The following is a 180,487-nucleotide window of genomic DNA, read 5'->3' as shown; positions in this document are numbered from 1 at the left end:
CTACTACTCCGACCAACCGGACGAACACGAGGCAATCACCAGACGACCCACGCTCAAGGTCACCACAAGGAACATCGCCCGTGCCCAGGACCTGGGAATCCCCCTCCGCGCCGGAGTGATCGGAGTTCTCAACAGACAGCGCACGCAACAGGGCATCGCCGTACTCGAACGTCTCGGCGTCCCAGAGATCGGGTACGACGACCTTCGCGAAGTCGGACGCGGCGTCCGGGACAGCGGCCCCAGCACCGCTCAACTCTGCGGCAACTGCGGAGACCGGAAGATTGCCATCTCACCCACAGGCGACGTCTGGCCGTGCGTATTCTCCCGCTGGCTGCCGGTCGGTAACGTCCGACAGACGCCCCTCGCGGATATCCTCAAGGGCGAGGCATTCGCCCAGATCACAGGCCAGCTACAAGAGGAGTTCCAGGTGCGCATGGCCAGGCCATGTCGACCGGACCCGTGCAGTCCGGACTGTAGCCCGTCCTGCAAACCAGCGAACAACTGCCGCCCGGCCAACAACTGCGCCCCCAACTACTCATGCGGGCCATGCGCGCCGAAGGATCGCAACTGCAACCCCGTGATGAGCTGCAGCCCCAACAAGTGCCGCCCGACGGGCCACAAGTAAGGGGCACCATGACCAGCCGGCACCGCCACCCCGAGTCCGGACAGCGCAGATTCCTGCACCGCATCCTTGCCGAAGGCGCGGAACGACTCGGCGTATCCCTAACGGGGCAAGCGGTGTTCGGCTGGCACGACCGCACCATCGGATCAGCCGCCCTCACGGACCGGGGCCACTTCTGGCTTCGCGCAACTGCCGAACACCGCGATTGGGCGTACGGCGAAGCGTGGACCGGCAATCAGGACGCCGCAGCGATCACCGGCGTACCCAAACCCGCGCTGATCGCCCGCATCGAGTGGAATGAGCCGCCTGTGTGCATATATGCCGAGCTGCTCTCCTATACGCCCGATCCGCCCAGCTCAACCACCTCTCACCTGATCGATCCCCCGAACCTGTCCCCCTCCTGGTGGACGGACTTGCGTGCCGCCGTAGACACCCTCGCGACACATTCCACACACCGAGGCGAACACGACCCCTCCTCGCTGATACGACGAGTCGAAGCGTTCTACCGTCGCCCGCTCGACCTACCCGGAGCCCCGACCATCCGCACCGAACACACTGATCTGCACTGGGCCAACCTCACCCACCCCCGCCTGTGCGTGCTCGACTGGGAGTACTGGGGGAACGCCCCAGCCGGGTATGGCGCTGCTGTCCTCTACCTGCATAGCCTCTTGATCCCCACCACTGCCGCCCAGGTGCACGATCTATTCGCCGATGTGCTCGACACCCCGACCGGCCGTCTGGCGCAGCTGTCCGCCGCCGCGCACATTCTCGACCGCGCAACCCGAAGCGGCGACTATCCAACCCTTGCCAAGCCGGTGCACGCCCACGCCATCAGCCTGATCCGAGCCGCAGAGAGGCGATAGCGCATGCTCCTCACCCGGCTACACACCCGTCAGGCCCCGACAGGCTGGGCCGCCACGCTGCCGGCCGTCTCCCACCTTGCCGAACACGGGCTCACCCTGACCGCTCCCGTCGCTTTCCTCGTTGGAGAGAACGGGTCGGGCAAGTCCACCATCGTCGAGGCGATCGCGGATGCCTGCGGCATCAACTCCGAGGGAGGCAAGGCGGGCACCAAGTACGCCAGCACCGGCCCCGCCACCCCCCTCGGCGAGATCATGGAGACCGAACTCACCACCGCAGGGCTGCGTCTTCTCCACGGCCCGCGCACCAAGCGGCGAGCGTTCTTCTTCCGCGCGGAAACGCTCTTCAATCTTGGTCAGAACGTGTCAGGCCGACACGGGTTCTGGGAGGAGGACCTGACCGAGCAATCTCACGGCGAGGGGTTCATCACCGTCTTGGAGCGTATGGTGTCCGGATCAGGGCTCTACCTCATGGACGAGCCTGAGGCCGCCCTGTCGTTCCAATCATGCTTGAGCTTGGTCGGCCTCATGAACCGTGTTGCCCGCCAGGGCGGACAGATCATCTGCGCCACGCATTCCCCGATCCTGGCCAGCCTCCCCGGTGCCCAGATCCTCGAACTCGGCGACCACGGCATCCACCCGTCTGAATGGGACAAGCTCCAATTGGTCGACCACTGGCGACGCTTCCTCGCCAAACCTCACTTCTACCTGCGGTACGCGCTTGACGAGGATACGTAGCTCGGCGGCCGCCGTTCTCATGAGACACTGGAGCCGAAGTCATGATCCTTTGTCTGACGAGGGTCAGAGGTGGAGGGTCGGATCGGCGAGCATATCGACGACTTGCTGGCCGCCAAGGACGAGGGCGGCGCTTGGGGAGATCGCGATAGCGGAGCATGGCGTGCAGAACACCAGCGAACGGCTGGCCTAACAGCGAGACGAGGACTTCGCCGGCCCTTTCCGTGTCGCCCTCTTGCAAGAGGCGAGAACGGTCGCGAAGCATGGATGCCGTACGGATGACGGCATAACGCCTGCTCCGCACCAGATCGTCGCGATTCAGGCCGAAAACATCGATCGTCGCTTCACCTCGGAGCGTCAACGCCTCGTAGGTTCCAGTGGCCAGCATGAGCTCCAGATGGTCATCGGGATCCTCGGCGGACGGATCGATGAGCAGTGGCCTGCCCTGTTCGTCCCGAGGGAAGAGATCACGTTTCTGGTGGCTGTTGCAGTGGGCGCAGGCCAGGAGGTGGTTGAGCCAGTCGAAGGCTCGGAACGGCGCCTGCGCGAGCGGCTCGAAATGATCGATGCCCGTGCTGAGGCAGTCGCCGCAGTACATGCAGGCGCGGATCCCCAGAGCCATGAGGGCGAGCTGCACCGTCAGCTCGTCTCGCAGGACTTTGGCCGAGTTCCACATCGTACGCGCGCGTGCCGGCGCGTCATCGACCCGGCACTGCCGCAGCCTGTCGGTCTTCTGCCGCAGCTGGACGTTCAGGTGTGTGGAAAGAGTCCCCCGACTAATCCGGATCATGATGGCTCGACGAACCTCGCGGCGACCTCGTCCACTCGCGTGACCAGCGAGCTGGTGAGTAGATCACGAAGGTTCTTGTACTCCTGTTCCTCCTCGGCAGTGGCCTCTCCGCGTAGGACAGCGCGTTCCAGCACGACCAGCCTCCGTCGTTGCTTTTCGGCCTCATCGGAGTAGATCGAGTCCACGCCGAAGAGATCGGTGAGGAGGGCGTCGTCGCCGCTGCCGTACACAACGCGCTGGTACAGATCCTCGTCGACCACTTCAGGCGAACGGTCCTCACCGACTCCGGGGAGCCGGATCAGGCCTCCGGGGTCGGCACTCTGGCAGATGTAGGGGCTGTGCGAGGTCACGATGAACTGAATGGCCGGGAAATGCTCCTTGAGCCATTCTCCGATCTTCTTCTGCCAGCTCACGTGAAGATGCGCGTCGATCTCGTCGATGAGCACGACCCCGGGCAGGTAGACACGCGGCCGGTCCGCTTCTGCGTGCTCGGGACGGTAGGCGTGGCGTCCGGCGATTCTGCTGCCCCTCTTGTCGGTATAGACCTGATCCATCTGCCGGACCAGGTCCAGCACGAGCGCGGTGACCGTACGGTAGCCATCGCTCATCTCACGCAGTGAGATGACATGACCGTTCCGCTCCACCCACAGACCCTCGCTGTCGACGCGCTGGATCTGGAAGCCGTCGGGGAGCAGGCCGTCGTTGAGCAACCTGATGGCGAACGACAGCAGTTCCGCGGCACCCTGCCGGGTCTCCAGTCGCCGCAGGTGCAGGTCGATCAGCCAACTGACGCTCTCGGCCAGCGAGGCATCCTCGTGAAACAGACTGGCGAGCTGTGAAACAGGACCGGCATGCAGCATGAGCCGCTGCGTCTCCGACGCGCCTCCGGTCAGGCGACGGAAAGGCCCATATCCGGCGAAGAACCACCCTCGGGGATTGCGCGCCCAAGGCCCCAGAGGAGCGTCGTCATTTTCACCGATCAAGGTGGGCTGACGCCAATATTCACTCGAATCTTCAACCGGCTCGCGAAACCAATGGAGGCGCGCATCCAGGGTGTCGCTGGTGGGTTGTGCGTCCGTGAACCGATCCCAGTCCGGATCCACGGTCAGCATCGCTTCAACGACGCCCTCGTCAACCCCCTCAGACACCCAGTCGGCGAAGTCGGCCAGGCTGTGCGCGACGGTCGGCCCTGCCATGGCCAGTGCGATCGCCCGCAGCAGCGTCGTTTTGCCGGAGCCGTTCCGGCCGGCCAGGACCGTCCAGCCCGCGTGGCTGCCATCAGGACGGGTGAGCCGTAGATCGACATCCCGAGGTCCGGAGAAGCAGCGAACTCCGGAGATCTCGATCTCACTAACGTACATGACCGCCCCCTACCCGGTGACCAGCGCGGAGGCGTGCACTGCCATCTCGCTATCGTCCTCGAAGACCTTCTCATCATGCATGGGATCCATGATCACGCTCCTTGGGCGGAGACTGCCGTGGGAAGAAACGTCTCGACGTGACGGCGCGGGTCGAGTACTATCAGTGACGACGCCGCCGCTTTGCGGAGCGGTTGGAAGTGAGCCCGGGAAGATCCCTCCGGAGGTGGGGTCCCGGGCTCGCGGCTTTCACTCGCCGATCTGGGAGACCTCCGCCACCTCGGTAGCACACCGGAGGTCCGCAGATCGCTGCGGACGATATCCGGCAGGAGCCGGAACACCTCCAGCACGTTGGTCTTGCCCGCGCCGCTCGGCCCGATGAGCACGTTGACCGGCCCCAGCGGCAACGCCACCTGCCGCAGACTGCGGAAGTTCTCCACCCGCAACTCTGAAATCCGCTGCTCCGCCATCCCTTCTCTCACCTCCTCGTCTTAGTCGTACGGCCCAGCCTGGGCCGGCGGCGGAGACCACCGCGGCAGCCTCAGACCCCGGCCCCACGAGCGGTCGTCACATCGAGCTGCCCCGTCACCGCCGCCGTAATCAGCGCCTGCCGCCGCTCGGCCAGGAGCGCGACCTGCTTGTCGATGGCCGATGACGCCTGATTGATGAGTTCGAGGCTCTGGTTGATTTCCCTCACCAACTGGCGCTGCCGTTCTACCGGGGGCAGCGGTATGGGAAATCCAAGGATCTTGCTGCTGTTGGTAGATGCGAGATTCGTGGTCTTGACCCCGGTGCTCTCGAAGTAGCAGCGGCCGTGCACCGACCTGGTGAGCAGTGCCAAATAGTCGGCGTCCAGCTTGTCACGATCAGGCCGCAGCGCGAAGACATGGTTCTGATGGAGACAGCCCGGAAGTTCGTCACGCCATACCGTTCCTCGCCCCAGCTTATCCAGGTCGCCGCCCTCGGTCATCAGGACATCGCCATGTCGCAAGGTGCTCCGAGCTGCGATGTAGCGAGGAACTGTGATCTCGGTGATTGAATCGAGCGCTAAGTGCGTCGCTTGAACGTTTGCCACTCGCAGGTAGGGGCGCGTTACCACGTCGCCGGAGAGTTCCCGGTTCCCATCAACGGTCAGACCAGTTTGCAGCCGGCAGATGTACCCCAAGCGCCCAAGGGACTGATCAGAAGGCAAGGCAGGTAGCCACCGCCAAGGCCACTCGCCCTTTGGTTTACTCAGTGAACCGGGGATAAGCATCTCCGTGATCACTGCTGCGGCGCGCTCTTCGAGGATTTCGCGCTGAACCTCACGGAGTGATTCCATCCGGCTGATCCGGCTGGTCTCCTCTTCAAGAAAGTCAGCGATGCGCTGCTGCTCATCCATTGGTGGAAGCTCGATCGGAAGCGATCGAACCCGTTCGGCACTGAGGTGGTAGATGTTCGCCCCGGATGCGATAGAGGCGAAGTCTCCCGACCCGAAAGCTGAGCGGGCCCACCAGCCGAGGAAACGACCGTCTACATCCACTCGGGGCCGAAGTCTGAGCAGCGTGTTCTGAAAGCAGACCGTTCCATCGATCTCGCCATGCCAGACGGCGGAGGCACCCACTGAGGCCAGGCTTCCGCTGCCTTCTGTGACCAGCACGTCTCCTGGACGTAGCGAGAAAATCCGCTGCTCTTGAGGGGTGAAGTTCATCGACATCACGTCATCGAGAGCGAGTTCACCGTCTTTGACGTTCACTGCCCGCAGATATCGCACCATGTGCGGACCCTCAGCGTGCTGCGGTGAACGCTGACGCCCGAGAGCTACTTCGGCCGCTCCCCGAAGAGCCGTCTGCTTCCACGTCATCGAGTTACCTCGCTCAACAACTGCTGGATTTGGGCTTCGAGGGATTTGAGTTCGGCGTCGATCTCTTCCAAGGGGCGTGGGGGTGTGTAGACGTAGAAGTGGCGGGTGAAGGGGATCTCGAAGCCGAGTTTGGTCTTGGCGTGGTCGACCCAGGCTTCCGGGACGTGCGGCAGCACCTCGGCCTTCAGGTATTCGTCGATCTCGGCCAGACGTTCGGCCGGGGTCGAGTTCATCGAGGTGAGCGGCACGTTCTCGTTGTCGCGCAGGTCGGGGTCGGGCAGCGGATCGTTCCTGATGTCGGTCTGGAGCTCGCCCTCGGGGTCGCTGACCGAGACCGCGGCCCACACGGCCTTCATCACCGGTGCGGCGACCTTTCCGTGCGCGCCGAGCTGGTGGTTGGCGAAGTGCTCGATGAGCGCGGCCTCCATCTCCTTCCTGGTGGCGCAAGCCGTACCGGAAAGGGACCGGATCGCGTCGAGCAGGGCGGCCCTGTGCTCGTACTTCTGCACGGCCTTGACCTGGGCCAGCTCCTCGGCCGTGTCGTCGGTGACCTCGAAGCGCAGCCGGAGCGGGCGCTCGACCGTGATGCGCTGGTAGCCGAAGGCGTGCCGCGGGAAGACCTTCACCTTTGGGTCCTCGATCCCGGTGGTGATCACGTCCTTGTAGAGCTTGGTGAGCTCGTCGATCTGCTCGTCGGTGACGAGCTTGCGCTTGTCGCCGAGCGACTTGCGCATCTTGGCCCAATAATCACGTGCGTCCAGCAGGATCACCTTGTCCCGGAGCGCCGGGGCCTTGCGGTTCGACAGGATCCAGAAATAGGTGGAGATGCCGGTGTTGTAGAACAGCTGGTCGGGCAGCGCGACGATCGCCTCCAGCCAGTCGTTCTCCAGGATCCACCTGCGGATCTCCGACTCGCCCGACCCGGCGGCGCCGGTGAACAACGGTGAGCCGTTGAAGACGATCGCGATGCGCGATCCGCCGTCCTCGACCGGCTTCATCTTCGAGATCATGTGCTGGAGGAAGAGGAACGACCCGTCGTTGATCCGGGGCGTGCCGGCGCCGAACCGGCCGGCCCAGCCGAGGTTCTCCGCCTCGTCGAGGATCTCGGTCTGGACCTTCTTCCACTCCACCCCGAACGGCGGGTTGGCCAGCAGATAGTCGAACCGTCCAGACGGGTGCCCGTCCGCGGTGAAGGAGTTACCGAAGGCGATCTTCGTCGGGTCCTGGCCCTTGAGCATCATGTCCGAACGGCAGATCGCCCACGACTCCGGGTTGAGCTCCTGCCCGAAGACCTTGACCGTCGCCCTGGTGTTGTACCGGGTGATGTGCTCCTCGGCCGCGGTGAGCATGCCGCCGGTGCCGCAGGCCGGGTCGAAGACCGTACGGACGACGCCGGGCACCATCACGTCCTCGTCGTCCGGGGCCATCAGCAGGTTGACCATGAGCTTGATGACCTCACGCGGGGTGAAGTGCTCACCGGCGGTCTCGTTGGAGATCTCGGAGAACTTCCGGATCAGCTCTTCGAAGATGTAGCCCATCTGGTGGTTGTCGACCTTGTCCGGGTGCAGGTCGATGGTGGCGAACTTCGACATCACCAGATAGAGCAGCTTGGATTCCTCCAGCCGGGTGATCTGCTCGTCGAAGCGAAACTTGTCCAGCACCTCGACCGCGCCCGGGGAGAAACCGCCAATATAGGCCCGCAGGTTGCTCGCCACGTTGTCCGGCGCGGCTGCGATCTTCTTGAAGTCCAGCCTGCTGATGTTGTAGAAGGTCTCGCCGGCGATATCCCGGAGCTTGCGGTCCTTGGCTCCCTGCGGCAGGGGGCCGCCCTTGAGCTCCTCCGCCATCGCCAGGACCGCTTCCTTGGTGGGCGCCAGCACGCAGTCGAGGCGTCGCAGCACGGTGAACGGCAGGATGACCTTGCCGTACTCCGACTGGCGGTAGTCACCCCGCAACAGGTCGGCCACGGACCAGATGAAATCCGCGTACTTCTGGTGGTTGAGACTCACCGCGCACCCTTCTCGGAATCGGTAGCGGGCCGGACGCCGCCCTGCGTCAGACCATCGGAAATCAGCTGAACCAGATCATCGCCGAGCGCGGCCGCCCGGCGCAGGGAAGTCTCGAACTCGGCCAGCCGCCGGAACGCCTCGCCGTACCGGCGCTGCTCCTCGATCGGCAGCAGCGGCACGCCTGCCCGCCGTACGTCCACCTGGGCACGGCTGCCGGCCGACGTGACGAAGTTTCGGGCGTTGACGGAGCCGGCCACGAACCCCGCCACGAAACAGGGGTCGAGCTTGTCGGGATCGACCCGCAGGAGGGAGATCCGCGGCCCGAGGAGTGCTCCGGCCACTCCGCCGTCGCCTCCAGAAGCGACGCGAGCCACCGGCCGATGCACCAGGTGCGGGACGAGCACATCGCCGGGCCGTACGACGATCTCGTGTTTGACGGGCGTGGTCGAGATGGCGCCGGTGGGAGTCCGATCGTCTATGACGTCTTCCGGCATCACAACGGCCACACCATCCGGAGCCTCGGACGCCTCGCCCGATTTCACCAGGCGTTGGTGCTCGATGGTCAGCATCCCGCGCCGTTCCAACTCCGCCAGCGGCACCAGCGAGAGCTCGTTGGTCGTCTCCACCGCGGATTCAACCGCCGGAATCATCGATGCCGCACCCCGGAGAAGGTCCGCCATCCGCTCGCGCTGGTCGTTCACCCGCTCGGGTGATATGTCCTCGGTGGAGGCGGAAAGATATCGGGCAGGCGTGAGGTCGACCTCGTCGTCCAGCAGGTCGATGGCCGGTACGGCTCGGCTGATCGTCGGCTCACCGACCTCGTCTCCCCCATCGAATCGCCCCCATGCGGCCGAAGCGACCTGCACGAAGACTTCCGGGCAACCGGAGGTGTCGATCATAAGTACGTGGCTCGGAGTCCGTGAGTCGTGCGGTTTGCGCAGCACCCACAGGTTGAGCGCGACCGCCATGTTGGGGATGCTCCCGAGCGGCAGCGTGATCACGGCGCGGAGCACGCCTCGGCGGATGAGCTGGGCGCGGATGCGGCGGCCGGCACGGCGATTGCTCGCCGCCGGCGGCATCAGCAGTACGGCGGTGCCGCCGGGCCCCAGGTAGGAGAGCGCGTGCTGGGCCCAGGCGAGCTCCGACTCCGTCCTGGGCGGCAGGCCGAACTCCCATCGCGGATCGGCGGCCAGCTCCTCATAACCCCAGGCACGGTCGTTGAACGGCGGGTTGCCCACCACCGCGTCCACGGTCATGCCGGGGAACGCGGGCCTACGAAGCGAGTCGCCGTTCTGGATCTCGGCTTCGCAGCCCTGGAGGGCGAGGTGGACCTCGGTCAACCGGGCAGCGGCCTCGTCGATGTCCTGGCCCAGCAGGTGTTTCACCTTGCCATCTGGACGGTCGCGCAAGGCTTTGAGCAATGTGCCGGAGCCGCAGGCCGGATCGAGAGCCGTCGAGGCCGACGGGTTGCTGAGGGCGGCAATCAACTGCGCGACAGCCTTCGGCGTGGCGTAGGTCCGCTTGGTGTGCAGCTCGAAGTAACGGTCACGGAGGAAGGCGAAGGTCGCCGCGGCCCCGTCCCGCTTGGCGAGATCGGCCAGCTGTCGGACGAGCGGCACCCTGGCCACGATGAGTGAGCCTGAGATATCCGGCTTGATCCGTACGGCCAGGGCGGCGGCCAGAGCCGCATCGTCCAAGGCTGACAGCGATGCCCAGTCTTCGGTGTCGTCCAGATGGATGAGGAAGGCGCCGAGACCGGCGATCAGGTCCGGCAGCTCTTCTTCGGCCGTGCTGGCGCGCAGATCCTGCCAGAGCCATTCGCGAAGTGGCAGCTCCCTCCCCTCGCTGTGGGAGAGCAGCCACTCCTTGATCTCGTTGAGCGAGAAGACCGGGCTGGTCGCGGTGCCCCCGACTGGCTGGGGAAAGTCGTCATGCCTGCGACGCCAGTTGCTCACCGCGGCGCGGCCCACGTCGCCCAGCCGGGAAATGTCCGCTGCGGTCACCCGGACGTCCCTGCTCACTCGAGCTCCTCAATGCGTGGGTCCTGTGTCGCTGGGACCGTACCTCACTTCTCGTGCCAAACACAACGACCCGTGAATTATTGGTCGATTCCATCAACGCATGCTTCAATGGTGACCATCGACCACGTCGCACCTTCGTAATGGAAGGGATCGATGGCAGTGACAACCTCCGCTGCGGACCAGTTCCGGGCTCCTCACAGACGCGGCAGGCGACGCGCGAGGCGCAGCCTGCGCATCGGACGGGCCGTACACCTGCTGGACATCGAGAACCTCACCCGCTCGACCCGGCCCACCACGTCGGAGGTCGTCGCACTGATGGGGCATTACCGGACGATCGTCCCGATCGGTTCGATGGACCAGTTCATCGTCGCGGTCAATCACAACGCGCTCGTCTCGGTCGGGACGGCCTTCCACAGCGCGCAGTTACTCGCCCGCTCCGGCCCCGACGGTGCCGACCAGGCGCTCGTCGAGGCCGCCTACGGTGATCAGCTCAACCAGCGCTTCGATCACGTCGTGATCGGCTCCGGGGACCACTACTTCGCGGAGCTGGCCGGCTGGCTCACCGTTTCGGGCGTACGGGTCACCGTCATCTCCCGCCGCGAGGCGCTCAGTTGGCAGCTCTACGCCGCCGTGCCGGACATCCGCACAATCGACCCCGCCACCCCCGAGGCGGCCTGAACGCCAGGAGCCGCCGGACCCCCATCCGGCGGCTCCCGCCTATGCCGAATGGGTGGCAGCAGCGGCAAACCAGTGATAGACGGGTGCAACCTACTCGCTTCTGGCACGTGCCCATAAGGGCATCTCGTGAAGGAGACACATGGGTACGGCCGAACGTGTTGCAGTGATCGCCGGAGAGCAGCGGGCTGTCGATCACGCCCACGACTGCGTCGAGCAGGAGCGGAAGGAGATCGACCGGTTCAAGAAGGGCTACCTGAGGCGGGCCTGGCGGACTCAATCGCTGCATGAATTCCTATCCGGCTATCCAACCGACCGTTCGGGTGCGTCATCGAACAGGTCGGCGGTGGAGGTGGCGGTGACGGCACGCCGCATCCAGTCGTCGAGCCGATTCAGATCGGTGCAGCTGATGATGCGGGTGCGGTCGGCGTCGGAGACGGGAATGCCCCGCACCTGCAGGACAGTCAGTACGTCCTCTGCCCGGCCTTCTGCTCGGCCTTCTGCTCGGCCTTCTGTCCGGCCGACTTGGACGCCTTTGCCGTAGTGCTTTCGAGCGAAGGGGCTGTAGACCGGCCAGGTAGCTGATTCCATAAGCTTCTCCATGACGTGTCGGGCAGCCAGCGAGGCCAAGCGGTATGCGTATTCATAGTATTGCGGAGCGTGATCGTCGGGGAGACGTTCCAGCGCGACCATGAACGCCTCCACCACCGGAGCGTCCTCTCCATGGGCCATCACCGACAACGCGGCCAGCTCCGGATGCGCCACCGCCTCCGCCGGGTCGATGACCGGCGGGATCTGCTCGGGGCCGATCACCTCGCACTTCAGCGCACAGCCCGGCACCTCGAAAGGGATCGGCTCAGCCGCCCATGTGGCGACCCGCACGTCCGGGCAGATGACCAGCACGGTGACCGGACAGGACAGCTGCAGCCACAGCGCTACGGCATACCGCGGCAACTGCTTGCGCTTCGTCTCGTCCTTCTTCTGCTGGATCTCGACAATGATGGCGTGCTTGGGGTCGTGCCGTGGACCAACCGTGATCACGGTGTCGGGATACAGGTCCTTGGACGGGCGGTCGTTGAGCTCGTTGCTCACCAACTGAACCGGAAGCCCGTCGGGTACTTCAACACCCAGCTGATCGCGCAGCATCTCCACGGCGAGCTCGGGCCTGTTGCGAAACATGAGGTTGAGTGTGTCGTGCTGGGGGGACGGCATGACACGTAACGCTACACCGTGCTCACTATCTGTGATGCCAGATTGCCGGTCCGCCTGCCGTACGGCTCCCAGAACGGCGGGCGGGCTTCGAGCACGCGGCCGCCCGCCCGCGACACCGCGTCAGGACTTGAAGATGTGATCCACTACGCGGGCGGCGGACTTGCCGTTCTCGTGGGGGGCGTAGGTGCGGACGAAGGCGGCATATCGGTCAGCCAGTTTGGTGGTGGCGGAGTCGATGTTGCGCAGCACCTCCACCACCTCGGCCGAGGTCTCCAGCCGGGGACCGGGCCGCTGCGACTCCAGGTCGAGGTAGAGCCCGCGGGTCGACCGATACTTGGCCAGGTCGGGGGTGAAGAGCACGACCGGCCGCCCGGTGGCCACGAAGTCGAACATCACGGACGAGTAGTCGGTGACCAGTACGTCAGCGATCACCAACAGGTCCGCGATATCCGGATAAGTCGTGACGTCGAGGGCAAAGCCATCATGGCTGTGCACGTGCGGGAACGCCTGCATCATGTGTCCGCGCACCAGCACGACGTGATCGTCTCCGAGAGCCCGCTTCGCGTCGGCCAGATCCAGCTTGACCGCGGCGTTCCTGCGGTCATGGTCGCGGAACGTCGGCGCGTAGAGGATCACGCGCTTGCCCTCAGGCACGCCGACGCGCCGCCTGATCTCGGCGGCCATCGCGTCCCGCTCCGTCGCGACCAGCACGTCGTTGCGCGGGTATCCCGCCTCCAGGATCTCGCCCTCGTAGCCGAAGGCCTTCCGCAGCACCGACGACGCCACCTCGCTCTGCGACAGCAGCAGGTCCCAGCCGCGGACCTCGACGGCCTGGCGGTGCCAGACCGGCGGCCTGGGCTCCCGCTTCATGTGCGCCTGGTCGCGGCCGATGTGCTTCACCGGGGTGCCGTGCCAGGTCTGCACGCACACCTGGTCCTCGCGGGTACGGAACCACTGCGGCAGGAAACCGTTGGACACCACGTAGCGGGCGCGGGCCAGCGCCTCGTAGTGCTCGCGGCTGCCCTCACGCACGACCGTGGGGACGATGCCGTCGCCCAGGCCGAGCTCACGCGATCCCGGCGGGACGAAGGCGCCGTCACGGACGACCCAGATGTGCTCGCCGTCGTCCCCGCGCCGCAGGCGCTCCTCATAGATGGCACGCGGGTTGTCGGAGTAGGACCGGCCGTCGAAGGAGACGTAGACGGTGGCCTCCCGCAGCGGGCGGGCCCGCTCGGCGGGGTAGAAGGTGCGGCTGAGCGCCCACACCCCCGCGACGCTGCGCTCGTCGCCGGGCCGCTCCTCCGCCGCGATCAGCATGGGCGCGTCGAACCGGGTCGCGACGAACCGGTAGACCCGGCCGCCGATCGAGCGCGGGTCCTCGTCCAACCCGGCGAGCCCCGCGTGGTCGAAGCGGGTCGGCACCATGGCCTTGCCGTACTGGCCGGGAGGAGCCACGGAGATGCTCCAGTTGCCCTCGGCGAGCGGAACGGCCGTCCCGAAGCGAGGCATGGCGCCGGGCGAGAGCCGTACCGAGAACGTGTCACCGTCCCGCTGGAGCGGCACACGGATCGTCAGCCCGCCCCGGTGCCGGAGCACCAGGTCACGTGGGCCCGGGTCCGGGTCGGGGTAACGACCGGCGAGCGTGAGCGACTCCTCGCGCCACTCCGCCGAGGTGATCACGGGGCGGATCTTGTGTCCCGAGATGACGACGCGGTCACGCCGGTCACCCTGGACGGTGATCTCCCGGTCGCCGATCATGAGCCGCGTCTCCGCGGCGCCCTCCAGCATCACGGTGGCCGCCGGGTCGCCCTTGGGCTCGACCCACAGCCGCCGTGCCTCCGCGTTCAGCACGGTCTGTACGGCAAGGGCCAGCGAGAACCGCGTGCCCCCTTCGGCGGTGCCCTCCTCCACCGGGGTGAAGTCCGCCGACATCCGGTGCCCGCCCACCCTGGCCTTGCCCCTGGTGATGGGGCGGCCCGGAAGAAAACCGGTGAGGTGGACCATCTCACCCTCCAGGCGGACATCGGTGAGCTCGGCCCGCGTCGGCTGAAGGACCACCTGCAGGGCCTTGTCCGAGGTCCACACGGGGCGCACCCACCAACGCGGGCGGATCCGCAGCCCGGCCGGCCGCTCGGCGCGACCGATCGCGGGGCCGCGCAGCGGGCCGGCCGACCGTGCGGCGCGGCTCCAGATCGCGATCTCGGCCCGCCATGTCGTGGTGTCCTGGACCGTGTGACGGCGGCGCAGCAACCGCTGCGTGCCGCGCACCACGGCACGCAGCCCGGCCCGCCAGCGCAGCGAGAACGGGTTCAGCTCGGCGGTGAAGCCGGACCAGTCGTAGTTGCAGCCCGGTTCCTTGGCGGCGTAGGTGGCCTCCGGCCGGTGGGTGCGCCGCGTCTTCAGCGTCACGGGCGGCAGCCATCGAGGGCCGCGCAGCACCACGGTGGCGCGATTGAACCGCCTGCTGCGGACCGACAGGCCGGCGAGGTAGGCGTAGCCGCTGACGCGCAGCCGGCCGCCCTCCCACCTGATGTCATCGATCTGGGTGACCGGCACGAGATCGGCGGCGCGCAGCCGCAGCAGCGTCTGCTGCTCGACTTCCACCGGAAGGTCCGCGTACCACCGCAGGCCCTTGCGCACCCGGCGGGACGGCTCGGCCGCCGCCGCGGCCAGCTTGGCCAGCGCGTCGCTCTCGGCGAGCTCCCCGGGATCCCGCGTCTCAATGAGGTGGCAGGCCACCCGGCGACCGACCGGAAGGGCACGCTTGACCTTCGGGTCGACCTCGGCGAGGTACGGCCGCAGGGCGTCGATCGTCTGACGGCGCCGTCCCGGGCCGCGCTTGGCGGCGGCGTCGAGCCGGAGTCCCAGGGGCCCGACAAGCGCCTCCCTGTCGACCTCGGCACGCTCCGCCCGGGACAACCCTCCCTCGCGCACCGACGCGACCAGGGCCTCGACAGGCTCACCACGGTCGTACAAGTCCTGGACAGCCCGCAATCTATCGGCGACCGCCTCGCTGACGCGTGCGGGTGTCATAGGGGGCACCACCCTTCGGAGACCGGCGTTCTAGAAATGGTAATCCGGTCAGGAGGCCCGTCCGTCCCATCGCGCCGAACGCATGTCCACCCGTGCCCCGCGCGCGGGAGTTCCTTCCTCCCGCCACCTGGCCAGGAACCGGTCCTCCAGGCCTCGCGCCGGGGTGCCGTCCGCGTGGACGACCCGCCACCACGGTACCCCGCCGCCCCAGTCGGACATTACGCGGCCGACCTGCCGGGGGCCGCCCTCACCGAGATATTCCGCGATGTCGCCGTACGACATGACCTTGCCGGGCGGGATTCGCTCGACCACGTCGAGCACCCGGTCCGCATACGGCGACGGCTCGCCGCGCCCGCCGCTCAAGCGCTCCATTCGGCCGGTCCGGCGGCGATGATCTCTTCGAGCTTGCCGAACTCGTAGGCCGACGATCCGTTCACCTGCTCGACGATGCCGTCCCTGATGCCGTAGGACTCGCCGTCCTCGCCCACCAGCCTCGCTCCCACCAGCGCGGTGAGCCGGGCGAGTTGGGCCACCTGCCAGTCCGACCCGGGCGCGCCGGACAGGCGCCCGGACCAGGCCGCGACATGGTGTGCCGAGTCGCCATGAAACGCAACGACCTCGCCGGCCTCCTGCGACCCTCGCAGCTCGAATCCGGCCTCCGCCGAAACCACGCTCGCGAGTTCGGCGTAGGCAAGCGGTGCTTCACGCTCTACGCGCAGCTCGTACCCCATGAGGCGCGACATTAGCGAAACTTGACCCCGCCCTGTAACACAAAACGCGAACACACCGATGACCGCGTCCGAAACGCGGCCAAATGGCGGCCAACATGTGATCACAGGAATGTGATCAACGCCGGGCCAGCGCACCGACGGCGACACCGAAACCGACCACCCCGAGTGCCGCGGCGATGCCGTAGACCCAGAGCCTAACGGGATCGGGGCCCGGTCGCTCGGGTGCCCCGGAAAGCCGGCCGCCGCCGAAATGCGCGTCGTCCCGCACACCCGCCGTCCGGGCGTACCCGCGCAGTTCCCCCGCTTTGGTCAGGGCGGCCGCCGCGTCCACCACGCCGAATCCCACTTTGTCGTCGTAACCGGCACGCGGGTGGGGCCGAGAAGTCGAGGTCAGCGCCCGCGACACCAATTCGGGCGGCATATCGGGATATTTGGCTTTTATCAATGCAGCAGTTCCGGCGACGATCGCACCCGCCATCCCGGTCCCGGACGCGGTGCCGGACCCGCCCCCGGGCACCGCCACCGGGACACCGGCCCCGGGCGCGGCGACCAGAGCCGACAGGTTGTCACTGCTTTCCGGGGTCCCGCGACCCTGCCGATCGACGGCGGCCACCCCCACGACTCCGGGATAACCGGCCGGGAAGCGCCAGTACGACGTGCCGTTCCGCCTGGCGTACTCCGAGCGCCCGCCGTCTCCCACGGAGGCGACCAGCACGACCCCCCGTGACAGCGCGTAGGAGACGGCTTCGCGCTCCGCGCGCGACACGCCATAGTGCGGGGCGGGGAGGAAGATGACCGCCGCCCCCTGGTTGGCGGCGAACCGGATCCCGCGGGCGAACGGCGTGTCGTCGAGCAGGCCCGGCCCCGGATCAGGCTCGACGAAGCCCCCTCCGGACGGCTGCCCGGTCTCCCGCGCCACGACCGGGATGACCAGGACGCGTGCCTCGGGGGCGACACCGGAGATCCCGCCGCCGCGTCCACTTCCGGCGATCAAGGAGGCGATCGCGGTACCGTCGCGGCCGACGGGCCCGTCGCCGTACGCGCCGTCCGCCCTGTCGAGGCCCGTCATGTCGGGCCCCTGTGTGACCCGGCCCCGCAGCTCCGGCACACCCTCGTCCGGGCGATCCGCGCCCAGCAGCGCCACGGTCACGCCCGAGCCCTTGGTGACCCGCCAGGCGGCCGGGGCGTTGACCGCGTCCATGGCCCAGCGCCGCGCGTCCCCGCCCGGCTCGGCGGCGGCGGGTCCGGCGGCGAGCGGAGGCAGGACGGCCACCGGCACCGCCCACAGTGCGATCCCGAGCAGTGCGACCCGCCTCAGCACGAGTCTCCCCGGGTGCAGCGCGGCACATCGGGGGGCTCCACGAGGGCGCGCGCGACGCGCCCGGCGATCGACTGGGCCACCGGCACCATCTCGCTGTTCGGCAACTCCTCCGGCGGGACCGACTCCCGGGTCCTGCCATCGGCGTACCCCGCCGTCGCGAAGACGATGTACGGTCCCGCCCCGACCCAGCCCGTCCACTGCCGTTGCGCCGGTCCGAAGGTGTCGGTGATCGTGCCGGGGAACGCCGCCGGCCGTACGCCGACGCGGTCGTCCACCGGGAGTTCGGCGGCCGCCCGCCGCCCGGCCTCCTCGTCTCGTAGTACGGCTATGCCCACCGTGACGACGAAGGTGGCCGTCTGGTCGACGTAGGTGGCGCGCAACACGGTGCGACAGCCGTACCGGCCGAGGACCGACGTGACCTGCGAGTCGAGCGCAGCCGTGCAGGGCGCCTCGGGTGCCACCCCCACCCTGCGGGCGTCCTGCCGCGCCCGGCCGAGTGCCGTGTACGGCAACTCCTCCGGGAAGACCATGCCGATCGGCCACGCGTGCCAGCGGCGCGCCACGTCCTGCGCGACGTACCTCGCCCGTTCGTCCTCGGTGAGAGGGCGCGAGCGCCTCTCGTTGATCACGCCGACCGAGCCGAGCAGCACGTTCATCGCGGCGACGGCCAGGACGACGCCCATGATCGCGAGGTAGACCGAGCGGAACCGCACACCCCGGGCCAGCTCGGCCCGTTGCCTGGCCGCCCGCTCCGCCGCGGCCCGCCGCCTCGTCCCCGGCCAGGGACGCGCATGCGCCCGACCGGCGGATGGTCTGGGCGTCAGATCGCGTCGCCGGTCACCGGGCCGCGCGCGCCGGTCGTGCTCAGGCGGCATACTCCGATGCTACGTCGGGGGGGCCTGCGACCAAGGAGGCGACGTCGCCGATCTCGCTGCTTCGGGTCGCGGAGCGGGCGAACCGATACCGTACGGCGGAGCCGTGGAGTCACCGTCGTACGGCGGAGCCGTCGAATCGAAACGGCCCGGTAGTCCGTCGTCATCTCTTCTGGCGCTCCCGTTTCTGGCGCTCCCTCTTCTGGCCCGCCGCGCGAGCACGGTGATCGCGGCCAGGCCGACGCCGGCGCCGCCGAGGCCCGCCAGGCCGATGCCGCTGTAGAGCACGATCGCGTTCCGGTCACGCCGCACGACGACGATGGGGTCGGCTCGGCCGGCGGCAGCGGCGCGTACGGCACGTTTCGGATCCCGCACGCCGCGTCCCGTCGCCGTGACCCGGTGCCGGGAGAGCCCCTCCGCGATGTTCAGCGCCCGGTAGGCGTTGACGACGCCGAAGCCGATGGCGGTGTTGTAGGCGCCCTTCCTCGCCGGGGAGGAGGTCAGCGCCTGAGCGACCAGCGCGGGCGCCATCCGGGGGTGGCGCGCCTTGATGAGCGCGGCGACGCCCGACACCAGGGCGGTCGCCTGGGAGGTGCCGCGCCCCACCCAGTATTCGTCTCCGGGACCGGCGCCGAGGATGTCCACCCCGGGCGCCGCCACCAGCACCGAGGAGTTCCGGTTGGAGAACGAGGCGCGGCGCATCGCGGGGGTCACGGCGGCCACCGAGATCACCCCCGGGATCGACGCTGGATAGGAGTACGGCGCGGTGCGCTTGCCCGCGCCGTCGTTGCCCGCGGCGGCCACGAGGATGACGCCTTTGGAGATGGCGTACCGGATGGCCGCTCGTTCCGCCTCGGTGGGCAGATCCTTGGAGAGAGACAGGTTGATGACGTCGGCGCCGTGGTCCACGGCGTACCGGATGCCCTTGGCCACGACGCCCTCGAAGCGGGGGTCGGAGTTGAACGTGCGGAACCCCGGCTCCTCGTCCTCCAGGATCACCCGGACCGACAGCACCTTCGCCTCCGGCGCCACGCCGATGATGCCGTCGCGGCCGCCCGGCCCGTGCCCGTGACCGGCGATCAGCGACGCCATGTAGGTGCCGTGCAGGCGCAGCGCGCCGACGCCGCGGGGGTTCGCCCCCACGGTGAAGTCCCTGCCGATGACCACCGAGCCGACGAGGTCGCGGTGACGGGGATCGACACCGGAGTCGAGCACCGCCACGGTCACGCCGCGCCCTTTCGTGATGGTCCAGGCATTGGCCGCGTCCAGTGTCCGCAGCACGTCGCGCTGGCTCAGCCGCACGTCGTCGGCCCGCGCCACCGCACCCAGCGGGGTGAAGGCCGGCGTCGTGAAGGCCGGCGTCGTGAAGGCCGGCGTCGTGAAGGCCGGTGTCAGCACCGCGACCGTGGCGGCCAGGGTCGCGGCGACCATGCGCGCGATCGTCTTCAGCGAGGTCAGCACCTCAGCACCGCCACTCCTCGGCGGCGCAGTCGGGGGCTGCCGGAGCGGTGAGCGCGGATGCGACCTGACCGGCCAGATCGTCGGTGAACGAGAACATCGTCGGCCGCTGCCTGCCCACCGCGCGGGCCGGACGCCCGTCCACCTGTCCCGCCGTCGTCATCACGACGTACGGCCCGGCCTGCCGTACCGTGGCCGCCTGCCGGCCGGCCTGGCTGAAGCGGTCGGTCACGGTCCCGGGGAAGGCGAGGGCGCGCAGCCCGGGGACGGGGGCGCCGTCACGCGGAAAGGCGTGCTCGGCGGAGGCCGCCGAGCGGGCGTCGGGGAACGCGGCGACGCCTATAGTGATCACTATGCCCTGCAGCGCGTCCAGGTAGGTGGCCCGCAGAATCGCCCGGCAACCGGCCGCCCGCAGCGCCTTGTGGAGCCGCGTGTCCGTCGCGGACCGGCAGTCGTACCGGGAGGAGACGCCGACCCGCCGCGCCCGCTCCACGCCGCCCTGCTCGCTGTTGTACGTCAGGGTAGCGGGGAAGATCCTGCCCACCGGCCAGCGTTCCCAGCGCCGTGCCACCTCGGCCGCCGCGGCCTGCCGTACCTCGTCGGCGCTGGGACCACGGGTGAGCTCGGCGAGGGCGGTGTTGGCCGCGACGCCGGCGACGATCGCGCAGACGAGGGTCAGTGCGGAGGCGACGGCCAGGGCCGGCCAGGTCCGCCTTTCGCCCACCACGCCTCCGTTCGCCCGCCCCGGCACGATTCCCATTGACAGTGACCTTAACGCCCCTCGGAGTCGAGATCCCCGCAAACCGTCCTGGAAAGTACTTGACGTTATGGAAAGGAGAAAGTACTTTCCACAGTAGAAAGCAAACAAGAGAGGAACGCGGCGTGAACCCGGAAGAGGCGGCACTTTCATGGCCGTGACCAGCCCGCTGATCTCACGTTGGGCAGCCCGGCGGATGGCGAGGAAGCTCGAAGCGGGACTCTGATGGATCTCGATCCGGTCATTCACGCGCCGGTCCGGTTGCAGATCGTCTCGCTGCTGGCCGCCGGCGAGGAGGTCGAGTTCGGTTTCGTACGGGACACCCTCGGCGTCAGCGACTCGGTCCTGTCCAAACACGGCAGCGCACTCGAGGCCGCCGGATACGTGCACGTGCGCAAGGGCCACATCGGCAAGCGGCCGAGGACCTGGTATCGCCTCACCGACGTGGGCCGCGCGGCGTTCAGGACTTACGTGAGCAACCTACAGAAGATCGTCTCCCCCAGCGGCCTGGCGATCCTCCCGCCCGCCGACACCCCGGGCACCTCGTAACCTCACAGACTCCAGATGAGTACGGCCTTCGCCTCGGCGAAGGCCGTACTCATCTGTCGACCGGAGCCAACGATCCCACCCAAGCGCGAGATCACGGGCTGGTCGTCAGTAGGTGGGGAGGGTGGGGTCGACGGTCTTGATCCAGCTGAGCACGCCGCCGCCGACGTGGACGGCGTCGGAGAATCCGGCGTTCTTGAGGACCGCGAGGACCTCCGCCGACCGGGCGCCCGACTTGCAGTGCAGGACGATCTTCTTGTCCTGGGGCAGGCCTTCCAGGGCCGAGCCGTTCAGGAATTCGCCCTTGGGGATCAGCACGGCGCCCGGGATGCTGACGATCTCGTACTCGTTCGGCTCGCGAACGTCGATCAGGTGGATGTCTTCGCCCCCGTCGAGCATCGCCTTGAGCTCGGCCGCGGTGATCGTCGACTCGGCGGCGGCCTGCTGCGCCTCCTCCGAGAGCGTGCCGCAGAACGCCTCGTAGTCGATGAGCTCGGTGATGGTCGGGTTCTTGCCGCACAGCGGGCACTCGGGGTCCTTGCGCACCCGGACGTCCCGGTACTTCATCTCCAGCGCGTCGTAGATCATGAGGCGGCCCACCAGCGGTTCGCCGATGCCGGTGATGACCTTGATGGCCTCGTTGACCTGGATGGAGCCGATGGCGGCGCACAGCACGCCGAGGACGCCGCCCTCGGCGCAGCTCGGCACCATGCCGGGCGGCGGGGGCTCGGGGTAGAGGCACCGGTAGCAGGGGCCGTTCTCGGCCCAGAACACGCTGGCCTGGCCGTCGAAGCGGTAGATGGATCCCCAGACGTACGGCTTGCCCAGCAGCACGGCCGCGTCGTTGACCATGTACCGGGTGGCGAAGTTGTCGGTCCCGTCCACGATCAGGTCGTAGCCGGAGAAGATGTCCATCACGTTGTCGGTCGTGAGCGCCACGTTGTGGATCACGACGTTGACCAGCGGATTGACCTCGCGGACGGTGGCGGCGGCCGACTCGGCCTTGAGCCGGCCGATGTCCGACTGACCGTGGATGACCTGCCGCTGCAGGTTGGACTCGTCCACGATGTCGAAGTCGACGATGCCGAGTGTCCCGACCCCGGCGGCCGCGAGGTACAACAGCGCGGGAGCGCCGAGGCCGCCCGCACCCACGCACAGCACCTTGGCGTTCTTCAGCCGCTTCTGGCCTGCCATGCCCACATCGGGGATGATCAGGTGGCGCGAGTAGCGGCGCACCTCTTCGACGGTCAGCTCGGCTGCCGGCTCTACCAGTGGTGGCAACGACACAGTTCCACTCCCGTTTTCGTGCCGATGGTCATGCTCGGATCCATGGGCCCCTCACAAGCTCTTCTCACAACCTAACCGGGGCACCCCCGCATTCCCCAATCACGGTGTCCGATGGATGGACACCCGGGTCTGGTCCAGAAGACGGTGCACCTCCCTCGCCACGACCTCGGGAAACTCCATCTGCGCCACGTGGCCGGCACTCGGCAACAGGACGAGCCGGGCATCGGGGAAGGTCCTGGCCGCCCGGTACGCCATGCGAGAGTGCACCAGCCGGTCGCGCAGGCCGTAGATGAGCAGGGTGGGCGCGCTGACCCGGGCGGCCTGAGACCACAGGTTGTCCGGCCCGAAGCGAAGGTACTCCCTGACGATCGCCCGGGCGCACCCCACGACCGCCGCACCGGAATAGGGGAGGCCGTCTCGCCGGCGCAACTCCTCCACCGCGTCGCGGAACCGCTCCGGGTGCACCATCGACAGATCGGCGTAGCACATACCCAGAGAGGCCCGGACACGCCGCTCGGGCGGCAGCGCGCTGAGCCAGCGGAGGGCCAGCTCCCCGACCCTGGGTGCGGCCGACATCGCGATGCGGGCCGGGCCGTACCGGAGCAGCAGGTCGGGGAGCGCCGGCGAGACCAGCGTCAGAGATCTGACCAGGTCCGGCCGGGTCGCCGCGAGGCGTACGGAGACGGCTCCGCCCATCGAGTTGCCGAAGAGGTGGACCGGAGCACCGAGACGTTCGACGAGCCGCGCGACCACGCGGACATGGCCGTCGACCGAGTAGTCGCCGTCGAGCGGCGCGGGCGAGTGGCCGGCCCCGGGCAGATCGATCGCCACGCCCCGCACCTCGCCGGACAGCTCCCCCATGAGGTCGGTCCAGTTGGTGGCCGAGCCGGCCAGGCCGTGTACGAAGACCGCCGTCTCCTCCGGCCCTTCCGGCGTCGTTCTCGCATGGATCCGCAAGTCACCGGTGTCGATCAGCCCGCCGGGCCAGTGCGGAATCGGCTCGGCTCCCATACGTCCTCCTTCGTGCCATTCGTTCCACTTCGACACTAGGTCGTACGGGGCACCGCCGCCAGCGTCCACTCGGCCCGACAGAAGACTTATAACGCCCATACCGGGACATTCTAAATCCGACATAAATGACATTTCCGAGCGAAATGAGCGGTAGCAGCCCAACGTCGTCAATAAAGCGATAAGCGGAGGGCAAAAGCGGCCGATCGCCGTTTGTCCCTTGCGCGGTGAGGAAATCAAGACAATGCAGGGATGATCCGCAAGGATCGTCCGAAGGGACATTTTCCAGCTCATCTGGGAAATGCCAGAGTGTCGGGGCAATAATCCTTCAAGGGGGAAATGAAATGCCCAAGCTGAGCAACCTCGTCGGGATCCTCGCGATCAGCGCCGCGCTGACCAGCGGCGCCGTCGCCCTGGGTGCCGCCGTGACCACCGCGTCCGCCGACGCAGCCACCGTGATGGGCGGCTTTGTCGGCGGCCCCGGCCCGTACGGCAACTGGAACGACAACTGGAACCGCAACCGTAACAAGCAGCGCCAAGGCCAGAAGGGCAAGAACCACAACAAGAACAAGAACAAGAACAAGACCAAGCAGTGGCAGCACGAGCGCCAGATGCAGGGTCAGCACCAGTTCCTGCTGCGCGACTTCACCCTCGTTCTGACACCGTTCCAGAAGACTGACAGCGACTCGCGTGCCCTGCCGTACAACTGGCAGTACGGCCAGTCGTACGCCCTCCCGTGGAACCACCAGCTGGGCACCGCGAACCAGCAGAACCTCCCGCGCGAGAGGCAGACCACGGGAGTCCTGCCGTCGCAGCGGCAGGCCGCCGACGTGGCGCCGCTGCAGGGCCAGCGGGCGGAGGCGGACCCGCGCGTCCGGACGAACAACGTGACTCCGCAACCCATGAGGCAGCGCGTGAACGGCGAGCTCGAAGGGCCGGAGCAGAACAACAACAACGGCGGCGCCGCGGCCGGGTAACCGGGCCGCTGGGTGACCGTCCCCGCGGGCTCGACGGAAGGGCGACCGCGCCTTCGCGCCGCCCCGGTGCCCGTACCGGCCGTGGTTCGTAGCCGGTGCCGGCGGCCGACGCCCGCGCTCCTCGAAAGCGCCCATGCCTCCCTGCGGAGCGATGTCTTCCGCGTAAGCGCTCACACAGTGAGCATGGGCGCTCTTCGAGGTCCATCAGCGGCCGGATCGTCATCCGGCCGGCGGACTGCCACCCACGACGCCCTGTGACGATCAGTGAATTCAGCCATATCCGCGGCTGTGACACACGCCGCGGACACGTCCCGACAGATTCGGGCCGCTCCCCAATTCGCGGACGTGGAATCGGCCGATCACCGGGATGGAAATCATTTTTCAGGAGGAAAAGTCTCATGTCCACGTTGAGGAACGTCGGCGGCATTCTCGCCGTCAGCACGGCGATGACGGGCGCGGTAATCGCGATCAGCGCCGCGACGAGCACGGCGGCCAATGCCGCGCCGACCGTCGCGACCAGCGCCGGGGTCGTCATGGGGGGCTACATCCCCCCCGCGCCGAGGCCGCGCTACTACCCGGTGAACGTCAACCGGAACGCCAACGCGAACCGCAACAGGCAGGGCCAGGGCCAGAAGGGCAAGAGCAAGAACAAGAACAAGAACAAGAACAAGAACAAGCAGTGGCAGCACACCCGCCAGATGGAGAACCAGGACCAGTTCCTGATGCGTGACTTCACGCTCGTCCTCACACCGTTCCAGAAGTCGGCGAACCACTCCGGGGCCATGCCTTGGAACACGCAGTGGTCCAACTCTTACGCGGTGCCGTACAACAACCAGTACGAGCAGATGCACTCCTTCAACAACCCGCACCGCAACCAGGGCACGGCAGTGCTGCCGGCGCAGCACCAGGCCGCGGACGTCGAACCGCTGCAGGGTCAGCGGGTGGAGGCCGACCCCGCCGTACGGGAGAACAACGTCCTGAACCGCGGCCCCGTTCGGCAGCGGACAACGGGAGAACTGGAGGGGCCCGAGGCGGAGTAACCACGCCCGCAGTGCCACGATGCCCGGCATGAGCGGACAGCCGGCCCGCCCACCGTGGGCCGGCTCTCCGTCGGCTTCTCGGCCCTGAACGTGAACGACCGAGCGTCACGCTGAACCCCGGCCATCCGAACGGCACGGCCGGGGAACTCATACTCACCGTGCTTCGCCAAATCGGCGGCACGGCATCGCCTATAGATTCTGTTCGCCACGCGTGCTCATCCGAGGGGATGGGCACGCGTGGCGCTGTCATTTGCTCTCCCGTTCCTCCTCCCGTCTTCGTTCTTCCTTGCCGCGCCGGTTTCTCCCCGGTTTCCCGCCTCCCTTCCACGCCTCCTTACCGCACCCGCCATGTCCCCCGTGCGTCTTCGCCCTCCGCCAGGATCCGTCTCCGGCGGCGGGGCGACCTCTGAGCAGCCCCTGAGCGGCACTTCTCCTGCTTGGCGTCTCCTCTTCACCGCCGGCTGCCAGACCCGCTTGCCGTCCTCGGCCCCGCCCGATCGCGTACCGGCGAGGAGAGACCGGGGACCCATTCACAGAATCGGACATCTCGCCACAAAGTGGGCATTATTAGTCTAAGCCGGTCTATAAACTGATAATACCAGACTAAAGGCGTCTGATCCTCGTTTGCGACATCACGTCCCCGGAAATCAAGAAGGCGCAGGAAGATGGTCCGATCGGGGGCCATGAGGACATTTCTCCATTATGGCGGGAAATGTTCTGCGAATCAGGGGGCAATCGAATCCTGTCAAGGAGGACACACAATGCCCGTTCTCAAGAAGATCCTCGCTGGGCTGGCCATGAGCACCGCGATCACGGGCGGCGCCCTCGCCCTGGGTGTCACCGCCGCAGGCGCCGCCGTGATTCCGGCGGGTGGCGGTCTCGGCGGTGGCCTCGGCACCGGTCTCGGGACCGGCCTCGGCGGCCTGGGCGGTGGTGCCTTCGTCACCCCGTTGCTCTTCAACGGCAACAACAACAACGGCAACAACACCCCGTTCTGGAACAACAACCAGAACAACTTCAACAACAACAACAACTGGTGGAACAACAACAACTTCTGGAACCAGAACATGATGAACGACCGGTTCAACGACAACTCGGGCTTCGGCATCGCGGCCAAGGACGTCGCCATCGGCTTCCAGGACCGGACGAACCGGGACAACAACTGGAACAACAACATGTGGCACAACAACAACAACATGCTTCACAACAACAACTGGTGGAACAACAACAACCACTTCAACCAGTTCCCCAACCGCTGACGATTGACGGGGCCGGCCGATCTCATGGCTGACGGTCTTCCGGCATCGACCTCGGGCCTGAGATCCCATGGGGTGAACCTGGATACGCCCGCGATTCAGAACGAGGTGCCGGCCGGCCGGATCGCGCCGGCGAGAGCGTAGGAGAAACCCGAACATCGGCGCACGGCGTCCTGACAGACGCCTTCGATATCGACGCGGGCGTTCGTTACCGCACCGCGTAGAGGAAAGGGCTCCGGCGGATCATTCCGCTGGAGCCCTTGCTCATGGTCTTCAAAACGCGACCGCCACTTCCACGGCTCCCTGTCCTGGGCACTTCAGCCGAGTCCGGTCGCGACCGCTCCGAACCCACGGGCGCAATTTGGACAATATGGACATTCTGCTCATTTATCCTCTAATTGATCTATATTGGAGCAATAAGTTGCTAAATGAGCTAGATGCCCGTTTATCGCTCGTCGAGGAAGGTAATCACAATAGTGTAGAAAATGGTCCCATCCGGGGCCAGTTGGACATTTCTCCTCTTCTCGTGTGAAGAGATGTCTCGTACATCAAGGGCAATCGAATCCTGTCAAGGAGGACACGCAATGCCCGCTCTCAAGAAAATCCTCGCTGGGCTGGCCATGAGCACAGCGATCACAGGCGGTGCCCTCGCCCTGGGTGCCACCGCCGCCAGCGCCACCGTGATCCCGGCCAATGGCGGCATCGGCAACTTCGGCGGCTGCGGCGGCGCCGTTATGACGGGCGGCTGGGGCGGCAGCATGGGCGGCGGCAACGGCGGCGGCATGGGCGGCGGCATGGGCGGCCCGGGCATGTTCGGCGGCACCACATACATGCCGATGTGCTGGGGCGGCGGCGGCTGGGGCGGCGGCGGAAACGGCGGCGGCATGGGCGGCGGCAACAACGGTTGCGGTTACGGCGGCGGCTACATCAACGCCTGCAACAACAACATGTACAGCAACAACAACAACTGGTGGAACAACAACAACTTCTGGAACCAGAACATGTGGAACGACCGGTACGACGACAACTCCAACTTCGGCATCGTGGCCAAGGGTGTCGCCATCGGCTTCCAGGACCGGACGAACCGCAACAGCAACTGGCGGAACAACATGTGGTGGAACAACAACAACATGATGAACAACAACAACTGGTGGCGCAACAACAACAACTACAACAACTACGGCTTCTGAGGCCACCCGATCCGATGTCTTATGGGCTTCCGGGACCGGCCGCGAGATCGACCCGTGCGGAGGGCTCCGGAGGACACGGTCAGCGCGAGATGCCGGCCGCATTTATTACGCCGGCGAGAGTGCAGGAGATTTCCGATCAGCGGCTTACGGTGACCTGACAGACGCCTACGGTACGGGCTGGGCTTCGGTACCGCGCCGCACAGAAGAAAGGGCTCCGGCGGAAACACCGCCGGAGCCCTTCTGCTGCGCCTGAAAGGGTCCGGGATGGCCCTTCGTCCGCACCGTGGCCGATGGCCTCGCCCGTCTCCTCGAAATCCCGGGGCGTCTGGGGATCGATTCGCAAAATACGGACATTCAGGACATATATCCCCTAAATGATCTATATTGGAGCAATAAGTTACCAAATGGCCTAGATAGCCGTTTATCTCCTCGCCGGGCAGGCAATCAATATGTCGCATGATAAGGCCATACGACAGATCATCGCTCCATGTTTCCCGTCTTATGGGAAATGTCGAAGGCCGGGCAATTGATCCTTCAAGGGGGAAAGACCATGCCCACATTCCGTGAAGTCATCACGGGTCTGACGATCGGCACCGCCCTCGCCGGCGGGATCGTCGCCCTGGGCGCCATCACGACCACCACCGCGGCCAACGCCACCGTCGTCCCGCAACAGTTGGCCGGTGGCGACGGCCTCGCCTTCGCCCTCGCCGAGGGCGACGGTCACCACCGCGATCTCCGCGCCCTCGAGGACCTCATCCTCTTGAGGAACCTCAACGCGAACACGGCGAGCAACGTCGGCCTGGCTCCGGTGGTGCCCGTCTCACGCACGAACGGGAACGCCGTCAACATCATCGACAGCTTCAACCAGCGCGTCGCCCGGCAGCGACTCAACCAGCCCGACGGGGAGGACTGACTCCCGGCTCCAGCGGTGCCGTACGCCCGTCGATCGCACTCCTATATGCGGTACGGCGAACGGATAAATCGCTCTTCCGACCAAACATCGAAATCCAGAGCAACCAATCGTTCGAGGAGGAAAACACATGCCTGCTTTCCGTGACATCATCGCGGGCCTGGCGGTCGGCACCACCCTCGCCGGCGGGGCCGTGGCCCTGGGCGCCATCACGACCACCACCGCGGCCAACGCCGCCGTCGTCCAGGGAACCTTCGATGACGGCCTCGGCCTCTTCGGCCTCGACGGGGCTTTCGCTCCCGGCCTTGGATTGACCGGCTTCAACCGGCTGCTGGGGGCGGACCGCAACAACGACAACAGCGTCAATGTCAACAACAGCTTCAACCGGCAGATCGCCCCGCAGCGGCTCAGGCAGCGCAACGAGGACCGCGATCTCCTCCGCTGACTCCGGCGGGTCCACTCGCATCGATTTCCAGAACCAGGAACCGCGGGCGGATCCTCCATCCATTCGAAGAAAGCGGACATTCTACGCATATGTCCTCTAAACGATCTATAGTGGAGCAATAAGTCTCTAAATGGCTTAGATGCTCGTTTATCGCTCAGCAGGACAGGAAATCTAAATAGCGCAGGAGATGGTCGTACATATGACCATCACTTCCCATTTCCTAATTTCTAGGAAATGTCAAAAAATCGGGGCAATTGATCCTTCAAGGAGGAAACACGATGCCCACATTCCGTGACATCATCGCGGGCCTGGCGGTCGGCACCACCCTCGCCGGTGGGGCCGTGGCCCTGGGTGCCATCACGAGCGCCACGGCCGCCAACGCCGCCGTCGTGCAGGGCAACTTCGGCGGTGACGGCTTCATCGACGGCGCGTTCGTGGACGACGGTGTCGCCGGGAGGTTCGCCCAAGGGAGGTTCGTCGATGGCCGCTTCGCCAGGGACAGGCTGCGCCTGGAGTTCGTGAGGGCGCTGTTCGCCGACGGCGGCAACCGCAACAACGACAACAGCATCAACGTCAACGACAGTTTCAACCGGCAGACCGCCCTGCAGCGGCTCAGGCAGCGCAACGGGAACTGAGCCCGCCGACTCCGACGGAGTCGCTCGTCCTTGATCGCGCCGACAGAGATGGGAACCGACGAAGCCCCTTGAGTGGTTCGTCATCCGCCATCTGAAACACGACCCAGGTCTCCTCGAGACCTCGTCCGCATCGTGGACATAGAGTCCACGCTTCAGGAACAACAGGGCCCCGGCGAACACGGTTCGCCGGGGCCCCTGCCCGTTCACCTACCAGGCCGACTCTCCCCCGCCCCGGTAGCGCCCCCAGGATCCCCGCCCCACCTCCCCCACCCCGCCCGCCGGCCTCGGGGCCGCACCCAGAGCACGCGTTCCCGTCCCGGTTCCCCAGGGCCGCTCCCCGCCTGATCCGGCCTTCGCCGTACTGCCGGCACAGCCGCCGCATGCGTGTTGCCGCACGTGTTGCCGCGCGCGTTGCCTCTCCGGGGGATGTCGAAACGTACGGGCGCCCAAGAAAACCGCATCAAAAGACCTGGCTGCCGCCCTGGGAAGAGCCAGGAGATCGGGCCCCGCATGAACGGGCGGGTAATGACCGTTTTGTGGACGGTCACGAAGGTGCAACAACCCCTCAAACATGACCCGGTCGGGTTTGCCACTCGGGCGCTTCGGCAATTTAGACATCGCGGGACGATAGGGACAAAAAGCCCATCGTCGTACATTTCCCCTAAACGGTGGAAGTGCCGCCAACAGGGCGATCCATCCTTGCAAGGAGGAACGCAATGCCCAAATTCCGAAACGTCGTTACGAGCTTGGCGATCAGTACGGCACTGGCCGGCGGGACCCTCGCCCTCGCCGCCACCACCGCGACCACCGCCGCCGCAGCCACCACACCCGCCAGCGTCAGCACCTACCACGGCTGGGGATGGGGCTGGGGCCACGGCTGCCGCGGCCGTAACTGCAACAAGAACAAGCTCCGCAACCAGAACGCCAACCTCAACTACTGGCGGCCCACCCATATCGACCGGCACCGGTTCCAGAAGAACGACCGGCACGCCGTCATCTTCGCCGGTCCCGACGCGGTCGTGGACTTCGACGGCGACGATGACTTCGACTGATCCTCGGTATGGGGGGTGATCTCCGAAGTCCGGGCTGAGGCGCGGGATTCCGCCCCTCAGTCCCGGACCGACCGGGATCGTCGAAATCCGAGATCGTCGAAATCGCTGTGAACGGGCTCCGGCGCGCCATCGGCCGCCGGAGCCCCAGCCGTTGGCCCCCCTCCAAACCACGGAAGCAGACCACGGATCCAGACCACGGAAGCAGAGCGGTTCCGAGCAGCGGAGGGAGCCAAGCGAGCGTGGAGAACGGGGGCCGGAGGAGAACGGGGGCGGCCGACCATGGTCAGGCCGTGCGGCGCGTCCTCCGCTTCTCCTGCTTCTTCTCTTCTCCCGCGACCTTGGCGTCCGCCTTGTCCGAGGCCTTCCCTGAGACGCTCTCCGCGACCTTCTCCGCGGCCTTGCCACGGGCCTTCTCGGAGGCCTTCCCGGAGGGCGCCTTCCGCTTCGCGGCCGCCGTACCCTCGCGTTCTTTCTTGGCGGCCTCGACGCTGGCTCGCAGCGCGGCCATGAGGTCGACGGCCGGGCGTCCCTCGGCGGGCGCCTCCGGAGCGACGATCTCCTTGCCCGCCACCTTCGCCTCGATGACCTCCTGCAGCGCCTCGCGGTAGGCGTCCCGGTGCTCGGCGGGGTCGAAGTCGGCGACCATCGTCTCGATCAGGGACTCGGCCATCTTCAACTCCTGGGGCCGGACCTCCACGTCCTCCTCGAGAAACGCGAATTCCGCCGCGCGCACCTCGTCCGGCCAGAGCATCGTCTCCAGGACGAAGACCCCGTCGCGTACGCGCAGGGTCGCCAGCGACTCGCGCTGCCGCAACGCCACCTTCACCACCGCGACCTGCCCGGAGCGCTCCAGCGCGTCCCTCAGCAGCACGTACGGCTTGGCCCCCTGGGCCTCCGGCTCGAGATAGTACGACTTGGCGAAGTAGATCGGGTCGATCTGCTCGGCGGGGGTGAACTGCAGCACGTCGATCCGGCGGGACGTGGTCAACGGCAACTCGGCGAAGTCGTCCTCGGTCAGCACGACGACCTCGCCGGTGGCGAGTTCGTATCCCTTGGCGATGTCCGAGTACGGAACCTCTTCACCGTCCAGGGAGCAGACCCGCTTGTACTTGATCCGCCCGCCGTCCGCCTGGTGCACCTGGTGGAACGTGACGTCCTTCTGCTCGGTCGCCGAATACAGCCTCACGGGGATGGTGACCAACCCGAACGAGATGGCGCCCTTCCAGATGCTGCGCATAGCCACATTCTCGTCTCTGAGTTCGAATACCGCCAGACGTGATTCAACAGACTCACCAGATGGGCAGGTACCCACACTGGGGGTGCCGTACCCGGGCGGGCCCATGCCCCGAAGGCCCCCGGCGGAGGTGCTTCGAGGGCGATGAGGCGATGAGGCGATGAAACGGAAGGTGCTGGTGCGGGTCGACGACCGGGAGTTGGTGCTGACCAATCTCGACAAGGTCCTCTATCCCGATGCCGCCTTCACGAAGGCCGAGGTCATCGACTACTACACGAAGATCGCCGCGAACATGCTCCCGCACATCGCGGACCGCCCGCTCACGGTCAAGCGTTTCCCCGACGGCGTCGAGGGCCAGTTCTTCTTCGAGAAGAACGCGCCGGCGCACACGCCGGACTGGGTCCGTACCGTGACCCTGCCGGCGCCGGGCAGCGGCAGGAACCGAGAGAAGATCGAATTCGCCGTCATCGGTGACCTGGCGACGCTGGTCTACTACGCCAACCTGGCGGCCCTGGAAGTCCACGTCCCGATGTGGCGGGTCACAGCGGACGGCGGCGCGCTGCCGCCCGACACCCTCGTCTTCGACCTCGACCCCGGCGCGCCCGCCACGATCGTCGAGTGCTGCCGGGTCGCCATGCTGCTGAGGGAGGCGCTGTACGCCGACGGCCTGGAGAGCTTCCCCAAGACCAGCGGCAAGAAGGGCATGCAGCTCTACGTGCCGTGGGACCGTGGTGCCGGCACATCCGACTACGCCAAGGCGCTGGCCCGGGAGCTGGAGTCCCACGATCTGGGAATCACGAGCGTGATGGCGAAGAAGGCCAGGCCGGGCAAGGTCTTCATCGACTGGAGTCAGAACAACCCGGCGAAGACCACCGTGGCGCCCTACTCCATGCGCGCCGACCGCCTCCCCACCGTCTCCACTCCGCTGACCTGGCAGGAGATCGAGGAATGCGAAAGTCCGGAGGACCTCGTGTTCACCGCTCCCGACGTGCTCGACCGGGTGGCGAAACACGGCGACCTGTTCGCCCACGCGCACGCTTAGCTCGCGCTTCCGTGGGCACCCGGGCCGTAGGGTGGACTGTCGCACTGTGTTTCACAACTGTGCTTTCACAGAGGATCCTGCGGAAGGGACCCTTCGGAACGGGAGGCGGACACATGTCCGAAATGGACCCCCTCGATGAGATCGTCGAGGAGATCTCGACCGAGGCGCCGGAGGCGGACACGGTCGAGCAGTACCAGCTCGTGAAAGTCTCCGAGGACCCCCGATGGCCCCATCGGGTCCCGTTCGAAGCCGACCCGGCCGACGTGGCCGAGCAGGAGCGTACGGTTGACCTCGGCGAGGACGAGGATTATCGCTGAGCTGCTTTACCGGCGCGTAGGATGTGGCCCCGGGGCCGGCGAGCCCCGATGCTCATCCTCACTAGGAGACTGCCGTGACCGCTACCCCGGACGCCAAGCCCCGGGGCACCCGGCTGCCCCGGATGGCCCGCCGACTCCAGTTGTTGAGCGCGGCGCAGGAAGTGTTCGTGGAGAACGGCTACCACGCGGCCGCCATGGACGAGATCGCCGAGCGGGCCGGGGTCAGCAAGCCGGTGTTGTACCAGCACTTCCCGGGCAAGCTGGAGCTCTATCTGGCGCTGCTGGACATGCATGTCGACGACATGGTCACCCGCTGTCGTGAGGCGCTGGCCTCCACCACGGACAACAAGCAGCGGGTGCAGGCGGCGATCGGTGCGTTCTTCGACTTCGTGTCGAGCCAGGGCGAGGCGTTCCGGCTGGTCTTCGAATCCGACCTGCGCAACGTCGCGCCTGTACGGCAGCGGATGGAGCGCTCGCTGCGCGAGAGCGCCGAGGCGATCAGCCAGGTGATCCAGGAGGACACTGGCTGCTCCAGCGACGAGGCCCACCTGCTGGGCGTCGGTCTCGTCGGCATGGCCGAGGTCAGCGCGCGTTACTGGCTGGGCAGCCAGGGCTCGATCCCCAAGGAGGCGGCCACCCAGCTCATGGCGCGGCTCGCCTGGCGCGGCATCAGCGGCTTCCCCCGGACCGGCTGACCGTACCCGGCTGCCCGCTGACCGTACTGGCCGCTGCCCGTACTGGCCGGCCGTACGGACTGGCCGTACCCGGTTGAGAAGGATTTCTGTTCGCTTGACGCGATCACAGGGCCCGCCACGGCCCCCGGAGACGACGATGGGTAGGGACGAGCCCGCGCGAAAGGGGAGCCCCATGGAAATCAAGATCGGCGTTCAGTCGGTGCACCGCGAACTCGTGGTGGAGACCGACCTGTCGGCCGAGCAGATCGAGGAGGAGCTCCGCAAGGCACTCGCCTCCGACAAGGGCATCTTCTCGCTCACCGACACCACGGGCCGCCGCGTCGTCGTCCCCGTGGCCTCACTCGGATTCGTCGAGATCGGCGAGGACGAGCCGCGAACGGTCGGCTTCGGCGGCACGCTCTGACGCGTCCGACACGTTAGACCAGCGGGATCCGGGGAGCGGGAGCGGGAGGGCGCGAAGATCGCGGCCCCTCCCGGTACGGCTCCCCGGTGTGCTGCCCGAACCGATCGTGTCCCAGGTCGTGTCCGCTTCACCCCCGGGCCGACGGGCCGGAGCACTGCGGACGATCCCGGTAGCGGCAGCCGCGCGGGCGGCGTACCGGGTCCGGCAGATGGGGGTCGTCCCGGCCACGGCCGATGGTCGGGCACCCCAAGCTTCCTCTCCGCAGCACAGCGCGCGAAGTCCAGAGATTCGGCCCACATCTTGTCAAGGAACTGCCGTAGCGGCGCGAGGCCCTCATGACTCGCACGGTACAACCGTTCGGCGCCATCATGGCGCTCGATGAGGAGATGGACCGCCCCGGAAACGGAAAAACCCGAAATTCAGGGCCCGGGGGTGAGGCCGATGGCCGCCATCCGCTTGCCGTGCTCCTCGGTCAGCCGCGCGAACAACCGCCCGATCTCCGCCAGGTCCTCACCCTCCTCGTCGCCGACGAGCATCGCGGCGAGCTCAGGGCGGGCGGCCGCCAACCGCTGTCCCTGGCTCAGCGCCTCCCCCACCATCCGGCGGGCCCACAGCGCCAGACGTCCGCTCAGCCGGGGATCCGCCTCGATCGCCGTACGCACCCGCTCGACCGCGAACTCCGAGCGGCTCTCGTCTGCCAGCACCTCGTCGACCAGGCCCCGAATCGCCGGTTCCGCCCGCCTCGCGATCTCCCGGTAGAAGTCCCCCGCGACACCCGTGCCGACGTATGCCTTCACCAGCGCCTCGTGCCAGTCCCTCGGCTTCGTCTGGGCATGCCATGCGTCGATGGCGTCGACGAACGGGGCCATCGCCTCCTCGGGATCAGCGCCGAGCGATGCCAGTCGGTCGCGGAGCATCCGGAAGTGGCCGTACTCCATCGCCGCCAGGTCGCCGAGCGCCGCCCTGTCGGTGAGACTGGGCGCCAGCAGCGCGGCGTCCTCCGCCATGCGCAGGAACGCGGTGAGCTCGGCGTAGGCCAGCACACCCAGGAGGTCCACGACGCCGGGAGCGGGAGCGGAATCAGTCATAGGTGCCAGGGTACGGCCGAGCCGTCCCGATCCAGGGCATGAGGCTCCCAGGCTCCGCGACACCGAGGACACTTCTGGCAGGAAGCACGGAAATCGGTTCACGGTTGTGGTATCGAGTACACTGATGCGTGGAAGTGCGACCGCATTGTGTCCATCCCTGGGCGCGTGTCGATCTGGAGTGTGGCTCGGATTCGGGAAACACAGCTCGGTCTGAGGCCCGTGTTCTGGAGTCCCCAGAAAGCTGGATGTCGCGGTCGCTGATGACAACGAGGGCGCGACCGTCCGTGAGGGCCCGGACCGGGATCGATCTGCCGGCCGGATGTCCCGGAGGGCCGCCTTCGCACCGATTTAGGTAGGCCGACGCTGACAACGACGTTCCGAGACCTGGGAGTCATCCCGGAGATCGCCGATGCGCTCGAGACCGAGGGCATCACTTCACCATTCCCGATTCAGGAGATGGCGCTCCCGCTGGCACTCGCCGGTCAGGACGTCATCGGCCAGGCGCGAACCGGCACGGGCAAGACCTATGCCTTCGGCGTCCCCATGCTTCAGTTGGTCGGCAAGCCCAGGAAGAACCGCAAGAAGCCGCGCGGCCTGGTCCTGGTGCCGACCCGGGAGCTCGCCCTCCAGGTGACCGAGGACCTCGTCCTCGCCTCCGGCAAGCTCGGCTCGCGGATCCTCACCGTGTACGGCGGGCGGGCGTACGAGCCGCAGATCGAGGCGCTCAAGAGCGGCGTCGACGTCATCGTGGGCACCCCTGGGCGGCTGCTCGACCTGATCAAGCAGAAGCACCTCGACCTCGGTCAGGTCACCATGCTCGTCCTCGACGAGGCCGACCGGATGCTCGACCTCGGCTTCCTCCCCGACATCGAGCGCATCATCAAGATCGTCCCCGAGAAGCGACAGACGATGCTGTTCTCGGCCACCATGCCCGGCGAGATCGTCGCGCTGTCACGCCGTTACCTCACCCGCCCCACCAACGTGCGCGCGGAGAACGTCACGGCCGAGGCCGAGCCCACCACGTTGACGACGCAGTTCGTCTACCGCACCCACCGCATGGACAAGATCGAAATCCTCGCCCGGCTGCTCCAGAGCACCGGTAACGGGCTGACGATGGTGTTCTGCGAGACGAAGCGGGCCTGCGACATGGTCTCCGAGCAGTTGCACGGCAAGGGTTTCGCGGTGGCGGCCGTTCATGGCGACCTCGGACAGGGGCAGCGAGAGCAGGCGCTGCGCGCGTTCCGCAACGGCAAGATCAACGTGCTGGTCGCGACCGACGTCGCCGCGCGGGGCATCGACATCGACGACGTGACCCACGTGGTCAACTACGACTGCCCCCAGGACGACAAGACCTACGTCCACCGCATCGGCCGTACCGGCCGCGCGGGACGCACCGGCGTGGCCGTCACCTTCGTCGAATGGACCGAGCTCACCCGCTGGAAGGTCATCAACAACGCGCTCGGGCTGAGCTTCGCGGAGCCGGTGGAGACCTACTCCAGCTCTCCCCACCTCTACACCGATCTCGACATCCCGGAGGGGACCAGGGGCGTTCTACCCAGGGCCAGCCGGTCCCGGGCCGGGTTGGAGGCCGAGGAGATCGAGGATCTCGGTGAGACGGGCCGTACGCGTTCCCGGGACAGAGCGGACCGGCGCGGTCGCTCGGAACGGGAGGAGCGCCGGGAGCGTCCCGCTCGCACCCGTGAGCGCCGCCGCACCCGCGGCGGCCGCCTGCAGGATGCGGACACGGCAGCCGAAGCCGTCGAGCAGCAGGCCGCGCCGACCGCGGAGGCGTCCGACCCGGACAGTGCGACGGTGGAACCGGCGGCGGGCAGGCGCAGCCGCAGAGGTGCCAACGGGGCCGCGCTCAGCGACGCGCTGGCCGAGATCGGGCCAGCCGTCTCCGAGTCGGACGTTCCGCCGACCGCCGCCACGACCTACGAGGACGCGGCAGACGACATCGAGGCGGACGACGACGCGATCGCCGGACCGTTGCCGGCCCGGCGGCCCGAGCCGGAGCGGATCATCCCGCCGAGCCCGTTCGTCGTGGTGTTCAAGTCTCCCGACCTGGCGACCGACGACGACGATCTCGCACCCTCAGCGGCGGCCGAGCGCGTGCAGCACCAGCAACAACGGCGGCGTTCGAACCGGCCCCAGCCTCGCCGCACAAGGTAACCGGCACGTCGAACAAGCGGCACGTCGAACAACCGGCACCGTGGCCGGCCCCTGCGAGGTGGTCGGCCACCGAGGCGGGTGCGGGATGGCGGACGCCGGATCGTAACCGGCACAGCGATTTCACTGGTGCCTGTACAACCTTCTCTGGGTATCGTGATGCCACGTGAGTGCGCGAGTCTGCAGCAGACGGTCCAGGACGCGGGTCACCGACCCGTCGGTCGAAGGGGTCCCTGACGGCAAGGAGGTTTCGTGAGCACGCCACGATTCCTGGCTCTCCCCCCTGGCGTCAGCACCCGGCAGATCGAGACTCCGGCCGGCACGTTCGCCGCCCTGGAGGCCCGGCCCGTCAGCGGTGTCGCCGAACGCTGGCCCGCCTTACTCGTTCCGGGATTCACCGGGAGCAAGGAGGACTTCATCGCGGTCCTGCAGACGCTCGCCCAGGCGGGTCGCAGGGTCATCGCGATCGACATGCGCGGGCAGTACGAAACCCAGGGGCCCGACGATCCGCGGGCGTACACCTGCGCGGCCCTCGGCGCCGACATCGGCGCGATCGTCGAGACGGTCGGCCAGGGGGAGCCCGTCCACCTACTCGGGCACTCGTTCGGCGGCCTGGTGACCCGGGAGGCCGTTCTGGACGGCATGGCGCGACCGGCCTCACTCACGCTGATGAGCTCGGGGCCCGCGGCCATCATCGGTTCCCGGGAGCGAGTCGGCCGGGTGATGCTGGCCGAGCTGCCCGAGCACGGCATCGACTACATCTGGGCCAACCGGCTCGAGCCGGAGGCGCTCCGGGCTGGGGTTCCCGACGAGATCGTGGCCTTCCTGCGCAAGCGGCTGCTCGCCAATCACCCCGTCGGCCTCCGCGTGATGGCCGAGGAGGTGCTGAACGCGGTCGACCGCGTCGCCGAGCTGGCCCGGCACGACCTGGACGTCCTGGTCCTGTACGGCGAACACGACGACGGCTGGCCGCCGCTCCTGCAGGCAGAGATGGCTCACCGGCTCGACGCCGAGTGCGTGGTCGTCCCGGGCGCGGTCCATTCTCCCGCCGTCGAGGCCCCCGAGACGACCGCGGCGGCGCTCATCCGGTTCTGGAACACCGCGGAGAGCCGCCTGCTCCAGTTGCAGCACATCTGACCTGGGCATCAGGTCAGCCGTCGCCGAGACCGTCCCAGGGGAGGCGGTCCGGTGTGGCGGCCTGGCCCTCGGGGCAGTGCCGACGGAAGTCGCACCAGGAGCACAGCGGTCCCGGCCGGGCCGGGAACATCTCGTCGATCTCGGGTGGGAGCGGCTTCTCGGCAGCGGGGCCTCGATCCGTCCGGCGGCCTCCGCCACCGCGGCCACCCGCCCAGTCGCGGTAGGCGTCGTCGGCCGCGGCCGCCTCCTGGGCGATCTCCTCGGCTCGGCGCAGGTGGCGGTCCAGCGACTCCTCAGTGTGCTCCCACTCGATGACGGCGCCCGTCGGAACGTGATGGAGCTCCACCCGGCGACAGGTTCGGTGCATCATGCGCGCCGAGGCGATCGCGTAGATGGCCAGCGCGATCGAGGACCTGGCGTCCTCGGTGGTCAACGGACGCCGACCGGTCTTGTAGTCCACCACGACCAGTTCGTCGCCCCGCCGGTCGAGCCGGTCGACTCGTCCGGAGACCGCGATGACGGCCGTCCGCGTGGCGACGACACGCTCGACGCCGACAGGCTCGTCAGAGGGATCGAGCGTCGAGGCGTACCCGGACACCATCTCCCGCGCCCGGTCCCGCCATGACGCCGACTGCTCCTCGTCCCGGAAGCCCTCGCCGATCCAGCCGTTGGTCAGGAGGATGGCCGCCATGAGCGGGGTGCGCCGCTCGTACGGCTCCCGCCACCACGCGGCCAGCGCGTTGTGGACCGACGCCCCCAGGCTGTTGTGCGCCCAGGCAGGCCCCTTGGGCGGCGCCGGCCGGTCGAGGTAGGTGAAGCGATAGCGGCGCGCGCAGTCCAGCCAGGAGTTCAGCCGCGAGGGCGTGCAGGCGTAAAGCCGCTTCGGCATGCCGTCGAGGCCGAGTTGCTCCATGCCTGATCCGCCCGATCTGCCCGATCCGCCCGTCGTGCCGCCGCCGCTACTCGTCGAGGTTCAGCTTGATGCCGGCCGCGCCCCTGCCGTCCATGAGCGGCGTCGTCTCGATCTGAGCCTCACCCTCACCCTCGCCCGTGCCGGCGAGCGACCCCGACAGCCACTGGTCGAACTGCGGCTCAAGATCACCGATCAGGCATTCCTCGCCATGCGCCGGGAGCACGCGCGTCTGGTGCGCCAGCGTGAACAGACGCTCGCCGATCGCGGTGAGCTGGTCCGCGAGCGCGGGATATTCCCCGCCGAGCTTGCCGGGGCCGTCGGCGAGCAGCGTCTTGCCGGTGAAGACCGCGCCCAGTTCCTCGCAGTAGAGCGACACGCCACCCGCGGTCACTCCGGGCGTCGTCAGGACCTCCAGTTCGACACCGGCGACGGCGAACAGGCCCTCGTCCTCCATCTCGATGTCGGGCCAGGTCTCCTCCCAGGTCTGCCGCCACAGGCGCTTGTCCTTGGGATGCACCGCGATGACCGCCTCGTCCCTGGCGGCCGTCTCGATGGCGCCGCCGACGTGGTCCGGCAGGCCGTGGGTGCAGATGACCGCGAGGACCTCCCGGTCGCCCACCTTCTCGAGGATCTTCTCCGCGTCCCGCGCGGGGTCGATCACGATCACCTCGTCGTCGTCGCCGATGATCCAGGTGTTGTTCTCGACCTTGTGCTCGACGCCCTCGATCTCCACCGGGCCCGAGGTCACAACTCGTTCGATGCGCGCTGTCACGGCTCAGAACCTTACTATCTCCTTCGCGCTCTAATGAGCCTCACCGTCCAGGCGGGGGGAGAATGCGCCGAACGGCAGATCGAGCGCCTGATCGTGGTCACGCAGATCCCTGAGCGTCAGGTTGGCCAACGCGACGAAGCAGCCGACCTCGGCGGGCCAGACGATCGTCCACAGCCAGTTGCCGAGCGCCTCCCCGACGTACACCGCCCGGTCCTCCGGCACCTCGCCCGCGCACCACAGTGCCGCCGGGTGGCCCCGTACGTCGATCTTCGCGTGCGGCGGTCCGGCATCGAAGCCGACCCCGGGGTCGGGACCGGGCAGTCCGGCGAAGGCGGCGCCGAGTCCCACTCCGGGCTCCTCGGCGATGACCAGCATGTCCGCCGGGCCAGGGGTGATCGACGGCCCCGTCAGGGCGACCACGCTCGCCCGCACTCCGCTGCGCTCGTCCCCCACCTCGGCGAAACCGGTGACCAGCCAGCCCGCCGGCAGCGGCCAGGGAATCCAGACGGGCACCCGCGCGGCCTGCCGGATGGCGTCGGCCGCGGCCTCCGACGGGCGACGGGGAGGCTGGAACGGCAGGACGTCCCCGTGCGCGGCGCAGCGCCACGAACTGGACCAGACGCTCGGTTCGTGCAGCGGCCCGAAGCATCGCGGGCAGATAGGCACGGCTCTCACAAATACTCACGGTGCTTCGGAGACATGCCCAACGTCAAGGCTTTTCCCGTTATCTAGTCGTAATCTTGGCATGTGCGGTCCATCAGATGCGTAGGGGCGATCGTCATGGACGAGAGCGGGCGACTGCTGCTGATCCGCCGCGGGCGCCCGCCCGCCGAGGGCAGGTGGTCCCTGCCCGGCGGCAGGGTCGAGCCGGGCGAGACCGACGCGGAGGCGGTCCGCCGTGAGCTTCGCGAGGAGACCGGCCTCGACGTCACCGTGGGCAGGTGGGCCGGCGCCGTCGAGCGTCCCGGGCCCGGTGGCGTCACCTACGAGATCCACGACTACGTCGCGACGGCGGATCCCCGGGCCCCGCTCTCCCCCGGTGACGACGCCGCCGACGCCCGCTGGTGCCGGCCCACCGATCTGGTACGGCTCCCGCTGACGCACGGTCTCCTCGACGCCCTCCACGAATGGGGCATCCTGCTGCATGACGCCCCAGACCACGGCAGCAGGGAACAGGACATCGGGGAGCAGGGCGTCACTGATCTCCCGTCATGACCCGGCTGCGCCAGACCGTGAGGTGATCACCTGCGGCGGACCTGCCGATGGCCACCACCGCGTCGCCCGACGCCGCGACCGTGCCGAACCACTGGGCCCCCGGCCCCCCGAGCGTCCGGGCATCCGGCCCGCCCGGGCCGTCACCCGCCACCCGGGTCCATCCGCGGCCGTCCCCGGATATCCACGCTGTGCTGTCGACCTCGCCCGCCGAGCCGTGCGCCCCGACCGCCACCAGTCCCGAGCGGGTGACGGTGACGTCGAGCACGCTCGCTCCCGCCTCCGCCGGCAGCGTGCCGTACTCCCACCGCATGGCACCGGTCTCGGCGGCCGCCTCAGCCGAAGCCGGCTTCCAGTCGGACAGTGCGGAGAACGGTCGGGCTCCCTCGCCGGTCACCGAAACGCCGATCACCACGACAGCACCGGACGCGGGGGTCACGACGTGACGCAGCCCCGCCGACCGGGCGTCCGGTGGGATCACCCGGCCGCGGGAGGTCCAGTTGAGGCCGTCCGGGGACACCCAGACGACGCCCGCTTCCCGGTCGGCCGCACCCGCCCCACCCACGGCGACGAACCCGTACGGCGTCGCCGCGACGTCGGCGACGCGCACTCCCGCGCCCCCGGCCGGCATCCTCTCGGGCGGCACGCGGGTGAACCGCCTGAGGTCGGGGCTGAACCACAGGGCGGGCAGCACCCCGACCGAACCGCGGTCCTCACCCGCGAGCACGTATCCCTTCGGGCCCGCCGCCACGACACGGGGCGCGAGCAGGAAATGGCCTGCGGCGACCTCGGGCATCGGGACGGGGTGCCATGACCTGCCGTCGGCGGAGGTCACCAGCAGCGGCCGGGTCACCGCCGGATCCGTCGTCGTGCCGCCGACGGCGAGCCAGCCGTACGGGCCATGGGCCACGCCGCTCAGGGCCTGCCGTCCGGGGCCGCCGAGCAGGCCGGGAGAGCCGGCGTCCGTCCAGCTCTCCCCGTCGTCGGCGCTCGTCCAGATCGCCGCGTCGCCGTTCGCCGAGCCCACCGCCACGAACACGCCGCCGGCCGCCGCGATGTCCGCCGGGTCCCTGACCGTCCGGTCGAGCCCGTCGATCTCCTCGAGCCGTACGGCTCTGGCCGCCTTCTTGCCCGTCTCCCCCTTCTTGATCTCGACCAGGACGGGCAGGTTCTCCACGTCGCCTGGGCCGCGCTTGTCCCCGCACGCCACCAGCTGGCCCGTGTCGGTGATGGCCAGTCCGCGCAGCGTACCGGGGATCTCCCCCAGGTCGGCACGCCTGGTCCAGCCGCGCCCGTCCTCGCTGGTGTAGACGGCGTACCTCTCCCAGGCATACTCGATGACGGCCGCGACCCCGGCCGCTGACGACGTGAGACCCCGCACCCCGGTCCCGTCCGGGCCCAGCCGCCCGATCACCCCGCACCGGCTCCAGCGGACGCCGTCGCGCGAGCAGCGCACCCGTACGTCCCCGGACGCCGGCCTCTGCCGGATCGGGACGACCACGAAGCCCTTCTTCGTCGCGGTGAGCGTCCCGGGCTCCGGGCGGACGCCGGGGAGGGCCGCGGCCGTGCGCAGCCAACTGCGGCCACCGTCATCGGATCGAAGGACGACCGAGCCCCGATCGTCGCCCCGATCGTCGCCCCGATCGTCGCCCCGATCACCACCCCGGGTGCCGTTCGAAGCCGGTTCGGCCAGCGCCACCACCCGGTCCCCCCTGGCGGCCACCGCCCGGATCCCCCGCGCCCCGTGCCCGGAGCCGATCCGGTCGGGGTCCACCCTGGTCCAGCTCGTGCCGTCGGGCGACACCCAGGCCGCTGGGCCCGCCGTGCCATCACCCAGCACGGTGACCCCGACAGCGAGGAAGCCGCTCGCGGTTCGCGCCACATCGATGATCCTGTCCTGACTCCGGAACGCGGCGAGCCGGTCCGCGGCCACGGCCGTCCAGGATCTGCCGTCGGAGGAGACCCACATTCCACGGACGGCCACCGGGTTCGCCCAGCCGCCCCGGCCGGCCTCACCCTCCTGGTCCGCCTGCTCGGCCTGGAGCGGCCCGCTCACCCGGCCAGGGACATCCGTGCCCACCGCCAGCCACCCGCCGGTGCCCCCGGCCACCCGGCCGACCGCCCCGATGGCCGGCTCATATCCGGCGGCGCTCACCGTCGATCCCCCAGCGGAGGCAGCGGTAGAGCTCTCGACCCTGCCCAGCTCCCATCGCCTGCCACCGTCGACGGAGACCAGGAACAGCGGCCTCGGGGCCGGGCCCGTGGTGTCGCTGCCCGCCGCCACAATCGTCGACCCGACCGAGGCGATCGCGTTGAGCACCTGGCTCGAGCCGCTGCCGGGCAGGCCGGGCACCGTGAACACGGCGTCGGCCGAGCGGCCCTCACCCGCCGCCAACGTCAGCCCCGATCCAGCGGGGCTCCCGACGCGGTTGACCACGACCACGCCGAGCACGGCGGCCACCAGGATGACCGCCGCCACCACGAGGGGACGCGTCGGCCTCGGAAAGCCACCGGGCCTCGACGCGAAATGGGGCGGTTCAGCACCGTCCCAGGGCTCCGCCTCCGGCTCACCCGTGCCCTCCCAGGGCCTCACCTCCGGTCCGCTCGCGCCCTCCCAGGGCCTCACCTCCGGTCCGCTCGCGCCCTCCCAGGGCCTCACCTCCGGTTTGCCCCAGGCGATATGGGCGCGAGGTGTGGGCGTCCCCGGGATCCTCGGCGGGGAGGTCTGGGGCGTACGTCCCGGTGTCTCCCGTGGTGGTACCGGTGACGCCGGCGATCTCTTGGTGCGGCCGGAGGCCACCAGCTTGTCCGGCCGCGTCACCAGTCGTCGTCCGCTCCGGGGCGTCACCCCCGATCCGGTGCCGCTTCCGTGCCCACGATCGGGATCGGGATCGGGATCGGGATCGAGCCCGAGGTCGGGTTCAGGTCTGCGTTCGGATTCCGGCTTCCGGCCGTGTCTCGGCTGTGGCTGTGCCTGCCTCGATTGGGCCTGCCTCGATTGGGCCATGCCGTACGGCGCTGCGTAGGGATTGCGCCCGCTCCGCTGCGCGGACTGCGAAAGATCCGAGTGCGAGGGGTCAGGTCGGGGGGCCCAGGCATCCGACCCGATGTCATCCGGCCGTTCGGTGGCCTGTGCCACCCCGAAATCCTGTGCTGCCCCGAAATCCTGGGCTGCCCCGAAATCCTGGGCTGCCCCGGAATCCTGGGCTGTCCCGGAATCCTGGGCTGCCCCGAGACCCTGGGCCCCGAGACCCTGAACGCCCGCCGGCTCGTGGATCCCCTCCAGTTCCTGGATCCCTTCCAGCTCTCGGATCTCCTCGAACTCGTCGGCGGGAGGCTGCCGGGACGGTTCCGCACGCGTCGATGACTCGGGGTCTTCGGATTCGGGGTCTTCGGATAAGGGCGCGGCGAACGGCGGCAGCGCCCAGGGGGACGGGGCCGGCGGCGAATGGTGCAGTGCCGGCGGCGACGGCCGGTGGTCACCGTCGCCGCCGGACGGGTGGTCACGTTCATGAGGGCCCGGGGCCACGTTCAGTACCTCCTGGAGGGTGTGCCTGACCGCTCCACCGGGGTTACGCCAAGGCGAACGTGATCATTGTGATACCCGAACACCAATCAAGAGCAACACGCGAACGCCGATGCGACCAGACCTCCAGGGACAGATTTATCTAGAGAGGGACCGAATTGCCCGTCTTCGGGCGATTACTACTACCGCACCGCCGTACACGGCGAACTGCACGACCGTGCCGACGACGGACTGCCAGGGCAGCTCACCCTGCTGGAGCGCGCTGTCCAGGTCTCCCGAGGCGGCGACGACGCCGAAGGCCGCGACGTTGTTCGTCGCGTGGAGCGCGATGGGGGCCTCCAGGCCTCCGGTGAGGATCGCCAGCCACCCCATCAGCACCCCGAACCCGAAGACGTACGCGATCCCCCAGTCGGTGTAGCCATGCAGCGCGGCAAAGGCGCTCGCGCCCAGCAGGATGCCGGGCCAGGGGTTACGTAGATAGGCGCCGAAGGCCTGGATGATCCATCCGCGGAACATGTACTCCTCGGCGGCGGCCTGGAAGGGCACGAGCACCAGGATGACGAGCGCCGGCGGGAGGAACGTCTCCCAGCCGGCCCAGCCGTACACCGGATCCATCCCCGTGAGCAGCAGTGTCACCGCCTCAGCGAGCTGGCCGAGCACGACGGCCGCGACCGCCACCAGCAGGCAAAGGGCCAGCCAGTTCCAGCGGAGCCGGCCGAGGACCGAGGAGAGCGTCCCCGGCGGGCGACGCTGGATCGCCCATGCCGTGCCGTACACCACCGGAATGGCCAACGCGATCACGCTGAGATGGAAGCCGAGGTCGAGGAGCGGATCGACGAACATCCGGTCCCCGCTCATCACGAGGGGAAGGCGTGCCAGCGTGGCGACCGTCCACGCGGCCATGACGAGCCCGAGCGACACGATCAGGAAACCGCCCACCGCGGCCAGCGTGCCGAGGATCGGCCGCCACCAGCGGTGCAGCGGCGTTCGAGCCAACTGGTCGTACCTCACCGCCGCCGGAGGCGGCATGACCCAGGGCATGCGAGCGGGCGGCGACCACTGATAAGGCGGCGGATACACCTGTCATTCATACCCGGCTAATCGGCTCGCTCACGACGGCCGGGTGGTGAATGGACGACGGCTATGTGGACGACGGCGGGGTGAAGGCGGCGGTGCGGGCGAGGCCGGCGGCCCGGCCCTTGGCGGCCACGACCAGGGCCATCTTGCGGGACGCCTCGTCGATCATCTCGTCGCCGAGCATGACGGCGCCCCGCTTCTCGACCGTCGTGTAGTACTCGTAGGCGTCGAGGATCAGCTCGGCGTGGTCGTAATCCCGCTGCGACGGCGAGAAGACCTCGTTGACCACGTCCACCTGACCAGGGTGGAGCACCCATTTGCCGTCGAAACCCAGCGCGGCCGACCGGCGGGCCACCCTGCGCAGGCCGTCCACGTCGCGGATCTGCAGGTACGGGCCGTCGATCGCCTGCAGACCGTGTGCCCTGGCGGCCATCAGGATCCGCATCAGAATGTAGTGGTAGGCGTCGCCCTCGCCGTACCCCGGCGGCTGCTCGCCCACGACCAGCGTCCGCATGCCGATCGAGGCCATGAAGTCGGCCGGGCCGAACACCAGCGTCTCCAGGCGCGGCGAAGACGCGGCGATGGCGTCCACGTTGACGAGCCCGGCGGCGTTCTCGATCTGGGCCTCGATCCCGATGCCGCCCTCCGGCAGCCCCGCCGCCCTCTCGATCTGGTCCAGCAGCGTGGCCAGCCAGACCACGTGCGAGGCGTCCTGAACCTTCGGCAGCATGACGCAGTCGAGCCGGTCACCGGCCGCCTCCACGATCTCGATCACGTCGCGGTAGGTCCACTGCGTGGTCAGGTCGTTCACACGGACGACGACGGTCTTGCCGGTCCAGTCGCCCTCACGCAGCGCGCCGACGACGTTCTTGCGCGCGTCCTCCTTCGCGCCGGGCGCCACCGAGTCCTCCAGGTCGAGGAAGATCTCATCGGCCGCCAACCCCTGAGCCTTCTCGATGAAGCGGGGATTGCTGCCCGGCACGGCCAGGCACGAACGTCGTGCACGCATGGGCTCCACGCTAGCGGCACCGTCCCGCCCTGGCAGGTCAGGGTGAGGTCGCGGACACCCTTGGTAGGACTGCTACAACCCGTCTTCACCGGGCGTCTGATATCTCGCACTTTTCCCAGTGCGGCACGGCAGCCGCTATCGGATACCTACAAATCAGGCCAGACGTTCTTGGTCTTCAGCTTGTACGACTCGCGCCGCGACTCGACAAAGAATGGTCAACGGTAAAAGAGACCTCCGCGCCAGGCCGAAGGACCGTCAGGCTGTGGAGGCGACCGCGCAGCCTTGTTAGGAGTGATCGATGGCCAACGCCACCGCCACCGGGGCCCGCCCCGCCGTGCTGTCCGACCTCATCCCCGCCGTTCCCGGCAGTACCGCCGCCCGCGTGCGCGACGCCGTACTCGTCGCGGCCGGCGCGGGGCTGACCGGCCTGGCCGCGCAGGTCAGCATTCCTCTCCCCGGCGACCTCGTCCCCGTCACCGGCCAGACGTTCGCCGTGGTCCTGGTCGGAGCCGCACTCGGCATGAACCGCGCGTTCCTCAGCATGCTCCTCTACATGGCGGCGGGGGTGGCCGGAATCCCGTGGTTCGCCGGTGGCGCGCACGGATTCGGCGGCGCGACGTTCGGCTATGTGCTCGGCTTCATCGCCGCCGCCTCGCTCGTCGGCTGGATGGCGCAGCGCGGCGGTGACCGTACGGTGCTCCGTACGATCGGCACGATGGTCCTCGGCAACCTGGTCATCTACGCCTTCGGTCTGCCGGTGCTGGTCGCGGTGACCGGCCTCGACCTCGGGACCGCCCTGTGGGCGGGCGCCGGGAAGTTCGTCGTCGGCGACCTCCTCAAGATTGCCCTGGCGGCCGGCATCCTCCCCGCCGCCTGGAAGCTGGCCAACCGCTGACCGCGCATCCGAGGGCATGAGAGGCTGAAGGCATGAGTCTGCCGCTGATCGAAGAGGGTGCGAAGAAGTCGAGCGTGCTGTGGATCACGCTACCCTCCGGACGGCGGCTGGCCTGGCACGTGTGGCACGACGGGGCGATCTACGTCGTGACCGGCGGCGACGAGCAGTCCCTGCCCGGGTTGACCGAAATGACCGAGGTCGAGATCACCCTCAGGAGCAAGGACAACGGCGCGGAACTCGTCCGCTTCCCCGCCGCCGCCGAGATCGTCGATCAGTCGGCGACCGGGGACGCGGTGGCGGCGCTCGCCAAGGAGCGGCTCAACGCCCACGACGCCGCAGGACTGCTCGCCCGCTGGGCCGAGCAGTCCTTCGTCGTACGGCTCACTCCCGAGTGAGCCGCTCAGTGCTTGATCGGGGAAAGGTCCAACTTGCGGCCCTTGAGGCTGCCACCGGGCTTCTTGCCCAACTCGGCCGCGATGCGGCGCAGTTCGACCGCGGCGGGCGCGTCGGGGTCGGTCAGGACGAGCGGCTTGCCCTCGTCGCCGCCCTCACGCAGCCGCAGGTCGATCGGCACCTGGCCGAGCAGCGGCACGCGGGCGCCGAGCGTCCGGGTCAGCGCGTCGGCCACGGCCTGGCCGCCGCCCTCGCCGAAGACCGCGACCCGCTCGTCGCAGTGCGGGCAGGGCAGCCATGACATGTTCTCGATGACGCCGGCGATCTGCTGGTGGGTCTGGGCCGCGATAGAACCGGCCCGCTCGGCCACCTCGGCGGCGGCCTGCTGCGGGGTGGTGACCACGAGGATCTCCGCCGTCGGCATCCGCTGGGCCACCGAGATCGCGATGTCGCCGGTGCCCGGCGGCAGGTCCATCAGCAGCACGTCCAGGTCGCCCCAGAAGACGTCGGTGAGGAACTGGTAGAGCGCCCGGTCGAGCATCGGCCCGCGCCAGACCACCGGAGTGTTCCCCTCCGGCTTGAACATCCCGACCGAGATCACCTTGATGTCATGCGCGACCGGCGGCATGATCATGTCTTCGACCTTGGTGGGCCGCTCGCCGACACCGAGCATGCGCGGCACCGAGTGACCGTAGATGTCGGCGTCCACGACGCCGACCTTGAGGCCGGAGGAGGCCATCGCCGCGGCGAGGTTGACGGTGACGGACGACTTGCCGACGCCGCCCTTGCCGCTGGCGACCGCGAACACCCTGGTCAGCGAGTTCGCCTTGGCGAAGGGGATCTCCTTCTCCGGTCCCCGGTCGCCGCGGAGCTTGGTCTGCAGGTTCTTACGCTGGCCCTCGCTCATGACGTCCAGGTCCACATGGACCCGGGTCACGCCCTCGACCTTCGAGACCGCCTCGGTGACATCCCGAGTGATCCGGTCCTTGAGGGGGCAGCCGGCGATCGTGAGGTAGATCCCGACGCGCACCACCCCGTCCGGGGAGATCTCGATGGGCTCCTTGACCATGTCGAGTTCGGTGATCGGCCGGCGGATCTCGGGGTCGTTGACGGTTGCGAGCGCAGCCCTGACCAGTTCTGGGGATGGTGCCATGAATCCATGCTATGGACGCGGGCGGGTTCTTCCTAATGCGGGGCGGGTGATCTGACGGACAACCCACGCCGGATCAGTGCCGGGCGGCGCCGTCCCTGAGGTCTTCCCTGAGGTCCTCATGAAGGTGCTGCAGTTCGGATCGGATGTAGTCCCTGGTCGCGACCTCACCGAGTGCCAGGCGCAGGGCCGCGATCTCACGGATGAGGTACTCGATCTCGGCCTGGTTGCGCTCGGCCCGCACCCGGTCCTGCTCGTACTGGACGCGGTCGCGGTCGGCCTGCCGGTTCTGCGCCAGCAGGATGAGCGGCGCGGCGTACGACGCCTGGAGCGAGAGCATCAGGGTGAGGAAGATGAACGGGTACGGATCGAACTTGACCGGCAGGAGGGTGTTCCAGAGCAGCCAGACCCCGATGAACACGGTCATGTACACGATGAACCGGGCGGTTCCCAGGAACCGGGCGATCCGCTCGGAAAGGCGTCCGAACGCCTCGGGGTCGTAGTAGGGCCGGAGGCGGAGGGGGGCCAACTCACGCGGCTGGTCGAGTCGTTCAGTCATTTTCTCTCACGCCAGTCCTGCGGCAGCATGTGGTCCAGCACGTCGTCGACGGTCACCGCGCCGAGCAGGCGCCCGTGCTCGTCCACGACGGGGGCCGCGACCAGGTTGTACGTGGCGAGGTAGCAGGCCACCTCGGGGATCGTGAACTCCGGTCTGATCGGGTCCACGGTGATGTCTATCACGCCGCCGAGCAGGGTCGACGGCGGCTCTCTCAGCAGCCGCTGGAAGTGCACGACGCCGAGGAAGCGGCCCGTCGGCGTCTCGCCGGGCGGACGGGTCACGTACACCTGGGCCGCGACGGCGGGCGTCAGCTCCTGCTGCCTGACGTGCGCGAGCGCCTCGGCCACGGTCGAGGTCGGCGGGAGGATCACCGGCTCCGTTGTCATCATGCCGCCCGCGGTGTGCTCGGCGTAGGTCAGCAGCCGCCGTACGGGGGCGGCCTCCTCGGGCATCATCAGCCGCAGCAGCCCCTCCGCCTGCTCCGGCGGCAGTTCCTGCAGCAGGTCGGTCGCGTCGTCGGGGCTCATCGCCTCCAGCACGTCGGCGGCCCGCTCCCGGTTCAGCCGGCTCAGCACGATCACCTGATCCCGCTCGGGAAGTTCCTCCAGCACATCGGCGAGCCGGTCGTCGTTGAGCGCGGAGGCCACCTCCGCCATCCGCTTGTCCGGCAGTTCGTGCAGCATGTTGGCGAGGTCGGCCGGGCGCAGCGCCTCGAAGGCGGCGAGGAGGTTGGCCGCGCCCTGGTCCTTCTGGGCCACGCCGAAGCCGGTGACCTCGTCCCAGTCCACCACGTGGGTCTCGCCCCTGCGCCGGGTGCCGCGCCGTACGGCGACCCTGGCGATCAGCCAGTCCGAAGGACGGGGCTGCTCCATGGCGAGGTCCTGGACCGTCACCCGCTCACCCTTGAACTCCACGGCCAGGTCGAGCAGCTCCCCGATGGCGAGCGTCTCGGTGCTGCGCTGTTCGAACCGCCGCATGTTGAGCTTGCCCGTGAAGATCACCGCGCCCGCCTCGATGCTGGTGATCCTGGTGATCGGCAGGAACACTCTGCGGCGTGGCTGGACCTCGACCACGAACCCGTGCACCCGCGGCGGCAGCGGTCCGCGCAGCGAGACCACGACGTCCCGGATCCGGCCGATCTGGTCGCCGACCGGATCGAAGACCGCGAGCCCGGCCAGCCGTGCCAAGAAGATCCGATCCACCCTGTCAGGGTACGCAAGGGCCGCTGCCGAGGGGCGCGGCGCCACCTGGCGGGAGAAGTTCGGGATATGACAGGATCAAATCCCTTCCTTGGTAATTACAGAGCAGGTGATGGATGAAGGCTGTCAGCCTGGCGATCGCGGTCGTTTCGGCCTTCAGTTTCGGGTTCTCCGGGCCGATGGCGAGGTTCCTCGGCGAGGCGGGGCTCAGCCCGCTCGAGTCGGTGTGGGTACGCATGGCGGGAGCCGGGCTGGTCATGCTGCTGGTCCTGGCGATCGTCCGGCCGCGCGCGCTGCGCGTCCCCCGTGACCGCATGCTGTTCTTCGCCGCCTACGCCGTGATCGCGGTCGCCGGCGTCCAGGGCCTGTTCTTCTTCGTGATCACCCGGCTGCCGGTCGGGGTGGCGCTGCTCTTCGAATACACCTCGCCCGTGCTGGTCGTCGTCTGGGTGCGTCTCGTCCGCCAGGTACGGCTGGCGGGCGCGGCCTACCTGGGCGCGCTCGTCGCGGTCGTCGGCCTCGCCGTCGTCGTGGAGGTCTGGCACGGGATGCGGCTGGACGTGATCGGCGTCCTGGCGGCCCTCGCCTCCGCCGCCTGCAGCGCCGGATATTTCCTGATGAGCGATGGCTTCGGGGACGACATCGACCCGCTCGGCCTGATCTGCTGGGGCATGGTCGGCGCCGCGGTGATCCTGCTGCCCATCTCGCGCCCCTGGGGCATCCCCTGGTCCGCGTTCGCCCGGACCGCCGCGGTGGGCGATCACGCACTGCCGGTCGCCGGCGCCGCGGCCTGGATGGTGTTGGTCGCGACGGTCGCCGCCTACGTCACCGGCGTCATCGCCGTACGCAGGCTCTCGGCCGCCGTCGGCGCCACGGTCTCGTCGATCGAGGTCATCGCGGGCGCTCTCATCGCGTGGGTGCTGCTCGGCGAGCGTCTGGGCACCTTCCAGATCATCGGAGGGGCCGTGGTGCTCACCGGCGCCATGCTCGCCCAGTCCGCGACCGTACGGCGGTCGCCGATGCGGGGCGAGCTGACGCTCGGTCAGACGATCGGATCCTGAGCGCCTCCGGCGGAGGACGCCGCCTCGCTCGGCGAGAAAGCGGCGGTGTCGGCGCCGGTACGGAGGCGACGCCGTGTCTCAGGTCGCCTCGTTGTCGTAGGGCGGGATCTCGCCGAAGCCCAGTTCCGGGTTGACCGTCGGCGGCAGCGGGTCGCGGTCGATCGCGGCCGGGGCGTTCCAGTCCTTCTCGAGGTCCTCGAGCAGGTGCTTGCGCACGAAATTCTTGGGATTCAGATCGGCGGGGTCGAAGTTGGAGAACTCCGGCCCCAGATTGGTCTGCAGATCGGTCTTGGCGTTGTTGGCCATCTGGCGGAGTTGCCGCAGCGTACGGCCCGCCTGCGCGGCCGCCTGAGGAAGCTTCTCCGGGCCGAACACGAGCAGGGCGATCACCACGAGCGCCAGCATCTCCGGCCAGCCCAGTCCGAACACGGCGTTCTCCTCCCGCGACAACGGCTGGCTTTCAGACTAATGCCCCGTTGGAGTCAGGAGGGCTGGGCGGTCGGAGCGGGAGCCGCGCCGATCGTCACCATGGCGGTCCGTTCCTCGCCGCCGTGCCGGAACTTGATGCTCACCCTGTCGCCCGGGGCCTTGCTCCGGATGGTGACGATCAGCTCGCGGCTGCCGCCCACCGGCTGGCCGTCGACCTCCAGGATGACGTCCCCCGGCCGCAGGCCGGCCTTGTCGGCGGGGCCGCCGGCCGAGACCGATCCGCTCTGGTTCGCGATGCGCACCCCCTGGCCCTGGTAGCTCTGGTCGATGCTGACGCCGATCCGCGAGGTCCGGGCCGTACCTGTCGTGATCAGCTCCTGTGCTATCCGGCGCACCTGGTTGGCCGGGATCGCGAATCCGAGCCCGATGCTGCCCGACTGCTGGCCGAGCAGCGAGTTCGCCCCCACGGTGGCGATCGCCGAGTTGACCCCGATCACCTCGCCTGAGGCGTTGACCAGCGGGCCGCCGGAGTTGCCCGGGTTGATCGCCGCGTCGGTCTGAATCGCGTTGATCAGCGCGTAGTCGGAGCCGGTCGATCCGCCCGCCTCGACCGGGCGGTTGAGCGAGCTGACGATTCCGGTGGTCACGGTGCCGCTGAGGCCCAGCGGGGAGCCGATGGCGATGACCGGGTCGCCGACGACGACGCTGTCGGAGTTTCCGAGCGGCAGCTCCGGCGCCTTGACGGGACCGTCGGGCTTCACCACGGCGATGTCGGAGTTGGGATCCCGGCCGACGATCTTGGCGCTCGCTGAGGTGTGGTCGTTGAACCGGATGCGGATCTCCCCCGTCCGGGCGGCGACGGCTACCACATGGTTGTTGGTCACGATGTAGCCGCCCTTGATGACGAAGCCCGACCCGGTGCCCGCCTCGCTGTTGCCCTTGACTTCGAGCGACACCACGCTCGGCAGGACCCTGGCCGCGACCCCCGCGACCGACTCCGGTGGCCGGGACGTGGCCGCGCCGCGGGGTGAGGGCAGGGTGTATCCGGGGTCGATGCCCGAAGGCGATCGGGTCAGCAGGAACGTTCCCCAGCTCGCGGCGCCGCCGGCCACCAGCGCGATGATCACGGCCAGCACCGTTAACAGGGCCCCGCTCGGGCCGTGCCGCATGGTCGCCGAGCCGGTCGGCCCCCCGCCACCGAACGGGCCGTAGGCCCCATGCGGTCCGTGTCCCAGTTCGTACGGCTCCTGGCGGCCGTGCGGGCCCTGCCCGCCGTACGGCTCCGGCGGCGGCGCCCACTCGGGCCCCAGCCCGTACGCGTTCCGAGGGGGTGGCGGATCACCGAACGGCCCGGTGGCCGTCCCGCCGGGCGAGGCTCCCGACCAACCACCCGGCCAACCACCCGGCGAATTCTCAGCCGCATCCCCTGCCGGACCGCCGTCAGGTCGCCCCCAGCCGCCTGGCTCTTCCCGCCCGTAGGGGTCGTCATGCGTGCCACGACCCCAGGCCTCCCCCGGCTCCCAGGACCCTCCGTGCTCGCCCTGCCCGTAGTCACCCTGCCCGTAGTCGCCTTGCCCGCGGCCGCCCTGGTCGGGGGGCTCCCCGTGCTCCCCCGGCAGCGGGGGAGGCAGGAACTCGGGCCGGTCCTTCGCGCCCGAGGAACGCGTGTGATCGGTCATCGGGACACTCACTCCTCGCGCACGACGTCATCCATCCGGACAACACGCTCTACGGTAAACCACCGGCGAGAAAGCGGTCAGTGAGAGAGCCCTGGGGTGGCGCTCCGCGACGGGGTCGGTGAGATCTTCGCGGTCGGCACCAGGTGCTGAACCGGCGGGTTGACGAAGCCCTCACCCGGGACCGGCCGCTGGTGGGCGCCCGCTCCGTTCACCATGAACATCGTCCCGATGGCCATGGCGGCGGAGGCCACTCCCACCGCGACATAACCGGCCCGCCTGGCCCGGCCGGACCGTCCCGGACCGACCGCCCCGGAGACCCGGCCCGGCCGGTTGTCCAGTGGCCGACCGTCAAGGGGGGCGCCGCCGTGCATGCCCGGAAGCCCGCCTCCGGCGCCGAACGCGCCGCGGTCGGGAAAGGGCCGGATCCGCGGCGGCAGCGGGCCGCCCGGCTCCGACATCCTCAGCAGCGACATGGTGAGATCCGCCGGCATTGCCGGGGGGTCCATCGAACGGAGGCGGCTCTTCAGCGCCCTCATCGCATCGACCTCGGCGCGGCAGTCCGCACAGAACGTCAGGTGCGCCAGCGCGCGCTCCCGTTCGGTGTGACCGAGTTCGCCGTCGATGAGCGCGGAGACGCGCTCGCCGAGATGACTCATAGTCCCTCCCTGCTGAACGAAGGGGGGGTTTGATCATTTCTGTTGGCCGAGGGCGCCCGGTGGTCGAGCGCCTCCCGAAGCTGGGCCCGGCCCCGGTGGATGCGGCTGCGCACGGTGCCGAGCTTGACCCCCAGCGTCGCGGCGATCTCCTCGTACGACAGCCCTTCGATGTCGCACAGCACGACCGCCGCCCGGAACTCCGGTGCCAGGGCGTCGAGCGCGGCCTGGATGTCGGGCTCCAGGTGCGCGTCGTGGTAGGCCTGCGCCGGTGAAGGTTCACGACCGTGCAGCCGCTCGGCCGCGTCGTCCGCCAACCCCTCGAAACGGATGCGCTGCCTGCGCCGGGCCATGTCAAGGAAGAGGTTGGTCGTGATCCGGTGCAACCAGCCCTCGAATGTGCCGGGCGTGTAGCTCGACAGGGACCGGAAGACACGGACGAAGACCTCCTGGGTGAGATCCTCGGCGTCGTGGACGTTGCCGGTCAGGCGGTAGGCCAGGCGATAAACCCTGGCGGAATGCGTGCGGACCACCTCCTCCCACGTGGGAGGCGTCCAGTCGGACACCGAAGTCTCCGCCTGGTGGTCGTGGTCGTCGGCCACCGGCATTCCTCTCTGCAGGACTGTCGCTAAAGCCATAGTGCCTGGTTTCACCCCTTCCTGCGCACCTTGTGCCGAGCAGCCTTGAACAAAGACCGTTCAAAGCGTGCAACGTCCCTGTTGTGGCATGAGTTCCCGATCCGGGCCGACTCCCCTAGGCTGCGTCCCAGAAGGAAGCAGGGAGGGAGAGGCCGATGGCGACACCGGCCAGCCTGGAGTACGCGGAGGAGTTCGTTCCCGAGGACGACATCCTGCGGTCCGCGCGCCGGCGTGGCATCGAAGTCGGAGCGCACCCGATCCTGCCCGGATGCGGAGCAGCGCTCTGCTTCCTCGCCACCGCGGTCAACGCCCGCTCAGTGGTGGAGGTCGGCACAGGCTGCGGAGTCTCGGGGCTGTGGCTGCTGCGCGGCATGCGCTCCGACGGCACGTTGACCAGCGTCGACGTCGAGCGGGAACACCAGCGGATGGCCCGGCAGGCATTCGCCGAGGCCGGCTTCTCCGGCAGCCGGATCCGCCTGATCGGCGGCCTCGCCCTCGACGTGCTGCCCCGTCTCGCCGACGGCGGATACGACCTGGTCTTCTGCGACGCCGCGAAGCAGGAGTACATCGACTACCTCACCGAGTCGGTACGGCTGCTGCGCCCGGGCGGCGTCGTCGCCTTCCGCAACGCCTTCTGTGACGATCAGGTCGCCGATCCGACCCGGCGCGACCCGGACACGGTCGCGATGCGCGAACTCGGCAAGCTGGTCAGGAACGACGAGCGGCTGCGCCCGCTGCTGCTGCCGCTCGGCGACGGTCTGCTGGCCGCCGTCAGGCTGGCCTGATCGTTCCTGCCCTGTCCGGCCCCGGGTCTACCCCGCGAGGTAGCGGAGGAGCAGGCGCACGCCGTAGCCGGTGCCGCCCTTGGTGATCTCGGCGTCGTCCGCCGCCGCCCTGGCCGGGCCGGCGATGTCGAGGTGGGCCCAGGACCGCCCGCCGGTGAACTCGCGGAGGAACAGCGCCGCGGTGATCGATCCGGCGGCGCCCGACATCTTCCGGTCCACGTTCGCCAGGTCCGCGATGTCGGAGTCGAGGTCGGACCGGTAGTCGTCCACCAGGGGCATCCGCCAGAGCGGCTCTCCGCCGGCCTCGCCGGCCGCGAGCAACTCGCCGGCCAGCGATTCGTCGGTGGCGTAGAGCGCGGCGACCCGCTGGCCGAGGGCCACCTTGGCCGCGCCGGTCAGCGTGGCGATGTCGATCATCACGTCGGGATCGAGCTCGGCGTCCGCGTAGGCCAGCGCGTCCGCCATGACGAGACGGCCCTCCGCGTCGGTGTTCAGCACCTCGACCGTGCGCCCGCCATACTGCCTGATCACGTCGCTCGGCCGCTGGGCCGATCCCGAGATGGCGTTCTCCGCGCAGGCGACCAGCCCGGTCACCCGGACCGGCGCCGCGAAAGCCGACAGCGCGCTCATGGTGGCGATCACGGCTGCGCCGCCCGCCATGTCGGTCTTCATCGCCTTCATGCTCTCCGTGGGCTTGAGCGACAACCCTCCGGTGTCGAACGTGATCCCTTTCCCGACGAGCACCACGTGAGCCCTCGCGCCCTCGGGCGAATAGGAGAGCTCCACCAGCCTGGGCGGGCTGACCGACCCCTGTCCGACCGCGCGGATGCCGCCGAACTCCCCGAGGTCCGTCTCGTCCCGGATCCGTACGGCGAGGCCGGAGTCGGCGGCCACCGCCGCGGCCTGTTCGGCGAGCCAGGCCGGGGTCTTCACGGAGGCGGGCATGTTGATGAGGTCACGGGCCAGCGCGGTGGCGCGGGCGACCGCCGCGCCGCGGCGCAGCGCGTCCTCCTGCCCATCGGCGAACCCCCCGCCACCGGCGCCCGATCCACCCGTGTGCAGTCCACCCGCGAACTGGATCTCACCGACCGGTTTGGCGCCGCCTTTGCCGATGGTGAACGTGTAGGTGGCCAGCAGCGCACCTTCGGCGAGCGCCGCCATGTCTCCCCGCTCCGGGACGACGACGGTCAGCGACGCGCGGCCCTTCGCCTTCCTGGCGAGCGCCGCCCCCGCCTTGCGCAGGGCCCGTCCCTCGCAGTCGCCCGTGCCGTACAGCAGGAGGCGGCCGACGCCGTCGCCACGCATGACCGGCAGTTCGAAGACCTCGCCGGCCTCCCCCTTGGCCTCGTAATGTGCGAGCAACGCGCCCGGGGGCACCGGCAGTTCGGCGCGGAGCGCCGCGAGCGACGACTCCTCGACGCCGAGCGTGAGATCGGTCCCGAAGGGCAGGGCGACGAGTTCCGCGTTCACGACCGCATCCCGGTCCCCGGCGAAGGTCGGCGTGGTCTCGATGGGCAAGTAACACCTCCAGCGAACGGAGCGGCCCCGGCGCTGGGGAATCCCGCTGTTACTCCCCCCTGCGCCGGGGCCTTAATCAACAGTCGGCTGGGGGTTCAGCCGACCACGTTCTTCAGCGCGTCGCCGAGGGCGCTGGCCTCGTCCGCCGACAGCTCGACGACGAGTCGGCCACCACCCTCAAGCGGGACCCGCATGACGATGCCCCGTCCTTCCTTGGTGACCTCCAGCGGACCGTCGCCGGTCCGCGGCTTCATCGCCGCCATGCGTGTATCCCTTCCCGCGTTGTCGGCCGCCCCGCGGGGTAACCCTTGGGGTAACCGGCGTATTCACGTTTCTGTGATGTCTTATTATCCCGCCTCCGGGCTCAAAAAGGTAACGCCCCGGCTCCGTTCAGTGGATCAATGCCCGTTCGTCCCCGTTGTGGCCGGCGGCTCCTGACTACACACTGGAGGGGATGAACGCCCGAGCCGCCCTTTTCGACCTCTACGGCGACCACCTCCGCACGCGAGGCGGCCGCGCCTCGGTCGCAGCGCTCGTCCGTCTGCTCGCGCCGCTCGGCATCGCCGCCCCGGCCGTCCGTACCGCGATCTCCCGCATGGTGCGCCAGGGCTGGCTCGATCCCGTACGGCTCCGGCAGGGGCCCGGTTACGCGGTCACTCCGAAGTGTGAGCGGCGCCTCGACGAGACCGCCGCACGGATCTACCGCATGGGCGGAATGACCTGGTCAGGACGGTGGCACATCCTGGTGCTCGAGCCGATCAGGGACCGTGCCAGACGCGAACGGCTCCGGGCCGACCTGACCTTCCTCGGGTACGCGCCTTTGACCGAGACGACCTGGATCGGACCACGACCCTCGCCGGAGCTCGACGAACTGCACATGCCCGCCCACCGGTTCGAAGCGACGTTGGAAGGCGACCCCCGCACGCTGCTGGCCCGGGCATGGGACCTCGACGGCATCGCCAAGGCTTATGAGGACTGGCTGACCTGTGCGGTCGACCTCGTCGGGTCCCTGTCCGAGAGCGCCCCGGACGACCTGGTCTTCGCGGTCCGCAGCAGGCTCCTGCACGGTTGGCGCAACTTCCTGTTCCGCGACCCCGGGCTGCCCGTCGAACTGCTGCCGACCGGCTGGCCCGGCGAGGCGGCACGCGCCTTCTTCGAGCGGGAGGCCGCCCGTTTGCTGCCCGCCGCCGCGGCGTTCGTCGACCGCAGCCTGGAAAGCTGAGCAGCCTGGAAAGCTAATGAGCCGCTGCCTCGCTTCGAAGAGCGGTGACCTCCGCACGCACCCAGCAGTCGGCGATGTGGTCGTTCACCAGGCCGATGGCCTGCATGAGGGCGTACGCGGTGGTGGGGCCGACGAACCGGAAACCGTGTTTCCTGAGCTCCTTCGCCAGGGCCGCCGAGGCCGCGGTCCAGGCCGGGACGTCGGCCGGCGTCCCGGGAGGCGTCCCCGGCTCCTCCGCGTACCGCCAGACCAGGTCTGACACCCCACCCGGCAGCTCCAACGCCACCCGGGCGTTGGAGACAGCCGCGTCGATCTTGGCGCGGTTGCGTACGATGCCCGGGTCGGCCATCAGCCGTGCCACGTCAGACTCATCGAACGCGGCCACGGCGGGGATGGAGAAGCCCGCGAAGGCGGCCCGGAAGTTCTCCCGTTTGCGCAGGATCGTCAGCCAGGACAGCCCCGACTGGAAGGCCTCCAGCGTCAGCCGCTCATAGACGCGGTCGTCGCCGCGGACCGGCCGGCCCCACTCGTCGTCGTGGTAGGCGGCGTAGTCGGACGCCGAGGCGGCCCAGCCGCAACGGATCACCACGACTCCTCCGCGTCCGCCCGATCGTCCTGCCAGACCTCGGCCGCGGACAGGCTCTTCGGCTCGCGCCGGGCGCCTACCGGCCGGGCGTACGCCTCCCGGAGCGTCTCCACCCGCCCGGCGGTCCACTCGGCCAGGCGCTGCTCCAGCACCGCGATCCGCGTGTCCCGCTCGCTCAGCGCGGTCGCGACCCGCCGCAGCGTCTCGTCGACCGCCTCCGTGTTGTAGCCCACGATGCCGATCGGGAGGCGCAGCACGACCAGGTCCGCCGCGGTCATCCGGTGGACGTCGGGCAGATCGAGCGGCGGCACGTCAGGCGGGAACTCGGCCATCTCACCGCCGTGTCCGAGGGAGGCCAGCACCACGCACCCGACGACGGCGATCCCGGCGATGACGAGTACGATCAGCACATTACGAATCGTGCCACAAGTCGTATCCCCACGAGTCGCTAAGCCCGGCTCCCTAACACCCGCTCTTGGCGCACTCGCCGGGGATGAGCCCGGCCGGACCGTCCGCCGGGGAGCCGGCGTCATCCGCGGCCGAACCCGTCGAACCCGAGCCGGAGCCTTCCTTGTTCTGGTCCGCCCGATTCTTGCCGGTGTCGCGCGGCTTGCTCGCGGCGCCGTCGCCGGTCGCGCCGCTCTTGTCGGTCCCGGTTCCCGCGCCGTCGGAGGCCCCGCCGCCGGAACCCTCCGGGGCGCCTGAACCGCTCGCGGCATCGGAGCCCGTGTCGCCGGCCCCGCCCGGCTCCTGAGCCTGGTCGGCGCCTTCACCACCGGACTGATCAGCATCGGACTGATCGACTCCTGCCTGCTCCGACGCCGCGGGCGCCGGGCCCCGGGCAGGAGCATCGGATCCACTCAGAACGGCGAAGCCGACGCCGCCTGCGGCCAATACGGCGACCAGGGCGGAAGCGGCGATGACAAGAGTCTTCCTGTTCACGGGGCTGGAGTCGTCGGCCGGTCCTGACAGGGTCTCCGACCGGCCGTGATCCGGATGGCTCGTCTGGGAGTGGACGCGCCCTCGCATATGAAACAGCTCCCTGCGGTCGTTACGGGGGAAACCTCCCTGGTCGCGTCCCGGGGCGCGCCCCTGGACGCGCCTTGGCTTCCGCGGGTGGTTGCCCACACTAACCGCAATAGCGGACAAATCGCACATAAACCACTAAAGAATCATGATTGCCCCACCGCTACTCGCCCAGCTCCTCTCCGGTCGGCCGCAGCGGCGGACCCGGCCTGTCGAGCAGGTCGAGGGCCTCCTCTACCGTGGTCGCCCAGGAGATCCCGTCGAAGACGTTCGGCCGGGTGAAGCCCTGCTCGTACATCCCGTCGACGAGATCGCGCAACGGCTCGTACAGGCCCCACGGGTCGAGCACGACCAATGGTCGATCATGGAGGCCGAGCACGCGGGTGGTCCAGATCTCGAAGAGCTCCTCCAGCGTGCCGATGCCGCCCGGCAGCACGAGGAACGCGTCGGCGCGGGCGTCCATGACGCCCTTGCGCTCCCGCATGTCCGCCGTGATGACCAACTCGCCGGCTTCGGTGTCGGCGATCTCGATGTCCACCAGGGCCTGGGGGATCACCCCCACGGTGTGGCCGCCGCCGTCCCGTACGGCTCTCGCGACCTCGCCCATGCAGGAGACGATCGCCCCTCCGCTGACCAGGCCGTGACCACGCCGGGCCAGCTCCGCGCCCACGTCCCTGGCGAGGTCGAGGTACTTGCGGTCGATCTTCTGGCTGGACGAGCAGTACACGCAGACGAACACCGGGCCACCCTATCGATCACCGTTGCGCCGGGCGGCCTCGGTGACGATCCGGACGGCCTCCTCGGGATCGTCCGTGACCGAGAGCAGATCGACGTCGCGCGAGGAGATCTTGCCGGTCTCCGCCAGCGTGCCGCGGACCCAGTCGAGCAGGGGGCCCCAGAAGTCCGACCCCATCAAGATCACCGGGAATGAGGTGACCTTGCGCGTCTGCACGAGGGTCAGCGACTCGAACAGCTCGTCGAGCGTGCCGAACCCTCCGGGCAGCGCGATGAACCCGCAGGCGTACTTGGTGAACATCGTCTTGCGCACGAAGAAGTAGCGGAACTCGACGCCGAGATTGATGTAGTCGTTGAGGTGCTGCTCGTGGGGCAGCTCGATGCCCAGTCCCACGGAGATGCCGCCGGCCTCCATCGCACCCTTGTTGGCCGCCTCCATGAGGCCGGGACCGCCTCCCGTGATCACCGCGAAGCCCGCCTCGGCCAGCGCCGCGCCGAGCCGTACGCCGAGCTCGTAGTCGGGGCTGTCCGGCGGGACGCGGGCGGAGCCGAAGACCGTCACCGCCGTGGGCAGTTCGGCGAGGACGCTGAATCCCTCGACGAACTCCGACTGGATGCGCAGCACCCGCCAGGGGTCCTCGTGCAGCCATCCGGTCGGGCCCTTGCGATCGAGCAGGCGCTGGTCATACGTCGATTTCGGAACGAGGTCGCCGCGGACCACTGACGGGCCCTGGCGGCGTTCGGGCATCTGGGAATTCATGCCTGTCCACGCTAGCCCACCGAGGTGAACAATCTTGAAACCGTACGGAACCGGGATCGGAGGTGGCGCCGTCTAAGAGGCGAGGGTGCTGCTCGGGATCGAAGGTGGCTTTCCCCGTCTAATGGCCGACGAGGAAAGTCACCTTCGTCTTTCTGCCGGTGCCCACCGGACTCACGCGGTCAGCCAGTCGACCATGCGGCGCTCACACTCCGCGATCTTCGCCAGGCTGACGTGCTCCCCGCTCGTGTGCGCGACGTTGGGGTCGCCCGGCCCGCAGTTGACCGCCGGCATGCCGAGAGCGGAGAACCTGGCGACGTCGGTCCAGCCCAGCTTGGCTCGCGGCTCGCCGCCGATCGCCGCCGCGAAGGCCGCGGCCACCGGATGGGTCAGCCCGGGGCGGGCGCCGGGAGCGCCGTCGGTGAGCCGGACCTCGAAACCGTCGAACACCTCGCGGACGTGATCGAAGGCCTCATCGAGGGTGCGATCCGGGGCGAAACGGTAGTTGACCGTCACCACGCACTCGTCCGGGATGACGTTGCCCGCGACCCCGCCGCGTACGGCGACGGCGTTCAGCCCTTCGTGATATTCCAGGCCGTCCACGACGGGCCTACGAGCCTCGTGGCGATCCAGCACGTCGATGATCGGCTTGATCGCGTGGATCGCGTTGACGCCCTCCCACGAGCGCGCGCTGTGGGCGCGTACGCCGCGGGCGACCACCTCGACCCGCAGCGTGCCCTGGCAGCCGCCCTCGATCAACCCGTTCGTCCCCTCCATCACGATCGCGAAGTCGCCGGCCAGCCAGTCCGGGTGCTCGCGGGTCAGCCGCAGCAGGCCGCTGCGCTCCGCCTCGACCTCCTCGCAGTCGTAGAAGACGAAGGTCAGGTCCCGGTTCGGGTTCTCCAGCAGGCAGAGCTTGAGCTGTACGGCCATGCCGCTCTTCATGTCCGAGGTGCCGCAGCCGTAGAGAACGCCGTCGGCCACCCGGCTCGGCAGGTTGCCGGCCACCGGCACCGTGTCGAGGTGCCCGGCGATCACGACCCGCTCGGCGCGCCCGAGCTCGGTGCGGGCCACGATGTTCTGGCCGTCGCGCCGTACGGTCAGGTGGCCCAGCGGGAGCAGGGCCTCCTCGATCGCGTCGGCGAGCTCCTTCTCCGCCCCGCTCACGGACTCGATGTCCACCAGCTGCGCCGTCAGCGCTCCCACATCCTGTGCAAGGTCAAGCCGCATGTCTCCTGACCTTAGTCGTGCCGGTCAGGCGATCTGCACGGCCCCGACGGCCTTGCCGCCGCCCTTGGCGTCCTTCAGCCAGCCGTCGTGGCCGGCGGCCGCCGTCCAGGCGACCCCGTCATAGCGCACCTGCCGCAGGCCGTACTTCTGCGCGTGCGCCACGTACCACGCGGCGATCAACCAGCCGCGTTTGGGCGAGGAGTCGTCGCCGAGCGCCCGCAGGAGCTGCTTGCGCGCCGCCGCCGGTCGGGCCTTGACCGAGTCGGCCGGCGGCGGGTACCAGCAGTGCACCGCCCTGGGGACGCGGCCGGTGAACGCCGCGGCGAGGATCCTGGCGGCCGGCTCGTGCTGGGCGTAGGCCGAGCCGTCGGCCGAGCGTTGCACGGCCTGGGCCGCGTCGTGCAGCGGCAGGTTCCGGTAGCGACTCACCTTCTCCAGGGCGGCGAAGAACTTCCTGGTCGCGTAGACGGGATCCTGGAGCTCGTCGGACGTGCCCCAGCCCTGGGACGGCCGCTGCTGGAACACGCCGACCGAGTCGCGATCGCCGTACGGCAGGTTCGCCAGCTTCGACTCCTGGATGGCGGTCACGTACGCGATCTGCAGCGCCCGTTCCGGCAGCCTCCGCCGCGCCGCGACGGCCGCGATCGTGGCGGCGATCTGCGTCTGCTCGATGTCGAGATCGAGCGTTCCGTCGGGGGTGTCGATGATGCAGTGTTCGCCGAGCGCGAACGGCCGGGCCTTCTTCAACAGGTGATAGACGCCGAAGTAGATGCCGCCCGCCAGCAGGGCGACGATGACCGCGATGGTCACAGCGGTTCGAGATGGACGCCTACTCACGTACAGAACCTACCCATGACATCAGGGAAGGCCCGCCACGGAGATCGACCCGGGGGGCAGCGGATGGGCGTGGGACGAGACCCACCGACCTCCCTGGAAGCGCTGGAAGGACAGATGGCGGCCGTCGGCGGCCCGGTAGTCGGCGAAGTCGAGCAGGCCGCGGTCGGGAAAGCCCGTCGTCCCCTCGGAGCGGAAGGACGCAGTGCCGCGGTCGACGGGATAGAACTCGACGCCTTCCAAGATCAGCATGTGCTTTGCCGGGACCATGCCCTGGGTGGGAACCTCGGTCCACAGCATGACCTCCAGGTGACCGGGTACGCCCTCCGCCGGGCCCGGCCGCTCCTTCACCGACAGCCACTGGGCGCGCCGGGTGCCGTCGTCCAGCAGATATTCGGTCCACTGGTCGCCCTGCAGGCCCAGGTGCAGCGCGCCGAGGACCCGCAGCCGCGCGGCCTGGACGTAGACCGTGTCGCCGACCCTGATCGTCCTGGGATCGAAATAGTCGGATTCGTCGGCGGAACCCCCGCCGTCTCCCCGCTCGGTATCGTCCGGCGATGGCGGCGCCGGGATCGGAGCCGGTGCGCGGTTCTTCTGCCGCGAACTCGCGATAAAAGCACCCAAAACCACAACAATTGTGGCAAAACTCAATACGAGCACGACCGCTGTCGCCATGCCGCGCGATCCTACTGGAGGCTTACTGAAGCCGCATTACGGCAGCGTCGACCCGCTCGTCCGTGGCGGTGATCGCGACACGGATGTGGGAGCGGCCTGCGTCCCCGTAGAAGTCGCCCGGCGCCACGAGAATCCCCTTCTCGGCGAGCGCGCGTACCTGGTCCCAGCAGTTCGTGCCGTTGGTGGCCCACAGATAGAGGCCCGCCGTCGAGTGCTCGATCCGCCAGCCCGCCCGCTCGAGTGCCGGCCGCAGCACGGCCCGACGCCGGGCGTACCGCTCCCGCTGCTCCTGCGCGTGCCGGTCGTCGTCGAGCGCGACGGCCATCGCGGCCTGGACCGGTGCGGGCATAATCATGCCCGCGTGCTTGCGTACCTCGAGCAGACGCTTGACGAGCGAGGAATCCCCCGCGACGAACCCGGCGCGATATCCGGCGAGGTTCGACCGCTTCGACAGCGAGTGGACCGCCAGCAGGCCCTCCTGTGATCCGCCGCACACGTCGGGATGGAGGATCGAGATGGGCTGCTCCTCCCAGCCCAGCTCGATGTAGCACTCGTCGGAGGCCACGATCGCACCGCGCTCGCGCGCCCACGCCACGACCTTGCGCAGATGCTCGGCCGGCAGCACCTTGCCCGTCGGATTGGACGGGGAGTTCACCCACACGAGCGGCACCCGCTCGGGCCCCAGCGCCAGCAGCCCGTCCGCGGCGTACGGCTCGGCCCCCGCGATCCTGGCCCCGACGTCATAGGTGGGATAGGCCAGCTCGGGGAGCACGACACGCTCGCCGGGGCCCACGCCGAGGAGCGTCGGCAGCCAGGCCACCAGTTCCTTGGAGCCGATGGTCGGGAGGATGTCCGCCGGATCGACGGTCGCCCCGTGGCGGCGCCGCAGCCATCCCGCGGCCGCCTCACGCAGCCGCGGGGTTCCGTACGTCTGGGGATAACCAGGGCTGTCGGCGGCCTCGGCCAGTGCCGTACGGACGACGGGGGGCACCGGGTCGACCGGGGTGCCGACCGACAGGTCGACGATCCCGTCGGGATGCGCCCGCGCCAGGTCCTGGTACGGCAGCAGCCGATCCCACGGGAAGTCCGGCAACGCGATCAAGAAAATCCCCTCGTCAGTGCGGTGCTCGAATGCGATACGCGCGTGCGGCGGCACGCGCGTGTCGCTGCCGGGCCGCAGGACGCTTCCCCCGGCCCCGGTCGTCCGTCAGTGTCCCTCGGCCTGCGGCGGGAGGGCGGCCACGACGGGGTGGTCCTTGTGGATCTTTCCGACCTTCGAGGCGCCGCCCGGGGACCCCAACTCCTCGAAGAACTCGACATTGGCCTTGTAGAAGTCCTTCCACTGGTCGGGAAGGTCGTCCTCGTAGAAAATCGCCTCGACCGGGCAGACCGGCTCGCAGGCCCCGCAGTCCACGCACTCGTCGGGGTGGATGTAGAGCATGCGCTCGCCCTCGTAGATGCAGTCGACGGGGCATTCCTCAACACACGCCTTGTCCAGGACATCCACGCAAGGCTGCGCGATGACGTAGGTCACCTCGGGCTCCTTCTGGGTTCACACTGCTCGACCGCGGTTGCTATTACCTAGTATTGCGTTGCCCGACTGTCGCCGGAAACAGGAGGGGGTGGTTGCCGTGGAGCCTCGCCTCGTAGCTCGGCTCGTGGTCACAGTCAACCCCGATGACGTGGGACGACGGGTGACGTTGCGGCGCAGGGCGCCGGGCGGCTTCCGCGACGCCGTCGGCGTGTTGGAATCCTGGCACGACGGCGTGCTCGCCGTACGGAAGCGGGACGGCACGCTGGTCGAGATCGCCGAGGAGACACTGGTGGCGGGCAAGGTCGTGCCGTCCCGGTGAGCCGGCGCCGAGATGGCGCCCCCGCGCGGGTCTCTTGGGAGATCCACCGGTCAGCCCCTCTCGGCGCCTCGGCGGAACCCCGGCTGAATGGGCCGGTAATTCCCGGGCAAACGGCGGCACCGGCTGCCGCGTGCCTACTCGCCCGGTGGCCCTGATTCACCGATATTCGGGGCGTGACCATTCGTGCCCGTGCCGTGACGGCGATCCTCGCCTCTGTGACCGTCTCCGTGACCGTCTCGGTGACGACCTCGTGCTCGACGCCGCAGCCGACAGACAAGAAGCTTCCGCCGGTGAACCCCCGGGCCTCGAGCCTGAGCGAGGGATTCGGCACGATGGACCGGCTGGTCGACGCGGCCAAGAAGGAGGGCACGCTGACCGTCGTCGGGCTGGCCCGCAACTGGGTCGGCTACGGGGAGATCATCTCTCGATTCTCGGACAAGTACGGCATCAAGGTCGTCAGCTCCACCCCGGACGCGAGCAGCAGGCAGCAGATCGCCATGGCCAAGCGGCTGAGCGGCACCAAGGACGCGCCCGACGTGTTCGATCTCAGCCTCGGTGTCGCCGTCGCCAACGCGAAGAAATTCGCGCCGTACCAGGTCGGCCACTGGACGGACATCCCCGACACCTTGAAGGACCCCAAGGGCCTCTGGTACGCGGCGTACGGCGGTTACATGTCGATCGGCTACGACCCGCGCAAGCTTCCCGCGCCGACGTCCTACGCCGCACTGCTCCGGCCGGGGGCCCAGGTCGCGCTGCCCGGCGACCCGCGGCGGATGGCGTCGGCGTTCAGCGGCGTGATGGCCGCATCGCTTCAGGGCGGGCAAGCGGACGCGGCACGTGGGGTCGACTTCTTCTCCCGGCTCAAGAAGGGCGGGATGCTCAGCCGCCCCGACCACGCCACGGCCGTGCTCGACTGGGACTTCATGAACTCGGCGGCCGCCGCCAGAGACCAGAAGTCCTGGCACGTGACCATCCCGCGGGGCGAGGTGCTCGCGTCCTACTACCTCCAGGCCATCAACGCCGAGGCGCCGCACCCGGCCGCCGCCCGGCTGTGGGAGGAGTTCCTGCTCTCCGACGAGGGCCAGAACCTCTTCCTGAGGGCGTACGCCCGGCCGGCCCGGATGGAGGCGATGGAGATGCGCGGGACCGTGGACCGGGACGCGGCGGCCAAGCTCCCCGCGGCCTCCGGCACCCCGGTGGTGCTCACCATCCCGCAGCAGGACCAGGCCAAGGCCTACCTCAAAGCCCACTGGTCCCAAATCACCGGCACGTGACCGTAAAATTGCGTCGCTATCACAGCAATCTTGGAATGCGAGCCGACCTTGAGTTACGAAACCCCGAGTCGCATGGGGTGGAACACCTCAGGCAGCACGGGGTGGGACACCTCAGGCGGCACCGGGTGGGACACCTCGACTCGCACCACATGGCACACCCGCGCCCACGACGGGTCCTTCTTCGGTTACGTCTCCGCGCAGGGAGCGCCGATCGTCGATCTGCTCGACCCCCGGCCGGGTGAGCGCGTGCTCGACCTCGGCTGCGGCACCGGAGTGCTGACCGCCGAGATCGCCGCACGCGGCGCGCACGTGCTGGGCATCGACGGCTCGCACACCATGATCGAGGCCGCGATAGCACAGCACCCCGGACTCGACTTCACCGTCGGCGACGCCCACGACTTCACCGTGGCCCAGCCGTACGACGCGGTCTTCTCGAACGCGGCGCTGCACTGGATGAGCCGCGACCCGGACGCGGTGATCTCGTGCGTCCGCCTGGCGCTGCGGCCCGGTGGCCGGTTCGTGGCCGAGCTCGGCGGCGCGGGCAACTGCGCCACGCTGACCTCGGCGATGCTCACCGCGTGGCGGGAGCACGGCCTGTACGAGCCCGAGTTGCCGTGGTACTTCCCCAGTCCGGCCGAATACGCCATGCGCCTGGAGAAGGGAGGTTTCGCGGTCAAGGTCGTGGAGTGCTTCGACTGCCCCACACCGCTGGACGGTTGTCCGAACGGCGCGGCCGACTGGGTGCGGATGTTCGCCGGATCGCTGCTCGAAAAAGTGCCCGCGGCGACCGTGGAGCCGCTGCTCCGGCGGGTCAACGAACTCGCCGCCCCCGCGTTGCGGCACGAGTCGGGCTGGCTGGCCGACTACGTCCGCCTGCGTTTCGCCGCCGTACGCCACTGACCGCCGCCCGCACCGCGGACCTCGTCGAAACAGCCCGTACGGCACTGCACGACGCGGGCATCACGGTCAAAGTGACCATGCCGCACGGCATGAAAGGACTGGAACTCCGGCGGGTGGCCGTGATAGGCGTGGCAGACGGAATCGTGCCGGCGCCCGACGCGCCGACCCCGGCCACGGAGGATCCCACGGCTCGGGCGCACGCTCCGCAGAGAGAACGGGGGCTGCTCTACGTGGCATGCGCACGGGCAAGCGGGCTTCTTTACGTGTCCTATTGCGGACGCGCCAGTCCCTTCCTGCCCGCATGATCGATTGATCCCCTAGTCTGAACGCGGTTACCTTCCCCCTGTTGGAAATGCATGAACCTGAGCCTTAGCGACATCGTGCCCCCGTTGCGCTGGACCGCGCCCAGCCAGGTAGAGCCGATCGCGAGCGATCCCGGCCTTCCCGACGCCTGGTGGCACTCGCTGCCACTCGACCGGGCCTGCGCGGCGGTGGGCACCACCCAGGTGGCGTCCCGGCTGGCCGACCTCACCACCGCCTGCTGGGCGCACCTGATGCTCGGGGACATCCTTCCGCTGCTCAGGTTCACCGACCCCCTGGAGAGCCTGCAGGCGCCCGGCCCCCGCGAGAGCGTCCACCGCCTCTTCACCGAGGTGATCGACAAGCTGCTGGCCACCGAACCCGACGAGGAGGCCGCGGCCGCCGGCGCCCCGGTCCCCCCGGCCCTGCCGGAACGCCCGCTGCCCGAGATCATCGACGAGATCTTCACCGGACTGGACGAACGGCAACTGGCCATCGCGAGAGACCGGCTCTACTTCGACTCCCATCAGCAACCCGGCCAGGCCGCCCACCACCGGGCCACCCTTGACGAACTCGCCCAGCGGTTCTCGGTCACCCGGGAGCGGATCCGGCAGATCGAACGCGACCTGCGCGACCACGTCATGGAGTGGCTGAACCGTCCGGGGGCGGCCCCTCTGAACGCCCACCTGTCCTGGCTGCGCACCCGGCTCGGCGCGGCCGTGCCGGCGGACGACCTCGCCGCGACCGTGCCCTGGCACCGCGCCGAGCTCGCCACGCTGGCGATCCCCGCCTGGCGGGTGGTCCGTACGCTGCTCACCGGCTATGAGCAGGTGGACGGCTGGCTGATCGCCGGGGGCGCGGAGGAGCTGCGGGAGAAGACCCGGCAGCTCTTCACCGACGGACCTCACCCGCTGGGCGAGTCGATGACCATGGTCGGCAGGCTCGGCATCCGCGAGGACGTGGCCGAGCGCTGGCTCGGCTCGATCCCGCACCTGCGGGTCCTGGACGGCCACGTGGCCCCATGGGCGCGCGGCCTGGGCGACCGGGCCGAGGCGGTGCTGGCCGTCACCGGCACCCCGCTGACACCCGAGGAGATCCAGGCGCGGATCGGCGGGGACAACAGCGTGACCGGCGTACGCAACCAGCTCGGCGCCGACGACCGGTTCCTGCGCCTCGACCGCAACAAGTACGGCCTGCGGCGCTGGGGCGGCGACGAATACCTGGGCATCCGGGAGATGATCAGCCGGGAGATCGAGCGGGCCGGCGGCGAGGCGTCCGTGAACACGATCGTGGAGAACCTCACCTCGCACTATGACGTGAGCGAGAACTCCATAAGGGCGTACGCCGGGGGCCCCGGATTCGAGCGCACCCAGCGCGGCCACATAAGGATCGCCGGACAGGAGCCCGCCGAGTCGTACCATCCGCGTCGCGACGTATCGATGACCCGCCGCTGCTTCCGCAGCCGCGACAGCCGCTGGTGGCACCGGGTCGACGTCAACGCCGAGCATCTGCGGGGCTCCGGCTCGCCCCTGCCGACCGGCTTCGCCGCGCACCTGGGCATGGCACCGGGCGGCCAGCTCACCGCCTCGGCCGCCAGCGGCGAGGTGATCATAAGCTGGCACAACCAGCCGACGATCGGGTCGATCAGGCCGGTCCTGGCCGAGTACAACGCCTCCGAGGGAGACCACGTCTTCCTCACGGTCTCCGACGGCGGCGAACTGCTGACCCGGTTCCTGCCCGCCGCCGTGGCCGGGCTGCCGCCACTCAACCAGGCCCTGTACCTCATCGGCTACACAGCGCCGGTCGCCTCCGAGGCGGAGGGGCTGCGGCTGATCGGCGCCCGCATCGGCCTGCCGGAGGACGCGTCGCGCGAGGAGGTGCTCGACCGGCTGCGTGAGCGCGGCGATCGAGACATCCTGCGGTTCCTCCCGTCGGCATAGGCTCGGAAGTCCCACGGGTCACGGCATAGGGTCGAGGGCATGCTGTGCCTGTACGACACGGTCACCGAGAGGACCGAGCCGATCGTCCCGCCCGGTTCACGGGTCCTGCGGATGCGCGTCCACATACCCGATCATGATTTGAGAGGGGAGGCCGGCCGCCGGTCCGCACGTCTGGACGAACTGCGCCCGCTTCTGCTCGCCGATCTGGTCCGCAGGACGGGCGAGCGGCAGCGGCTGCGGGTGCTCGCCTTCCATGACGGGGAGCCGCCCCGCGACGAAATCCTCGCGCTCAACATCCGCCCGCAGGAGGACCCCCCGCCCCCGGCGGGCGCCGATGTGCGGATCGACCTGCACGTCGGCGGGGTCGCTCCCGGCAGCGTTTCTTCCGGCCGTTGGGCGCGAACCGGGCGGGTCGGCCTCCCGGGGGAGCCGAATGCCTCGTACCTGTCTGATGTCTCCGACGCCGGGCTCGATCCGCTGGCCGTACGGCTGGCCTTCCTCGGGCGCCGCTACCGGCGGCCGGTCGAGCTGACCTGGGACCACCTGCGGGCGGCGGATGAGGCGCTCAGGCGGTGGCGGCGGCGGGTCGCCGAGTGGGCCGAGTCGGCCAGCCGTCCGATCGACGAGGGTCACGCGGCGCGGATCCAGGCCGCGCTCGATGACGACCTCGACACCTCCCTCGCGCTGCGACTGCTGGCCGATCTCGCAGACGCCGAGCCGGTGCCGCCGGGCTCGCGGTTCGAGACGTTCCTGCACTTCGACCACATCCTCGGCCTCGACCTCCCGGCCGACATCGGCAAGATCTAGCGGACGGTCAGCGCAGGACGCGGCTCTCACCGACGGCGAGATCCCACAGGTCATCGGGGTCGAGGCCGTGCGCGGCCCAGGCCTCCCGCGCCTCCCGTAGCGGCCCGAGGAGCGGCTCGCCCGAGAGCACGAACGTGCCCCAGTGCATGGTCGCCATCCGCCGTGCCCCGACGTCGACGCAGGCCTGTACGGCTTGCGCCGGATCGACATGGGTCGCCTTCATGAACCAGCGCGGCTCATAGGCCCCGACCGGCATGAGGGCGAGATCGATGCCCGGATGGCGTTCGCCGATCTGGGCGAACCGCTCACCGTAGGCGGTGTCGCCGGCGAAGTAGACGCGGCGGTCGCCCGAGCCGAGCACCCAGCCGCCCCACAGTGTGCGGCAGGTGTCCCACAGCGTGCGGCGGCTCCAGTGGTGGGCGGGCACGAAGTCGAACGTCACGTCGCCGATGCGGGCCGACTCCCACCAGTCGAGCTCGGTGACGTTCCGGAAGCCCCGGCGGGTGAACCAGGAGGCGAGCTTGGCGGGGACGAAGACCGCCGTGTCCTTCGGCAGCCGGCGAACGGTGGGGGCGTCGAGGTGGTCGTAGTGGTTGTGGCTGATGACGACGGCGTCGATCTTCGGCAGGTCGGACCAGGCCACGCCCGGAGGGGTCAGCCGCTGACGCACTCCGGGGATCTTGCGGGACCAGACGGGATCGGTGAGGACGGTGAGCCCGCCGATCTGCACGACGTACGTCGCGTGGCCCACCCAGGTCACGATCACGTCGGTGGCGGCGGCCCGGGGAAGCCCGCTGCGGCGGACGGGGATCTGGTCGGCGTCGCCGACGTCGGTACGGAACCCTCCGTGCCACATCACGCTCAGGACCTCGCGAAAATCCGGCAGCGGTGTGGTCAGGCGGTCCGAGAAACTCGACGGCCACCGGCGGCGCGAACCAACCGGGCTTTCGGGGACTTCGGGGGCTTCGGGAATCTGGGGCGACGGGGGAACTTCTTGGACTACTTGCGGGACTATCGGCGACTCCGGGCTCTCAGGGCGGATCGTCTGCGACATGTACCCCTCCCTTCCGCATTCCATGATCCCCACGCGGGCGAAAATATTCCTCCTGCGGCAGGCGGATTCCACTCATTCTCGTGTCGGACGCCACCAGGGGGTCAGACGGGGATAACCGCCGTCTTCCAGACCGGCCAGCCGTTCGAACACGTTCCAGGAGGCGGGATGGCCGCACACGGCGAGTGAGAGCACCGACGCCAGCACGTACAGGACGAGCATGGGCAGCCCGACGCAGGCGGCGTACTGCGTGGCGTGCCGCGACTCGTGGTCGAGAAGCCTGCCGGTGAGATGGCCTTCGGCATGCCTGGTCGTGATCACGTTCCCGACCGTGAAGGCCCCCGCCACCGGAAAGGGGATGCGGTAGCCGTACGCGTAGAGGAGCCCTCGCTCGCCGCGTCGGGGCCGTGCACCGCCGATCAGCGCGATCAGCAGCCCCAGCGGAGTGGAGAGGTTCGCGTAGTTGACCACCTGTCTGATCCGGTGCGAACGCCGCATGCCATCAGCATGCGCTTCGTCAACTCGCCAGTAAAGCGGTCCGATGACGCAGCGTCGTATAACAGTTCCACACCGCAGCGCGTCAGACGCGGCCTAGGTCCTGTCGTACGACCTGAGCAGCCAGGAGCCGCTGGATCTTGTCGCGATCACCGCTGCCGCCACCGCGACGACCCCGCCGTACAGGTACCAGTACCCTGAGACGTCCCCCGCGATGACGAGATCACCGGCGCGCTGCTTGGCGGCCAGCAGGAACGACGACGCGAGCCACCCGGCCGCCGGCACGAGCGCTCCCGCCTTTCCGTCCATCAGCCGGCCCGTCCCGTACGGCACGGCGAACAGGATCACCAGCCAGGCCAGGGCCGCGACGGGCGCCTCCCCCATGTACCAGGAGTGCTGGAATCCGCCGACGACCCCGAGCGCGATGCCCAGGAGGAAGAGCACGCCGTAGGCGGCTCCGGTGACCACGGCGGTCAATGAGCCGCTCAATGGGCTGCTCAGCGGCCCCATGACGCCGTCGTCGTCGAAACCCCGCCCCGGAACGTGGTCGTGGTCGAGTCGGTGTGACTCGGCCCCGGGGGTGCCGGACGTCTCCTCCCTCTTATGGGCCCTCATATGGGCGAGGTTAGTCGATGCCCGCGAACAGGTCGGTCTCGCGGTCGTACGGCTCGCCCAGGCCGCCCTCGTCGTACGGCACTCCGGCTCCGCAGGGTCCGCCGGCCCCGGCCCGCAGGATGAAGTGCTCGACGCCGAACGCCCGCTGGCCGACGTTGTTGGAGAGCGCGAACCACGGGCCCGCGACGGTGATCTGCGTGGCGTGCGCCCGCATCGCGTCCAGCTTGGCCGAGACGTACGGCCTGGCGTCGATCTCCGTGGTGACCGCCTCGTCCGCGCACCCGTACGACAGGTCGTCGACGGGCTCGACCATGAAGCCGACGCCGGCCTCCCGCATCGCCTCGGCGGCCCGCTTCATGAGCGACTTCGGGGTGGCGGTGAGGTAGAACTTGGCGATCCGCCACGGCTCGCCGCCGCCGGCGTGGGCGGGGTCGGCGGCCAGCTCGAAGGCGCGCCAGGCGACGCGATGCGCCTGAATGTGGTCGGGATGCCCGTAGAAGCCGTTCTCGTCGTAGGTGACCAGCACCTGCGGCCGGACCTCGCGGATCACCTCGACCAGCTCACCGGCCGCCTCGTCGAGATCGGCCCGCCAGAAGCAGCCGGGGACGTCGTTGGACGGGACGCCCATCATGCCGGAGTCGCGCCAGCGGCCCGCGCCGCCCAGGAAGCGGTGATCCTTGACGCCCAGCGCCTCGCAGGCGGCGGCGAGCTCGCCGACGCGGTATTTCCCGAGGGTGTCGTCACGGTCGGCCGCGAGGTGCGCGAGGCGCGGCGGGATGACCTCGCCCTCCTCCCCGAGGGTGCAGGTCACCAGCGTCACATGCGCTCCTTCGGCCGCGTATTTGGCCATGGTCGCCCCGGTCCCGATCGACTCGTCGTCGGGGTGGGCGTGCACGAGCAGCAAACGGCGATCGAACATGAATCGAGCTTAAAGAACGAATGCCGGAGCTGGCAGGATTGGGAGGTATGACAGACAGCTTCCCGCGCTTGCAGGCGAGGACCCGGCGGTTCACCCTCGGGGTGCCGCGCGGCTTCACGATCTCCCCACAGGGCGATCGAGTGATCTTCCTGCGCACGAAGTCCGGCATCGATCCCGTGACGTGCCTGTGGGAGTTCGACATCGCGACAGGGACCGAGCGGCTGCTCGTCGACCCGCTCGCGCTCGGTGCGGCGGACGAGGATCTGCCGCCGGAGGAGCGAGCCCGTCGCGAGCGGTCCAGGGAGTCGGCGGGCGGCGTGGTCGGGTACTCGACCGACCGGCAGGTGCGCGCCGCCGTCTTCGCCCTGTCCGGCGAGCTTCACCTCGTCGATCTCTCCAGCGGTGCGGTGCGCCGGCTGGAGACCCCGGGCCCGGTCATCGATCCCCGGCTCGACCCGACCGGCACGAAGGTCGCGTACGTCACCGGCGGCGCCCTGCGCGTCCAGGACCTCGCCACCGGAACGGACACCGCCCTGGCCACGCCCGAGCACGACGAGGTCTCCTACGGCCTGGCCGAGTTCGTCGCCGCCGAGGAGATGGACCGCATGCGCGGCTACTGGTGGTCCCCGTCGGGCGACCGCCTGCTGGTGGCCCGCGTGGACGACTCCCCCGTCGGGCTCTGGCACATCGCCGACCCCGCCAATCCCGACCGCCCGGCCGTGCCGCAGCGTTATCCCGCGGCCGGGACGGCCAACGCCGAGGTCTCCCTGTTCGTGATCGGGCTGGACGGCTCGCGCGTCGCCGTGCCGTACGAGCAGGAATATCTGGTCACCGCGATCTGGGACGCGCACGGGCCCGCGATCGTGACGCTCTCCCGTGACCAGCGGACCATGCGCCTGCTCTCGGTCGATCCCGCGACCGGCACGACCGAGTCGCTCCGGGAGGACACCGACCCCGCCTGGCTGGACATCGTGGCCGGCGTGCCGGCCCGCCTGTCCGACGGCACGCTCGTGTGGGTGGCCGACGCCGAGGGCGGCCGCCGCCTGATCATCGGATCCACACCGGCCACACCGCCGTCGCTGCAGGTCAGGGCGGTGCTCGACGTGGACGGCGACACCGTGCTCTTCCAGGCGAGCGGGGAGCCCACCGAGATCAACCTGTGGACCTGCTCGGGCGGCACGATCAGCCCGGTGACCATGGAGCCCGGAGTGTACGGCGGCCGCCGCGCGGGCGGCGTCACCGTCGTCACCGGCCAGAGCCTCGAGACCGAGGGCACCTCGGTCTCGGTCATCCGGCCCGACGGCTCGCGGATGGCCGACTCGATCCGGTCGATGGCCGAGCGGCCGTCCCTGGACCCGCGCGTCTCCCTCGTCCGGGCGGGCTCGCGCGAGCTGTCGACCGCGATCCTGTTCCCCTCCTGGCACGTGCCGGGGTCGGGCAGGCTGCCCGTCCTCATGGACCCGTACGGCGGACCGCACGCGCAGCGGGTGCTCGCCGCGCGGCGGATGTTCCTGGAGCCCCAGTGGTGGGCCGAGCAGGGCTTCGCCGTCATCGTGGCCGACGGGCGGGGCACGCCGGGACGCGGCCCGGCCTTCGAGCGCGAGATCCGGCACGACTTCACGCTGTCGCTCGAGGACCAGGTGGACGCCCTCCAGGGGGTCGCCGCGCAGCACGCCGACGACCTGGACCTCTCCCGGGTCGCCATCCGCGGGTGGTCCTTCGGCGGATATCTGGCCGCCCTCGCGGTGCTGCGCCGGCCCGACGTGTTCCACGCGGCCGTCGCGGGGGCGCCGGTCACCGACTGGCGGCTGTACGACACCTGCTACACCGAGCGTTACCTCGGCCATCCGGACGAGGGACATTACGAGGCGTCCTCGCTGCTCGCCGACGCGGAGAAGCTGGACCGCCCGCTGCTGCTCGTGCACGGCCTGGCCGACGACAACGTGGTGGCGGCGCACACGCTGCGGCTGTCGTCCGCGCTGCTCGCGGCGGGCCGTCCGCACACCGTGCTGCCGCTGTCAGGCGTCACGCACATGACCCCTCAGGAGGTCGTCGCCGAGAACCTGCTCCTCCTCCAGCTCGACTTCCTCAAGAAGTCCCTCGGCCTCTGATCTTCGCCGACGTGGCGCAGGATCGACCTTGACGTTGTTGCTCTAAAAACGCGACTTTCGCAGCAACAACGTCAAGGTCGACAAGCCGAGGGGCCCGGCGGAGCAGCTACCCATCCCTTCCCCTGGACGAGCATCGACCGCGCCGCCGTACCCCGGTCTGGGTGCGGAGTGCGCAGGTAGGGTCGTTATCCGGCCGCACCCGCGATCTCGAACCACGGAAGGAGTGGACATGCCCACCAGCCCGACGGCTCGGCGGCGGCGACTGGGGATCGAGCTGCGACGCTTACGGGAGGCGGCCAATCTCAACGGCGTCGAGGTGACCCGGCCCCTGGGGTGGTCGGCCACGAAGTTGTCGCGCATCGAGACCGGGCGAGTGGCTGTTCACCATGGCGATGTGGGCGACCTGCTCGACCTCTACAACGTCGCGGACGAGAGCCTCCGCCAACATTTGATCACTCTCGCCCGGGAGTCGCGGCAGAAGGGGTGGTGGCACCGCCACCGCGACACGCTCAAGGCGGGATTCGACTCCTACATCGGTCTCGAGTCGGATGCCTCGATCATCATGACTTACCAGGCTCAGGTGGTCCCCGGCCTGCTGCAGACCGAGGCGTACGCCCGCGCGGTGATCGAGGCCACCGCCATCAAGCAGGTCGCCGATCGCGCCGACGAGAAGGTCGACGTCCGCCTGTCGCGGCAACAGTTGCTGACTCATGAGGCTCCCGTCCACCTGCATGCCGTACTCGATGAGGCAGTGCTGCGTCGGGAAGTTGGTGGACCGGCCATCATGGCCGAGCAGCTCACCTTCCTGGTCGAACGGGCCGGCCTGCCGAACGTCACGATCCAGGTGCTCCCCTTCCGCGCGGGGGCGCACTCCGCCATGGACGGTCCATTCATCATTCTGAGGTTTCCCGATTCGGCGGATCCCGACATCGTCTACCTCGAACAGGCCACCAGCGGGCTTATGCTCGAAGACGCCGGGGAGATCGACTGGTACACCCGTACGTTCAGCGCCCTCACCGCCAGGGCGCTCTCCGCCGACGAGTCCGCCAGGCTCATCTCCCGCAGCATCAGCTCATAGCGCTCGTGCCGACGAGAGAGGATGGACGCAATGACCCCCCCGAACATCGACCCGTCCAGTGCCCGCTGGCGCAAGAGCAGTCGCAGCACCAACGGCGGCGACTGCGTCGAGGTGGCCGTGGTCTCGGCCTCCGGCGGCCACAAGACCGGCGAACTCCTGTACGCGGTTCGCGACTCCAAGAACCCCGACGGTCCCGCCCTGATCTTTACACCCAGCGAGTGGGAAGCCTTCGTCCTCGGCGTCAAAGACGGCGAGTTCGGCTGAGCACCCGCTAAACGCCTTCCTGGTGTCCCTCCTGCAGGCGTTGAATGGTCAGGGGAACACCGGCAGTCTCGGCGGCGGCGACCAGTGCGGCATCGAGCGTGGCCAACTCCAGGCCTTCTCTCTCAGCGAGAAGCAGGTAAGTGGCGTCGTATGAGGTCAGCCCATGCCGACGTCCGGTCGCGATAACCGCCTTGATGTCCGACGGCGCGGAATCGACCATGATCGGGAGTTGGCCGAGCAGTGACACGAACCTCGCCGTCTGGAACTCGCTCAACCGCCCGCGCTTCTCAGCGCCCAGCAGGACGTTGGCCATCTCCAACTCCCAGATCGGCGGGACGACCGCGGTCTCCTTCCCAACCAGATCGAGAACGGCCTCGGTCTCCGGTGTCGCCTCGTCCTCGAAGCACCAGGCGAGAGCAACCGAGGCGTCGATCACCAGAGGCACTCAGCGCCGCCCTTCTTCTATGAGATCCCTGATGGACAGGTCACCGAGGGTAACGCCGTGACGGGCATGTCGGAGAGCCTTTATGACATCTTCGGGCCGAGGCGCCTCGCCCTGAGCGGGGGTCAGCCTGGCGACCGGAGTTCCATGTTTGGTGATCACGATCGTCTTTCCCGTAGCCACCTCGTCGAGCAGCCGCGGCAGGTACGTCTTGGCTTCGTAGGCTCCAACCGATTCCATTGGTAGTCAGGGGCGCGGTGCTCTCGCGAGCCCGTTTCCCCATCCCCCTTTCAATCCGTGCGTGCGGTTTTCCCGCACACGGCTTACCGATGATCTTCTTGACATGGTTACGCCGCCTTCGGATAGCGGACAGTTCCACGCAATCGATGCAGGCCATGCCCGTTGAACCAGGCTTCGGTCCACTGCCGCGCCTGTCCGGCACGCAGATTCCGACCACGCTTCCTGATCATGAGACGGATCAGACGTCCCACCACGTAGTTGTCCATCTGCCGGAACTTCTTGGCAGCGTTCCCGGTGCGAAAGTAGTTGCCCCACCCGCGTAGGACGGGGTTGACATCCGCGATCACGTCACGGATATCCCGGCCTACCCGGTTGCGGCCGGTCCGTTCCCGGACCTTGTCCCGGAGCCGCTTCATCGCCCGCTGACCAGGCCATCGGTGCAGGTAGTAGCGGATGATCCGCTTCTGCTCCCACAGCCGGCCCGACATGCGCGCTCTGAAGTGACACCCGAGGAAGTCCAGCCCTTGACGGCCCTGCCGCAGATCGACCACCTTCGTCTTGTCCGGGTGCAGTCGCAGTCCCAGCCCGGTGAGGATCTCCTCCACCGCCGCCAGGGCAGCCCTGGCCTGCCGCTCATCGCGGCACAACACCACGCCGTCGTCGGCGTAGCGCACCAGCTCGCCGACCCCGCGTGAGGCCAGCTCGCGGTCCAGGACATGCAGGTAGATGTTGGCCAGAAGCGGGGAGATCACCCCGCCCTGCGGAGTCCCCGCGACCGTCCGCTGAAGACCACCATCGGCCATCACCCCTGCCTGCAGCCACAACCGGATCAGCTTGAGCACCCGCCGGTCCGACACCCGTTCCCCGACCAGCGCGAGCAACCGCTCATGGTCGATCTCACCGAAGAAGCTACGGATGTCGAACTCCACGACCCAGGTGAACCCGGCGATGAAAGCGACACGCAGCCGCTCCATAGCCTGCGTGGCCGACCGCTTCGGCCGAAACCCATACGAGCACGGAAGGAAATCCGCCTCGAAAATCGGCTCCAGCACCAGCTTGGCCGCCTGCTGGACCACCCGATCACGGACCGTGGGAATCCCCAGCGGCCGCCTGCCACCATCTGGTTTCGGGATGTCCACGCGCCTGGCAGGCGCGGGACGATACTCCCCTGCACGGAGATCTTCTTGGAGCTCCCCGAGCATCCGGGCAACCCCGTAGTTCTCCACCGCCTGAAGGGTGATGCGATCCACCCCGGCGGCGCCTCGATTCGCGCGGACCCGCTCCCACACCTCCCACAGGACGTCACCCCTGCAGACACGGTCATACAGGGCGTGGAAACGCCGATCCTCCGACTGCTTGGCCGCAGTCCATAGCGTGCGTTGCAGTCCTCGCACTTTCCCCGGCGAAGCGCTTTCGACGGGTACGACGGGCCACAGCCCGCCGGAGTGATCGGACCGAGTCACCTCGGTCATGCCCTGACGCTTACCTGCTCTACACGCATGATCAAAGTGAGGGCCCTTCCCTCCCGGCGCGTTATGCTGCACGCCGATCAGCGGTACTACGACCCCCTCGGACTCCCGCTGCCCTCCGGACGACTTCACCATCGGCTTATACGTCCGGTCTCGTGCCCGACGCAGGCGTGGGCAGACGGGTCTCTCCTGTTCCGCGTCAGACCGTGAGCGCGTGCCGCCGCCCGTACCCCGGGGAGACCCGGCGAGCTGACCCCGGAACAGGGCTCACCGGGCGTGGCCTTCGCCGTGACATGAGCGGCTCGGCTCTCACCGTTGTTTCTTTGACGAGGCTGCAGCGTTCGCTTCACGCTACGGCCCGCGCTCTTGCTCCCTCCAAAGAGGCTCTTGACACCCCGCTCAGCCCATTGGATCTCTCCGCAGGACCGGGGCCTGCTACCGGGCGCTCCGGTGCCTACCCGGACGGGACTTTCACCCGCTGGCCTGACGCAGCTTGCAGGACGCAACATGAAATCAGACTAGTCTCCGACTAGTCTGAGTTCAATCGGCAACTGGCCGATGCCGCCAGGGGCCGGTGGCTGCGGTAGGTGAGCGAGGAGAAGCTCAGTCTGTGGCCTTGGGGTGAGCTGTGCCCGCGTAGGTGATCCAGGCGGTACGGCCTGCGTCGTCAAGCAGGTACCAGATGCGTCCGCTGCCGGTGACCTCGTATTGCCAGTGTTCCAGTTCCTGCCCCTTGAAGCTGCCGGTGCCCAGCTTGCCCTTGAGGCGGTGCTGACGCTCGGGGTTGTCGGCGGCGCGGGGATTGGCACGAATCTTTTCGAAGGCGCGACGCAGGTTGCCCGCTGCATGGCGGCTCAGGTGTTCCCAGCCATCGGCGGCCTCGGCGTTGGCGAACCGGAGGTCGTACTCGTTGCCGATCGGGGGCGGCGCGGCCCGATCGCCGCGCTTCGGGCTCACTCCGATGCCTCGGGCACTGCGACCGGTCCGAGATCGCCATCTGGCTCACGGGTGAGGATGGCACTCAGGGCGGGGTCCGCGTAGATCTCGGCGCTGTGCCGCCACTGGGTGAGCAGAAGGGCGATCGGAGTGAGGTTGTCCAAGGCCACCGCCCCACGTGCCGTGTCCACCAGCTCGGCGAGAAACGCGTCTATGTCCTCGGCGGGCAGGAAGGTACTCCACGGCAGGGCCTCAGGCAGTGCTTGGCGCAGGGCGGCGATGTTCCCGGTCCGTACCAGCCCGGCCAGCAAGCGGGTGGTGAAGTCCACGACTGTGGCGTCGCGCTCCATCTGATCGACGCGCATCAGCGCGAGGTCCCCTGCGTCGCGCCGCCGCAGCCGCAGCGCGCGAACGGCGTCCAGGCGGCGCGTGGTCGCACCGGGATGATGAAGTAGCTCGCTGAAGGGCACGTCCTCATAGGCCGTAGTCACGACATCCACAGTAGCTCGGATGTCGACCCGATGATAGGGATTGGCGGGTCGTCTGCGGCAAACGGTCTACACGACGGCGTCCATGACCATCCGGATCAGAGGGGGGCGATGGAGTCGACGGCGCGGATCACGGCGGCCAGGGCGTCGGGGTCGCCGGTGCGGTCGTAGACGTCGAGGGCGGTGTCGGCGAACTTGATCGCATGCTCGTCCCCGTGGCGGACGGCGCGGTCGAACGCCTCCTCCCGTTCGGGCGCGGCCGGCAGGTCTTCCCTGGGCGCCGGCTCGGCAGGGCCGTACGCGGCGATCACCGCGGCGCTGGCCGCCCAGGCGGCGGCGAGGCTGGGGCCCCAAAGTGACGTCGGCAGCGCGGGCAGGGTGCGCAGTACGGCCGTGGGCGCGGTAGCGGAATGGACCAGCATGACCGGATTGCCATGCGCATGTGCGAGATAGCGCAGCGTGGCCGCGTTCGCCAGCTCGGCGAGCCGTTCCCGGGCCTGCTCGGCGTCGGCGGCCGGTCTGAGCGCGGCCAGCGACCCCTCCCATCCGGCGGTACCGGCCAGTTGCGCGAGCCGGTGGTTGATGCCCTGGTTCTGGTCCGGCACTCTTGGCACGCCGGCCAGGGCGCCGGCCGGGTCGGCCGTACCGGAGGGCGTCGCGGTAGCGGCGACCGTCTGCCAGCGCGCCGCCCAGTAGCCGAGGGCCTGGCCGAGCTCGGCCAGCCGCATCTCGTCCTCGTGGCTCAGCAGCTCACGGACCGCGTGCCCGGTACGGATCACCCCATGGGTCGCCCCCGCCGCGATGCCCGGCAACAGCCGCGGCCACCAGGTCTCCAGCACGGCACGCCACGGCTGCCGCTTCAGCTCGGTCTCGAAGAAGCTCAGCCAGTCACCGAGACGACGTCCGTCGCCCAGTGCCTCGCGCCAGCCGCCATCGGTGATCGTCCAGGTGCCGCTCGGCAGCTCTTCGAGACGGTCCATATAGGCGTCGAGCCAGCGATGGACGTCACGCGCGCGCCCGCGCCTGACCATCGACTCGACCGCCATCGGGCCGTGGTTGGACAGCCAGCCCTCGAACTCGGGGCCCGTCCGGTGCAACCGTTCGTAGGCTTCTTCCAGCATGCCGGTGTCATCCATACCTCCGCACGCTAATCGGACGCCGGCCCGCACGCCTCGGTCCGTGGACCGAAATTTCCATCCATCATTGGACCTAGGCCGACTTGTCGACCTCCCTCGACCCCTATTTGGCCGTGCCGTGCCAGCTCTCCCACAGGGCGGCGTACGGGCCTCCGGCCGCGACCAGCTCGTCGTGGGGGCCCAGCTCGGTGATGCGGCCGTCCTCCACGACCGCGACGCGGTCCGCGTCGTGCGCCGTGTACAGCCGGTGAGCGATGGCGATCACCGTACGGCCCGCCAGCACGGCGGCCAGCGACCGCTCCAGGTGCCGGGCGGCGCGAGGATCGATGAGCGAGGTCGCCTCGTCCAGGACCAGCGTGTGCGGGTCGGCCAGCACCAGCCTGGCGAGCGCGAGCTGCTGGGCCTGCGCCGGGGAGACCGTCTGGCCGCCCGATCCGACCATGGTGTCGAGTCCCTCGCCAAGGGTCCCGCCGAGGGCCTCGACCCACTCCCGGGCGTCGACGGCCTCGAGGGCACGCCACACGTCGGCGTCCGCGGCCTCCGGCCTGGCGATCAGCAGGTTCTCCCTGACCGTGCCGCGGAACACGTGATGCTCCTGGGTGACCAGCGCGACCTCGCCCCGAAGCTCGTCGATCGGCAGCTCCACAAGTGGGACGCCGCCGACCGTGACCGACCCGGTCCGCGGGGCGTGGATCCCGGCGAGCAGGCGGCCGAGCGTGGACTTGCCCGCCCCCGAAGGGCCGACCATCGCCAGGCGCTCGCCTCTGCGCACCTCCAGGTCGACGCCGTGCAGCACGTCACGATCCTCGCGGTAGGCGTACCGCACGCCGACGGCCCTGAGATCCTCCCCGGCGGGCCGCGTCGCTCCGGGCGTCCGGTCCTCCGGCACGTCGGCCACGCCCAGGAGCCGCGCCATCGAGGCGCCGCCCACCTGGAGCTCGTCCACCCACGACAGCAGCCGGTCGACCGGATCGATGAGCTGCTGGACGTAGAGCGTGGCCGTGGTCACCTGCACCAGCGAGACCCAGCCTTCGATGTAGAACAGCCCGCCGATCAGCAGGGTCGCCACCACCGGGATCACGTAGCCGATCTCGACGGCCGGGAACCAGACCAGGCGCAGGCCCAGGGTGTAGCGCTCGGCCGCGAAGGACCGGGCGATGTCCCGGTCGGCCCGCTCATGACGGCGCCGCTGCAGCCCCAGGGCCTCGATCGTGCGCGAGCCCTCGACGGTTTCGGCCAACCCCTCCGTCATGTCCGCGTACGCGGCGTTCTCCCGCAGATAGCCGTCCCTGGCACGGTTGAGGTACCACCTGGTGGCCCCCCACAGCAGCGGTACGGCGATCAGCGCCGGAACGGCCATCACCGGGCCGACCAGGACGACCGCTCCGACGATGAACGAACCGGTGACAATGGCGATCAGCGTCTCGGGCACGGCGCGCCGCACGGTGTGAGACAGGGCGTCGACGTCCCGGGAGGTTCTGGTGATCAGATCGCCCGATCCCGCCCCTTCGATGGTCGAGAGCGGCAGGCCGAGCACCTGGTCGACGAAGTCCTCACGCAGCTCGGCCAGCACCTTCTCGCCCAACCTGGACGAGGCGAAGACGGCGAACCTGGTCAGCACGGCCTGCGCTGCCACGAAGCCCGCGATGGCCAGCGCGATCACGTCCACGCGAACGTGGGCGGAACCACCCGCCACGTCCTGGACCAGCTCGCCGAGCAGTCGCGGCGTCACCAGCCCCGTCACCGCCGCGAGCGCGTGCAGGGCCAGAGCCAGCACGAGCTCCCCGGGATGCTTCAGCATCAGCCGCCGTGCGTAGGCACGCACCTGGGCCCGGTCGGCCACCGGCAGGATTTCCCGTGCCACGTTCAGTCTTCCCCTCGGGTCACGCTGGATCGATAGCCGGACGAGGTCGCGAGCAGTTCCCGGTGGGTGCCCTCTGCGCTGACTTCGCCATCCTCGACGAACAGGACCAGGTCGGCCCGGTCGAGGACCAGCGGGCTGGTGGTGCAGACGAGCGTCGTGCGCTCCGCGCGGGCCTTGCCGAGCCGCTCGGCGATACGCGCCTCCGTGTGCGCGTCGACGGCGCTGGTCGGCTCGACCAGGATCAGGATCTCCGGATCGGCGAGCAGCGCGCGGGCCAGCCGCAGCCGCTGCCGCTGGCCTCCGGAGAACTCCCGTCCGGACTCCGCCACCTGGGCGTCCAGCCCCTCGGGCAGGGCCGCCACGATGTCCTCGGCACACGCGCTGTAGAGCGCCTGCCGCACGTCCTCGTCGGTGGCCGACCCCGTGATGTCCAGTTCGTCGCGCAGCCGCCCGGCGAACAGTTTCGCCTCGTTGTCCGCGACCAGGATGTGCCCCCGCACCCACGCGACCGGCAGGTCCGCGAGCGGCGTCCCGTCGAGCGTCACCTCACCCGGTGCGTACCACCCGAGCCGGTCGGCGATGGCGATCGCGTCCTCCGGCACGGCCGCGGCGAGCGCGGTCAGCCGGCCCGGCCGTACGGCGACGCCGGACCGCTCATCGACCAGCACGCCGTCGGACGGCGTGTGCCGTGCCGGCGGGTCCTCGCGGAGCGTTTCCCGGAGCTCCGGGGCGTCCTGGATCTCCGGCTCGATCGACAGGATGTGGCACACGCGGCGCGCGGCCACATGCCCTTTGGTGATCTTGTCGGCCGCCTCGGTGAGCGTCCTGATCGGGGCGATCAGGAACACCGCGTATCCGTAGAAGGCCACGAGCTGGCCGGCGCTGACCCGGCCGTCCAGCGCGAAACGCGCGGCCAGCCAGGTGACACAGGCGATGAGCACGCCCGGAAGCAGGATCTCCGCGCCCGCCAGCATCGAGTCGACCGAGGCGACCCGCACGCCCGCGTGCCGTACCCGCTGCGACTCCTCGCGGTACCGGGCGGCGAAGACCTGCTCACCGCCGATGCCGCGCAGCACCCGCAGGCCCCCGACGATGTCGGCGGCCCGGGTCGCCAGCTCGCCCTGGAGATCGCGCTGTCGGAGCTGCCTGCGATGGAGCGGCCGCAGCAGCGGGCCGACCGCCGCCGTCACCATCGGCACTCCGACGAGCACGACGATCCCGAGAAGAGGCGAGGTGGAAATCATGATCACCGTCACCACGGCGATGGCGACGACCGCGCCGACTCCGCGCAGCAGGATGTCCATCGAACTGCCGATGTGCTCGATGTCGGAGTTGCCGACGCTGACCACTTCACCGGTGGACAGGCGTTTCGGGAGCGTGGCGCCGAGCCGGGTCGCCTGCCGTGTGGTGACCTGCACTGTGCGATAGGCCGCCGACAACCAGTTGTACACGGCCATGCGATGTCGTGACGCGCCCGCCGCGGCCTGGACGACGCCGAGGCCCAGCACCGCGCCGGACCACCAGATGAGCGCGTCGCCGTCCTTGGCGATCAGCGCGTCGATCGCCAGGCCCAGCGCCGCCGGGACGAGTGCCTGGCCCAGCCACCATACGACGGCGAAACCGATCCCGATGAGGATGAGACGCGTCTGACCGCGCGCCACCCACCACAGGTAGCCGATGGGGCCGCGGACGTCGGGAATGCCGGGATCACCGGCGACGAGGGAGCGCATGACCGTTCCAGGCTCGCAAGATCACAGGTGGGCGGGCAAATGATTTTCCCCGGGGAAGCTCCCCTCCAGAGGCCGACCGCATGGCACGATAAGCATCGGAGGTGTTATGAGAATCGACTTCCAGGCAGTTCGCCCGCAGCTCATCGAGCTGTGCAGAAAGTATGGCATCGCCGAACTGTCGGTCTTCGGCTCCGTCGCGCGTGGCAGGGCAAGGCCCGACAGCGACATCGACCTCCTCTACGTGCTCGCGGAAGGCAACGACATCGGGCTCGAGTTCTTCAACTTCCAAGAGGAACTCGAGAAACTGCTCGGCCACAAGGTGGACGTCGTTTCCAAGGAAGGCCTGCACTGGATCATCCGAGACCATGTGCTCAACGATGCCCAGGTCCTTTATGCAGCGTGAAGGGCTCTATCTCGGCGACATCGTAGAAGCGGCCCGGAGGGTCACGCTTACCTGGAAGGTGTCTCACCGGAGGCCTGAGATGCTGACGAGATGCGCCGAGACGCCGTCATCTGGCAGCTTTCGATCATTGGTGAAGCCGCAGGTGCCATCTCGGACGAAACCCGTGCGATGGCACCCGAGATCCCCTGGAAACTGATCCGCGGGATGCGTAACGGCGTCCTGCACAGATACTTCAGCGTGGACTGGAAGATCGTCTACAACGTTGCGACAAAGAACGTGCCCGAACTGGAGCATCAAGTGCATGCCCTACTCCGCATGCTTTACCCGGAGATCGCGGCCAGGTTGGACCAGCGGGACTGAGGAAGCGTAGGCCGTAAGTCCCAAGATTTACGGCTTGCCTGCTCAGGGGGCGTCGTCGCCCTGGCACATCACCAGGGCCGTGCGGTCACGCCAGCGGGCCTCGGCGTGATTCGCCGGGGGAAGCACAAGGAGGCGACCCGCGGACGTGTCGTGCCGCAGGCGCACGGTCGCCCGACCCGGCGGGATCGCGCGCCGCACTTCAGAACCCGCCGGGCCGGCCGTCCGCGACCCCGGTGGCCGCGGCCCCGGTGGCCGTGCCGGTCCCGGCTGCGACGCCATGGCGATCGCCGTGTCCGTCGTCGAGACGGAGATCTCCACCGGCACCATGTGGACGCCGTCTCGCCGCCGCACCCCGGCGTCCTTGAGGACCCGTCTCACCAGGACGCCCGCGAGGCCGTACATCAGGTGGAGCCATCCGTGTATGTGGTGCTCCTGGAGTCCGGCCGCCCGCAGATCGGGCAGCCCGAACCGGGACATCCCGGTGGTGTCCACGCCGTATCGTCCGTCGTCGTCCACGCGGACGTCCACCCCGACCCAGTCCCGGATGGGAAAGTGCTCCGGCGATGGTGACGTCCTCGGCCGCCATGCCGGGGGCAGGAGCACGGCCCGCTCGGTGTCCAGGAGCATGCCGCCGGTCATCTCGGCGACCCGCTCGACCGTCGCGGCGCAGGCGTCCAGATGGGCCGGCGGCCAGCCCGGCGGGGCCGTGCACGTGACGGCAAGGTGGCCGTCCGTTCCCTCCAGCAGCACCGCGACGAGCGGATCCACGCCAGGCGTGCAGTGCGGACACCTCAGCTGGGAAATGGTCTCGGCGAGAGCGGGATCGCGGCCGTCGATCTCCGTCATCCGGAGGTCGACGCCGCCCGGCAGACCTTCTCGCAACCCTGCGACCGCCTCGGCCGGCAGGGGTCGTTCTGGCGCGGCCGCCACCAGCGTGGCGCTCACCGATGCGGGGACGGACAGCGGGATCCGGGTGGCCATGGGGTGTGCCTTCCTGTGCGGGAACGGAAGACACACGTTCGCAGCCGCCACACCCCCGGCCCGGCCCCGAACGCCGCTCTGTGGATAACCTCGGAGCCTTCCCGGGCGGCCTCCGGATATCCCGGGTCAGGCGTCGAGGAAGACCGAGGTGTCGAGGGTGAAGTCGACCGGTGCGGGAATGCGCAGTTCCTCGCCCATCTTCACCCGGGTGACGGTCCGATAGCCGTCCTCTGACGGGTCGGTGTGCACGCTGACCGTCCTGGGCTCGGCTTCGGGATCGACGATCAGCAGGAGCGGCACTCCGCCACGCGCGTAGATGCCGGGCTTGTCCTCGCGGTCCTCGCGCACGCTGTTGGCGGACACCACCTCGGCGACCAGGATCAGCCCGTCGGAGAGGACCTCCCGGTCGCCCCACAGCGGAGCGTCCTTGGGGCCCATCGCGAAGTCGGGGATCAGGGGCTCCCGGGTCCAGGCGATGCAGACGTCGAGTTCGGGCCAGGTTCGCCAGCTGTGCTCTCTGGCGACGGGCAGGAACGCCTCGACCAGCAAGGCGATGATCCAGGACTGCCGGGGGTTACCACGTGGGCTCACGATCACCCTTCCGTTGACGATCTCGATGTGGAAGCCCGGCATCTCGGGCAGCCAGTCGACGAACTCCCTGATGGTCGTCGGCATCCTGGAGGTCGTGGGCTCGACGGCGGGAACCTGTTCCGTCTCGGAAGCCGGCTCCATGCCGGTGACCGGTTCCGGTTGCCCGGCAGCCTGGGCGTCCTGGTGATCTCGCCTGGATGTCATGACCATGGCCGTACCCGCTTCCGCTCGCACAGTTGCCGTCACGCGGAGTATCGCATTGATCCCGTACGGCTACCGCCCGATTCCGTGTTCGGATGGCGGCGGCGATGCGGAAGGCGGGGGCCCTGCCGCGTCTCCTGCGTTCAGGAGTCGCGGCTCAACAGGCACGGTCAGTACTTGTACCAGGTCGCGGCGTAGTAGGTGCCATGCCGCGGGACGTACTCACCGTCGACGCTGACCGGGTAGTAGCCCTTCTTGCCGTAGGAGTCGTGCTTCTTGTTCAGCTGGGACGCGGTCATGCCGTACTGGGTCCACCATTGCCCGGCCGCCCGGTGGAAGACCGCGGCGTAGGTGCCGTCGGGCGCCACGATCACCTGCTTGGGGAAGTAGCCCTTCTTGTCGTTCTTCTTGATGACTTTCGTCAACTTGGCCGAGGTATGGCCGGTGACCCAGCCGTAGCCCGCCGACGACTGGTGCCAGATCGCGGCGTACCGGACGTCGGAGGCCGTGCCGTACGCGGTGAGCGAGACCAGGGCGAGGCCCTTGCCGGACTGCCGCTTGTCGGTCTTCTTGAACTGCGCCCCGGTCATGCCCCACTGGACCTGCCAGCCGATGTTCCGCTTCTCGAAGACGCCGGCGAAGGCCGCGCCGTACCCGCCTCCGGAGGCCGTGATGATCGCGGGAACGTACCCCTTCTTCCGTAGTTTCTTGAGCTCCTTCTCGTACGTCTTCGCGGTGAAGCCGTCGAGGCACCACCACGCGGGACCACCCGTCTTGGCCCACACCGCCGACAGCCGCGAGCCGGTAACGCTGAGGGAAATCGGGCGATATCCCTTCTTCTCGAGCTGCTTGCCCTTCTTACGGTGCTGAGCAGAGCTGTATCCGGAATAGGTGTAGTAGGCGGGGCGGCCCAGCGCCGCCTGGCTCATCGGTGCGAGCGCCGCGCGCACCGTCACCGCCGCGGGCACCGCCGCCGATGCCGCGGCCGGGACCGCGGTAATGGAAACGGCCAGGCCGGTCGCGAGCGCAATCGCACCGAGCGCCCGCCGGACGCCAATCGAACCTCTCATGGAAGTGAATTCCCATGAGAAGGTCAAAAAGTCAACAGATCGCCTTCTCCACACGTACCCCTGCCGAAGGCGACGGCGGAGCGCCGCCTTCGGCAGGCAGGGCTCGTTACTTGGACGCCTTCAGGTAGTCGGCGTTCATCCGGGCGATCGCGTCCAGCGGGATGCCCTTGGGGCAGACCGCCGTGCACTCACCGGTGTTGGTGCAGCCGCCGAAGCCCTCGGCGTCCATCTGCTCGACCATCGCCTTGGCACGCGAGGCGCGCTCCGGCTGGCCCTGGGGCAGCAGGCCCAGGTGGGTGACCTTGGCGGCGGTGAACAGGGACGCCGAGCCGTTCGGGCAGGCGGCCACACACGCGCCGCAGCCGATGCAGGTGGCGGCGTCGAAAGCGGCGTCGGCAGCGTCCTTGGGCACCGGGACCGAGTGGGCGTCGGGCGCCGCCCCTGTCGGCACGGAGATGAAACCGCCGGCCTGGATGATCCGGTCGAACGACGACCGGTCCACGACCAGGTCCTTGATCACCGGGAACGGCGCGGCCCGCCACGGCTCGATGGTGACGGTGTCGCCGTCCTTGAAGTGCCGCATGTGAAGCTGGCAGGTCGTGGTGGCGCGCTGCTCGCCGTGCGCGACGCCGTTGATGACCATGCCGCACATGCCGCAGATGCCCTCGCGGCAGTCGTGGTCGAAGGCGACGGGCTCCTCGCCGGCGAGGGTCAGCCGCTCGTTGAGCACGTCGAGCATCTCCAGGAAGGACATGTCCGGCGACACGTCCTCCACCTGGTAGGTCACCATGCGGCCGCGGTCCTCCGGGCCGTTCTGGCGCCAGATCTTCAGAGTCAGGTTCATGCCGCGCCCGCTCACTTGTAGCTCCGCTGGGTCATCTTGACGTACTCGTAGTCGAGCTCTTCCTTGTGCAGGACCGGGCCGTCCGGGGTCCACTCCCAGGCCGCGACGTAGGCGAACTCGTCGTCGTCGCGCAGCGCCTCGCCGTCGGCGTCCTGCGACTCCGCCCGGAAGTGGCCGCCGCAGGATTCGCTGCGGTGGAGGGCGTCGACGCACATCAACTCGGCCAGCTCGAAGAAGTCGGCGACCCGGCCGGCCCGCTCCAGCGCCTGGTTGAGGCCCTCGGGATCGCCCGGCACCTTCACGTTGTTCCAGAACTCCTCGCGCAGTTCGGGGATCCGCTCCAGCGCCTTGCGCAGCGATTCTTCGGTGCGCTCCATGCCGCAGTAGTCCCACATGATGCGGCCCAGCTCGCGGTGGAAGGAGTCGGCGGTGCGGGTGCCGTTCACGGCGAGCAGCCTGCTGATCTTCTCCTTGACCCGGTCCACCGCCTCGTCGACCGCGTCCTGGTCCACCTGCCCGAACGTTCCGGCGCCGGCCAGGTAGTCGCCGACCGTCGTCGGCAGCACGAAGTAGCCGTCGGCCAGCCCCTGCATGAGCGCCGACGCGCCGAGGCGGTTGGCGCCGTGGTCGGAGAAGTTGGCCTCGCCGACCACGAACAGGCCGGGGATGCTGGACTGCAGGTCATAGTCGACCCACAGACCGCCCATCGTGTAGTGCACCGCCGGGTAGATGCGCATGGGCGCCTCGTACGGATTCTCCCCGGTGATGCGCTCGTACATCTCGAAGAGGTTGCCGTACTTCTTCTCGACGGCCTCGCGGCCGAGCCGGGCGATGGCGTCGGCGAAGTCGAGATAGACGCCGAGGCCGCCGGGGCCGACGCCGCGGCCCTCGTCGCAGACGTTCTTGGCGGCGCGGCTGGCGATGTCCCGGGGCACAAGGTTCCCGAAAGCCGGATAAATCCGCTCAAGGTAGTAATCGCGCTCGTCCTCGGGGATCTGCGCCGGCGGCCGTTCGTCGCCCTTGCGCAGCGGCACCCAGACCCGGCCGTCATTGCGCAGCGACTCTGACATCAGCGTCAGCTTCGACTGGTAGTCGCCGCTCACCGGGATGCAGGTCGGATGGATCTGCGTGTAGCAGGGGTTCGCGAAGTAGGCGCCGCGCCGGTGGGCCCGCCAGATCGCGGTCGTGTTGCAGCCCTTGGCATTGGTCGACAGGTAGAACACGTTGCCGTACCCGCCGCTGGCCAGCACCACCGCGTCCGCCAGGTGGGTCTCTATCTCACCCGTGACCATGTCGCGTACCACGATGCCGCGCGCCCGGCCGTCGCTGACGATGAGCTCCAGCATCTCGTGGCGGGTGTGCATCTCCACGGTGCCGGCCGCGACCTGGCGCTCCAGCGCCTGGTACGCGCCGAGCAGAAGTTGCTGCCCCGTCTGGCCGCGGGCGTAGAACGTACGGGAGACCTGGGCGCCGCCGAAGGACCGGTTGTCGAGCAGCCCGCCGTATTCTCGCGCGAACGGCACGCCCTGCGCCACGGCCTGGTCGATGATGTTCACGCTGACCTGGGCGAGACGGTAGACGTTCGACTCACGAGAGCGGAAGTCGCCGCCCTTGACCGTGTCGTAGAACAGCCGGAAGACCGAGTCGCCGTCGCCGCGGTAGTTCTTGGCCGCGTTGATGCCGCCCTGGGCGGCGATGCTGTGCGCCCGGCGCGGCGAGTCCTGGTAGCAGAACGACTTGACGTTGTAGCCCAGCTCGCCCAGCGTGGCCGCGGCCGAACCGCCGGCCAGGCCGGTGCCGACCACGATGACGGTCAGCTTGCGCTTGTTGGCCGGGTTGACCAGCTTGGCCGAGAAACGCCGCTTGTCCCAGCGCTCCTCGATGGGCCCCTCGGGGGCCCTGGTGTCCGCGATCGGTGCGCCGACACGCCACTCGCCGACTCGCCTGAGGATGCCGCTCACTTGATCACTCCGATCGTCACCGCGAGGGGGGCCGCGAGGAAGCCCGCGACCAGCGCCAGCGCCACCACGCCCGCCAGGGCGCGCAGCGGCCGGTAGCTGCGGCCGCCCGCCAGCCCGAGGGTCTGGAACGCGCTCCACACCCCGTGCCGCAGATGCAGCCCGACCATGGCGAGTGCGACCACGTAGAACGACGTCACCCACCAGCGGGAGGGCGCGAAGCCGGCGACCATCCGGTCGTACGGCGTGGCGGCGTAGCCCTCGGGGTTCACCACGCCGAAGGTCATGTCGAGCAGATGCCACACGACGAACAGCAGGATGACGATCCCGCCGTATCGCATCACGTGGGTCGCGTACCCGTTCGCCTGCGACCTGCGCCGCACCGCGTACCTGACGGGCCTGGCCCGGGCGGCCCGCCGGGCCAGCGACACCGCCGACCACATGTGCAGCACCACGGCGGCCACGAGCACGATCTCGGTGATCGTCAGAATCGTACGGGCGGGCAGCGCGGGCTCGCCGACCGTGCGCAGCCATTCGGCGTAGCCGTTGAAGGCGTCGGCGCCCAGGAAGATCTTCAGGTTCCCGAGCATGTGGCCGATCAGGAAGAGCACAAGGACGGCCCCGGTGATCGCCATGACGGCCTTCTTGCCGTTCGAAGAGGAGACCAACCGGGTCGGGAACCCGGAACGTCTCCTGCGCGTTGGCACAGGAGCGGGTGCGACCGGCGGGGGGACAGGCGTGGTCGCCTGCCCACGCTCGATCGCGTGGTCAACAGTCGCAGTCATGTCTGCCCACGCTAAGAACGGACATTCCGCGCGTCCAAGTCATCACCGGACTGGTTTCTATAGCCGGAGGCTATGCCCTCTGTCCCGCGCCCTTCTGGCGACATGCGCGACCTGCCCGGATGCGAGCTAAATCACACTCCGCCCCGGACCTTCGACCCTGGCGGGCTCCTGGTAGACCCTGCCTCGGGTCGGTCGCGGCGATAGCCGTACGCTATGAGAAGTGCAGCTCCAACAACTCGCATACTTCCTGGCAGTGGCCGAAACCCGGCACTTCACTCAGGCCGCCGAGCGGATGCGGGTGGCGCAGCCGTCGCTCAGCAAGCAGATCAAGGTGCTGGAGACCGAGCTGGGAGCCCAGCTGTTCAGCCGGGCCCGGGGCAACGTCACGCTCACCGCGGCCGGGGAGGCGCTGCTCCCGCTGGCCCGCCGCATGCTCGCCGACGCCGAGACCGCGCGGCGCGAGATAGCGGAGCTGGTGGGGCTGAAGAGAGGCCGGGTACGGCTCGGCGCCACGCCGTCGCTGTGCGCCGGGCTGCTCGCGGACGCGCTGGCCCGCTTCCATCGCGGCTATCCCGGAGTGGAACTGCTGGTGGAGGAGAGCGGCTCCCGTGACCTCGTGCGCGGCCTCGCCAGGGGACAGCTCGATCTGGCGCTCATCATCCTGCCGCTGCAGAGCACGGATCCGTCCCTGGTGACCGAGGAGATCCTCCAGGAGAACCTCGTGGTCGCCGCCGCCACGTCCGCCTCCGCCGCCGCGTCGGCGCCCGCCGTCGGCGGGCGTAAGCCGTACGTGCGCATCCAGGACCTGCGCGGACGTCCGATGGTGATGTTCCGGCGTGGGTACGACGTGCGGGAGGCGACGCTCGCGGCGTGCCGCCAGGCGGGGTTCGAGCCGCGCTTCGCGGTGGAGGGCGGCGAGATGGACGCGGTGCTGCGGTTCGTCGAGGCCGGACTGGGGATCGCGGTCGTCCCCTCGATGGTGTTGAACGGCAGGCCCAAGCTGGTGGGGACACCGCTGGTCCCCCGGTTGCGCAGGACCGTCGCACTCGCCAACCGCAAGGACGTCGAGCCGACGCGGGCGGCCCGGGCCTTCCGCGCCACCCTGCTGTCCTTCCTGTCCGAGGCGGCCCGGGACGGCACCCTGCCGCAGGGCATCGAGGCCCGCATACCAGACGCCCCGAGTTCGTGAATCCCGGTGGAGTTACTAGGGTGGGTCGATGAGGCCGTGATTTTCGTCACCACGCGGCCTCGGAACAGGTGAAACACGAGGTGAACCGAGCCGAACTGCCAGGGAAGTGACGGGAATCACACACGGGAAGAGTGACCCTCCTCACAGTTCGTGATCTGCCCGTCGTAATGTTTCCCCCACCAATGCGCGCACGGCCACAAGCAGTTCGGCGCGAGAGCTCCGGCGTGCGCGGAGTCAGTTAGGTGGAAGGTCTCCGATGACCCAGACAACGGCCGAGAGCCCGGTCAGGAAACAACGCGCGCAGTTGAAGATGCGCACACTTCGTACCGACAGATGGTGGCTGGCCCCGGCGCTGGTGTTCGCCGGGCTCATGGCGTTCCTGATCTACGGATTTTGGGCGATTTTCGACAAGAGCTACTTCGTCGCGCCGTACCACGCGCCCTTCGCGTCGCCATGTCTGGCGACCTCGTGTCCGCCGGAGGCCCGTCTCTTCGGGCTGGCGCCGTTCGGCGACTGGTACACGCTCCCGCCCGGGATCCTGATCCTCGGCCTGCCGGCCGGCTTCCGGCTCACGTGCTACTACTACCGCAAGGCGTACTACCGGGCGTTCTGGCTGTCTCCGCCCGCCTGCGCGGTCGGGGAGCCGCACAAGAAGTACACCGGCGAGACCCGCTTCCCGCTGATCTTCCAGAACATCCACCGGTACTTCTTCTACCTCGCGGTGGTCATCGCCACTGTTCTGTCGTACGACGCGGTGCTCTCGTTCCGCGACAAGGACGGCAACTGGGGCCACCTGGGTCTCGGCACGATCATTCTCGTGGTCAACGCGGTCCTGATCTGGCTCTACACCCTCGGCTGCCACTCCTGCCGCCACATCACGGCCGGTCGGCTGAACCACTTCTCGAAGCACCCGCTGCGGTACCGGGCCTGGACCTTCGTGTCGAAGCTCAACGCCAAGCACCAGCAGTTCGCCTGGGCGTCGCTGTTCTCGGTGATGATCGCGGACTTCTACGTGCGGCTGGTCGCAAAGGGCATCATCAACTTCCCGTTCGCTTAAGGATCTCAAGGTGGAGCGTCACGAATACGACGTCGTCGTCATCGGAGCCGGCGGAGCGGGACTCCGCGCGGCGATCGAGGCGCGGCAGCAGGGCAAGCGGACGGCCATCGTCTGCAAGTCGCTGTTCGGCAAGGCCCACACGGTCATGGCCGAGGGCGGCGCGGCCGCCGCGATGGGCAACGTCAACCCCAACGACAACTGGATGGTTCACTTCCGCGACACGATGCGCGGAGGCAAGTTCCTGAACAACTGGCGGATGGCCGAACTGCACGCCAAGGACGCCCCCGACCGGGTCTGGGAGCTGGAGGCGTGGGGCGCGCTGTTCGACCGCACGAAGGACGGCAAGATCAGCCAGCGGAACTTCGGCGGCCACGAGTACCCGCGCCTCGCCCACGTCGGCGACCGTACCGGCCTGGAGCTGATCCGTACGCTTCAGCAGCGCGTCGTCGCCCTCCAGCAGGAGGACGAGGAGCTGCACGGCGACTTCGAGGCGTACATCAAAGTGTTCGCCGAGTGCACGGTCACGCGGCTGCTCAAGGACGAGGAGACCGGCGCGATCGCGGGAGCCTTCGGCTACCGGCGCGAGACGGGCGACTTCATCGTGTTCGACGCCCCGGCCGTGGTGCTGGCCACCGGCGGCATCGGCAAGTCGTTCGTGGTCACCTCGAACTCCTGGGAGTACACCGGTGACGGGCACGCGCTGGCCCTGCTGGCCGGCGCGAAGCTCATCAACATGGAGTTCATCCAGTTCCACCCGACCGGCATGGTGTGGCCGCCGTCCGTGCGCGGCATCCTCGTGACCGAGTCGGTCCGCGGCGACGGCGGCGTGCTCCGCAACTCCGAGGGCCGCCGGTTCATGTTCGACTACATCCCCGACGTGTTCAAGGACAAGTACGCCACGACGGAGGAGGAGGGAGACCGCTGGTACACCGACCAGGCGAACAACCGCCGCCCGCCGGAGCTGCTGCCGCGTGACGAGGTGGCCCGGGCGATCAACTCCGAGGTGAAGGCCGGACGCGGCTCACCCCAGGGCGGCGTGTTCCTGGACGTCTCCACCCGGCTGCCGGCCGAGGAGATCACCCGGCGACTGCCGTCGATGTACCACCAGTTCAAGGAGCTGGCCGACGTCGACATCACCGCCGAGCCGATGCAGGTCGGCCCGACCTGCCACTACGTGATGGGCGGCATCGAGGTCGACGCGGACACCCAGGCCGCCTCGGTGCCCGGCCTGTTCGCGGCCGGTGAGGTGTCGGGCGGCATGCACGGCTCCAACCGCCTCGGCGGCAACTCCCTGTCCGACCTGCTGGTCTTCGGCCGCCGGGCCGGCGCGGGCGCGTCGGCGTACGTCAACGACCTGACCAGGCGCCCGGTCCCGTCGGGTGTGGAGGAGGCCAAGGCCGAGGCCCTCGAACCACTGGAGCGGACGGGCGGTGAGAATCCGTACGAGGTCCATCACGAGCTGCAGCGCACCATGAACGACCTCGTCGGCATCATCCGCAAGGCCGAGGAGATGAGCGAGGCGCTGCAGGGGATCGAGAAGCTCAAGGAGCGGGCGGGCAACACCGCCTCGACCGGCAGCCGGATCTACAATCCCGGCTGGCACCTCGCGATCGACCTACGGAACATGCTGCTGGTCAGCGAGTGCGTGGCGCGGGCGGCGCTGCTGCGACAGGAGAGCCGTGGCGGGCACACCCGTGACGACTTCCCGACCATGACGGCGGAGTGGCGGCGCAGGCTGCTGGTGTGCTCCGCCGCCCCGGACGGCTCGAACGTGAAGGTGGAGGAGCAGGCCCAGCCGTCCATGCGCGGCGACCTGATCACCCTGTTCGAGCGGTCCGAGCTGGAGAAGTACCTCACCGAGGACGAGTTGGCGGAGTTCGACGCCGCGCTCGAGAACGCGGTCAAGGAGTCGTGATGGGATACAAGGCGAAGTTCCGCGTTTGGCGCGGTGAGAGCGGCGAAGGACGGCTGGAGGACTTCACGGTCGAGGTGAACGAGGGCGAGGTCGTCCTCGACATCATCCACCGGCTGCAGGCCACCCAGGCTCCCGACCTCGCGGTGCGGTGGAACTGCAAGGCCGGCAAGTGCGGTTCGTGCTCGATGGAGATCAACGGCAAGCCGCGACTGGGCTGCATGACCCGGATGTCCACGTTCACGGAGGATGAGACGATCACCGTCACGCCGCTGCGGACGTTCCCGGTCATCAAGGACCTCGTCTGCGACGTCTCGTTCAACTACGAGAAGGCGCGTGAGATCCCGTCGTTCACGCCGCCCGCGGACGTCAAGCCGGGCGAGTACCGGATGCAGCAGGTCGACGTGCAGCGGTCGCAGGAGTTCCGCAAGTGCATCGAGTGCTTCCTGTGCCAGAACGTCTGCCACGTGATCCGCGACCATGAGGAGAACAAGCCGGCGTTCGCCGGCCCGCGCTTCTTCATCCGGATCGCCGAGCTCGACATGCACCCGTACGACGTGCGGGACCGCCGCCCGCAGGCCGCGCAGGAGGAGCACGGACTCGGCTACTGCAACATCACCAAGTGCTGCACCGAGGTCTGTCCCGAGCACATCAAGATCACCGACAACGCGATCATCCCGATGAAGGAACGCGCCGTCGACCGGAAGTACGACCCGCTGGTCTGGCTCGGCTCGAAGATCTTCAAGCGCTCGAGCTGACCGAGACCAAACCACCCCAGGGGAAACCCCGGCGACCACTCTCCCAGGGCGTGATCTTGCAGTTGCTGTCATATAGGCCCACTGACCTGCATGGCAGCCCTGCGAGGATCTACAAGATCACGCGCGGGGGTGGTCGTCGGGGCCTGGTGCGGCGGCTGGCGGGGGGGCCTGCGGTGCGGGGGCGCCCTGCGGCGGAGTCTCGGCGTGACCCTGAGGCATCGGCTGGGCCTGCTGGTAGTACGCCGGGTATCCCTGCGGAGGATACGGCGTCTGACTGTACGCCTGCGGCTGGGCGCCGTACCCCTGCGGCGGGGGCCCGTAGCCCTGCGGTTGGGCCCCGTACGCCTGCGGCGGGGCACCGTACGGGTGGGGAGTGCCGTAGGGCATCGGGTAGCCGTACGGTGCCTGCTGGGGATACACCGGGTACGGCTGAACCGGCACGAAACCGACGGCGTAGCCCGGCGCCCCCGGATAGGCGGCCGCCTCCGGCCCGCCGGTGGTCTTCGCCTGCGGACCGGCCTTCCCGACGGCCGCCGCGTGCGCCATCCGGCGCAGCCGGCCCTCGAACACGAGCCACGCGAGCAGGGCGAGCACCACGAGTACGGCGGCGGGGATCGCGAGCTTGTTGGCCAGCGCCGGTTTGTCGAACTCCGGCGAGGCGCTGCGGATCTCGTACTGCGCTGATTCCGGCGCGGGCGCTTCGAACGACATGCCCTGGGTGGGCGTCTGCTCGGGTGCCGTGGTCGGCGCCGGTTCCTGTGCCGGGGGCGGTGTCGTCGCCGGAGGCAGGGAGACGTCCGACCCGTCGTCTGTGGTGCCCGTGGGATCCGTGAGGTCCGAGGTGTTCGGGATGTCCGCCAGCTTTGTCGGGATCGGGGCCGAGACGTCGTCGGGCTTCTGCTGTGCGGCGGCCGTCTTGGTCGTGCTCGGCCGCGGAGGCGTCGGGGTGACCGTGACGGTCGCCGTGACGACCGGATCTCCGGTCGGCGATGGACTTGTCCCGGGCGTCTGGGTGATGGTCACGGTGACGGTGTCGCACTCGCCCGGTCGGCACGGCTCTACCGGCGGATCGTCGGCCGCGCTGGCGCTGATCGCCGGTCCCACGGCGAGCACGGCCAGCGTGGCCAGAGCCAGCGAGGCGATGGCCGAGGACGCGGCCCTGATCTTTGCGCGTCCCATCACCGCTCGCCCTCCACGATGTCGCGTGCCACCTAAAGTCAAGAAAGATTCTAGTTACGTCAAACGCCCGGCAAAGCCCTTCTAGGTCACGAATTCGCCCCTCAAAAAGCTCGTACGTCACAGGAGCTTCGCGACGGCGGCGACGATCGGCAGATCTGCCGGGATCCAGGCGACCTCGTACAGCTCGCGCGGCTCCAGCCAGCGCAGCGCGAGGTGCTCACGCGGGTACGGGACGCCCGCCGCGATGGCCGCGAGCCAGACCCGCATGACATGCCCGCCGGGCAGCGGCCAGTCCCCGCCCACCCGGCCTCCGACGAGGATCTCGATGCCGAGTTCCTCGGCGCACTCGCGCACCAGCGCCTCATGCTCGCTCTCCCCCGGGTCCACCTTGCCGCCGGGGAACTCCCAGCCGCCCCGCAACTCCGGTGGAGCGGCCCGTTGCGCGGCGAGCAGTCTGCCGTCCCGTACGATCGCCGCCCCCACCACGAGCTTCCGCGTCGAATCCATGAGCGCCTACGTTAGGTCGTGCCTGAGTTGGGCCTGCACCTGGTCGTTCTCCAGGGGCCGAGTGAAGCCCACGATGTTCGGCCTGTCGCCGTATGTCGTGACTTTGATGGGTCCACAGCGTGTGCAGCGCGCCTCGACCATCTTCCCCGGCGCGACCACCAGGCCCACGTGACCGGGGCGGTCCACCGACGTGCCCGGCCCGGCGTTGAAGAACACCAGATCACCCGGCCGTTCGCTGCCCTGCTGCACCCGCACCCCGAAGGGCCACTGCTCGAACGTCGTCCTGGGGATCGACAGCCCGGCATTGCGGTAGGCCATGTAGATGATCCCCGAGCAGTCGAAGGCATCCGGGCCGGTCCCGCCCCACCGGTACGGCTTGCCGCGCTGGTCCAGGGCATACTCAAGGATCTTCTGCACGACCTCGTCGGAGGCCGCGGCCACATAGTTGGTGTCGCAGGCCGGGTCGGCCTCGGGCGGCAGACCGATGTCGCCGGTGACCGCGTAGCGCTCGGCGATCTCCAGGACCTGGTCGACGTACCAGGTGGCCCGGTTGTAGACGAAGATCGCGCGCCTGAGGTCGTCGGGGGCGCCGTTGCGCTTGAGCATCTTCGCCGCGCCGAGGATGGCGTCGGCCGGGTTGTAGACGTCGCCGTACCCGTCACCGTCGCCGTCCGAGGCGTACCCGTTGATTCCCGACGCGACCTTGATCTTGGCCTGGCCGCCCCATGTGCTGATCAGGAACTGCATCGGCCCGGCGGCGCCCGCGTAGTTGGTGCCGCTGCTGACTCCCGGCAGCTTCGACCGGCCGTGGTCGGTCTCGCGCTTGCCGATGGCGGCGAGCACGTTCCACTGGACGCCGGTCTGCTTGCCGACCTTCGTGTAGAGCTCGAGATATTCGGCTGGAATGTCCGTCCTGGCCGTCTCCGACGCGCCGGTGGCGATCGTACCGGCCTGCGCGCAGTCCTCCGCGGATCTCCCGCCGAGGAGGAACGACGGCAGCGGCGTCATCAGGATGATCGACCCGATGAGCGCGAGCGGGACGATCACGGCCAGGGCGAGGACGATGGCCAGGACCGGCCGGGACCGCCCGCGGGCCGAGATCACCCGGAACGACGTCTGAAGCGACGCCCGACGGGGCGGCACGGTCACGGCGTCGTGTCCCCGTCCTGGCCCGCGTCGGCGAGTTCCAGATCGTAGACCCGCCAGTCGCTCCCCGCCCTGATCACGGTCACGGCGAACCGGTCGTTCTCGTCCTTGTCACCGTCATCGCCCGTCACGTGCCGCACCGAGCCGACGACGAAGACCACCTGGTCGGCGGTCATGTCCCTGATCTTCTTCACCTCCGCCGAGGCCCGCGAGACCACCCGGCCGGCGCGGTTGCGCTCCACCAGCCCCGGATCGGTCATGGCCCGGGTGAGCTGCGCGGCGAACTCGTCCGTGGCGAACGCCTTGAGCCGTCCGGCGAACGCCGCCGGCTCCTCGTCGTACCGGAAGGTTCCGTACGACTCGGTGAACCGGCGCGCGAGGTCCGCCGCCGCGCCGAGCTCCTGCCGGGACAGCGGCAGGTAGGCGTAGACGTCGAAGACGGCCGGGGTGGTCGCGACCTGGCGCGGCACCGGGCTGCGCACCGCACCGCCGGTCGCCTCAGGCGACCTCGCCGCCGGTTCGGCCGCCGCCGTACGGCCGTCGCCGCCCTCCGACTCCGACGTCGGTGGATTCATCGTCAGGTAGAGGCCCACGGCGGCCAGCACGACGACGGCCACGGCGAACGCGAGCCCCTTGCCCCTGTCACTTCTCTGTGCGCTCATCGACGTGTGATCACCAGGTCAGTCGGCGGAGTCCGAGGGCTTGGCCCAGAACGGGGTGGGCGCGTCGTCGGGTGTCCGCCCGCCGCTCCCCCGGCTGGGCAGCCACAGCGGCGGAGCGCCGGACGCCCTGCCGGACGACGAGCCGCCGGACCGGGATGAGCGATCCGCCGATCCCCGGTCGCGTAAGCCGCCGCCCCCGAAGATGCCACCACCGGAACCGCCGCCGGAACCACCGCCGAAGATGCCACCGGAGCCGGTGGAACCCCGGGACCTTCCGGACCCGTTCGAACCGCGTGAGCCTGAGCCGCCGCCTGAACCGCGTGAACCGCGTGAGCCGCGTGAGCCGTTCGAGCTGGGCGAACCACTCGAACCGCGGGAGGTCCAGCCGCCCGATCGCCCGCTGAACCAGCCACCGCGTGAGCCTGCGCCGCCGCCCGAGGTCGCACCGGAACCCGACCCGGAACCCGGTCCAGAGCTCGACCGGGAGCCCGATCCGGACGCGACCGAACCCGACGAGGCGGCCGAGCGACTCGGAGCGGCCGTGGGCCCGGCGGGGCCCGCGGACCTCACGCCGGAAAGGTTGAGCGGAGGGGCCGATCCCGGGCGTGGCGCCGTCCCCGCCCTGCGACGGCCGGCGGCCTGAGCATCGGCATCCAGCGGCGCGGGTTGGGCCCCGCCGGCTCTGGCACCCACCTGCTCTCCCGTCTGTCCCGCCGCCTGAGCCGCCGCGGGCCCGGCCGCCCCTTCCTCACCGCGGACACGCCCCTGCGCCACCGACGCGGCGACCGCGCCCGCGGTGCCCGCGCCGCTCACCATCGCGGCGGCGCCGATCAACGGCTCGGCCTTGCGCAGGCCCCAACGTCCCATCCGCGCCGCGGCCACCGGAGGCAGCGCGTTCGCCGCACGCGACAGCGTGGGCGCGCTCGCGGCCTCCCCGAGCATCCGGGTCGTGAGCGTGTGCCCGTCCATCGAGGAGAACAGATGCTGGAACGGCCGCCGGTAGAAGAAGACGGCGATCGTCAGCAGCGCCATGAACAGGATCTGCATGCCCCAGGGCAGCCCGGTCGAGATGATCAGTGCGTAGCCGTACACGAGGACGCCCAGCACGACGGCCAGTACGGCTTGGCGCAGCAGAGTGCCGATGACCATCTCCACCCAGCGCATCGCGATGATCCGCCCTGAGCCCGGATGCACGCCGATCAGCAGGAACACCGGCCCCAGCATGAGCAGCAGCAGGAAGCCGACCTTGAGCACCAGCAGCGACACCGCCACGAGGAAGATGAGCAGCCCGGCGACCATGGCGGCGATGAACGCGCCTATCGCGATGCCGAGCCGACTCGTCCAGTCCTTGCCCTGGACGAGGAAGAACACCGGGGTGTTCTCCAGCGGCTTGGCGATCTCCTCCTCGAACCGTTTCTGGTGGACGTCGCTGGCCGGCGTCTGGTTCGCGGCCTGCTCGGCCGCATCGATGGCCTGCAGATTAAGGATCTTTGCGCCGAAGTCCTGTACGATGTGCGCTTTCGGGTCGGCCGTGCCCAGCTGTCCCATCAGCCACGGCTTGCAGACGAGCGTCGACCAGAGCGCGTCGGCGTTCTGGGCGACCCCCGGCGTGCCCGGCCTGCCGTACCCCCCTGCTTTGACCTCCGGCTCCGCCCCCGCGCCGCCGTCGTCCTTGAGCGGCAGGCACGACGCGCCGCCGGCGCCGGGCAGGCCGGAGAAGGCCGAGTTGACGATCTCGCCGGTCTTGTCGGTCACGGTCTTGCCGATGTTGGTGAAGTCGCCGGGGCGGCTGAAGAACCAGACGGCCACCGTGACCGCGAGCACCATCCAGATGACGCCCTCGGTGGTGGTCGTCGCCCGCCTGCGGATCAGGCCGTACCAGGCGAGCCAGACCGCGCCGAGGATGACCACGGGCCGCAGATAGGGCCAGTACATGGCGTCGGCCAGCTTGGTGACGATCGCGTCGGCCGCCTCCTTGATGGGCTGGAGCGGTCCTTCGGTGGCCGCCGCCTCGTAGGTGCTGATCGTCAGCCGGTCGACGGCCTTGGCCCAGGAGAAGACCGTGTTGGCCCAGGCGTTGCCGAGCACGGCGGCGACGTCCGAGCAGCCGAGTCCGTAGGTGTGCCAGAACTGGCCGGACATGCCGTACCGCTCGTAGTTGGTGAGCGGCTCCTTCGCCTCCGGCGCGGCGGCCGCGCCATTCCCTGTGCCACCCCCGGTGGCGGCGTCGGGTGCGGGCGGGCGGACCAGGCCGTCGATGCCGCCGCCGACCATCTCGGGGGCGAGATCGGCGGACAGGTCACAGGGCCCTACCGCGCTCGCCGTGCCCGACGGGAAGACGAGCGGCAGCGTCACGAACGCCGCGAAAGCCGTGAAGGCCACCAGGAACAGGACCAGCCTGCGCCGCCTGCGCCGCAATCGCTTCAAGACCGCACCTCCTGCGTGACCCCCGACCGACCGGAACCCCCGACATCGAGTTCGTTTCCGTTCTCGCCTGGCTTTTCGTGCGTCGGATTCGTGTCCAGCCACCGCAGCAGCTCCGCCGAGATCAGGTCCACCCCGATGCGACCCGCCCGGCCGTCCAGATCACGGAACACGCACTCCCCGTTGCCCAGGGAGCGCAGCACCGCCTTGTGCTCCTCCGACGGGTCCACGCCGAGGAGCTCCATCACGTGCTCGACCTCCACCCGCTCGGTCGAGCGGAAAGCGAAGACCGACGACAGGCAGTTGGTGACCTGCTCGTTGAGCAGATCGCCCGCGTTCTGGGACACCAGGACGAGCGCCGTGTTGCGGGACCGGCCCATCCTGGAGACCTCGGGCACCAGCTTGGCGCCCTCCGGCGTGGACGTGATCGCCCAGGCCTCGTCAAGGAAGATCGCTTTGGGCGTGCGCCGGTCGAGCCCGTTCATCAGCCGCCGGGCGAACTGCGACACCAGGTAGAGCAGGGCCACCGACAACCGCTGCTCGTAGGAGTAGTCGTCCCTCGGAGTCATGACGTCGGGCAGCGTGAGACCGCCGAGTGTGAACACCGTGGTCCAGCCCTCGGTGTCGATCTGCTCTCCGCCGGAGGGGTCGAAGCAGAGCCTGGCCAGATGCATCTCGGACATCGACCGCAGCACGGCCCCGAGGTTCTTCGACGCGGGGTCCTCCGACCTCTCCAGGTGGTCGACCACCTTGCCCAGCGACGGGTCGGGCTCGTTCGACACCGCGGCCACCGCCTGGATCATGACCGACTCGCGCTCCTCCGACATGCGCGGCAGCAGCAGCCGCAGCGTCTCGCTGGCCATCGTCTTCCTGGCCGCGATGTCGTCGCCGAACGAGAACGGATCGAGCAGACCGGGCGCCGCCGACCCCAGCGGGATCATCCGCGCCTGGCGGCCGCTCCGCCGCAGGAGCCGTACGAGCGACTCCGCGTCGCCCTTCGGGTCGATCACCGCGACGGTCACGCCGCGCAGCGCCATCTGGTAGATCAGCAGCAGCGCGAGCGTCGTCTTGCCGCCGCCCGGTTCGCCGGTGATCGCGATGGCCGTCGGGCGGTTGCGCGCCGCCGCGACCAGCGGATCGAAGTGCACGATGCCGCGCGCCCGCCCAAGGGTCTCGCCGATGTACGGCCCGGCCCACCCGGCGTTCGACTCGTCCACCCGGTCGCCGACCTCCACGGTCGCCGTCGCCATGCCGCCCGCGATCGTCCGCAGCGGCTGCCGCTGGGCGTACGCGTTGATCCGCAGCCGCTCCCCGGGAAGGGCCTCGCAGAAGAGCGAGAACTGGTCACCGGTGGAGTTGACCACGTCGATGCCGATGTCGCGGTAGTGCTCCACGACGGCCTCGACCCGCTGGACGCAGATCTCCTCCGTCGGCGCGCTCACGCTCAACCGGTGCCATCCGTACACGAAGGGCAGCCGCTCCTTGGTGATGCCGTGCTCCAGCATGCGGGCGGCGTCGATCTGCTCGGCCAGCGCGAGCGGCGCCTCCGCCCCGGCCTCGCGGATGTGGATGTCCATGTCGCGGGCGTGGGCCAGCTTGCGCGCCACGTCCTTGCTCGCCCGCACCGGCGGGATCAGCCGCATCCTGCTGGAGACCTCGACCGGGAAGGGCAACTGGTCGGCGAAGTGCAGCCACGGCTCCCCGTCGGGGAACGCCATGAGGTCGGGGAACCGGGCGAACGACAGGTGCGCGACGAAGCTGTCACCCGCCGGCTGCTCCACGCGAAGCAGGGAGCGGCCGTTGTGGATCTGCCCCTCGACCAGCGACTCGATCTCGCCCCGGCCCCACCTGCGCCGCGGCGACGCCGACGGCGGCCGGTCGCCGAGCCCCCCGGAGGCGGCGTGCTGGAACAGCCAGGCGATCTCCGTAGAGGTGGCGTGGCGGGCGTAGAGGGCGCTGGAGGCGAGGGCCCGGCCGAGCCGCTGCGCCGCCTCGGTCCACCGCTCGATCTCGCGGGCCGGCACATGGTCGTCCTCGATCCCGAGCGCCTTCTCCCCGCGCTGGTAGAAGCCGAAGAGCTGGGCCAACACGCCGGCGCCGAGCTGGGCGCCGCGCGGGCCGAGCCGTACGCCCAGGTAGACCTCCTTGCTCCAGAAGTCCTTGGCCCAGACGTGGCGATACATCTCCTCCAGGTACTCCCGCCAGCCCGGCCCCTCGTCGGATGTCGTGTTGAGCGCCATCGCCCACTCGGCCGCCGGATAGGCCCGGTGCGCGATCCGCAGATGCACCTCGGCGTCGGACATCCTGATCGCGGCGAGCGCGATGGTGATGTTGGTGGCGAGCGCCTCACGCTCCTCCGACGTGAGGAACTCGTAGCTCACCGTCGGCAGCCGGAAGTACGCCCATGCCGCCGACTCGGTGAGAAGGACGCGATCGTCGAAGTACCGCACCGCCAGGCGGCTTCGCGCCCTGCTCATCGCTCACTCACCCGCTTTCTCGCCCGCGCGTTCTCGGACCCTGTGCGCGTCGCTCGGCCGGTTCGCGGCCAGGCTGCTCACGATCACTCCCGCAAGTGCAACGTACGCCCTGCGGCCCCCCGCGCGAAGGTTGTTGAGGTCAACAGGTCCCGGACGGCCTGGCGCGAGCTCGTCCTCCCAGGGGACGCGGACGATCGCCCGGCACCGGCCGCTGGCCACCGCCTCCGCCTGCTCCACCTCGGGCAGGCTGCGCCGGCTCACCCCGTTGATCACCATCACGCCCCGGCGCCGCAGGTCGGAGCAGTCGTGGCCGTCGAGCCACTCGTAGGTCATGGCGATCGCCTCCGGGGCGTCCGCGCTCGCGGGGGCCACCAGCACGAGCTGGTCGGCGTACGGCAGCAGCCGGGCCGCCAGCGCGGCGGCGGGGTCGATCACGGTGAGCCCGTAATGGCGATCGAGCACGGCCAGCGTCCGGCTCCAGTCGCCGAGCGACGCCCGGTCCGCCAGACGCTGCGCCGCCTGGTCGTCGATGTCCGCCCCGAGCACCTCCAGCCCCGACCCGCAGCGTGAGGTACGCGCGCCGAGGCCGAGGTAGCGGGTCAGCGATCCGGCACCGTCGAGGAGTGAGCCCAGCCGCTCGGCGGGCGCGGCCGCGATCCGCCTGGTCATCGTGTCGTCGCCGCCGCTCGCGTCGAGGGCCAGCACGCGCTCTTCCCGGTAGCGGGCCAGCGAGTGTCCCAGCATCAGCGCCGTGGTCGTCTGTCCGGCGCCACCCGTGCAGCCCAGCACCATGATCCGCTTGCTGTCGGCGAGCGGCGTGCGGGCCCGCGCCTCGTCGATCTCCATCCCGTCGGTACGGCTTCCGCCCACGACGACCTGGGCGAGCCGCCGCCAGCCGCCGGCGGGGTCGCGGCCGACGACGGCCTCGACCCGGCGGAGCTTGGGCGGTTCCTCCCCCCTCACCTTGGGCGGCTGGAGCTTCGGCGGCCGGATCGCCGTCCCCGGGACCTCCGGCCGCACCCGCGACGGATGAGCGGCCTGCCCCGGTTGTGCGGGCGGCGCGGACGGTGCGGGGTGAACTGGCTGGACGGGTTGAACTGGCTGGATGGGCGGCGCGGACGGTGCGGGGTGGACCGGCTGGACGGGTGGCTGCGTCGGCCCCGTCTCCCGCTTGGGCTGCTCGGGTCGCATGGGTTTCGGCGGCCGCCCCTTCCTGTGCTGCTCCCGAGCTCTGCGCTGCCAATCGTCGGAATCCCGCCGCCGGGCGGCCCTCGTGCCCACTTCTTCACCACTCGTGGGCTCCGGATCCCCCGTCCGCCGCGCTTCCGCGGGGTGCTCCACGTCCCCGAGTTCGTCGCTCACGGCGGGCTTGCCGAGATCGGCCACCTCCTCGACGGTGACTCCGGGACCGCGGCTCTCGGCGGCATGGCTCTCCGCGAGCCCGCTCTCCATGGGCCCGCTCTCCATGGGCCCGCTCTCCATGCGCCGGCTCTCTACGGGAGGGGCCTCGGCTGCGACGTGCTCCGCTGCCTCCTCCTGCCAGGCGGGTCCGTCCTGTCGCGGAGCCGGATCGGTCTGCCGTACGGCACGGTTCTCCGCCGACGCCGCGAGCCTGCGAAGGCGGCGGAGTGCCTCGGTCCCGATGGGCGGCACGTCCGAGACCGGCACGTCCGAGACCGGCGCGGTCGCCGCCACATCTGAAGTCGAAACCTCCGAGACCTGGGCGTCCGAAACCTGGGCGCCCAAGGTCTGGGCTCCGGCGGAGGGCGGCGCTACCGGCTCCGCCGCCTCCCGTGCCGTGGACGTCGTCCCCGCCTCCGTGGTGGAGAACGCACGCTCACCCCCCGACGCGACGCCCCTCCCGGACGCGGAAGCCGTACGCCATGAGACGGAGGACGGGACATCGGCGATGGGAGCGGCAGCCGCCGCGGCGGCGGCCACCGCCGGACGCACGATGCCCGACGGCACCTCGTCGGCCGACGGCACCGCGGTAGCCGACGCCCCAGTGCCGGCCGACGAACCAGTGCCGGCCGAATGGTCGACACCCCGGAAACCGCCGCGGGCGGGACGCCCGGTGCCCTTGGCCACTGGTCGGGCGGAATGGGCGAGCGCCGGAGGCTCGGCGGTCGGCAACCCGGTCACCCGAGGGCCCTTCCCGACCGGCCCCGCCCCCATGGCTGCGGCCTTGGCCTTCCCACTCGTCTTCCCCGCGGCCCTGACGGCGACCCTCGCTGGGCCCCTCGCAGGGGCCTTGGCTGTGGTTTCGGCGATGGCCGGAACGGCCTGCGGCGACGTGACCCGCCATACCCGGGCGGTGAAGGTGATCTCTTCGGGCTCGCCCATCGGAGCCATGCGGCACCAGGTGCGGGGCTCGGCCAGGTAGCGGAGCTGGGACTGCAGGAGCTCGGTGAGCCGCTTGCCCTCGATCACCGGGCGGGTGGAGAGCCAGGTCAGCACGCCGGGCGGCACCAGGTAGACGACATGCCACGGAGCCCGGAACGGCAACCCGAACAGGGCGAGGAGGACACACCAGGGGACCAGCACGCCCACGAACACACCGATCCAGACGATGGGAAGCGGCATGGGCAGCCGAAGGTCGTACAGCTTGTACAGCCGCTTCTCAATACGCCAAATATTGGTATACGTGGGCAGATCCACCCGTTCCTCCTCTCCGCCCGATCACTCGGTCACTTGATGCCGAGTGCGCCCGCGATGGCCTTGGCCGTCACCTCGATGATGTTGGGCACATAGAAGATCACGCCGATTGCGATCGCCAAGATGATGAACTGCACAAATCTGGTGATCTCGCGGGTGAAGAGAAAGAAGATCGCCACTACGGAGACGACGGCGAGGAAGAGCGGGGCGAAGAAAGTCCGGAGGAAATCCGCCAGCCCCGCGGTGTTGATGCCCGTCGTCGGTTCGGGGGAAGGTGCGGCGGCCAGATCGTGGACACTGCCACCGAAGCCGCCGGAACCGACGATTCCATCGATGAAACCGTCCACCATGGTCTTCACAATCAATTCTCGCCCTCCCGGGGGTATGGATCAGCGATGACATGATCGGGCATGCGTCACCCCGCGGGCCGCTTCGCGCCCTGGACGTCCCTGACGAACCACTTGTCACCCTGCTTCTCGATGGTGAGCCGGTAGGCCTGCTCGAGTCCGCCCGGCTGTCTCGTCGGGTCGTCGATGGACGGGGTCTGCGTCGGAGCCGCACCACCCGAGGCGACCGCCCACACGACGACGGCGGTGACATCCCTGCTGTTCGCCTCACCCGGCGGCACGATCACGTCCTTCAACTGGGTGAGCGTGAACTCCCCGTTGAAGCCCTCTATCGTCACCCGGTTGGCGACATAGCGCTGCAGATCCACCTGGTTGCCCGCGGCGTACGCCTTGAAGAAACCCTCAAGCTGGGGGCGCAGTTCGGCCTCGGCGGCGGAGTCGCGGTCGGGATCGGAGATCGGGGGCAGACCGGCCGGCGCCGCCTCGGGCAGCAACGCCGGCTTCTCCGACACGACCAACCCGGTGCCGTCGTAATAGACGGGCACGGAGAGCAGCCCGCGCCTGCCGCCGGACTGGTACGACACGGTGACGCGAGCGTTGTGCGCGTCGATCACGCTGATTCCGGCGAACTGGAACGCCCCGGCGGACATCCGTCCATATCCGTTCCAGCCGAACTGCTTGTCATCCTCGTCCTCGGGGAGGAACGACTTCAACCGCTCCGCTCTCTGCTGGGGATTGGCGGCGTCGTAGTTCATGTAGACGGCGGCGAACTGGTTGGCGAACGCGGACGCCTCGGTGACCGGGAATCCCACGTCGCTCGGACTGCTGGCGGTCGTCGGGTCACCACCCTGGCTCAGCCGTTCGAACGGGGCACGGACGCCGTTGACGACGATCACGATGATCAGAGCCCAGAGGACGACGCGGCCGATCCAGACGAGCCAGCGGCCTCCGCCGCCGCTCCACCCGCCTCCGCGCCGGGCGGAGACGCCCCGGCCCGTGGTCACCTCGTCGGGACCCTCCGGAGGGTACGACTCGGGGTCGCCAGCGATCCGCGGATCCTGCTGGACGTTTGACCTGCGAGCCATCACGCCTCCGCTCGCGCCGATCCCCCCGGCTGGCGCGGTTTCGTCTTACTCTCGATCCGGTTAAGCCGATTCAAGTAATCACCCTAGCGGTCCCGCCGATTCTTCCAGGTGAGCCACGCCCATGGTGCAAGCATCGCCGCGATCGAGCAAACCGGATCCGCGTCCCGCCGAGACGCCCCGCAATCAACCGATCCGCCGAAAAGCACGTTACGCCTGGCCAGCGGGGACACCGTTTACCTAACCGCCACGTATTGGTTTCCTCGCAGCTCAGAGAGGTATCGAATGCGACGACGCAGGCTCGGGAACGTTCCGGAACGGCGAGTGGCCCCGCACCGAAGCACGGGGCCACCTGAATGGACGGCCGGGGTCCCTGGGTCGGGTCCCTAGCAGCAGTCGGACAGCCAGGACGTCTCCGCCATCCTGCTGCTCTCGCTCCTCTGCGTCTCGCTGGCGATGCGTCGCTCGGACTTCCGCACCTCACGGTTGATGCGTGCCTTGGCCACGTTCGCGTGGTGCTGGATGCGGGACTTCGCCTCGCTTGCCTCGGCCTCGACCTGCTCCTGGGCACCGAGCGGACTCTGCTCGCCGCGCACGAACCGCGACGGCAGGAGCTCGCTCGAGAACCGCGCGCTGCGGTACTGGAACGAGATCGGCTCGCTCACGAACCGTTCGCTCTGGAAGTACCGCGGGCTTGAGAACTCGGGCTGGAAGCTGACCGAGACATTCATCGGCTCGGCGAGGACCGGCTGCGCGATCACAGGCTGCGCGATGACCCGCTGTGCGAGCACCGGCTGTGAGATGACCGGCTGTGAGATGACCGGCGTGGAGACCGTGGACACTTCGGACAGCTGAAGCGGCAGCGCGATCTCGGAAGCCGAGTAGGACGACTCGACGACTTCGGCGCAGTCTTCCCACCCGCTGGTCGCGGCGAAGGCGGGTCCGCTGAGCAGCGCGACGCCGCCGGCCGTCAGCGTAGAGGCGCAGAGAGCCAGGGCGAGTCGACTGGATTTCCGATGCATGTTCCCTCCTTTGGCCCGGGTCGGGCTCAGGCAGGTCAGGACGCCAGGTTTTCCTGGGCCCTGGAATGGCCGAGGAGTTTCCACCCCACTCCCCCATCGCCATAACGGCGAAAATGATTGATCGGGACAAAAGGGGGTGAATTTTCTCGGGCGCAATCACCCCCGAGCGGCCATATTCCGATCCTTAATCGTGCTGTCCCGACGCGTCTAGGCCACTTGATGCAAGTGTTTCCACTGGCATCCCAGGAAGTGACTTACCGTAGGCATGCCCCAAAGATCCTCCAGCACGCTCTTTCTGGGCTCTTGGCGGGCAGGGGAGACTGCGGTTGCTCTCGAGCCGCCGACCGATCAGACCTGCCGCCGGCGGAGGGGGATACCGCGGCCGACGGCGGTGAGGAGCCCGGCATGCGCGGTGAGCGTGCTGCCCGGCACCGCGTCCCGCGAGGTGCCGCGCGCGCCCGTACGACCTCGTGGGGGACGGGGCGAAAGAGCCGGGCCGACGGCAGACCGTCGTGACCGGCCATCAAGCCACCCTCCTGACAGAGATCCATACCAGGTCCTGACAGAGGGTTCTTTGTTAGGAAACTTTCCTTTATATTGACCTCACTACCCCCCAGCGAAGGAAGCACGACATGCGCAAACTGTTCGCGCCCCTGGCGGGACTCGCCGTCGCCGCCACATCGGTGGTGGTCATGGCCTCGCCCGCTTCGGCCCACGGCTACATCTCGGACCCGCCGAGCAGGCAGGCCTGGTGCGCCATGGGCAAGGTCCCCAACTGCGGGCAGATCATCTGGGAGCCGGCCAGCGTCGAAGGGCCCAAGGGTCAGCGCAACTGCAGCGCCGGCGATGCCCGGTGGTCTCCGCTCGACGACGACAGCAAGCCGTGGCCGGTCACCACGGTCGGCAGCACGGTCAACTTCCAGTGGCGGATCGAAGCCCGGCACTCCACCAGCACATGGGACTACTACGTCGGCAACGAGCGGATCGCCCAGTTCAACGACCGCGGCAGGCTGCCCGGTTCCACCGTCACGCACACGGTGAACCTGGGCAACAGGACCGGCCGGATCAAGCTGCTCGCGATCTGGAACATCGCCGACACGGCGATGGCCTTCTACAACTGCGTCGACCTCCAGGTCGGCCCCGGCGGCCCGGGCATCCCCACCCCCACCCCCACGCCGACCCCGAGGCCGACTCCCACCCCGACCCCGCCCCCGAGCCCCAGCCCCACGCCGAGGCCGACCCCGACGCCCACGCCGACTCCTCCGACGACCCCCGGCGGCGCCTGGACCGCCGGCACGCCCTACAAGACCGGCGACCTGGTCACCTACAACGGCCGCACCTACCGGTGCATCCAGGGGCACACCGCGCTGACCGGTTGGGAGCCGCCGAACGTCCCGGCGCTCTGGCAGGCCGTCTGACCTTTCCTCAATCGACCCGGTAGATCACCGAGTCACCGCCAGCGGGCGTCCCGTGTCCGCGCACAGCACGGGACGCCCGCTCCTGACTCAGCCCATCGCCGTGGTAGCCCATTCCTGAGCGAGCACCTTGGTCTGCTCCAACACCAGCTTGACCGCCTCAGTCTGGCCGTCCGGCGGATATCCATGCTTGGCCAGCAGATATCTGACCTTGCTGCGCAGCTTGGCCTGTACCTGAGCCCGTTCCATCCAGTCCACCACAGCGTCACCTCGGATGGCTTCGACAAGTTCACGGGCGATCACTACCAAAGCCGCGTCACCAAGGACTTCTTTAGCCGACTCGTTCGCCGCCACCGCGTCGAAAAACGCGAGTTCCGGTTCCGTGAGTCCCATCCTGACGGCACGCTCCCGGTCCGCCTGGAGTTCACGCGCGAGTTCGATCAGTCGTTCAATGATCTGTGCTGAGCCCAGCGCCTGGTTGGTGTATCTGTTCATGGCGGCGCTGATCCGTTTTGAGAACATCTCCTCGATCTTGGAAGTGACGGCGTTCCTGCGGACCAGGTTGAGACGATTCGCCTCGCGGTTCTCCTCTTCGATCCTGCGCCGCAGGGCTTCGATCGCCAGATTGGGCCGCATGCTCTGCCTGAAGCGCTCGATGAACACCTCATCGAGCCGGGTGATGTCGGGCTTCTCGATCCCCGCTGCGGTATAGATGTCCACCACCTCGCCGAAGTCGAGAGCCTGCGCAGCGAGTTCCCGAAGAGCGATTTCGATCTCCTGCGTCGTTGCCAGCCCTCTGGCCCGTCGACCATCCTCGTCGAACTTGGCCATGTATACGCGTACCGAGTCGAAGAACCTGATGTCCGCCATCAGCGGCATGACACGCTCATGGGTAGGACACAGAGTGAGCGCGGCGGACATGGTCCGGTACGCCTGTGCGAACCGCTTGGGTAACGTCTCCAATCTGGCTTCACGATCCTGCGCCTCTCTGATCGGGTCGCGGAGGTAGTCCACGGCACCGAGAGCGGCCTCGACGTGAGCTCTCCGACGGCCCGAGTCCCGCACCGAACGCCACTCGCAACCCGACAGGATGCCGCAGATGACATCGTGCCGCTCAACGACCAGATCGGCCGCGGATGCGATCGCGTCTCCGACCGTACGCTCACGTTGATCCCTGACGGTGTACTGAGCGAGCGCCTGGGTGAGGCTTTCGGCGATGCCGAGGTAGTCCACGACCAGCCCGGCGTCCTTCTCCTTGAACCGGCGGTTGACCCGGGCAACGGCCTGCATGAGGGCCGCTCCACGCATCGGCTTGTCGATGTAGAGCGTATGCAGTGGCGGCGAGTCGAAGCCTGTGAGCCACATGTCGCGGACGATGACCAACTCAAGCTCGTCGTCCGCGTCTACGGCACGACGTTGGATCTCCTTGAGATGCGCCGCGCTCCGGCTGTGCTGTGACACTGAGGCCTTATCGGACGGCCGCGAGGTATAAACGACCTTGATCGTTCCCTTGTCGTCGTCCGGGTGGTGCCATTGAGGGCGGAGCTTGATGATCTCCTCATAAAGACGCGCGCAGACCAGTCGCGAAAAGCAGACGATCATGCCCTTGCCTCGGTGACCGGTGGTCTTCTTCATCCCCTCGCGACGGCGCTCCCAGTGATCGATCACATCCGCCGCGACCTTGGCCAGCCGGCCGTCAGCCTGGATCATCTCCTCATAAATACTGAAAGCGTGCTGTGCCTCCCGCCGCTCGTCCTCGTCGAGTTCGGCGGTCACATCGTCAACCCGCTCATCGATCTGCACAGGGTCCACGTCGGCCCGCCAACGGACGGGGATGTGCCGGTTCTCGTAGTACACCTTGACCGTCGCGCCGTCTTGAACGGCTCTTGTGAGGTCGTATACATCGATCACAGGACCAAAGACCGCCTCAGTATTGGCCCCGGCGGTAGCGATCGGCGTGCCCGTAAAGGCGATGAACGTGGCATTGGGAAGGGCCTGCCGCAGGTTCTTCGCCAGCCCATCGATGAATCGGTAGTGACTGCGATGCGCTTCATCAACGATCACGACGATATTTCGGCGATCCGATAGCAGCGGATGATCGGTGATGCTAGCCTCCCGCTCCTCCTTCGACAGGCTGAACTTCTGTAAGGTGGAGAAGACGATGCCACCTGTCGGTCGCTGAATCAGTTCCCGGCGTAACCCCTCCCGCGATGCAACCTGAACCGGCGACTCGCCCAGCAACTCACTTGCCGCGAACTCCTCGAAGAGCTGATTGTCCAGATCAGTACGGTCAGTGAGCACCACGATCGTGGGGTTCCCAAGTGCGGGCTGTTGGAGAATCTTCGCTGCGTAAAATTCCATTTCCAGGCTCTTGCCCGAGCCCTGCGTATGCCAGACGACCCCCGCCCTGCCGTCCCTTGCCGCAGCGAGAAGTGTTCTACTCACTGCCAGATTGACCGCATGGAACTGGTGGGCCTTGGCGACGCGCTTGATTCCTCCGTTCTTCCTGGAGAAGGAAATGAAGTTGGCGATGATGTCAATGAATCGAGGGGGATCGAAAAGCCCAGCAATCAGCACTTCCAGCGCAGCCCCATGCGCGATCTGGACGCGCTGCCCCTCTTCGTCGGTGTTCCACGGTGCCATGTGCTCCCAGGGAGTGAACGGCGTGCCGTATCTGGCCGTGATCCCGTCACTCGCGATCACAATGGCGGGCAGGGCGAAGCCGACCGGGCCGAACTCTCTGACGTATGTCTGGAGTTGGCGGTATGCGGACTCCGTCGTGCCGTACGGATCATCGGCCTTCTTCAGTTCGAAGACCGCCAGCGGCAGCCCGTTCACATAGCAGACGATGTCGAACCGGCGATGATGCCGGCCGTGCTTGATGATGACCTGGTTGACCGCGAGAAACTCGTTGGCGCTTGGATTTTCGAAATCCAGCAGCCATGCGGTCCGGTTCTGCTCCCGGCCATGCGCATCCCGGTAGGAAACGGTGACACCGCGGGTCAACCGCTCATGCATGAGACGGTTCGCGCTGAACGCACGCTGCGACTCCCGGCGCAACATCTGGGCGATCACGTCATCCACGGCCACGCTCGGGAGGGCCGGGTTGATCCGCTCGATCGCCTGCCGGAGTCGCGGCCCAATGATCAGTTCGTCCCAGGACGGCCGCTGCGCCGGATCGGCGCCAGGCGCTATCTCAGTGCCCTTGACCGGCAACCAGTCCCACTCGGCCAGCCACTCGAGAGCGTACTGCTCCCAGTCTTCCTCAGTCGGAGGCCGACCCGGCTTACCCATTACGCCTCGTCTCCTACCTCAGCTATTCGTCACCGACCCCCGATGGTCCTACCTGATCAGCCATGCATCATGCTGACAATTCCAGCCGATGCCACCTTCATGCGAAGTCAGACCATGCCTTCTACGAGGCCTTCCGCATCCTTGATACGGATCTCACCTGAAATCAGCTTCGGCAGCAATGCGTCTCTAAGCTCAGCCAAGGTTTGGTTCTCTCGCTGTGCCCGGAAGATGTTGTTGTGCAGGGACCGTAGAAGCTTGGCAAGCTGCTCTCGCCTACCTTCTCTCGGCAACCTGATCGGCCAGCTTGGAAGCTCCTTCAAGGGGATCCGATCCACGGTGGCGCCATGGATGGCCCGCCGCTGGATCGTCTCCTGGAACTCTCTTCCGAGAAAAGCATGTAGTAGCAACTCCGGTTGAATCGCTCCATGCCGAACTCTCATGAGAGCCATCCTCCGCCCCAAACATCCGCGCACACCCGGCGGCATCAAAGCAGCGGCACCCAGGCGTGTCTCATAAGAGAACAGCACATCACCTGCCGCCGGAGTGACGCGACGCGTCCATTTGACGAAGTCATCCTCAGAAAGGTGTGCCGACTCCGTCAGTTTCAGCAAGCCGTTTTCCAGACTCGATATACTGAGAAACCACGGACCATCCTCAGTCTTCGTAGGGGTCGCATGCGGCCCATCAAAAACGTCGGCAGCCTCACCTATAGTCAGGGTAACGGTAGACTGATCTTTCTGCATTACGGCCGAGAAGCCGATAGCAGCAAGTCCAAGCGATGTCGAGGCAATGTGCCCGTTAACGGTCATTTTTTTCTCGAGCACGCCTAGAACGCTACATGCCGCGTCTTGCCGTCGACGAGACGGTAGAGATACCCTCAGAGACTTGATGTCAGACAGGTTTAAATAGTCAGCCATATCCGTCTGACCCTTGAAGGCTGCGGCCTGACGTCGAAAATATTCGCTCCTAAACCAAAAATATAGATATCTTGACGATATTATCGGATTTGGCGACGTTCGGAAATAGCAAACCTGCGGACTGTAGGCGAATCCGACGTGATCATCAGAAATGACCGCCACCCGGCCAACGGTTCCCTTAGTCGTGAGAACCACGTCACCCAGCCGGGAGATCTTAGAGCCAATAACGGTGCGATATTCATCTCGGATGAAATCCGAGCCCCCTGGCACTATTTCTCCATCCAACACTTCTGCCACTCTTAAAATTGGCAGGCCGGGTTGACCATACTCGGTGGCCTTTGTCCGATAGCCGTCTCCGAATTCTAGATATCCCCTGCTCGCAAGCTCCCCGATTGTCATCTCCGTGAAATCAGACATCAAGCCTCCCGAGTTGGTCGTTTACTTCGGCTTGAAGGCGATCGGATTCGGCGAAATAGGATTGGAGTTCTTTTGTCAAGCGAGCAAACTTGTCGGCTAGGGGCACGGTGTCTGCTTCGGCGACAGCCGTACCGACGTAGCGGCCGGGAGTAAGGATGAAGTCGTGCTGCTTGATCTCGTCAAGGGACGCGGAGTAGCTGAAGCCGGCGTCATCGACGTACACGTCGTCTGAGGTGCCGCGCCAGGCGTGGTAGGTGCCCGCGACCTCGGCGATCTCCTCATCCGTGAGCACGCGTTCGGTACGGCTGCGCATCTCGCCCATGTCGCGGGCATCGATGAACAGCACCTCGCCGCGCCGGTCGTTCAGCCCCTGGGACGGGCCCTTGTCGCGAGCCAGGAACCACAAACACGCGGGGATCTGCGTGTTGCGGAACAACTGCGGCGGCAGCGCGATCAGGCAGGAGATCAGGTCATCCTCAACCATCGCACGCCGGATCTCACCTTCACCCGACTGCTTCGACGACATCGATCCGTTGGCCAGAACGATCCCGGCCCGTCCTCGGGGTGAGAGCTTGGAGGCGATGTGTTGGAGCCAGGCGAAGTTGGCGTTGCCCACCGGCGGCACGCCGTACTTCCAGCGCGGATCCATCCCAAGCCGTTCGCCGCCCCAGTCGGAGATGTTGAACGGCGGGTTGGCCAGCACGACATCGGCCCGCAGATCAGGGTGGCGATCCTCATGGAACGTATCGCCCCACTCCTCACCGAGGTTGGCACCGATGCCGTGAATGGCGAGATTCATCTTGCCAAGCCGCCAAGTGTTCTGGTTGAGCTCCTGCCCGAAGACCGAGATATCGAGGGGACGCCCGCCATGAGACTCGATGAATCGCTCCGCCTGCACGAACATGCCGCCGGACCCGCAACATGGGTCGTAGACCCGTTCACGCGGACGCGGTTCCAGCACCTCGACAAGCAACCTCACGACGCTGGCCGGGGTGTAAAATTCGCCCCCGCGCTTACCCTCCGCTTTGGCGAACATCTCCAGGAAGTACTCGTACGTCTCGCCGAGTAGATCGCGCGCCTTCTTCGGCTGATCCCGGAAACCGACGCGCCCGATGAGGTCGATCAGCTCACCCAGGCGCCGTTGGTCCACAGAGGTCCGGTTGAAGATCTTCGGGAGGACGCCTTCGAGATCGGGGTTCTTCTTCTCAATCGCGACCATCGCGGAGTCGATGACCTCGCCGATCGACATCTCCCCGGGAGGGTTCTTTGCCCGCGCGGCGACCTGGTCATATCGTGCGAGTTCGGGGACGTAGAAGACTCCCTCTCCGATATAGGCGTCCGGGTCATCCAACAGCTCGGCTGCGGTGTCGCCGGTTATCCCGTCGTCCGTCAGTTGCCGGGCGATCTGCTCGCGACGCTCTTCGAACGCGTCAGAGACGTACTTGAGGAAGACCAGGCCGAGCACGAAATGCTTGTACTCGGCGGCGTCCATGCTGCCCCGCAGCTTGTCGGCCGCCTTCCATAAGGTGTCCTTGATGTCCGCGGCCGGCGCCGTACGGCGTGATGCTGCCACCGGGCTCCCTTCACCTGTCGTAGTCGAGCTTCCCTGCCGGTCGAATCACACCGTCCACGATCCCTGCGACGAGGGCGGCCTCGAATTCTTCCAGGGCCGTGAGCTTACGCCGCAGGTCGGCCCCCCGCTCGGCGACAGACCTCAGCACCCGGTCCAGGGATGCGACCTCGTGTGGTTCCAGCGTGGGCACCTCCACCTCGCGCAGATTCACCCTCCGCACCAGTCCTCCATTGGTACGCGACGAGTCCCCGGTCGCGTTGAGCAGCGCCGCCAGGATATGCGGCGTCATCCAATCGGGATCTTGAGGAGCGATGCCATCTTGACGAGCAGGCCGGCCAGGATCCCGAACGATCCTCAGTACCTGTGCCGGGGCCATGACCACTTTCCCGCCCTCAGCATCAACGAAGGCGCGAACAGGATCAACACTCAATGCGATCACGTCGCCTGGTTGCGTCTGCCTGACGGCCTTGAACTTGCCTAGATCTAGAACGTCGAGACCACGCTGCCCGATCGGTATCTCGCTACGTAACTCCTCCCTGCCAACGACCGTGATCCCTCCCTCACGGACCAACTCGGCTGGGATACGGTATCCGGCCAGCACCGTGAGTCGTCCCGACCGTACGTAGTCGCCCAGCTTGCCGGCTTGCCGCTTGTCAAGGGCGGACAGAAGCGGTGTGTGCAGAAGGGGCTCGTCGTCGGGGAAGCAGCGAGCGAGCATACGTTGGGCATCGAGGAGTGCGTCGGCCGTGCGCTCAATGTTCTGAGTTCGCGTGGCGGAGGGAAGCAGGGACACCCGATCGTCGCAGCCCTCAGCGTCAACCAAACCGAACCCGTCGGGAATCTCCTCGGGCCGCTCGTCCAGGAACGCGGCTATCCGCTCGGCCCAGTGCCGCCCCAGCCTCTCGGCCTCGGCCAGCACGATCGTCCGGTTACTACCCTCTGCTTGGTCCAGCACGACGAGTGCGAGCGCTGCCCCGACCCTGAAAGAGTTGCTGCGAGGAGGGAGCTGTATCACGGCCCGGATCAGACCCGCTTGGGCCATCTCGGCCCGGGTTCGCGCGGACCTCTCCTGCAAGCCAGTCCTTTGCAGTGACCATGCAGGCACCACGATGCATGCCATGCCGCCTGTCGTCAGATGCCGATGCGCGAGCCGTACCCAATCGAAGGGGCCGTAGGGCTGATCCGCATGCTCAACGGGTACGAACGGCGGATCCGCGACCACCAGATCGGCTTTGATCTCGGATCTCCCGTTGAAGGCGTTGCCCTGCAACAAGTCCACATCAAGACCATGAGACAAGAAACGTAACTGGAGCGTCCGCAGGGCGTGCCCGTCGCTGTCGGCCGCCGTGACTCGCATGTGCCGGTGACTTCGAGGTGAAACAGCCTTCAGCAGAAGGGATCCGATGCCCGCCGCGGGATCGTAAACCGTATGCCATGAGTGCGACGCGCATAGCTTGACGATCAGATCACAGATGGGGCCAGGCGTGACGGTCGAACGAAAGGCCGCATCGACACGATCGGCCTGCTCGATCAGGCGCTCCGCTACATCAGCGGGCCGCATCTCGCCCAGCATGTCTGCAAGGACACGACCAAGAGGAGAGCTTTCGGCATCCGCTTCAGCAAGATAAGGCTTGAACAGATCACTCAAGTCTGGACGGATACATCGGATCTGCTGGTATGCCCCCCGGCCAGGCACCCGCTCCAACAAGGAGCTTGCCGCAGCCAACGCGAGCCCACGGATGATGAGTTCGTCTCCGGGCATCGCCTGACGGAGAGCGGTGATCGAACGAAGGCGCAACCCTTCGCGGAAACGTTCGCCGTACGTCACAGGGTCGCCCGGCTCCTGTTCCTTCTGCGGGAGCCAGCGCCTGTCCAGCCACTGAGCGATTTGATCCGAGTCGAACAAGGGTCGGCGAGCGTCGTCTACGACTGGTAAAGGAAAGTCCTTGTGTCTGCGCCGCCAGTTGCTCACCGCGGCCCGCTCCACACCAGCATACTTGGCGATCTCACCCATGCTGATCTCTACGCCCACCGCCGTCCCTCAGATCCGAGGCGGCAGCGTGCCGTCCAACACGCCGCTCTTCCGATCGAGCACCTCTTTCATCCGGCTGAACCTGTCGATGCAGCGGGCCGCCTCTGGCGAGACGTATCCGAGGACACGCAAGAGGGTTTGGTAGTCAGCGGCGAGGTGGCGCGCGTGGATCGGCTCGCAATGGGCAATCCGATTCCTCAGCGCGCGCAGGTTGTAGACGTCGTCGTGGAGCGGACCACGCAGACCTGAGTAGCCCGGAAACGCTCGGCGAAGTGCTGGCCGCCAGAGATGAGTCTCGTAGTTGTTGCTAGCGGCGAGGAGTGACTCCCAGAAGCCTAGGGAAAGGCTTGACACGACGTCCCCAGGCGTAGGCGCAGGACGGCGCCTAGAGGGCCTAGCCGCCTCTTGGATCTTGTCGACCGCATGAGGCGTGAGGCGGATGGAGGCTGAGTTCCACCAGTCCACACGACCGAAGTGCGACCTTAGCTCACGATCCAACGCGTTACGGAGGACAACCTCGAACCCTTGAAACGGCCCGAGAAGAGCTCCGGAGATCTCCGTGTTCCAGGCGTAGAGTCGCAGTGCGGTGGACGGATCTCCTCCGCAGGCGCTCAGGTAAGGAGCAAACCTCTCCTGGGAGAGGATCTCACAGATGAGCTTCGCCTCGTCCTGGTTCATTGCACCTCCCATGTCGGAGGAGCGTGAGCTAAGATAGCTCACGTCGGCCCCGGGTATCGCCTCTGCCAATGCATGCGACCCGGGGCAAGCTCTTTTCCGGGCCGGTCACTCCCGCACACCGCCCCCGGCTTCTCGGGGTTCATGGTGTCCCTGCAAAGATCTACCAGAACAATAGCAGACAAGCGTGCGGTATGCCGCGAATGCGTTAAGCCCTCTTAACAAGGTGTCGCGAGATTTGGCGAAAGCCGCCAAAACGACAAAACGACTCATAGTCGGGCATACCTACACAACCTTGGGTCTCTGGGTTATGACATGCGTCAGTTCAGAGTCCGGCTATCGTGGCCGCGTCGGCCCCGGGTATCGCCTCTGCCAGCGCATGGGGCCCGGGGCAAGCCTGCCTATGAGCCAGTTCCACGCGGCTGAGTACATCGCCGGGGACAGATAAAGGTCGCTATTCCTCGCACGCGCCAAGTCCCGCGCCTACCCTGAAAGCGCGAGACGGCAGGAAGGACAGGGATTTGCGCGATGGCGACACCACCCTCGGTCAGCGCCTGCGGGCGTTGCGTATGGAACGCGGATACAGCCAGCAGGAGCTCGCCGGGCGCGCGGGCGTGAGCGTCGACCTGGTGTCGATGCTGGAACGCGATGTCCGAGAGTCGATGTCATGGGCATCCATGATCAAGCTGGCTCGCGCTCTCGACGTCGATCCCGGCGCGCTGGCTGGGAAGTCACCGCATCTGGAGCCGGTGCCCGGTGCGGCGGTGCTCACCGTACGAGACACCGTCATCAACCCCGGCTTGCTACCTGGCCTGCACCCTGACCACGATGGCGAGCCCGCCACACCTGCCGACCTGTGGCGGCTGGTGGAGAAAGCGTACGGCGCCTACTTCGCAGGTGAGTTCGGCGTCTTGGCAGCCGACCTGCCGAATCTCATCGGCGAGTGTCGCCTGCTGGAGTCGTCCGACCCGGCCACCGCAGCCACGCCGCTCGCGCACGCCTGGCAGCTCGCCGCCTGCCTGCTCGTGCACACCGGCCGGGACGATGCGGCGGCAATCGCCGCCGAGCGAGCGATTCACGCGGGCCGCAACGGAGACGACCCCTGGCGGTTGGCCACCCTGTACGGCACCTACTCCTGGGTGATGTTGCATCAGGGCCGGCTAGAGGCGGCAGAAAAGCTCGCCGCCGACACCGCCGACGGCATCGAGCCGTCCCTGTCGCGGACCAAGCCACAGCAACTCACCGCCTGGGGCGGGCTGATCCTGCACGCCGCCGTTGCCAGCGGTGCCCGTGGCGACCGAGCGCGGGCTGAGGAATATCTGCGTGTCGCCACCGCCGGGGCCACCCGCGCCGACGCAGACCGGCATGATTACTGGGTCAGCTTCGGACCGTCCCATGTCGCTGTGCAGACCGCACACATCATGACCGCGCTCCGCCGACCCGATACCGCCCTCAAGGCTTCCGCCCGGATCCAGCGCGCCGACCTGTTCCCCGTGCAGTACGGACGTCACCTCCTCAACGTCGGCCGGTCCCTCCTGGAGCAACGCCGTACCGATGAGGCGATCGAGGCGACCTCCCGAGCCCGCGATCTGTCCCCGGAGTGGTTCCGCCACCAGGGATTCGCCCGCTCGCTGGTGTCCGACCTGGTGGCGCGGAAGGCAAGGTTGACCACGCCGTTGCGGGACCTCGTGCAGACGATCGGCCACCTGTCCTGACCCGTACATCTTGTACGGCTCCGCCGCCCTGCGCCGACGAGATCGGACAGGGCATCCCTGTGGCATGACTTTTAGTGACCATACGGTCGCTGTATGAAAAGAGACGCCAGCAGCCTCCACTACTTTGGAGATCCTGACGAGGATGAGCTGCATCGGATACGCGAGCGCTACCCGGGCTGGAAGGTCTGGCGCGGGCAGAGCGAGAAGCGGGAGCTGTGCGGCTGGTACGCCACCCGCACGCACGACCTGACGAACGAGCAGTTCCGGCGGGGCATGCGCCGCACGCTGGACGCCGACACGTCTGTTGAGCTGACTGAGCTGCTCGACGAGCAGCAGCGGCTCGCGCAGGCACTGTGATCGGCTGGCTCGGATGGCAACGAAACCACGCACCATGGGCGCGAGTGAGATCTTCCCAGCCTGCCTTGGCCTGCATGGACAGGTGGGCTGATGTTCATTCGCCGCACCGACCGCACTCGGGACGAGCCTGAGGTACACGAAACCGAGCGCTTGATCGCCTGCCGCGCACAGCAGATGTGGCTAGACCTCCTTCTCGGTCTTGCCCGCTAAACCGCCCTGCCGGTCGCTTGTTGGCCGCGATCGGCGAGGCTGAGCGGCCTCCCCACCCGCCTGAGGGGCTTCAGGGGGCCGCCCGTCCAAACAGCCCGCCTGCCGCGCTTCCCCCGTGGCGGCAGGCGGGCTCCAACCGGCCCCGAGGTCTGAAGGTGCGCGCCTCGGGGCCTCCGCCCGCCATGATGAGGGGCATGAGCACCGATTCGACGAGGTCATCGCGAAGCCGGGTCACCGAGTTCGAGGCCGGTGACTCGGCAGCCACAGCGCGGGAGGCGCCACACCAGCGCGAGCAGGAAGAGATCGCGCAGTTCAAAGGGATGATCGCCAAGGCCGAGCGTGGTGAGTTCCCCGCGCTCTCCTTTACCGATCCTGACGATATGTACCGTCACTTCGGCGTCACCCGCGATGGTGCGGAGCCTGCGTGATTTGGGGTTTGTCGAACAGCGTGTTGTCGATTACTAGATCCACCAGCCGCAGCGGGTCGACCTCGGCGATGTAGAGGCGTTCAGCCGGCAGGTAGCGGTCGCGGTGGACGGCCTCGGCCTGGGAGCCGGCCCAGTCCTGGTCGCGGTCGGCCCCGCGGCGAATCGACGTCTCGGGAGACACGTCCAGCCAGATGCGGAAGTCCCAGTGCTCGTCGATCTCGGGACGGAACGCGAAGACGCCGTCGACGATCAGGACGGCGTCCGGCGCGGCGGGCGTCACCACCGATGAGTGGTCCACCTGCGTCAAGGGGTCGATTGCGCACAACACCGCCTGCCCCGAGCCGTACGGGCCGCAGCCGCCCGTCGCCGATTGCCAGAATACGCTCCGCGACCTGCTTGACCAGTGCCACCCGCTCTGGTGACGCAGGAGCAGAACAGAGCTGCTGCCAAGTAGAGACCGGCATACGCACGTCCGTCCGGCGCGAGGTCATGAATGAAGCCTATGCGCTGTGATCTTCGGCTTCCATGGCAGGAGATCTTTGCAATCCACTTCAGCGGACCTGCGCGTTGCGCAGGTGGTCCAGGCCGAGCGGGGCCGGCGGTGGCAGAGGATCGGCCGGGTCGGCGTGATCGACCTGGAAGGCCTGGAGCAGGTAGGCGACGAGCCGGCGGGAGGCGGCCAGCGCGGTTTCCGTGGGACCGGACGCGATGCCGCGGTTGGCCATGAGAACGAGCGTGAGGTCCGCCACTTCGAAGTCGGCGCGCAGCCTCCCGGCCGCCTTGGCCCGCCGCGTCAACTCGGTCAGCCCGCGCTCGGCGCGCGTGCGCTCCCGTTCGTAGTCGATCGCGTCCGGGAAGGCCGTCAGAAACGCCGCGGTGAATCCCCGATCTACGACCTGCATGGCACATACCTTCTCGATCATCGTACGGAAGCCCCGCCATGCGTCGGGGTCGGCGAGAGCGTCATCGAAGGTCTTCGCGCATGCGGCGAACTGATCGGCGAACACTTCCGTGACCAGCGACTCCCGGGTGGGAAAGCGCCGGTAGAGCGTGGCCACGCCGACCCCGGCCCGGCGGGCTATCGCGGCCATCGGCACGTCGATCCCGAGCTCGGCGAACGCCTCGCGGGCGGCTTGGAGGATGCGCTCGCGGTTGTGCCGCGCATCCGCGCGCAGCCCCGTCGGTCCGGCGGGCGCGGCGGCATGCGACAACCGAGAGGAATTCGCTGGCATATTTCTCACATTAGCCTAAGTGGAAGCACCTCTCCGCTTATGTGATTAGCCTGCGAGACATGAGTGAGATGCGCGCGGCGCTGTACGACAGGTACGGCCCGCCGGAGGTTCTGTACGAGGGAACGGCGCCGAAGCCGGTCGCCGGACCGGGCGAGGTGCTGGTGCGCGTCCATGCCACCAGCGTGAACGGAGGAGAACTCCTCGGCCGGGCGGGGCGGGTGCGGCTCGTGACGGGGCTGACGGGACGGGGTTTCCCGAAGCGCATCGGGCTCGACTTCACCGGCGAGGTCGCCGCCCTGGGCTCTGCCATGCCCGGCCTCGCACTTGGCGACCGGGTATGGGGAGTGATGTCACGGACTTTCGGCAGCGCCGCCGAGTTCGTGGCCGTACGTCCCCGGCAGTTCGCCCTCGCTCCGGCCGGGCTCGACCTGGTCGAGGCCGCGGCCCTGCCCGTGGGCACGACAGCGATCACCGCGCTGCGGGACAAGGCCCGGCTCAAGCCGGGTGAGCGGCTGCTCGTACGCGGTGCGAGCGGCGGAGTCGGCAATATCGCCGTCCAGCTCGGCCGGGCATACGGCGCGCATGTCACCGCACTCGCCCGGGCCGCGAACCTCGACCTCGTACGGGAACTCGGCGCCGACGAGGCCTTCGACTACACGACCACCGGTGCGGCCGGCCTCGGCCCGTTCGATGTGGTTCTCGACACTGTCGGCACCGAGCTCAGCGCCTACCGACGGCTCCTGGCACCCGGAGGTCGCATGGTGTCCATCGCCTTCGACATCGACCACGTGGTCTCATCGGTCTCGTACATCCTCGCGTCCACCGCGTTCGGATCGCGACGCGTACGGTTCTTCAGCGGCCGCCCCACCCATCGGCTCTTCGCGGACCTGACCGAATACGTGGAGCGCGGGGCGCTGCGGCCGGTCGTGGACGCGGTGCATCCGCTCGCTGATATCGCCGCGGCGCATCGCGCGCTGGAGGCGGGCGGCGTCCGCGGAAAACACGTCATCCGGATCGGTCAAACCTAATTAGGTACAGTCGCAGTACACCTAATTAGGCATGGTCCCCGCCTTCCTCGTCCACGCGGTCCTCGGCGTCCGCCCCGGGATATGCCCGCCTCACCGACACCGATCCACCCCAGACCCCCGAAGCCTTCGCCCCCTGGGTCATCCGTGTCATGCTCTCCCCCGATCGCGCCACCTACTCGCGCACCGAGACCGAATACCTGCGACCGCCCCGACGTACTCCTCGTCGACCTGGCGGCGCTCTACGGCGACGGACCACTCCGCGGCGGCGCGTGCCGGGTCAGTCCTTGACGGCGCCTGCGAGGCCGGAGACGAGCTTGCGCTGCACGGCGATGAAGAAGACGAGAACCGGGATCGTCATCAGCGTGGAGGCCGCCATGATGCCGCCCCAGTCGTTCTCGTCGGGTTTGAAGAAGACGAGGAGGGCGGCGGGGAGCGTCTGGTTGTCCTTGGCGGAAATGATGAAGGTGCGGGCGAAGATGAAGTCGTTCCAGGCGGCGATGAAGGAGAACACGCTGGTGGCGACGAGTCCGGGGGCCACGAGCGGGAACAGCACCCGCCACAGGATGGTCCCCCGGCCGGCACCGTCGATCATGGCCGCCTCCTCCAGTGCCTCGGGTACGGCGGCGACGAAGCCGCGCATCATCCAGATCGCGAACGGCAGGGAGAAGGCCAGGTGCACGAGGATGAGGGCGCCGAGGGTGTTGAGCCCCACGCCCGGCACGGCCGTACCGATATCGCGGACCAGGAAGAACAGCGGGATGGTCAGGGCTTCGACGGGAACCATCTGAGCGACGAGGAACATCAGCAGGACCGTTGTGCGGAACCTGAAGGAGAAGCGGGTGACGGCGACGGCGGCGAGGAACGCCACCAGGGCCGACAGGACGACCACCGACAGCGCGACGATCAGACTGTTGACGAAGTAACGGCTGAAGTTCTCGCCGGAGAGCACCCGCTGGAAGTGGTCGAAGGTGGGTGACAGGGTCCACGGCCGCGCGTCGAGCGACTGGATCTCGCCCGCGGGTTTGAGTGCCGACAGCACCATCCAGTAGATGGGGAAGAAGGTCGCGAAGGCGGCGGCGACCGCGATGACGTTCGCGACCGGCCGCCTCACAGCCGCTCTCCCGTACGGTACAGCGCTCGAATGTAGAACAGGGTGATCACCAGCAGGATGAGGGTCATGACGACGCCGATGGCCGAGCCGAGGCCGTACTCCGAGGAGCCGAACGCGGTCTGGTAGGCGTAGACGTTGAGCACGGAGTTCTGGCCGGCGATGCCGCCGCCGTTGGTCATCACGTAGATCTGGGTGAAGATCTTGAAGTCCCAGATGACCGACTGGATGACCACGATGGTGATCAATGGCCGGAGCATGGGGACGATGATCTGCCAGAACGACTGCCATTCCGAGGCGCCGTCGAGGGAGGCGGCCTCACGCACGGAGGGCGGGATGGCCTGGATGCCGGCGTAGAGCACGACCATCACGAACGGGAACGAGTGCCAGACAACGGTGGCGCCGACGACGCCGAAGGTCACCCATTTGTCGTAGAACCAGTTGAAACCATCGATTCCGAGCACCTGGTTCACCAGGCCGAGGTCGGCATCGAACAGGAACATCCAGACGGTGGAGCCGGTCATCGCGGGCGCGGCCCAGGCGGCCATGGCGGCGAATGACAGCAGCAGTCTGGGCCAGCGGCCGGCTCGGGTGAGCACTACGGCGAGCGTCGCACCGACGGCCAGGGTGGCGATCACCAGGGCGGCCGCGAAGAACACCGTCTGGGCGAGGATGGACCAGAACTTGTCGTCTTCCAGCAGCGTGCGGTAGTTGGCGAGGCCGATGAAGCTGGTCGGTTCGCCGCCGCTGACCTGGGCCTGCCGGTAGTCGAAGACGGACAGCAGGCCCAGCATGTAGATCGGGTAGCCGAAGATCGGCAGCAGCACGGCCGCGGCGGGCAGCAGGTAGAGCCAGGGCGCGAACCTCCTGGCCCTACCTGAGCGCGGCCGTGGGTGACGAACTCCGGCGGGAACGACGACCTGGGTCATGGCCGCCCGAACGCGGCATTCACCGCCGTAGCCGCCTCGCTCGTGGCCTCTTCGAGAGTCGCCTGCTTGGTCACGATCTTCTGCAGCATCGTGGGGATGACCTTCTGGTTGTCGATCTTCACCCACGCGGGGTCGATCGGCACGAACTTGGTGCCGGCCGAGACCGTGGCGAGGAACGGCAGCAGGAACTCGTCCGAGGCGGCGATCTGGTCACGGGCCGAGGTGAGCGTCGGCAGGTTGCCCATGGCCCCGTACATCTTGGTCTGGTATGTCCTGCCCGCGAGAAGCTGGAGGAACTCGACGGCGAGCGAACGGTGTTTGCTGCTCTTCATCACACCCAGGTTGTTGCCACCGGCGAAGGCGGGTGCGACCGAGCCGGCCTTCGCTCCGGGCAGCGGGATGACGGCGTACTTCCCGGCGGCGGGGCCCGCGTCCACCGCCGACCGGTTGAAGTTGCCGAGCAGGCCCATCGCGGCCTTGCCGCTGGCGAACAGTTCGACGGTCTTGCCACCGGTCAGCGAGGCGCAGGTCTGCGGCGGGCAGTTGTCGTCGGTGAAGAGGTCGGTGTAGGCGCGCACGCCCTCGCGTGACTCGGCGGAGTCGAGTCTCTCGATGTCACCGCCGGCGTCCCAGACGAACGGCAGCGCTCCGAAGGTGTACTCCCCGCCGACCGCCATGCCGTACATGTCGGGCTTCTCAGCTCTGACCTTGCGGGCCGCGGCGGCGAGTTCCTTGATCGAGGTGGGCGGTGCGAGGCCCAGTTCCTTGAAGACGTCGGTGCGGTAGTAGAGGGCGCGGACGCCGATGAACCACGGCACGCCGTACAACTTGCCGTCCACGGTCGCCGACTGGAGCAGGTCAGGACTGATGTCGGAGCCCTCGGACCACGCCGACACGTCGGCGCTCAGGTCGGCGAAGCCCCCCGCGGCGGCGTACTCCGCGAGGTCGGTGTTGCCGTACTCCGCCACGTCGGGCGCGCTGGCCGGGTCGTTGAAGGCGCCCTTGAACTTCTCGTGCCTGGCCGGGGTCGTCGGGATATAGGTCACCTCGACCTCGACACCCGAGTTGGCGGTCTCGAACTCCTTGATCGCCTCCTGGATGACCTTCTCCTTCGGAGCCCGATTCGGCTCGTCGAAAAGCCACACCTGGAGCGTGCCGGATTTCTCGTCACCTCCCTCGGCCTGCGGAGCGGTGGACGGCGCACACGCCGCCAGCGTCAGTACGGCCAGGCCGGCGGTCACCCAGTTAAAGATCTTCACTAGCACCTCCTAATTGGGGCAAACCTTAGGAGGACCACCGCGATCTTCGGAATGACAAGGGTGACTTGTTGTGCAATGCAGCATGATGTAACCGCAAGGACAATATAACGGCCATCTCTACCGTAATTTGACAGGGCGCGAAAGGAAGCCATGCACGAACCCCCCGCGGCGCGCAACCAGTCGGTGTCCCTGCGGCGTGCGCTCGCCGTACTGGAGCATGTGCGCGATCATTCCGGCCAGGACCTCTCCCTCACCCGGCTTGCCGAGGCGCTCGGCATGCCCAAGAGCACCGTGTTACGTCTCACCGTGCCGCTCGTCGAGGCGAACCTGCTGGCCAGAGACAGGAAGAGCGGCGCCTACCGGCTGGGTCTCGGCGCCCTGCGCCTCGGCCAGGCGTACCTCACCCGACTCGACCTGCGGACCGTCGCCGCCGAGGAGTCACACCGGCTGATGTCACAGGCCAAGGAGACCGTCCACCTGGTGCTGTACGACCCACCGCACGTCGTTTACATCGACAAGGTGGAGAACGCCACAAACGTCAGGATGGCCTCCCGGATCGGCAGCCGCGCATCCATCCACTGCACGGCCGTGGGGAAGGCGATCCTGGCCTGGCAGGCCGAAGAGGTCGTCGAGGAGGTCGTGGCAGCCGGTCTGCCGAGCGTCACCCGGTTCACGATCACCGACGCCGGCGCGCTGCGCACCGAACTGGGCCAGATCAGACAGCGCGGCTACGCCGTCGACGACCGCGAGAACGAGCCCGAGGTGCGCTGTGTCAGCGCGCCGATCTTCAACCACCTGGAGACCGTGACAGCCGCCATCTCGGTCTCCGGGCTCACCTCGCGCATCACCGCCGCCCGGGTGCGCACCCTGGGTCCGCTGGTGGCGGACACCGCCCGGCGGATCTCCAGAAAACTCGGCTCCACCCGCTGACCGTCCCCACACCCGGGCCGGCTGGACCCGTTTTCCGCGCCGATTCAGACGTTGAAGCGGAACTCGACGACGTCGCCGTCGCGCATGACGTAGTCCTTGCCCTCGATCCGCGCCTTGCCGGTGGACCGCGCCGCCGCCATGGAGCCGGCCTCCACGAGCTCCTCGAACGAGATGACCTCGGCCTTGATGAACCCGCGCTGGAAGTCGGTGTGGATGACGCCGGCCGCCTCCGGGGCGGTGGCGCCCCTGCGGATCGTCCAGGCCCGGGCCTCCTTGGGCCCGGCCGTCAGGTACGTCTGCAAGCCGAGCGTCTCGAACCCGACCCTGGCGAGTTGCGCCAGGCCCGACTCCTCCTGGCCGACCGACTGCAGCAGCTCCAGCGCCTCGTCATCCGGCAGCTCGACCAGCTCGGACTCGATCTTCGCGTCGAGGAACACCGCCTCGGCCGGGGCGACGACCTGCGACAGCTTGGCCCGCAGGTCGGCATCGGTCAGCTCGTCGGCGTCGAGGTTGAAGACGTACAGGAACGGCTTGGCCGTGAGCAGGTGCAGCTCGCGCAGGTCCGCGAGGTCGATCCCGGCGTCCTTGGCCCCCGCGTACAGCGTCGTACCGGTGTCGAGCAGCTTCGCCGCAGCCTCGACGACCTCCAGGAAGGCCTTGCGGTCCTTGTTGCTCTTGGCCTCCTTCTGGAGGCGCGGCACCGCCTTCTCGATCGTCTGCAGGTCGGCGAGGATCAGCTCGGTGTTGATCGTCTCAATGTCCCGCTCGGGCCCGACGCCGCCGTCGACGTGGGTGACGTCGGGATCGGAGAAGACCCGGATGACCTGGCAGACGGCATCGGTCTCGCGGATGTTGGCGAGGAACTTGTTGCCCCGCCCCTGCCCTTCCGAGGCGCCCCTGACCAGCCCGGCGATGTCGACGAACTCCACCTTCGCCGGGAGGACCCGCGCGGAGCCGAAGATCTCCGCGAGCTTCTCCAGCCGCGTGTCGGGAACGCCGACGATCCCCACGTTGGGCTCGATCGTGGCGAACGGATAGTTCGCCGCGAGGGCGTTGCCGCTCTTGGTCAAGGCGTTGAAAAGCGTGGACTTGCCGACGTTGGGCAGGCCGACGATTCCGATGCTCAGGCTCACGTAGGCCGAGTTTACGGGCCGGGGCGGGTAAGCCGGACATCAGCCGAGCCGCTGAGACCTGAGGAGAACCCGGGCGCGCCTCCCCCGCAGGGGCAGCCTTGGCTGAAAGCATGCCAAACCGTGGACGTTATGGCTCTCTTGCTGGGGCTCGCCATCGGCGCGGCCGCCGGGCTTGTGATCGGCATCATGATCGGCACAGTCCTCGCACGGACCAGGAGCGCTCAGCAGGCGGCCGAGGCCACGGTCGAGCTCGCCGAGGCGCGGGCGCGCGCGGGGGCCGCCGAGGACAAGGTCGCGTACGTGGAGAACCAGCTGTCCGAGCGGTTCCAGGCCATCTCCGCCCGCGTGCTCGACGTCAACAACCTGCGCTTCCTGGAACTCGCCGAGAACCGGCTGAACACCACGAGAGCCGAGGCCGCGGGCGATCTCGACCAGCGCAGGCAGGCGGTGGAGAACCTGGTCGGCCCGCTCCGCGAGACACTCGCCAAGGTCGAGCGGCAACTCCGGGAGAGCGAGTCCGGCGCCCGGGCCGCCCGCGCCGAGCTGAACCAGCAGATGGAGTTCGTACGGCGCAGCTCCGACGAGCTCAGGAAGCAGACGGCCGCGCTGGTGCGGGCCCTGCAGCGGCCGGAGGCACGCGGCCGATGGGGTGAGCTCCAGCTTCGCCGGGTCGCGGAGATCGCGGGCATGGCCCGGTACTGCGATTTCGACGAACAGGTGACCGCGACGACGGGTGAGGGGACGATCCGCCCCGACATGGTCGTACGGCTCAGCGGCGGCAAGCACATCGTCGTCGACTCCAAGGTGTCGCTGGCCGCCTATCTGGAGGCCGCCGAGACCGACGACCCCGGCTTCGCCGCCAAGCGGCTGGACGCGCACGCCCGCCACCTGCGGGAACACGTCGACCAGTTGGCCGCCAAGTCCTACTGGCAGGCGTTCAGCCCGGCGCCCGAGTTCGTCGTGCTGTTCATCCCCGGCGAGGCGTTCCTCGCGCCGGCGCTGGAGCGCGACCCCGGGCTCCTGGAGCACGCGATGAAGCGGCGCGTCCACATCGCCACCCCGACCACACTGATCACCATGCTGCGCACCGCGCAGTACGCCTGGCGGCAGGCCGCGATCAGCGAGAACGCCAAGGCCGTATTCGAAGCCGGCAAAGAACTCTACGAACGGCTGGGCAGCCTGGGCCGGCACGTGGAGGACCTCGGCAAGGCGCTGACGAGAGCCGTCGCGACGTACAACCGGACCGTGGGGTCGTTGGAGAGCCGGGTGCTGGTCAGCGCGCGCAAGCTGAACGACCTCGATCTCGTGGACTCCCCCCTCGAATCGCCGAGTCCCGTCGAAGCCGTCCCCCGGTTGGTGTCGATGCCTGAGCTTGAAGGTGAAGAGGAAGTAAGCCCCCCTCGTTTTCCTCGCCAGAACGGTAAATTGGCGCGGGACTTGTCGTAAGGGGGCTCCGAATGGTCGGCGCCGATCGAGCAGGGCTCAGGTTGACCGCCCGGGGAGCGATCGCCCTGCTCTTCGTGATCACACTGCTGGGTCAGGCCATGCTGCCGAGCGGCGTCGGCTTCGTCGCCGGGTGCCTCGCCGCGGCTCTGCTGGTGCGGCCGCGAGATCTCCTGCCGCTCGTGGTCACTCCCCCACTGGTCTTCTTCGTCGCGGCGCTGCTCGTCGAGGGCGTGCATTCGCTCGCCTCGGGGTCCGTACCGCAGACGCTCGGCGTGGGATTGTTCACCGCGCTCTCGTCGGGTGCGCCGTGGCTGTTCGCCGGGACCGCGCTGACCCTGCTGATCGCGTGGCGGCGCGGGCTGCCGGCCAACGTACGCGAACTGCGCGGCGGCGGCCCCGAGCCCGCCCGGGCGGCTACGCCGGACGCCCCGGACGCCCCGGGGGCTGCCCGCGGGCGAGGCACCGGCCGGGCGCGGTCCCGTACGCGCCGCGGCCGCACCCCGGTGTTCGACCCCGAGCCGGAGGGCTACTTCGAACCCCGTCTGTACGGCAGGGCCGCCGACGAGTGAACACGACCGGCGGCATGCCGTGAACGGCGGCGGCTATCTGGCGCGCAGGTCCCGGCGCAGCTCGTGAGGAAGGGCGAAGCGCATGCTCTCCTTCACGGCCTCCACCTCGTGGACGTCGGCGAAGCCGAGCTCTGACAACTTGGCCAGCACCCCTTCGACCAGTTCCTCGGGGACCGAGGCGCCACTCGTGACACCGACCGTGGTGACACCCTCCAGCCACTCGTCGCGTACGAAGGACGCGTCGTCCACCAGGTAGGCGGCATCGGCGCCGTAGTCCTTCGCCACCTCGACCAGGCGCTTCGAGTTCGACGAGTTCGACGAGCCGACCACGACGACCAGCTCCGACTCCGCCGCGATCTGCTTCACGGCCGCCTGACGGTTGGACGTCGCGTAGCAGATGTCGTCGCTCGGTGGATCGATCAGGTTCGGGAAACGCTCACGCAGCCGGGCGACGGTCTCGTCGGTCTCGTCGACCGACAGCGTCGTCTGGGAGAGCCAGACGACCTTCTCCGGATCGCGTACGGTGACCCCGTTCACCCCGTCGAGACCGTCGACGAGCCGGATGTGGTCCGGCGCCTCGCCGGCGGTGCCCTCGACCTCCTCGTGCCCGTCGTGGCCGATGAGCAGAATGTCGTAGTCCTTCGCCGCGAACCTCTTGGCCTCGTTGTGCACCTTGGTGACCAGCGGGCAGGTCGCGTCGATCGTCTTGAGCCGCCGGGCCGCCGCCTCCTCGTGGACGCTCGGCGCCACGCCGTGCGCCGAGAAGACCACGATCGCGCCCTCGGGAACGGCATCCGTCTCCTCGACGAAGACCGCTCCCTTCGCCTCCAGCGTCTTCACGACGTGGGTGTTGTGCACGATCTGCTTGCGCACGTAAATCGGCGCGCCGTACCGCTCCAGCGCCTTCTCGACAGTCTCGACCGCGCGGTCCACGCCGGCGCAGTATCCGCGTGGTTTGGCGACGAGGACACGGCGAGTCGCGGGGGTCTGTGCGTCCATGTTCCTATGCTATGTGCAACGCCAGCCGCCTCTTGACCCTGGGGAGTGGCCGAAACTCCCTGGCCAGGTCGCGTTTCGAAGATCACCCCCAGCTGCGCGTGGCCCCTGACGGCGCCTCGCTCACTCGCTACGGGCAACCGGGGGCAGCATTTTTGAAACACTCCCCGGGTCTTGGGACACTGGACAACTGAGAGCAAATCTCCCCAGGAGCCGCTATGTCCGTCCTTAAAGCCATAACGAGTAAGGCCAAGGACCTGCCTGTACTCGTCTTCCAGACGGCCCTTCAGGGGGCGGGAAGGGCGCTGCAGTTCGGCGACCGTCTCCGACTCACCGTCAGGCGCCTGACCGGCGGCGAGGGCCCGAACGCCGAGCAGCCCGCCGAGGCCCCGGCCCCCACCGCCCGATCCACCGCCGAGACGGCGGAAGCCCAGTCGGCGCGCCCTGCACCCGTTATCTACGCGCCCCGCCCCGCCAAGCCGGAGCCCGAGGCCGAGAAGGCCAAGGAGCCCGCGAAGGCCGAGGAGCCCGCGAAGGCCGAGGAGCCCGCGAAGGCCGAGGAGGCTGCGAAGGCCGAGAAGCCGGAGCCGTCCGCACCAGCCGGTGTCGAGGCCGAAGCGGCGCCCGAAGTCAAGGCGCCCGAAGCCGAGGCAGAGGCGCCGAAGCCGGCGACCACCGAACCCGGGGCTCCGGCGAAGCCCGCCCGGGCCCCGCGCAAGAAGGAGGCCGCCGAGTCCGCCGAGCCGAAGCCCAAGCCGGCTGCCAAGCCTGCTCCCAAGAAGGCCGCGAAGCCCGCCAAGCCGGCCAAGCCGGCCGAGGCCGTGACCGGGACGTCCGACGAACCGATGCCGAACTACAGCGAGCTGACGATCGCCTCGCTGCGCGCGAGGCTGCGCGGCAAGTCGCTCGAGCAGGTGCAGGCGCTGCTCGACTACGAGCAGGCGAACCTGAACCGGCCGGAGGTGGTCCGGCTGTTCCAGAACCGCATCACCAAGATCCAGGCTGAGGCGTGACCAGCGTCTCCTCGCATCTGGCCGCCGGAATGTCGGTCGAAGTGGTTAGTGTGCGAGTGCGGTCCGGCGGGGCGTGACGCGCACCCGCCGCCGCACCACCATGCGAGGAGGCCCCTGTGAGCGCGAAGACGTCACCGGAAGCGCCGCTGCCGATCCGGTCGGTCCTGCAGATGGTCGCGCAGTGGATCGGCAAGCTCGGCACCGTGTGGGTGGAGGGACAGATCACCGAGTTGACCGCGCGCGGCGGCACGGTGTTCCTGACGCTGCGCGACCCGGTGGCCAACGTCTCGGCCAGGATCACGTGTACGCGTGCCGTCTACGAGGCGAGCGTCCCACGCCCGGCCGACGGCGCACGGGTCGTCATGCACGTCAAGCCGGATTTCTGGGTCAACAAGGGGTCTTTCGCCTTCACCGCCCTGGAAATCCGGCCGGTCGGCATCGGCGAGCTGCTGGCCCGGCTCGAACGGCTACGCCAGGTGCTGGCCGCCGAGGGCCTGTTCAACGTCGACCGCAAGCGGCGGCTGCCGTTCCTGCCGGGCACCGTCGGGTTGATCTGCGGACGCGACTCGGCCGCCGAGCGCGATGTGCTGGAGAACGCCCGCCGGCGCTGGCCCGCCGTCCGCTTCAAGGTGGAGACCGTGGCGGTGCAGGGGTCCTATGCCGTGGGAGAGGTCACCGAGGCGTTGCACAGGCTCGACGCGGACCACGAGGTGGATGTCATCGTGATCGCGCGGGGCGGCGGATCCCTGGAGGATCTCCTGCCGTTCTCCGACGAGTCGCTGGTGCGTGCCGTCGCGGCCTGCCGTACCCCCGTGGTCAGCGCCATCGGCCATGAGCAGGACGCCCCGCTGCTCGACCTCGTGGCCGACGTACGGGCCTCGACGCCGACCGACGCGGCCAAGAAGGTGGTCCCGGATGTGGGCGAGCAGTTGACGCTGGTCCGCCAGCTGAGGGATCGGGGTCGCCGCGTCGTCCGGGGCTGGCTCGAGCGGGAGATCGCCTGGCTCGAGTCGGTCCGATCACGGCCATCGCTCGCCGATCCGGTGCGGGAGCTCGACCGGCGCGCCGAGCAGGTGGACGCGCTGCGCGAGCGGTCCAGGCGCTGCCTGACGGCCTCACTGGACCGCTCGGCCGACTCTCTGGAACACCTGCGCGCCCGCCTGGTCGCGCTGTCACCCGCCGCCACGCTGGAGCGCGGCTATGCCATCGCGCAGCGGCCCTCGGGTGAGGTCGTACGGCTGGCCGCCGACGTGAAACCCGGCGACGAGCTCACGATCCGCTTCTCCGACGACCGCATCAGCGTCACCACATCCCCCTCGTAACCCCCACACCCCCGGCATGATCTTGCAGTTTCTCGCACGCTACCGCCCTGACATGCGATTTCACCATTCGTGATCTTGCAGAGAATCCGCGCAGGTCACAACGGATGCGTGCGAGAATTCGCAAGATCACCGCGGGAAGGGTCGAGGGGCCGCGGGGTCATTCAGAGGGCGAGGCGGGTGTCGTAGCTCTCCAGCCACGCGTTGAACTGGAGGAGGCCCTCGATCGCGGATCGGGCTCCCTGGAAGCTGACCGCGCCCACGGGCTGGTCGAGCACGTTGCGGATCTTTCCGATGTCGACCAGGGGCGCGGCGGCGAAGTCACCGCCGGCGACCAGATCGGCCAGTTCGACGCGCAGCGCGTGCTCGTAGGCCGGATCCTGGGTGGAGGGGTAGGGGACCTTGCGGCGCTCGATCACCGAGCGCGGCAGCACGTCCTCGACCGCGGCGCGCAGCAGGCTCTTCTCCCGCCCGTCGAAGGTCTTCATCGCCCACGGCGTGTTGAAGACGTACTGCACGAGCCGATGGTCGCAGAACGGCACCCGGACCTCGAGGCCGACGGCCATGCTCATCCGGTCCTTGCGATCCAGCAGGATCTGCACGAACCGGGTGAGGTGCAGGTAGCCGACCTCCCGCATGCGCTTCTCCAGTCCGGTCTCGCCCGGCAGCCGCGGCACCTCGGCGAGGGCCTGCTGGTAGCCGTCGGCACGATAAGCGGGCAGGTCGATCTTGCGGAGCAGGTGCTCGTCGAGGAAGCGGCCCCGCGTCGACTGATCGGCGATGCCGGGGATGGCAAGCCAGGGGAAGGTGCCGGCGTTGACCGCGGCCGGGTCGTGGAACCACCGATATCCGCCGAACACCTCGTCGGCGGACTCCCCCGACAGCGCCACCGTCGACTGGCCGCGGATCGCCTTGAACAGCAGGTAGAGCGACGTGTCCAGGTCGCCGAGGCCCATCGGCAGGTCGCGAGCTCGCAGTGCGGCGGCACGCACGCCCTGGTCCATCAGGTCGGCCGAGTTCAGCACGATGTCGCGATGATCGGAACCGACGTGCCGTACGACGTCCTGGACGTACGGAGTGTCGGGAGTGTCGCGCATGTCGTCGGGCTGGAAGTTCTCCGCGTAGCCGGTGAAGTCCACGGAGAACGACCGGACTCCTCCCTGGCCTTTCAGCGCACGGGCGGCCAGCGCGGTCACCGCGCTGGAGTCGAGGCCGCCGGACAGCAGCGTGCACAGCGGTACGTCGGAGATCAGCTGACGGGTGATGATGTCGTCGAGCAGCTCTCGGATGGTGCGGACGGTCGCGGGCAGGTCGTCGGTGTGCTCGCGGGCCTCCAGCCGCCAGTAACGGCGTTTGCCGAGGCCGTCCCGGCCCACCCTGACGATCTGGCCGGGGCGCACCTCGTACATGTCCTTGAAGACCGCGGTCTCCGGCGACTTCACGAAGGCCAGCAGCTCGCGCAGGCCATCGGCGTCGACGACCCGATCGGCGAGCGGGTTGGCGAGAATGGCCTTGGGCTCGGAGCCGAACAGCACCCCCTGCGGCGTCGGGTAGTAGTAGAGCGGCTTGATCCCCATCCGGTCGCGGATCAGCAGCAGCTCCTCACGGCGGGTGTCCCAGATGGCGAAGGCGTACATGCCGCCCAGGCGGTCGACGAAGCCCTCGCCCCACTCCAGGTAGGCCTCCAGGACGACCTCGGTGTCGCTCTGGGTCCTGAAGCGGTGGCCGAGCCCGGTCAGCTCGGCGCGCAGCTCACGGAAGTTGTATACCTCGCCGCTGTAGGTCAGCACGGCCGCGATCTCGCCGTTCCGCTCGGCGACCATCGGTTGCCTGCCGCCCTCGATGTCGATGACGGCCAGCCGCCGGTGACCGAACGCGACGTGCGGAGCGAACCAGGTTCCCTCGGCGTCGGGACCTCGGCACGCCATGGTGCCCGTCATGGCCTGTACGGTCTCCCGCTCCAGTCGGAGGTCGCGCCCATAGTCAACCCAGCCGCTGATGCCGCACATACGACTACTCCCGTTCCACCCGGATCCGAGAACCGTATAAACGACCATATACATACCCAAAGCCGACATTCTTAAGGGTGGTGGCTCCACTACCGAAAGTGACATGTCGGCGGCGGCCTCTATCGTGGGGACGTGGCCCAGGAAACGAACATGCCGAAGAGCACGACGAAGAGCACGACGAAGAGCACCGCCAAGAACGCGGCGAAACAGGCCCCTCAGCAGGCCCCTCAGCAGGCTTCGGAGGAGCAGTCACCCGAGCGGACGCCGTCGTACGAGCAGGCGCGTGAGGAACTGACCGAGGTGGTACGCCGCCTGGAGACCGGCGGGCTGACGCTCGAGCAGTCCATCGAGCTATGGGAACGCGGCGAACGGCTGGCCGCCATCTGCGAGGAGTGGCTCCAGGGCGCACGCGCGAAACTGGCGACCGCGATGGCCCAGCGACAGGACCCCCGGCAGAACGGCCCGGTGGACGCCCCCTTCTGATATCGCCCGCATGGCGACTCTCAGGACGTGGCCGACGGGGTGGTCTCGGGCCTGGGCTGCGCGACCAGGGACTGGGCGAGAGCGGTGAGCTCCGCCCAGTCGGCGGTACCTGTGACGACGACGGTGCGATCGGGGAGGACCCGTACCAGCGACCGCTGGTTCTTGTCCTGGCGGAGCCGCTCCTGCCAGGTCTCTCCGTTGATCTGGCGGCTACCGGTGACCTTGTCGGTGTTGGCCATCCGGTTGGCGAACTCACCGGACGGCTGCTCGTCGCTCTGCGCCAGCATCGCGTGCTGCCGCCGTGCGGTGGCGAAGCCCAGCCGCCATGTCACGGCGCCGGCGTTGTCAGTGAGGTTCGAGCTGTTCGGCACCCAGTTGGGCAGCACCTCACGCGGCGACACGATCTCATACGACGCGGCCCGGGCGGCGTTGATCTGGTCGATCGAGAAGTCCACCCGGGGGATGTGCTCGGTCCGGCTCTGCGGCGTGACGAGCAGGAAAAGCCCGGCGCCGGCGAGGCAGACGAGCAGCGCGAACACGTAACCGTAGATTCCCTGAGTGAACCGTCCCACGCGAGCGAGACTACCGGTCTCCTGCACCGGTGGCCGTATCAGCGCGGTTCGCCGAAGGCTCCGGAGGACGCCCGGCCCCTGGGAGGCGGGGGGAAGTCAAAGGCGCCTGATCCCGCCGATGAGCGCAAGGGCCTCCTCGGCGATCCGCCGGGCCGCCGCTGGATCCTCCGAGAGGGTCACCTCCTGCACGACGGCCGCCAGCGCTCCCGTGACGACCACGACCAGGGCGTCCTCGTGCTCGAAGAGCGCGGCCGTCCGCCTGGCCCACTGTCGCAGCCGGTCGCGCATCGTGACCTCGAAACCGGGCGGGGCGTCCCCTTGGAGGAACAGCGCGGCCAGCTCGCGCTCGTTGAGACAGCCCTCCAGGTAGGCCCGGGCTCCCGCCAGGAACTGCGGCATCGGGTCGGTCTCTCCGGCGGCACGCGCGGCCTGGACCGCGTCCCTGGTCCGCTGCGTCTGCCGCTGCTGGAACTCCTCGAACAGCGTGAGATAGAGATCGGCCTTGCCAGAGAAATGGTGATAGAGGCTGCCCACACTGGCCTCGGCCCGCCGCACCACGTCGGTCACCCCGGCCTCGGCGAACCCGCTGGTGATGAACACCTCTTTGGCCGCATCGAGGAGCGCGACGCGGGTGGCCGCACCTCGGGTGGCCGCGCCGTGGTCGGGCGCCCGCGGTGTCGCCACGCCATGAACCGGCATGCGCTTCGCCGCCGTCCGCTCGATATCGCCGCTCATGACGGCGACGATATCCCGGTCCCGCCGGATCCCGAGTCGTGCGACGGCAAATGGCCCTCGACCAGCGACAACAGGTTCAGACCAATCGGACAAAAAACCCTTAAAGAACTACGATCATTAATTGCCCCTGCTGTCCGCGACAGAATAAAGCGCGGCGTGAGGGGCAACGAGAGAGTGAATCCGACTTTAAGGGGATCGATGTCTGATCACGTTCCGGCCCCGCTGGCGACCGGCGAGCACGCTCCCGACCGCAACCTGGCCCTCGAACTGGTCCGGGTGACCGAGGCGGCCGCGATGGCCGCCGCCCGCTGGGTGGGCCGCGGCGACAAGAACGGGGCGGACGGCGCCGCCGTCAACGCCATGCGGCAGCTCATCAACACGGTCTCCATGAACGGCTCCGTGGTGATCGGCGAGGGCGAGAAGGACAACGCCCCGATGCTGTACAACGGCGAAGATGTCGGCGACGGCACCGGCGCCGACTGCGACGTGGCCGTCGACCCGATCGACGGAACCCGGCTGTGCGCCCTCGGCATGAACAACGCGATCTCCGTCATCGCGGTGGCCGAGCGCGGCTCGATGTACGACCCGTCCGCCGTGTTCTACATGGAGAAGCTCGTGACGGGCCGGCAGGCAGCCGACCAGGTGGACATCGAGGCGCCGGCAGCGGACAACATCAGGGCGGTCGCCAAGGCCAAGGGCGCGAAGCCGTCCGACGTGACCGTGGTGATCCTCGACCGCCCGCGCCACGAGAACATCGTGAAGGAGATCAGGGAGACCGGGGCGAGGATCAGGTTCATCACCGACGGCGACGTGGCCGGTGCGATCATGGCGGCGCGGCACGGGACCGGTGTCGACCTCATGCTGGGGATCGGCGGCACCCCCGAAGGCATCATCGCGGCCTGCGCCATGAAGTGCATGGGCGGCGTCATCCAGGGCAAGCTGTGGCCGCGTGACGACGACGAGCGTCGCCGGGCGGCCGACGCCGGGCTCGACCTGAAGCAGGTGCTGACCACCGACGACCTGGTGCGCTCCGACGACGTGTTCTTCGCGGCCACGGGGATCACCGACGGCGAGCTCATGCACGGCGTACGCTTCCAGGCCGGCGCCGCCGTCACCCACTCCCTGGTCATGCGCGGCCGGTCCGGAACGATCCGCAAGATCGAGAGCGAACACCAGCTCTGGAAGCTGGGCGCCTACAGCTCGATCAACTTCGACACGGCCGTATGAGGCCCTAGCGCCGAAAGAGGCCCTTTCGGGGACGCTTCGGTGAGCGGGCGACCACCTTGCCGGCGAAGACGAACCCCGCCAGTTCGATGACGGGCGCGTCCGGGGCGTAGTCGGCCGCGCCCGGCGGCAGCCGTACCTCGTTCTTGAACGAGCCCACGCGGGCCGAGGGCGCGGTCACGATCTGGACGCCCTCCGGAACGATCAGCGTGACCGTGCCCGCCACCACGGCGAGCTGGACCACGACCCGGCGCGACCGCAGCAGGGCTTCGCACAGGTCCATGGTCACCTTTCCGCCGAGAGACGTGATCGGCACCTCGGAGGGCACGACCCACCGGCCCGTACGGCTCTCGCTGCGGAACATGGCCGTCACGGGGCGGGAGTCCATGCGGAACGGCTGGCTCTCCGGCGGCAGCAGGTCGGTGGTGAGCCCGGCCAGCTCGCCCAGCGTCCGGGCGGCCCAGGCCTGGTCCACGCGCTCCTCGTGCTCGGCGAGGGAGAGCCGCCCATCGGCGGCCGCCTCGGTCAGGACGGCGATCACCCGCTCCCGGTCCCGGTCCGAGGCGCGCAGCTCACCCGGGTCCGGCCCCTGCGGCACGCGCGGCGTCAGGAACGCGGAGATCCACCTGCTCGGCTGGGACTGCAACTCGCTCACACCATCGAGAGTAAAGGGACGGGCCCAAGAACGCATTGACCTTGCGAGCCGGGAATTCTAGTCTGACGAAACCCGAACCATCCTCATGTTCGCGGAGGGCCCCGTGGTTTCAGAGGAAGCAGTGCCCATCCCGCGGGACCGACGGGCACGGCTGGCCGCGTTCGTCGTCTTCGCCGTCCAGGGCCTCACCTTCGCCACCCTGCTCACCCAGGTGGCCGTGTTGCAGAAGAACCACGGTCTGACCGATGGCGGGCTCGCGGTCCTGCTGCTCGTCGCGCCGGTCATTGCGGGCGTGGGAAGCGTGCTCGCCGGGGCTCTCGCCGCGCGGTTCGGCAGCCGCCGGGTGCTCCGCCTGGCCCAACCGTTCGCCTGCGCGGCCGTCGTGCTCGCCGGGATCGCCGCCGACGTGCCGACGCTGGTGGCCGCCATCACGGCGTTCGGCCTCGGACTGGGCGGCGTGGACGCCGGCATGAACATGCAGGGCGTCGCAGTCGAGCGCCGGTACGGCAGGCCGGTGCTCACCGGCTTCCACGCGCTGTGGAGCCTGGCCGCGGTCGTCGGGGCCCTCTGGGCCTCCGCCGCCGCGGACACCGGCCTGCGCCTGGCGACCACGTTCGCGATCGCGCTCGTCCCGGCGGCCGCCGCCTCGATCGCCGCCGCGGCATGGCTGTACGGCCCGGCCGAGGAGCACACGCGGGCCGCCGGCGCGTCCCCTGACGCGCCGACCGCGAAGAGCGCCGCCCGGGTCCCCTGGAAGCCCGTCATTCCGCTCTGCCTGGCGATGGCCTTCCTCTACGTCGGCGACTCGTCGATCTCGAACTTCGGGTCCGTCTTCATGGAGAAGGTCACCCACGCGCCGGCGGGCGTGGTCCCGATGGCGCTCGGCGCGTACCAGGCGACCACGTTCCTCGTGCGGGTCTGCGGCGACTTCGCGGTCCGCAGGTACGGCCCGGCCGCGATCGTCCGGATCGGCGCGGTCATCGCCACGCTGGGTTTCGCGGCGATCGTGACGGCTCCGGCCGAACTGTGGGCGATCGGTGGCTTCGCCCTCACCGGCATCGGCCTTTCCGTCATCGCCCCGCAGTCGTTCTCGGCCGCCGGGCGACTCGACCCGGACGGCAGCGGCGTGGCCGTCGCGCGGGTGAACATGTTCAACTACGTCGGCTTCATCGTCGGCGCGGCCCTCGTCGGCGGCATCGCCGACGCCTCGGACTACCGGATCGCGTTCGCCGCCCCGCTCGCGCTCACCGCCGTGATCATCATGCTGGCCCGCGGCTTCCAGCCCGTCAGCCCAGCAGCGTCGCGAACTCGCGTACCGCCGACGTGATGCGGTGCGCGGGCAGGCGGGCGAAGCCGACGACGAACGCGCGCGCCGACCGCTCCGCCGACGCCGCGGTCTCCACGACGTCGGCGGTGAGACCGGCCGCACGCGCCGCGGTGGTCAGCGCCCCCGCGCCCCGCCCTTCGGACTCGGGGAACTCGGCGTAAACGTGCAGACCGGCGGAGATGCCGTGGACCCTGATCCAGGGCAGGTGCTCGGCCAGCGCGAGGACCATGGCGTCCCTGCGGATCCGGTACTCGCGGCGCATCCGCCTCAGGTGCCGGTCGTAGCCTCCGGTCCTGATGAGGTGCGCGAGCGCGTACTGGTCGATGACCGGCGAGCCGAGATCGATCTCCCCCCGCGCGAGCCGTACGGCCCGGGCGAGCCTCGGCGGCGCCACGATCCAGCCGAGCCGCAGCCCCGGGGCGAGCGGCTTGCTGACGCTGCCCGCCAGCACGACCCGGTCGGGCGCGAGGCCCTGCAGGCAGCCGACCGGGTCGCGGTCGAAGCGGAACTCGGCGTCGTAGTCGTCCTCCAGGATGAGCGCACCGGTCTCGGCGGCCCAGGCGATCAACTCGGCGCGGCGGCGCGGGGAGAGCACGACCCCGGTCGGGTACTGATGGGCGGGGGTCACCAGGACGGCCTCGGCCCCGGTCCCGGCGAGCGCCTCGACGAGGATGCCCTCCGCGTCAACCGGCACCGGCGCCAGGTCGGCGCCCGCCCGCCGGAGCAGCGGCGTCTGGCGTGGGCTGGTCGGGTCCTCCACCGCGAGGACGATCCTGCGACCTCTCTCCGCCGAGAGCACCTGGATGATCACGCTCAGGCCCTGGGCCACACCCGTGACCACCGCCACGTTCTCCGGCGCCGCGTCGCAGGCGCGCACCCGGCGCAGGTAGGCCGCGAGCTCTTCACGCAACTCGGGTACGCCTCCGGGGTCGCCGTAGTCGAACGCGTCGTTCGGCAGCGTCGTCAGCGCATGCCTGATCGCGGCCAGCCAGGCCCGCCGCGGGAAGGCGCCCAGATCTGGAGAGGTCACCCGATGCCCGTGATACGACAGCTGGTGCCGGTCCCGCCGGATCCGCGGAGTCTCGGCGCGGCCGACCGTCGGCGGCGGCGCCTTCGCGGGCGGAACGCCCGCGGCCGAGCCCTTCCCCGGCATGGGTGCGGACCCGGGCACGGCGGCGACCCGGGTGCCCGCGCCGACCCTGGCCTCCAGGAAGCCCTCGGCCACGAGTCGCTCGTACGCCTCCACGGCGACGCCGCGGGACACGCCGAGATCCCTGGCCAGTTCCCGGGTGGCGGGAAGCCGGGTGCCGTGGACGAGCCGCCCGGACCTGATGGCATCCCGCAGTTCGCCGGCGATCTGGGCGGCGATCCCGCCCCTGCCGCGGTCGATGACCAGGTGAAGATCCGTCATTGGCCCAAAATAACGCCACCTGATTGGACCAGTTGAGGGAACCATTGCGTTCCTAGCATCATCTGACGTGAGCACCCCTTCGGACGCCTCCCCGTCCGCCGTCCTACGGCGCGTCGACGCGGCTGCCCCCGCCCGGAGCCGCACCCGATATGTCGTCTGTGCGGCCACCGCGATGTTCCTGGTCGGAACCCTCGCCGCGGTCTCGGACGTGATCGAGAGCTATCCGGTCTACGGCGGCCAGGCGCTGCGCTATCTCGCCGCCGCCGTCATCCTGCTCGTCGTCGCCCGCCTGCGCGGCCTCGGTCGCGTACGGCTCGGCCTCCGTGAGTGGGCGTTGCTCGCGGCGCTGGCGCTGACCGGCCTTGTCGCGTTCAACGTCTGCGTGATCGAGGCGACCCGGGCGGCGGGCCCGTCCCTGGTGGGCATCATTCTGGGGACCGTGCCGCTGGCGCTGGCCGTCCTCGGCCCGCTTACCGGCACGCTGACCGCGCAGCCGACCTCCGGCAAGGCCGGCGGGGGCCGGTCTCTGCCGTCCCCGCGGATCGTCGTCGCCGCACTCGTCGTCGTGGCGGGCGCGACCGTGGCGACGGGGGCCGGCAGCGGAAACCGCTCCGGACTGATGTGGTCGCTGGGCGCGCTGGCCTGCGAGGTCTGCTTCTCACTGCTCGCCCTGCCGCTGCTGCCGAAGCTCGGACCGGTCCGGGTCTCGGCCTACTCGGTCGCCCTCGCCGTACCGTTCCTGCTGGTGATCGGGCTCGTCGTGGACGGCCCGGGCATCCTGCGCGTCCCGACGCCGGCCGAGGCGCTCGGGCTGGGCTATCTCGCGACGATCGTGACGACGGTGGCCTTCTTCCTCTGGTACACGGCGCTGCCCGGACTGGGTGCGGACCGGGCCGGGTTGTTCGCCGGGGTGATCCCGGTCGGGGCCATCGTCACGGCCGCGGTCCTCGGCCTGGGCCTGCCGTCGGCGGCGGACGTCGCCGGGGCGGCCATCGTCATCGGCGGCATCCTCCTCGGCATGAAACCCTCGAAATGACCTGTATATCGTGCTCCCCGGAGTCGCCACGGCCGACAGCCGGGATTCCGGTGCCGGCCCGCTCTCGCCCGCAGCCGCCTCCTCCCCAGGGGGCAACCGAAGCCCCGTGAGGCGAGCCGTACCCTTTGGTGGGGCGTCGTTCCGCTGCCGGGAGGCCGGGCGGCGGCCCGATCGACTCACATGAGCAGACGCAGAGGACCGAGGACATGCCGGAGTTCGACTACACCGACCTGCTGCCGCTTGGGGCGGACGACACCGAGTACCGCCTGATCACCGCCGAGGGGGTGCGGGTCATCGAGGCGGCCGGGCGGAGGTTCCTGGAGGTCGAACCGGAGGCCCTGCGGCTGCTCACCGAGACCGCGATCCACGACATTTCCCACTATCTCCGGTCATCCCACCTGGCCCAGCTCCGCAAGATCATTGATGACCCGGAGGCCAGCGGCAACGACCGGTTCGTCGCGCTCGACCTGCTGAAGAACGCGGGCATCTCGGCGGGCGGCGTGCTGCCGATGTGCCAGGACACCGGCACCGCGATCGTGATGGGCAAGCGCGGCAGGCACGTGCTGACCGACGGGCGGGACGCCGAGCACGTCAGCCGGGGCGTGTACGACGCCTACACACGCCTCAACCTGCGCTACTCCCAGATGGCCCCGCTGACCATGTGGGACGAGAAGAACACCGGCAGCAACCTCCCCGCGCAGCTCGAGCTCTACGCCGAGGACCCGCTGGGCCACCCGGACGAGTACAAGCTGCTGTTCATGGCGAAGGGCGGCGGCTCGGCCAACAAGTCGTTCCTCTACCAGGAGACCAAGGCCGTCCTCAACGAGAAGCGGATGCTCCAGTTCCTGGAGGAGAAGATCCGTTCGCTCGGCACCGCCGCCTGCCCGCCGTACCATCTGGCGATCGTCGTCGGCGGCACCAGCGCCGAGTACGCGCTGAAGACCGCGAAGTACGCCTCGGCCCGCTACCTCGACAGCATCCCGACCGAGGGGTCGGCGAGCGGGCACGGCTTCCGCGACCTGGAGATGGAGAAGAAGGTCTTCGAGCTCACCCAGCGGCTCGGCATCGGGGCCCAGTTCGGCGGCAAGTACTTCTGCCACGACGTCCGCGTGATCCGGCTGCCGCGCCACGGCGCGTCCTGCCCGGTCGCGATCGCGGTGAGCTGCAGTGCCGACCGGCAGGCGCTGGCGAAGATCACACCGGAGGGCGTCTTCCTTGAGCGGCTGGAGACCGATCCGGCCCGCTTCCTCCCCGACACGACAGAGGAGCACCTCTCGGATGATGTCGTGAGCATCGACCTCAACCGCCCGATGCCGGAGATCCTCGCCGAGCTCACGAAATATCCGGTCAAGACGCGGCTGTCGCTCACCGGACCCCTCGTCGTGGCCCGCGACATCGCCCACGCCAAGATCGCCGAACGGCTGGACGCCGGCGAGGAGATGCCCGACTACCTGAAGAACCACGCCGTCTACTACGCGGGGCCGGCGAAGACCCCCGAGGGGTACGCCTCGGGGTCGTTCGGGCCGACCACGGCCGGGCGGATGGACTCCTACGTGGAGCGGTTCCAGGCGGCGGGCGGCTCGCTGGTCATGCTGGCCAAGGGCAACCGGTCCAAGCAGGTGACCGATGCCTGCCGCGAGCACGGCGGCTTCTACCTCGGCTCGATCGGCGGTCCGGCGGCCCGGCTCGCCCAGGACTGCATCAAGAAGGTCGAGGTCCTGGAGTATCCGGAGCTGGGGATGGAGGCCGTCTGGCGGATCGAGGTCGTGGACTTCCCCGCCTTCATCGTGGTGGACGACAAGGGCAACGACTTCTTCCAGGATGCCTCTGGACCGGTCCTGACCATCGGCCGCCGCTGACCTCTCGCCTCTCTGTCAAAACTTTTGACAGAAGATCGCAACAATTTCCCGGCATGGTCTCTACAGGTCGCATCGCACAAATAGGTAAGCTGCCACCCATGCGTGCGCCCTCCGGATACCAGCTAGCCGCGCGCTACCGGCTTTTGGAGCCGGTCGGCCGCGGCGGAATGGGCACCGTCTGGCGCGCGAGGGACGAACTTCTCGATCGTGACGTGGCTGTCAAGGAGGTGCGGCTGCCGCTGGTCCTCGACGAGGACCTGCGCACCGAGCTGTGCGCCAGGACCGAGCGGGAGGGCCGGGCGACCGCCATGGTCGCCCACCCCTCAGTGATCACCATCTTCGACGTGATCACCGAGGACGACCGGCCGTGGATCGTGATGGAGCTCCTCAAGGCGCAGTCCCTGGAGGAGCTCGTCAGGCTGGAGGGGCCACTGCCCCCGCGCCAGGTGGCCGAGATCGGCCGGCAGGTCCTCGGCGCGCTGCGCGCGGTCCACGCGAAGGGCATCCTGCATCGGGACGTCAAGCCCAGCAACGTCCTCGTCACCGAGGACCGTGCCGTGCTGACCGACTTCGGCCTCGCCGCCGTGGAGGGCGACAAGTCGATCACCCAGGCCGGGATCGTGCTCGGCTCGGCCGGCTACATCGCCCCGGAGCGGGTCCTCGGCGCCAAGGCCAGCCCGGCGGCCGACCTGTGGTCGCTCGGCGCGACCCTCTACACCGCGGTCGAGGGACGCGGCCTGCACGGCCGCCGTACGGCTGCCGCCGCGCTGGCCGCTCTCACGAGCGGCGCGCCGATCCCGATGGAACGGGCCGGTCCGCTCGCCCCGGTGCTGCGCGGGCTGCTCCAGATCGATCCCGCCGCACGACTCGACAGCGTCCGCGCGGCGCTCATCCTCTCCAGGATCGCGTCCGGCGGGACCGTCGAGGAGTACGGCCCGCAGCCCCGTCGTGCCCCGATCCCGCCCGTCGCGCCGTTCGGGCCGACCCGCAAGTCGCCGCACCGCGGACAGCATCGGGCGGAGTCACGGCCGCGGCTGCGCATGTTCCCGCACCCCTCACCCTCCCAACCCCAGAACGTCCAGCCCCAGTACGTGCAGCCGCAGTACGTGCAGCCCCAGTACGTGCAGCCGCAGCATGGTCAGGCCCAGCACGGGCAGGCTCAGTACGCCCAGCACGGGCAGACACAACCCCAGCAGACACAGCCCCAGCACCCGCAGCCGCGCTCGCGTGCGTTCCGGGAAACCACCACGACGCCGAACAACGATCCCGCCTGGCAGTACGGCCAGCCGTACTCGCATCCGCAACAGCACTTCGGACACCAGCACGATCACATGACGGCGACGGCCCCGCCCCGACGGCGTCCGGCTGAAGGCGTGCACCGCAAGCCCACGGAGCCGGCCCTTCACCAGATGGTCCGCAGCCCGTTGATGCGGCGCCTGACCACGGTGATCAAGCTGGTCGTCCCCAGACGATTCTGGCCCCGCATTTTTCTCAGGTAAGGACCAGATCGCGTCCCAAGCGGTTGCGAACGGAAAATCGCTATCTTTCTTCACATGGCGGGACTTCAACCACGGCTGCTCGCGCACCGCTACGAACTTCGCATACCGATCGGCCGGGGGACGATGGGCACCGTCTGGCGTGCCTTCGACCGTTCGCTGGGCCGGGATGTCGCGGTCAAGGAGATCCGGCAGGATCCCGGGCTCAACCCGGTGCAGCGGCGGGAGTTGCGGGAACGCATGCTGCGCGAGGGCCGCATGGCGGCCAGGATCGCCCATCCCTCGGTCGCCACAATCCACGACGCCATCGAGGTGGACGGCAGCCCCTGGATCATCATGGAGTTGGTCGAGGGCCGGTCACTCGAGCAGGTGATCGACGAGGAGGGCCCACTCCCGCCCCGGCTGGTCGCCGAGATCGGCTACGACCTGCTGGGCGCGCTGCGGGCCGCGCACGCCCGGGGCATCCTGCACCGGGATGTGAAGCCGAGCAACGTCCTGTTGACCAGGACCGGGAGGGTCGTGCTGACCGATTTCGGCATCGCCAAAGCGGCGGGCGACATCGCACTCACCCAGACCGGCATGGTGATCGGCTCGCCCGGCTACACGGCCCCCGAACGAGCGCGCGGCGAGCACGCCGGTCCCGAGTCGGACCTCTGGTCGCTCGGCGCCACCCTGTACTTCGCGGTCGAGGGCCGGCCGGCCTACGAGCGCGGGTCGCTCAGCGCGACGCTGAGCGCGCTGATGACCGAGACCGCCGATCCGCCGACCCAGGCCGGCCCACTCCGTCCGATTCTGGACGGGATGCTGGAGAAGGACCACAGAGCCCGCCTCACCGCGGAGAGGGCCTCCGCGATGCTGCGGATCGTGGCCGACACCCCGACCGGTGGCACTCCGACCGGCGGCACCCCGACCGCGAGCGTCCCACAGGAGGAGAAGACCGCCCCACCCCCGGACGGCGACCGGACGATGATGATCGTCCGCCCCCATGACGACCCGCGTGTCTCGCCGGTCCCCCGCCCGTCGCCGCCTCCAGCGGGCCCCGAGGACTCCGCTGCCTCTGACGAGGACGAGGTGACGGCTCCCCGGCGGTTGCCGGGCCCCCGCAGGCCGCTGCCCCCGAGGCCGGGCATGGGCCTCGGGCACGCCGCCGACCAGCCCTCCGGGCTGAGCGCCATGGGACCTGCCGCATCGGACGGCGCCCGATTCGGGGAGCAGGGCCCCGATCGGCCGCACGGGCTGGGCACCGACCTGTTCTCCGTGCAGAGCCCGTCGACGCCCGACACCTCCGCCCGGGTCCGCGTGCTTCTGGTCGCCGCGGCCGCCTTCGCCGCGTTCATCGTCCTCGTAATCGTGATCGTGACAGCGTACGGCTGACCGCCGAGACGGACGCGCAGCCACCACGCCTGGCCGTACGGCCAGGCAGGAAGAACACTTGCCCTACGCGTTCGTTAAGCGATATTCGGTGAGCAATAGCTCACGCACTGCATCACCCTATGACGCTTCCTCTACCTGGCGGCGAGCGCGACGTCTAGGATCACACGATATGGATGTCCCCGCACAGGCTCGTGGTGTGCTGTATGTCATTGTGTGCGCCGCGCCTGCGGCTGCCGATGTGCACGCACTGGTGGTGCTCGCGCGGGCTGCCGGATGGCAGGTGCACGTTGTCACGACGCCGATGGGGGCGGGGTTCGTTAATGCCAAGAAGCTGGAACGCCTCACGGGTGATCTGGTCCGCAGCACCTACCGGACACCTGACCAGCCCAAGGGGCTGCCACCCGCCGACGCGGTGATCGTAGCTCCGGCAACCTTCAATACGATCAACAAGTGGGCGGGCGGGATCACCGACACGTTCGCCGTAGGGCTGCTGTGTGAGGTGATGGGCTTCGACGTTCCGATCGTGGCCGTGCCGCTGCTCAAGGACGTCCTCGCCCGCCATATCGCTTTCGGCCGTAGCCTCGCCGACCTGCGGCGGATGGGGGTCCGGGTGCTCTTCGATCCCGCTGCGCCGCCCAATGCGCGCATGCCATCCTGGGGGCAGATCCTGCAAGAACTCCATGACCTGATCGAGGTCGGGCCCTCTTAGGAGTGGTGACGTGGATGCCCGCAACGAGATCGGCCAGCGAATCGCCCGGGCGCGTCGCCGCCGCGGCCTCTCTCAGTCGGTCCTAGCTGGATTGATCGGTCGTTCAGAGAGCTGGCTCAGCCAGGTCGAGCGGGGCCAGAGATCTGTGGACAACCACTCGGTGATCAATGCTCTGGTGGGGGCCCTCGGCTTGACGGTTGACGAGCTCACGATGAGGAAGACGGAGGCGGCCACGCGCTACCAGGCGGCATCCGAGATCCGGCGGGCGATGATGGGCTATGACGGCCTTGCCTCATTGATCGACCCGCGCCATGTGGAAGGTGCGCCGGAAAGCCTCGCATGGCTTCGCCACGAGGTCCGTAAGGTCAACTGGCTCTACCAGGCCACGCGGTACGACGAGACAGGCAGGCGACTGCCGCGGCTTATTGTCGCGACCGAACTGGGCAGCCGTCACGCACCCGCCGCGCAACGAAGGGCATATCACACGCTCCGCGCGCTGACCTACCATTGCACTGCCACGACCTTGCGAAGGGTTGGGGAGGCCGAACTCGCCTGGATGGCCGCCGACCGCTCCCTGTCAGCCGCCCAAGACGCCGAACGATCGCTCCTAGCCGCCGTCAGCGCCTACCGGCTCGGTTATGTGTTCGTCCGGCTCGGCGAGGCGGATAAGGCGATGCACTTGGTCCAACGAGCGGCAGACGCCCTCGGACTTTCGACCAAGAAGTCGGACCCACGGGCCTTGTCGATCATCGGGGCGCTTCACCTGGGAGCCGTCACTGCTGCCGCCTCCCGATACGACCACGCGGCGGTGGCGTCCTTCCTGGCAAAGGCCCGCAATATCGCCGCAATCATCGGGGACGATCGCAACGACTTCTGGACGGCCTTCGGGCTAGCCAACGTCATCATCCACGAGGTGTCGGCAGCCGTGGAGTACGGCGACGCGCGACAGGCTATCAGCAGAGGCGAGAGTCTCAACATCGCCGTTCTCGCGCCCGGCCTGGTCGGGCGCCGCGCCCAAATCCATCTCGATCTGGCGCGGGCGTACGCATTGCAGCGCAAAGACGCCGCCTCGGTCAACATGCTGCTCCAAGCTGAGCGGCTCTCCTCCCAGCTCGTGCGGTACGGCACACGGCCTCGCGATCTGCTGACGCAGCTTCTCAAACGCGAGCATCGGGCGAGCACCCCCGAACTCCGGGGCCTGGCCCGCCGGGCCGGGATCACCTGACCCGCATTCCAGTACGGGTTCTTTACCTTCACAGCCGTACGGCACCCGCGTTCGCAAACTTCCTACGGTTCCCCTTGCTGTCATCAGCAGTTCCGCTGGCGGGAAGGGGAATCCAAGCGATGCCAGGCAACGTGACGGTCGGCAGGAGTGCCGCGGTGAGTGCTGAGACGTTCGGATCTCCTGGTTCTGAGGCGGGGAGCGGCGGACAGAGCCGATCCGCCGACACGACGCCGCCCTGCCAGGAAGGGTGGAAGGTCTGGCACAGCGATGCCGGTCGGCTGTGGGCGACGCGCACACGCCCCTTCAGACCGGACGAGGAGCGGGCCGGGGCCTACCGAACCGTCGATGCCGACACCGACGAGCAGTTGGCCGCGCTGATCACCGAGCAAGAGCGCCGTGCGGAGTCGGTCCAGTGAGCCGACTGATGATCGGCCCACTGAGCGGCGAGATCCTCGGTCGACCCGGTCTGGAGGCGGGGGAACGGCGGGCGGAGGCGATCCAGTGCATCCTGGCCGGGACGACGATAGCCGAGGTGCGCACGGCGCTCGGTCTGGACGCCGCCGACGAGCGCGCGGTGGCCGATCATGTGCGGAAGGCGAGCCCGTGGATGGCGGTGGTCACGCTCGACCCCGGTGATCCCGACGACTGGGGCGACTGCCCCGGCATCTCCCCACATCCCGGCCCGCCGCTGCCGGGCCGTACCGAACTGTTCTGGTGCGGTGAGGTCCCCGGGCTGGGGCGGGTGGTGGAGCACACCTGCCTCTGCATCATGACCGAATACGAACTGCTTTCCTACGGCGGCACCTACCGCATCCGCCGCACCACCATCCCTCGGGCCGGGGTGCCGACGGTGTCGTTTACCGGCGGATGGCGGCGGCCGGAGGCCTACGAGTGGTGGTTCCGCCTGCTGACCGGGCAGGCCCGATGAGCCGCCCTGCCGGTTGTCGTTGGCCACGGGCCGGCAGGGGCAGGCGGGCCACCCACCCGGCACCGAGGCTTGACGGCACGCACCGCATAACCCGGGTGCCTGCCTGCCTTCCCCGTCAGACTGGCAACAGGTAAGGAGAGTAGTGCTGATGAAATTGAGTGATCTTCTCGCCGGATACGAGCACCGGGTGCTGCAAGGCGACCCAGGGGCGGCCGACATCAGGGCCTGCATCGCATATGACTCGCGGCGAATGACCGCAGGGTCGATGTACATCGCCATGCGGGGTTCCCGCACGGACGGTCACCGGTTCGTGGGTGACGCCGTCGTGCGCGGCGCGGTGGCGGTGATGGTCGATCACGAGATCGAAGACAGCATGCCGTCGCAGGTGTGTGTTGTCCAGGTGGCGGACACGCGCGCGGCGGCCCCGGTGGTGGCATCCCGGTACTTCGGTGAGCCTTCGCGCGAGATGGATGTAGTGGCCGTCACCGGAACCAACGGCAAGACATCCGTGTCGTACATGATGGAATCGGCACTTCGAACAGCGGTGCGAGCGAGGGTGGGCGTGATCGGCACCGATGGGTGCCGCGTCGCCCACGAGTCGATCAGGATCGACACGACCACTCCCACGACTCCGGAGGCCGTGGAGCTTCACCACATCTTGCGCTGCATGCGGGACCGGGGCGCGGACACGGTGGTCATGGAAGCCTCGTCCATGGCGCTGATGCTGCGCCGCGTCGATCACACCGATATCAAGGTGGGCGTGTTCACCAACCTGACGCCGGATCACCTGGACAACCACGGCAGCATGGAGCAGTACAAGCAGGCCAAGCTGCTGCTGTTCCGGATGTGTCACCAGGCGGTGGCCAATGCCGACGACCCGGTCAGCGCGGACATCGCCGCCCTGATGCCGAGGGCGGTGACGACGTTCGGCCTGGATGACGCCGAGGCCGATTTCCGGGCCGGCGACCTGGTGGTGGAGCCGACCGGCACACGCTTCGTCCTCCATCACGACGGACGCCGGTACCAAGCGGAAGTACCCATTCCGGGAAGGTTCGCAGTGTACAACGCCCTGGCCACGGTGGCGACCTGTCATCTGCTGGGCCACGATCTGGACGCCGTCATCGGCGCTTTGGCGGCACTGCCGCCGATCCCCGGACGATTCGAGCACTTCCGGACTCCCAAGGGCGTGTCCGTGGTGGTGGACTACGCGCATTCTCCCGACTCCCTTGAGAAGGTGCTGTCGACAATCCGCGGGTTCGCCCGCCGCCGTGTCATCACGGTCTTCGGCTGCGGCGGGGACCGGGATAGGACCAAGCGAGCACCGATGGGCGAGATCGCCCAGAAACACTCGGACTTCGTGGTGGTCACCAGCGACAATCCCCGCAACGAGGACCCTGAGGCCATCATCGATCAGATCATGCTCGGCATGCATGCGACCAGCGCCCAAGTCCAACGGATCACCGACCGACGGGCTGCCATCGAACGAGGCCTGGCTGTGGCCGATCCCGGCGACATCGTGCTGGTCGCCGGTAAGGGAGCCGAGAAATACCAGATCATCGGTGACCAGACCGTGCACTTCGACGACATGGAGACCGTGCGGCAACTGGCTGCGAAGCCAGCCAACTGACCACGTACCAAACGAATCATGGACTGGACACCGAGTGCCTGTCCTATCTCACTGTGGAAGACCTGCTCGCCTACGCCGATGCCACTATCACGATCCACGACATCGACCGGCTGCGGCACCTGGCAGAAGACCGACGGCGAACGTACGCGGCCCAAGCCTGTGTGCACCTGCCCGATGTGATCATCAGCACCTATGACATCGACATCATCACCAGTCAGCACGCAGCGAACTTCATCACCGACCAGAAGGTCACCGCCCCCGCCGTCCACGTCACCCGGTCTCAGCCGGCCGGATCCATCGACCTGGCCGGGCGCATCGTCCTGACTACGAACGCCGATCCGGGCTTCGAGTACCTGTTCTGCCGGGGCATCGCCGGTCTCGTTACCCAATACGGCGGAATGGCCTCTCACATGTCGATCAGGTGCATGGAAACGGGCACCCCGGCGGCGATCGGGTGCGGGCCGGACACGTTCGCCCACCTGTCCCGCGCACACACCATCACCCTCGACTGCGCACAGCAATTGATCACCCCCGTAGGCTGAGGTCGGCCATGACCTGAGACCGATCAGTGTGGATCCCCGCCCGCTCACGTGGGCCGGGGCCTGGTCATGGACAGCACATTGAGGATCTCGTCGAGTTGCTCCTCGGTCAGCGTGCCGTCGGCGACGTGACCTCGCTCGATCACAGCCTCCTTGATCGTCTTCCGCTCGCGCAGCGCCCGCTTGGCGATCTCGGCCGCCTCCTCGTAGCCCACATGGCGGTTCAACGGGGTGACGATGGCCGGCGACGTCTCCGCGTACTCCCGCATCCGGTCCTCGTTGGCCCTGATCCCGGCCACACATCTGTCGGCGAGCAGCCGTGAGACGTTCGCCAGCAGCCGGATCGACTCCAGCAGGTTGCGCGCCATCACCGGCAGCATCGCGTTGAGCTCGAACGCGCCGCCGGCCCCCGCCATGGTGATCGCCGCATCGTTGCCCACCACCTGCGCGACCACCATCGTGACGGCCTCCGGGATCACCGGGTTGACCTTTCCCGGCATGATCGACGACCCCGGCTGGAGGTCGGGCAGATTGATCTCGGCGAGCCCCGCGCGTGGCCCCGACCCCATCCATCGCAGATCATTAGCGATCTTGTTCATTGACACCGCGATCACCTTCAGCATCCCGGACAGTTCCACCAGGCCGTCTCGCGCGCCCTGCGCCTCGAAGTGGTCGCGCGCCTCGGTGAACGGCAGGCCGGTCGTGCGGCTCAGCTCCGCCACGACCGCCGCCGCCCAGCCTGGCCCCGGCACGTTGACGCCCGTGCCCACGGCCGTACCGCCCAGCGGCAGCTCGGCCAGGCGCGGCAGCGCCGCCTGGAGCCGTTCGATGCCCAGCTCGATCTGTGCGGCGTACCCGCCGAACTCCTGGCCCAGCGTGACCGGTGTGGCGTCCATCAGGTGGGTCCGGCCCGCCTTGACCACGTCGGCGAAATCGGAGGCCTTCTCCGCAAGCGTGGTCGCCAGGTGTTCGAGCGCGGGGGTGAGATCGTGCGTGACCGCCAACGTGGCCGCCACGTGGATGGACGACGGGAACACGTCGTTGGACGACTGTGCGGCGTTGACGTGATCGTTCGGGTGGACCGGGCGGCCGAGCCGTTCCTCGGCGAGCGTCGCGATCACCTCGTTGACGTTCATGTTGGACGAGGTGCCCGAACCCGTCTGGAAGACGTCCACCGGGAACTGGTCGTCCCACCGCCCCTCGACGATCTCGCCGGCGGCGTCCCGTACGGCCCTGGCCAGCTCGGCGTCGATGACGCCGTAGTCGGCGTTGACCTTCGCGCAGGCGGCCTTGATGCGGGCGAGGGCGGCGATGTGGGCCGGCTCCAGCCCCCGGCCGGACACCGGGAAGTTCTCCACCGCCCGCTGGGTCTGCGCCCGCCACTTGGCGCGGGCGGGAACCCGCACCTCGCCCATGGAGTCGTGTTCAACGCGGAATTCGCCCATGAACCACTCCTATCAGGAGCCGACGCCGAGGACACCGACGCCCGGCCCGAATGGGGCACGCCCCAAGGATCTCCGTCTCAGTGCAGACGGGTGGCGACCGCCCGGCGAAGCCGTACCGCGAGCCGCCTGAGCTTCGACGGCGCGGCGCCGCGAACGCGCCCGGCGCGGAGCACGTCCACCTGACCTGCGCGGCTCACCGCCAGGCCGAACCGCAGGTCTGCCTCCTTCTGGTCGATCCGCAGGCTGGGCCGCCAGACCCCGGGCCCGAGGCAGTCCTCACCCCCCACCCGGCTCACGGGCACCTTCGTGATGAGCTGGCCGGCGACGCGCCCCGGAATCCCGGGCTCGACGAGCGCGGGCACCGCCATGGACCGGCCGCGTCCGTCCTGCTCACGGAGCACCAACTCCACCGTGGGACCTCCGCTCGGCGGCACGTACGGCACGGGCACGACCACGAAGGCGTGCCCGCCCTGCCGCGCCACCGCCGCCATGGACGAGACCAGCGCGATGGACTCGGAGAACGAACCCGGTTGCACGCGGACGCCCAGCTCGCCCCGTTCGGACCAGCATGGCGTCACCAGCCTCCTGGGCTCGCCGGCGAGCACGCCCGCGCAGGTCGTCACCGCGTCGGGGCGGGCGATCCGGGCACGGCCGGGATGGACGCCGCGCATCCGCACGTGAACCTCCCACATGCCCGGCGGCAGCGGCCGGCCCATGGCCGCCGACCCCACGTCGAGCCGCGCCTCCCCACTCGCCCAGACCCGCACCCGGCCCTTGACCGAGGCACGCCCGACCGTGCTCGCCGCCGGAAGGAGGTACGTCACGCCGGTCTCGGGGTCGCGGACGTAGACCTCCATGCGGACCCTGCCCACCGCCCCGGTGACGTCCACGAGGTCGGGAGCGGTCAGCCCCTTGATCGGCGCCGGAGGCGTCCACAGCAGGCGGTCGTCCTGCTCACGGAACCATATGGGGCCGCCGTCGGCCTGGAGGATCTCCACGCTCAGGTCGAGCACGAGCGTGCCGCGGTCCCAGCGCAGGTCCCGCAGCTCGGCGCTCAGCCGGGCGCCGTGCGATGCCTCGGCGAGCTCGACGAGCGACTCCGGCCGGTCCTGGCGCAGCAGCGCCACCCGTGCCCGCGGACGCACCGGCAGATGCGCGTCGAGGTTCTCCGGGATCCGGTCCAGGGTCAGGCGCCGCAGGAACGAGAACAGGATCGCCCGCTCGTCCGGGGCGGCGGTGAGGAAGCGGGTCCCGCCGAGGCGGCGCAGCCCCAGCACGCGGTACCAGTGCGCGTAGATCCGGTCACGCTGCGCCCCCGGCTCGGTGTGTGCGTCGACGACGTCGAAGACCGCGTTGAGGCCTTCGAACAGCGCCTCGGCGTCCAGCGTCTCCTCCTCGGCGGGGTCCACGTGGCAGCAGACCTCTTCGGCGAGCACCGCGATCACCTTCGCCGACAGGTAGGCCCTGGTCGTGAAGAGCTGATCCGACAGCGGCCGGTCGAGGAAGCGCAGTTGCTGGGATTCCAGGAACTCACGACTGAGCAGCTTGTGCGCCGTCGGCAGCGCGAGGAGATGGTCGCGCAGGATGTCGGCACGGAACCGGTTCGCCGCGAACGCCGGCCGCGGCGGACGGTTGCGCCGCGAGCCGCTGCGTGGAGCGTTGCCTGGGGCGCCGCGTGGAGCGCCGCGTGGGGCGCCGCGTGGGGCGTCGGCCAGCCTGCCGACCAGCACATCGGCGTCGGCGTCCACCGCCATGTCGTGCATCCGCTCCAGCGCGTACGGCTCCAGCCTGTCGCACTGGTTCATCAGGTAGACGTACTCGCCCCGCGCGACCGACAGTCCCACGTTGCGCCCCCGCACGGGCGAGCCGCTGTGATCGAGGTGCAGGACGCGGACGTTCGACCGGTGCTCGGCGACCGCGTCCAGCCGCCGCCGCGTCCCGTCCGTGGATCCGTCGTCCGCGAAGATCACCTCATAGTCTTCCGGCGGCAGCGACTGCTCCAGGAGCGAACGCACGCACGCGCCGAAGGCGTCGTTCTCGAGCCCGGGATTGGACACGGGCACTACCACGCTGACCTTCACACCCATGAGGCCAAGCGTGCAGTGCGGACCGCTGAGATCCCGTCAGCTTGCCGAAAGGACGAACAACCCTGACCAGAGTTTCGCGCGCGGCCCGGAGTCGGCTAGTACCAGCCGACGCGCTGGGAGTGGGACCAGGCTCCGCAGGGCGTCTTGTAGCGACCGGCGATGTAGCCCAGGCCCCATTTGATCTGGGTGGCGGCACTTGTCTGCCAGTCCGACCCGGCGCTGGCCATCTTGCTGCCGGGCAGCGCCTGCGGGATGCCGTACGCACCGCTGTAGCGGTTCATCGCCCGCTCGTTCCAGTGGCTCTCCCTGTCCCACAGGCGTTCCAGGCAGCCCCACTCGCCGCCGGCCCAACCGCGGGCCGCGGCCATCTCCTTGCCGAGCGCCTTGTTGCTACCGGGATTGGGAGTGGAGCCGGGCGGGAAGTCCGCCGGCTCGAATCCCCCTCCGCCCGGCGCCTTCGGCGCGATCTTCACGGGGTCGAGGCCGCCGTCGGTGTGCTCGCTCCGCAGCTCCTTCTGCCGTTGCTTTCTGAGCGCCTGTACGGCCGCCGCCTTGAGCGCGTCGTTCTCCGGGTTGGCCGCATAGGGGTCGGCGGCCAGCATGTCCTGGGGGGTGAGCGGCGTACGGGGGGCGTTGGCGTTCTCCATGGCCGTACGGACGAGGAAGACGGTGCCGCCGGTGACGCACGCGACCGTGAGACCCATGATGATCAGCCGTTTGGGGGTGAGCCGGCTCCCACCCGAGCCACTGGAACGTCCGCCAAGACCCGAGCCGTCGGAGCCGCCCCTCCGGCCTGCCGCACGCCGCGAACGGGCACGGGACGGTCGGGTGGGGTCCTTCAGGCGCTGACCAGAGCTCACGGCCTATGAGCTTGCCCTGTCTTGGGAGGTGTTGCGACCCAAACCTGGTAACCGTTTGGTGTTTCCTTGACCCTGTCCCCGCGTTACATGGACTTTCGGGAAACTGTGATATTCCTCACATCACCGGCACACGCCCCGGTTCCAGTCGATGGCCACACTCCCGACAACAGCGTGGTCCATGTTCGTACCGTTGGCGTACAGACTGCTTTACAAGTTCGGGACAACTTGGGAAAAACAACCTCAAGCGCACCATAATGACCGCGTGGCAGGCATCCTCCTGGTCGAAGACGACCCCTCGGTCCGAGCCGGGCTCGAGCTGGCGCTCACCCGGCAGGGGCACTCGATCACCGCGTACGCCACGGGCGAGGAGGCGCTCGACCACATCCGGGCCCGGCGGCCCGAAATCGTCATCCTCGACGTCATGCTGCCGGGCATCGACGGCGTCGAGGTCTGCCGCCGGATCCGGCGGATCGACTCCGTGCCGGTCATCCTGCTCACCGCACGGGGCGACGATCTCGACGTGGTCGTGGGGCTGGAGGCGGGCGCCGACGACTACGTCGTCAAACCGGTGGAACCGCGGGTCCTGGACGCCCGCATCCGGGCGGTGCTGCGCCGTCTGGAGTTCGCCTCCGCCGACCGGGTCAGCTTCGGCGACCTCGTGATCGACCGCGGGGCGCTCAAGGTGAGCCTGGCCGGGCGGGAGATCCACCTCACTCCGACCGAGCTGCGCCTGCTGCTCGAACTCGTCCGCCATCCCGGCCAGGTGCTGAGCCGGCGCTACCTGCTGCGCGCGGTGTGGGATCACACGCACGTGGGCGACTCGCGGCTGGTGGACGCCTGCGTCCAACGGGTGCGCGCCAAGATCGAGCCCGTACCGGCCGATCCCGTCTTCATCCACACCGCACGCGGCTTCGGATACCGCTTCAGCCCGCCGTGACCTGGCTGCCGACCGGTCTCCGCGCCCGACTGGTGATCACTTTCACCCTGGTGGCGGTCACGGCCTCCTTCATGGTCGCGGGGCTCGGATATCAGCTCGTCCGGCGCGAGATCCTCGGCCGGGCCGAGCGCGTCGCCGTGGCCGGGGTGCGTGAGACGCTCTCCAAGACCACGCTGGTCGGCATCGGCGACGCCGTATGGCCGGACGGGCCCTCCGTGACCGGCGACGATCTGGCCGACCTGGTGTCCGCGCTGGCGGTCCCCGACCGTACGGCGATCATCACCTATGGCGCCCTGCGCCGTTCGAGCCCCGGCGCCCGGTTCACCATGGCCGACGTGCCCGGCCCGCTGATCATGCAGGCCACCCAGCGGATGGCCCACCAGCGGGTCCGGCTGCGGGAGGAACCCTGGTTGATCATCGCCACCCAGCTCCAGCGGAGCGGCCACAGCGGGGTCCCGTGGCCGACCGGGTTGACGGCCTACGTGTTCGTGCCGCTGGCCGACGAGGAGGGCACGCTGCTGCGCCTGCGCACGGCCCTCGCCCAGGCCGGGGGCATCACGCTGACCATCGCGCTGACCGTGGCGCTGCTGTCGGCGCGGGGAGTGCTGCGCCCGGTGCGCAGGCTGGGCGAGGCCGCCAGGGCACTGGGAGCCGGCGACCTGCGGGTGCGGCTTCCCGTACGGGGCGCGGACGAGTTGGCGGAACTGACCGCGACGTTCAACGAGACCGCCGCGGCGCTGGAACAGACCGTCTCGGAACTACGGACGCTGGAGTCGATGTCGAGACGGTTCGTCGCCGACGTCTCCCACGAGCTGCGCACTCCGCTGACCGCCATGACCGCGGTGACCGGGATGCTCGCCGAGGACGCCGACGATCTCCCTGATGACGTCGGCGAGGCCGTACGGATCATCATCCGCGAGACCAACCGGCTGCGCGTAATGGTCGAGCACCTGATCGAGATCAGCCGCTTCGACGCCGGCGCGGCGGTGCTCCGGCGGGAGACCGTGAACGTGGGCGACACGCTGGCCGACTGCCTCGAGGTGCGGGGCTGGACCGACCGGGTGGAGCTCACCGTGCCCGCCGGTCTCGCCTTCTCACTGGACGCTCGGAGGTTCGACGTGATCGTGGCCAACCTGGCCGGGAACGCGCTGCGCCACGGCGCGCCCCCGGTGCTGGTGAACGCCCGCCTCGTGCGGAGCACGCTGGAGATCACGATACGCGATCACGGCGCCGGCATCCCCGAAGCGGCGCTCCCCCACGTGTTCGACCGTTTCTTCAAGGCCGGAGCCGGCCGATCCAGGAGCGACGGCAGCGGACTCGGGCTGGCCATCGCCAAGGCCAACACGGAGCTGCACGACGGCACGATCACGGTGGAGCGCTGCGATCCCGGCACGCGTTTCACGGTACGGATTCCCCGGCCGCCGAGACCGATCGTCACATGATGCGCCTGCGCACCCGGCGGCGTTTCGTCGCCGCCATGCTCTCGGGACTGCTCGCGGCGCCGGTGGCCGCCTGCGGCGTGGAGCCCACGGAAGTGATCGACGCGGGGCCCGCACCGGTGATCAGCGACATGCCCGCCGCCGCCACGATCTACCTGGTCCGCGACGGCCGGCTGTGGCCGATGACGGTCGCCGCGGAGTCGCCGCAGCCGACCGACGTCATGACGGCCCTGTTCAAAGCGGAACGGCGAATGCCGAGGGGCGCGGCCACGGCGCTGTCCAGCCTCACGCTGACGCAGGTCCAGCTCGTGCGCAGCCCCCCGGACCCGGACCGCCGCAACGACCCGGACATCATCTACAGCCTGCACATGCGGGTGACCGTGAGCGGCTGGAAGATCTCCCGGATGGCGATGGCCCAGATCACCTGTACGGCTCGGCTCCGGCCGGAGATCTGGGCCGTGGAGGTCGTGCACGTCACTCCCGAGAGCACGGGCCGGCCGAAGACCCACACCTGCCGGGAGTTCTGGGATCTGAGCCCCAGGGCCGGCCGCCTCCCACCGTGACGGCCGGCCTGGAGCCGGATGTTACGGATCAGACCGTGATGTCCTCCAGCATCTCGGTCACCAGCGCGGCGATCGGCGACCGCTCGGACCTGGTCAGCGTGATGTGCGCGAAGAGCGGGTGGCCCTTCAGCTTCTCCACCACCGCGACCACACCGTCGTGGCGCCCCACGCGCAGGTTGTCACGCTGGGCGACATCGTGGGTGAGCACGACCCGGGAGTTGGCCCCGATCCGGGACAGCACGGTCAGCAGCACCCCGCGCTCCAGAGATTGGGCCTCGTCCACGATGACGAACGCGTCGTGCAGGGACCGGCCGCGGATGTGGGTCAGCGGGAGCACCTCCAGCATCCCGCGGTCCATGACCTCCTCGATGACCTCCGGACTGGTCACCGCGCCCAGGGTGTCGTAGACGGCCTGCGCCCACGGGCCCATCTTGTCGTTCTCCGTGCCGGGCAGGTAGCCGAGCTCCTGACCGCCGACGGCGAACAGCGGGCGGAAGACGATGACCTTGCGGTGCTGGCGACGCTCGAGCACGGCCTCCAGTCCGGCGCACAGTGCGAGCGCCGACTTGCCCGTGCCGGCCCGCCCGCCCAGGGACACGATGCCGACCTCGGGATCCATGAGCAGGTCGAGCGCGATCCGCTGCTCGGCCGACCGGCCGTGCACGCCGAAGACCTCCCGGTCGCCGCGCACCAGCCGTACGGACTTGTCCGGCAGGACACGGCCGAGCGCGGAACCGCGGCTGGACAGCAGCCGCAGCCCGGTGTGACAGGGCAGGTCGCGGGCCTCATCCAGCTCGGCCGTGCCGTTCTCGAACAGCGCCGCCAGATCCTCGCTGGTGACCTGGAGCTCGGCCATGCCCGTCCAGCCGGACTCGACGACCATTCCCGCGCGGTACTCCTCCGCGGCGAGGCCGATGGAGGCGGCCTTGACCCGCATCGGGAGATCCTTCGAAACCAGCACCACATCCCGGCCTTCGGCCGCCAGGTTCTGCGCGACCGTGAGAATGCGGGTGTCGTTGTCGCCCAGGCGGAATCCCGCCGGGAGGATCGACGGATCACTATGGTTGAGCTCGACCCGGATGGTCCCATCGCCTATCGGCATGGGCTCGTCCAGACGTCCGTACCGCACCCGCATGTCATCGAGGAAGCGGAGAGCCTCACGCGCGAAATACCCCAGTTCGGGGTGATGCCGCTTGGCCTCCAACTCGGTGATGACGACGATCGGGATGACGACCTCGTGCTCGTCGAAGCGGTTCATCGCCGCCGGGTCGGCGAGCAGGACCGAGGTGTCCAGAACGTAGGTGCGAGATGCGGACGGATTGCTCGAGGACACTGCCACGCGTTCTCCCCCGGGCGCCAGAGAGCGCCCTGCCTTGACTGGTGGTGAACGGACCGGGCCCGTGGCCTGCCCCGGAGGCGGGCCGGGATCCCGGCCCTCCTCGCTTTGTCATGGCGCAAGGACGGGCCCTCTCCCGAGGTAAGGGCCACCCATCCGAGCGGTGGCCGCTTACCTACCACGGTACGTAACGAATCCTCCGGACCCAATAGCCAAACGGTGCCCGAAAGGTGCCGTTCACGAAACGTTTCAGGAGCCGTACCGACGGTGACGCGCGGCGTACGAGCGGAGCGCCCGCAGGAAATCGACTCTGCGGAAGTCAGGCCAGTAGGCCTCGCAGAAGTAGAACTCGGAGTGGGCGCTCTGCCAGAGCAGGAATCCGGAGAGCCGCTGCTCTCCCGAGGTCCGGATGACGAGGTCCGGGTCGGGGAGGCCGCGCGTGTAGAGATGCTCCGCGATGTGCTCGACGTCGAGGACCTCGACGAGCTCCTCGATGCTCGCGCCCTTGCTGGCCTGCTCCTGGAGGAGGGAGCGCACCGCATCAGCGATCTCACGTCTTCCTCCATACCCAACCGCAACGTTCACAATCAGGCCAGGGCGGTGGGATGTGGTCTCTTTCGCCTGTTTGAGCACGCGAGCGGTGTGATCGGGCAGCAGGTCGAGCGAGCCCATCGGCTTGATGTGCCAGCCCTGCTCGACGAGATTCCGTACGAGACCCTCGATGACCTGGAGCAGGGGTTCGAGCTCCGACCTGTCCCTGGTCAGGTTGTCGGTGGACAGCAGCCACAGCGTCACGTACTCGACGCCGGCCTCCCGGCACCACACCAGCAGCTCTGAAATCTTGTCGGCGCCCTTCTGGTGCCCGCGGCTCACGTCGTCCAGGCCCATGGCGCGGGCCCACCGGCGATTGCCGTCCACGATCACTCCGACGTGCCGGGGGATCTGGGCCGGGGACAGCTTCCGTTCGAGCCTGCGCTCGTACAGCTTGTACACGAGATCGCGCACGCTCATGCCGTCCTCTTCCTCGCGGCCGGCCTCATCGTCGGGACCGGATGGGCTCGATCGTTCAATTATCGGGGGCATGACGAGGTGCCCGTTCCGTTGTTCCTGCACAACGCGCGGGGGCACCCGGCCGCGTCCGGCCGGATGCCCCGTCGTTCTCAACGCCGCGAACGTGATCAGCCCTGCTCGCCGAGCCGTTCCACGAGGGCGTGGTACTCGTCCCAGAGCTCCTTGGGCAGGTGGTCGCCGAAGGTCTCGAAGTGGGCCGGGATCAGCGAGGCCTCCTCCCGCCATACCTCGGGGTCGACGCTGAGCAGGATCTCGAGGTCTTCCCGGGCGACGTCGAGACCCTCGGTGTCCAGCTCCACCGGCAGGTTGCCGATCGCGGTCGGCACGGCCCGCGCCCTGCCGTTGAGCCGGTCGACGATCCATTTGAGCACGCGGCTGTTCTCGCCGAAGCCCGGCCACAGGAACCGGCCGCCGCCGTCCTTGCGGAACCAGTTGACGTAGTAGATCCGCGGCAGCCTCTCCGGGTCGGCCGCCCTGCCGACCTCCAGCCAGTGCCCGAAGTAGTCGCCCATGTTGTAACCGCAGAACGGCAGCATCGCGAACGGGTCGCGGCGCAGCTCGCCGACCTTGCCCTCGGCGGCCGCGGTCTTCTCCGAGGCCACGTTGGCGCCGAGGAACACGCCGTGCTGCCAGCTGAACGACTCGGTGACCAGCGGCACCGCGGTCGCCCTGCGGCCGCCGAACAGGATCGCCGAGATCGGCACGCCCGCCGGGTCCTGCCACTCGGGCGCGATGGTCGGGCACTGCTCGGCCGGGGTGGTGAACCGGGCGTTGGGGTGGGCGGCGGGTTCGGGCGAGTCCGGCGTCCAGGACCGGCCCTTCCAGTCGGTCAGGTGGGCGGGCGGCTCGTCGGTCAGGCCCTCCCACCACACGTCGCCGTCGTCGGTGAGCGCCACGTTGGTGAAGATGCTGTTGCCCCAGAGCGTCTGGATCGCGTTGGCGTTCGTGGACTGTCCGGTGCCCGGGGCCACCCCGAAGAAGCCGGCCTCGGGGTTGATGGCGTGCAGCCGCCCGTCCGGGCCGAAACGCATCCAGGCGATGTCGTCGCCGATCGTCTCGACCTGCCAGCCCGGGATCGTGGGCTGCAGCATGGCGAGGTTGGTCTTGCCGCAGGCCGACGGGAAGGCCGCCGCGACGTAGCGCGCCTCGCCCTCCGGGGGCGTCAGCTTCAGGATCAGCATGTGCTCGGCCAGCCAGCCCTCGTCGCGGGCCATCACGCTGGCGATCCGCAGCGCGTAGCACTTCTTGCCCAGCAGCGCGTTGCCGCCGTAGCCCGAGCCGTACGACCAGATTTCCCGGGTCTCCGGGAAGTGGCTGATGTATTTGGTCTGGCTGCACGGCCACGGCACATCCGCCTGGCCGGGCTCGAGCGGGGCGCCCACGGAGTGGACCGCCTTGACGAAGTCGCCGCGCTCCTCGATCAGGCGCAGCGCCTCGTCGCCCATCCGCGTCATGATCCGCATCGAGACCGCGACGTACGGCGAGTCCGTGATCTCCACGCCGAGCTGGGAGATCTCGCCGCCCAGGGGGCCCATGCAGAAGGGCACCACGTACATCGTCCGGCCGCGCATGCAGCCGTCGAAGAGCGCGTCGAACGTGCGGCGCATCTCGGCGGGAGCGACCCAGTTGTTGGTGGGGCCCGCGTCCTCCTCGCGCTCCGAGCAGATGAACGTCCGGTCCTCGACCCGGGCGACGTCACTGGGGTCGGAGGCCGCGTAGAAACTGTTCGGCCGCTTGGCCAGGCGCTTGAACGTGCCCTGCTCGACGAGCAGGTTGGTCAGGCGGGTCCATTCCGCCTCGGAGCCGTCGCACCAGTGGATCCGGTCGGGCCGGGTGAGCGCGGCGATCTGGTTGACCCAGGCGGCCAGTTCGGCGTGAGCGGTAGGTACGGGTATCTCTGTGGAAATGGACACGGGGACGGCTCCTCATTCTCGCAGGGCCAAATGATCATCAACGACGAATGGCCGTCCGGTCCAATTGGCGTAGACCATGCACTGCGGCGACACTTTCACACGCTAAATGGACGGCAATCGACGACCGTCCGGCCCGGCGGTTCGACCCTGCGACGCTGACCAGGCAGGACGGTGATGTGCGGGAAACCTTACCCACTTTGGCCACCTTCAAAGAAACGTCCCCTTTTCTCTACCCGCCTCCCGCGAGTTACACATTGGTATAGGCCATTGCCAATGGTCTAGGCCTTTTTTGGAATTGGTTCAGTCCAGCACGTCGGGGCCTGAGGCGCGGACCCGGTCCACATGCTGGAGCGCATCTCGCAGGTCAGCGAGCCAGGTGTCGGTGTGCCTGCCCACGAGCCTGACGCACCACGCCAGGGCATCGCTGCGGCTGCGGGCGACGCCCGCGGCGACCAGAGTGTCCAGCACCTGGCGCTCCGGCTGGCGCAGGCGGGTCATCACCGGCACCGAGAGCGTGGTGAACATCACTCTGTCGCCCTCGGCGACGACGCCCCAGGAGACCTTGCGGCGGAACCGGTGCTCGGCTTCGCGCGCGATGTCGATGCGACGTTCCCGGGTCTCCTCGCGGAACCGCTCGACGTACCCGGAGATGACGGCGGCGCGTTCCAGTTCGCCGATCCCGTCCGCCCCCACCGCCCCCTCCGCCACCGCCGTCGGCGGCAGCGTGCCGATGACGGTGATCTCCTCCCGGTCCAACGAGATCTCCGGCGGCCCGGTGAACCACTCGTCCGGCAACCGGTCGGCGAACCACCCTCGAAGCTGCGCGACTGCATCCATGTAATCGACATTACAACGCTGCATATCCCGTGGATATACATGCCGATCTGCCGCGAACAATCCGAAAGGACATGACACTCCCTATGATGATCCCCTTGCGACGAATCACCCCGGAGGGTCCTGTGTCCAAGCGAACCGCCGCGGCGGCCATCCCCCTGGTCTCCTGCCTCGCGCTGCAACCGGCCGCGGGCCCGGCCCATGCGGCCGCCGGGGATGCGGAGATAACGGTCGCGACCTGCTCGCCCTATCAGACGGTGACTCCCGCGAACGCGGATCGCTGCGGCGGCGACATGCTCGACGCGCTGTTCACCGGCCTGCTCGAGTACGTCCCCGGCACCTCCAAGTCGCGGTACGGCGTGGCGAAGTCGATCACCACCAGGGACAACCGGCGGTTCCGCGTCACGCTGCGCAGGGGCTGGAAGTTCCACGACGGCACCCCGGTCAGGGCGCGCAACTTCGTCGAGGCGTGGAACCTGGCGGCCTCCGCCAGGAATGGGGTGAACTCCTTCCTCTTCGGGGAGATCAAGGGGTACGGCAAGCGGAGGATGTCCGGCCTGAAGGTGACCGGCGACTACACGTTCACGATCGAGCTGACCAAGCCGTTCGGACCCTTCCTGGCGAAACTGGGCCATGTCGCGTTCTCCCCGCTGCCCGACTCCGCGCTGAAGAGCCCGGCGTCCCTCACCAGGAAGCCGGTCGGCAACGGCCCCTTCCGCGTAGTGAAATGGTCCCCTGACGGGGAGACCGTGGTCGAGCGGTTCGACGACTACGCCGGTACCGCCAAGCCGCACGTTTCGAAGATCACTTATCGGGCGTACCGGGACTACGAAGCCGCCTATCGTGATCTGCTCGCCGGCGACCTGGACTTCCTCGGCACCATCCCGTACTCCAAGGGCGGCCGGTACAAGGAGGACCTGGACGGCCGCGTCATCACCCGGCCGAACGGCGTCATCTCCGGCATCGGCCTTCCGCCGAAGATCGCGGCGAACTACGACGTCCGCAGGGCGATCTCGATGGCGATCGACCGAGAGGGCATCGCCAAGCGGCTCTGGAACGGCATGCGGGTCCCCGCGCGATCGTGGGTCCCGCCGACGGCCGAAGGCGCGCGGCGTGACAGCTGCGGGCAGGCCTGCATGTACGACCCCTCCGTCGCGCGCCGGATCCTGGCGCAGGCCAAGGCCAAGGGCGTCAGGCTGCCGGTGACCATCCCCCTCTACTACAACGCCGACGGCGGCCACCAGGAGACGGTGACCGCGATCGCGGCGAGCGTCAACCGGACGTTCAAGGGCGAGCTGAAGGTCGTACCGAAGGCGAAGCCCACGGTCATCGCGTTCATGAACGCGGCATCGGCCGGAAAGCTGAACGGCATGATCCGGATGAGCTGGGTGCTCGACTTCCCGCACATCCAGAACGTTCTTGGGCCGCTGTACTCGACGGGCAGCCCGTCCAACTACTGGCGCTATCGGAACCCGAGGTTCGACGCGCGGCTGAAGATCGCGGACCGGCAGGTGTCCCCCTCCCGCGCGCTCAAGCACTACATGATGGCCGAGACGATGCTCGCCCACGACCTGCCGTTCATCCCGCTGTGGAACGACCAGGACACGGCGGGCCATTCGAGTCGCGTCACGGCGGCGAAGCTGACGCCTTTCGGCTGGCTCGACCCCGTCTCGGTCAAGGCCGAATAGCGCACGGCGAGCAGATCAGGAGGCGGGTCAGCGGACGCGGGCGGAGACCGCGGGGCTGACCCGCACCACGCCCGCGAGGTTCTTCGTGTAGATCGGGGCGATCTTGACCACGTCGCCGGTGCGCGGGGCGTGCAGCATCTTCCCGTCACCCCAGTAGATCGCCACATGGGAGATGTAGCGGGGGTTGGTGGGGTCGTTGCGCCAGAACAGCAGGTCGCCGGGCCGGGCCTGGGAGAGCGAGATCTGCGGCCCCGTCGCCCACTGCTGCGCGGCCACCCTCGGCATCCGCACCCCCGCCTGCCGATAGGCCCACTGCACCAGCCCGGAGCAGTCGAAGCTGTTCGGCCCCTCCGCGCCCCAGGCGTAGGGACGGCCGACCTTGCCGACGGCGGCCCGCAGCGCGACCTGGAGTTGCTGCGACGACATGAACGCGCTCGCCGGCCAGGCGGTGCTGCCGCGCGGAGCGACCACCACCGGGTTGATCGTCGCGACCTGGCTGCCCTTGGGCAGGATCTTCAGCAGTCGCCTGCGCAGCTTCGCCGAGTCGACGTCGGGCGCGCTCACGACCATGGCGTTGCCCTCCGGGATGCCGAGTGACCTGGCGGTCCGCCGGGACACCATCGCGGCGATCGATCCCATCCCGACCGTGGCGTAGGCTCCGACGCGCATCCGCAGCCCGGCCCCGTCCACGGTCGAGCCGAGCTTCACGCCGCCGTCGTGACCCAGTTCGAACGACACCGCCACGTCCCCGGCCGCGACGTTCTGCCACAGCCCGTCGGAGCCCGCCGTCTTCGACGGGGTGTACGCGCGGAAGGTCGAGGGATCGACGCCCATCGTCTGCACCCGCTTGCCGTCGATGTGCACCTCGGCGGCGTCGGTCACCTCCGCCGCCTTCACGCCCTTCTGGCTTCGGACCCTGGCCACCACATCCGGCGCGAGCGGATGGGCGGACACCACGAAGAGATGCGGGCGGATCAGCTGCTTCAGCGGAGCCACCGGGTCGGCGGCGTCACCCCGCCCCGCGGCATCGTCCCCGGACTTCCCGGGCTCTCCGGACGGCTCGGGAGTGCCCGAGGCAGGCCGGTCGCCGGTCGCCCGCTCGGCCGCCGCGACGTACTGGCCGTGCCCGTACGCACGCCGTACGCCCGGTCCACCGGCCCGCGCCATCCCGCCGGGACCGTCCAGGCCGTCCATGCCGCCCAGACCGTCGAGCCGGACGAGGATCACGACATCGGCCAGCAGGATCGACACCAGGAGCACGGCGATGAGGGAGATGGTCCTGCGCAGCCCGACGGCCCGGCGCACCGGGTCGGCCGGGGTCCGCCCGGGGCGGACGAGAACCCGCGCTCGGCCGTGGTCGAGCACGAGCTCCCCCCTCTCCGCGGCCCCCGGAGCGTTCCGCCCGGGGTGATCCTGGTTCGTTCCAGGATGAGACTGCCGTAAGAGCCGGGAATCCCGCAATCCACGGGACTCCCGGCTCCTTGTCAGAAAGGGGGTTCTCAGCTACCTCAGTGGCTCAGTTGCCGACGTAGGGCACGGCCTCGAGGATCTCCACGGTGTTCTGCCTGCCGTTGGGCAGCGTGTAGGTCGCCTTCTCGCCGAGCTTCTTGCCGTTGATGGCGGATCCAAGGGGGGAGTTGGGCGAGTAGACGTCGATGGGGGAACCGCTCTCCTCGCGCGAGGCCAGCAGGAAGGTGACCTCCTCCTCGTCGCCGTCGAAGCGGACGGTGACGGTCATGCCGGGCCCGACGACGCCTTCGGTGCGGGGGGCCTCTCCGACCTTGGCGCTGTCGAGGATCTGGCGCAGATGGAAGATCCTGGCCTCCATCTTGCCCTGCTCGTCCTTGGCGGCGTGGTAACCGCCGTTCTCCCTGAGGTCACCCTCTTCCCGGGCGGCTTCGATCTTCTTGGCGATCTCGATGCGACCCGGGCCCGAAAGCTCTTCGTACTCCTTCTTGAGACGGTCGTACGCCTCTTGCGTCAGCCAGGTGACGTTTTCGTTCTGGGAGACGGCCACGGGCTCTCCTTGTTTCCGTAAGTGACTCGAAAGATGGGTCGTGTCCCCTCTGATACGCGGAGACCCTACCCGTCTTCGAACGCTTCCCAAAGATTCCACTATACGAGATCGCAGTAGTCGACATATACGGCTGTGGCCTGCGCACTCGTCCTCAGCCGTTCCCTGAAGGTCAGTTCTGCCTTACCCGCGGGAACGTCGATCATCCGGCTGCCGACCTCCATGTGCCCGGTGTCCAGCGCGCGCAGACGGCACGTCGCCGCCCGATCGGCGAGCTTGTGCACGGTGAACGTTATCTCCGCCGAATCGGCCGCACTCGCGTCGAAGGAGATCACCTGAGCCTTCACGAGAGGGTTGCCGCTGGCAGACATCATGACGTACCCCCAGCCGCCGGCCATGACGGCGACGATCAGGGCAATGACCAGATAGGTCGCGAAACCTCCGCGGCGCGGCGGGCGCGGCGGGAACTCGTCCGGTGTGCCGAGGATGGGCCGCTCCCCGGCTGCTTCCGTGGCCGCTCCCGTGGCCGCCCCGGCAGCGGCCTTGTCGCTGGGCATCGCGGAATCTCCCTGAAGTCTGTCGGTGTTGTGCGAGACGATCGTCTGGTGAGCCACGGCTGCCGCGGACCGGGCAGGATGCGGATCCGAAGCACAGGGCTCATTAGAAGCTAACCTCTTTTGCGGACCCAGCACACCATGAGGAGAGCCGTGAGTGCACCGTTGAAGCTGATGGCCGTGCACGCGCACCCCGACGACGAGTCGAGCAAGGGCGCGGCGACGATGGCCAGGTACGTCGCGGAGGGCGTGGAGGTCCTCGTCGTGACCTGTACCGGAGGTGAGCGCGGTTCGATCCTGAATCCGAAGATGGACCGGCCCGACATCCTGGAGAACATGGGAGAGGTCCGCCGGCAGGAGATGGCGAAGGCCCGCGAGATCCTCGGCGTCGAGCAGCGCTTCCTCGGTTTCGTCGACTCCGGGCTCCCCGAGGACGAGAACGAGCCGCTCCCCGAGGGCTGTTTCGCACTCCAACCCCTGGAGACCGCGTCGGCCCCCCTCGTCGCCGCCGTACGGGAGTTCCGTCCCCACGTGATCTTGACGTACGACGACAACGGCGGCTATCCGCACCCCGACCACATCCTGACGAACCGGGTGTCGATCGAGGCGTTCGAGGCGGCCGGGGACCCGGACCGCTACCCCGGCACCGGCGAGCCGTGGCAGCCGCTGAAGCTCTACTACCACATGGGCTTCACCCGCGAGCGCTTCGAGGCGCTGCACGACGCGATGACCGCGCGCGGGATCGGGTCGCCGTACGGCGACTGGATCGCCCGATGGGAGGACCGGCCGCAGAAGTGGGACGTCACGACCAGGGTGCCCTGCGCCGCCTACTTCGAGACCAGGGACCGCGCCCTGCTGGCGCACGCCACCCAGGTCGATCCGGACGGGTTCTGGTTCGTCTGCCCCCGCGAGGTCCAGGAGGAGGTCTGGCCGACCGAGGACTACCACCTCGCCAGGTCCCTGGTCGACACCGCGCTGCCCGAGGACGATCTGTTCACGGGGATCCACGCGGAGGTCGCGCCTACCTGCTCGTAAGCTGGACGGGTGGACTACACGAGTTACGGCCCGGGCACTCTCGCGTTCATCATCGTGGCCGGGATCGGTCTGGCCCTGTTCTTCCTGCTCAAGTCGATGAACAGGCAGATCGCCAAGATCCAACCGCCGGATGACGGGCACGAGAACGGCGCCCGCGTGAACGGCGGCGACAAATGATCCGAGAAGTGATCGAGGTCGCCGACAATCCAGAGGAATCGCGGTACGAGATCAGGGTGGACGGCGTCCTCGCGGGCTTCGCCGACTACCGGCCGAGGCCCGGGAGGATCGTGATCACCCACACGGAGATCGGCGAGGAGTTCGGGGGCAGGGGACTGGGCGGCACGCTCGTCCGCGAAGCCCTCGACTCCGCGCGGGCCGCCGGGCTCACGGTCACCCCGCTGTGCGGTTTCGTGGCCGAATACATCCGGCGTCACCCGGAATATCAGGAACTGGTGGCCGAACCCGGGGCTTGATCAACCGGGCTCTGCCGTCATCGCGTCGACCAGGCTCGCTCGAGGGCCTTGGGCAGCCCCCACCAGCCGAGCGAGGTCAGCACCTCCGCCTTGTCGACGATGCCGAGATGCGCCCACAGCGGCGTGACGGCCGTGAACAGCATCTCCGTCGCCTCCAGATCCTCCGGCTCATCGGGCTCGACGTCGACGTCCTCGGAGTCGGCGATGAACCTGGCGATCCGTTCGGGCGAGGCGAGCACGCCAGGGCCGTACCGGGTCAGCGTGATCACCGCGGCGAGCCAGTCGGCGTGATTGATGGCGCACAGCGAGGCCAGGATCGAGTCCTCGTGGCTGAGCTCGCGGTCCAGGTCGAAGAACCGGACGGCGTCCTCCTCGTCCGGGAGATCGGAGATGGGGGCGGCGATCCCGGCGGCGACGATGAGCCACAGCTCCTCGTCGGACTCGGGCAGCGCACCCGCATCCGGAATGCCGCCCGCCGGCAGATCCTCATCCAGGCCCGCCACCGCGCGCAGAACGTTGCCCGGATAGCCCGGGCGGGTAAGCGTGACGCGCAGCCTCGCCACGGCCGACCGCAGATCGGCCGCCGGGAACGGCGGCTCCGGCAGGTCCTCCAGCACCCGGCGCAGCTCGCTCAGCGCGAAGGCCTCCTCCTCATCCCAGGCGGCGAAGAGCTCCCGGTCCTGCTCGTCGTTGACCGCGACGTTCGGCACGCGGCCGTCGGGAAGCGGTGTGCCGAGCCAGCGTTCCTGGAGTTCCTCGTACGCGTTCCGCGCCTCGGGTTCTCCGGCTGCCAGCGCGTCCGCGTCGATCTCGCCGGCCGCCAGCCGTTCCTCCAGGAACGCCACGAGTCGCTCGTACATCTCGGTGGCCACCGGCCCGCGCTCGTCCTCTTCCGGCCAGAGGAAGTAGCTGCGGGTCAGCATGATCGGCTCGGTCCCGCTGGCCTCCAGCCAGTGCCGCACCTGACCCACCGTGGCGCTACCGGACTCGATCTGCGTGAGGATCGTCTTGGCGGACTCCCAGAACACGACCGACAGCGGGTTGCCCGCCGCGACGAGCTCGCGGCGTAGGTCGGGAAGGGAGACCAGGGCCTGCCCCGAGGGCACGGCCAACAGCGCCCGCGCCACGTCCCGCCGGGTCAGCGCGGACGGCGCACGTCCCGAATGTCTCACGGCGAAGTCCAGATCCAGCCCCACGCTCAGTGAGCCTACGCCCGCCGCCACCGGAACACATCCCCCCGGTCCCCCCGGACGCCTCTCGCCCTCGTAAGGGAACGATCACCCCCACTTTGCCCTCGGCCGTACGACTCGTAGATCGCGAGAACGACCAACAGTCCATCATCCTGCGGCCTGAGAAAGGTCTGCGAGTTCGACATCACGGCCGTACTCTGATGGGGAGCCAAGGAGGGTGATATGAGCGCTCAGCCTGTTCACGGGCACAGGTATGACCGTCCAAGGGTCCCACGCACCATCGGTGGGATCTCCGGCGCCCTGCGCGGCGCTCGCCGAGCCCAGTTCTTCGCCGAACTGCTTGAGGCCGAACAGGGACCGGAACTGAACAACGTACTGACCACGTGGTGGGGGCGCGCGATGCTCGACACCGACCCCGATCGTGACCGCGTACACGAGGCCGCAGAGGCCGGAACGCTGCCTGTGACGACCATGGACGAAGTAATCCGCCGCCGTCAGAGGCTCATTGCTTCATGACAGAGGATGACGACGATCTCTGGCCGGTCATTCCCTCCGAGATCGTGGCCGACACCCTCGCCGATCCCGCCGTTTCCGCTGACGTCTTCTCCACGGTGGTCGCACTGACAGTGGCGATCTGTGAGAACCCGTGGCTGCCGGAGAGCGATCAAGTCGGTGTCGATCCAGACTGGCGGGAGATCCCCATCCCGAACGGGTACGGCATCGCCGAGTATCGGATCGGCAAAGCCGATCACCACGTGATCTTGACTCGTGTGGTGCTGTTCTGACACGAAGGGACTGGCCCTTCCCCGCTTTGCCCTCGGCCGTACGGCTCACGCAGACTGAAGAAGTCACTACCGCGCACGCCGGAGAGGATGATCCGAGTGAACCGGCTGAAGGACGCGACAAGTCCCTACCTGCTGCAGCACGCGGACAACCCGGTCGACTGGTTCGCCTGGGGTGAGGATGCGTTCGAGGAGGCCCGGCGGCGCGACGTCCCGCTGCTGATCAGTGTGGGCTACTCGGCATGCCACTGGTGTCACGTCATGGCGCACGAGTCGTTCGAGGACGAGGCGACGGCTCGGCTCATGAACGAGCTGTTCGTCAACGTGAAGGTCGACCGCGAGGAGCGACCCGACGTCGACGCCGTCTACATGGCGGCCACGCAGGCGATGACCGGGCAGGGCGGCTGGCCGATGACCGTGTTCGCCACCCCCGACGGGCATCCGTTCTACACCGGGACGTACTTCCCCAGGCCGCACTTCCAGCGGCTGCTCCAGGGGGTCGCCCAGGCCTGGCGGGAGGACCGCCAGGGCGTGCTCGCGCAGGGCTCCAAGGTGGTGGAGGCCCTGGGCGAGCGCTCCGGGCTGCCCTCCGGTCCGCTGCCCGACGCGCGGCTGCTGGGCCTCGCCGTACGGAACCTCGCGGAGAGCTTCGACGAGCGGCGTGGCGGCTTCGGCGGTGCGCCCAAGTTTCCGCCGTCGATGGTCCTGGAGTTCCTGCTCCGGCACGACACCGACGACGCCACGGCCATGGTCGGCAAGACCATGGAGGCGATGGCCAGGGGCGGCGTCTACGACCAGCTCGGCGGCGGCTTCGCCCGTTATTCGGTGGACGCCGAGTGGCGCGTCCCGCACTTCGAGAAGATGCTCTACGACAACGCCCTGCTGCTGCGGGTCTACGCCCACTGGTGGCGGTCGACCGGCTCGCCGCTCGCGCGGCGGATCGCGCTGGAGACCGCCGACTGGCTGCTGCGCGAGATGCGCACGCCTGAGGGCGGCTTCGCCTCGGCGCTGGACGCCGACAGCGCCGACCCCGACAGCTCCGGTCCCGACGGCGGGCACGGCGAGGGGCTGTTCTACATCTGGACGCCCGGTCAGCTCCGGGAGGTGCTCGGGGACGAGGACGGCGCCTGGGCCGCCGCGCTGTTCGAGGTCACGGCGGCCGGCACGTTCGAGCACGGGACGTCCGTGCTCCAACTTCTCGCCGACCCCGATGACGCCGCCCGGTTCGACCGGGTCCGTACGGCGCTGCTCGCCGCACGTGAGCGGCGGCCCCGGCCGGGACGGGACGACAAGGTGGTCGCCGCGTGGAACGGCCTGACGATCGCCGCGCTGGCCGAGGCGGGCGCGCTGTTCGAGCGCCCCGACCTGATCGACGCCGCACGCGGAGCGGCCGAGCTACTCGCCGAACTGCACTTCAAGGCCGAAAGCGCGGTGCCGCGCCACCCGGATCAGGGCCCAGATCAGGGTCCGCAACAGGGCCTGGCGCGAGGAGGCGTGCGGCTGCTGCGGACCTCGCGCGACGGGCGGCCGGGGACCAACGCGGGCGTGCTGGAGGATTACGCGAACGTCGCCGAGGGGTTCATCACCCTCTACGGCGTGACCGGCGGGACGCGCTGGCTCCACGCGGCGGGCGACCTGCTGGAGACCGTGCTCACCAATTTCCCGGACGGTTCGGGGGGCTTCTTCGACGTGCCCGACGACGGCGAGCGACTGTTCCAGCGGCCACAGGATCCGACGGACAACGCTTCGCCGTCGGGTCAGTTCGGGGCGGCGGGGGCATTGTTGTCGTACGCCGCGCTGACGGGTTCGGCGCGGCACCGGGAGGCGGCCGAGGCGGCGCTCGGCGCGGTCTCCGTGCTCGCCGAGAAGTACGCCCGGTTCGCCGGCTGGGGTCTCGCCGTGGCCGAGGCCGCGCGGTACGGCCCGGCCGAGGTGGCGATCGTCGGCCCGCCCGGCGACCCGAGGACCGAGGCCCTGCACCGTGCCGCCCTGATGGCGACCACCCCCGGCCTGGTCATCGCCTCGGGCTCACCATTGGACGGCGCGGTCGACGTTCCGCTCCTGGAGGGACGCGGGATGATCGACGGTGAGCCCGCGGCGTACGTCTGCCGCCGGTTCACCTGCCGCGCCCCCGTCACCTCCCCCGCCGACCTCCGCGCCGAGCTCGCCCGCTGAGCACGCGGCGGCGGTGCGACCCGGAGCGGCCACCAAAGCGTGCGTTACTCATTGTGCTTGTAATGTAACGTTCAGTTTTATGCCGTCCCCCCAGCACGACACAC

General features: G+C 68.7%; 171 protein-coding genes. 73 read left to right on the top strand and 98 right to left on the bottom strand.

The features are described 5' to 3' along the window. The 3 genes from Mth01_RS07930 to Mth01_RS07920 form a co-directional block, all read left to right on the top strand. The coding region (locus tag Mth01_RS07930) for a radical SAM/SPASM domain-containing protein (protein ID WP_204013693.1) at nt 1–625 on the top strand (625 nt) is incomplete at its 5' end. Between the two features lie 8 nt (nt 626–633). Next, nucleotides 634–1,485 carry an aminoglycoside phosphotransferase gene (locus Mth01_RS07925; protein WP_204013690.1) on the top strand — a complete coding sequence of 284 codons (852 nt, stop codon included), beginning with the start codon at nt 634–636 and terminating at the stop codon, nt 1,483–1,485. Between the two features lie 3 nt (nt 1,486–1,488). Beyond that, complete coding sequence (locus tag Mth01_RS07920; protein ID WP_204013687.1) at nt 1,489–2,220, top strand: AAA family ATPase; 732 nt, start codon at nt 1,489–1,491, stop codon at nt 2,218–2,220. A 783-nt stretch (nt 2,221–3,003) separates the two neighbouring features. On the opposite strand, the gene Mth01_RS07915 is transcribed toward Mth01_RS07920, so the two are convergent. The 5 genes from Mth01_RS07915 to Mth01_RS07895 form a co-directional block, all read right to left on the bottom strand. Beyond that, complete coding sequence (locus Mth01_RS07915; RefSeq protein ID WP_204013684.1) at nt 3,004–4,368, bottom strand: AAA family ATPase; 1,365 nt, start codon at nt 4,366–4,368, stop codon at nt 3,004–3,006. 92 nt (nt 4,369–4,460) lie between these two features. Next, a complete protein-coding gene (locus Mth01_RS07910; protein WP_204013681.1) occupies nt 4,461–4,835 on the bottom strand; it encodes an AAA family ATPase in 375 nt (124 codons plus the stop codon). Nucleotides 4,836–4,906: 71 nt separating this feature from the next. Next, nucleotides 4,907–6,121, bottom strand: a complete 1,215-nt coding sequence (locus Mth01_RS07905; protein WP_204013678.1) for a restriction endonuclease subunit S — start codon at nt 6,119–6,121, stop codon at nt 4,907–4,909. Between the two features lie 83 nt (nt 6,122–6,204). After that, nucleotides 6,205–8,217: a type I restriction-modification system subunit M gene (locus Mth01_RS07900; RefSeq protein ID WP_204013675.1), complete on the bottom strand. Its 2,013-nt coding sequence runs from the start codon at nt 8,215–8,217 to the stop codon at nt 6,205–6,207. Next, entirely contained in the window at nt 8,214–10,238 is a 2,025-nt protein-coding gene (locus Mth01_RS07895; protein ID WP_204013672.1) for an N-6 DNA methylase, read from the bottom strand. Before Mth01_RS07895 ends, Mth01_RS07900 begins: the two co-directional genes overlap by 4 nt. 153 nt (nt 10,239–10,391) lie before the next feature. On the opposite strand from Mth01_RS07895, the gene Mth01_RS07890 reads away from it, so the two are divergent. Continuing rightward, nucleotides 10,392–10,916, top strand: a complete 525-nt coding sequence (locus tag Mth01_RS07890; protein ID WP_204013669.1) for a PIN domain-containing protein — start codon at nt 10,392–10,394, stop codon at nt 10,914–10,916. A gap of 300 nt (nt 10,917–11,216) precedes the next feature. On the opposite strand, the gene Mth01_RS07885 is transcribed toward Mth01_RS07890, so the two are convergent. From Mth01_RS07885 to Mth01_RS07850, 8 genes are all read right to left on the bottom strand, one after another. Beyond that, nucleotides 11,217–12,125, bottom strand: coding sequence for an RpnC/YadD family protein (locus Mth01_RS07885; RefSeq protein WP_239089465.1), 909 nt, complete (start codon nt 12,123–12,125; stop codon nt 11,217–11,219). Nucleotides 12,126–12,245: 120 nt separating this feature from the next. Continuing rightward, nucleotides 12,246–15,158 carry a CDP-glycerol glycerophosphotransferase family protein gene (locus Mth01_RS07880; RefSeq protein WP_204013666.1) on the bottom strand — a complete coding sequence of 971 codons (2,913 nt, stop codon included), beginning with the start codon at nt 15,156–15,158 and terminating at the stop codon, nt 12,246–12,248. A gap of 48 nt (nt 15,159–15,206) precedes the next feature. Next, nucleotides 15,207–15,530 (bottom strand): MGMT family protein, encoded by a 324-nt coding sequence (locus tag Mth01_RS07875; RefSeq protein ID WP_204013663.1) that lies wholly within the window; start codon nt 15,528–15,530, stop codon nt 15,207–15,209. Continuing rightward, complete coding sequence (locus tag Mth01_RS07870; RefSeq protein ID WP_204013661.1) at nt 15,518–15,889, bottom strand: hypothetical protein; 372 nt, start codon at nt 15,887–15,889, stop codon at nt 15,518–15,520. The genes Mth01_RS07875 and Mth01_RS07870 overlap by 13 nt, the downstream gene beginning before the upstream one ends. Nucleotides 15,890–16,004: 115 nt before the next feature. Then, a complete protein-coding gene (locus Mth01_RS07865) occupies nt 16,005–17,210 on the bottom strand; it encodes a S8 family serine peptidase (protein ID WP_204013659.1) in 1,206 nt (401 codons plus the stop codon). Beyond that, nucleotides 17,204–18,085, bottom strand: a complete 882-nt coding sequence (locus tag Mth01_RS07860; RefSeq protein WP_204013657.1) for a hypothetical protein — start codon at nt 18,083–18,085, stop codon at nt 17,204–17,206. The genes Mth01_RS07865 and Mth01_RS07860 overlap by 7 nt, the downstream gene beginning before the upstream one ends. A 9-nt stretch (nt 18,086–18,094) precedes the next feature. After that, on the bottom strand, nt 18,095–19,543 hold the full coding sequence (locus tag Mth01_RS07855) for a S8 family peptidase (protein WP_239089464.1): 1,449 nt from the start codon (nt 19,541–19,543) through the stop codon (nt 18,095–18,097). A gap of 1 nt (nt 19,544) precedes the next feature. Continuing rightward, entirely contained in the window at nt 19,545–20,300 is a 756-nt protein-coding gene (locus Mth01_RS07850; RefSeq protein WP_239089463.1) for a hypothetical protein, read from the bottom strand. Between the two features lie 222 nt (nt 20,301–20,522). Between Mth01_RS07850 and Mth01_RS07845 the strand changes: the two genes are divergently transcribed. Next, nucleotides 20,523–20,846 carry a winged helix-turn-helix domain-containing protein gene (locus Mth01_RS07845; RefSeq protein ID WP_204013655.1) on the top strand — a complete coding sequence of 108 codons (324 nt, stop codon included), beginning with the start codon at nt 20,523–20,525 and terminating at the stop codon, nt 20,844–20,846. Nucleotides 20,847–20,951: 105 nt separating this feature from the next. Here Mth01_RS07845 and moeZ read toward each other — a convergent pair whose 3' ends face one another. Beyond that, entirely contained in the window at nt 20,952–22,130 is a 1,179-nt protein-coding gene (gene moeZ / locus Mth01_RS07840) for an adenylyltransferase/sulfurtransferase MoeZ (protein ID WP_204013653.1), read from the bottom strand. A 99-nt stretch (nt 22,131–22,229) separates the two neighbouring features. Further along, a complete protein-coding gene (locus Mth01_RS07835; RefSeq protein WP_204013651.1) occupies nt 22,230–23,141 on the bottom strand; it encodes an alpha/beta fold hydrolase in 912 nt (303 codons plus the stop codon). Nucleotides 23,142–23,482: 341 nt separating this feature from the next. On the opposite strand from Mth01_RS07835, the gene Mth01_RS07830 reads away from it, so the two are divergent. From Mth01_RS07830 to Mth01_RS07795, 8 genes are all read left to right on the top strand, one after another. Further along, complete coding sequence (locus tag Mth01_RS07830; protein ID WP_204013648.1) at nt 23,483–24,115, top strand: hypothetical protein; 633 nt, start codon at nt 23,483–23,485, stop codon at nt 24,113–24,115. A gap of 398 nt (nt 24,116–24,513) precedes the next feature. Next, complete coding sequence (locus tag Mth01_RS07825) at nt 24,514–25,155, top strand: hypothetical protein (protein ID WP_204013645.1); 642 nt, start codon at nt 24,514–24,516, stop codon at nt 25,153–25,155. Between the two features lie 761 nt (nt 25,156–25,916). Further along, nucleotides 25,917–26,414 carry a hypothetical protein gene (locus tag Mth01_RS07820; RefSeq protein ID WP_204013642.1) on the top strand — a complete coding sequence of 166 codons (498 nt, stop codon included), beginning with the start codon at nt 25,917–25,919 and terminating at the stop codon, nt 26,412–26,414. Between the two features lie 581 nt (nt 26,415–26,995). Beyond that, on the top strand, nt 26,996–27,601 hold the full coding sequence (locus Mth01_RS07815; protein WP_204013640.1) for a hypothetical protein: 606 nt from the start codon (nt 26,996–26,998) through the stop codon (nt 27,599–27,601). Nucleotides 27,602–28,151: 550 nt separating this feature from the next. Next, the gene (locus Mth01_RS07810) at nt 28,152–28,514 is read left to right on the top strand and encodes a hypothetical protein (RefSeq protein ID WP_204013637.1); all 363 of its coding nucleotides are present in this window, start codon (nt 28,152–28,154) and stop codon (nt 28,512–28,514) included. 127 nt (nt 28,515–28,641) lie between these two features. After that, nucleotides 28,642–28,956, top strand: coding sequence for a hypothetical protein (locus tag Mth01_RS07805; protein WP_204013635.1), 315 nt, complete (start codon nt 28,642–28,644; stop codon nt 28,954–28,956). A gap of 278 nt (nt 28,957–29,234) precedes the next feature. Continuing rightward, nucleotides 29,235–29,591 (top strand): hypothetical protein, encoded by a 357-nt coding sequence (locus tag Mth01_RS07800; protein ID WP_204013633.1) that lies wholly within the window; start codon nt 29,235–29,237, stop codon nt 29,589–29,591. A gap of 716 nt (nt 29,592–30,307) precedes the next feature. Beyond that, nucleotides 30,308–30,643, top strand: a complete 336-nt coding sequence (locus Mth01_RS07795; protein WP_204013631.1) for a hypothetical protein — start codon at nt 30,308–30,310, stop codon at nt 30,641–30,643. Between the two features lie 283 nt (nt 30,644–30,926). On the opposite strand, the gene ku is transcribed toward Mth01_RS07795, so the two are convergent. Further along, a complete protein-coding gene (gene ku, locus Mth01_RS07790) occupies nt 30,927–31,880 on the bottom strand; it encodes a non-homologous end joining protein Ku (RefSeq protein ID WP_204013629.1) in 954 nt (317 codons plus the stop codon). Nucleotides 31,881–32,037: 157 nt separating this feature from the next. Between ku and ligD the strand changes: the two genes are divergently transcribed. The 4 genes from ligD (at nt 32,038) to Mth01_RS07770 (ending at nt 34,334) form a co-directional block, all read left to right on the top strand. After that, entirely contained in the window at nt 32,038–32,919 is an 882-nt protein-coding gene (ligD, locus tag Mth01_RS07785; RefSeq protein WP_204013626.1) for a non-homologous end-joining DNA ligase, read from the top strand. Between the two features lie 113 nt (nt 32,920–33,032). Next, a complete protein-coding gene (locus tag Mth01_RS07780; RefSeq protein ID WP_204013623.1) occupies nt 33,033–33,236 on the top strand; it encodes a hypothetical protein in 204 nt (67 codons plus the stop codon). Between the two features lie 74 nt (nt 33,237–33,310). After that, entirely contained in the window at nt 33,311–33,931 is a 621-nt protein-coding gene (locus Mth01_RS07775; protein ID WP_239089462.1) for a TetR/AcrR family transcriptional regulator, read from the top strand. Nucleotides 33,932–34,103: 172 nt separating this feature from the next. Further along, the gene (locus Mth01_RS07770; protein WP_204013620.1) at nt 34,104–34,334 is read left to right on the top strand and encodes a DUF3107 domain-containing protein; all 231 of its coding nucleotides are present in this window, start codon (nt 34,104–34,106) and stop codon (nt 34,332–34,334) included. A gap of 419 nt (nt 34,335–34,753) precedes the next feature. Here Mth01_RS07770 and Mth01_RS07765 read toward each other — a convergent pair whose 3' ends face one another. Further along, a complete protein-coding gene (locus tag Mth01_RS07765; protein ID WP_204013617.1) occupies nt 34,754–35,422 on the bottom strand; it encodes a ferritin-like fold-containing protein in 669 nt (222 codons plus the stop codon). Nucleotides 35,423–35,878: 456 nt separating this feature from the next. Between Mth01_RS07765 and Mth01_RS07760 the strand changes: the two genes are divergently transcribed. Then, on the top strand, nt 35,879–37,594 hold the full coding sequence (locus Mth01_RS07760) for a DEAD/DEAH box helicase (protein WP_204013614.1): 1,716 nt from the start codon (nt 35,879–35,881) through the stop codon (nt 37,592–37,594). A 249-nt stretch (nt 37,595–37,843) separates the two neighbouring features. Beyond that, complete coding sequence (locus Mth01_RS07755; RefSeq protein ID WP_204013611.1) at nt 37,844–38,728, top strand: alpha/beta fold hydrolase; 885 nt, start codon at nt 37,844–37,846, stop codon at nt 38,726–38,728. A 13-nt stretch (nt 38,729–38,741) separates the two neighbouring features. Here the strand turns inward: Mth01_RS07755 and Mth01_RS07750 are convergent, their stop codons facing one another. From Mth01_RS07750 to Mth01_RS07740, 3 genes are read right to left on the bottom strand one after another with little or no spacing between them, the layout of a single operon-like run. After that, nucleotides 38,742–39,641 (bottom strand): RecB family exonuclease, encoded by a 900-nt coding sequence (locus tag Mth01_RS07750; protein WP_204013608.1) that lies wholly within the window; start codon nt 39,639–39,641, stop codon nt 38,742–38,744. 46 nt (nt 39,642–39,687) lie between these two features. Next, a complete protein-coding gene (locus Mth01_RS07745; protein ID WP_204013605.1) occupies nt 39,688–40,413 on the bottom strand; it encodes an MBL fold metallo-hydrolase in 726 nt (241 codons plus the stop codon). A gap of 30 nt (nt 40,414–40,443) precedes the next feature. Continuing rightward, nucleotides 40,444–41,088, bottom strand: a complete 645-nt coding sequence (locus Mth01_RS07740; RefSeq protein ID WP_204013602.1) for a DUF6758 family protein — start codon at nt 41,086–41,088, stop codon at nt 40,444–40,446. A gap of 72 nt (nt 41,089–41,160) precedes the next feature. Between Mth01_RS07740 and Mth01_RS07735 the strand changes: the two genes are divergently transcribed. Next, nucleotides 41,161–41,628, top strand: coding sequence for an NUDIX hydrolase (locus tag Mth01_RS07735; protein ID WP_275408900.1), 468 nt, complete (start codon nt 41,161–41,163; stop codon nt 41,626–41,628). Here Mth01_RS07735 and Mth01_RS07730 read toward each other — a convergent pair. From Mth01_RS07730 to Mth01_RS07720, 3 genes are all read right to left on the bottom strand, one after another. Beyond that, a complete protein-coding gene (locus Mth01_RS07730; RefSeq protein WP_204013599.1) occupies nt 41,609–44,104 on the bottom strand; it encodes a hypothetical protein in 2,496 nt (831 codons plus the stop codon). The two genes, Mth01_RS07735 and Mth01_RS07730, sit on opposite strands and share 20 nt — an antisense overlap. Nucleotides 44,105–45,289: 1,185 nt before the next feature. Continuing rightward, the gene (locus Mth01_RS07725) at nt 45,290–46,180 is read right to left on the bottom strand and encodes a CPBP family intramembrane glutamic endopeptidase (RefSeq protein ID WP_204013596.1); all 891 of its coding nucleotides are present in this window, start codon (nt 46,178–46,180) and stop codon (nt 45,290–45,292) included. 112 nt (nt 46,181–46,292) lie between these two features. Beyond that, nucleotides 46,293–47,237, bottom strand: coding sequence for an HpcH/HpaI aldolase/citrate lyase family protein (locus tag Mth01_RS07720; protein WP_204013593.1), 945 nt, complete (start codon nt 47,235–47,237; stop codon nt 46,293–46,295). Nucleotides 47,238–47,535: 298 nt separating this feature from the next. Between Mth01_RS07720 and Mth01_RS07715 the strand changes: the two genes are divergently transcribed. Further along, on the top strand, nt 47,536–48,132 hold the full coding sequence (locus Mth01_RS07715; RefSeq protein WP_204013590.1) for a biotin transporter BioY: 597 nt from the start codon (nt 47,536–47,538) through the stop codon (nt 48,130–48,132). A gap of 32 nt (nt 48,133–48,164) precedes the next feature. Then, on the top strand, nt 48,165–48,527 hold the full coding sequence (locus Mth01_RS07710) for a hypothetical protein (protein WP_239089461.1): 363 nt from the start codon (nt 48,165–48,167) through the stop codon (nt 48,525–48,527). A gap of 5 nt (nt 48,528–48,532) precedes the next feature. Here Mth01_RS07710 and Mth01_RS07705 read toward each other — a convergent pair whose 3' ends face one another. From Mth01_RS07705 to Mth01_RS07695, 3 genes are all read right to left on the bottom strand, one after another. Then, nucleotides 48,533–49,678 carry an Mrp/NBP35 family ATP-binding protein gene (locus Mth01_RS07705; RefSeq protein WP_204013587.1) on the bottom strand — a complete coding sequence of 382 codons (1,146 nt, stop codon included), beginning with the start codon at nt 49,676–49,678 and terminating at the stop codon, nt 48,533–48,535. A 73-nt stretch (nt 49,679–49,751) separates the two neighbouring features. Further along, on the bottom strand, nt 49,752–50,234 hold the full coding sequence (locus Mth01_RS07700) for a DUF1003 domain-containing protein (RefSeq protein ID WP_204013584.1): 483 nt from the start codon (nt 50,232–50,234) through the stop codon (nt 49,752–49,754). Next, nucleotides 50,231–51,436: a magnesium transporter MgtE N-terminal domain-containing protein gene (locus Mth01_RS07695; RefSeq protein WP_239089460.1), complete on the bottom strand. Its 1,206-nt coding sequence runs from the start codon at nt 51,434–51,436 to the stop codon at nt 50,231–50,233. The genes Mth01_RS07700 and Mth01_RS07695 overlap by 4 nt, the downstream gene beginning before the upstream one ends. Nucleotides 51,437–51,549: 113 nt before the next feature. Between Mth01_RS07695 and Mth01_RS07690 the strand changes: the two genes are divergently transcribed. Further along, a complete protein-coding gene (locus Mth01_RS07690; RefSeq protein ID WP_204013580.1) occupies nt 51,550–52,494 on the top strand; it encodes an EamA family transporter in 945 nt (314 codons plus the stop codon). Between the two features lie 78 nt (nt 52,495–52,572). On the opposite strand, the gene Mth01_RS07685 is transcribed toward Mth01_RS07690, so the two are convergent. From Mth01_RS07685 to sigE, 4 genes are all read right to left on the bottom strand, one after another. Continuing rightward, nucleotides 52,573–52,923 carry a sec-independent translocase gene (locus Mth01_RS07685; protein WP_204013577.1) on the bottom strand — a complete coding sequence of 117 codons (351 nt, stop codon included), beginning with the start codon at nt 52,921–52,923 and terminating at the stop codon, nt 52,573–52,575. 53 nt (nt 52,924–52,976) lie between these two features. Beyond that, nucleotides 52,977–54,602, bottom strand: coding sequence for a S1C family serine protease (locus Mth01_RS07680; protein WP_204013574.1), 1,626 nt, complete (start codon nt 54,600–54,602; stop codon nt 52,977–52,979). Nucleotides 54,603–54,679: 77 nt separating this feature from the next. Next, the gene (locus tag Mth01_RS07675; protein ID WP_204013571.1) at nt 54,680–55,258 is read right to left on the bottom strand and encodes an anti-sigma factor family protein; all 579 of its coding nucleotides are present in this window, start codon (nt 55,256–55,258) and stop codon (nt 54,680–54,682) included. Then, complete coding sequence (sigE, locus tag Mth01_RS07670; RefSeq protein WP_204013748.1) at nt 55,255–55,863, bottom strand: RNA polymerase sigma factor SigE; 609 nt, start codon at nt 55,861–55,863, stop codon at nt 55,255–55,257. The genes Mth01_RS07675 and sigE overlap by 4 nt, the downstream gene beginning before the upstream one ends. Nucleotides 55,864–56,048: 185 nt before the next feature. Here sigE and Mth01_RS07665 point away from each other — a divergent pair, with 185 nt between their 5' ends. Then, nucleotides 56,049–56,678: an O-methyltransferase gene (locus tag Mth01_RS07665; protein WP_204013568.1), complete on the top strand. Its 630-nt coding sequence runs from the start codon at nt 56,049–56,051 to the stop codon at nt 56,676–56,678. Between the two features lie 27 nt (nt 56,679–56,705). On the opposite strand, the gene Mth01_RS07660 is transcribed toward Mth01_RS07665, so the two are convergent. Further along, entirely contained in the window at nt 56,706–58,196 is a 1,491-nt protein-coding gene (locus tag Mth01_RS07660; RefSeq protein WP_239089459.1) for a leucyl aminopeptidase, read from the bottom strand. A 95-nt stretch (nt 58,197–58,291) separates the two neighbouring features. Continuing rightward, the gene (locus Mth01_RS07655) at nt 58,292–58,459 is read right to left on the bottom strand and encodes a DUF3117 domain-containing protein (protein WP_083502187.1); all 168 of its coding nucleotides are present in this window, start codon (nt 58,457–58,459) and stop codon (nt 58,292–58,294) included. A 191-nt stretch (nt 58,460–58,650) separates the two neighbouring features. Here Mth01_RS07655 and Mth01_RS07650 point away from each other — a divergent pair, with 191 nt between their 5' ends. Next, complete coding sequence (locus tag Mth01_RS07650) at nt 58,651–59,418, top strand: PaaX family transcriptional regulator (protein ID WP_204013565.1); 768 nt, start codon at nt 58,651–58,653, stop codon at nt 59,416–59,418. Between the two features lie 13 nt (nt 59,419–59,431). Here the strand turns inward: Mth01_RS07650 and Mth01_RS07645 are convergent, their stop codons facing one another. The 10 genes from Mth01_RS07645 to fdxA form a co-directional block, all read right to left on the bottom strand. Further along, on the bottom strand, nt 59,432–60,007 hold the full coding sequence (locus tag Mth01_RS07645) for a DNA-3-methyladenine glycosylase I (RefSeq protein ID WP_204013562.1): 576 nt from the start codon (nt 60,005–60,007) through the stop codon (nt 59,432–59,434). Continuing rightward, nucleotides 60,001–60,414 carry a hypothetical protein gene (locus Mth01_RS07640; protein ID WP_204013559.1) on the bottom strand — a complete coding sequence of 138 codons (414 nt, stop codon included), beginning with the start codon at nt 60,412–60,414 and terminating at the stop codon, nt 60,001–60,003. Before Mth01_RS07640 ends, Mth01_RS07645 begins: the two co-directional genes overlap by 7 nt. Before the next feature lie 52 nt (nt 60,415–60,466). After that, nucleotides 60,467–61,033 carry a hypothetical protein gene (locus Mth01_RS07635; protein ID WP_204013556.1) on the bottom strand — a complete coding sequence of 189 codons (567 nt, stop codon included), beginning with the start codon at nt 61,031–61,033 and terminating at the stop codon, nt 60,467–60,469. A gap of 160 nt (nt 61,034–61,193) precedes the next feature. Continuing rightward, the gene (locus Mth01_RS07630) at nt 61,194–61,769 is read right to left on the bottom strand and encodes an LOG family protein (RefSeq protein ID WP_204013553.1); all 576 of its coding nucleotides are present in this window, start codon (nt 61,767–61,769) and stop codon (nt 61,194–61,196) included. A 9-nt stretch (nt 61,770–61,778) separates the two neighbouring features. After that, a complete protein-coding gene (locus Mth01_RS07625) occupies nt 61,779–62,525 on the bottom strand; it encodes an LOG family protein (RefSeq protein ID WP_204013550.1) in 747 nt (248 codons plus the stop codon). 171 nt (nt 62,526–62,696) lie between these two features. Further along, nucleotides 62,697–63,752, bottom strand: a complete 1,056-nt coding sequence (gene dapE, locus Mth01_RS07620) for a succinyl-diaminopimelate desuccinylase (RefSeq protein WP_204013548.1) — start codon at nt 63,750–63,752, stop codon at nt 62,697–62,699. 24 nt (nt 63,753–63,776) lie between these two features. Continuing rightward, nucleotides 63,777–64,562, bottom strand: coding sequence for a hypothetical protein (locus Mth01_RS07615; RefSeq protein ID WP_239089458.1), 786 nt, complete (start codon nt 64,560–64,562; stop codon nt 63,777–63,779). Nucleotides 64,563–64,610: 48 nt separating this feature from the next. Beyond that, nucleotides 64,611–65,216, bottom strand: a complete 606-nt coding sequence (locus Mth01_RS07610) for a DUF4178 domain-containing protein (RefSeq protein WP_239089470.1) — start codon at nt 65,214–65,216, stop codon at nt 64,611–64,613. Nucleotides 65,217–65,283: 67 nt separating this feature from the next. Continuing rightward, the gene (dapC, locus tag Mth01_RS07605) at nt 65,284–66,363 is read right to left on the bottom strand and encodes a succinyldiaminopimelate transaminase (RefSeq protein ID WP_204013539.1); all 1,080 of its coding nucleotides are present in this window, start codon (nt 66,361–66,363) and stop codon (nt 65,284–65,286) included. Nucleotides 66,364–66,468: 105 nt separating this feature from the next. Further along, nucleotides 66,469–66,795: a ferredoxin gene (gene fdxA, locus Mth01_RS07600; RefSeq protein WP_204013536.1), complete on the bottom strand. Its 327-nt coding sequence runs from the start codon at nt 66,793–66,795 to the stop codon at nt 66,469–66,471. A gap of 97 nt (nt 66,796–66,892) precedes the next feature. On the opposite strand from fdxA, the gene Mth01_RS07595 reads away from it, so the two are divergent. From Mth01_RS07595 to Mth01_RS07570, 6 genes are all read left to right on the top strand, one after another. Beyond that, entirely contained in the window at nt 66,893–67,114 is a 222-nt protein-coding gene (locus Mth01_RS07595; RefSeq protein ID WP_204013533.1) for a putative acetyltransferase, read from the top strand. 173 nt (nt 67,115–67,287) lie between these two features. After that, entirely contained in the window at nt 67,288–68,388 is a 1,101-nt protein-coding gene (locus Mth01_RS07590; protein WP_239089457.1) for an ABC transporter substrate-binding protein, read from the top strand. A gap of 48 nt (nt 68,389–68,436) precedes the next feature. Next, nucleotides 68,437–69,288, top strand: a complete 852-nt coding sequence (locus Mth01_RS07585) for a class I SAM-dependent methyltransferase (RefSeq protein WP_239089456.1) — start codon at nt 68,437–68,439, stop codon at nt 69,286–69,288. Between the two features lie 71 nt (nt 69,289–69,359). Continuing rightward, a complete protein-coding gene (locus Mth01_RS07580) occupies nt 69,360–69,593 on the top strand; it encodes a 3'-5' exonuclease (protein WP_407695926.1) in 234 nt (77 codons plus the stop codon). A 51-nt stretch (nt 69,594–69,644) separates the two neighbouring features. Further along, nucleotides 69,645–71,528, top strand: coding sequence for a sigma factor-like helix-turn-helix DNA-binding protein (locus Mth01_RS07575; RefSeq protein ID WP_204013530.1), 1,884 nt, complete (start codon nt 69,645–69,647; stop codon nt 71,526–71,528). A gap of 39 nt (nt 71,529–71,567) precedes the next feature. Then, nucleotides 71,568–72,335, top strand: a complete 768-nt coding sequence (locus Mth01_RS07570) for a cysteine--tRNA ligase (RefSeq protein WP_204013528.1) — start codon at nt 71,568–71,570, stop codon at nt 72,333–72,335. A gap of 7 nt (nt 72,336–72,342) precedes the next feature. Here the strand turns inward: Mth01_RS07570 and Mth01_RS07565 are convergent, their stop codons facing one another. The 4 genes from Mth01_RS07565 to mshB all read right to left on the bottom strand — a co-directional run bounded on the left by Mth01_RS07565 (nt 72,343) and on the right by mshB (nt 75,415). Continuing rightward, on the bottom strand, nt 72,343–73,191 hold the full coding sequence (locus tag Mth01_RS07565; RefSeq protein WP_239089468.1) for an MBL fold metallo-hydrolase: 849 nt from the start codon (nt 73,189–73,191) through the stop codon (nt 72,343–72,345). Between the two features lie 270 nt (nt 73,192–73,461). Continuing rightward, nucleotides 73,462–73,884: a hypothetical protein gene (locus Mth01_RS07560; RefSeq protein ID WP_204013522.1), complete on the bottom strand. Its 423-nt coding sequence runs from the start codon at nt 73,882–73,884 to the stop codon at nt 73,462–73,464. A 93-nt stretch (nt 73,885–73,977) separates the two neighbouring features. Then, a complete protein-coding gene (locus Mth01_RS07555; RefSeq protein ID WP_204013519.1) occupies nt 73,978–74,496 on the bottom strand; it encodes a DUF6113 family protein in 519 nt (172 codons plus the stop codon). A gap of 10 nt (nt 74,497–74,506) precedes the next feature. Beyond that, entirely contained in the window at nt 74,507–75,415 is a 909-nt protein-coding gene (gene mshB, locus Mth01_RS07550) for an N-acetyl-1-D-myo-inositol-2-amino-2-deoxy-alpha-D-glucopyranoside deacetylase (protein ID WP_204013515.1), read from the bottom strand. A gap of 47 nt (nt 75,416–75,462) precedes the next feature. Here mshB and Mth01_RS07545 point away from each other — a divergent pair, with 47 nt between their 5' ends. The 3 genes from Mth01_RS07545 (at nt 75,463) to Mth01_RS07535 (ending at nt 78,868) form a co-directional block, all read left to right on the top strand. Next, nucleotides 75,463–77,526, top strand: coding sequence for a S9 family peptidase (locus Mth01_RS07545; protein WP_204013511.1), 2,064 nt, complete (start codon nt 75,463–75,465; stop codon nt 77,524–77,526). A 229-nt stretch (nt 77,527–77,755) separates the two neighbouring features. Beyond that, complete coding sequence (locus Mth01_RS07540) at nt 77,756–78,604, top strand: helix-turn-helix domain-containing protein (RefSeq protein ID WP_204013508.1); 849 nt, start codon at nt 77,756–77,758, stop codon at nt 78,602–78,604. A gap of 30 nt (nt 78,605–78,634) precedes the next feature. Continuing rightward, nucleotides 78,635–78,868, top strand: coding sequence for a DUF397 domain-containing protein (locus Mth01_RS07535; RefSeq protein WP_204013505.1), 234 nt, complete (start codon nt 78,635–78,637; stop codon nt 78,866–78,868). Between the two features lie 7 nt (nt 78,869–78,875). Here Mth01_RS07535 and Mth01_RS07530 read toward each other — a convergent pair whose 3' ends face one another. From Mth01_RS07530 to Mth01_RS07495, 8 genes are all read right to left on the bottom strand, one after another. Beyond that, the gene (locus Mth01_RS07530; RefSeq protein WP_204013502.1) at nt 78,876–79,313 is read right to left on the bottom strand and encodes a type II toxin-antitoxin system VapC family toxin; all 438 of its coding nucleotides are present in this window, start codon (nt 79,311–79,313) and stop codon (nt 78,876–78,878) included. After that, nucleotides 79,314–79,550 carry a type II toxin-antitoxin system Phd/YefM family antitoxin gene (locus Mth01_RS30355; protein WP_204013499.1) on the bottom strand — a complete coding sequence of 79 codons (237 nt, stop codon included), beginning with the start codon at nt 79,548–79,550 and terminating at the stop codon, nt 79,314–79,316. Between the two features lie 107 nt (nt 79,551–79,657). After that, nucleotides 79,658–81,022, bottom strand: coding sequence for a group II intron reverse transcriptase/maturase (ltrA, locus tag Mth01_RS07520; protein ID WP_204013496.1), 1,365 nt, complete (start codon nt 81,020–81,022; stop codon nt 79,658–79,660). A gap of 600 nt (nt 81,023–81,622) precedes the next feature. After that, complete coding sequence (locus Mth01_RS07515) at nt 81,623–81,976, bottom strand: hypothetical protein (protein WP_204013493.1); 354 nt, start codon at nt 81,974–81,976, stop codon at nt 81,623–81,625. Then, nucleotides 81,973–82,446, bottom strand: coding sequence for a hypothetical protein (locus Mth01_RS07510; protein WP_204013489.1), 474 nt, complete (start codon nt 82,444–82,446; stop codon nt 81,973–81,975). Before Mth01_RS07510 ends, Mth01_RS07515 begins: the two co-directional genes overlap by 4 nt. Nucleotides 82,447–82,541: 95 nt before the next feature. Continuing rightward, on the bottom strand, nt 82,542–83,579 hold the full coding sequence (locus Mth01_RS07505; protein ID WP_204013485.1) for a questin oxidase family protein: 1,038 nt from the start codon (nt 83,577–83,579) through the stop codon (nt 82,542–82,544). Between the two features lie 103 nt (nt 83,580–83,682). After that, on the bottom strand, nt 83,683–85,443 hold the full coding sequence (locus Mth01_RS07500; protein WP_204013482.1) for an ABC transporter ATP-binding protein: 1,761 nt from the start codon (nt 85,441–85,443) through the stop codon (nt 83,683–83,685). Between the two features lie 2 nt (nt 85,444–85,445). Next, nucleotides 85,446–87,173 (bottom strand): ABC transporter transmembrane domain-containing protein, encoded by a 1,728-nt coding sequence (locus Mth01_RS07495; protein WP_204013480.1) that lies wholly within the window; start codon nt 87,171–87,173, stop codon nt 85,446–85,448. Between the two features lie 106 nt (nt 87,174–87,279). Between Mth01_RS07495 and Mth01_RS07490 the strand changes: the two genes are divergently transcribed. Together Mth01_RS07490 and Mth01_RS07485 are read left to right on the top strand one after the other, a co-directional pair. Then, nucleotides 87,280–87,576 carry a nucleotidyltransferase family protein gene (locus tag Mth01_RS07490; RefSeq protein ID WP_204013477.1) on the top strand — a complete coding sequence of 99 codons (297 nt, stop codon included), beginning with the start codon at nt 87,280–87,282 and terminating at the stop codon, nt 87,574–87,576. Between the two features lie 90 nt (nt 87,577–87,666). Then, on the top strand, nt 87,667–87,936 hold the full coding sequence (locus Mth01_RS07485; protein WP_204013474.1) for a HepT-like ribonuclease domain-containing protein: 270 nt from the start codon (nt 87,667–87,669) through the stop codon (nt 87,934–87,936). A 42-nt stretch (nt 87,937–87,978) separates the two neighbouring features. On the opposite strand, the gene Mth01_RS07480 is transcribed toward Mth01_RS07485, so the two are convergent. The 6 genes from Mth01_RS07480 to Mth01_RS07455 all read right to left on the bottom strand — a co-directional run bounded on the left by Mth01_RS07480 (nt 87,979) and on the right by Mth01_RS07455 (nt 94,366). Next, nucleotides 87,979–88,917, bottom strand: coding sequence for a hypothetical protein (locus Mth01_RS07480; protein WP_204013471.1), 939 nt, complete (start codon nt 88,915–88,917; stop codon nt 87,979–87,981). A gap of 126 nt (nt 88,918–89,043) precedes the next feature. Beyond that, nucleotides 89,044–89,712: a Uma2 family endonuclease gene (locus Mth01_RS07475; RefSeq protein WP_204013468.1), complete on the bottom strand. Its 669-nt coding sequence runs from the start codon at nt 89,710–89,712 to the stop codon at nt 89,044–89,046. A gap of 167 nt (nt 89,713–89,879) precedes the next feature. Next, nucleotides 89,880–90,779: a hypothetical protein gene (locus tag Mth01_RS07470; protein ID WP_204013465.1), complete on the bottom strand. Its 900-nt coding sequence runs from the start codon at nt 90,777–90,779 to the stop codon at nt 89,880–89,882. A gap of 106 nt (nt 90,780–90,885) precedes the next feature. Beyond that, on the bottom strand, nt 90,886–91,623 hold the full coding sequence (locus Mth01_RS07465) for a succinate dehydrogenase/fumarate reductase iron-sulfur subunit (RefSeq protein WP_204013462.1): 738 nt from the start codon (nt 91,621–91,623) through the stop codon (nt 90,886–90,888). Between the two features lie 11 nt (nt 91,624–91,634). Next, complete coding sequence (locus tag Mth01_RS07460) at nt 91,635–93,584, bottom strand: fumarate reductase/succinate dehydrogenase flavoprotein subunit (protein ID WP_239089455.1); 1,950 nt, start codon at nt 93,582–93,584, stop codon at nt 91,635–91,637. After that, nucleotides 93,581–94,366, bottom strand: a complete 786-nt coding sequence (locus Mth01_RS07455) for a succinate dehydrogenase cytochrome b subunit (RefSeq protein WP_204013459.1) — start codon at nt 94,364–94,366, stop codon at nt 93,581–93,583. Before Mth01_RS07455 ends, Mth01_RS07460 begins: the two co-directional genes overlap by 4 nt. Nucleotides 94,367–94,586: 220 nt before the next feature. Here Mth01_RS07455 and Mth01_RS07450 point away from each other — a divergent pair, with 220 nt between their 5' ends. From Mth01_RS07450 to Mth01_RS07435, 4 genes are all read left to right on the top strand, one after another. After that, nucleotides 94,587–95,555 carry a LysR family transcriptional regulator gene (locus tag Mth01_RS07450; RefSeq protein ID WP_204013456.1) on the top strand — a complete coding sequence of 323 codons (969 nt, stop codon included), beginning with the start codon at nt 94,587–94,589 and terminating at the stop codon, nt 95,553–95,555. Between the two features lie 256 nt (nt 95,556–95,811). Then, nucleotides 95,812–96,612, top strand: a complete 801-nt coding sequence (locus tag Mth01_RS07445; RefSeq protein ID WP_204013454.1) for a hypothetical protein — start codon at nt 95,812–95,814, stop codon at nt 96,610–96,612. A 10-nt stretch (nt 96,613–96,622) separates the two neighbouring features. Beyond that, nucleotides 96,623–98,527: a fumarate reductase/succinate dehydrogenase flavoprotein subunit gene (locus Mth01_RS07440; protein WP_204013452.1), complete on the top strand. Its 1,905-nt coding sequence runs from the start codon at nt 96,623–96,625 to the stop codon at nt 98,525–98,527. Continuing rightward, the gene (locus tag Mth01_RS07435) at nt 98,527–99,282 is read left to right on the top strand and encodes a succinate dehydrogenase/fumarate reductase iron-sulfur subunit (RefSeq protein WP_204013449.1); all 756 of its coding nucleotides are present in this window, start codon (nt 98,527–98,529) and stop codon (nt 99,280–99,282) included. The genes Mth01_RS07440 and Mth01_RS07435 overlap by 1 nt, the downstream gene beginning before the upstream one ends. A 117-nt stretch (nt 99,283–99,399) precedes the next feature. On the opposite strand, the gene Mth01_RS07430 is transcribed toward Mth01_RS07435, so the two are convergent. From Mth01_RS07430 to Mth01_RS07385, 10 genes are all read right to left on the bottom strand, one after another. After that, nucleotides 99,400–100,464 (bottom strand): hypothetical protein, encoded by a 1,065-nt coding sequence (locus Mth01_RS07430; RefSeq protein WP_204013766.1) that lies wholly within the window; start codon nt 100,462–100,464, stop codon nt 99,400–99,402. A 114-nt stretch (nt 100,465–100,578) separates the two neighbouring features. Continuing rightward, a complete protein-coding gene (locus tag Mth01_RS07425; RefSeq protein WP_204013444.1) occupies nt 100,579–100,968 on the bottom strand; it encodes a (deoxy)nucleoside triphosphate pyrophosphohydrolase in 390 nt (129 codons plus the stop codon). A 6-nt stretch (nt 100,969–100,974) separates the two neighbouring features. Beyond that, the gene (locus Mth01_RS07420) at nt 100,975–102,117 is read right to left on the bottom strand and encodes a C40 family peptidase (protein WP_239089454.1); all 1,143 of its coding nucleotides are present in this window, start codon (nt 102,115–102,117) and stop codon (nt 100,975–100,977) included. Further along, nucleotides 102,114–102,776, bottom strand: a complete 663-nt coding sequence (locus tag Mth01_RS07415; protein WP_204013441.1) for a hypothetical protein — start codon at nt 102,774–102,776, stop codon at nt 102,114–102,116. Before Mth01_RS07415 ends, Mth01_RS07420 begins: the two co-directional genes overlap by 4 nt. 18 nt (nt 102,777–102,794) lie before the next feature. Next, complete coding sequence (locus Mth01_RS07410; RefSeq protein ID WP_204013438.1) at nt 102,795–105,203, bottom strand: type IV secretion system protein; 2,409 nt, start codon at nt 105,201–105,203, stop codon at nt 102,795–102,797. Beyond that, nucleotides 105,200–107,677 (bottom strand): ATP-binding protein, encoded by a 2,478-nt coding sequence (locus Mth01_RS07405; RefSeq protein ID WP_204013435.1) that lies wholly within the window; start codon nt 107,675–107,677, stop codon nt 105,200–105,202. The genes Mth01_RS07410 and Mth01_RS07405 overlap by 4 nt, the downstream gene beginning before the upstream one ends. A 3-nt stretch (nt 107,678–107,680) precedes the next feature. Beyond that, nucleotides 107,681–110,335 carry a TcpE family conjugal transfer membrane protein gene (locus tag Mth01_RS07400; protein ID WP_204013433.1) on the bottom strand — a complete coding sequence of 885 codons (2,655 nt, stop codon included), beginning with the start codon at nt 110,333–110,335 and terminating at the stop codon, nt 107,681–107,683. A 29-nt stretch (nt 110,336–110,364) separates the two neighbouring features. Next, entirely contained in the window at nt 110,365–110,697 is a 333-nt protein-coding gene (locus Mth01_RS07395; protein WP_239089453.1) for a hypothetical protein, read from the bottom strand. A 50-nt stretch (nt 110,698–110,747) separates the two neighbouring features. Next, nucleotides 110,748–111,764 (bottom strand): conjugal transfer protein, encoded by a 1,017-nt coding sequence (locus tag Mth01_RS07390; protein ID WP_204013430.1) that lies wholly within the window; start codon nt 111,762–111,764, stop codon nt 110,748–110,750. Nucleotides 111,765–112,147: 383 nt separating this feature from the next. Then, complete coding sequence (locus Mth01_RS07385) at nt 112,148–112,783, bottom strand: hypothetical protein (protein WP_204013426.1); 636 nt, start codon at nt 112,781–112,783, stop codon at nt 112,148–112,150. Nucleotides 112,784–113,415: 632 nt separating this feature from the next. Between Mth01_RS07385 and Mth01_RS07380 the strand changes: the two genes are divergently transcribed. Further along, the gene (locus Mth01_RS07380) at nt 113,416–114,201 is read left to right on the top strand and encodes a lytic polysaccharide monooxygenase (protein ID WP_204013423.1); all 786 of its coding nucleotides are present in this window, start codon (nt 113,416–113,418) and stop codon (nt 114,199–114,201) included. 87 nt (nt 114,202–114,288) lie between these two features. Here the strand turns inward: Mth01_RS07380 and Mth01_RS07375 are convergent, their stop codons facing one another. From Mth01_RS07375 to Mth01_RS07355, 5 genes are all read right to left on the bottom strand, one after another. Next, nucleotides 114,289–117,492 carry a type I restriction endonuclease subunit R gene (locus Mth01_RS07375; protein ID WP_204013421.1) on the bottom strand — a complete coding sequence of 1,068 codons (3,204 nt, stop codon included), beginning with the start codon at nt 117,490–117,492 and terminating at the stop codon, nt 114,289–114,291. A 107-nt stretch (nt 117,493–117,599) separates the two neighbouring features. Continuing rightward, nucleotides 117,600–118,826 (bottom strand): restriction endonuclease subunit S, encoded by a 1,227-nt coding sequence (locus Mth01_RS07370; protein ID WP_204013419.1) that lies wholly within the window; start codon nt 118,824–118,826, stop codon nt 117,600–117,602. After that, nucleotides 118,819–120,399, bottom strand: coding sequence for a class I SAM-dependent DNA methyltransferase (locus tag Mth01_RS07365; RefSeq protein WP_239089452.1), 1,581 nt, complete (start codon nt 120,397–120,399; stop codon nt 118,819–118,821). Before Mth01_RS07365 ends, Mth01_RS07370 begins: the two co-directional genes overlap by 8 nt. 10 nt (nt 120,400–120,409) lie before the next feature. Beyond that, on the bottom strand, nt 120,410–122,413 hold the full coding sequence (locus tag Mth01_RS07360; RefSeq protein ID WP_204013416.1) for an N-6 DNA methylase: 2,004 nt from the start codon (nt 122,411–122,413) through the stop codon (nt 120,410–120,412). Nucleotides 122,414–122,440: 27 nt separating this feature from the next. Continuing rightward, nucleotides 122,441–123,109, bottom strand: coding sequence for a hypothetical protein (locus Mth01_RS07355; protein WP_204013414.1), 669 nt, complete (start codon nt 123,107–123,109; stop codon nt 122,441–122,443). 518 nt (nt 123,110–123,627) lie between these two features. Here Mth01_RS07355 and Mth01_RS07350 point away from each other — a divergent pair. The 3 genes from Mth01_RS07350 to Mth01_RS07340 all read left to right on the top strand — a co-directional run bounded on the left by Mth01_RS07350 (nt 123,628) and on the right by Mth01_RS07340 (nt 125,816). Further along, nucleotides 123,628–124,821, top strand: a complete 1,194-nt coding sequence (locus tag Mth01_RS07350) for a helix-turn-helix domain-containing protein (protein ID WP_204013412.1) — start codon at nt 123,628–123,630, stop codon at nt 124,819–124,821. A gap of 93 nt (nt 124,822–124,914) precedes the next feature. Then, nucleotides 124,915–125,178: a hypothetical protein gene (locus tag Mth01_RS07345; RefSeq protein WP_239089451.1), complete on the top strand. Its 264-nt coding sequence runs from the start codon at nt 124,915–124,917 to the stop codon at nt 125,176–125,178. 404 nt (nt 125,179–125,582) lie between these two features. Then, entirely contained in the window at nt 125,583–125,816 is a 234-nt protein-coding gene (locus Mth01_RS07340) for a hypothetical protein (protein WP_204013409.1), read from the top strand. Here Mth01_RS07340 and Mth01_RS07335 read toward each other — a convergent pair. Together Mth01_RS07335 and Mth01_RS07330 are read right to left on the bottom strand one after the other, a co-directional pair. After that, nucleotides 125,788–126,123, bottom strand: coding sequence for a nucleoside/nucleotide kinase family protein (locus tag Mth01_RS07335; protein ID WP_204013406.1), 336 nt, complete (start codon nt 126,121–126,123; stop codon nt 125,788–125,790). The genes Mth01_RS07340 and Mth01_RS07335 overlap by 29 nt on opposite strands. Before the next feature lie 244 nt (nt 126,124–126,367). Next, entirely contained in the window at nt 126,368–127,048 is a 681-nt protein-coding gene (locus Mth01_RS07330) for a TetR/AcrR family transcriptional regulator (RefSeq protein ID WP_204013403.1), read from the bottom strand. A gap of 68 nt (nt 127,049–127,116) precedes the next feature. Here Mth01_RS07330 and Mth01_RS07325 point away from each other — a divergent pair, with 68 nt between their 5' ends. Next, the gene (locus Mth01_RS07325; protein WP_204013718.1) at nt 127,117–128,076 is read left to right on the top strand and encodes an NAD(P)-dependent alcohol dehydrogenase; all 960 of its coding nucleotides are present in this window, start codon (nt 127,117–127,119) and stop codon (nt 128,074–128,076) included. A 277-nt stretch (nt 128,077–128,353) separates the two neighbouring features. Here Mth01_RS07325 and Mth01_RS07320 read toward each other — a convergent pair whose 3' ends face one another. The 3 genes from Mth01_RS07320 to Mth01_RS07310 are packed head-to-tail and all read right to left on the bottom strand — an operon-like array spanning nt 128,354 to nt 131,372. Continuing rightward, a complete protein-coding gene (locus Mth01_RS07320; RefSeq protein WP_239089450.1) occupies nt 128,354–129,187 on the bottom strand; it encodes a carbohydrate ABC transporter permease in 834 nt (277 codons plus the stop codon). Further along, nucleotides 129,184–130,113, bottom strand: coding sequence for a carbohydrate ABC transporter permease (locus Mth01_RS07315; RefSeq protein WP_204013400.1), 930 nt, complete (start codon nt 130,111–130,113; stop codon nt 129,184–129,186). The genes Mth01_RS07320 and Mth01_RS07315 overlap by 4 nt, the downstream gene beginning before the upstream one ends. Then, nucleotides 130,110–131,372, bottom strand: a complete 1,263-nt coding sequence (locus Mth01_RS07310; RefSeq protein ID WP_204013397.1) for an extracellular solute-binding protein — start codon at nt 131,370–131,372, stop codon at nt 130,110–130,112. The genes Mth01_RS07315 and Mth01_RS07310 overlap by 4 nt, the downstream gene beginning before the upstream one ends. Nucleotides 131,373–131,522: 150 nt before the next feature. Between Mth01_RS07310 and Mth01_RS07305 the strand changes: the two genes are divergently transcribed. Then, nucleotides 131,523–132,302, top strand: a complete 780-nt coding sequence (locus Mth01_RS07305; RefSeq protein ID WP_204013393.1) for an IclR family transcriptional regulator — start codon at nt 131,523–131,525, stop codon at nt 132,300–132,302. A 44-nt stretch (nt 132,303–132,346) separates the two neighbouring features. Here Mth01_RS07305 and ychF read toward each other — a convergent pair whose 3' ends face one another. Continuing rightward, nucleotides 132,347–133,435 (bottom strand): redox-regulated ATPase YchF, encoded by a 1,089-nt coding sequence (gene ychF, locus Mth01_RS07300; protein ID WP_204013391.1) that lies wholly within the window; start codon nt 133,433–133,435, stop codon nt 132,347–132,349. Nucleotides 133,436–133,564: 129 nt separating this feature from the next. On the opposite strand from ychF, the gene Mth01_RS07295 reads away from it, so the two are divergent. Together Mth01_RS07295 and Mth01_RS07290 are read left to right on the top strand one after the other, a co-directional pair. Further along, the gene (locus Mth01_RS07295) at nt 133,565–134,881 is read left to right on the top strand and encodes a DNA recombination protein RmuC (RefSeq protein ID WP_204013388.1); all 1,317 of its coding nucleotides are present in this window, start codon (nt 133,565–133,567) and stop codon (nt 134,879–134,881) included. A gap of 11 nt (nt 134,882–134,892) precedes the next feature. Then, nucleotides 134,893–135,450 (top strand): DUF6542 domain-containing protein, encoded by a 558-nt coding sequence (locus Mth01_RS07290; protein ID WP_204013385.1) that lies wholly within the window; start codon nt 134,893–134,895, stop codon nt 135,448–135,450. A 33-nt stretch (nt 135,451–135,483) separates the two neighbouring features. Here Mth01_RS07290 and Mth01_RS07285 read toward each other — a convergent pair whose 3' ends face one another. Next, on the bottom strand, nt 135,484–136,449 hold the full coding sequence (locus tag Mth01_RS07285) for a 4-hydroxy-3-methylbut-2-enyl diphosphate reductase (RefSeq protein WP_204013382.1): 966 nt from the start codon (nt 136,447–136,449) through the stop codon (nt 135,484–135,486). A gap of 215 nt (nt 136,450–136,664) precedes the next feature. Here Mth01_RS07285 and Mth01_RS07280 point away from each other — a divergent pair, with 215 nt between their 5' ends. Beyond that, nucleotides 136,665–137,459, top strand: a complete 795-nt coding sequence (locus Mth01_RS07280) for a hypothetical protein (protein WP_204013379.1) — start codon at nt 136,665–136,667, stop codon at nt 137,457–137,459. 116 nt (nt 137,460–137,575) lie between these two features. After that, a complete protein-coding gene (gene xseA / locus Mth01_RS07275; protein WP_204013376.1) occupies nt 137,576–138,781 on the top strand; it encodes an exodeoxyribonuclease VII large subunit in 1,206 nt (401 codons plus the stop codon). Between the two features lie 161 nt (nt 138,782–138,942). Here xseA and asnB read toward each other — a convergent pair whose 3' ends face one another. Beyond that, nucleotides 138,943–140,787 carry an asparagine synthase (glutamine-hydrolyzing) gene (gene asnB, locus Mth01_RS07270; protein ID WP_204013373.1) on the bottom strand — a complete coding sequence of 615 codons (1,845 nt, stop codon included), beginning with the start codon at nt 140,785–140,787 and terminating at the stop codon, nt 138,943–138,945. A gap of 132 nt (nt 140,788–140,919) precedes the next feature. On the opposite strand from asnB, the gene Mth01_RS07265 reads away from it, so the two are divergent. Then, on the top strand, nt 140,920–141,270 hold the full coding sequence (locus tag Mth01_RS07265; RefSeq protein WP_407695925.1) for an exodeoxyribonuclease VII small subunit: 351 nt from the start codon (nt 140,920–140,922) through the stop codon (nt 141,268–141,270). A gap of 20 nt (nt 141,271–141,290) precedes the next feature. Here the strand turns inward: Mth01_RS07265 and Mth01_RS07260 are convergent, their stop codons facing one another. Further along, entirely contained in the window at nt 141,291–141,842 is a 552-nt protein-coding gene (locus Mth01_RS07260) for a DUF4245 domain-containing protein (RefSeq protein WP_204013370.1), read from the bottom strand. 96 nt (nt 141,843–141,938) lie between these two features. Beyond that, nucleotides 141,939–142,541: a TetR/AcrR family transcriptional regulator gene (locus tag Mth01_RS07255; RefSeq protein WP_204013710.1), complete on the bottom strand. Its 603-nt coding sequence runs from the start codon at nt 142,539–142,541 to the stop codon at nt 141,939–141,941. 234 nt (nt 142,542–142,775) lie between these two features. Here Mth01_RS07255 and glpX point away from each other — a divergent pair, with 234 nt between their 5' ends. Further along, a complete protein-coding gene (gene glpX, locus Mth01_RS07250; protein ID WP_204013367.1) occupies nt 142,776–143,804 on the top strand; it encodes a class II fructose-bisphosphatase in 1,029 nt (342 codons plus the stop codon). A gap of 4 nt (nt 143,805–143,808) precedes the next feature. Here glpX and Mth01_RS07245 read toward each other — a convergent pair whose 3' ends face one another. Beyond that, nucleotides 143,809–144,456 carry a DUF1707 SHOCT-like domain-containing protein gene (locus Mth01_RS07245; RefSeq protein WP_239089449.1) on the bottom strand — a complete coding sequence of 216 codons (648 nt, stop codon included), beginning with the start codon at nt 144,454–144,456 and terminating at the stop codon, nt 143,809–143,811. A 121-nt stretch (nt 144,457–144,577) separates the two neighbouring features. On the opposite strand from Mth01_RS07245, the gene Mth01_RS07240 reads away from it, so the two are divergent. After that, entirely contained in the window at nt 144,578–145,783 is a 1,206-nt protein-coding gene (locus Mth01_RS07240) for an MFS transporter (protein WP_204013363.1), read from the top strand. On the opposite strand, the gene pdxR is transcribed toward Mth01_RS07240, so the two are convergent. Continuing rightward, nucleotides 145,743–147,194 carry a MocR-like pyridoxine biosynthesis transcription factor PdxR gene (pdxR, locus tag Mth01_RS07235; protein WP_204013361.1) on the bottom strand — a complete coding sequence of 484 codons (1,452 nt, stop codon included), beginning with the start codon at nt 147,192–147,194 and terminating at the stop codon, nt 145,743–145,745. The genes Mth01_RS07240 and pdxR overlap by 41 nt on opposite strands. A 67-nt stretch (nt 147,195–147,261) precedes the next feature. On the opposite strand from pdxR, the gene Mth01_RS07230 reads away from it, so the two are divergent. From Mth01_RS07230 to Mth01_RS07185, 10 genes are all read left to right on the top strand, one after another. Next, nucleotides 147,262–148,230 (top strand): DMT family transporter, encoded by a 969-nt coding sequence (locus Mth01_RS07230; protein WP_239089448.1) that lies wholly within the window; start codon nt 147,262–147,264, stop codon nt 148,228–148,230. Nucleotides 148,231–148,436: 206 nt separating this feature from the next. Beyond that, nucleotides 148,437–150,089 carry a fumarate hydratase gene (locus tag Mth01_RS07225; protein ID WP_204013359.1) on the top strand — a complete coding sequence of 551 codons (1,653 nt, stop codon included), beginning with the start codon at nt 148,437–148,439 and terminating at the stop codon, nt 150,087–150,089. 98 nt (nt 150,090–150,187) lie between these two features. Continuing rightward, a complete protein-coding gene (locus tag Mth01_RS29595) occupies nt 150,188–151,588 on the top strand; it encodes a serine/threonine-protein kinase (RefSeq protein WP_239089447.1) in 1,401 nt (466 codons plus the stop codon). 54 nt (nt 151,589–151,642) lie between these two features. Further along, nucleotides 151,643–152,959, top strand: a complete 1,317-nt coding sequence (locus Mth01_RS07215; protein WP_204013357.1) for a serine/threonine-protein kinase — start codon at nt 151,643–151,645, stop codon at nt 152,957–152,959. A gap of 169 nt (nt 152,960–153,128) precedes the next feature. Further along, on the top strand, nt 153,129–153,668 hold the full coding sequence (locus Mth01_RS07210; protein ID WP_204013354.1) for a flavoprotein: 540 nt from the start codon (nt 153,129–153,131) through the stop codon (nt 153,666–153,668). Nucleotides 153,669–153,678: 10 nt separating this feature from the next. Further along, nucleotides 153,679–154,893 (top strand): helix-turn-helix domain-containing protein, encoded by a 1,215-nt coding sequence (locus tag Mth01_RS07205; RefSeq protein WP_239089446.1) that lies wholly within the window; start codon nt 153,679–153,681, stop codon nt 154,891–154,893. 155 nt (nt 154,894–155,048) lie between these two features. Then, nucleotides 155,049–155,309: a hypothetical protein gene (locus tag Mth01_RS07200; protein ID WP_204013351.1), complete on the top strand. Its 261-nt coding sequence runs from the start codon at nt 155,049–155,051 to the stop codon at nt 155,307–155,309. Beyond that, nucleotides 155,306–155,821 (top strand): hypothetical protein, encoded by a 516-nt coding sequence (locus Mth01_RS07195; protein ID WP_204013349.1) that lies wholly within the window; start codon nt 155,306–155,308, stop codon nt 155,819–155,821. Before Mth01_RS07200 ends, Mth01_RS07195 begins: the two co-directional genes overlap by 4 nt. A 148-nt stretch (nt 155,822–155,969) precedes the next feature. Then, nucleotides 155,970–157,448: a UDP-N-acetylmuramoyl-L-alanyl-D-glutamate--2,6-diaminopimelate ligase gene (locus tag Mth01_RS07190; protein WP_204013346.1), complete on the top strand. Its 1,479-nt coding sequence runs from the start codon at nt 155,970–155,972 to the stop codon at nt 157,446–157,448. A 53-nt stretch (nt 157,449–157,501) separates the two neighbouring features. Continuing rightward, complete coding sequence (locus Mth01_RS07185; RefSeq protein ID WP_204013343.1) at nt 157,502–157,990, top strand: PEP-utilizing enzyme; 489 nt, start codon at nt 157,502–157,504, stop codon at nt 157,988–157,990. Nucleotides 157,991–158,034: 44 nt separating this feature from the next. On the opposite strand, the gene Mth01_RS07180 is transcribed toward Mth01_RS07185, so the two are convergent. The 3 genes from Mth01_RS07180 to Mth01_RS07170 form a co-directional block, all read right to left on the bottom strand. Then, nucleotides 158,035–159,432 (bottom strand): class II fumarate hydratase, encoded by a 1,398-nt coding sequence (locus Mth01_RS07180; protein ID WP_204013340.1) that lies wholly within the window; start codon nt 159,430–159,432, stop codon nt 158,035–158,037. A gap of 77 nt (nt 159,433–159,509) precedes the next feature. Continuing rightward, nucleotides 159,510–161,519 (bottom strand): glycosyltransferase family 2 protein, encoded by a 2,010-nt coding sequence (locus Mth01_RS07175; protein ID WP_204013336.1) that lies wholly within the window; start codon nt 161,517–161,519, stop codon nt 159,510–159,512. A 95-nt stretch (nt 161,520–161,614) separates the two neighbouring features. Next, entirely contained in the window at nt 161,615–162,223 is a 609-nt protein-coding gene (locus Mth01_RS07170; protein ID WP_204013332.1) for an aggregation-promoting factor C-terminal-like domain-containing protein, read from the bottom strand. Nucleotides 162,224–162,641: 418 nt separating this feature from the next. Here Mth01_RS07170 and Mth01_RS07165 point away from each other — a divergent pair, with 418 nt between their 5' ends. Genes Mth01_RS07165 through Mth01_RS07155 form a run of 3 tightly spaced genes read left to right on the top strand, consistent with a single transcriptional unit; the run spans nt 162,642 to nt 165,318 of the window. Then, on the top strand, nt 162,642–163,316 hold the full coding sequence (locus Mth01_RS07165; protein ID WP_204013329.1) for a response regulator transcription factor: 675 nt from the start codon (nt 162,642–162,644) through the stop codon (nt 163,314–163,316). Further along, a complete protein-coding gene (locus Mth01_RS07160; protein ID WP_239089444.1) occupies nt 163,313–164,758 on the top strand; it encodes a sensor histidine kinase in 1,446 nt (481 codons plus the stop codon). Before Mth01_RS07165 ends, Mth01_RS07160 begins: the two co-directional genes overlap by 4 nt. Beyond that, nucleotides 164,758–165,318, top strand: coding sequence for a hypothetical protein (locus Mth01_RS07155; RefSeq protein WP_204013326.1), 561 nt, complete (start codon nt 164,758–164,760; stop codon nt 165,316–165,318). Before Mth01_RS07160 ends, Mth01_RS07155 begins: the two co-directional genes overlap by 1 nt. Before the next feature lie 28 nt (nt 165,319–165,346). On the opposite strand, the gene Mth01_RS07150 is transcribed toward Mth01_RS07155, so the two are convergent. The 4 genes from Mth01_RS07150 to Mth01_RS07135 all read right to left on the bottom strand — a co-directional run bounded on the left by Mth01_RS07150 (nt 165,347) and on the right by Mth01_RS07135 (nt 170,475). Further along, nucleotides 165,347–166,657, bottom strand: a complete 1,311-nt coding sequence (locus tag Mth01_RS07150; protein WP_275408898.1) for a PhoH family protein — start codon at nt 166,655–166,657, stop codon at nt 165,347–165,349. 246 nt (nt 166,658–166,903) lie between these two features. Continuing rightward, nucleotides 166,904–167,665 carry an isoprenyl transferase gene (locus tag Mth01_RS07145; protein WP_204013324.1) on the bottom strand — a complete coding sequence of 254 codons (762 nt, stop codon included), beginning with the start codon at nt 167,663–167,665 and terminating at the stop codon, nt 166,904–166,906. A gap of 167 nt (nt 167,666–167,832) precedes the next feature. Continuing rightward, nucleotides 167,833–169,638: a phosphoenolpyruvate carboxykinase (GTP) gene (locus tag Mth01_RS07140; RefSeq protein ID WP_407695924.1), complete on the bottom strand. Its 1,806-nt coding sequence runs from the start codon at nt 169,636–169,638 to the stop codon at nt 167,833–167,835. 300 nt (nt 169,639–169,938) lie between these two features. Continuing rightward, complete coding sequence (locus tag Mth01_RS07135) at nt 169,939–170,475, bottom strand: hypothetical protein (protein ID WP_204013322.1); 537 nt, start codon at nt 170,473–170,475, stop codon at nt 169,939–169,941. 122 nt (nt 170,476–170,597) lie between these two features. Between Mth01_RS07135 and Mth01_RS07130 the strand changes: the two genes are divergently transcribed. Beyond that, nucleotides 170,598–172,160 carry an ABC transporter substrate-binding protein gene (locus Mth01_RS07130; protein ID WP_204013320.1) on the top strand — a complete coding sequence of 521 codons (1,563 nt, stop codon included), beginning with the start codon at nt 170,598–170,600 and terminating at the stop codon, nt 172,158–172,160. 27 nt (nt 172,161–172,187) lie between these two features. Here Mth01_RS07130 and Mth01_RS07125 read toward each other — a convergent pair whose 3' ends face one another. The 3 genes from Mth01_RS07125 to Mth01_RS07115 form a co-directional block, all read right to left on the bottom strand. Next, a complete protein-coding gene (locus Mth01_RS07125) occupies nt 172,188–173,525 on the bottom strand; it encodes a C40 family peptidase (protein WP_239089443.1) in 1,338 nt (445 codons plus the stop codon). A gap of 151 nt (nt 173,526–173,676) precedes the next feature. Beyond that, nucleotides 173,677–174,177, bottom strand: a complete 501-nt coding sequence (gene greA / locus Mth01_RS07120) for a transcription elongation factor GreA (RefSeq protein ID WP_204013318.1) — start codon at nt 174,175–174,177, stop codon at nt 173,677–173,679. Between the two features lie 98 nt (nt 174,178–174,275). Beyond that, on the bottom strand, nt 174,276–174,731 hold the full coding sequence (locus Mth01_RS07115) for a DUF4307 domain-containing protein (RefSeq protein WP_204013316.1): 456 nt from the start codon (nt 174,729–174,731) through the stop codon (nt 174,276–174,278). 150 nt (nt 174,732–174,881) lie between these two features. Here Mth01_RS07115 and mca point away from each other — a divergent pair, with 150 nt between their 5' ends. Genes mca through Mth01_RS07100 form a run of 3 tightly spaced genes read left to right on the top strand, consistent with a single transcriptional unit; the run spans nt 174,882 to nt 176,236 of the window. Beyond that, nucleotides 174,882–175,763 (top strand): mycothiol conjugate amidase Mca, encoded by an 882-nt coding sequence (mca, locus tag Mth01_RS07110; RefSeq protein ID WP_204013313.1) that lies wholly within the window; start codon nt 174,882–174,884, stop codon nt 175,761–175,763. Nucleotides 175,764–175,772: 9 nt separating this feature from the next. Further along, complete coding sequence (locus Mth01_RS07105) at nt 175,773–175,940, top strand: hypothetical protein (protein WP_204013310.1); 168 nt, start codon at nt 175,773–175,775, stop codon at nt 175,938–175,940. After that, nucleotides 175,937–176,236 carry a GNAT family N-acetyltransferase gene (locus tag Mth01_RS07100; protein WP_204013307.1) on the top strand — a complete coding sequence of 100 codons (300 nt, stop codon included), beginning with the start codon at nt 175,937–175,939 and terminating at the stop codon, nt 176,234–176,236. The genes Mth01_RS07105 and Mth01_RS07100 overlap by 4 nt, the downstream gene beginning before the upstream one ends. Before the next feature lie 17 nt (nt 176,237–176,253). Here Mth01_RS07100 and Mth01_RS07095 read toward each other — a convergent pair whose 3' ends face one another. Beyond that, nucleotides 176,254–177,432 carry a hypothetical protein gene (locus Mth01_RS07095; RefSeq protein WP_239089442.1) on the bottom strand — a complete coding sequence of 393 codons (1,179 nt, stop codon included), beginning with the start codon at nt 177,430–177,432 and terminating at the stop codon, nt 176,254–176,256. 216 nt (nt 177,433–177,648) lie between these two features. Here Mth01_RS07095 and Mth01_RS07090 point away from each other — a divergent pair, with 216 nt between their 5' ends. From Mth01_RS07090 to Mth01_RS07080, 3 genes are all read left to right on the top strand, one after another. Further along, a complete protein-coding gene (locus tag Mth01_RS07090; protein ID WP_204013304.1) occupies nt 177,649–177,942 on the top strand; it encodes a hypothetical protein in 294 nt (97 codons plus the stop codon). Next, nucleotides 177,939–178,211: a hypothetical protein gene (locus tag Mth01_RS07085; protein ID WP_204013302.1), complete on the top strand. Its 273-nt coding sequence runs from the start codon at nt 177,939–177,941 to the stop codon at nt 178,209–178,211. Before Mth01_RS07090 ends, Mth01_RS07085 begins: the two co-directional genes overlap by 4 nt. An 87-nt stretch (nt 178,212–178,298) precedes the next feature. Further along, nucleotides 178,299–180,383 (top strand): thioredoxin domain-containing protein, encoded by a 2,085-nt coding sequence (locus Mth01_RS07080; protein ID WP_204013300.1) that lies wholly within the window; start codon nt 178,299–178,301, stop codon nt 180,381–180,383. Nucleotides 180,384–180,487: the final 104 nt, after the last annotated feature.

Origin of the sequence: Sphaerimonospora thailandensis, assembly GCF_016863115.1 — a bacterium.
Taxonomy (GTDB): Bacteria; Actinomycetota; Actinomycetes; order Streptosporangiales; family Streptosporangiaceae; genus Sphaerimonospora; species Sphaerimonospora cavernae.
Note: the sequence above shows the minus strand (reverse complement) of the source record. Positions and strands in the feature narration are given on the sequence as shown.

Bases quoted from the DNA above. Each gene is read 5' to 3' on its own strand.
- Mth01_RS07385 (WP_204013426.1), bottom strand. From the start codon at position 112,783: ATGCATCGGAAATCCAGTCGACTCGCCCTGGCTCTCTGCGCCTCTACG.
- asnB (WP_204013373.1), bottom strand. From the start codon at position 140,787: ATGTGCGGCATCAGCGGCTGGGTTGACTATGGGCGCGACCTCCGACTG.
- Mth01_RS07495 (WP_204013480.1), bottom strand. From the start codon at position 87,173: ATGCGCTCCCTCGTCGCCGGTGATCCCGGCATTCCCGACGTCCGCGGC.
- Mth01_RS07280 (WP_204013379.1), top strand. From the start codon at position 136,665: ATGTCCGTCCTTAAAGCCATAACGAGTAAGGCCAAGGACCTGCCTGTA.
- dapE (WP_204013548.1), bottom strand. From the start codon at position 63,752: ATGCGGCTTGACCTTGCACAGGATGTGGGAGCGCTGACGGCGCAGCTG.
- Mth01_RS07325 (WP_204013718.1), top strand. From the start codon at position 127,117: ATGCGCGCGGCGCTGTACGACAGGTACGGCCCGCCGGAGGTTCTGTAC.
- Mth01_RS07090 (WP_204013304.1), top strand. From the start codon at position 177,649: ATGAGCGCTCAGCCTGTTCACGGGCACAGGTATGACCGTCCAAGGGTC.
- Mth01_RS07750 (WP_204013608.1), bottom strand. From the start codon at position 39,641: ATGGAGCAACTCGGCCTCGACGGCATGCCGAAGCGGCTTTACGCCTGC.
- Mth01_RS07470 (WP_204013465.1), bottom strand. From the start codon at position 90,779: ATGAGAGGTTCGATTGGCGTCCGGCGGGCGCTCGGTGCGATTGCGCTC.
- Mth01_RS29595 (WP_239089447.1), top strand. From the start codon at position 150,188: ATGCGTGCGCCCTCCGGATACCAGCTAGCCGCGCGCTACCGGCTTTTG.
- Mth01_RS07915 (WP_204013684.1), bottom strand. From the start codon at position 4,368: ATGTACGTTAGTGAGATCGAGATCTCCGGAGTTCGCTGCTTCTCCGGA.
- Mth01_RS07155 (WP_204013326.1), top strand. From the start codon at position 164,758: ATGCGCCTGCGCACCCGGCGGCGTTTCGTCGCCGCCATGCTCTCGGGA.
- Mth01_RS07845 (WP_204013655.1), top strand. From the start codon at position 20,523: ATGGATCTCGATCCGGTCATTCACGCGCCGGTCCGGTTGCAGATCGTC.
- Mth01_RS07875 (WP_204013663.1), bottom strand. From the start codon at position 15,530: ATGGAGCGCTTGAGCGGCGGGCGCGGCGAGCCGTCGCCGTATGCGGAC.
- Mth01_RS07415 (WP_204013441.1), bottom strand. From the start codon at position 102,776: ATGAGCGCACAGAGAAGTGACAGGGGCAAGGGGCTCGCGTTCGCCGTG.
- Mth01_RS07085 (WP_204013302.1), top strand. From the start codon at position 177,939: ATGACAGAGGATGACGACGATCTCTGGCCGGTCATTCCCTCCGAGATC.
- Mth01_RS07575 (WP_204013530.1), top strand. From the start codon at position 69,645: ATGAACCTGAGCCTTAGCGACATCGTGCCCCCGTTGCGCTGGACCGCG.
- Mth01_RS07710 (WP_239089461.1), top strand. From the start codon at position 48,165: ATGAGTCTGCCGCTGATCGAAGAGGGTGCGAAGAAGTCGAGCGTGCTG.
- Mth01_RS07825 (WP_204013645.1), top strand. From the start codon at position 24,514: ATGTCCACGTTGAGGAACGTCGGCGGCATTCTCGCCGTCAGCACGGCG.
- Mth01_RS07925 (WP_204013690.1), top strand. From the start codon at position 634: ATGACCAGCCGGCACCGCCACCCCGAGTCCGGACAGCGCAGATTCCTG.
- Mth01_RS07215 (WP_204013357.1), top strand. From the start codon at position 151,643: ATGGCGGGACTTCAACCACGGCTGCTCGCGCACCGCTACGAACTTCGC.
- Mth01_RS07145 (WP_204013324.1), bottom strand. From the start codon at position 167,665: ATGAGCGTGCGCGATCTCGTGTACAAGCTGTACGAGCGCAGGCTCGAA.
- Mth01_RS07905 (WP_204013678.1), bottom strand. From the start codon at position 6,121: ATGGTGCGATATCTGCGGGCAGTGAACGTCAAAGACGGTGAACTCGCT.
- Mth01_RS07870 (WP_204013661.1), bottom strand. From the start codon at position 15,889: ATGGGGTACGAGCTGCGCGTAGAGCGTGAAGCACCGCTTGCCTACGCC.
- Mth01_RS07175 (WP_204013336.1), bottom strand. From the start codon at position 161,519: ATGGGTGTGAAGGTCAGCGTGGTAGTGCCCGTGTCCAATCCCGGGCTC.
- Mth01_RS07885 (WP_239089465.1), bottom strand. From the start codon at position 12,125: ATGCCGTCCCCCCAGCACGACACACTCAACCTCATGTTTCGCAACAGG.
- Mth01_RS07375 (WP_204013421.1), bottom strand. From the start codon at position 117,492: ATGGGTAAGCCGGGTCGGCCTCCGACTGAGGAAGACTGGGAGCAGTAC.
- Mth01_RS07565 (WP_239089468.1), bottom strand. From the start codon at position 73,191: ATGTGGCACGGAGGGTTCCGTACCGACGTCGGCGACGCCGACCAGATC.
- Mth01_RS07445 (WP_204013454.1), top strand. From the start codon at position 95,812: ATGACCCAGACAACGGCCGAGAGCCCGGTCAGGAAACAACGCGCGCAG.
- mshB (WP_204013515.1), bottom strand. From the start codon at position 75,415: ATGTTCGATCGCCGTTTGCTGCTCGTGCACGCCCACCCCGACGACGAG.
- Mth01_RS07680 (WP_204013574.1), bottom strand. From the start codon at position 54,602: ATGACCGATCACACGCGTTCCTCGGGCGCGAAGGACCGGCCCGAGTTC.
- Mth01_RS07380 (WP_204013423.1), top strand. From the start codon at position 113,416: ATGCGCAAACTGTTCGCGCCCCTGGCGGGACTCGCCGTCGCCGCCACA.
- Mth01_RS07405 (WP_204013435.1), bottom strand. From the start codon at position 107,677: ATGAGCAGGGCGCGAAGCCGCCTGGCGGTGCGGTACTTCGACGATCGC.
- Mth01_RS07370 (WP_204013419.1), bottom strand. From the start codon at position 118,826: ATGTCTGATTTCACGGAGATGACAATCGGGGAGCTTGCGAGCAGGGGA.
- Mth01_RS07540 (WP_204013508.1), top strand. From the start codon at position 77,756: ATGCCCACCAGCCCGACGGCTCGGCGGCGGCGACTGGGGATCGAGCTG.
- Mth01_RS07545 (WP_204013511.1), top strand. From the start codon at position 75,463: ATGACAGACAGCTTCCCGCGCTTGCAGGCGAGGACCCGGCGGTTCACC.
- Mth01_RS07535 (WP_204013505.1), top strand. From the start codon at position 78,635: ATGACCCCCCCGAACATCGACCCGTCCAGTGCCCGCTGGCGCAAGAGC.
- Mth01_RS07570 (WP_204013528.1), top strand. From the start codon at position 71,568: ATGCTGTGCCTGTACGACACGGTCACCGAGAGGACCGAGCCGATCGTC.
- ligD (WP_204013626.1), top strand. From the start codon at position 32,038: ATGAAACGGAAGGTGCTGGTGCGGGTCGACGACCGGGAGTTGGTGCTG.
- Mth01_RS07455 (WP_204013459.1), bottom strand. From the start codon at position 94,366: ATGACTGCGACTGTTGACCACGCGATCGAGCGTGGGCAGGCGACCACG.
- Mth01_RS07830 (WP_204013648.1), top strand. From the start codon at position 23,483: ATGCCCAAGCTGAGCAACCTCGTCGGGATCCTCGCGATCAGCGCCGCG.
- Mth01_RS07760 (WP_204013614.1), top strand. From the start codon at position 35,879: ATGGCGCTCCCGCTGGCACTCGCCGGTCAGGACGTCATCGGCCAGGCG.
- Mth01_RS07435 (WP_204013449.1), top strand. From the start codon at position 98,527: ATGGGATACAAGGCGAAGTTCCGCGTTTGGCGCGGTGAGAGCGGCGAA.
- Mth01_RS07485 (WP_204013474.1), top strand. From the start codon at position 87,667: ATGCGCCGAGACGCCGTCATCTGGCAGCTTTCGATCATTGGTGAAGCC.
- Mth01_RS07425 (WP_204013444.1), bottom strand. From the start codon at position 100,968: ATGGATTCGACGCGGAAGCTCGTGGTGGGGGCGGCGATCGTACGGGAC.
- Mth01_RS07655 (WP_083502187.1), bottom strand. From the start codon at position 58,459: ATGGCGGCGATGAAGCCGCGGACCGGCGACGGTCCGCTGGAGGTCACC.
- Mth01_RS07100 (WP_204013307.1), top strand. From the start codon at position 175,937: ATGATCCGAGAAGTGATCGAGGTCGCCGACAATCCAGAGGAATCGCGG.
- Mth01_RS07625 (WP_204013550.1), bottom strand. From the start codon at position 62,525: ATGAATTCCCAGATGCCCGAACGCCGCCAGGGCCCGTCAGTGGTCCGC.
- Mth01_RS07795 (WP_204013631.1), top strand. From the start codon at position 30,308: ATGCCCAAATTCCGAAACGTCGTTACGAGCTTGGCGATCAGTACGGCA.
- ku (WP_204013629.1), bottom strand. From the start codon at position 31,880: ATGCGCAGCATCTGGAAGGGCGCCATCTCGTTCGGGTTGGTCACCATC.
- Mth01_RS07690 (WP_204013580.1), top strand. From the start codon at position 51,550: ATGAAGGCTGTCAGCCTGGCGATCGCGGTCGTTTCGGCCTTCAGTTTC.
- Mth01_RS07820 (WP_204013642.1), top strand. From the start codon at position 25,917: ATGCCCGTTCTCAAGAAGATCCTCGCTGGGCTGGCCATGAGCACCGCG.
- Mth01_RS07305 (WP_204013393.1), top strand. From the start codon at position 131,523: ATGCACGAACCCCCCGCGGCGCGCAACCAGTCGGTGTCCCTGCGGCGT.
- Mth01_RS07345 (WP_239089451.1), top strand. From the start codon at position 124,915: ATGAAAAGAGACGCCAGCAGCCTCCACTACTTTGGAGATCCTGACGAG.
- Mth01_RS07355 (WP_204013414.1), bottom strand. From the start codon at position 123,109: ATGAACCAGGACGAGGCGAAGCTCATCTGTGAGATCCTCTCCCAGGAG.
- Mth01_RS07465 (WP_204013462.1), bottom strand. From the start codon at position 91,623: ATGAACCTGACTCTGAAGATCTGGCGCCAGAACGGCCCGGAGGACCGC.
- Mth01_RS07700 (WP_204013584.1), bottom strand. From the start codon at position 50,234: ATGACTGAACGACTCGACCAGCCGCGTGAGTTGGCCCCCCTCCGCCTC.
- Mth01_RS07170 (WP_204013332.1), bottom strand. From the start codon at position 162,223: ATGGGTCTCACGGTCGCGTGCGTCACCGGCGGCACCGTCTTCCTCGTC.
- Mth01_RS30355 (WP_204013499.1), bottom strand. From the start codon at position 79,550: ATGGAATCGGTTGGAGCCTACGAAGCCAAGACGTACCTGCCGCGGCTG.
- Mth01_RS07705 (WP_204013587.1), bottom strand. From the start codon at position 49,678: ATGGCACCATCCCCAGAACTGGTCAGGGCTGCGCTCGCAACCGTCAAC.
- Mth01_RS07115 (WP_204013316.1), bottom strand. From the start codon at position 174,731: ATGCCCAGCGACAAGGCCGCTGCCGGGGCGGCCACGGGAGCGGCCACG.
- Mth01_RS07800 (WP_204013633.1), top strand. From the start codon at position 29,235: ATGCCCACATTCCGTGACATCATCGCGGGCCTGGCGGTCGGCACCACC.
- Mth01_RS07285 (WP_204013382.1), bottom strand. From the start codon at position 136,449: ATGGACGCACAGACCCCCGCGACTCGCCGTGTCCTCGTCGCCAAACCA.
- Mth01_RS07810 (WP_204013637.1), top strand. From the start codon at position 28,152: ATGCCCACATTCCGTGAAGTCATCACGGGTCTGACGATCGGCACCGCC.
- Mth01_RS07835 (WP_204013651.1), bottom strand. From the start codon at position 23,141: ATGGGAGCCGAGCCGATTCCGCACTGGCCCGGCGGGCTGATCGACACC.
- Mth01_RS07675 (WP_204013571.1), bottom strand. From the start codon at position 55,258: ATGAGTCATCTCGGCGAGCGCGTCTCCGCGCTCATCGACGGCGAACTC.
- Mth01_RS07295 (WP_204013388.1), top strand. From the start codon at position 133,565: ATGGCTCTCTTGCTGGGGCTCGCCATCGGCGCGGCCGCCGGGCTTGTG.
- Mth01_RS07560 (WP_204013522.1), bottom strand. From the start codon at position 73,884: ATGCGGCGTTCGCACCGGATCAGACAGGTGGTCAACTACGCGAACCTC.
- Mth01_RS07135 (WP_204013322.1), bottom strand. From the start codon at position 170,475: ATGGATGCAGTCGCGCAGCTTCGAGGGTGGTTCGCCGACCGGTTGCCG.
- pdxR (WP_204013361.1), bottom strand. From the start codon at position 147,194: ATGACGGATCTTCACCTGGTCATCGACCGCGGCAGGGGCGGGATCGCC.
- Mth01_RS07815 (WP_204013640.1), top strand. From the start codon at position 26,996: ATGCCCGCTCTCAAGAAAATCCTCGCTGGGCTGGCCATGAGCACAGCG.
- Mth01_RS07650 (WP_204013565.1), top strand. From the start codon at position 58,651: ATGAACGCCCGAGCCGCCCTTTTCGACCTCTACGGCGACCACCTCCGC.
- Mth01_RS07475 (WP_204013468.1), bottom strand. From the start codon at position 89,712: ATGACATCCAGGCGAGATCACCAGGACGCCCAGGCTGCCGGGCAACCG.
- Mth01_RS07080 (WP_204013300.1), top strand. From the start codon at position 178,299: ATGATCCGAGTGAACCGGCTGAAGGACGCGACAAGTCCCTACCTGCTG.
- Mth01_RS07490 (WP_204013477.1), top strand. From the start codon at position 87,280: ATGAGAATCGACTTCCAGGCAGTTCGCCCGCAGCTCATCGAGCTGTGC.
- sigE (WP_204013748.1), bottom strand. From the start codon at position 55,863: ATGCCGGTGGCCGACGACCACGACCACCAGGCGGAGACTTCGGTGTCC.
- Mth01_RS07315 (WP_204013400.1), bottom strand. From the start codon at position 130,113: ATGACCCAGGTCGTCGTTCCCGCCGGAGTTCGTCACCCACGGCCGCGC.
- Mth01_RS07860 (WP_204013657.1), bottom strand. From the start codon at position 18,085: ATGCCGCCTGAGCACGACCGGCGCGCGCGGCCCGGTGACCGGCGACGC.
- Mth01_RS07880 (WP_204013666.1), bottom strand. From the start codon at position 15,158: ATGACACCCGCACGCGTCAGCGAGGCGGTCGCCGATAGATTGCGGGCT.
- Mth01_RS07290 (WP_204013385.1), top strand. From the start codon at position 134,893: ATGGTCGGCGCCGATCGAGCAGGGCTCAGGTTGACCGCCCGGGGAGCG.
- Mth01_RS07890 (WP_204013669.1), top strand. From the start codon at position 10,392: ATGGCAGTGACAACCTCCGCTGCGGACCAGTTCCGGGCTCCTCACAGA.
- Mth01_RS07190 (WP_204013346.1), top strand. From the start codon at position 155,970: ATGAAATTGAGTGATCTTCTCGCCGGATACGAGCACCGGGTGCTGCAA.
- Mth01_RS07255 (WP_204013710.1), bottom strand. From the start codon at position 142,541: ATGCCGGTTCATGGCGTGGCGACACCGCGGGCGCCCGACCACGGCGCG.
- Mth01_RS07210 (WP_204013354.1), top strand. From the start codon at position 153,129: ATGGATGTCCCCGCACAGGCTCGTGGTGTGCTGTATGTCATTGTGTGC.
- Mth01_RS07770 (WP_204013620.1), top strand. From the start codon at position 34,104: ATGGAAATCAAGATCGGCGTTCAGTCGGTGCACCGCGAACTCGTGGTG.
- Mth01_RS07635 (WP_204013556.1), bottom strand. From the start codon at position 61,033: ATGCGAGGGCGCGTCCACTCCCAGACGAGCCATCCGGATCACGGCCGG.
- Mth01_RS07225 (WP_204013359.1), top strand. From the start codon at position 148,437: ATGCCGGAGTTCGACTACACCGACCTGCTGCCGCTTGGGGCGGACGAC.
- Mth01_RS07780 (WP_204013623.1), top strand. From the start codon at position 33,033: ATGTCCGAAATGGACCCCCTCGATGAGATCGTCGAGGAGATCTCGACC.
- Mth01_RS07505 (WP_204013485.1), bottom strand. From the start codon at position 83,579: ATGGATGACACCGGCATGCTGGAAGAAGCCTACGAACGGTTGCACCGG.
- Mth01_RS07360 (WP_204013416.1), bottom strand. From the start codon at position 122,413: ATGGGTGAGATCGCCAAGTATGCTGGTGTGGAGCGGGCCGCGGTGAGC.
- Mth01_RS07720 (WP_204013593.1), bottom strand. From the start codon at position 47,237: ATGCGTGCACGACGTTCGTGCCTGGCCGTGCCGGGCAGCAATCCCCGC.
- Mth01_RS07180 (WP_204013340.1), bottom strand. From the start codon at position 159,432: ATGGGCGAATTCCGCGTTGAACACGACTCCATGGGCGAGGTGCGGGTT.
- ltrA (WP_204013496.1), bottom strand. From the start codon at position 81,022: ATGACCGAGGTGACTCGGTCCGATCACTCCGGCGGGCTGTGGCCCGTC.
- Mth01_RS07480 (WP_204013471.1), bottom strand. From the start codon at position 88,917: ATGGCCACCCGGATCCCGCTGTCCGTCCCCGCATCGGTGAGCGCCACG.
- Mth01_RS07330 (WP_204013403.1), bottom strand. From the start codon at position 127,048: ATGCCAGCGAATTCCTCTCGGTTGTCGCATGCCGCCGCGCCCGCCGGA.
- Mth01_RS07920 (WP_204013687.1), top strand. From the start codon at position 1,489: ATGCTCCTCACCCGGCTACACACCCGTCAGGCCCCGACAGGCTGGGCC.
- Mth01_RS07340 (WP_204013409.1), top strand. From the start codon at position 125,583: ATGAGCACCGATTCGACGAGGTCATCGCGAAGCCGGGTCACCGAGTTC.
- Mth01_RS07910 (WP_204013681.1), bottom strand. From the start codon at position 4,835: ATGGCGGAGCAGCGGATTTCAGAGTTGCGGGTGGAGAACTTCCGCAGT.
- Mth01_RS07850 (WP_239089463.1), bottom strand. From the start codon at position 20,300: ATGGGAATCGTGCCGGGGCGGGCGAACGGAGGCGTGGTGGGCGAAAGG.
- Mth01_RS07390 (WP_204013430.1), bottom strand. From the start codon at position 111,764: ATGGCTCGCAGGTCAAACGTCCAGCAGGATCCGCGGATCGCTGGCGAC.
- Mth01_RS07805 (WP_204013635.1), top strand. From the start codon at position 28,642: ATGCCTGCTTTCCGTGACATCATCGCGGGCCTGGCGGTCGGCACCACC.
- Mth01_RS07725 (WP_204013596.1), bottom strand. From the start codon at position 46,180: ATGCCGCCTCCGGCGGCGGTGAGGTACGACCAGTTGGCTCGAACGCCG.
- Mth01_RS07665 (WP_204013568.1), top strand. From the start codon at position 56,049: ATGGCGACACCGGCCAGCCTGGAGTACGCGGAGGAGTTCGTTCCCGAG.
- Mth01_RS07555 (WP_204013519.1), bottom strand. From the start codon at position 74,496: ATGAGGGCCCATAAGAGGGAGGAGACGTCCGGCACCCCCGGGGCCGAG.
- glpX (WP_204013367.1), top strand. From the start codon at position 142,776: ATGTCTGATCACGTTCCGGCCCCGCTGGCGACCGGCGAGCACGCTCCC.
- Mth01_RS07715 (WP_204013590.1), top strand. From the start codon at position 47,536: ATGGCCAACGCCACCGCCACCGGGGCCCGCCCCGCCGTGCTGTCCGAC.
- Mth01_RS07765 (WP_204013617.1), bottom strand. From the start codon at position 35,422: ATGACTGATTCCGCTCCCGCTCCCGGCGTCGTGGACCTCCTGGGTGTG.